Annotated in this window: 201 protein-coding genes, 1 tRNA gene, 3 rRNA genes and 1 pseudogene (1 of these 206 running past the window's edge); 99 read left to right on the forward strand and 107 right to left on the reverse strand. The window is 70.2% G+C overall.

Annotated features, from left to right (window positions below):
- Positions 1 to 793: 793 nt before the first annotated feature.
- The 14 genes from rrf to BJ969_RS18995 all read right to left on the reverse strand — a co-directional run bounded on the left by rrf (position 794) and on the right by BJ969_RS18995 (position 16,333).
- Positions 794 to 911, reverse strand: a 5S ribosomal RNA gene (gene rrf, locus BJ969_RS18930).
- Positions 912 to 1,028: 117 nt separating this feature from the next.
- Positions 1,029 to 4,110: ribosomal RNA gene (locus tag BJ969_RS18935) — 23S ribosomal RNA — on the reverse strand.
- A gap of 221 nt (positions 4,111 to 4,331) precedes the next feature.
- Positions 4,332 to 5,851, reverse strand: a 16S ribosomal RNA gene (locus BJ969_RS18940).
- Together the 16S, 23S and 5S rRNA genes form the textbook arrangement of a ribosomal RNA operon.
- Before the next feature lie 520 nt (positions 5,852 to 6,371).
- Entirely contained in the window at positions 6,372 to 7,661 is a 1,290-nt protein-coding gene (gene tyrS / locus BJ969_RS18945; RefSeq protein ID WP_343071486.1) for a tyrosine--tRNA ligase, read from the reverse strand.
- A gap of 32 nt (positions 7,662 to 7,693) precedes the next feature.
- Complete coding sequence (locus tag BJ969_RS18950; RefSeq protein WP_184480556.1) at positions 7,694 to 8,317, reverse strand: DNA-3-methyladenine glycosylase; 624 nt, start codon at positions 8,315 to 8,317, stop codon at positions 7,694 to 7,696.
- Positions 8,318 to 8,351: 34 nt separating this feature from the next.
- Positions 8,352 to 9,776, reverse strand: coding sequence for an argininosuccinate lyase (gene argH, locus BJ969_RS18955; protein ID WP_343071487.1), 1,425 nt, complete (start codon positions 9,774 to 9,776; stop codon positions 8,352 to 8,354).
- 23 nt (positions 9,777 to 9,799) lie between these two features.
- Complete coding sequence (locus tag BJ969_RS18960; protein WP_184480558.1) at positions 9,800 to 10,357, reverse strand: arginine repressor; 558 nt, start codon at positions 10,355 to 10,357, stop codon at positions 9,800 to 9,802.
- Positions 10,354 to 11,277 (reverse strand): ornithine carbamoyltransferase, encoded by a 924-nt coding sequence (gene argF, locus BJ969_RS18965; RefSeq protein WP_184480560.1) that lies wholly within the window; start codon positions 11,275 to 11,277, stop codon positions 10,354 to 10,356. Before argF ends, BJ969_RS18960 begins: the two co-directional genes overlap by 4 nt.
- Before the next feature lie 43 nt (positions 11,278 to 11,320).
- Complete coding sequence (locus BJ969_RS18970; RefSeq protein WP_184480562.1) at positions 11,321 to 12,493, reverse strand: acetylornithine transaminase; 1,173 nt, start codon at positions 12,491 to 12,493, stop codon at positions 11,321 to 11,323.
- A complete protein-coding gene (gene argB / locus BJ969_RS18975; protein WP_184480564.1) occupies positions 12,490 to 13,401 on the reverse strand; it encodes an acetylglutamate kinase in 912 nt (303 codons plus the stop codon). Before argB ends, BJ969_RS18970 begins: the two co-directional genes overlap by 4 nt.
- The gene (gene argJ / locus BJ969_RS18980; protein WP_184480566.1) at positions 13,398 to 14,555 is read right to left on the reverse strand and encodes a bifunctional glutamate N-acetyltransferase/amino-acid acetyltransferase ArgJ; all 1,158 of its coding nucleotides are present in this window, start codon (positions 14,553 to 14,555) and stop codon (positions 13,398 to 13,400) included. The genes argB and argJ overlap by 4 nt, the downstream gene beginning before the upstream one ends.
- Positions 14,552 to 14,950: an ACT domain-containing protein gene (locus BJ969_RS18985; RefSeq protein ID WP_184480568.1), complete on the reverse strand. Its 399-nt coding sequence runs from the start codon at positions 14,948 to 14,950 to the stop codon at positions 14,552 to 14,554. The genes argJ and BJ969_RS18985 overlap by 4 nt, the downstream gene beginning before the upstream one ends.
- Complete coding sequence (gene argC, locus BJ969_RS18990) at positions 14,947 to 15,975, reverse strand: N-acetyl-gamma-glutamyl-phosphate reductase (protein WP_184480570.1); 1,029 nt, start codon at positions 15,973 to 15,975, stop codon at positions 14,947 to 14,949. Before argC ends, BJ969_RS18985 begins: the two co-directional genes overlap by 4 nt.
- A 73-nt stretch (positions 15,976 to 16,048) precedes the next feature.
- Positions 16,049 to 16,333, reverse strand: coding sequence for a hypothetical protein (locus BJ969_RS18995; protein ID WP_184480572.1), 285 nt, complete (start codon positions 16,331 to 16,333; stop codon positions 16,049 to 16,051).
- 105 nt (positions 16,334 to 16,438) lie between these two features.
- Between BJ969_RS18995 and BJ969_RS19000 the strand changes: the two genes are divergently transcribed.
- The 8 genes and pseudogenes from BJ969_RS19000 (at position 16,439) to BJ969_RS19030 (ending at position 22,512) form a co-directional block, all read left to right on the forward strand.
- The gene (locus BJ969_RS19000; protein ID WP_246456974.1) at positions 16,439 to 17,320 is read left to right on the forward strand and encodes a helix-turn-helix domain-containing protein; all 882 of its coding nucleotides are present in this window, start codon (positions 16,439 to 16,441) and stop codon (positions 17,318 to 17,320) included.
- Between the two features lie 11 nt (positions 17,321 to 17,331).
- A pseudogene (locus BJ969_RS31045) lies at positions 17,332 to 17,397 on the forward strand (hypothetical protein); the annotation flags it as partial.
- A gap of 93 nt (positions 17,398 to 17,490) precedes the next feature.
- Positions 17,491 to 17,607 (forward strand): DUF397 domain-containing protein, encoded by a 117-nt coding sequence (locus BJ969_RS31050; protein ID WP_425503609.1) that lies wholly within the window; start codon positions 17,491 to 17,493, stop codon positions 17,605 to 17,607.
- Between the two features lie 80 nt (positions 17,608 to 17,687).
- Positions 17,688 to 17,990 (forward strand): hypothetical protein, encoded by a 303-nt coding sequence (locus tag BJ969_RS19010; protein ID WP_184480576.1) that lies wholly within the window; start codon positions 17,688 to 17,690, stop codon positions 17,988 to 17,990.
- Positions 17,990 to 19,681, forward strand: a complete 1,692-nt coding sequence (locus BJ969_RS19015) for an alpha/beta hydrolase (protein ID WP_184480578.1) — start codon at positions 17,990 to 17,992, stop codon at positions 19,679 to 19,681. Before BJ969_RS19010 ends, BJ969_RS19015 begins: the two co-directional genes overlap by 1 nt.
- Positions 19,682 to 19,704: 23 nt before the next feature.
- The gene (locus BJ969_RS19020; protein WP_246456980.1) at positions 19,705 to 20,253 is read left to right on the forward strand and encodes an LppA family lipoprotein; all 549 of its coding nucleotides are present in this window, start codon (positions 19,705 to 19,707) and stop codon (positions 20,251 to 20,253) included.
- Positions 20,253 to 21,941 (forward strand): alpha/beta hydrolase, encoded by a 1,689-nt coding sequence (locus BJ969_RS19025; protein WP_184480580.1) that lies wholly within the window; start codon positions 20,253 to 20,255, stop codon positions 21,939 to 21,941. The genes BJ969_RS19020 and BJ969_RS19025 overlap by 1 nt, the downstream gene beginning before the upstream one ends.
- A gap of 31 nt (positions 21,942 to 21,972) precedes the next feature.
- Positions 21,973 to 22,512 carry an LppA family lipoprotein gene (locus BJ969_RS19030; protein ID WP_246456987.1) on the forward strand — a complete coding sequence of 180 codons (540 nt, stop codon included), beginning with the start codon at positions 21,973 to 21,975 and terminating at the stop codon, positions 22,510 to 22,512.
- 86 nt (positions 22,513 to 22,598) lie between these two features.
- Here BJ969_RS19030 and BJ969_RS19035 read toward each other — a convergent pair whose 3' ends face one another.
- The 3 genes from BJ969_RS19035 to BJ969_RS19045 form a co-directional block, all read right to left on the reverse strand.
- Entirely contained in the window at positions 22,599 to 23,126 is a 528-nt protein-coding gene (locus BJ969_RS19035) for a DUF3558 family protein (RefSeq protein ID WP_343071488.1), read from the reverse strand.
- A 248-nt stretch (positions 23,127 to 23,374) separates the two neighbouring features.
- The gene (locus BJ969_RS19040) at positions 23,375 to 24,619 is read right to left on the reverse strand and encodes an NAD(P)/FAD-dependent oxidoreductase (RefSeq protein ID WP_184480584.1); all 1,245 of its coding nucleotides are present in this window, start codon (positions 24,617 to 24,619) and stop codon (positions 23,375 to 23,377) included.
- A 103-nt stretch (positions 24,620 to 24,722) separates the two neighbouring features.
- Positions 24,723 to 26,195: a PucR family transcriptional regulator gene (locus BJ969_RS19045; protein WP_184480586.1), complete on the reverse strand. Its 1,473-nt coding sequence runs from the start codon at positions 26,193 to 26,195 to the stop codon at positions 24,723 to 24,725.
- A gap of 162 nt (positions 26,196 to 26,357) precedes the next feature.
- Between BJ969_RS19045 and BJ969_RS19050 the strand changes: the two genes are divergently transcribed.
- Positions 26,358 to 26,951 carry an AAA family ATPase gene (locus tag BJ969_RS19050; protein ID WP_184480588.1) on the forward strand — a complete coding sequence of 198 codons (594 nt, stop codon included), beginning with the start codon at positions 26,358 to 26,360 and terminating at the stop codon, positions 26,949 to 26,951.
- Positions 26,952 to 26,958: 7 nt separating this feature from the next.
- Here the strand turns inward: BJ969_RS19050 and BJ969_RS19055 are convergent, their stop codons facing one another.
- Positions 26,959 to 27,429, reverse strand: a complete 471-nt coding sequence (locus BJ969_RS19055; RefSeq protein ID WP_184480589.1) for a DUF6924 domain-containing protein — start codon at positions 27,427 to 27,429, stop codon at positions 26,959 to 26,961.
- A gap of 89 nt (positions 27,430 to 27,518) precedes the next feature.
- Between BJ969_RS19055 and BJ969_RS19060 the strand changes: the two genes are divergently transcribed.
- Positions 27,519 to 28,175 (forward strand): maleylpyruvate isomerase N-terminal domain-containing protein, encoded by a 657-nt coding sequence (locus BJ969_RS19060; protein WP_184480591.1) that lies wholly within the window; start codon positions 27,519 to 27,521, stop codon positions 28,173 to 28,175.
- Positions 28,176 to 28,212: 37 nt separating this feature from the next.
- Here the strand turns inward: BJ969_RS19060 and BJ969_RS19065 are convergent, their stop codons facing one another.
- The 9 genes from BJ969_RS19065 to infC form a co-directional block, all read right to left on the reverse strand.
- Positions 28,213 to 29,151, reverse strand: a complete 939-nt coding sequence (locus tag BJ969_RS19065; protein ID WP_184480593.1) for an MBL fold metallo-hydrolase — start codon at positions 29,149 to 29,151, stop codon at positions 28,213 to 28,215.
- A 740-nt stretch (positions 29,152 to 29,891) separates the two neighbouring features.
- Complete coding sequence (locus tag BJ969_RS19070) at positions 29,892 to 30,362, reverse strand: DUF6924 domain-containing protein (RefSeq protein ID WP_184480595.1); 471 nt, start codon at positions 30,360 to 30,362, stop codon at positions 29,892 to 29,894.
- Between the two features lie 65 nt (positions 30,363 to 30,427).
- Positions 30,428 to 31,876 carry a protein kinase domain-containing protein gene (locus tag BJ969_RS29830; protein WP_221315875.1) on the reverse strand — a complete coding sequence of 483 codons (1,449 nt, stop codon included), beginning with the start codon at positions 31,874 to 31,876 and terminating at the stop codon, positions 30,428 to 30,430.
- A gap of 302 nt (positions 31,877 to 32,178) precedes the next feature.
- Entirely contained in the window at positions 32,179 to 34,671 is a 2,493-nt protein-coding gene (gene pheT, locus BJ969_RS19080; protein ID WP_184480597.1) for a phenylalanine--tRNA ligase subunit beta, read from the reverse strand.
- Between the two features lie 36 nt (positions 34,672 to 34,707).
- Positions 34,708 to 35,775, reverse strand: coding sequence for a phenylalanine--tRNA ligase subunit alpha (gene pheS, locus BJ969_RS19085; RefSeq protein ID WP_184480599.1), 1,068 nt, complete (start codon positions 35,773 to 35,775; stop codon positions 34,708 to 34,710).
- A 241-nt stretch (positions 35,776 to 36,016) separates the two neighbouring features.
- On the reverse strand, positions 36,017 to 36,808 hold the full coding sequence (locus BJ969_RS19090) for a TrmH family RNA methyltransferase (RefSeq protein WP_246456989.1): 792 nt from the start codon (positions 36,806 to 36,808) through the stop codon (positions 36,017 to 36,019).
- A gap of 44 nt (positions 36,809 to 36,852) precedes the next feature.
- Positions 36,853 to 37,221 (reverse strand): 50S ribosomal protein L20, encoded by a 369-nt coding sequence (rplT, locus tag BJ969_RS19095; protein ID WP_184480601.1) that lies wholly within the window; start codon positions 37,219 to 37,221, stop codon positions 36,853 to 36,855.
- Positions 37,222 to 37,338: 117 nt separating this feature from the next.
- Complete coding sequence (rpmI, locus tag BJ969_RS19100; RefSeq protein WP_184480603.1) at positions 37,339 to 37,533, reverse strand: 50S ribosomal protein L35; 195 nt, start codon at positions 37,531 to 37,533, stop codon at positions 37,339 to 37,341.
- A 188-nt stretch (positions 37,534 to 37,721) separates the two neighbouring features.
- A complete protein-coding gene (gene infC, locus BJ969_RS19105; protein WP_374108151.1) occupies positions 37,722 to 38,231 on the reverse strand; it encodes a translation initiation factor IF-3 in 510 nt (169 codons plus the stop codon).
- Positions 38,232 to 38,665: 434 nt separating this feature from the next.
- Here infC and BJ969_RS19110 point away from each other — a divergent pair, with 434 nt between their 5' ends.
- Positions 38,666 to 38,974, forward strand: a complete 309-nt coding sequence (locus BJ969_RS19110) for a DUF1844 domain-containing protein (RefSeq protein ID WP_246458322.1) — start codon at positions 38,666 to 38,668, stop codon at positions 38,972 to 38,974.
- Positions 38,975 to 38,998: 24 nt separating this feature from the next.
- Here the strand turns inward: BJ969_RS19110 and BJ969_RS19115 are convergent, their stop codons facing one another.
- On the reverse strand, positions 38,999 to 39,529 hold the full coding sequence (locus BJ969_RS19115) for a formaldehyde-activating enzyme (protein WP_184480605.1): 531 nt from the start codon (positions 39,527 to 39,529) through the stop codon (positions 38,999 to 39,001).
- Between the two features lie 208 nt (positions 39,530 to 39,737).
- Positions 39,738 to 40,127: a RidA family protein gene (locus BJ969_RS19120; RefSeq protein WP_184480607.1), complete on the reverse strand. Its 390-nt coding sequence runs from the start codon at positions 40,125 to 40,127 to the stop codon at positions 39,738 to 39,740.
- Between the two features lie 137 nt (positions 40,128 to 40,264).
- On the opposite strand from BJ969_RS19120, the gene BJ969_RS19125 reads away from it, so the two are divergent.
- From BJ969_RS19125 to BJ969_RS19150, 6 genes are all read left to right on the forward strand, one after another.
- Positions 40,265 to 41,569: an amino acid deaminase gene (locus BJ969_RS19125; protein WP_246456991.1), complete on the forward strand. Its 1,305-nt coding sequence runs from the start codon at positions 40,265 to 40,267 to the stop codon at positions 41,567 to 41,569.
- A 27-nt stretch (positions 41,570 to 41,596) separates the two neighbouring features.
- Positions 41,597 to 43,186, forward strand: a complete 1,590-nt coding sequence (locus tag BJ969_RS19130; RefSeq protein ID WP_184480611.1) for an N-acyl-D-amino-acid deacylase family protein — start codon at positions 41,597 to 41,599, stop codon at positions 43,184 to 43,186.
- A 17-nt stretch (positions 43,187 to 43,203) separates the two neighbouring features.
- Complete coding sequence (locus tag BJ969_RS19135; RefSeq protein WP_184480613.1) at positions 43,204 to 44,595, forward strand: GntT/GntP/DsdX family permease; 1,392 nt, start codon at positions 43,204 to 43,206, stop codon at positions 44,593 to 44,595.
- A 156-nt stretch (positions 44,596 to 44,751) separates the two neighbouring features.
- Positions 44,752 to 45,705 (forward strand): NADP-dependent oxidoreductase, encoded by a 954-nt coding sequence (locus BJ969_RS19140; RefSeq protein ID WP_221316596.1) that lies wholly within the window; start codon positions 44,752 to 44,754, stop codon positions 45,703 to 45,705.
- Positions 45,706 to 45,835: 130 nt separating this feature from the next.
- Positions 45,836 to 46,951, forward strand: a complete 1,116-nt coding sequence (locus BJ969_RS19145; RefSeq protein ID WP_343071489.1) for a lactonase family protein — start codon at positions 45,836 to 45,838, stop codon at positions 46,949 to 46,951.
- Positions 46,952 to 47,103: 152 nt separating this feature from the next.
- Positions 47,104 to 49,722 carry a type 1 periplasmic-binding domain-containing protein gene (locus BJ969_RS19150; protein WP_184480617.1) on the forward strand — a complete coding sequence of 873 codons (2,619 nt, stop codon included), beginning with the start codon at positions 47,104 to 47,106 and terminating at the stop codon, positions 49,720 to 49,722.
- 48 nt (positions 49,723 to 49,770) lie between these two features.
- Here the strand turns inward: BJ969_RS19150 and uvrA are convergent, their stop codons facing one another.
- Entirely contained in the window at positions 49,771 to 52,632 is a 2,862-nt protein-coding gene (gene uvrA, locus BJ969_RS19155) for an excinuclease ABC subunit UvrA (protein WP_184480619.1), read from the reverse strand.
- A 427-nt stretch (positions 52,633 to 53,059) separates the two neighbouring features.
- Between uvrA and BJ969_RS19160 the strand changes: the two genes are divergently transcribed.
- From BJ969_RS19160 to BJ969_RS19180, 5 genes are all read left to right on the forward strand, one after another.
- The gene (locus BJ969_RS19160; protein WP_184480621.1) at positions 53,060 to 53,830 is read left to right on the forward strand and encodes a maleylpyruvate isomerase family mycothiol-dependent enzyme; all 771 of its coding nucleotides are present in this window, start codon (positions 53,060 to 53,062) and stop codon (positions 53,828 to 53,830) included.
- 33 nt (positions 53,831 to 53,863) lie between these two features.
- A complete protein-coding gene (locus tag BJ969_RS19165; protein ID WP_184480623.1) occupies positions 53,864 to 54,541 on the forward strand; it encodes an MBL fold metallo-hydrolase in 678 nt (225 codons plus the stop codon).
- 160 nt (positions 54,542 to 54,701) lie between these two features.
- Positions 54,702 to 55,817: a helix-turn-helix domain-containing protein gene (locus BJ969_RS19170; RefSeq protein ID WP_221315876.1), complete on the forward strand. Its 1,116-nt coding sequence runs from the start codon at positions 54,702 to 54,704 to the stop codon at positions 55,815 to 55,817.
- A 1-nt stretch (position 55,818) separates the two neighbouring features.
- On the forward strand, positions 55,819 to 56,370 hold the full coding sequence (locus BJ969_RS19175; RefSeq protein WP_184480625.1) for a PIN domain-containing protein: 552 nt from the start codon (positions 55,819 to 55,821) through the stop codon (positions 56,368 to 56,370).
- Positions 56,371 to 56,457: 87 nt separating this feature from the next.
- The gene (locus tag BJ969_RS19180) at positions 56,458 to 57,078 is read left to right on the forward strand and encodes an L-threonylcarbamoyladenylate synthase (RefSeq protein ID WP_184480627.1); all 621 of its coding nucleotides are present in this window, start codon (positions 56,458 to 56,460) and stop codon (positions 57,076 to 57,078) included.
- 86 nt (positions 57,079 to 57,164) lie between these two features.
- Here the strand turns inward: BJ969_RS19180 and BJ969_RS19185 are convergent, their stop codons facing one another.
- Entirely contained in the window at positions 57,165 to 57,683 is a 519-nt protein-coding gene (locus tag BJ969_RS19185; RefSeq protein WP_184480629.1) for a hypothetical protein, read from the reverse strand.
- Between the two features lie 130 nt (positions 57,684 to 57,813).
- On the opposite strand from BJ969_RS19185, the gene BJ969_RS19190 reads away from it, so the two are divergent.
- Positions 57,814 to 58,500, forward strand: a complete 687-nt coding sequence (locus BJ969_RS19190) for a response regulator transcription factor (RefSeq protein ID WP_184485510.1) — start codon at positions 57,814 to 57,816, stop codon at positions 58,498 to 58,500.
- Positions 58,493 to 59,962, forward strand: a complete 1,470-nt coding sequence (locus tag BJ969_RS19195) for a sensor histidine kinase (protein WP_184480631.1) — start codon at positions 58,493 to 58,495, stop codon at positions 59,960 to 59,962. Before BJ969_RS19190 ends, BJ969_RS19195 begins: the two co-directional genes overlap by 8 nt.
- A 60-nt stretch (positions 59,963 to 60,022) precedes the next feature.
- Here the strand turns inward: BJ969_RS19195 and BJ969_RS19200 are convergent, their stop codons facing one another.
- The 10 genes from BJ969_RS19200 to BJ969_RS30860 all read right to left on the reverse strand — a co-directional run bounded on the left by BJ969_RS19200 (position 60,023) and on the right by BJ969_RS30860 (position 72,520).
- Positions 60,023 to 61,228, reverse strand: coding sequence for a cobalamin-independent methionine synthase II family protein (locus BJ969_RS19200; protein WP_184480633.1), 1,206 nt, complete (start codon positions 61,226 to 61,228; stop codon positions 60,023 to 60,025).
- A gap of 85 nt (positions 61,229 to 61,313) precedes the next feature.
- Positions 61,314 to 62,012 (reverse strand): hypothetical protein, encoded by a 699-nt coding sequence (locus BJ969_RS19205; RefSeq protein WP_184480635.1) that lies wholly within the window; start codon positions 62,010 to 62,012, stop codon positions 61,314 to 61,316.
- Positions 62,005 to 62,592 (reverse strand): hypothetical protein, encoded by a 588-nt coding sequence (locus BJ969_RS19210; protein ID WP_184480636.1) that lies wholly within the window; start codon positions 62,590 to 62,592, stop codon positions 62,005 to 62,007. Before BJ969_RS19210 ends, BJ969_RS19205 begins: the two co-directional genes overlap by 8 nt.
- A gap of 515 nt (positions 62,593 to 63,107) precedes the next feature.
- Positions 63,108 to 63,812: a hypothetical protein gene (locus BJ969_RS19215; protein ID WP_184480638.1), complete on the reverse strand. Its 705-nt coding sequence runs from the start codon at positions 63,810 to 63,812 to the stop codon at positions 63,108 to 63,110.
- Positions 63,805 to 64,551, reverse strand: coding sequence for a hypothetical protein (locus BJ969_RS19220; RefSeq protein ID WP_184480640.1), 747 nt, complete (start codon positions 64,549 to 64,551; stop codon positions 63,805 to 63,807). Before BJ969_RS19220 ends, BJ969_RS19215 begins: the two co-directional genes overlap by 8 nt.
- A gap of 14 nt (positions 64,552 to 64,565) precedes the next feature.
- Complete coding sequence (locus BJ969_RS19225; RefSeq protein ID WP_184480642.1) at positions 64,566 to 66,254, reverse strand: type VII secretion target; 1,689 nt, start codon at positions 66,252 to 66,254, stop codon at positions 64,566 to 64,568.
- A 157-nt stretch (positions 66,255 to 66,411) separates the two neighbouring features.
- Positions 66,412 to 67,218 (reverse strand): endonuclease I family protein, encoded by an 807-nt coding sequence (locus BJ969_RS19230; protein WP_425503610.1) that lies wholly within the window; start codon positions 67,216 to 67,218, stop codon positions 66,412 to 66,414.
- Positions 67,219 to 67,562: 344 nt separating this feature from the next.
- Positions 67,563 to 68,468, reverse strand: coding sequence for a lipid kinase (locus tag BJ969_RS19235; protein ID WP_343071490.1), 906 nt, complete (start codon positions 68,466 to 68,468; stop codon positions 67,563 to 67,565).
- Between the two features lie 289 nt (positions 68,469 to 68,757).
- Positions 68,758 to 69,852: a GH25 family lysozyme gene (locus tag BJ969_RS19240; protein WP_221315877.1), complete on the reverse strand. Its 1,095-nt coding sequence runs from the start codon at positions 69,850 to 69,852 to the stop codon at positions 68,758 to 68,760.
- Between the two features lie 343 nt (positions 69,853 to 70,195).
- Entirely contained in the window at positions 70,196 to 72,520 is a 2,325-nt protein-coding gene (locus BJ969_RS30860; RefSeq protein ID WP_184480648.1) for an AAA family ATPase, read from the reverse strand.
- Between the two features lie 178 nt (positions 72,521 to 72,698).
- On the opposite strand from BJ969_RS30860, the gene BJ969_RS19250 reads away from it, so the two are divergent.
- Positions 72,699 to 75,080: a Tex-like N-terminal domain-containing protein gene (locus BJ969_RS19250; protein WP_184480650.1), complete on the forward strand. Its 2,382-nt coding sequence runs from the start codon at positions 72,699 to 72,701 to the stop codon at positions 75,078 to 75,080.
- A gap of 265 nt (positions 75,081 to 75,345) precedes the next feature.
- On the opposite strand, the gene BJ969_RS19255 is transcribed toward BJ969_RS19250, so the two are convergent.
- The 4 genes from BJ969_RS19255 to BJ969_RS19270 form a co-directional block, all read right to left on the reverse strand.
- Complete coding sequence (locus BJ969_RS19255; RefSeq protein ID WP_184480652.1) at positions 75,346 to 76,089, reverse strand: MerR family transcriptional regulator; 744 nt, start codon at positions 76,087 to 76,089, stop codon at positions 75,346 to 75,348.
- A gap of 110 nt (positions 76,090 to 76,199) precedes the next feature.
- Positions 76,200 to 77,708 carry a tripartite tricarboxylate transporter permease gene (locus BJ969_RS19260; RefSeq protein WP_184485514.1) on the reverse strand — a complete coding sequence of 503 codons (1,509 nt, stop codon included), beginning with the start codon at positions 77,706 to 77,708 and terminating at the stop codon, positions 76,200 to 76,202.
- A 25-nt stretch (positions 77,709 to 77,733) separates the two neighbouring features.
- Positions 77,734 to 78,249 (reverse strand): tripartite tricarboxylate transporter TctB family protein, encoded by a 516-nt coding sequence (locus BJ969_RS19265; protein WP_184480654.1) that lies wholly within the window; start codon positions 78,247 to 78,249, stop codon positions 77,734 to 77,736.
- A complete protein-coding gene (locus BJ969_RS19270) occupies positions 78,246 to 79,232 on the reverse strand; it encodes a Bug family tripartite tricarboxylate transporter substrate binding protein (RefSeq protein WP_343071491.1) in 987 nt (328 codons plus the stop codon). The genes BJ969_RS19265 and BJ969_RS19270 overlap by 4 nt, the downstream gene beginning before the upstream one ends.
- A 438-nt stretch (positions 79,233 to 79,670) precedes the next feature.
- On the opposite strand from BJ969_RS19270, the gene BJ969_RS19275 reads away from it, so the two are divergent.
- The 3 genes from BJ969_RS19275 (at position 79,671) to hypE (ending at position 83,156) form a co-directional block, all read left to right on the forward strand.
- Positions 79,671 to 81,242, forward strand: coding sequence for a sensor histidine kinase (locus tag BJ969_RS19275; RefSeq protein ID WP_184480658.1), 1,572 nt, complete (start codon positions 79,671 to 79,673; stop codon positions 81,240 to 81,242).
- Entirely contained in the window at positions 81,239 to 81,931 is a 693-nt protein-coding gene (locus BJ969_RS19280) for a response regulator (protein WP_184480660.1), read from the forward strand. Before BJ969_RS19275 ends, BJ969_RS19280 begins: the two co-directional genes overlap by 4 nt.
- Positions 81,932 to 82,250: 319 nt before the next feature.
- On the forward strand, positions 82,251 to 83,156 hold the full coding sequence (hypE, locus tag BJ969_RS19285; RefSeq protein WP_343071492.1) for a hydrogenase expression/formation protein HypE: 906 nt from the start codon (positions 82,251 to 82,253) through the stop codon (positions 83,154 to 83,156).
- Positions 83,157 to 83,198: 42 nt separating this feature from the next.
- On the opposite strand, the gene BJ969_RS19290 is transcribed toward hypE, so the two are convergent.
- From BJ969_RS19290 to BJ969_RS19300, 3 genes are all read right to left on the reverse strand, one after another.
- Entirely contained in the window at positions 83,199 to 84,065 is an 867-nt protein-coding gene (locus BJ969_RS19290; protein ID WP_184480662.1) for an LLM class F420-dependent oxidoreductase, read from the reverse strand.
- Between the two features lie 63 nt (positions 84,066 to 84,128).
- On the reverse strand, positions 84,129 to 84,551 hold the full coding sequence (locus tag BJ969_RS19295) for a pyridoxamine 5'-phosphate oxidase family protein (RefSeq protein WP_184480664.1): 423 nt from the start codon (positions 84,549 to 84,551) through the stop codon (positions 84,129 to 84,131).
- 60 nt (positions 84,552 to 84,611) lie between these two features.
- Positions 84,612 to 85,478, reverse strand: a complete 867-nt coding sequence (locus BJ969_RS19300) for an NAD(P)H-binding protein (protein WP_184480666.1) — start codon at positions 85,476 to 85,478, stop codon at positions 84,612 to 84,614.
- An 82-nt stretch (positions 85,479 to 85,560) separates the two neighbouring features.
- On the opposite strand from BJ969_RS19300, the gene BJ969_RS19305 reads away from it, so the two are divergent.
- Positions 85,561 to 86,487 carry a cupin domain-containing protein gene (locus tag BJ969_RS19305; protein WP_184480668.1) on the forward strand — a complete coding sequence of 309 codons (927 nt, stop codon included), beginning with the start codon at positions 85,561 to 85,563 and terminating at the stop codon, positions 86,485 to 86,487.
- Between the two features lie 325 nt (positions 86,488 to 86,812).
- Here the strand turns inward: BJ969_RS19305 and BJ969_RS19310 are convergent, their stop codons facing one another.
- The gene (locus tag BJ969_RS19310; protein WP_184480670.1) at positions 86,813 to 87,436 is read right to left on the reverse strand and encodes a superoxide dismutase; all 624 of its coding nucleotides are present in this window, start codon (positions 87,434 to 87,436) and stop codon (positions 86,813 to 86,815) included.
- Positions 87,437 to 87,658: 222 nt separating this feature from the next.
- Between BJ969_RS19310 and BJ969_RS19315 the strand changes: the two genes are divergently transcribed.
- Entirely contained in the window at positions 87,659 to 88,771 is a 1,113-nt protein-coding gene (locus tag BJ969_RS19315) for an acyltransferase family protein (protein WP_343071493.1), read from the forward strand.
- Between the two features lie 361 nt (positions 88,772 to 89,132).
- Here BJ969_RS19315 and BJ969_RS19320 read toward each other — a convergent pair whose 3' ends face one another.
- The 3 genes from BJ969_RS19320 to BJ969_RS19330 form a co-directional block, all read right to left on the reverse strand.
- Positions 89,133 to 90,512 carry a S28 family serine protease gene (locus BJ969_RS19320; RefSeq protein ID WP_184480672.1) on the reverse strand — a complete coding sequence of 460 codons (1,380 nt, stop codon included), beginning with the start codon at positions 90,510 to 90,512 and terminating at the stop codon, positions 89,133 to 89,135.
- 156 nt (positions 90,513 to 90,668) lie between these two features.
- Positions 90,669 to 91,637 (reverse strand): cellulose-binding protein, encoded by a 969-nt coding sequence (locus BJ969_RS19325; RefSeq protein ID WP_184480674.1) that lies wholly within the window; start codon positions 91,635 to 91,637, stop codon positions 90,669 to 90,671.
- A gap of 324 nt (positions 91,638 to 91,961) precedes the next feature.
- Positions 91,962 to 92,531, reverse strand: a complete 570-nt coding sequence (locus BJ969_RS19330) for a TetR/AcrR family transcriptional regulator (RefSeq protein ID WP_184480676.1) — start codon at positions 92,529 to 92,531, stop codon at positions 91,962 to 91,964.
- A 277-nt stretch (positions 92,532 to 92,808) separates the two neighbouring features.
- Here BJ969_RS19330 and BJ969_RS19335 point away from each other — a divergent pair, with 277 nt between their 5' ends.
- From BJ969_RS19335 to BJ969_RS19345, 3 genes are all read left to right on the forward strand, one after another.
- Positions 92,809 to 94,299 (forward strand): aldehyde dehydrogenase family protein, encoded by a 1,491-nt coding sequence (locus tag BJ969_RS19335; RefSeq protein WP_184480678.1) that lies wholly within the window; start codon positions 92,809 to 92,811, stop codon positions 94,297 to 94,299.
- 417 nt (positions 94,300 to 94,716) lie between these two features.
- Positions 94,717 to 96,258: an APC family permease gene (locus BJ969_RS19340; RefSeq protein ID WP_184480680.1), complete on the forward strand. Its 1,542-nt coding sequence runs from the start codon at positions 94,717 to 94,719 to the stop codon at positions 96,256 to 96,258.
- Between the two features lie 20 nt (positions 96,259 to 96,278).
- Positions 96,279 to 97,832, forward strand: coding sequence for a GMC family oxidoreductase (locus BJ969_RS19345; RefSeq protein ID WP_184480682.1), 1,554 nt, complete (start codon positions 96,279 to 96,281; stop codon positions 97,830 to 97,832).
- 252 nt (positions 97,833 to 98,084) lie between these two features.
- Here BJ969_RS19345 and BJ969_RS19350 read toward each other — a convergent pair whose 3' ends face one another.
- The gene (locus BJ969_RS19350) at positions 98,085 to 99,074 is read right to left on the reverse strand and encodes an amidohydrolase family protein (RefSeq protein ID WP_184480684.1); all 990 of its coding nucleotides are present in this window, start codon (positions 99,072 to 99,074) and stop codon (positions 98,085 to 98,087) included.
- Positions 99,075 to 99,146: 72 nt separating this feature from the next.
- On the opposite strand from BJ969_RS19350, the gene BJ969_RS19355 reads away from it, so the two are divergent.
- Positions 99,147 to 99,704, forward strand: coding sequence for a TetR/AcrR family transcriptional regulator (locus BJ969_RS19355; protein WP_184480686.1), 558 nt, complete (start codon positions 99,147 to 99,149; stop codon positions 99,702 to 99,704).
- Positions 99,705 to 99,711: 7 nt separating this feature from the next.
- Here the strand turns inward: BJ969_RS19355 and BJ969_RS19360 are convergent, their stop codons facing one another.
- Positions 99,712 to 100,620, reverse strand: coding sequence for an alpha/beta hydrolase (locus tag BJ969_RS19360; protein WP_184480688.1), 909 nt, complete (start codon positions 100,618 to 100,620; stop codon positions 99,712 to 99,714).
- A 145-nt stretch (positions 100,621 to 100,765) separates the two neighbouring features.
- On the opposite strand from BJ969_RS19360, the gene BJ969_RS19365 reads away from it, so the two are divergent.
- The 4 genes from BJ969_RS19365 to BJ969_RS19380 all read left to right on the forward strand — a co-directional run bounded on the left by BJ969_RS19365 (position 100,766) and on the right by BJ969_RS19380 (position 103,802).
- On the forward strand, positions 100,766 to 101,617 hold the full coding sequence (locus tag BJ969_RS19365; RefSeq protein WP_184480689.1) for an MmyB family transcriptional regulator: 852 nt from the start codon (positions 100,766 to 100,768) through the stop codon (positions 101,615 to 101,617).
- 188 nt (positions 101,618 to 101,805) lie between these two features.
- Positions 101,806 to 102,258 (forward strand): ester cyclase, encoded by a 453-nt coding sequence (locus BJ969_RS19370; RefSeq protein ID WP_184480691.1) that lies wholly within the window; start codon positions 101,806 to 101,808, stop codon positions 102,256 to 102,258.
- Between the two features lie 38 nt (positions 102,259 to 102,296).
- Positions 102,297 to 102,923 (forward strand): TetR/AcrR family transcriptional regulator, encoded by a 627-nt coding sequence (locus BJ969_RS19375; RefSeq protein WP_184480693.1) that lies wholly within the window; start codon positions 102,297 to 102,299, stop codon positions 102,921 to 102,923.
- A 102-nt stretch (positions 102,924 to 103,025) separates the two neighbouring features.
- Positions 103,026 to 103,802 carry an MBL fold metallo-hydrolase gene (locus BJ969_RS19380; RefSeq protein ID WP_184480695.1) on the forward strand — a complete coding sequence of 259 codons (777 nt, stop codon included), beginning with the start codon at positions 103,026 to 103,028 and terminating at the stop codon, positions 103,800 to 103,802.
- A gap of 15 nt (positions 103,803 to 103,817) precedes the next feature.
- On the opposite strand, the gene BJ969_RS30640 is transcribed toward BJ969_RS19380, so the two are convergent.
- Both BJ969_RS30640 and BJ969_RS19390 read right to left on the reverse strand, forming a co-directional pair.
- Positions 103,818 to 104,558 carry an AAA family ATPase gene (locus tag BJ969_RS30640; RefSeq protein ID WP_184480697.1) on the reverse strand — a complete coding sequence of 247 codons (741 nt, stop codon included), beginning with the start codon at positions 104,556 to 104,558 and terminating at the stop codon, positions 103,818 to 103,820.
- Positions 104,559 to 104,611: 53 nt separating this feature from the next.
- A complete protein-coding gene (locus tag BJ969_RS19390) occupies positions 104,612 to 105,448 on the reverse strand; it encodes a helix-turn-helix transcriptional regulator (RefSeq protein ID WP_184480699.1) in 837 nt (278 codons plus the stop codon).
- A gap of 101 nt (positions 105,449 to 105,549) precedes the next feature.
- On the opposite strand from BJ969_RS19390, the gene BJ969_RS19395 reads away from it, so the two are divergent.
- From BJ969_RS19395 to BJ969_RS19405, 3 genes are all read left to right on the forward strand, one after another.
- Positions 105,550 to 106,242, forward strand: coding sequence for an SDR family NAD(P)-dependent oxidoreductase (locus BJ969_RS19395; RefSeq protein ID WP_184480701.1), 693 nt, complete (start codon positions 105,550 to 105,552; stop codon positions 106,240 to 106,242).
- A 471-nt stretch (positions 106,243 to 106,713) separates the two neighbouring features.
- Positions 106,714 to 107,622, forward strand: a complete 909-nt coding sequence (locus BJ969_RS19400) for a PDR/VanB family oxidoreductase (RefSeq protein WP_184480703.1) — start codon at positions 106,714 to 106,716, stop codon at positions 107,620 to 107,622.
- A 17-nt stretch (positions 107,623 to 107,639) separates the two neighbouring features.
- Positions 107,640 to 108,443, forward strand: coding sequence for a siderophore-interacting protein (locus BJ969_RS19405; protein ID WP_184480705.1), 804 nt, complete (start codon positions 107,640 to 107,642; stop codon positions 108,441 to 108,443).
- A 270-nt stretch (positions 108,444 to 108,713) separates the two neighbouring features.
- Here the strand turns inward: BJ969_RS19405 and BJ969_RS19410 are convergent, their stop codons facing one another.
- The gene (locus tag BJ969_RS19410) at positions 108,714 to 109,007 is read right to left on the reverse strand and encodes a hypothetical protein (protein ID WP_221315879.1); all 294 of its coding nucleotides are present in this window, start codon (positions 109,005 to 109,007) and stop codon (positions 108,714 to 108,716) included.
- A gap of 29 nt (positions 109,008 to 109,036) precedes the next feature.
- Complete coding sequence (locus tag BJ969_RS19415) at positions 109,037 to 109,264, reverse strand: hypothetical protein (RefSeq protein WP_184486161.1); 228 nt, start codon at positions 109,262 to 109,264, stop codon at positions 109,037 to 109,039.
- Between the two features lie 340 nt (positions 109,265 to 109,604).
- On the opposite strand from BJ969_RS19415, the gene BJ969_RS19420 reads away from it, so the two are divergent.
- From BJ969_RS19420 to BJ969_RS19475, 12 genes are all read left to right on the forward strand, one after another.
- A complete protein-coding gene (locus tag BJ969_RS19420; protein WP_184480709.1) occupies positions 109,605 to 111,017 on the forward strand; it encodes a helix-turn-helix domain-containing protein in 1,413 nt (470 codons plus the stop codon).
- On the forward strand, positions 111,010 to 111,567 hold the full coding sequence (locus tag BJ969_RS19425) for a GNAT family N-acetyltransferase (RefSeq protein ID WP_184480711.1): 558 nt from the start codon (positions 111,010 to 111,012) through the stop codon (positions 111,565 to 111,567). The genes BJ969_RS19420 and BJ969_RS19425 overlap by 8 nt, the downstream gene beginning before the upstream one ends.
- Before the next feature lie 111 nt (positions 111,568 to 111,678).
- Positions 111,679 to 112,206, forward strand: a complete 528-nt coding sequence (locus BJ969_RS19430) for a DinB family protein (protein ID WP_184480713.1) — start codon at positions 111,679 to 111,681, stop codon at positions 112,204 to 112,206.
- 81 nt (positions 112,207 to 112,287) lie between these two features.
- Positions 112,288 to 112,971 carry an HNH endonuclease family protein gene (locus tag BJ969_RS19435; RefSeq protein WP_221315880.1) on the forward strand — a complete coding sequence of 228 codons (684 nt, stop codon included), beginning with the start codon at positions 112,288 to 112,290 and terminating at the stop codon, positions 112,969 to 112,971.
- 13 nt (positions 112,972 to 112,984) lie between these two features.
- Positions 112,985 to 113,875, forward strand: coding sequence for a TIGR03619 family F420-dependent LLM class oxidoreductase (locus tag BJ969_RS19440; protein ID WP_184480715.1), 891 nt, complete (start codon positions 112,985 to 112,987; stop codon positions 113,873 to 113,875).
- A gap of 326 nt (positions 113,876 to 114,201) precedes the next feature.
- Entirely contained in the window at positions 114,202 to 114,873 is a 672-nt protein-coding gene (locus BJ969_RS19445) for an HAD family hydrolase (RefSeq protein WP_184480717.1), read from the forward strand.
- A complete protein-coding gene (locus BJ969_RS19450; protein ID WP_184480719.1) occupies positions 114,870 to 115,898 on the forward strand; it encodes a phosphotransferase family protein in 1,029 nt (342 codons plus the stop codon). Before BJ969_RS19445 ends, BJ969_RS19450 begins: the two co-directional genes overlap by 4 nt.
- Before the next feature lies 1 nt (position 115,899).
- Positions 115,900 to 117,108: an acyl-CoA dehydrogenase family protein gene (locus BJ969_RS19455; protein WP_184480721.1), complete on the forward strand. Its 1,209-nt coding sequence runs from the start codon at positions 115,900 to 115,902 to the stop codon at positions 117,106 to 117,108.
- Positions 117,109 to 117,376: 268 nt separating this feature from the next.
- Complete coding sequence (fabG, locus tag BJ969_RS19460; RefSeq protein ID WP_184480723.1) at positions 117,377 to 118,129, forward strand: 3-oxoacyl-ACP reductase FabG; 753 nt, start codon at positions 117,377 to 117,379, stop codon at positions 118,127 to 118,129.
- Positions 118,130 to 118,407: 278 nt separating this feature from the next.
- Positions 118,408 to 119,586: an acyl-CoA dehydrogenase family protein gene (locus BJ969_RS19465; protein WP_184480725.1), complete on the forward strand. Its 1,179-nt coding sequence runs from the start codon at positions 118,408 to 118,410 to the stop codon at positions 119,584 to 119,586.
- Positions 119,583 to 120,680, forward strand: coding sequence for an acyl-CoA dehydrogenase family protein (locus BJ969_RS19470; protein WP_184480727.1), 1,098 nt, complete (start codon positions 119,583 to 119,585; stop codon positions 120,678 to 120,680). Before BJ969_RS19465 ends, BJ969_RS19470 begins: the two co-directional genes overlap by 4 nt.
- 34 nt (positions 120,681 to 120,714) lie before the next feature.
- Positions 120,715 to 121,167, forward strand: coding sequence for a MaoC family dehydratase (locus BJ969_RS19475; RefSeq protein ID WP_184480729.1), 453 nt, complete (start codon positions 120,715 to 120,717; stop codon positions 121,165 to 121,167).
- Between the two features lie 288 nt (positions 121,168 to 121,455).
- Here the strand turns inward: BJ969_RS19475 and BJ969_RS19480 are convergent, their stop codons facing one another.
- Positions 121,456 to 122,364, reverse strand: coding sequence for a hydroxymethylglutaryl-CoA lyase (locus BJ969_RS19480; RefSeq protein ID WP_184480731.1), 909 nt, complete (start codon positions 122,362 to 122,364; stop codon positions 121,456 to 121,458).
- Positions 122,365 to 122,667: 303 nt separating this feature from the next.
- Here BJ969_RS19480 and BJ969_RS19485 point away from each other — a divergent pair, with 303 nt between their 5' ends.
- From BJ969_RS19485 to BJ969_RS19500, 4 genes are read left to right on the forward strand one after another with little or no spacing between them, the layout of a single operon-like run.
- The gene (locus tag BJ969_RS19485) at positions 122,668 to 123,363 is read left to right on the forward strand and encodes an FCD domain-containing protein (protein WP_184480733.1); all 696 of its coding nucleotides are present in this window, start codon (positions 122,668 to 122,670) and stop codon (positions 123,361 to 123,363) included.
- Positions 123,360 to 124,562 carry a CoA transferase gene (locus tag BJ969_RS19490; RefSeq protein WP_184480734.1) on the forward strand — a complete coding sequence of 401 codons (1,203 nt, stop codon included), beginning with the start codon at positions 123,360 to 123,362 and terminating at the stop codon, positions 124,560 to 124,562. The genes BJ969_RS19485 and BJ969_RS19490 overlap by 4 nt, the downstream gene beginning before the upstream one ends.
- A 43-nt stretch (positions 124,563 to 124,605) precedes the next feature.
- Positions 124,606 to 124,884, forward strand: a complete 279-nt coding sequence (locus BJ969_RS19495) for a hypothetical protein (protein ID WP_184480736.1) — start codon at positions 124,606 to 124,608, stop codon at positions 124,882 to 124,884.
- Complete coding sequence (locus BJ969_RS19500) at positions 124,881 to 126,398, forward strand: sodium:solute symporter family protein (protein ID WP_184480738.1); 1,518 nt, start codon at positions 124,881 to 124,883, stop codon at positions 126,396 to 126,398. Before BJ969_RS19495 ends, BJ969_RS19500 begins: the two co-directional genes overlap by 4 nt.
- Positions 126,399 to 126,507: 109 nt before the next feature.
- Here BJ969_RS19500 and BJ969_RS19505 read toward each other — a convergent pair whose 3' ends face one another.
- From BJ969_RS19505 to BJ969_RS19525, 5 genes are all read right to left on the reverse strand, one after another.
- The gene (locus BJ969_RS19505) at positions 126,508 to 128,091 is read right to left on the reverse strand and encodes an AbgT family transporter (protein WP_184480740.1); all 1,584 of its coding nucleotides are present in this window, start codon (positions 128,089 to 128,091) and stop codon (positions 126,508 to 126,510) included.
- 172 nt (positions 128,092 to 128,263) lie between these two features.
- Positions 128,264 to 129,253 carry a zinc-binding dehydrogenase gene (locus tag BJ969_RS19510; protein WP_184480742.1) on the reverse strand — a complete coding sequence of 330 codons (990 nt, stop codon included), beginning with the start codon at positions 129,251 to 129,253 and terminating at the stop codon, positions 128,264 to 128,266.
- A gap of 52 nt (positions 129,254 to 129,305) precedes the next feature.
- On the reverse strand, positions 129,306 to 129,905 hold the full coding sequence (locus tag BJ969_RS19515) for a TetR/AcrR family transcriptional regulator (RefSeq protein WP_184480744.1): 600 nt from the start codon (positions 129,903 to 129,905) through the stop codon (positions 129,306 to 129,308).
- A 202-nt stretch (positions 129,906 to 130,107) separates the two neighbouring features.
- On the reverse strand, positions 130,108 to 130,872 hold the full coding sequence (locus BJ969_RS19520) for an SDR family oxidoreductase (RefSeq protein WP_184480746.1): 765 nt from the start codon (positions 130,870 to 130,872) through the stop codon (positions 130,108 to 130,110).
- A complete protein-coding gene (locus BJ969_RS19525) occupies positions 130,872 to 131,624 on the reverse strand; it encodes an SDR family oxidoreductase (RefSeq protein ID WP_184480748.1) in 753 nt (250 codons plus the stop codon). The genes BJ969_RS19520 and BJ969_RS19525 overlap by 1 nt, the downstream gene beginning before the upstream one ends.
- 437 nt (positions 131,625 to 132,061) lie before the next feature.
- On the opposite strand from BJ969_RS19525, the gene BJ969_RS19530 reads away from it, so the two are divergent.
- Positions 132,062 to 132,646, forward strand: coding sequence for a DNA-binding protein (locus BJ969_RS19530; protein WP_184480750.1), 585 nt, complete (start codon positions 132,062 to 132,064; stop codon positions 132,644 to 132,646).
- A 34-nt stretch (positions 132,647 to 132,680) separates the two neighbouring features.
- The gene (locus tag BJ969_RS19535; protein WP_184480752.1) at positions 132,681 to 133,337 is read left to right on the forward strand and encodes an RES family NAD+ phosphorylase; all 657 of its coding nucleotides are present in this window, start codon (positions 132,681 to 132,683) and stop codon (positions 133,335 to 133,337) included.
- A 185-nt stretch (positions 133,338 to 133,522) separates the two neighbouring features.
- On the opposite strand, the gene BJ969_RS19540 is transcribed toward BJ969_RS19535, so the two are convergent.
- A complete protein-coding gene (locus tag BJ969_RS19540) occupies positions 133,523 to 134,494 on the reverse strand; it encodes a TerC family protein (RefSeq protein WP_184485522.1) in 972 nt (323 codons plus the stop codon).
- A gap of 556 nt (positions 134,495 to 135,050) precedes the next feature.
- On the opposite strand from BJ969_RS19540, the gene BJ969_RS19545 reads away from it, so the two are divergent.
- The 7 genes from BJ969_RS19545 (at position 135,051) to BJ969_RS19575 (ending at position 144,927) form a co-directional block, all read left to right on the forward strand.
- Positions 135,051 to 137,855: an alpha/beta fold hydrolase gene (locus tag BJ969_RS19545; protein ID WP_184480754.1), complete on the forward strand. Its 2,805-nt coding sequence runs from the start codon at positions 135,051 to 135,053 to the stop codon at positions 137,853 to 137,855.
- A 473-nt stretch (positions 137,856 to 138,328) separates the two neighbouring features.
- A complete protein-coding gene (locus BJ969_RS19550; protein ID WP_425503611.1) occupies positions 138,329 to 139,258 on the forward strand; it encodes an ABC transporter permease in 930 nt (309 codons plus the stop codon).
- 423 nt (positions 139,259 to 139,681) lie between these two features.
- The gene (locus BJ969_RS19555) at positions 139,682 to 140,575 is read left to right on the forward strand and encodes a LysR family transcriptional regulator (protein WP_184480756.1); all 894 of its coding nucleotides are present in this window, start codon (positions 139,682 to 139,684) and stop codon (positions 140,573 to 140,575) included.
- A gap of 141 nt (positions 140,576 to 140,716) precedes the next feature.
- Complete coding sequence (locus BJ969_RS19560) at positions 140,717 to 141,913, forward strand: CaiB/BaiF CoA transferase family protein (RefSeq protein WP_184480758.1); 1,197 nt, start codon at positions 140,717 to 140,719, stop codon at positions 141,911 to 141,913.
- 56 nt (positions 141,914 to 141,969) lie between these two features.
- The gene (locus tag BJ969_RS19565) at positions 141,970 to 142,707 is read left to right on the forward strand and encodes an acetoacetate decarboxylase (protein WP_184480760.1); all 738 of its coding nucleotides are present in this window, start codon (positions 141,970 to 141,972) and stop codon (positions 142,705 to 142,707) included.
- A 14-nt stretch (positions 142,708 to 142,721) separates the two neighbouring features.
- Positions 142,722 to 143,699, forward strand: a complete 978-nt coding sequence (locus tag BJ969_RS19570) for a 3-hydroxyacyl-CoA dehydrogenase NAD-binding domain-containing protein (protein WP_184480762.1) — start codon at positions 142,722 to 142,724, stop codon at positions 143,697 to 143,699.
- 43 nt (positions 143,700 to 143,742) lie between these two features.
- The gene (locus BJ969_RS19575; protein ID WP_184480764.1) at positions 143,743 to 144,927 is read left to right on the forward strand and encodes an acyl-CoA dehydrogenase family protein; all 1,185 of its coding nucleotides are present in this window, start codon (positions 143,743 to 143,745) and stop codon (positions 144,925 to 144,927) included.
- A 63-nt stretch (positions 144,928 to 144,990) separates the two neighbouring features.
- Here BJ969_RS19575 and BJ969_RS19580 read toward each other — a convergent pair whose 3' ends face one another.
- The 4 genes from BJ969_RS19580 to BJ969_RS19595 all read right to left on the reverse strand — a co-directional run bounded on the left by BJ969_RS19580 (position 144,991) and on the right by BJ969_RS19595 (position 150,202).
- A complete protein-coding gene (locus BJ969_RS19580) occupies positions 144,991 to 145,380 on the reverse strand; it encodes a hypothetical protein (protein ID WP_343071495.1) in 390 nt (129 codons plus the stop codon).
- 415 nt (positions 145,381 to 145,795) lie between these two features.
- Entirely contained in the window at positions 145,796 to 147,292 is a 1,497-nt protein-coding gene (locus BJ969_RS19585; protein WP_184480766.1) for an ABC transporter substrate-binding protein, read from the reverse strand.
- 18 nt (positions 147,293 to 147,310) lie between these two features.
- The gene (locus BJ969_RS19590; RefSeq protein WP_184480768.1) at positions 147,311 to 149,167 is read right to left on the reverse strand and encodes an AAA family ATPase; all 1,857 of its coding nucleotides are present in this window, start codon (positions 149,165 to 149,167) and stop codon (positions 147,311 to 147,313) included.
- A gap of 477 nt (positions 149,168 to 149,644) precedes the next feature.
- A complete protein-coding gene (locus tag BJ969_RS19595) occupies positions 149,645 to 150,202 on the reverse strand; it encodes a dihydrofolate reductase family protein (RefSeq protein WP_184480770.1) in 558 nt (185 codons plus the stop codon).
- Between the two features lie 306 nt (positions 150,203 to 150,508).
- Between BJ969_RS19595 and BJ969_RS19600 the strand changes: the two genes are divergently transcribed.
- Entirely contained in the window at positions 150,509 to 150,982 is a 474-nt protein-coding gene (locus BJ969_RS19600) for a pyridoxamine 5'-phosphate oxidase family protein (RefSeq protein WP_184480772.1), read from the forward strand.
- Here BJ969_RS19600 and uvrB read toward each other — a convergent pair.
- A complete protein-coding gene (gene uvrB / locus BJ969_RS19605; protein ID WP_184480774.1) occupies positions 150,975 to 153,131 on the reverse strand; it encodes an excinuclease ABC subunit UvrB in 2,157 nt (718 codons plus the stop codon). The two genes, BJ969_RS19600 and uvrB, sit on opposite strands and share 8 nt — an antisense overlap.
- 166 nt (positions 153,132 to 153,297) lie before the next feature.
- Between uvrB and BJ969_RS19610 the strand changes: the two genes are divergently transcribed.
- On the forward strand, positions 153,298 to 153,894 hold the full coding sequence (locus tag BJ969_RS19610) for a ribonuclease FAU-1 family protein (protein ID WP_343071496.1): 597 nt from the start codon (positions 153,298 to 153,300) through the stop codon (positions 153,892 to 153,894).
- 187 nt (positions 153,895 to 154,081) lie between these two features.
- Entirely contained in the window at positions 154,082 to 154,507 is a 426-nt protein-coding gene (locus tag BJ969_RS19615; protein ID WP_343071497.1) for a DUF402 domain-containing protein, read from the forward strand.
- Between the two features lie 66 nt (positions 154,508 to 154,573).
- Here the strand turns inward: BJ969_RS19615 and coaE are convergent, their stop codons facing one another.
- Together coaE and rpsA are read right to left on the reverse strand one after the other, a co-directional pair.
- The gene (coaE, locus tag BJ969_RS19620) at positions 154,574 to 155,776 is read right to left on the reverse strand and encodes a dephospho-CoA kinase (RefSeq protein ID WP_184480778.1); all 1,203 of its coding nucleotides are present in this window, start codon (positions 155,774 to 155,776) and stop codon (positions 154,574 to 154,576) included.
- 110 nt (positions 155,777 to 155,886) lie between these two features.
- Positions 155,887 to 157,395 carry a 30S ribosomal protein S1 gene (gene rpsA, locus BJ969_RS19625; RefSeq protein ID WP_184480780.1) on the reverse strand — a complete coding sequence of 503 codons (1,509 nt, stop codon included), beginning with the start codon at positions 157,393 to 157,395 and terminating at the stop codon, positions 155,887 to 155,889.
- 525 nt (positions 157,396 to 157,920) lie between these two features.
- Between rpsA and BJ969_RS19630 the strand changes: the two genes are divergently transcribed.
- The 4 genes from BJ969_RS19630 to BJ969_RS19645 all read left to right on the forward strand — a co-directional run bounded on the left by BJ969_RS19630 (position 157,921) and on the right by BJ969_RS19645 (position 162,604).
- Positions 157,921 to 158,817: a class I SAM-dependent methyltransferase gene (locus BJ969_RS19630; protein ID WP_184480782.1), complete on the forward strand. Its 897-nt coding sequence runs from the start codon at positions 157,921 to 157,923 to the stop codon at positions 158,815 to 158,817.
- Positions 158,818 to 158,922: 105 nt separating this feature from the next.
- Positions 158,923 to 159,873: a GNAT family N-acetyltransferase gene (locus tag BJ969_RS19635; protein ID WP_184480784.1), complete on the forward strand. Its 951-nt coding sequence runs from the start codon at positions 158,923 to 158,925 to the stop codon at positions 159,871 to 159,873.
- A gap of 29 nt (positions 159,874 to 159,902) precedes the next feature.
- Positions 159,903 to 160,541: an ATP-binding cassette domain-containing protein gene (locus tag BJ969_RS19640; protein ID WP_184480786.1), complete on the forward strand. Its 639-nt coding sequence runs from the start codon at positions 159,903 to 159,905 to the stop codon at positions 160,539 to 160,541.
- Positions 160,538 to 162,604 carry a YhgE/Pip domain-containing protein gene (locus tag BJ969_RS19645; RefSeq protein ID WP_184480788.1) on the forward strand — a complete coding sequence of 689 codons (2,067 nt, stop codon included), beginning with the start codon at positions 160,538 to 160,540 and terminating at the stop codon, positions 162,602 to 162,604. Before BJ969_RS19640 ends, BJ969_RS19645 begins: the two co-directional genes overlap by 4 nt.
- 97 nt (positions 162,605 to 162,701) lie before the next feature.
- On the opposite strand, the gene BJ969_RS19650 is transcribed toward BJ969_RS19645, so the two are convergent.
- Both BJ969_RS19650 and polA read right to left on the reverse strand, forming a co-directional pair.
- Positions 162,702 to 163,115 (reverse strand): VOC family protein, encoded by a 414-nt coding sequence (locus BJ969_RS19650; RefSeq protein WP_184480790.1) that lies wholly within the window; start codon positions 163,113 to 163,115, stop codon positions 162,702 to 162,704.
- A 308-nt stretch (positions 163,116 to 163,423) separates the two neighbouring features.
- Entirely contained in the window at positions 163,424 to 166,114 is a 2,691-nt protein-coding gene (polA, locus tag BJ969_RS19655; protein ID WP_184480792.1) for a DNA polymerase I, read from the reverse strand.
- A 150-nt stretch (positions 166,115 to 166,264) separates the two neighbouring features.
- Between polA and BJ969_RS19660 the strand changes: the two genes are divergently transcribed.
- Positions 166,265 to 166,618 (forward strand): PaaI family thioesterase, encoded by a 354-nt coding sequence (locus BJ969_RS19660; protein ID WP_425503612.1) that lies wholly within the window; start codon positions 166,265 to 166,267, stop codon positions 166,616 to 166,618.
- Here BJ969_RS19660 and BJ969_RS19665 read toward each other — a convergent pair whose 3' ends face one another.
- A complete protein-coding gene (locus BJ969_RS19665; RefSeq protein WP_184480794.1) occupies positions 166,619 to 167,230 on the reverse strand; it encodes an ANTAR domain-containing response regulator in 612 nt (203 codons plus the stop codon).
- A gap of 226 nt (positions 167,231 to 167,456) precedes the next feature.
- On the opposite strand from BJ969_RS19665, the gene BJ969_RS19670 reads away from it, so the two are divergent.
- Together BJ969_RS19670 and BJ969_RS30245 are read left to right on the forward strand one after the other, a co-directional pair.
- Positions 167,457 to 167,533 (forward strand) — tRNA-Leu (locus tag BJ969_RS19670).
- A gap of 334 nt (positions 167,534 to 167,867) precedes the next feature.
- Positions 167,868 to 168,203 (forward strand): hypothetical protein, encoded by a 336-nt coding sequence (locus tag BJ969_RS30245; protein ID WP_246456994.1) that lies wholly within the window; start codon positions 167,868 to 167,870, stop codon positions 168,201 to 168,203.
- Positions 168,204 to 168,227: 24 nt separating this feature from the next.
- On the opposite strand, the gene BJ969_RS30865 is transcribed toward BJ969_RS30245, so the two are convergent.
- Entirely contained in the window at positions 168,228 to 169,721 is a 1,494-nt protein-coding gene (locus BJ969_RS30865; RefSeq protein ID WP_343071498.1) for a restriction endonuclease, read from the reverse strand.
- 380 nt (positions 169,722 to 170,101) lie between these two features.
- Here BJ969_RS30865 and BJ969_RS19685 point away from each other — a divergent pair, with 380 nt between their 5' ends.
- The 3 genes from BJ969_RS19685 to BJ969_RS19695 are packed head-to-tail and all read left to right on the forward strand — an operon-like array spanning position 170,102 to position 173,762.
- A complete protein-coding gene (locus BJ969_RS19685) occupies positions 170,102 to 171,340 on the forward strand; it encodes a vWA domain-containing protein (protein ID WP_221315882.1) in 1,239 nt (412 codons plus the stop codon).
- Positions 171,337 to 172,062 (forward strand): protein phosphatase 2C domain-containing protein, encoded by a 726-nt coding sequence (locus BJ969_RS19690; protein ID WP_184480796.1) that lies wholly within the window; start codon positions 171,337 to 171,339, stop codon positions 172,060 to 172,062. The genes BJ969_RS19685 and BJ969_RS19690 overlap by 4 nt, the downstream gene beginning before the upstream one ends.
- On the forward strand, positions 172,059 to 173,762 hold the full coding sequence (locus BJ969_RS19695; RefSeq protein ID WP_184480798.1) for a phosphotransferase family protein: 1,704 nt from the start codon (positions 172,059 to 172,061) through the stop codon (positions 173,760 to 173,762). The genes BJ969_RS19690 and BJ969_RS19695 overlap by 4 nt, the downstream gene beginning before the upstream one ends.
- Positions 173,763 to 173,945: 183 nt before the next feature.
- Here BJ969_RS19695 and BJ969_RS19700 read toward each other — a convergent pair whose 3' ends face one another.
- The 5 genes from BJ969_RS19700 to BJ969_RS19720 all read right to left on the reverse strand — a co-directional run bounded on the left by BJ969_RS19700 (position 173,946) and on the right by BJ969_RS19720 (position 178,095).
- On the reverse strand, positions 173,946 to 174,818 hold the full coding sequence (locus BJ969_RS19700) for an SAM-dependent methyltransferase (protein ID WP_184480800.1): 873 nt from the start codon (positions 174,816 to 174,818) through the stop codon (positions 173,946 to 173,948).
- A 252-nt stretch (positions 174,819 to 175,070) separates the two neighbouring features.
- Positions 175,071 to 175,652, reverse strand: coding sequence for a chorismate mutase (locus BJ969_RS19705; protein WP_184480802.1), 582 nt, complete (start codon positions 175,650 to 175,652; stop codon positions 175,071 to 175,073).
- Between the two features lie 179 nt (positions 175,653 to 175,831).
- Complete coding sequence (locus tag BJ969_RS19710) at positions 175,832 to 176,320, reverse strand: hypothetical protein (protein ID WP_184480804.1); 489 nt, start codon at positions 176,318 to 176,320, stop codon at positions 175,832 to 175,834.
- Between the two features lie 213 nt (positions 176,321 to 176,533).
- A complete protein-coding gene (locus BJ969_RS19715) occupies positions 176,534 to 177,346 on the reverse strand; it encodes a glycoside hydrolase family protein (RefSeq protein ID WP_184480806.1) in 813 nt (270 codons plus the stop codon).
- A complete protein-coding gene (locus BJ969_RS19720; RefSeq protein ID WP_184480808.1) occupies positions 177,346 to 178,095 on the reverse strand; it encodes a thaumatin family protein in 750 nt (249 codons plus the stop codon). The genes BJ969_RS19715 and BJ969_RS19720 overlap by 1 nt, the downstream gene beginning before the upstream one ends.
- A 227-nt stretch (positions 178,096 to 178,322) precedes the next feature.
- Between BJ969_RS19720 and BJ969_RS19725 the strand changes: the two genes are divergently transcribed.
- A complete protein-coding gene (locus BJ969_RS19725; RefSeq protein WP_184480810.1) occupies positions 178,323 to 179,987 on the forward strand; it encodes a hypothetical protein in 1,665 nt (554 codons plus the stop codon).
- A 10-nt stretch (positions 179,988 to 179,997) separates the two neighbouring features.
- Here BJ969_RS19725 and BJ969_RS19730 read toward each other — a convergent pair whose 3' ends face one another.
- Positions 179,998 to 182,064, reverse strand: coding sequence for a tetratricopeptide repeat protein (locus BJ969_RS19730; protein ID WP_184480812.1), 2,067 nt, complete (start codon positions 182,062 to 182,064; stop codon positions 179,998 to 180,000).
- Between the two features lie 349 nt (positions 182,065 to 182,413).
- Between BJ969_RS19730 and BJ969_RS19735 the strand changes: the two genes are divergently transcribed.
- The 6 genes from BJ969_RS19735 (at position 182,414) to BJ969_RS19760 (ending at position 191,656) form a co-directional block, all read left to right on the forward strand.
- On the forward strand, positions 182,414 to 183,634 hold the full coding sequence (locus tag BJ969_RS19735) for an acetyl-CoA C-acetyltransferase (protein ID WP_184480814.1): 1,221 nt from the start codon (positions 182,414 to 182,416) through the stop codon (positions 183,632 to 183,634).
- On the forward strand, positions 183,631 to 184,839 hold the full coding sequence (locus BJ969_RS19740; RefSeq protein WP_184480816.1) for a CoA transferase: 1,209 nt from the start codon (positions 183,631 to 183,633) through the stop codon (positions 184,837 to 184,839). Before BJ969_RS19735 ends, BJ969_RS19740 begins: the two co-directional genes overlap by 4 nt.
- A gap of 119 nt (positions 184,840 to 184,958) precedes the next feature.
- Positions 184,959 to 185,405 (forward strand): Fur family transcriptional regulator, encoded by a 447-nt coding sequence (locus tag BJ969_RS19745; protein ID WP_246458336.1) that lies wholly within the window; start codon positions 184,959 to 184,961, stop codon positions 185,403 to 185,405.
- Positions 185,389 to 187,599: a catalase/peroxidase HPI gene (gene katG / locus BJ969_RS19750; protein WP_184480818.1), complete on the forward strand. Its 2,211-nt coding sequence runs from the start codon at positions 185,389 to 185,391 to the stop codon at positions 187,597 to 187,599. The genes BJ969_RS19745 and katG overlap by 17 nt, the downstream gene beginning before the upstream one ends.
- Positions 187,600 to 188,036: 437 nt before the next feature.
- Complete coding sequence (ilvA, locus tag BJ969_RS19755; RefSeq protein WP_184485537.1) at positions 188,037 to 189,275, forward strand: threonine ammonia-lyase IlvA; 1,239 nt, start codon at positions 188,037 to 188,039, stop codon at positions 189,273 to 189,275.
- A 209-nt stretch (positions 189,276 to 189,484) separates the two neighbouring features.
- Complete coding sequence (locus BJ969_RS19760) at positions 189,485 to 191,656, forward strand: NTPase (protein ID WP_184480820.1); 2,172 nt, start codon at positions 189,485 to 189,487, stop codon at positions 191,654 to 191,656.
- A gap of 48 nt (positions 191,657 to 191,704) precedes the next feature.
- Here BJ969_RS19760 and BJ969_RS19765 read toward each other — a convergent pair whose 3' ends face one another.
- On the reverse strand, positions 191,705 to 192,925 hold the full coding sequence (locus tag BJ969_RS19765; protein WP_184480822.1) for a cytochrome P450: 1,221 nt from the start codon (positions 192,923 to 192,925) through the stop codon (positions 191,705 to 191,707).
- 376 nt (positions 192,926 to 193,301) lie between these two features.
- Entirely contained in the window at positions 193,302 to 194,381 is a 1,080-nt protein-coding gene (locus tag BJ969_RS19770; RefSeq protein WP_246457002.1) for an alpha/beta hydrolase, read from the reverse strand.
- A 214-nt stretch (positions 194,382 to 194,595) separates the two neighbouring features.
- Here BJ969_RS19770 and BJ969_RS19775 point away from each other — a divergent pair, with 214 nt between their 5' ends.
- Positions 194,596 to 196,683, forward strand: a complete 2,088-nt coding sequence (locus BJ969_RS19775) for an NACHT domain-containing protein (RefSeq protein ID WP_184480826.1) — start codon at positions 194,596 to 194,598, stop codon at positions 196,681 to 196,683.
- On the opposite strand, the gene BJ969_RS19780 is transcribed toward BJ969_RS19775, so the two are convergent.
- A complete protein-coding gene (locus BJ969_RS19780; RefSeq protein WP_184480828.1) occupies positions 196,664 to 197,989 on the reverse strand; it encodes an MCE family protein in 1,326 nt (441 codons plus the stop codon). The two genes, BJ969_RS19775 and BJ969_RS19780, sit on opposite strands and share 20 nt — an antisense overlap.
- A gap of 407 nt (positions 197,990 to 198,396) precedes the next feature.
- On the opposite strand from BJ969_RS19780, the gene BJ969_RS19785 reads away from it, so the two are divergent.
- A complete protein-coding gene (locus tag BJ969_RS19785; RefSeq protein ID WP_184480830.1) occupies positions 198,397 to 199,257 on the forward strand; it encodes an enoyl-CoA hydratase-related protein in 861 nt (286 codons plus the stop codon).
- Positions 199,258 to 199,366: 109 nt separating this feature from the next.
- Entirely contained in the window at positions 199,367 to 199,996 is a 630-nt protein-coding gene (locus BJ969_RS19790; RefSeq protein WP_184480832.1) for a TetR/AcrR family transcriptional regulator, read from the forward strand.
- Between the two features lie 139 nt (positions 199,997 to 200,135).
- On the opposite strand, the gene BJ969_RS19795 is transcribed toward BJ969_RS19790, so the two are convergent.
- From BJ969_RS19795 to BJ969_RS19840, 10 genes are all read right to left on the reverse strand, one after another.
- Entirely contained in the window at positions 200,136 to 201,146 is a 1,011-nt protein-coding gene (locus tag BJ969_RS19795; protein WP_184480834.1) for an alpha/beta hydrolase fold domain-containing protein, read from the reverse strand.
- 177 nt (positions 201,147 to 201,323) lie between these two features.
- On the reverse strand, positions 201,324 to 203,135 hold the full coding sequence (fadD11, locus tag BJ969_RS19800) for a fatty acid--CoA ligase FadD11 (RefSeq protein WP_184480836.1): 1,812 nt from the start codon (positions 203,133 to 203,135) through the stop codon (positions 201,324 to 201,326).
- Between the two features lie 52 nt (positions 203,136 to 203,187).
- Positions 203,188 to 204,120 (reverse strand): short-chain dehydrogenase/reductase, encoded by a 933-nt coding sequence (locus BJ969_RS19805; protein WP_343071500.1) that lies wholly within the window; start codon positions 204,118 to 204,120, stop codon positions 203,188 to 203,190.
- A 1-nt stretch (position 204,121) separates the two neighbouring features.
- Entirely contained in the window at positions 204,122 to 205,609 is a 1,488-nt protein-coding gene (locus BJ969_RS19810; protein WP_184480838.1) for an aldehyde dehydrogenase family protein, read from the reverse strand.
- Positions 205,606 to 206,106 (reverse strand): SRPBCC family protein, encoded by a 501-nt coding sequence (locus tag BJ969_RS19815; RefSeq protein WP_184480840.1) that lies wholly within the window; start codon positions 206,104 to 206,106, stop codon positions 205,606 to 205,608. The genes BJ969_RS19810 and BJ969_RS19815 overlap by 4 nt, the downstream gene beginning before the upstream one ends.
- Before the next feature lie 25 nt (positions 206,107 to 206,131).
- On the reverse strand, positions 206,132 to 207,220 hold the full coding sequence (locus BJ969_RS19820; protein ID WP_184480842.1) for a PDR/VanB family oxidoreductase: 1,089 nt from the start codon (positions 207,218 to 207,220) through the stop codon (positions 206,132 to 206,134).
- Between the two features lie 324 nt (positions 207,221 to 207,544).
- A complete protein-coding gene (locus tag BJ969_RS19825) occupies positions 207,545 to 208,456 on the reverse strand; it encodes a metal-dependent hydrolase (RefSeq protein ID WP_184480844.1) in 912 nt (303 codons plus the stop codon).
- Positions 208,456 to 209,988 (reverse strand): flavin-containing monooxygenase, encoded by a 1,533-nt coding sequence (locus tag BJ969_RS19830; protein ID WP_184480846.1) that lies wholly within the window; start codon positions 209,986 to 209,988, stop codon positions 208,456 to 208,458. The genes BJ969_RS19825 and BJ969_RS19830 overlap by 1 nt, the downstream gene beginning before the upstream one ends.
- 322 nt (positions 209,989 to 210,310) lie before the next feature.
- Complete coding sequence (locus tag BJ969_RS19835; protein ID WP_343071501.1) at positions 210,311 to 210,910, reverse strand: TetR/AcrR family transcriptional regulator; 600 nt, start codon at positions 210,908 to 210,910, stop codon at positions 210,311 to 210,313.
- Between the two features lie 194 nt (positions 210,911 to 211,104).
- Positions 211,105 to 211,797, reverse strand: coding sequence for a polyamine aminopropyltransferase (locus tag BJ969_RS19840; RefSeq protein ID WP_184480850.1), 693 nt, complete (start codon positions 211,795 to 211,797; stop codon positions 211,105 to 211,107).
- 199 nt (positions 211,798 to 211,996) lie between these two features.
- Between BJ969_RS19840 and BJ969_RS19845 the strand changes: the two genes are divergently transcribed.
- Positions 211,997 to 212,212: a hypothetical protein gene (locus BJ969_RS19845; protein WP_184480852.1), complete on the forward strand. Its 216-nt coding sequence runs from the start codon at positions 211,997 to 211,999 to the stop codon at positions 212,210 to 212,212.
- A 235-nt stretch (positions 212,213 to 212,447) separates the two neighbouring features.
- A complete protein-coding gene (locus tag BJ969_RS19850; RefSeq protein WP_184480854.1) occupies positions 212,448 to 212,813 on the forward strand; it encodes a hypothetical protein in 366 nt (121 codons plus the stop codon).
- A 1-nt stretch (position 212,814) separates the two neighbouring features.
- Here BJ969_RS19850 and BJ969_RS19855 read toward each other — a convergent pair whose 3' ends face one another.
- Positions 212,815 to 214,257 carry an aromatic amino acid lyase gene (locus BJ969_RS19855; protein WP_184485541.1) on the reverse strand — a complete coding sequence of 481 codons (1,443 nt, stop codon included), beginning with the start codon at positions 214,255 to 214,257 and terminating at the stop codon, positions 212,815 to 212,817.
- Between the two features lie 195 nt (positions 214,258 to 214,452).
- On the opposite strand from BJ969_RS19855, the gene BJ969_RS30870 reads away from it, so the two are divergent.
- Positions 214,453 to 214,755, forward strand: a complete 303-nt coding sequence (locus tag BJ969_RS30870; protein WP_184480856.1) for an antibiotic biosynthesis monooxygenase — start codon at positions 214,453 to 214,455, stop codon at positions 214,753 to 214,755.
- A 208-nt stretch (positions 214,756 to 214,963) separates the two neighbouring features.
- On the opposite strand, the gene BJ969_RS19865 is transcribed toward BJ969_RS30870, so the two are convergent.
- Both BJ969_RS19865 and BJ969_RS19870 read right to left on the reverse strand, forming a co-directional pair.
- Complete coding sequence (locus BJ969_RS19865) at positions 214,964 to 216,178, reverse strand: cytochrome P450 (protein ID WP_184480858.1); 1,215 nt, start codon at positions 216,176 to 216,178, stop codon at positions 214,964 to 214,966.
- A gap of 138 nt (positions 216,179 to 216,316) precedes the next feature.
- Positions 216,317 to 216,967, reverse strand: a complete 651-nt coding sequence (locus BJ969_RS19870) for a TetR/AcrR family transcriptional regulator (RefSeq protein ID WP_184480860.1) — start codon at positions 216,965 to 216,967, stop codon at positions 216,317 to 216,319.
- Positions 216,968 to 217,190: 223 nt separating this feature from the next.
- Between BJ969_RS19870 and BJ969_RS19875 the strand changes: the two genes are divergently transcribed.
- Positions 217,191 to 217,409 carry a hypothetical protein gene (locus BJ969_RS19875; RefSeq protein WP_184480862.1) on the forward strand — a complete coding sequence of 73 codons (219 nt, stop codon included), beginning with the start codon at positions 217,191 to 217,193 and terminating at the stop codon, positions 217,407 to 217,409.
- Here the strand turns inward: BJ969_RS19875 and BJ969_RS19880 are convergent.
- A complete protein-coding gene (locus tag BJ969_RS19880; protein ID WP_184485543.1) occupies positions 217,343 to 218,044 on the reverse strand; it encodes an NUDIX domain-containing protein in 702 nt (233 codons plus the stop codon). The two genes, BJ969_RS19875 and BJ969_RS19880, sit on opposite strands and share 67 nt — an antisense overlap.
- 188 nt (positions 218,045 to 218,232) lie before the next feature.
- On the opposite strand from BJ969_RS19880, the gene BJ969_RS19885 reads away from it, so the two are divergent.
- On the forward strand, positions 218,233 to 218,460 hold the full coding sequence (locus BJ969_RS19885) for a hypothetical protein (protein WP_184480864.1): 228 nt from the start codon (positions 218,233 to 218,235) through the stop codon (positions 218,458 to 218,460).
- 64 nt (positions 218,461 to 218,524) lie between these two features.
- Here the strand turns inward: BJ969_RS19885 and BJ969_RS19890 are convergent, their stop codons facing one another.
- Together BJ969_RS19890 and BJ969_RS19895 are read right to left on the reverse strand one after the other, a co-directional pair.
- The gene (locus BJ969_RS19890; protein WP_184480866.1) at positions 218,525 to 219,367 is read right to left on the reverse strand and encodes a metal-dependent hydrolase; all 843 of its coding nucleotides are present in this window, start codon (positions 219,365 to 219,367) and stop codon (positions 218,525 to 218,527) included.
- Between the two features lie 230 nt (positions 219,368 to 219,597).
- Complete coding sequence (locus BJ969_RS19895; protein WP_184480868.1) at positions 219,598 to 219,993, reverse strand: cupin domain-containing protein; 396 nt, start codon at positions 219,991 to 219,993, stop codon at positions 219,598 to 219,600.
- Between the two features lie 52 nt (positions 219,994 to 220,045).
- Here BJ969_RS19895 and BJ969_RS19900 point away from each other — a divergent pair, with 52 nt between their 5' ends.
- Complete coding sequence (locus BJ969_RS19900) at positions 220,046 to 221,035, forward strand: helix-turn-helix domain-containing protein (protein WP_184480870.1); 990 nt, start codon at positions 220,046 to 220,048, stop codon at positions 221,033 to 221,035.
- A gap of 77 nt (positions 221,036 to 221,112) precedes the next feature.
- Here the strand turns inward: BJ969_RS19900 and BJ969_RS19905 are convergent, their stop codons facing one another.
- The 3 genes from BJ969_RS19905 to BJ969_RS19915 all read right to left on the reverse strand — a co-directional run bounded on the left by BJ969_RS19905 (position 221,113) and on the right by BJ969_RS19915 (position 225,709).
- Positions 221,113 to 223,320 carry an FtsX-like permease family protein gene (locus BJ969_RS19905; protein WP_246457012.1) on the reverse strand — a complete coding sequence of 736 codons (2,208 nt, stop codon included), beginning with the start codon at positions 223,318 to 223,320 and terminating at the stop codon, positions 221,113 to 221,115.
- Positions 223,317 to 224,024: an ABC transporter ATP-binding protein gene (locus tag BJ969_RS19910; RefSeq protein ID WP_184480873.1), complete on the reverse strand. Its 708-nt coding sequence runs from the start codon at positions 224,022 to 224,024 to the stop codon at positions 223,317 to 223,319. Before BJ969_RS19910 ends, BJ969_RS19905 begins: the two co-directional genes overlap by 4 nt.
- A gap of 332 nt (positions 224,025 to 224,356) precedes the next feature.
- Complete coding sequence (locus BJ969_RS19915; protein ID WP_184480875.1) at positions 224,357 to 225,709, reverse strand: sugar porter family MFS transporter; 1,353 nt, start codon at positions 225,707 to 225,709, stop codon at positions 224,357 to 224,359.
- A gap of 170 nt (positions 225,710 to 225,879) precedes the next feature.
- Between BJ969_RS19915 and BJ969_RS19920 the strand changes: the two genes are divergently transcribed.
- Both BJ969_RS19920 and BJ969_RS19925 read left to right on the forward strand, forming a co-directional pair.
- Complete coding sequence (locus tag BJ969_RS19920; protein ID WP_184480877.1) at positions 225,880 to 227,097, forward strand: ROK family transcriptional regulator; 1,218 nt, start codon at positions 225,880 to 225,882, stop codon at positions 227,095 to 227,097.
- Positions 227,098 to 227,135: 38 nt separating this feature from the next.
- The gene (locus BJ969_RS19925) at positions 227,136 to 228,605 is read left to right on the forward strand and encodes a sulfatase family protein (protein WP_343071502.1); all 1,470 of its coding nucleotides are present in this window, start codon (positions 227,136 to 227,138) and stop codon (positions 228,603 to 228,605) included.
- Positions 228,606 to 228,662: 57 nt separating this feature from the next.
- Here BJ969_RS19925 and BJ969_RS19930 read toward each other — a convergent pair whose 3' ends face one another.
- From BJ969_RS19930 to BJ969_RS19940, 3 genes are all read right to left on the reverse strand, one after another.
- Entirely contained in the window at positions 228,663 to 228,857 is a 195-nt protein-coding gene (locus tag BJ969_RS19930) for a DUF397 domain-containing protein (RefSeq protein WP_184480879.1), read from the reverse strand.
- Positions 228,858 to 228,947: 90 nt separating this feature from the next.
- Positions 228,948 to 229,142, reverse strand: a complete 195-nt coding sequence (locus BJ969_RS19935; protein ID WP_184480881.1) for a DUF397 domain-containing protein — start codon at positions 229,140 to 229,142, stop codon at positions 228,948 to 228,950.
- On the reverse strand, positions 229,139 to 230,005 hold the full coding sequence (locus BJ969_RS19940; protein WP_184480883.1) for a helix-turn-helix domain-containing protein: 867 nt from the start codon (positions 230,003 to 230,005) through the stop codon (positions 229,139 to 229,141). Before BJ969_RS19940 ends, BJ969_RS19935 begins: the two co-directional genes overlap by 4 nt.
- A gap of 377 nt (positions 230,006 to 230,382) precedes the next feature.
- Between BJ969_RS19940 and BJ969_RS19945 the strand changes: the two genes are divergently transcribed.
- Positions 230,383 to 230,625 (forward strand): hypothetical protein, encoded by a 243-nt coding sequence (locus BJ969_RS19945; RefSeq protein ID WP_184480885.1) that lies wholly within the window; start codon positions 230,383 to 230,385, stop codon positions 230,623 to 230,625.
- A gap of 10 nt (positions 230,626 to 230,635) precedes the next feature.
- Positions 230,636 to 230,686: the start of a hypothetical protein gene (locus tag BJ969_RS19950; protein ID WP_184480887.1), read on the forward strand. The gene runs 162 nt beyond the window's last position; the window shows 51 of its 213 coding nt (coding positions 1–51); it begins with the start codon at positions 230,636 to 230,638; the stop codon falls past the right edge of the window.

Consider the following 230,686-nt stretch of genomic DNA (forward strand, 5'->3'; position numbering starts at 1 on the left):
CCGCGGAACTCGCCGCGAGTGCGGTCGTCCCGCCCGCGGTCGTCGCGCTGGGGCCGGCTCGGACGGTCATCGCGGTCGAACCGACCGCCGCGGTCATCCTGCCGGTCGAAGCGGCGCGGACCGCCACCGGCACCCCGGCCACCATCGTTGCGCCGGTCGTCGCGGGGACCACTACGCCGCTGGTCGGACGGACGTCCGCCCTTGCGGTCGTCGAACTTCGAGTCCCGGCGGAATCCGCCCTTGTCGCCAGGACGGCCCTTGCCGTCCTTGCGGTACTTCGAATCGTCCTTGCCACCAGGGCTGCCCCAGGTCTGCTCATCGCGACCTTGGCCGAACGCGCGCTGGCGGTGACCACCGTCGGCACGACGATCCTCGATGCGAGGACCGCTGCGACGGTCGTCCCGTCGATCCTTGTTCCCGAACCGGTCGCCGCCACCACGACCCTGGCGTCCGCGATCGTTCGCCGAGCCGCGGGACCCACCGTCGCGGCCGCGGTCGTTCTTAGCGCCGCCGAACCCGCGTCCGGCCGACCCGTTCCTGCCGGCCTGGCCGCTACGGCCGGAATCGGCTCCGCGGCGGTCGCCGCCGCCACGTGTGTCGTCGGACCCGGACACCAGACCTCCTGGAAACGTACAACTCGGTTAACTACCAGCGTAGACCTCAGCGCCACCCGCTCAGTCGGGAGCGCCTGCGTGCGCTGCGGGACGGATCAGAACCAGTCCTCGGCACGAAAAAAAGGGGCCGACCGGTCCGTCCCGTTGGACGGGCCCGGTCGGCCCCTTCTGATGAGTATTGTCGGCGGTGTCCTACTCTCCCACACCCTATCGAGTGCAGTACCATCGGCGCTGGAGGGCTTAGCTTCCGGGTTCGGAATGGGACCGGGCGTTCCCCGCTCCGCTAAAACCACCGACAAACCACATACACCACAAAACAACCAGCACACCGGTCACCGTGGTGAAACCTATTCAGAAATCAACAACCCAAAGTTGTTGTCTCAGACACCGTATAGTGGATGCGTAGCAATCTTTGTGAACAAGTCCTCGGCCTATTAGTACCCGTCCACTCCACACATTACTGTGCTTCCATGCCGAGCCTATCAACCCCATCATCTCTAGGAGGCCTTAACCCACAAAGGGTGGGAGACGTCATCTTGGAACAGGCTTCCCGCTTAGATGCTTTCAGCGGTTATCCCTCCCGAACGTAGCCAACCAGCCCTGCTCCTGGCGGAACAACTGGCACACCAGAGGTCCGTCCGTCCCGGTCCTCTCGTACTAGGGACAGCCTTCCTCACATCTCCTACGCGCGCGGCGGATAGGGACCGAACTGTCTCACGACGTTCTAAACCCAGCTCGCGTGCCGCTTTAATGGGCGAACAGCCCAACCCTTGGGACCAACTCCAGCCCCAGGATGCGACGAGCCGACATCGAGGTGCCAAACCATGCCGTCGATATGGACTCTTGGGCAAGATCAGCCTGTTATCCCCGGGGTACCTTTTATCCGTTGAGCGACACCGCTTCCACCTGCCAGTGCCGGATCACTAGTCCCTGCTTTCGCACCTGCTCGACCTGTCAGTCTCACAGTCAAGCTCCCTTATACACTTACACTCAACACCTGATGACCAACCAGGCTGAGGGAACCTTTGGGCGCCTCCGTTACCCTTTGGGAGGCAACCGCCCCAGTTAAACTACCCACCAGGCACTGTCCCTGAACCCGATCAGGGTCCGAGGTTCAGATGCTCAGAACGACCAGAGTGGTATTTCAACAACGACTCCACACCCACTAGCGTGAACGCTTCACAGTCTCCCACCTATCCTACACAAGCCGCACCGAACACCAATACCAAGCTATAGTAAAGGTCCCGGGGTCTTTCCGTCCTGCCGCGCGAAACGAGCATCTTTACTCGTACTGCAATTTCACCGGGCCTGTGGTCGAGACAGCGGAGAAGTCGTTACGCCATTCGTGCAGGTCGGAACTTACCCGACAAGGAATTTCGCTACCTTAGGATGGTTATAGTTACCACCGCCGTTTACTGGCGCTTAAATTCTCCGCTTCACACCAAAAGATGCTAACGGGTCCTCTTAACGTTCCAGCACCGGGCAGGCGTCAGTCCGTATACATCGTCTTACGACTTCGCACGGACCTGTGTTTTTAGTAAACAGTCGCTTCTCCCTGGCCTCTGCGGCCACCACCAGCTCCCACCGCAAGGATGATCACCAGCCGTGGCCCCCCTTCTCCCGAAGTTACGGGGGCAATTTGCCGAATTCCTTGACCACAGTTCACCCGACCGCCTCGGTATACTCTACCTGACCACCTGTGTCGGTTTCGGGTACGGGCCATGCACACACATCGCTAGAGGCTTTTCTCGGTAGCACGGGATCACTGACTTCACCACAACGGCTACGCATCACCCCTCACCCTTCACGCCGCCCGGATTTACCTAGACGACAGGCTACAGGCTTACACCAGTACTACCACTCACTGGCACAGCTACCCCACTACGTCACCCCATCACTTGACTACCGCGGAATCAGGTCCCATGCACTCACACAACAACTCCGAAGAGCCACCATGCTCGCGGATGGTTAGTCTCAACCGTTTCACCATGGGCGCGTGCACACGGGTACGGGAATATCAACCCGTTCTCCATCGACTACGCCTGTCGGCCTCGCCTTAGGCCCCGACTCACCCTGGGCGGACGAACCTGCCCCAGGAACCCTTAGTCAATCGGCGGCAGAGATTCTCACTCTGCTCTCGCTACTCATGCCTGCATTCTCACTCCCACACACTCCACGCCAGCCTTACGGCGACGCTTCACTGCATGCAGGACGCTCCCCTACCCAACCAAGCAAAACTTGATTGACACGGCTTCGGCGGTGCACTTCAGCCCCGCTACATTGTCGGCGCAGGACCACTTGACCAGTGAGCTATTACGCACTCTTTCAAGGATGGCTGCTTCTAAGCCAACCTCCTGGTTGTCTGGGCAATCCCACATCCTTTCCCACTGAGCGCACACTTAGGGGCCTTAGCCGGTGTTCTGGGCTGTTTCCCTCTCGACGATGAAGCTTCTCCCCCACCGTCTCACTGCCACGCTCAACCCAGGCGTATTCGGAGTTTAGCTGACGTCAGTAACCCATAAGGCCCATCAACCAACCAGTGCTCTACCCCACCCAGGCAACACGCAACGCTGCACCTAAATGCATTTCGGGGAGAACCAGCTATCACGGAGTTTGATTGGCCTTTCACCCCTACCCACAACTCATCCCCCAGGTTTTCAACCCTGGTGGGTTCGGGCCTCCACACGGTCTTACCCGCGCTTCACCCTGGCCATGGGTAGATCACTCCGCTTCGGGTCTGCACCACGCGACTCAACGCCCTCTTCAGACTCGCTTTCGCTCCGGCTACCCCACACAAGGTTAACCTCGCCACGCAGCAGCAACTCGCAGGCTCATTCTTCAAAAGGCACGCCATCACACAACCCCAAAAGGTCACGCTCTGACGGATTGCAGGCACATGGTTTCAGGAACTATTTCACTCCCCTCCCGGGGTACTTTTCACCATTCCCTCACGGTACTATCCACTATCGGTCACCAGGAAGTATTTAGGCTTAGCGAGTGGTCCCGCCAGATTCACAGCACCCTCCACGGAAACGCTGCTACTCGGGAACACCACCACACGCGCCATGTGCATTTTCGCCTACGGGACTCTCACCCACTCCGGCCAGGCATCCCAACCTGTTCAACTAACACACACAACCACGCTGAAGAGCCGGCAGCCTCCTCCAGTAATGCCCCACAACACCGAACACGCAACCCCTGCCAGGTATCCCACGCGCCCGGTTTAGCCTCCTCCGCTTTCGCTCGCCACTACTCACGGAATCACCAGTGTTTTCTCTTCCTACGGGTACTAAGATGTTTCACTTCCCCGCGTTCCCCCCGCAACCCTATACATTCAGGAAGCGGTAACCCGACATCACTCGGGCTGGGTTTCCCCATTCGGACACCCTCGGATCACAGCTCGGTTGACAGCTCCCCGAGGCATTTCGCAGCCTCCCACGTCCTTCATCGGCCCCTGGTACCAAGGCATCCACCATGTGCCCTACATAACTTGGCCACAAAGATGCTCGCATCCACTATACAGTTCTCAAACAACAACCAAGAAAACACACCACGTGTGTTCTCTCAGACACCCAACAGCGTGCACGATGACAATCAAAACCGAGTGGCATTTCCACTAATCCTATGAGCCTTCCAGGCAGAAGAACATGCGTCTCCTACACCCGGAACACCCCACAACCCGGTCACCCGGACTATGGATGTGATATTGCTCCTTAGAAAGGAGGTGATCCAGCCGCACCTTCCGGTACGGCTACCTTGTTACGACTTCGTCCCAATCGCCAGTCCCACCTTCGACCACTCCCCCCACAAGGGTTGGGCCATGGGCTTCGGGTGTTACCGACTTTCATGACGTGACGGGCGGTGTGTACAAGGCCCGGGAACGTATTCACCGCAGCACTGCTGATCTGCGATTACTAGCGACTCCGACTTCACGGGGTCGAGTTGCAGACCCCGATCCGAACTGAGACCGGCTTTAAGGATTCGCTCCACCTCACGGTATCGCAACCCTCTGTACCAGCCATTGTAGCATGTGTGAAGCCCTGGGCATAAGGGGCATGATGACTTGACGTCATCCCCACCTTCCTCCGAGTTGACCCCGGCAGTCTCCTGCGAGTCCCCACCATCACGTGCTGGCAACACAGGACAAGGGTTGCGCTCGTTGCGGGACTTAACCCAACATCTCACGACACGAGCTGACGACAGCCATGCACCACCTGCACACAGGCCACAAGGGAAACCCCCTCTCAGGGGCGATCCTGTGCATGTCAAACCCAGGTAAGGTTCTTCGCGTTGCATCGAATTAATCCACATGCTCCGCCGCTTGTGCGGGCCCCCGTCAATTCCTTTGAGTTTTAGCCTTGCGGCCGTACTCCCCAGGCGGGGCGCTTAATGCGTTAGCTACGGCACAGGAACCGTGGAAACAGTCCCCACACCTAGCGCCCACCGTTTACGGCGTGGACTACCAGGGTATCTAATCCTGTTCGCTCCCCACGCTTTCGCTCCTCAGCGTCAGTATCGGCCCAGAGACCCGCCTTCGCCACCGGTGTTCCTCCTGATATCTGCGCATTTCACCGCTACACCAGGAATTCCAGTCTCCCCTACCGAACTCAAGTCTGCCCGTATCGACCGCACGCCCACCGTTAAGCGGCAGGTTTTCACGGCCGACGCGACAAACCGCCTACGAGCTCTTTACGCCCAATAATTCCGGACAACGCTCGCACCCTACGTATTACCGCGGCTGCTGGCACGTAGTTAGCCGGTGCTTCTTCTACACCTACCGTCACCCGAAGGCTTCGTCGATGTCGAAAGAGGTTTACAACCCGAAGGCCGTCATCCCCCACGCGGCGTTGCTGCGTCAGGCTTTCGCCCATTGCGCAAGATTCCCCACTGCTGCCTCCCGTAGGAGTCTGGGCCGTGTCTCAGTCCCAGTGTGGCCGGTCACCCTCTCAGGCCGGCTACCCGTCGTCGCCTTGGTAGGCCATCACCCCACCAACAAGCTGATAGGCCGCGGGCTCAACCTGCACCGCCGGAACTTTCCACACACAGACCATGCGGCCATGTGTCCTATCCGGTATTAGACCTCGTTTCCAAGGCTTATCCCAGAGTGCAGGGCAGATTACCCACGTGTTACTCACCCGTTCGCCACTCATCCACCCCGAAGGGCTTCAGCGTTCGACTTGCATGTGTTAAGCACGCCGCCAGCGTTCGTCCTGAGCCAGGATCAAACTCTCCAACAATGTTTAGAGAAAAATCCTGCCCCGAAATAAACGAGGCACCCCGATCAAAACCACAAAGGCCGACCAGGGCATAAAATCAATCTAATGAGTTACCACTCATCATCATCGGCACGCTGTTGAGTTCTCAAAGAACACACCCACACCATCACCCACAACCCCCAACCTCAGGGCCGCGAACTCCGGGGAGTCATTTCCGTCTTTCGTTCTTGCGATGTTCCAAACTCTAGCAGGCCCGTTTTTCCGCTGTTTCAGGGGGGTCAACCTCGCGGTCACCCGCACCCCGGAACGTCGAGAAACCCGATCCGCATTTAGAGTTTTGTATTCGAGTCACCCACTCTACCAGGACTAACTGGGAGCTTGGTTCGTGACCCCGTCGCGCCCGGTCCGTTTGTTTCCGGCCCGTTCCGCGCTGACTTGGAATAAGTTACGCGCCGACCGACTCAAAGTCAAGTCAGCGCCCAGCAGGACCGGAAGGAGGTAAACCAGCAGGTCACCCGCCGTTTCCGGCCCTGCGAACAGGCTAGTACAGCACCTTGATCCCTGCAGTGTGACGCTTGCCACGTCGAATGACCGCCCAGCGGCCGTGCAGCAGGTCCTCCTTCGACACGGACCACGTCTCATCTGCGATTTTGGTGTTGTTGACGTAGGCGCCGCCTTCGTTGACGGTGCGCCGGGCGGCCCCGCGGCCCTGTGCGAGACCTGCTTCGACGAGCAGGTCGACGATGGTCGGCTCGTCGGACAGGCGCACTTCGCCGGTGGGGACCTCGGCCATCACGGCGTCCAGCGTGGCCTCGTCCAGCTCGGCGAAGTCGCCGCGGCCGAACAGGGCTTGGCTGGCGGCGATGACCTGGTGGGTCTGCTCCTGCCCGTGGACGAGGGTCGTGAGCTCTTCGGCGAGCCTGCGCTGGCCGGCGCGCTGCTGCGGGCGCTCGGCGGTGGTGCGCTCCAGCTCCTCGATCTCCTCGTGGTCGAGGAACGTGAACAGGCGCAGGTACTTGCCCACGTCGGCGTCCGAGGAGTTCACGAAGTACTGGTACCAGGCGTAGGGCGAGGTCAGCTCGGGGTCGAGCCACACGTTGCCGCCGCCGGTGGACTTGCCGAACTTGCGGCCCTCCGCGTCGGTGACCAGCGGGAGGGTCAGGGCGTGGCCGGTGGCGTTCTCCTGGCGGCGCAGCAGGTCCACGCCTGCGACGATGTTGCCCCACTGGTCGGAGCCGCCGAGCTGCAACCGGGTGCCGTGCCTGCGGTAGAGCTGCACGAAGTCGTTGGCCTGCAACAGCATGTAGCTGAACTCGGTGTACGACAGGCCGTCGCCTTCCAGGCGGCGCTTGACCGTCTCCCTGGACAGCATCGTGTTGATGGAGAAGTGCTTACCGACCTCGCGGAGGAACTCGGTGACCGGGAGCTGCGCGGTCCAGTCCGAGTTGTCGGCGACCAGCGCGCCCGTCGGGGACTCCGGAGCGCCGTCCGGGACGAAGTCGACGAACTTCGCGAGCTGGTGCCCGATCCGCTCCGTCCACTCCCGCACGGTGTCGATGTCGTGCAGGTTGCGCTCACCGGTGTCGCGCGGGTCGCCGATCAGGCCGGTCGCGCCGCCGGAGAGCACCACCGGGCGGTGCCCGGCGAGCTGGAAGCGGCGCAGCGTCAGCAGCGGGATGAGGTGACCGGCGTGCAGGCTCGGCGCGGTCGGGTCGAAGCCCGCATACAGAGTGAGCGGTCCGGAGTCCAGGTCCGAACGCAGCGCGTCGAGGTCGGTGGATTGCGCGATCAGGCCGCGCCAGGACAGCTCGTCAAGGATGTGCTCGCTCACGCGACCAGTCTGGCGCATCCCGGCAATCGGTTTTATGCCTGGTCCCGGCTCCGGCGGCGGCCGCCCCTCCGGTACGGACTGACCGAGGGGGAACCGTCGATCCAGGAGCGCCACGGGAGGTCGACGGCGGTGGCGACGCCGACGCGCGGCCCGGTCCGGACGTCGTCCTCGTCGACGTCGGTGCCGGCGAACAGGCGGACCGGTGAGTCGGGGGCGGTGAGGTCGATGCCGTTGTGCTCGCCGGTGATGCCGAGAACACCGGCCAGGCGCGCCGGTCCGCTGGCGAGCTGGGCGTCCTTGCGCACGGCGGGGCGGCGGCGCCGGGCCAGTTCGGTGCCTTCGAGGACTTCGCCCCCGCGCAGCAGCACCGCGCCCGGGGTGCCGTTCTCGGTGCACACCACGTTGATGCAGAAGTGCATGCCGTAGACGAAGTAGACGTAGAGGTGACCTGCCGGGCCGAACATCACGGCGTTGCGCTGGGTCATGCCGCGGTAGCAGTGCGAGGCGGGGTCGTCGCCGCCCCGGTAGGCCTCGACTTCGACGAGCCGGATCCGCACGTCGCCCTCCGGGTGGCTCGACCGCAGCTCGCAGCCGAGCAGGCGGCGGGCCACCCAGAGGGGGTCGTGTGCGAGGTCTTCGCGCTTGAGCTGGCTCACGGGCGGAACAGTACCGACCGAACGCGAGGGGTCTTCACGCCGTCAGCCAGGCACGATGCTCGCGGATGGCCTCGAACACCCGGTCCCGCTGCTCGTTCACACGATCGGGTGCGGTTCCGCCGTGCGAGTCCCGGGAGGCGATGGAGCCGGGCACGGTCAGCACCTCGCGGACCGCGGGGGTGAGCGCGGGGTGCGCGGCGGCGAGCTCCTCGTCGGTGAGGTCGTTGAGGCCGACGTCGCGGGCCTCGGCGGTGCGCACGCACTCCCCCGACGCCTCGTGCGCCACGCGGAACGGGACGCCTTGGCGCACCAGCCACTCGGCGATGTCGGTGGCCAGGGTGAAGCCGGCGGGGGCGAGTTCGGCGAGCCGCTCGGTGTGGAAGGTGAGCGTGCCGAGCATTCCGGCCATCGCCGGGAGCAGGAGGTCGAGCTGCTCGACGGAGTCGAACACCGGCTCCTTGTCCTCCTGCAGGTCCCGGTTGTAGGCCAGCGGCTGCGCTTTGAGGGTCGCGAGCAGGCCGGTGAGGTTGCCGATCAGCCGGCCGGACTTGCCGCGGGCGAGTTCGGCGACATCCGGGTTCTTCTTCTGCGGCATGATCGAGCTGCCGGTGGCCCAGGCGTCGTCGAGCGTGACGTACCGGAACTCCGCGGTGTTCCAGATGATGACCTCTTCGGCGACGCGGGAGAGGTTCACCGCGAGCATGGCCAGGCAGAACGCGGATTCCGCCGCGAAGTCGCGGGAGGCGGTGCCGTCGATGGAGTTGTCCACCGCGCCGCCGTCGAAGCCGAGTTCCGCGGCCACCGCCTGCGGGTCGAGGCCCAGCGACGATCCGGCGAGCGCGCCCGAGCCGTACGGGGAGAACGCGGTGCGCGCGTCCCAGTCGCGCAACCGGCTGACGTCGCGCAGCAGCGCCTGGCAGTGCGCGAGCAGGTGGTGGCCGAGCAGCACCGGCTGGGCGTGCTGGAGGTGGGTGCGGCCGGGCAGCACCGCGTCCGGGTGCGCCTGGGCCTGGCCGGCGAGCGCGTCGACGACGTCGAGCACGCCGGCGGCGACGCGGCGGGTGGCGTCGCGCAGCCACATCCGGAACAGGGTCGCGACCTGGTCGTTGCGGGAGCGGCCCGCGCGCAGCTTGCCGCCGAGGTCGGTGCCGACCCGCTCCAGCAGGCCGCGTTCGAGCGCGGTGTGCACGTCCTCGTCTTCGACGACGGGCTGGAACGCGCCGGATTCGACGTCGGCGGCGAGCACGTCGAGGCCCCGGTGCATCCGGTCGAGCTCGTCGGCGGTGAGCAGGCCCGCCTGGTGCAGCACGCGGGCATGCGCGCGGGAACCGGCGATGTCGTAGGGCGCCAGCCGCCAGTCGAAGTGGGTGGAGAGGCTGAGCGCGGCCATGGCCTCGGCCGGGCCGGAGGCGAAGCGGCCGCCCCACAGTTTGGTGGGCTCGCTGCCTTGCTGGGTCACGATGTCTTCCTCATCTTGCGTCGTCAGGTGGTGGTGTTCGGGTCCCGCCGGTCCGCGGCGTCACCGTCGTCGGGGTTCTCGATGCCGTCCGGCGGTGGCATCCGCTCGCCGGAGGCCATGTTGGTGAACCGCTCGGCCAGGTCGAGGCCGGTGAGCGGTTCCCTGGCGAGGACCATGACGGTGTCGTCGCCCGCGATGGAGCCGACCGCTTCCAGCAGGGCGGCGCGGTCGATCGCGCTGGCCAGGAACTGCGCCGCACCCGGCGGGGTGCGCAGCACGGTGAGGTTGCCGGAGCCGTCGGCCGAGACGAGCAGTTCGGCCAGCAACCGGCTGAGCCTCGTGGTGCCACCTTGCACCCCGCGCACGGGGCTGCCGTCTTCGGGGATGACGTAGACCGCCGCTCCCCCGTCGGGTCCGCGCAGTTTCACCGCGCCCAGTTCGTCGAGGTCGCGCGACAGCGTGGCCTGGGTGACGTCGATGCCGTCGCCCGCCAGCAGCTTCGCGAGCTCGGTCTGGCTGCGGATGCCCATCGTCGAGACGAGCTCGACGATGCGCGCCTGCCGGGCCGCCCTGGTGGTCATGACCGCTGCACCAGCCAGGCGAGCAGGGCCTTCTGCGCGTGCAGGCGGTTCTCGGCTTCGTCGAACACGGCGCTGGCGGGGCCGTCGAGGACCTCGTCGGTGACTTCCCAGCCGCGGTGCGCGGGCAGGCAGTGCAGCACGCTGGTGTCGACGCCGGTGGCGGCGAGCAGTTCGGTGTTGATCTGGAACGGGCGGAACGGGCTGACGCGGTCCTTGCCGTCGTTCTCCTGGCCCATGGAGGTCCAGGAGTCGGTGACGAGCACGTCGGCTCCGTCGACGGCGGAGCGGGCGTCGTGGTGCACCCGGACGGAGCCGCCGGTCTCGGCCGCCCGCTTGCCCGCGGCTTCGAGCACCCACGGCGCGGGGGCGAAGCCTTCGGGTGCTCCGACGCGGACGTGCATGCCCGCGGTGACGCCGCCGATGAGCAGCGAGTGCGCCATGTTGTTGGCGCCGTCGCCGAGGTAGGTGAGGGTGCGGCCGGGCAGGTCGCCGTGGCGTTCCCGCACGGTCTGCAGGTCGGCGAGGACCTGGCAGGGGTGGAACTCGTCGGTGAGCGCGTTGACGACGGGCACCGCGGACACGCCGGCCATCGCTTCGATGCGGGCTTGGGCGAAGGTGCGCCAGACGACGGCGTCGACGTAGCGGGACAGCACGCGCGAGGTGTCCTCGATGGTCTCCTCGCGGCCGAGCTGCATCATGCGGCCGTCGACCACGATCGGCTGACCGCCGAGCTGGTGGATGCCGACTTCGAAGGACAGCCGGGTGCGGGTGGAGTTCTTCTCGAAGATCACCGCGATGGAGCGGCCTTCGAGGGAGCGGTCCGCGAGCCGGTCGGTCTTGAACCGGGCTGCGAGGTCGAGGATCTCGGTCTGCTCCTGCGGGCTCAGGTCGTCGTCGCGCAGAAAATGCCGGAGTGTCACGGGGTCACCTCCGTGGCTTCGTGGTGGTGGGAGTGGGTTCGGGTCAGCCGAGCAGGCCGGGCAGGTCGGTCAGCAACCGGCGGGCCTGGTCGGCGGTGAGCACCAGCGCCGGGCTGAGCCGGAGCACGTCCGGTTGCACGGCGTTGATGAGGTATCCGGCGTCCTGGGCCGCCGCGGCGGTGGCGGCGGCGACGGGTTCGGTGAGGCGGATCGCCAGCAGCAGCCCTTGGCCGCGCACTTCGGCGATCAGCGGGTGCCGGAGGTCGCGGACGCCGTCGGCGAGCAGTTCACCGAGCGCCTTGACGTGGTCGAGCAGTCCGTCGGCGGCGATGGTGTCGAGCACGGCGAGCGAGGCGGCGCACGCGACGGGGTTACCGCCGAAGGTGGTGCCGTGCTGGCCGGGTTGCAGCAGTTCGCCCGCGTCGCCGACGCCGATGCAGGCGCCGAGGGAGAGGCCGCCGCCGAGGCCCTTGGCGAGGGTGATGACGTCGGGTTCGATGCCGTCGCGCTGGAAGGCGAACCAGTGGCCGGTGCGGCCGATGCCGGTCTGCACCTCGTCGATGACCAGCAGCGCGCCGTGCCTGCTGGTGATCTCGCGCGCGGCCCGCAGGTAGCCCTCGGGCGGGACGATGACGCCGTTCTCGCCCTGCACGGGTTCGAGCACGAGCGCGGCCGTCGTGTCGTCCACGGCGGATTCGAGCGCGGCGACGTCGCCGTAGGGGACGTGCTCGACTCCGGCGGGCATCGGCGCGAACGGTTCCTGCTTCGCGGGCTGGCCGGTGAGCGCCAGCGCGCCCATGGTCCGGCCGTGGAAGCCGCCTTCGGTGGCGACGATCTTGAGCCGCCCGGTCCGCCGGGCGATCTTGAACGCCGCTTCGTTGGCTTCGGCGCCGGAGTTGCAGAACAGGACGCGTCCGCGCCCGGTGAACCCGGAGAGGTCGAGCAGCCGCTCGGCGAGCTTCAGGCCCGGGTCGTGGGCGTAGAAGTTGGAGACGTGCCCGAGGGTGCCGATCTGCTCGGTCACCGCCCGCACCACGGCCGGGTGGGCGTGGCCGAGGGCGTTGACGGCGATGCCGCCGACGAAGTCGAGGTAGGTCTTGCCGTCGGCGTCGGTGACCTCGCAGCCGGAGCCGCTGGTCAGGGTGAGCTTCGGGGTGCCGTAGTTGCCCATCATGGACGCCTGCCAGCGCTGCGCCCCGGTGGTGTTGGTGGTCATGCGTTCTCGTCTTCCTTCCCGGGCAGCACCATGGTTCCGACGCCGGCGCTGGTGAACACTTCGAGCAGCACCGAGTGCGCGAGCCTGCCGTCGATGACGTGCGCTCGCGGCACGCCGCCGCGCACGGCGCGCAGGCACGCCTCCATCTTCGGCACCATCCCGGAGGCCAGTCCGGGAAGCAGTTCTTCGAGCTGGTCGGCGTCGAGCCGGGACACCAGCGAGGAGCGGTCGGGCCAGTCGGTGTAGAGGCCTTCGACGTCGGTGAGCACGACGAGCTTCTCCGCGCCGAGGGCCACGGCGAGCGCTCCGGCGGCGGTGTCGGCGTTGACGTTGTGCACCACGCCGTCGACGTCGGGCGCGACGGTGGACACGACGGGGATGCGTCCGGCGCTGATCAGGTCGAGCACCGCGTCGGGGTTGACGGCGACGACGTCGCCGACGAGGCCGACGTCCACGGGTTCGCCGTCGACGGTGGCGGTGCGGCGCGCGGCGGTGAACAGCTGCGCGTCCTCGCCGGACATGCCCACGGCGTGCGGGCCGTGCTTGTTGATGAGGCCGACGAGTTCGCGCCCGACCTGGCCGACCAGGACCATCCGCACCACGTCGAGCGTTTCGGGCGTGGTGACGCGCAGGCCGCCGCGGAATTCGCCGGCCATGCCGAGGCGGTCGAGCATCGAGGTGATCTGCGGTCCGCCGCCGTGCACGATGACGGGGTGCAGGCCCGCGAGCCGCAGGAACACCATGTCCTGCGCGAACGCGGCTTTGAGCTCGTCGTCGACCATGGCGTTGCCGCCGTACTTGATGACGACGGTGGCGCCGTGGAAGCGCTCCAGCCAGGGCAGTGCTTCGACGAGCACGCTGGCCTTCTCGGCGGCGGTGGCGAGCCTGTCTGCCGGGGTCGGTGTCATGAGGAGTACGCGCTGTTCTCTTCGACGTAGTCGTGCGACAGGTCGGTGGACAGGATGGTGGCCGTCTGGTCGCCGAGGTGCAGGTCCACGACGATCCGGATGTCGCGGCCGGTGAGGTCGGCTTCGCCGCGGTCGCGGTTGGGCAGGCCACCGGCGAACAGCGAGACGTCGTTGGTGATGATCTCGACGCGGTCCACGTCGATCTCGGCCTTCGCCCGCCCGAGCGCCATCGCGATCCGGCCCCAGTTGGGGTCGGAGCCGAACAGCGCGGTCTTGACCAGGTTGTCCTCGGCGATGATCCGTCCGATGTGGACGGCGTCGTCCTCGGTGCGCGCGCCGCGCACGGTGATGTCGACGGCCTTGGTGGCGCCTTCGGCGTCGCCTTGGAGCTGGCGGACGAGGTCGGTGCTCACGGCGGTGAGGACCTCGGTCAGCTCGTCGGCGGTGGGTTCGACGCCGGAGGCTCCGGAGGCCAGCAGCAGCACGGTGTCGTTGGTGGAGGTGCCGCCGTCGACGTCGAGCCGGTCGAAGGTGGTGCGGGTGGCGGCGCGCAGCGCGGCGTCGAGGGTCTCGGGGGCGACGACGGCGTCGGTGGTGAGGACGCTGAGCATGGTCGCCATGTTGGGGGCGAGCATGCCCGCGCCCTTGGCGAAGCCGCCGACGCTCCAGCCGTTCCCGGTGGCGAGCGCCTGCTTGGCCTTGCTGTCGGTGGTCAGCACCGCCGTCGCCGCGTCGGTCCCGGCGGCTTCGGTGTCCGCGAGCGCCGCCGCCGCACTGTCCACTCCGGACACAACGGCGGGCATCGGGAGGCGTTCGCCGATCAGGCCCGTGGAGCACACGGCGACGTCGATGGCGCCGACGCCGAGCACTTCGGCGACCTTCTCAGCGGTGGCGTGGGTGTCCTGGAAGCCTTCGGGTCCGGTGCAGGCGTTGGCGCCGCCGGAGTTGAGCACCACGGCGCGCAGGCTGCGCTCCTGCAGCACCTGCTGGGACCACAGCACCGGGGCCGCTTTGACCTTGTTGGTGGTGAACACGCCGGCCGCGGTGTGGCGCGGGCCGTCGTTGACGATCAGAGCGAGGTCCCGGGCTCCGCTCGCCTTGATCCCGGCGGGCACACCGGCCGCCCGGAATCCGGCGGGGGCTGTGACGCTCATGCGAATTCCTCCGTGGTGACGGTGTGACCTGAGTTGATCAACGCGGTCCGGGCCTGCTCCGCCGATCCGGCGGGGACGAGGATCCAGTCGGTGTCGAAGGTGGACAGTGTGAAGACGCTGATCCCGGCCTGCGCCAACGGGGTCAGCAAAGCGGCGAGGACACCGGTGAGCGCGAAGTCCAGCGGGCCGCGGACCTCCAGCGCCCGGAACGGGCCTTCGACGGCGGCCTGCGCACCGAGTCCGGTCGCCTGGTCGTGGCCGAGGACGATCGCGCGCTCCTCGGCGGTGGCCAGTTCGGCGCGGATCGGCCCGCCTCCGAGGGCGAGGTCCGCGGTCGCCGGAACCTTCGCGACGGCGAGGTGTTCGGGGTGCAGCCGCAGTTCCAGTGCGGTCACGGCGCGATCCCCGCGAGCGGCAGCCCGGTGGTCTCCGGCAGGCCCTTGGCGAGGTTCATGCACTGCACGGCGCCGCCCGCGGTGCCCTTGGTGAGGTTGTCCTCGGCGCCGACGACCACGAGGCGGTTCGCGTCGGGGTCGATGGCGACCTGGAGGTGCACGGTGTTCGCGCCGAGCGTCGCGGAGGTCTGCGGCCAGGAGCCTTCGGGCAGCACGTGCACGAACGGCTCGTCGCCGTAGGCGTCGAGGTAGACCTTGCGGGCGGCGGCGACGTCGAGGTCACCGCGCAGCGGTGCGCTGCAGGTGGCGAGGATGCCGCGCGACATGGGCGCGAGCACGGGCGTGAACGACACCTTCACGGGTTCGCCCGCGACGGCGCTGAGGTTCTGCACCATCTCCGGGGTGTGCCGGTGCGCGCCGCCGACTCCGTAGGCGCTGGCCGAACCCATGACCTCGGCGGAGAGCAGGTGCGGCTTGAGCGCGCGGCCCGCGCCGGAGGTCCCGGTCACGGCGACGACGACGGCCTCCGGCTCGACCAGGCCCGCCGCGAACGCGGGCGCGAGCGCCAGCGAGGAGACGGTCGGGAAGCAGCCCGGCACCGCGATCCGGCTGGCGGAGCGCAGCGCGTCGCGCCCGCCGGGGAGTTCGGGGATGCCGTAGGGCCAGGTGCCGGGGTGGTCGCCGCCGTACCAGCGGGTCCACGCCTCGGGGTCGTTGAGCCGGTGGTCGGCGCCGCAGTCGATGACCGTGGTGTCGTCGCCGAGTTCGGCGGCCAGCGCGGCGGAGTGGCCGTGCGGCAGCGCGAGGAAGACGACGTCGTGCCCGGAGAGCTCGGCAGCGTTGGTCTCGGTGAGTTCGCGGTCGGCCAGCGGCAGCAGGTTCGGGTGGTGCGCGCCCAGCTTCGTGCCCGCGTTGCCGCCGGCGGTCAACGTCCCGATCTCCACTTCGGGGTGCGCCAGCAGCAGACGCAGGAGTTCCCCGCCCGCGTAACCGCTCGCACCCGCCACTGCCACCCGAATCGCCATGCGGATGATTATGCATCCTCGTGCAACATCAATCAAGGAAGTATGCGGGCCGCCACGCCCGACCCCGCCCTGATCAGAGCCAGACGAGGCGGACCTCGCGGATCATCGCGAACATCTCGAAGGTCGCTTCGGCGGACTCCGCGTTGCCCAGCATTCCGTGCGGGCTCATGAACACCGCACCCGCGTCGTCGCTACCGGGAGGGCGCTGCGCGGTGCAGTCCAGTCCCCACACGCAGAGCTCCGCGTCGACGACCTCGCCACCGTCCTCGTCCCGGATCAACTCGTAGACCGCGAAACCGCGCGGACGCACGCCTTCCGCCAGCTCCCGCAACAACTCCGCCTCGCCATCGCCGTGCATCACCGCTCCGTTCGCCGACGTTCTGTACCGGTGAAGCTATTAGGAATGATTCCGCGCGTCATTTACACGACCAGGTGATCCACAAAAGCCGGGTGAGCTGTGACGATGATCCGCATGCTGACCACTCCCGACCCGCGCATGCTCCGGATCCAACTCGGCATAGAACTGCGCCGTCTACGCGAGGAAGCCGACCGCAGCACCTTCGAAGCGGCCGATGTGCTGGGCTGCAAGCAGCCGAAGATGAGCAAGGTCGAAGGCGGCAGCCAAGGCATCAAACCCGAGGAAGTGGTGCAGCTGCTGGATTTCTACGGCGCGCCCGCGAAGCAGCGACGGTATCTCTCCGAGGTCGCCGAGCAGGCGGCGAAGCGCAACCGGCCGAAGAAGTACCACCGCGACGCCGTCCCCGACTGGTTCCAGCGGTTCCTCGCGCTGGAGAGCGCGGCTACGGAGCTACGGTTGTACGAAGTGGAGATCATCACCGGGCTGCTCCAGACTGAGGACTACGCACGCTCCACGATCCAGGCGTGGGAGCCCGCGGCTGATCCCCGTGTCGTCGAGCAGCAGGTGCGGACCCGCATCAGTCGACAAGGCTCATTGTCGCGGTCGCGTTCACCTCTCAAGCTGCACGCCGTGCTCAGCGAAGCCGCCTTGCATCGGATGCAGGGCGACGCGAACACGATGCGATCGCAGCTGGCACATCTGCTCACCATGTCCGAGCTGCCGAACATCACGCTGCAAGTACTCCCCTTCGCGGTCCCGAACCGGATAGCAGTCACCTCCAGCGCAATGTTGCTGAACTTGCCCGAACAACGGTTGGCGAGCGTCTACCTGGAGGACTTCTTCGGCGCGACTTATCTCTACGAGCCTGAGGACTACACGCGCTACAGCGTTCTGTTCGAGCGCTTGAGCGCAGCTGCTCTCCCACACCGTGAAACGCAGGCGCTGATCGCTAAGGTGCTGGATACCTACGCAGTTACCCGCGACTGAGAGAGGCTCAAATGGCGGACACGTCCTTAGCTTGGGGGCCTTGGACCAAGTCCAGCCACAGCAGCTCCAGCGGTGGTCAGTGCATCGAGATCGCCTTTTCGCCCAGCGCCGCCAGCTGGAGGAAGGCTAGTCGCAGCCAGGGAAACGGCGGCGCATGCGTTGAGGTCGCAGTGCAGCCGTCCGTCGTCGGGTTGCGGGACTCGAAGGACTCCGACGGCCCGGTCCTCGCAGTAGGACGCGGCACCTTCGAGTCGTTCCTGCGGGCGGTCAAATCCGGGCGCGTGTGACCCGTCGCGAAGATCGGCCGAAACGAGGACTGCCGGTCACTTCGCGCTGCTAGGGTCCCTCCCCGCGAGGAGGGGGCACAGTGGGATACGAGGTTGTGACCAGGGAGTTGGAGTCGGCGGCGAAAGCCGCGCGCTCGGCTGCCGAACAGGCCAGGTCGGTGCGGCTCCAGGCCGCCACCGACAAGATCACCCAAGCGATGCCCGGCTCCACCTCGGCGCCCGCCGCCGGACGCACCGGGAACAGCTGGCGCGGCACGCTCGACACGTGGAACCGGGACACCGAGCACTACGCGGACTCGCTCGACAAGAGCGCCTCGGACTACGCCGCTCAAGAAGGCGACGCCGCCGACGAGCTCAAGGCCTCCCAGGGCGGTGGCTCCTGATGGTGAACATCGGCGACCTCCGCCGCTGGAACCCCGACCTCCTCGACGACGCCATCGACGACCTGAAGCGGGAACAGGAAAGCCTGGTCCGCTTGGACGACGAGCTCGCGAGCTCCGGGAGGCCGAAGGAGTGGCAGGGCAAAGCGGCCGACTCCGCGAACGCCGAGCACGGCAAGCTCGGCGAACGCATGCGGGAACTCGTCGTCGAGGTGTCCACGGTCCGCAGCGCGGCCATCCCCACCGTCGACGAGATCCGGGCGGTGCAGGACCAGCTCACCGAAGTCGACGGCCTGGCGCGGGCGTACAACTTCCGCATCGGCGATGACGGGAAGGTGCAAGACCTCGGCACTCCCCCGGACACCCCTGCCGACGAGGTCAGCAGCGTCGACGAGAACCGCTACCGCCGGATCCGTCCCGACCTGGTCGAACGCGTCCAAAACGTCCTGAAGCGCGCGGCCGACGCCGATGCCGAACTGGCCAAGGTCCTCGGCGACGCCGACAAGGACCTGATGGACGCGCGCGGTGCCAAGAACCTCGCCGACGCGGCGGCGCTCGGTGACGCGCGTGGTCTCGGCGAAACGATCGAACCGCCGCCGCCGGGCGATCCCGCGAAGAACGCCGACTGGTGGAAATCCCTGCCCGCCGAAACGAAATCCGCGCTCGCCGCCGCTCCCCCGGCCTGGCTCGGCGGCATGGACGGCATCCCCGCGTCCGTCCGCAACACCGCCAACGTCAACCGCATCGACGACGAACGCAGCACGCTGCAAGCGGAGGCGGCGCGGCTGCAGAGCGCGGTCAACAAGCCACGCCCCGGCCCCGGCGGTGACCTGGTCCAAGGCAGGTACCAGCGCGAACTGGACCAGGTCAACTCGAAGCTGACCTCCTTGGACAAGGTGGAGACGGTGTTGGAGCGGGGAGATCGGCAACTCCTGGTGCTCGACACCTCCGGCGAGCGCACCAAGGCGGCCGTGGGCATCGGGGACGTCGACACCGCAGACCACGTCAGCGTGTTCACGCCGGGCATGGACAGCAGCGTCGAAGGCGGAAGCCTGGGCGACTACGACCGGAACATGGACATGCTGGCGCAGGACGCGCAGTCGCAGTCCGACCAGTACGGCGACGGTGGCGAGGTCGCGACGGTGACGTGGCTCGGTTACGAGGCGCCTCAACTGGACGAGACACTCGACCCCAGCGATTCCGTGGCCAGTTCGGCTCCGGCCAAGCGCGGCGCCGAAGATCTGGCGGATTTCTACCGGGGCATCAACGAATCTCGGACGGACGATCCGAACCTGGTCGCGATGGGCCACTCGTACGGATCCACCACCACGGGGTATGCGCTGCAGGAGGAAGGAACCGGAGTGGACGCCGCGCTCACTCTGGGATCTCCCGGCGTAGGAACACCATCGGTCAGCGATATCAACGTTCCCGAAGACCGGTTCTACAACCTCGAATCGGGCGGGGACGTCGTCGCCGACCTCGGGCGTTTCGGCGGTGATCCGTCCTGGAAACCGGGGATCGACGACCTGTCGACCGAGGACGCCGTCGCGCCCGACGGGCAGCGCCTCAAGGAGTCGAGCGGGCACGGCACCGGTGGACCGACCGGCTACCTCACCCGCGGGAACACCAGCCAGTACAACGCCAGCGTCATCGCGGCCGGAGTCCCGGACCGCGCCGTGAACAGCTGGGGATGACCGACCGAGAGCGGGGACCGACCATGAAGCGCTTCGCAGTCCTGGCGGCGCTCACCCTGAGCCTCACCGGATGCGGTGGCGGCGAGTTGGGGCCGAAGTTTGGAGGAAGCATGGAAGAGCAGCGCGCCGAACTCATGAGCAGGCCCAGCATGGAGGAGGCCAGCGCTCGGTACCTCGAGATGCAAGGTCGCCTCCGGGACGAACTCGCCGCGGCCTTCCCCTGGATCCAATGGGAGCAGAGCCGCGAGCTCCACCGCGCCGGATGCTCCGACTTCGACGCCTTCACCGATACCGGCGAGAGCCAAACCCTCGGAGCTTGGCGGTCCGAAGGCAACATCCCCGACCCCGAGTGGCCTCGCGCTGAGCAGATCGTCGCCCAGGTCAGCGCCGAATACGGCTTCACACCGCCGGAAACCGTCGTCAGCCGCCCCTCCGACCACCAGGTCGTCGGCAGCGACCGCTACGGCGCGGGCTACCGCTTCGGCACCGCCAAGCGCACCGTCCTCTCCGGCTCCACCGGCTGTCACCTCCCGCAAGCCGAGAAGGACAAGCTGACACGCGGTGGCTCCTGATGGTGAACATCGGCGACCTCCGCCGCTGGAACCCCGACCTCCTCGACGACGCCATCGACGACCTGAAGCGGGAACAGGATCGGCTCGTCGGCTTGGACGACGAACTGGCGCACTCCGGTCGGCCGAAGGAGTGGCAGGGCAAAGCGGCCGACTCCGCCACGGCGGAGCACAGGAAGCTCGGCGAGCGACTGCGCGAACTCGTCGTCGAGGTCTCCACGGTCCGCAGCGCCACCATCGCCACCGCCGACGAGATCCGCGAGATCGGCCACGAACTCACCGAAGCCGAAGCGCTCGCCCACTCCCACCACTTCGCGATCGGCGAAGACGGGAGCATCGAAGATCTGGGCACACCGCTCGGCCTCCACCCCGATGAGGCGGAAAGCGTCAACGAAGACCGGAACAACCGCGTCCGCCCCGACCTCGCCGACCGGGTCGAGCGCATCCTGGCCCGCGCCACGGACACCGACCGCGAACTCGCCAAGGTCCTCGGCGACGCCGACAAGGACCTCATGGACACCCGCGGCGCGCACAACCTCGCGGAAGCGGCGGCCCTGGGAGACGCGCGCGGACTCGGCGAAACGATCGAGCCACCGCCACCCGGTGACCCGAAGCAGAACGCCGAGTGGTGGAAATCCCTGCCCGCCGAAACGAAATCGGCGCTGGCCACCGCTCCCCCGGCCTGGCTCGGCAACATGGACGGCATCCCCGGAGCAGTCCGCAACACCGCCAACATCAACCGCATCGACGACGAACGCGCGACGCTGCAAGCGGAAGCAACCCGGCTGCGGAACGAGATCAAGGCACTTCCGAACGGCCCCGGTTCGAGGGGCGACCGCGCCGCGCTGCGCAACCCACTGGACAAGGTCGAAGCAAAGCTGAAGTCCTTGGACCAGGTGGAGAAGGTCATGGCCAAGTCCGACCGCCAGCTGCTCGTGCTCGACACGTCGGGCGAACGCACCAAAGCAGCCGTCAGCATCGGGAACGTCGATACGGCCGAACACGTCTCGGTCTTCACACCTGGCCTGAACAGCACAGTCGAGGGAGGTAGCTTGGACGACTACGACCGGACCGCCTCACAGCTTCGCTACGACGCGAAACACCAGTCGACGATGTACGGCGACGGCGGCGATGTCGCTGCGGTAACTTGGCTCGGCTACGAAGCACCCCAGCTCAACGACAGCATCGGCGAGCAGTCCGTGGTCAGTTCCACCTCCGCCGAACGTGGTGGCGACAAGCTCTCCGACTTCTACCGAGGTATCAACGAGTCGCGCGACGACGACCCCCACCTCGTCGCCCTCGGCCACTCGTACGGGTCGACGACCACCGGGTACGCGTTGCAGCATGAGGGAACCGGCGTTGATGCCGCCGTCACGATGGGTTCCCCAGGAGTGGGAACGGACTCTCCCAGCAACTTCAACATTCCGGCCGGGCAGGCTTACAACATCGAATCCAGCTGGGACCCGGTCGCTGACCTGAGATGGTTCGGTGGAGATCCCTCCTCAACACCTGGGTTTCAGCAGCTTTCCGCAGACGAAGCCGTCACTCCGGATGGTCAACGCCTCGAAGCTTCGAGCGGACACAACACCGGCGGGCCGGACGGCTATCTGACCGATGGCAATACGAGCCAGTACAACGCCAGCGTCGTCGCGGCCGGGGTACCCGAACGCGCAGTTCGGGCATCCGATTGACCGAAGTACTCAGGCACAGAGGAACAAACCGTTGAAACGCTTGACGCTTCTCGCAGCCCTGGCACTCAGCCTCACGGCCTGTGGCAGCGACGATCCCGCTGAAGGAAGTATGGAAGACCAACGAGCTGAGTTGCTGCAGCGCCCCAGCATCGAAGAAGTCACCTCCCGCTACCAGGAGATGCACTCCCGCATCCGGGATGAGCTTGCGCAGAGCTTCCCTTCGATTCGTTGGGAAGAAGTCGAGAAGGGAACCAAAGCGGGCTGCATCGGGTTCGACGACTTCTCCAGTGCGTCCGAGAGCAACACCCTCGCCATGTGGGCCACCGATGGCACCATCCCCGACCCCGAGTGGCCTCGCGCTGAGCAGATCGTCGCTCAGGTCAGCGCCGAATACGGCTTCACACCGCCGGAAACCGTCGTCAGCCGCCCCTCCGACCACCAGGTCGTCGGCAGCGACCGCTACGGCGCGGGCTACCGCTTCGGCACCGCCAAGCGCACCGTCCTCTCCGGCTCCACCGGCTGCCACCTGCCGCAAGCCGAGAAGGACAAGCTCGCGCAGCAGCCCCAGTGAGCGGCTACGCCCTTCTCGTCACTTGAGACCGTGCGCGTTCTGGTCGGCGTGACCGGCAGAAGCCCAGTCACGCCGACCAGTTCACATCACTTCGGCAAGCCCGACGCGGTCTGGTTGACGATCTTCTCCAGCTCAGGGCACGCGTCGATCGAATCGGCCATCTTGCCGGAGATCCCGTAGATGGCCACGCCGCCGCCTGCATCGACCAAGATGTCGCAGCCCCCGGTGGTCCCTGATCCTGGGACGTTCGCGATCGCGGCCGATCGCCCGGCGATCGACCGCTTCTCGTACTTCTCCCAGTTGCCACCGGTCTCGTAGGACTCGACGGTCTCATCGACGTTCTTGTGGAGCGTGAGCGACATCTTCTCGCCGGTCCAGCGGCAACCGGGCTCAAAGCTGACCTGCGTGAACGGCTCGCTCTGAGGCGACAGCCCGAATCCGGTCAAGTCATCAGGGGAGAAGAACGCACAGGGATCGAAGGCCTCCAACGAGGCTCCAGCGGCATCCGAGGTCGGCGCCTGGGTCCCATCGCCCTCGCCCAAAGCGCACCCGGACAGCCCGACAAGAACCGCACTGCTGGCCACCACGGCCAGCGACCGGACAAGCTTGCTCACTGAATACCCACCTGCTGGTTGATCGGCTGAGCCTGGCCTCGCGGTCTTCGGTTTTCCCTTGCCGCCGCGAAACCGTCGCGTCCGCGCTCGTTAACCCACCACTCTGCACCCTGCTTATCGGCCCCTGAACGTCGAGCACCTTAGCGCGTCGTTGCGGAAAGGATCACCGTCTCGGATAAGACCGCAGCCCCAGTGAAACGAGCAGGCGCCGCCGCGCTGTTGCGGCGACGCCTGCCCTTCGGGGGTGGTCAGCGGAGGGGGTTGAAGGGGCGGAGCTGGTCGGGCTGCTTGCCGGTGACGATCTGCTCCGACAGCAGCTGCCCGGTGAGCGGTCCGAGGGTGAGGCCCCACATGCCGTGCCCGCCCGCGACGTACGCGCCGGGCATGTCGGTGGCGCCGATCAGCGGCAGGCCGTCGGGGGTGACGGGGCGGCCGCCGACCCAGTCGTCCCGGCGGTCCTCCCAGGACACGCCGCGCAGCAGTGGCTTCGCGGAGCGCTCGATCGCGGCGATGCGCTCCGGGTAGAGCTTCGCGTCCGGGGAGCGGAACTCCATCGTCCCGGCCACGCGCAGGCCGCCCTGGTACGGGGTGCAGGCGACGCGCACGGCGGGCAGGTAGATGGGGCCGGGAACCGGCTCCTCGGTGGGGACGGTGAACGAGTAGCCGCGGCCCGCGCGCACGGCGGTGCGCACGCCCAACGGCTTCGCGAGCGAGCTCAGCCAGGCGCCGGTGGCGAGCACGACCGAATCGGCCGTCAGACGCTCGTCGCCGGAGCGCACGACGGTGCGGCCCTGCTCGCGCGTCACCTCGTCGACGGTGAAACCGCTGCGGATCTCGCCGCCGCGGGCCTCGACGGACCGCGCCAAGGAGCGGACGAACTCGCCGGGGTCGACGTAGCGCTGCCCTTCGATCCGGAGCACCGCCTCGATGTGGGAGGACAGCTGCGGCACGCCCGCCTCGGCGACCGAGGAGTCGACGACCCGCACGTCCTGGCCGGACTCGCGGATCAGGTCGAACTCGCGGCGCAGGTCGGCGACCTGCTCGGCCTTCTCGAAACCGGCGGTGATCGGGGCGGCCTTCGTCGGAGCCTCCACGCCACCGGCGGTGAGCGCGTCGAACGCGTCCAGGCACTCGTTGTTCATCGGCACGAACGGCTGCATCGAGCGGCGCCACGAGCGCATGTTGCAGTGCGCGGCGAACCTCGCCAGGAACGCCCACAGCTGCGGGTCCACGCGGGCGGGCACGTACAGCGGGGCGTTGCGGTCCAGCAGCGAGCGCAGGCCGTAGCGCAGCACACTCGGCTCCGGCAGCGGGATGGAGAACGCGGGGGCCAGGTAGCCCGCGTTGCCCCAGGACGAACCGGCGGCCACGCCGTCGCGGTCGACGACGGTCACCCGCACACCGTGCTCCTGCAGGAACCACGCCGTGGACAACCCGACGGCGCCCGCCCCGGCGATCACCACGTGCCGCGGGGTCTGGTCGTTGCCGGCCATCTTCGCCCTCCTCAGATCGGTTGGATCCGAGTGTGACCGGCAGTGACGGCCCGGCGATTGTCAGTTCGGCACAATCTCGCCGCCGACGATTGGTCGATCCGCACTAGTCGATGAGCAGCGCGATGATGAGGGCGAGGCGTTCGTCCGGATCGTCCAAGTCGAGGCGGGTCACCTCGGCCATCTTGCGCATCCGGTACCGCACGGTGTTCGCGTGCACGCCCAGCCGGTTCGCCGCCGCCCCCGGATCGCCTTGGCAGCGCAGCCATTCCCGCAGCGTGGCGGCGTAGCGGGTGCCGTTGTCGGCGTCGTGGCGACGCAGGTCCCACACCGGGCCGCGGGACGGGACGCGACCGCTGGAGGCCGCGTTGCGGACCCGGCGCAGCAGGATCTCGTGCCACGCCTGCTCGTAGCCGACGATCTCCCGATCGCCGTCCACGGCAAGGCACTCGTCGGCTTCCTGCCTGCTCAGCGGCAACGCCAACGGCTCGGCCACACCGCCCACCCCGGCCCGCAGCCGCACGTCGGCGGGCATGTTCCGCAGCAGACCCCGGAACCACCGCTCCCCCGGTTCCCCATCGGGCAGCACGGTGTAGACGGTGTTCGCGAACAGCGCGCTGCGGCCCGGCCGCGCCCAGCCGAAACCGGCGGTGGCGCGCTCGAAGGCGATCAGCACCGCGGCGTCCTGCGCCTCCTCGGCCTGCATCGCGACCACCCGGAAACCGTTGCCGCGCAACCCGAGCCTGCTCAGCACCGCGGGCGCGTCGGCCTGCCCCTCCAGCAGGCCGATCACCAGGTCCGACTCGATCTGCCGCTCCAAGTCGGCGCTGGCCCGCGCCCGCAGCAGGTGCAGCGACGCCGTGCGGGCGCCCGCGCGCAACGCCGCCGAACGCTCCTCGTCCAGCGGCTCCGTCACCTCCACCCAGATCGACCCGAGCAGTTCCCGACCCGCGCGGACCGCGATGAGCGCGCGGCCGTGGAACTCCTGCTCCGGCATCGGCTCGGCGAACAACGGCTCGGCCGACGACGCCAGGTGCGCGTACACGCCGCGCGCGGTGAGCTCGGCGCGGATGTCCGCGGGCACCCGCCTGCCCAGGATCGTGGCGAGCCGTGCGCGGTCGGCGGACTCCTGCCTGCTCGAATACGCCAGCACACCGGCGTGCTGGTCCTCGATCGTGACTGGGCCGCCGACGGACGCCGCCAACGCGTCGGCCAGCGCGAACAGGTCCGTCGGCCCGCGTCCCGCCTCCGTCTCGCGGCCTTCGAGCACCAGCCCGTACACCACCGCCGCCAGCTGGCCCCAGGACACGTCGGGGTCGATCCGCACCACCGCGACACCGCGCTCGCGGGCCACGGCCAGTTCCTGCTCGTCGACTTCGCGCAGCAGCACGACCGCGGCCGGCGTCTCGGCGAGCACCGCTCCGATGGAGTCGATGCCGACGGCCAGCAGCACCTCCTCCGCACCCGCCGGATCGTGCAGCGCGACACCGCGCAGCTCCACGTCCCGCCCGCGCGGCGCGGTGCACAACCGCGCGCCGTAGCCGCCGAGGACGTTGATCAGCCGATCGAGTTTGACCATCAGCGGGTCCCGGGGGCGGAGCGGAGGTGGCACGGCACCCCGGCAGGTTCTCACGATCGCGCGTTCGCGGTGCCGGCCAGCACCGAAAAGGTCGAACGGGACGAATACCGAAAGCGCTAGGGTGGTCGCACACCGCGCTCGCCCCCTTCGGAAAGGTGCTCCATGGGCTCCGCCTCACCACCTCGCACCGACCCGGCGAGCGCGCCCGCGCCGACGCCGGAAGACTTCGCCGCCGGGGTCGTGCTGATCACCGGCATCCAGGCCGCGGGCAAGTCGACCGTGGCGCAGCTGCTCGCGGAACGACTGCCGAACTCCGTGCACCTGCGCGGCGACCTGTTCCGCCGCATGATCGTCAACGGCAGGCAGGACATGACACCGGAACCGAGCGAGGCAGCGACCGACCAGCTCCGGTTGCGCCACCGGCTCACCGCCCAGACCTGCGAGCAGTACACCGCCGCCGGCTTCACCGTGATCGCCCAGGACGTCGTGATCGGCGAACACCTCACCGAGATCGCGCAGGAGATCCGCAGCCGCCCGCTCTACGTCGTCGTGCTCGCGCCGCAGGCCGCCGCCATCGCCGACCGCGAAGGGGAACGGGACAAGGCGGCCTACGACGAGTGGACCGTGCGCGCGCTCGACGCGGTGCTGCGCGAGGACACCCCGCGCCTCGGGCTCTGGCTCGACACCTCCGAGCAGACCCCGGAGGAGACGGTCGAGGACATCCTCCGCCGCGCTCCCGCCGAGGCCGCGGTGTGACCGGAGCTCAGCAGAAGCCGCGGTGGATTCGCTCCGAGTCGCCCGACGCGGAGCCGGAGAAGTCCGTGAAGTCCATGTTCGCGATCTCCAGGTTCGTGTGCATCTCGCTGACCGCCCCCGGCACGAGGCGGAACTCGCGGCCGTGGGACATCTCCTCCTCGTAGTCGTCCTCGTCCTCGGCGTCCTCGCGCGTCAGCGTCGAGACCGCGAGCAGCGGGTGCGCACCGCGCATCGTCTCGGCGTCGGCCAGGAAGACGACGGCGGGCTTGTGCTCCTCCTCCACCGCCGCCAGCACGTCGTCCGGGCTCGCCCCGGTGAACGCGGGATCGTCGACGAGCTGGTTGCTGGAGTCGAATTCGTCGTCGCCCCAAGGGATTTCGAGCAGCCCCACGACCTCGGTCCACGCGGCGTCGTCGGAGAAGTCCACGCGCACGACCAGCGCGTCGAACTCGTCCTCTTCGGATCGTTTGATCAACATGGGGCGAGTATGCACGGGCGCACCGACAATCCCGCCGGAAGCTCCGAAAACGATTGCCCGGCGTTCCGCCGGAGCACTAGGTTGCTCCGGTGGAGCTGTTCTCACTCACCTGGACGGCGTTGCGCACGGCCGTCGCCGAACTCGCCGACGAGGACTTCGCGCGCCCCTCGGGCTGCACCGGGTGGCTCGTGCGGGACCTGGCGTGCCACCTGATCATCGACGCCCAGGACGTCCTGATCACCCTCGCGACACCCGTGGACGAAGCGGCTACGCGGGACGCGGCGACCTACTGGGAGGTCTCCGATTCGCCGCCGACCGGGGACGATCCGCTGGACGCGCTGACCGTCCGGCTGGCCGCCGCCTACCAGGAACCGTGGCTGCTCCAGTTCCACCTGGACGACGTCGGGTCCGCCGCGGACCGCGCCGCCGCGCTCGCCGACCCCGGGCGCCGCGTCGGCACCCGCGGCGGGGTGCTCACCACGGCCGACTACCTGTCCGCGTACGTCCTCGAATGGACGCTGCACCACCTGGACCTGATCGCGCACCTGCCCGGCGCCGCGGACCCGCCCACTGCGAGCCTCGCCGCGTCCCGCGCGCTGCTGGGACGCATCGCCGGCGCCGCGTTCCCCACGTCGTTCTCGCACCGCGACGCGCTGCTGATCGGCACCGGCCGACGCGAGCCGACCGAGGTCGAACGAACCGCGCTGGGCGCACTGGGCAGACGGGTACCGCTCATCCTCGGGTGAGCGATTTTCCCACCGCTGCGCGGATTCGACGGCTCGCTCATCCGGACACCGGTGTCGGCGCGGAGTCGAGCGCCGCCCAGGAACCGAGGGCGAACGCGTCGCCGTTCCGCCGCACTTCGACGACGCCGGAGCCACCGAAGTGGGCCGGAACCAGCAGCTCCCGCTCCTCGGCCGCGCGGGCGAGGACCCGGCGGCGGGAGGCCGCGGCCCGCCCCGGATCCAGGCAGGCGTTGCTGCTGCAGGACGGATCCAGGATCTGCACCGGGCTGTGCAGCAGATCCCCGGCGAAGACCGCGCGGTCGTTCCCGGAAGCCAGCCGCAGCACCGAATGACCGGGCGTGTGGCCGGGCGCCGCCTCCAAGGTGAGGTGGTCGTCGATCCGGTGCGAGCCGTCCCACAGCACGACCTGCCCCGCCCGGTGGACGGGCGCGACGCTGTCGGCGTAGATCAGCCGGTCGACCTCCTGGAGACCGCGCGGATCGGGGTTGTCCGGCCCGTAGTGGAAGTCGTCAGCGGCCGGGACGAGGTACTGCGCCCGCGGGAACGTCGGCACCCAATCGCCGTCGGCGCCGGTGGTGTTCCAGCCGACGTGGTCGACGTGGAGGTGCGTGTTGACGACGACGTCCACGTCCCGCGGACGCACACCGGCGCGGTCCAGGAGCCCGAGGAAGTCGCCCTCGCACCGGTGGAACGGGGCCATGCCCGGACGTTCGCGCCCGTTGCCCGCACCGGTGTCGATCAGGACGGTCCGCCCGCCGCTGCGCAGCACCCACGTCTGCAACGCGATCACCGCCCGGCCGCTGCGCGGCTCCCAGTGGTCCGGGGCCAGCCAGCGCTCGTTGTCCCGCCACACGCCGGCCGCGACGTCCGGGAACATCTCGGCGGCGGGGACGAACGGCTCGTGCCATTCGACGATCCGGATGACCTCGACGTCGCCCAGCACCATGCGCTGCACGTTCCTGCTCACGTTCGCCATGCCGACGACCCTAAGCAGGCTGGACGATCCGATCGATGCACATCCGGCTCACATGAGTGCTCGTTCGTCGCAGGGAAGAACGCCTCAGCGGGTGCGGCTGTTGAGGACCGCGGTCACGGCGATCTTCCAGCTCTCACCGTCCTGATGCACCGGACGGCTCCGTGCGCGACCTCGTGTGCCACCTGATCATCGACGCCCAGGACGTCCTGATCACCTTCACGACACCGGCCGAGACCGATCCGACCCGGAACGAGATCACCTGCCGGGTCGTCGCTAGACACACCACCCACCGACGACGACCCGCTGGGCGCGCTGGCAGTCCGGCTCGCGACCGCGTACGCGGAACCGCGGTTGCTCGAGTTCCACCTCGACGACGTCGGCGCCGCCGGACCCGCCGCCCCGGGGCTGGCCGTCGGCGCCCACGACGAAATCCTCGCCGCGGGCGACTACCCGTCCGCGCAAGTCCTGGATGCACCACCTCGACCTGATCACGCACCTCCCCGACCCGGCCGAACCACCGGCCCAGGGCATCGCCCGGTCACGCGCGATGCTGGAGCAGATCGCCGGAACGGAGTTCCCCGAGTACCTTCTCCGACCAGGCCGCGCCGCTGATCTGCACCGGCAGACGGGCCCCCGCCGAAGCAGCCGGACGAGCGACGAGACTCCCGCTCGCTCTCGGTTGAGCACGGCGACTTCCCCTGCACGACGGGAAAGCCCATTGAGCCGGTGCGCTTTCCCGGTCAGAGAAAGCCGCGGTGGATCCTCTGATCGTCGTCGGCCGCCGAACCGGAGAACTCCGAGAAGTCCATGTTCGCGATGGTCAAGTTCACGTGCATCTCGCTGACGGCCGTCGGAACGAGGCGGAACTCGCGGCCGTACTCCATCTCCGACTCGTACTCGTCGTCATCCTCGGCTTCTTCCCTGGCCAAGGTCGATACCGCCAGCAGCGGGTACGGCTCGCGCATCGTCGCCGCGTCCGCCAAGAACACGACCGGCGGCTGCGCTTCTCCCGCCGCCGCGGCCAAGACCTCATCAGGAGTCGCGCCGGTGAAGGACGGGTCGTCGACGAGCTGGTTGGACGACTCGAATTCTTCGCTGCCGTAAGGGAGTTCGAGCAGTTCCGCGACGGTTCCCCACGCGAGCTCGTCGGAGAAGTCGACGCGCACGACGAGGGCGTCGAACTCGTCGTCTTCGGTGCGATAGATCAACATGAGGCGAGTGTGCCGGACGGCACCGACAATCCGACCGCCGCGACCGGCCGCGCAGCCCAGGACCCTCAGCGGGTGCGGCTGCTGAGGACCGTGGTCGCGGCGATCTTCCAGCTCTCCCCGTCGCGGACCAGGGTGTAGCGGGTCTTCTCCTCGACCGTGCGGCCGTCGTCGAAGTCGTAGGTGATCGTGGCCAGCGCCGAGTTCGCGCCCTCGGTCGACACGTTCGAAGCCTGCACGCTCTGAACCGGCGCCCAGAACTCGCTGAACGCCTCGTAGCCGCCCGCGTGGTTCGTCTGGTAATCCGGCGTGAGCTGCTCCCAGGCGGCGGGCAGGTTCCCCGGCATCGCCGCGTAGTACTCCGACACCACCGCGTCCGGCGTCTGCGCCTGCGGCGGTGCTTGCGGGGCCGGGGGCTCCACCGGCGCGGGCTGCTGCTCGGGCGGTGACACCGGGCTCGGCTCGGGCCGCGGCTGCGGCGGCTGCGAAGCGGCGGGCCTGGACGCGGTGGGATCACCGGTGAGGTTGCCCGTCAGCAGCGCCGCGATGACGCCCGCACCGACGACGAGCAGCGCGCCCACGACGATCAGCCCGTACCGACCGCGATTGCCCGACGACTCCGGCTCCGGCTGCGGCGGGACCTCCGGGCGCGCGGGCTTCGTGGGAGTCGGCACCGGCACGGCGGTGAACGACTCCGGCAGTTCCTTCCCGTCGCTGACCGCGGCCAGCGCGCGCTGCGCCTCGTGCATCGTCGGGCGCTGCGCCGGTTCGGTCGCCAGCATCCGCAGCAGCACCGGCGTGAGCGCCTCCGCGTGCTCCGGAACGTCGAAGTCACCCGCCGCGACCCGGTGCAGCAGCGCGATCGAGTTGTCCCCCAAGCCGAACGGCGGACGGCCCTCCAGCGCGGCGTAGAGCGTGGAGCCCAGCGAGAAGACGTCGGTGTGGAAATCCGCTTTGCCGCCCTGCGCGACCTCCGGGGCGAGGTAAGCGGGAGTTCCCGCGAGCACCCCGGTCGTGCTCGCGTCACCGAGCGCGCGGGAGATCCCGAAGTCGGTGATCTTGGTGATGTCCTCGGCGACGAGGATGTTGCCCGGCTTCACGTCCCGGTGCACGATCCCCGCGTCGTGCGCGGCGGCCAGCGCGGAGGCCACGTCGGCGCCGAGCTTCGCGACCTCGGCGACCGGCATCGTCCCCCGATCGGCGAGCACCGCCTCCATGCTCCGCGACTCCAAGAACTCCATGATCAGGCAAGGACGGCCGTCCTCCTCGACCACGTCGTACACGGCGATCGCGTGCCGGTGCATCAACCTCGCGGTGATCCGGCCTTCCCGGATCGCCCGCCGCTTCGCGGTCTGCACGTCGGCGTCGTTGAGCGACTGGCGCAAGTGCAGTTCCTTCACCGCGACCGTGCGGTTCAGGCGCTCGTCGGAGGCCTTCCAGACCACGCCCATCGCGCCACTGCCCAGCCTCGACTCCACCCGATACCGCCCGGCGACCAGTCGATCCTGAGCGCTCATGACACGACTCCTCCACACATTCCACTGCGATCACGTCACGATCGACTTTGCCAGGTCCGGAGGGACCCGCGGGCACAGGGGTGGGAAAGGGGAATTCACTCGGACGACTACTCCGCATGGCCCGGACAAGCGATGCGTTCGGCGGAACGCGCACCGATCGGCGACGGAATTCGGAGCGGCACGCACCCATTCGATCCCGCATTCGCACGATCGGCGGCCACCGCCGGAGTCGGAAGTGCGGAATGAAAAAACCGGGGTGTTCTTCCGCTCAGGAAGAACACCCCGGTTCGTTCGACGCGGTGTCAGGCGCGCAGTGCTGCTCCGAAGCGGGATTCGGCGGCGTGCAGCGCGGAATCGCGGGCCTCGGTCGCCTCCTCCTGCTTGAGGGTCCGGTCCGCGGCGCGGAACCGCAGCGCCAGCGCCAGCGACTTCTTGCCGTCCGCGAGCTGCTCGCCGGAGTAGACGTCGAACAGCCGCACGTCCTCCAGCAGCTCGCCGCCGCCGGAACGCACCGCGTCGACGAGCTCCGCCGCGGGCACCGCCTCGTCCACGACCAGCGCCACGTCCAGCAGCACCGGCGGGTACGACGAGATCGACGGCGCCGGGCGAGACTCCTCCAGCGGCAGCGCGTCCAGGTCGATCTCCATCGCGCAGGCGCGCTTCGGCAGGCCCAGCTCCTCGACGACCTTCGGGTGCAGCTCACCCGCGTGGCCGACGACGACGTCGCCCACCTTCAGCTCGGCGCAGCGGCCCGGGTGCCACGGCAGCAGGTCGCCCGCGGCCACCGTCAGCTCCACCCCGGCGGCCCTGGCCACCGTGCGCGCCGCCTCGACGGCGTCGGCCCAGCCCGCGTCGCGGCCCGGACCCCACCAGCCTTGGCGCTCGCGCTTGCCGGCCAGCACCACCGCGGCGTGCGTCGGCTGCGCGGGCAGCGCCGCGTCCAGCGCGGCGATCTCCGCGTCCGTCGGCCGCTGCGCGACGCCGACCTCCGGCATCGCGGGCGGCTGCTGCGCGGGCAGCACGACCTGTCCGATGTGGAACAGCGCCAGGTCGCGCTGACCGCGGGACACGTTGCGCTGCAACGAATCCAGCAGGCCGGGAAGCAGCGTGGTCGCCAGCTGCGAGCGGTCCGACTCCAGCGCGTTGAACAGCGACAGCGCGCGACGACGCGGATCGTCCTCGCCGATGCCGAGCTTGCCCAGCACCTCGTCGCTGGTGAACGGGAACGGCAGCACCTCGACGTGACCGTCAGCGGCCAGTGCCCGCGACACCGCGCGGCGGCGACGCTGCGCGGCCGTGAGGCCCCGGCCGGGAGGCGCGGCGGGCAGCACCGACGGGATCGTGTGGTAGCCCTCCAGCCGCAGCACCTCCTCCACGAGGTCCGCGGCCTGCTTCAAGTCCGGGCGCCACGTCGGCGGGTGCGCGGTGACCAGGCCCACGCCCTCGTCCGAGGTGCCGACCTCGATGCGGCAACCGATCTGCGACAACCGGCGAGCGGTGATCCCGCGCTCGTAGGACACGCCCGCGATCTTGTCCGGCAGCGCCAGCGGCATCGTCACCGGAGCCGGAGCCAGCGGCGAACCGACGTCCGTGCGCCCCTGCGCGATGCGGCCCTCGCCGTAGCGCACCAGCAGCTTCGCCGCGAGCTCGGCGGCCACCGGGGCCACCGCCGGGTCCACCGTGCGCTCGAAGCGCTTGCCCGCCTCGCTGGGCAGCTTGTGCCTGCGGATGGTGCGGGCGATGCTCGCCGGATCCCAGTTCGCCGCCTCCAGCAGCACGTCGTGGGTCTCCGCGCCGATCTCGGTGCTCGCGCCGCCCATCACGCCCGCCAGGCTGACCGGGCCGGACTCGTCGCAGATCACGATGTCGTCCGGGTCCAGCTCGCGCTGCACGTCGTCGAGGGTGGTGAGCTTCTCGCCCTCCGCCGCGCGGCGGACCACCACGTCACCGGTGAGCTTCGAGGCGTCCCACGCGTGCAGCGGCTGCCCCAGCTCCAGCATCACGTAGTTCGTGACGTCCACCGACAGCGAGATCGACCGGATGCCCGCCAGCGCCAGCCTGCGCCGCATCCACCACGGCGTCGGCGCCGTCGGATCCACGCCCGTCACGCGGCGGAACACGAACCGCGAGCACGCCGACTCGTCCTCGATGCGCACCTCGCGCGAAGCCCGCTCGTCCTCCGGCACGTGCATCGAGGCCGGGTCGCCGAACGGCACTTCCAGGGCGTTGGACAGCTCGCGGGCCAGGCCGCGCACGGAGAAGCAGTAACCGCGGTCCGGCGTGATCGCCAGCTCGATGACCGAATCGTCCAGGCCCACCAGCTCGGTGGCGTCGGAACCCGGATCGGCCACGCCCGCGGGCAGCACCAGGATGCCGTCGTGGTCCTCGCCGATGCCCAGCTCCTTGGCCGAGCAGATCATGCCCTCGCTGACGCGACCGTAGGTCTTGCGCGAAGCGATCTCGAACCCGCCGGGCAGCACCGTGCCGGGCAGCGCCACGACGACGAGGTTGCCCTCGGAGAAGTTCGTCGCGCCGCACACGATGCCCTGCGTGGGCCGCTCGCCGTCCTCGGCGTCGCCGACCTCCACCCGGCAGAACCGGATGGGCTTCTTGAACCCCGACAGCTCTTCGATCTCGGCCACACGACCGACCACCAGCGGGCCGCTCACCTGCGACAGGTGGGCGACCTCCTCGACCTCCAGCCCGATCCGGACGAAGGCCTCCGCCAGCGTGTCGGCGGTGGTGTCCGCGGGCAGCTCCAGATGCTCGGCCAGCCAGGAAACCGGAATCCGCACTTGCTCAGGTCCTTCTCTCTCGCAGCGGGACGGGGATCACGAGTCGATGCCGAACGGTTCGGTGAACCGCACATCGCCCTCGGTCATGTCACGCATGTCAGGAATGCCGTTGCGGAACTGCAGGGTGCGCTCCAAGCCCATGCCGAACGCGAACCCGGTGTGCACCGCGGGGTCGATCCCGCAGGCGCGCAGCACGTTCGGGTCGACCATGCCGCAGCCGCCCCACTCGACCCAGCCGGCGCCGCCCTTCTTCTGCGGGAACCACACGTCGAGCTCCGCCGACGGCTCGGTGAACGGGAAGAAGCTCGGGCGCAGCCGAATCGCCGACTCGGGTCCGAACATGGCGCGGGCGAACGCGTCGAGCGTGCCCTTCAGGTGCGCCATCGTCAGGCCCTCGTCGACCGCCAAGCCCTCCACCTGGTGGAAGACCGGGGTGTGCGTGGCGTCGAGCTCGTCGGTGCGGAACGTGCGCCCCGGGCACACCAGGTACACCGGCAGCTCGCGGCTCAGCAGCGAGCGGACCTGCACCGGCGAGGTGTGGGTGCGCAGCACCAGGCCGGAGTCCTCCGGCGCCACGTGGAACGTGTCCTGCATGGTGCGCGCCGGGTGGTCCTTGCCGAAGTTCAACGCGTCGAAGTTGAACCACTCGGCTTCCAGCTCGGGCCCGTCGGCGACCTCCCAGCCCATCCCCACGAACACGTCGCTGATCTGCTCGGTGAGCTGGGTGATCGGGTGCCGGGAGCCCGCGGGGACCCGGCCCGAGGGCAAGGTCACGTCCACGGATTCCTCGCGCAGCACCTTCTCGTCGCGCTCGGCCTGCAACACGGCGCGGCGCTCGTCGAACGCGCCCTGGATCGCCTGCCGCGCCTCGTTGACGCGCTTGCCCGCATCGGACCGCGCCTTCGGCGGCAGCGCCCCGATCTCGCGGCGCGCGGTCAGCAACGGCGAACGTTCCCCGAGGTGCGCGGGCTTCACGGCGGCCAGCTCGTCGAGATCGGCGGCCTCCTCGAACCCCTTGCGGGCTTCGACAACGGCGCGGTCGAGCGTCTCCGGCGCGAGTGCGGCGACCTCTTTGGGGTCGTACGAGTCGTTGGCTCCAGACATCGTTACTGCATGACTCCCGTCATTCGTCAGGCGACACTTGTCAGGCATGACAAGTACGGCGTGACCCGCCCGGCATGACCTTCTCGTCCAGCGCACCCACCGGGGCTCCCGATGGGCCTTCACCTGCTAGGTGACCTGCGGATGCGTGCCGCAGCCACACGAGTCTAAGCGACCCGGTCGAGCGATTTTCGCGCAGCCGCGTTCCTGGGCGTGTTCACCGGTCCGAGGGCGGCTGCGATGACTATCCGTGATGGCGCTGGGCCCGCGCGGAGGCGTACAGGCAGACCGCGGCGGCGGTGGCCAGGTTCAGGCTCTCCGCACCGCCGTAGATCGGCACCCGCAGCGTCGCGTCCAGCTCGGCGAGCACGTCCTCCGGCAGGCCGTGGGCTTCGCTGCCGAACACCCACGCCGTCGGACCTGCCAGTTCGCCGCGCACCGAAGCCGAATCGAGGTCGTCGGAGGCGTAGCCGTCCGCGCCGACCAGCCGCAGACCCGCCTCCCGGCAGGCGGCGAGCACCGCGAGCGCGTCCCGGTCCCGCGCCACCGGCAGGTGGAACAGGCTGCCCGTCGACGCGCGCACCGCCTTGCCGTTGTACGGATCGACGGTGTCCCCGGCGAACAGCACCGCACCCGCGCCCGCCGCGTCCGCGACGCGCACGACGGTGCCCGCGTTGCCCGGATCGGCCACGCCCAGCAGCACCGCCACCAGCGGCGGCCGGGACGCCAGCGCCTCCGCGGGCGTGGTGGCCGGCAGCTCGCACTGCGCCACCAGGCCCTGCGGGGTGACCGTCTCCGACAGCGAGGCCGCCGCCCGATCGGTCACGACGTGCACCGGGACGCCCGCGTCGGTGAGCTTCGCGGCCTGCTCCTCGGTGGCGAACAGCGATCGCACCCGCACCCGGCCCGCCGTGTGCGCGGCCAGCGCCTCGCCGACCGCCTGCGAACCTTCCGCGAGGAACTCGCCCGCGCGGTCCCGCCCGGCGCGGCGAGTGAGCTTGCGCGCAACAACGACCCGAGACGAACGCTCCGTCAACGGAGGCGTCTCGGGTCGCTGAGGCTCATGCGTGCCCTCGGTGATCAGGCCGCACCTTCCGGCAGGTGCTGCTTGGCGACGTCCACCAGAGCGGTGAAGGCCTGCGGGTCGCGCACCGCGAGGTCCGCCAGGATCTTGCGGTCCACCTCGACCTCAGCGGCCTTCAGGCCCTGCACGAAGCGGTTGTAGCTCAGGCCGTTCTGCCGGGTCGCCGCGTTGATGCGGGTGATCCACAGCTTCCGGAAGTCACCCTTGCGGGCACGCCGGTCGCGGTAGGCGTAGACGTTCGAGTGGAGCGTCTGCTCCTTGGCCTTGCGGTACAGCCGGGAGCGCTGGCCGCGGTAACCGCTGGCCTGCTCGAGAATGCTGCGGCGCTTCTTCTGGGCGTTCACTGCCCGCTTGACGCGTGCCACGGGTCCGTCCTGTCGATCTCATCGGGGGCGGCGGGACCGCCCTGGGGGGCTGGGAGCACTGGGGAGCACGTGCACCGGCGATCCGCCCGCGAGGGGGCGTCGCGCAGGTGCGGCGGCTCAGCGGCCCAGGAGCTTCTTGATGCGCTTGACGTCGTTCTTGGCGACGGCTTCGGTGCCCTCCAGGCGACGGGTCACCCGGCTGGACTTCTTCTCCAGGATGTGGCGACGGCCCGCCTGCTCGCGACGCAGCTTGCCACTGCCGGTGACCCGGAAGCGCTTCGCGGTCCCGCTGTGGGTCTTGTTCTTCGGCATCTCTCAATCCTTCTCATACGGGGTCCGCCGCGGCTGGGAACTCCACGGCGGACCTGATCGGCCCGTTGCCCGACCGGGCTCTCCGACCGGTCGGCCTTGCACCCGACCGGCGCCGGCGTCCGACCATCGCATCGTGGCGCCGGCCCCGGCTCAGCGGCCGGGGCGGCTACCGACGCGTTCCGGTGGCCTTACGCGGTCGCCTTCGGCTTGGTCTTGTTCGTCTTGTGCGGCGCCAGGACCATGATCATGTTACGGCCGTCCTGCTTCGGGTTGGCCTCGATGAACCCCAGTTCGGCGACGTCGTCGGCCAGCCGCTGCAACAGACGAAAGCCCAGCTCGGGACGCGACTGCTCACGACCGCGGAACATGATCGTCACCTTGACCTTGTGACCCTGACCGAGGAAGCGGGTGACGTGACCCTTCTTCGTCTCGTAGTCGTGCGGGTCGATCTTCGGCCGGAGCTTCTGCTCCTTGATGACGGTCTGCTGCTGGTTGCGGCGCGATTCGCGAGCCTTCTGCGCACTCTCGTACTTGAACTTGCCGTAGTCCATGAGCTTGCAGACCGGCGGGCGCGCCTGCGGGGCGACCTCGACAAGGTCCAGATCCGCTTCCTGCGCCAGGCGGAGCGCGTCCTCGATGCGGACGATGCCGACCTGTTCGCCGTTCGGTCCGACCAAGCGGACTTCGGGCACGCGGATGCGGTCGTTGATGCGCGTCTCCGTGCTGATGGGGCCTCCTCGGTTCGATGCTTCGGTCTTGCTGCAAGCCTCGGCGCGTGAAGCTCTGCCCCTGGACGTGCAGTAGTCCCACGCACTCCGGATTCCCGGAAGCGCGAGACCCTACTCCTACCGATCGAACCGGTACCGCAATACCGCTCATGCCACCGGCGCGGTGCGCCGATGTGACCGGGACCCGGCGGCCTGAGAGTCGGCTGCACGGGTGGGAGCGGGGCTCCACTTTGCCGCCCCCGGCTAAGCGGGGGCTGGTCGCTCATGTCAGGGTACCAGCCGTGAACGAACCGCAGTCGACCCCGCCCTCCGACGGCATTCCGGACGGATCGCAGGAGTTCAGGTCCCAGGAGTTCGGGGCCGGCTCCGCCACCGAGGCGGACACCGATCTCAACGTCCGCGAGCTGGTGGATGTTCCCAGCGTCGAGGTGATCAGCCGCGCCGCGGTGATGCTGATGTCCTCCGCCGCGGAGAAGCTCGGCCTGGGCGACGAAGACCCCGACACCGCGCCGAGCCGGGACCTCGACGAGGCCCGGCGCCTGATCACCGCGCTCGCGGGACTGGTCACGGCGTCGGTGGAGTACCTGGGGCTGCACGCCGCGCCGATCCGGGACGGACTGCAGAGCCTGCAGCGCGCGTTCCGCGAGGCGAGCGCCGTTCCCGACGCGCCTGGCCAGGGCCCCGGCGAGAAGTACACCGGGCCGGTGCACTGACCCCGTCCCGCTGCCCGCGGGCGTTCAGTCGCCCCCGTAGTACGGGTGGGTGAGCCGGTCGCGTTCCTCGACGAGGCCGCGGATGCGTTCCTTGGTGTGACCGGTGACGGCGTCCCGGATCGCCTCCCCGACCGCTTCCCGCGCGGAGAAGCGCACGGCCGTCTCGTCGTCGGCGTCGTGGTCCAACCACAACGACACGAAGACCATCGTCTCCTGGTCGGCTTCCAGCAGGCCCTCGGCCACCGAGTCCAGCACGCCCTGCGCGACGCCGACCTGGCTCGCGCCGAAGACCAGCGCCGCGGTCCGCCCGGAGGCGGCGACCTCGTGGCCGACCAGCAACGTCGGCGGCTGCACCGCCGTGCAGGAGTCCCGGTCCTCGCCGACCGAGACCAGGATCGGCGCGAGCCGCTCGGTGGGGACCGTGAGCGTGGTCAGCAGCCCGGCCGCGGTGGTGCCGCCGCGGCGGGCGAGCACCACGATCACCCGGCATCCGTTGGGTTTGCGTCCGCCCCAGCCTTGCGCGAGCCGGCCGTCGAGGTCGCCGAACGTGGTCATGTCCGCCCTCCTTGGCTGCCGCTCCGGGCGGGCCGGGCGGACCGGGGTGACTGATCGACACCTTCCGAGCACCGCACCCGGTTGTCAAGGTCGGGTGCGGTGAGCGGTCGACCGGCCGCGACCGGCCCACCGCGCACCGCTTCGGACTTCGGTCCCGCTGGTCCCCGGAACGGAGCAACCTGCGACGACGAGCACCGGCCGCCGGAGGTCAGTCGCCGAGCACCGCGAGGGCGTCGATCTCCACGAGCAGGCCCGCGGGCAGGCCGACGTAGACGGTGGTGCGGGCCGGGTAGGGCTCGCCTACGACGCGGGCGTAGGTCTCGTTCATCTCCGCGAACTGCGAGACGTCGGTGAGGTACACGCGCAGCATCAGCACGTCATCCAGCCCGGCTCCGGCTGCTTCGAGCACGGCGATGACGTTGCGCAGCGCGCGCTCGGTCTGCTCGGGGACGCCGCCCGCGACGAGCTCACCGGTGGCGGGGTCGACCGGGGTCTGCCCGGAGACCTGCACGATGTTGCCCTTGCGCACGCCCGGCGAGAGCGGGATGTGCGGCGGCGGGGTCGGGGCGTCGCTGCTCGTGATGATGGTCCTGGGCATGGTTCCTCCTGCGTTTCGGCGGTTTCCCGGTGCGAATGGGCGGGCCAGGGCGGAGTCCGAAGATTCGTCTGGACCACTGCACCGTCCGAGTGCTTATCATCTCCCGATCAGATCGCGCTGCTCGCACTGGAGGCCCCTTGCCCCGCTCCGCACCCGGCATCGACCAGCACGCGGTGGCGCGGCTGCGCCAGGAAGTCCTCGACTGGCGGTTCAAGGGCCTGCCAGCCGAGTCGTCCGGGCGCACGGTCGAGGAATTCCTCGGCTCCGAGCCGACGCTGTTCGGCTCCGGTTTCACCGGCCCGGTGCTGACGCTGGACGAGGCCGCGCTCACCCACAACCTGTCGACGATGGCGCGGTGGTGCCACGAGCACGGGGTGCTGCTCGCCCCGCACGGGAAGACGACGATGGCGCCGCGGCTGTTCGAGCGGCAGCTGGAGCACGGGGCGTGGGGCATCACCGCGGCGAACCTCCCGCAGTTGCGGGTGTACCGGGCGTTCGGGGTGCGGCGGGTGCTGCTGGCGAACCAGCTGCTCGATCCGGCCGGGCTGCGCTGGCTGGGTGCCGAGCTCGACGCGGATCCGGAGTTCTCGGTGAGCTGCTGGGCGGATTCGGCCGACGGGGTGGCGCTGATGGCAGGGGCCCACTCCGGCCGGCGCCCGCTGGACGTGCTGGTGGAGCTGGGCTGGGACGGCGCCCGGACCGGCGCGCGGTCGGTGCAGCAGGCCCTGGAGGTGGCGCGGGCGGTCGCGGCGAGCCCGAACCTCCGCCTGGCGGGCGTGGGCGGTTACGAGGGCGCTGCCGCGCACGGCACCGCGGACTCAGCTCTGGCCACTGTGGATGAATACATGTCCCGGATGCGTTCGCTGGTGGGCGAGATCGAGCGCGCGGAGCTGTTCGAGACCGACGAGATCATCGTCACCGGCGGCGGCAGCGCCTACTTCGACCAGGTCGCGGAGTCGCTCGCGGCGCCGTGGCCGACGCGCGCGCGGGTGCTGCCGGTGCTGCGCAGCGGCGCCTACATCACCCACGACGACGGGCTGTACCGGCGCAACTCCCCCTTCGGCCGCCCGCACCGGCTGGCGGGCGAGGAATCGCCGTTCCTGCCCGCGATGCGGATCTGGGCGCAGATCACCTCTCGCCCCGAGCCGGGCCTGGCGCTGGTGACGATGGGGCGCCGGGACGTGTCCTTCGACCAGGACCTGCCGGAGCCGCAGGTGTTCCGCGGCGCCGACGGGGTGACGCGGGAGCTCCCGCCCGGTTCGTGCCGGGTGACCTCGCTCGCCGACCAGCACGCGTTCCTCGCCGTCGAAGGTGACGAACCGCGCATCGGCGACTGGGTCGGGTTCGGCCTGTCGCACCCGTGCACCGTCTTCGACAAGTGGCCGCTGATCCCGGTGGTCGACGGGGAGAACGTGGTCGACCTGGTGCGCACCTTCTTCTGACCCGCACGGCGAGAACCGGAGGTCGACATGGACGGGGTGTTCCGCGCGGCGACGATCGTCGACGGTTCCGGGCGGGACCGCTACCGCGGCGACGTCGCGGTCCGCGGTGAGCGGATCAGCGAGATCGGCCCGCCGGGCGCGCTCGACGGCGAGCGGGTGCTCGACGCCGACGGCCTGGTGCTCGCGCCGGGCTTCATCGACATGCACTCGCACTCCGACCTGCAGATCCTCGCCGAGCCGGACCACCTGGCGAAGGTCTCGCAGGGCGTGACGCTGGAAGTGCTGGGCCAGGACGGGCTGTCCTACGCGCCGGTCGACGACGCGACGCTGGCCGCGGTGCGAGCCCAGATCGCGGGCTGGAACGACGACCCGCCCGGTTTCGACTGGAACTGGCGCGGCGTCGGCGAATACCTCGCGCGGCTGGACACCGGGATCGCGGTCAACGCCGCGTACCTGGTGCCGCAGGGCACGTTGCGGATGCTGTGCGTCGGCCACGACGACCGGGACGCCACGCCCGCCGAGCTCGACCGGATGCGCCAGGTGCTCGCGGACTCGCTCGCCGAGGGCGCCGTCGGCATGTCCTCGGGGCTGACCTACACGCCGGGCATGTACGCCTCGGACGCGGAGCTGACCGAGCTGTGCCGGGTCGTGGCCGCGCACGGCGGTTTCTACAGCCCGCACCACCGCAGCTACGGCGCGGGGACGCTCACGGCCTACGCGGAGATGATCGAGGTGAGCCGCGCGTCCGGCTGCCCGTTGCACCTGGCGCACGCGACGATGAACTTCGAGGTGAACCGGGGCCGCGCGCCCGAGCTGCTGTCGCTGGTCGACGACGCGCTCGCCGCGGGCGCGGACATCACGATGGACAGCTACCCGTACCTGCCGGGGGCGACCTCGCTGCACGCGCTGCTGCCGAGCTGGGCCGCCGAAGGCGGTGTCGAGGCGACGCTGGCGCGGCTGCGGAATCCGGCTGACCGGTTGCGGATCCGGCACACCATGGAGGTGGCGGGTTCCGACGGTTGCCACGGGGTGCCGGTCGACTGGGAGACCATCGAGGTCAACGGGGTGCGCGACGCCGAGCGCAACGGGCACCTGGTGGGGCGCAGCATCGCCGAATCCGCCAGGGCCTCCGGCGCGGAACCCGCCGAGGTGTTCTTCGACGTGCTGGTCTCCGAGCGGCTCGGCACCTCCTGCCTGATGCACGTCGGGCACGAGGAGAACGTGCGCGCGATCATGCGCCACCCCGCGCACACCGGTGGCAGCGACGGCCTGCTTGTCGGCGCCCGGCCGCACCCGCGCGCGTGGGGGACCTTCCCCCGCTACCTGGGGCGCTACGTGCGGGAGCTGGGCGTGCTGAGCTTGGAGGAGTGCGTCCGGCACCTCACCTCGCGGGCCGCGGACCGGTTGCGGCTGCCCGATCGCGGTCGCGTGCGGGAGGGCGCGGTCGCGGACCTGGTGCTGTTCGACCCGGACTCCGTCGCCGACACCGCCACCTTCGACGAGCCCCGCAGCACAGCGGCGGGGATGCACCAGGTGCTGGTCAACGGGGTTCCCGTCCTCGACTCCGGGCGGCGCACCGACGCGCTGCCCGGTCGTGCGGTACGCCGCACCTCCTGACCCCCAAGGAGTCCACTGTGGATGGTTTAGTGCACTGGTTGCAGCAGGAGACCTCAGGTCTGCTCACGTTGTGCGCGGTAGGCATCGCCGCATTGCTGCTGATGATCATCCGGTTCCGGGTGGAACCGTTCATCGCACTGATCATCACCGGGTTGCTGCTGGCGCTCGCCGCCGGAGTGCCCGTCACCGACCTCGTCGGTTCCGCGCAGAAGAGCAGCGAATCGCTGCTGGAGAGCGGATTCGGCAGCATCCTCGGCCACATCACCGCGATCGTCGGCCTCGGCGCGATCCTCGGCTCGATCCTGGAGGCCTCCGGCGGCGCGCAACTGCTGACCCGCAGGCTGCTCGCCGCCTTCGGCGAGAACCGGGCGCCGCTGGCGATGGGGTTGTCCGGGCTGCTGTTCGGCATCCCGGTGTTCTTCGACATCGGCATCTTCGTGCTCGCGCCGCTGGTCTACACCGCCGCCCGGCAAGGCGGGCGGTCGATCCTGCTGTACTGCCTGCCGCTGGTCGCGGGCCTGTCGATGACGCACGCGTTCCTGCCCCCGCACCCCGGGCCGGTGGTGGCCGCCGGGCTGCTCGGAGTCGATCTCGGCTGGATCATCCTGATGGGCCTGGCCTGCGGCATTCCCGCGTTCGTCGTGGCGGGCGTGCTGTTCCCGGCGTGGATCGGCAAGCGCATCCACGTGGACGTCCCGGACACCGCACCGCCCGCCGAACTGACCTCCGAGTCCGGCGACGAGCCGAAGCTCGGCGTCGTCGCGCTCGTCATCGGGCTGCCGATGCTGCTGATCCTCGGCGGCACCTTCGGCAGCATCACGCTGCCCGCCGGCGCGGCGCTGGACGTGCTGACGTTCCTGGGCAATCCGGTGGTGGCGCTGACCATCGCGGTGCTGACGGCGTTCTGGCTGCTGGGCACGCGGCGCGGCCTCACCGGGCAGGACCTGGCCACGCTGACGGCGGCGGCGCTGCGCCCGCTGGGCATGATCCTGCTGGTCGTCGGCGCGGGCGGGTTCTTCGGCAAGGTGCTCTCCGAGACCGGTGTCGGCGACGCGCTCGCCGGGTCGCTGCAGGCCTCCGGGCTGCCGCTGATCGTGTCGGCGTACGTGATCAGCTCCGGGCTGCGGATCGCGCAGGGCTCGGCGACGGTGGCGATCGTGACCACCGGCGGCATCGTCGCGCCGCTGCTGGCCGACGCCGACTTCTCGCAGCCGCGGCTGGCGCTGATCGCGGTGGCCATCGCCGCGGGTTCGATCATCGCCTCGCACGTCAACGACGGCGGGTTCTGGATCATCTCGCGGTACTTCGGGATCTCCGTCAAGGACATGATCAAGACTTGGACGGTGCTGGAGACGATCCTGTCGCTGACCGGCTTCGCCATGGCCGCGCTGCTGAGCCTGCTGGTGTAGCGGCCGAGCCGGAATGCCGGACCCGGCGCTGCGCGTTGATCGCCGCAGGGGCGGGTATCCCGGCAGGGCAGCCGCGCACCGCGGTGCCCGACGGGATGCGCGCCCCTCGGCTTCCGGCGCACGAACGACAGGGAACGGATCATGACCAACACGACCATGCGGGCCATCGGCCAGGACGAACTCGGCGGACCGGAGGTGCTGCGCGAGACGACAGTGCCGCGCCCGTCCCCGCTGCCCACCGAGGTGCTGGTGCGCGTCGTGTCCGCCGGGGTCAACCCGGTGGACTGGAAGACCCGCGAAGGCGGGGGCATGGCGGGCGTGCTCGGCGAACCGCCGTTCGTCCTCGGCTGGGACGTCTCCGGCATCGTCGAGGAGACCGGGTTCGGCGTGCACACCCTGACCGCGGGCGACGAGGTCTACGGCATGCCGTGGTTCCCGCGCCAGGCGGGCGCCTACGCGGAGTACGTGACCGCACCGGCCCGGCAGTTCACCCGCAAGCCCGCGACGCTGAACCACGACCAGGCGGCCGGGGTGCCGCTGGCGGCGCTGACCGCGTGGCAGAGCCTGGTCGACCTCGCCGGGATCTCCCGCGGGCAGCGCGTGCTGGTGCACGCGGCCTCCGGCGGGGTGGGGCACTTCGCGGTGCAGATCGCGAAGCACTTCGGCGCGCACGTGATCGGGACCGCCCGCGCGAGCAAGCACGACTGGGTGCGCGAGCTGGGCGCGGACGAGGTGATCGACTACCGGGAGACCCGCTTCGAAGAGGTCACCGGCGACGTCGACGTGGTCCTCGACCTGGTCGGGGACGGCATCGACGACACCAGCACCCGCTCGCTGGACGTGCTCAAGCCGGACGGGCTGCTGATCGCGGTGCCCTCGGGCGTCGCCCCCGAACTGCTGGAGCGGGCCCTGCGGCGCGGCGTGCGCGCCACCGGATACCTGGTCGAGCCGGACGGGACGGCGCTGCGCCGGATCGGTGAGCTCATCGACGACGGCACGATCTCCGTGGAGATCGACGAGGTGTTGCCGCTGGCGCAGGCAGCCGAAGCGCACCGGCGCGGGCAGAGCGGCGAGGTCCGCGGCAAGCAGGTGCTGCGCGTCGCTCCGTGAGCCGACTCGGCCGGGCGGTCTTGCCGCCCGGCCGATCTCGGGCGGACGAGATTGGGCCATTTTGGTCTGGTCCATTGTCGAGCGCGGCGACGAGACTGGCGGCCGACGCACCCGACGAAGGAGAACCACCGTGCCCGGTCCCGCCCAGAACCCGATGCGCCGCCGAAACTTCCTCGGCGTCCTCGCCGGAGCGAGCGCGCTGCCGCTGCTGTCCCCGCTGACCGCGGCGGCCGGGCCGCGCGCGACGACGACGGCGTACGTGGGCAGCCTGACCTCCGCGGAACCCGTCGGCCTCGGGCTGGAAGTGGCCGGCTTCGACGCCGCGACCGGGAAGCTGACCTCCACGGCGGTCGTCGAAGGCGTCCCGGACGCGTCGTTCTTCGCCTTCTCCCCCGACGGCCGGGTCCTCTACACCACCAACGAGCAGGAGCAGGGCGGAGTCACCGCGCTGAGCCTCGCCGACCCCGCCGCGCCCGCGGTGCTCGGCAGCGCGAAGACCGGCGGATCCGGCACGACGCACCTCACCGTGCACCCCGACGGGTACCTGCTGACGGCGAACTACACCGACGGCACCGTCTCCGCGCACCCCATCGAGCCCGACGGCGGCGTCGGCGAGGCGACCGACCTGGTGCGCCACGACGCCGCCGAACCGCACGCCCACCAGGTGCTCATCGCTCCCGCCGGTGATCTGGCGGTGGCCGTGGACCTCGGCGCGGACGCGGTGTTCGTGTACGCGCTGGAGGTCGGCAAGCTCGTGCAGCGCCAAAAGCTCACCGTCCCGACCGGGACCGGGCCGCGCCACCTCGCGTGGCACCCGGACGGCGGGCGCGCCTACCTGCTCGCCGAGTACGCCTCGACGATCACCGTGCTGGACTGGGACGGCGCGGCCTTCACCGCCGGGCAGGTCCTCGACACCCGCGACGAAGGCGCCACCGGCGAGAACTTCCCCGCCGAGATCGCGGTCTCCGGCGACGGCGCGCACGTGTACGCCTCGAACCGGGGCGACGACACGATCGCCGTGTTCGCCGTGCGCGACGACGGCCTGGAACGGCTCGGCAGCACCCCGACCGGCGGGCAGTGGCCGCGGCACTTCGCGTTCGAGCCGGGCGAATCGGCGCTGCACGTGGTGAACCAGCGCTCCGGCACGATCACCCGGCTGGCCCGCGACGCGGGCACCGGACTGCTCGCGCCCGCCGAGGAGTCCGGCGCGTTCGCCGGAGCCGTGGTGCTCGCGTTCGGTGGCTGAGGCGCCCGGATCGGGTCAGCTGCTCGGCTGAAAGGGCGAATTCCCGCGAGGACAACGGGAAGAACCCGCACCGACGCGGCGACTCCCTCCCCCCGGACAGGTGAAATCGCTACTCTGAGCGGTTCGTTTCGGGGGGATCGAGGGGGTTCCGGATGCCGGACAACACCATCCCGGTCAAGGGGCTGCGCGCGGTGATCGGGTCCCGCTGGCGGCGCACCGGCCTGTTTTCAGCGGTCGGTGAGCAGCCGATCTTCCACCTGGTCCGGGAGGACCGCCCGGACGAGCTGACCGCCCAGCTCGGCGGGCACCTCGGCGGCGGGGTGCCGCACGTGCTGCTCAACGCCGGCCAGCCCTTGCCGGACGACGAGCTCAGCACCTCGGTGCTGATGCGGGAACAGCTGCTGGACAAGGTCGCGCTCGGCCTGGGGCGGCACGATTCACGGCGCTGGCAAGGGCGGATCCGCTTCCGCCGCTACGCCTTGGCCAGCTACCTGCTGCAGCACAACGAGGAACCGCCCGAACCCGACGAGGTGCCGAACCGGCAGGCCCGCGAACTGCTCGGGAAATACGTGCGCGGGCGGCTGTTCGGGCTCAAGAACCGCCAAGCCGAAGCCGAAGGAGCCGGGGCGGGCGCGCGCGTCGACGCGACCGTGCACCGGGTCGAGCCGCTCGGGCTGCCCTGGTACCTGCTGCTGCCCGCGATGCTGCTGTCCTGGGCCCTGCCGCCCGCGATCCAGCGCGGCGTGGTGCTGCGCAGGCCCGCGCGCTGGTCCCTGCGCCAGCACTACCTGTCGCCGCGCGAATCCGCGGACTTCGCGAGCTTCGCGCAGCGGCTGCTGAGCACGCCGTCGGTGCACGAGAACGCCAACCAGGTGCGCAAGTTCCTCGTGCACGCCCTGCTGGAAGACCTCGCCGACGCCTACGCGCGCCGGGTGTGGCGGTGGCGCTGGATGCGGCGCGACAACTACCCGGTGCTGCTCCTGCAGGGCGTCACCCCCGGCACCACCGGCGAGCTGCTGATCCGGCTGATCAACGACGTGCGCAACGAGACCGGCGCGCGGGACCCCCTGCTGGTCGTGGCCAGCGGCCCGGAAGAACTGCCGCACGGCACCGCACCCGCCGAGCCGATGACGGTGCAGGGCTGGCAGAAGCAGCTGCTGGAGGCCAGGCGGAAGCGCTCGCCCACGGCCTGGTACCTGCCGCTGCGAGTGGAGAACCCGCCGACCGATGTGGAACCGCTCCCCGCCTTCCCCCGCGGGCAGGCACCGATCCGCACCAAGCGAGCGCGCGCCCTGCGGGTCGTGCCCGCGCTGCTGGCGGTGATCGTCGTGGCCGGGGCGGGCGGCTGGTACGTGAAGGAATGGGCGCAGCACTGCGGACAACTGCGGCCGTGGGCCGGCGGCGACCTGATCTGGGCGGACCCGGACGGATTCGGGGACAACAACGGTGAATGCGTCGGCGTGTCGGACGGATACGTGTTCTCGCAGCCGGACGGAGAGGGAGACGTGACGCGCGAAGCCCTCGAGCGGGCGCAGATCCGGATCCACGACCTCAACGAGCAAGCCGACGAACTGCACCGGAATCAGACGGACCTGCCGTACGTCACGATCGTCTACTTCAGCGTCCTGACGACCACCAACTCCGATTCGACCGCGCTCACCGCGGCCCTGGAGGAGCTGCACGGCGTCGCCGACGCGCAGGAGGAGTCGCGCATGGCCCGGCTGCCGCTGCGGGTGCTCATCGCCAACGGCGGCGAAGGCATGCGGCACGCCCCCGACGTCGCCGAACGGATCAACGCGATCGCGCGGGAAGCCGAGAGCACGAACGCCACCGCACGCGGGGACGCCCGGCGGCCTGGCGCACCGCGCGAAGCGACGTCACCGGTGGTCGGCGTGGTGGGCATGGGCGGCAGCAGGGAGATCACGAAGGAGGCCATCGCCGACCTGGGCGACGGCGGGCTGCCCACCATCGGGATCACCACCTCGGCGGATTCGATGTGGAAGTCCAGCAAGCTGTACTTCCAAGTGGCACCGCCGAACAAGGACCAGGCGGCAGTGGTCGGCCGGTACATCCAGGACCACCTCGACGTCCCCGTGCGGAGAGCGACCATCTACCAGGAGAGCGGCGACGCCTACAGCGAGAACCTCGGCGCCGACGTGCGCCGCGAGCTCATCGGGCGCGGCATCGCCGAGGTCAGCGTGACCGACGACAACGCGACCGTCGCGCGGTCGTGCGGCCGGGACACGGTGCTGTTCTTCGCGGGACGTTCCGAACGGCTCAACGAATTCCTGAGCAACCAGACCTGCGACCCCGACGAACGACCGCAGCTGATCGCAGGTGACGACATCACGAAGTTCGTGCTCGACGACCAGATGCCGGACCACACCGATCTCCGGCTGGACTACGTGTCGTTCAACAAGCTGCAGCACTCCGGCAGCACCAGCCAAGGACGGTCCGCGCTGGCCCGCGACGCGATGAAACTGCTCGGCCAGGCCGTGGACCAGTTCAAGTACAACGGGTTGCCGCTGAACGGGCTCACCGTGTGGAACGAGCTGTCGCACACCAAGAGCATGCTGACCGGCAGCACCGGCGCGATCGTCTACGACCGCAGCGACCAGGACCCGATGAACGATCAGGTCCCGGTGCACAAGGCGATCACCATCGAACGCATCGAAGGCGGTGCGCAGGAAAGCCGCACGTTGTTGGTGTGCGGCGATCACCAGGCCAACACCGCGGCCAGGCCCGAGGGCTGCACCTGGCTCGGCGACTGAGGTCCGGACCCGTGCCACCCGGATCGACGCCGGGTGGCACGGGGCTGCTCAGTCCTCCGCGAGGATCGGGGCCAGGTAGCGGCCCGTGTAGCTCTCCTCGACCTCGGCGACCTGCTCCGGCGTGCCCTGGGCGACGAGCTCGCCGCCGCCGGACCCGCCTTCGGGACCGAGGTCGAGCAGCCAGTCGGAGGTCTTGATGACGTCCAGGTTGTGCTCGATCACGATCACCGTGTTGCCCTTGTCGACGAGGCCGTTGACCACGCCGAGCAGCTTGCGGATGTCCTCGAAGTGCAGGCCCGTCGTCGGCTCGTCGAGGATGTAGACGGTCTGACCGGTGGAGCGCTTCTGCAGCTCGCTGGCCAGCTTCACCCGCTGCGCCTCACCGCCGGACAGCGTCGGCGCGGGCTGGCCGAGCCGCACGTAACCGAGGCCGACGTCCACCAAGGTGCTCAGGTAGCGGTGGATCGCCTTGATCGGCTCGAAGAACTCCGCGGCCTCCTCGATGGGCAGGTCCAGCACCTCGGCGATCGTCTTGCCCTTGTAATGCACTTCGAGCGTTTCGCGGTTGTAGCGAGCGCCCTTGCACACCTCGCACGGCACGTACACGTCCGGCAGGAAGTTCATCTCGATCTTCAACGTGCCGTCGCCCGCGCACGCCTCGCACCGGCCGCCCTTGACGTTGAAGGAGAACCGGCCCGGCAGGTAGCCGCGGACCTTCGCCTCCGTCGTCTCCGCGAACAGCTTGCGGATGCGGTCGAACACCCCGGTGTAGGTCGCAGGGTTCGAACGCGGGGTGCGGCCGATGGGCGACTGGTCCACCTGGACCAGCTTGTCGACCTGGTCCACGCCCTTGATCCGGGTGTGCCTGCCGGGGACCTGGCGCGCGCCGTTGAGCTTGTTCGCCAGCACCGACGCCAAGATGTCGTTGACCAGCGTCGACTTCCCGGAACCGGAGACACCGGTGACCGAGACCATGCAGCCCAGCGGGAACGACACGTCGATCTTGCCGAGGTTGTGCTCCTTGGCGCCCACCACGGTCAGCTGCCGCTTCGGGTCCCGCTTGCGGCGGGTCTGCGGGATCGGGATCCGCTTGCGCCGGGCCAGGTAATCACCGGTCAGCGAATCCTCGTTGTCCAGCAGCTCCTTGTACGGGCCGCTGTGCACGACCTTGCCGCCGTGCTCGCCCGCGCCCGGACCGATGTCGACGACCCAGTCGGCGCTGCGCACCGTGTCCTCGTCGTGCTCGACGACGATGAGCGTGTTGCCCAGGTCCCGCAGCCTGCTCAGCGTCTCCAGCAGCCGGTGGTTGTCCCGCTGGTGCAGGCCGATCGACGGCTCGTCCAGCACGTACAGCACGCCGACCAGGCCCGAGCCGATCTGCGTGGCCAGCCGGATGCGCTGCGCCTCACCGCCGGAGAGGGTGCCCGCCGCGCGGTCCAGCGACAGGTAGTCCAGGCCCACGTCGAGCAGGAATCCCAGCCGCGCCTGCACTTCCTTGAGCACCCGGCCCGCGATCATCTCCTCGCGGTGCCCCAGCACCAGGGCGTTGAGGAACGCCGCGCACTCGCGCACGCTCAGCGAGCTGACCTCGGCGATGGACAGCTCGCCGTGCTCGGCGTTCTCCATCGTGACCGCGAGGATCTCCGGCTTGAGCCGCGTCCCGTCGCACGACGGGCACGGCACGTCGCGCATGTAGCCCTCGTACTTCTCGCGGGCGTAGTCCGATTCGGTCTGGTCGAGGCGCCGTTCCAGGAACGGGATGACGCCCTCGTAGGAGGCGTAGTAGGAGCGCTGCCGCCCGTAGCGGTTCTTGTAGCGCACGTGCACCTGGTCGTTGGTGCCGTGCAGCACCGCCTTCTTCACCTTCGTCGGCAGCTCGTCCCACGGGGTGTCCATCCGGAACCCGACCGACTCCGACAACGAGGTCAGCAGCCGGGTGAAGTACTCGGCGGTGTGCCCGCCCGCCCACGGCGCGATGGCGCCCTCGCCCAGCGAGAGCTCCTCGTCGGGCACGACGAGTTCCGGGTCGACCTCCTTGCGGATGCCCAGGCCCGCGCAGTCCGGGCAGGCGCCGTAGGGCGAGTTGAACGAGAAGGAGCGCGGCTCCAGCTCGTCCACGCCCAGCGGGTGCCCGTTCGGGCAGGCCAGGTGCTCGGAGAACTTCCGCTCGCGTTCCGGGGAGCCCTCGTCGACGTCGACGAACTCCAGCAGCACCAGCCCGTCGGCGAGCCGCAGCGCCGTCTCCACCGAGTCGGTGAGCCGCTGCTTCGCGTTCGCCTTCACCGTGAGCCGGTCCACGACCACGGCGATGTCGTGCTTCTCCTGCTTCTTCAGCGTCGGCGGCGACTCCAGCTGGTGCACCACGCCGTCCACCCGAGCACGCGCGTAGCCCTGCGACTGCAGCTGCTCGAACAGGTCGACGTACTCGCCCTTGCGACCGCGGATCACCGGCGCCAGCACCTGGAACTTGGTGCGCTCCGGCATCGCCAGCACCTGGTCGACGATCTGCTGCGGCGTCTGCTTGCTGATCGCCTCACCGCAGGTCGGGCAGTGCGGCTTGCCGGCGCGGGCGTAGAGCAGCCGCAGGTAGTCGTAGACCTCGGTGATGGTGCCCACCGTGGAGCGCGGGTTGCGGCTGGTCGACTTCTGATCGATGGACACCGCGGGCGACAGGCCCTCGATGAAGTCCACGTCGGGCTTGTCCATCTGGCCGAGGAACTGCCGCGCGTAAGCCGACAGCGACTCCACGTAGCGCCGCTGTCCCTCCGCGAAGATGGTGTCGAAGGCCAAGCTGGACTTGCCGGAGCCGGACAGTCCGGTGAACACGATCAGGCTGTCGCGCGGCAGGTCGATGTCGATCCCGCGCAGGTTGTGCTCGCGGGCGCCGCGGACGACGAGGCGGTCGGCCACTGTGATCCTTTCGGAAGTTCTCGCCGGTTCGCTGGACGCGCCCGCCGGCACCGGGCCGCGGCATCGCCCACCCTCGGACGACCCGGCCGGGCTCCCCGTGACGGCGGCCCTGGCGGGGCACGAGCCCCTGGTCGGTCGACCTGGCGCGGAGCCGAGCAGGTCGGCGTTGCCGCGCTCGGCGGTGTTCGGACGTCGCGCGGCCATGCTATGCCGGACCCCCGACAGTGCCGCGTCGTCCCTCGTCACAGGCCGTATCAGGATGCAACGCGCACAGCGGTGCGTTATTCCGCAGCCATTAGCACGCCCTTGCGCGACCATACGCAAATTTCCCCGGATTGGGCACTGTCGGGGGACACACCTGTGCCCCTACTCTCGGGTACTCCCCTGCCACGTCCGGAGCACTTTCCTGCACACTTCAAGGAATCCGATGGCTGACACCGTCCTCGGCGCCGGCGGCACCCACGTGCCCACCGGAGCCCAGCAGTCCACCGAACAGGTCACCGCCGCCCTGTCCGCGATCGAAGCGGGCACGCACCGGCTGCTCGAGGTCGGCAAGGCGCTCGATGACGCGAGCGTGCGGCGGCCCAGCCTGCTGCCGGAATGGTCGCGGGCGCACGTGCTCACCCACCTGGCGCGCAACGCCGATGGGCTGCTGAACCTGCTGATCTGGGCGCGGACCGGCGCCGAGCACCCGATGTACGCCAGCCCCGCCGACCGGGACGCCGACATCCAGGAGGGCGCGGTGCGCGGTCACCGGCTGCTGCTGGAGGACGTGGTCGCCTCGCACGGCCGCTTCGCGCACGCCGTGCGCACGCTGCCGGAGTCGGCGTGGGACGCCGAGGTCGTCGGCCGCCAGCCGATGCCCGCGCGCGACGTGCTGCGCAAGCGGCTGCTGGAGGTCTGGGTGCACCTCGCGGACCTCGACCACGGCTTCGGCTTCGCCGACATCCCCGAACCGGACGTCGAGCAGCTGCTGGAGGACACCGTCCAGACGTTCGGCGGCAGGCCCGACGTGCCCGCCGTGACGGTCGTCGTGGACTTCGCCGACGGGCACCTGCGCACGTGGGAGCTGCGCGGGACCACCTCCCCGCCCGCCCAGGTGCGCGGGACTCCGGGCGCGATGCTCGGCTGGCTTCTCGGGCGGACCGGGAACGAAGCGCTGGAAGGCGAGGCGCCGGAGCTGCCGGTGTGGCTGTGAGGCAGGCCTCGCCGAAGCGATAGGGTTCCCCGCGTGGAGGCATACGAGCAGTACACCGGCCATGTCGAACCCGGCGGCGCCCCCGCCAAGCGGGTGCTGGACGCGCTGACCATCACGAAGGTGTCGGTCGGCCCGATGGACAACAACGCGTACCTGCTGACCTGCCGCGGCACCGGCGACGCGCTGCTGATCGACGCGGCCAACGATTCGGAACGGCTCGCCGACCTGCTGGGCCACGACGACGACCGGCCCCGGCTGCGCAGCATCGTCACCACGCACCAGCACGGTGACCACTGGCAGGCGCTGGGCGCGGTCGCGGGCCAGACCGGCTGCTACACGCTGGCGCACCCGGCGGACGCGCAGGCGCTGCCGGTGCCGCCGGACCGCCTCGTCGACCACGGCGACACCGTCTCCGTCGGCGACGCCGAGCTGCAGGTGATCCACCTGCGCGGCCACACCCCCGGGTCCATCGCGCTCGTCTACCGCGACCCGGCGGGCCACCCGCACCTGTTCACCGGCGACTCGCTGTTCCCCGGCGGGGTCGGCAAGACGAACTCGCCGGAGGACTTCGCCTCGCTGGTCGACGACGTGGAGAACCGGATCTTCGCCGAGCTCCCCGACGACACCTGGTTCTACCCGGGCCACGGCGACGACTCGACCCTCGGCGAGCAGCGCCCCCACCTCGCGGAGTGGCGCGAACGAGGCTGGTGACCGAAGCACGCCGAAGCGGGCCGCCCGAACGATCGGGCGGCCCGCTTTCACGTGCGGGGATACCAATGCGCTGCGCGGCGATACCGGCGCGCGCACGTCCACTCGAATGAGCACGCCCGCGTTCCCGCAGGCAGAGCCAGCGATGTTCTAGAATCGCACAATGGGGATGGATGCCGAGGCGTTGGGCCGCAGGATCGGCGAAGCGCGCGGCCGGGCCGGAGTGACGCAGGCAGAACTGGCGACAGAGGTCGGGATCGACCGCTCGGCCATCGCGAAGATCGAGTCCGGTCAACGCCGCGTGTCCGCCGTGGAACTGGGCCGGACCGCGGCCGCGCTGCAGATGCGGATCGAATGGTTCCTCGACGACGCTCCACATGCGCTCGTCTCGCGCCGCAACGCTCAGGATCCCGGCTCTCCGAGTCCTCGCATCGACGCGATGGCCGAACGCATCACCCGCGAAGTCGAATTCGTCCTGCGCCACGACGACCGCATCACCCCCGCCGCGGTGCAGGCGCGGACGATGCCGGAAACCGCGGCCGGAGCGGAAGAACTCGCCGCCACAGCGCGAAATCTGCTCCGCGTGCCGCTCGACGGACCGTGCACCGGACTCGCCGAGAAGGTTGCCGCGGTCGGCCTGTTCCCGTTCTCCCTCGACCTGGGAGCGGAATCCGCCGATGCGGCGACCGTGCTGCTCGACACCGGCGGGGTCGCGATCGTCAACGGTGGACTCCGCGTCGGCAGGCGACGTCTCGCCCTGGCCCACGAGCTCGGGCACTTCCTCGTCGCCGACGACTACGCGGTGGACTGGCGGATCGCCGAGACGCTCGGGGCGGAGCACCGCGAAGCGCTGTTCGACCGGTTCGCCCGGGCTCTCCTGCTGCCGGCCCAGAGCCTCCGCGCGGTGTGGGAGCAGCACACGTCCGCCGACGGGGACACCCGCACCGCGGCGGTGCGCATCGCGAGCTCGTACCGCGTCGACATGGCGACCCTCGCCAGAAGGCTCATCGAGCTCGGCCTCGCAGCGCGACCGGACGCCGATCGGATCAGGGCCACCCGGACGAACAGGGCCGACATCGTCGAACTGGACCTCGTCGTCGGCGACGAACTCGCCCCGCCAGCGCTGCCGCGCGAGTACGAGCGCGCGGTCCTCCGGCTGTTCCGGAGCGAGTCGATCACGGCCGCCAGAGCGATGGACCTGCTCCTCGACACGTGGACCGAGGACATGCTGCCCACGTTGCCGCAACGCGGCGAGGACCAGATCTGGCAGTACATCTGAGATGGGCGCAACCCCCGGCGTGCTGGTGTTCGACACCGGACCGCTCAGCCACTTCGCCCAGCAAGGCTGGCTCGGAATCCTGCGCGTGGTCGTCGGCGATCGGACCGCGGTCATCCCCGACACCGTCGTCGACGAGCTTCGGGCGGGCGCCGAGCAGCGAGTGCACCTGAAGCTCGTGCTCGATGCGGTGTGGCTCGAACACCGAGCGCTCACCGGCCCGGACGAGCTGTCCGAGTTCGCGCGTTTCGCTGAGATGCTTGCGGCGAAAGGGCGAAACCTCGGCGAATGCGGCGTGCTCGCCTACGCGAAGGCGAACGGGGCGACGGCGGTCATCGACGACGGCCCTCCGCGCAAGCTCGCACGTGCGCACCAAGTGGCGTGCAAGGGAACGCTCGGGTTCCTCTGCGAAGCGCTGCACGACGGCCTGCTGTCGATCGATCTCATCTCCGCGGTGGCCGATCACCTGCTGGAGAGCGAATACCGGCTGCCCTTCAGCACCGGTGGATTCCGGCGCTGGGCGCACGAGCAAGGTCTGATCCCGCCCTTCCAGTGACGACGCGGGTGCTCGTTGATCGTTCGTCGCTGCGCTGTCCGAGGGGGCGGGCTGTCGGAACGGGGTGGGTGATCCTAGGCTCGGTGGATGGCCAGGTACTACGACGTGCACCCGGACAATCCGCAGCGCCGCACGCTCGGGCAGGCGGTCGACATCATCCGGTCCGACGGGGTGATCGTGTATCCGACGGACTCCTGCTTCGCCCTGGGCACCGGGCTGGACAACAAGAACGGTGTGGAGCGGATTAAGACCATCCGCAAGCTCGACGACCGGCACCACTTCACCCTGGTGTGCGAGAACTTCGCGCAGCTGGGCCAGTTCGTGCACATCGACAACTCGGTGTTCCGCGCGATCAAGGCGAGCACGCCGGGCAGCTACACGTTCATCCTGCCGGCGACCAAGGAAGTGCCGCGCCGGTTGATGCACCCGAAGAAGAAGACCGTGGGCATCCGCATCCCCGAGCACGTCACCGCGCAGGCGCTGCTGGCGGAGCTGGGCGAGCCGCTGCTGTCGAGCACGCTGCTGCTCCCCGACGAGGAGGAGCCGCTGACGCAGGGCTGGGACATCAAGGAACGGCTCGATCACGTGGTGGACGCGGTGCTGGATTCGGGCGACTGCGGGACCGAGCCGACCACGGTCATCGACTTCTCCAGCGGTGAGGCCGAAATCGTGCGCCGCGGCGCGGGGGACACCAGCCGCTTCGAGTGATCTCGGCGCGCGCGTGCCGGGAAGGACCCCACGTCCTTCCCGGCACCGCGTCACCGGGGAGCGTCACCTGGCTCCCCGGATTCTCGTCAGCCGTTCGCGGGCACGCCCGGCGCGGGAGCGGGGATGCCGGGAGCGGGCACGCCCGGCGCCGGGGCGGGCACCGGCACGCCGTGGCCGGGCGCGGGTCCCCAGCAGGGAACGGTCGGCAGCGCCGGGATGGTCTCGCCCGCCTCGGGGGCTTCGGGCAGCGGCGGGACCGGTCCTTCGGGGTCCTCGGACGGGACGCCCGGCAGCGGCGGAACCGAACCCTCCGGGTCGTCCGAAGGCACACCCGGCAGCGGCGGAACGGACCCTTCCGGGTCGCCCGACGGAATTCCGGGCGGCACCGAACCCTCCGGGTCGTCGGACGGGATGCCGCACGGCGGCAGCGGCACCGCCGGAGCCGCCTCCGCCGGGACGCCCGGTGCGAGCGGCGCGCCCTGGACCGGCGCGGCCTCCGCCGGAGCCGGAGCGGCCTCCGCGAGAGCCGAACCGGCGCCACCGAGGCCGAGCACGGCGGCTCCGGCCACGATGATGGCGGCGCGGGAAACGAGCTTGTTCCGCATCGTTGTGAACTCCTCTGCGTCTGGTGGACCGCGGTGTGCACCGCGACGAGGACGACGATGCCGATCTTCGCTGGAGCGGAGCTGAAGCTTCCTGAAGATCGCTTCAGGCAGGGCTGGCATGCTGATCCGCATGCGGGTGCTCGTCGTCGAGGATGAACGTCGCGTCGCGGAAGCGCTGCGCACCGGGCTGGGAGCCGAGGGGTGGGCGGTGGACGTCACCGGCGACGGCCTCGACGCGCTGCGGCTCACCGAGGAGCGCGAGTACGCGGCGATCCTGCTGGACATCATGCTGCCCGGCCTCAACGGCTACCGGGTGTGCGCGCGGCTGCGGGCGGCGGAGAACTGGACGCCGATCATCATGCTCACCGCGAAGGACGGCGAGTACGACGAGGCGGAGGCGCTCGACGCGGGCGCCGACGACTACGTGACGAAACCGTTCTCCTACGTGGTGCTGCTGGCCCGGTTGCGCAACGCGATCCGCCGCAGGCCCGCGGAGCGCCCGGCGGTGCTGCGCGTCGGCGACCTGGTGCTCGACCCGGCCCGGCGCAGCTGCGCCCGCGCGGGCCAGGACATCTCGTTGACCGGCAAGGAGTTCGCGCTGCTCGAAGTCCTCGCCCGCAGCCGCGGCCGCGTGGTGTCCAAGCGCCGGTTGCTGGAGGACGGCTGGGACTTCGCCGACGAGCCCGACGTGAACCTCGTCGAAGTGCACATCAGCGCACTGCGGCGCAAGATCGACAGCCCGTTCGGCGTGCGCAGCATCCGCACCGTCCGCGGCCACGGCTACCGCCTCGACGCGGAGGGGGCCTCCGATGCGTGACCGCCTGCTGCTGCGGCGGCTGTCGATCCGGGCCCGCACCACGATCACCGCCACCACCATCGTCGCGCTCGCCGTCGTCGCCATCGGCGCGGTGCTGGTCGGGCACCTCAACGGCAGGCTCAACGAAGAGCTCGACGCGGCGCTGCAGGAGCAGCTCAGCGCGGCGAGCGCCTCCGTCGTGGCGGGCAGCGGCATCCCGGAGGAACCGTCGGGCACCGTGCGGGTCCGCGCCGTCCCCGCCGATGACCCGGCCGGCAGCGTGCCCGCCCGACCGGACCTCGAACCGGGGTCGGCGCCGATGACGGGCGAGCTTGCGGACACGCTCGAACCGCCTGCCCCGGCGGACCTGCCCGAACCGGTGGCCCCGGCCGAACCGGTCGACCCGGCCGAACAGCTGGGCCCGCGACCGATCCCGGCCGGTGCGGAAAGCATGGCTCCGCTGCGCACCGCCACCGCGACCGTCGTCACGCCCACGGGGAACCAGACGCTCATCGCGAGTGCCTCCACCCGGTCGGTGCAGCGCGCGACGGAGACCGCAGCCACCGGGTTGCTGTTCGGGATGCCGGTGCTGCTGGCCGTCGTCGCCACGCTCACCTGGTTCAGCACCGGACGCGCGCTGCGCCCCGTGGAGGCCATCCGGCACGAGTTCACCCGCCTGTCCGCGCAGGACCTGCGCGGGCGGATGCCGGTGCCCGCCAGCGGGGACGAGATCGCGCGGCTCGCTTTGACGCTCAACGACACCTTGGACCGGCTCGACGATTCGGTGCGGCGGCAGCGGCGGTTCGTCGCCGATGCCTCCCACGAGCTGCGCAGCCCGCTGGCCGCGCTGCGCACCCCGCTGGAGGTGGCGCAGGCGCACCCGGACCGGGCGCACTGGCCGAGCATCGCCGAAGGCACCCTGCACGACCTGGACCGGCTGGAGCGGCTCACCTCGGACCTGTTGGCGCTGGCCAGGATCGACGGCACGACCCCTGCCCCTGGCGACGAGCTCGACCTGAGCTCGCTGACCGCCGACACCGTCGCCCGGCGGGCTCCGGCCGAACCGCAACGCGCCGTCGAGCTCGAACCGGGGATCGTCGTGCGGGGCCACCGCACCCACCTCGCCCGGCTGATCACGAACCTGCTGGACAACGCCGAAGCCCACGCCGAACACCGGGTCGCGCTGCGGCTGCGCGCCGAGGACGGGTGCGCCCGGCTGGACGTCGTCGACGACGGACCCGGCATTCCCGTCGAGTCCCGCGATCAGGTCTTCGAACGGTTCGCCCGCCTGGACACCGCCCGCGCCCGCGAGCAGGGCGGTTCCGGGCTCGGCCTGGCGCTGGTCCGCGAGATCGCGGACCTGCACCACGGTTCGGTCGTCATCAACGACTCCGACCGCGGCGCGCACTTCACGGCCCGGTTCCCGCTGAGCGCACCGTCCGGTTCCGCACAGCGACCGGACGGTGACGCCCCCAGATCCTGACCGGGCGGAAACCGTCGGGTTCCCGCCCGCGACCTCAGGACCAGGTCCACAGCGGACGAATCAGGCCCACAGCCTCGCGGTCGCCAATTCCGCCCCCGCCACCAGGGATTCCAGCTTCGCCCAGGCGATCTGCGGGTGCACCCGCCCGCCGAGGCCGCAGTCCGTGGAGGCGACCACGTTCTCCCGGCCGACGCACTCCGCGAACCGGACGATGCGGTCGGCGACGAGCTCGGGGTGCTCCACGACGTTCGTGGCGTGGCTGACGACACCCGGCAGCAGCAGCTTGCCCTCGGGCAGCGCGACGTCCCGCCACACCTTCCACTCGTGCTCGTGGCGCACGTTGCCCGCTTCGAACGCGTAGGCCTGCGCGTTGATGGACAGCAGCACGTCCACCAGGTCGCGCATCGGCAGGTCCGTGGTGTGCGGGCCGTGCCAACTCCCCCAGCACAGGTGGAACCGGATCCGCTCCGGCGGCAGCCCGCGCAGCGCGTGGTTGAGCGCCTCCACCCGCCGCATCGTGAAGTCCCGATAGGCCTCCACCGTCGGCTCCGGGTTGATCTGATCCCAGTTCTCCGCGATCGCCGGGTCGTCGATCTGCAGGATCAGCCCCGCGTCGATGATCGCCTCGTACTCCTCGCGCATCGCATCCGCGCAGGCGTAGAGGAATTCCTCCTCGTCGGCGTAGTGCTCGTTGCCGATGCGCGAACAGCTGCCCGGCCCGATGGAGGTCATGAACCCCTCCTCCAGCCCGGCCGCCGCCAACGCCCGCTTGAACCCGCGGATGTCCGAGGCGATCGCCTCCTGACCGGTGTAGGTCAACGGCCCGGTGCACGTCGGGAACACCTTCGCGCTGCTGCTCACCGCCGCGCCCGACGTCGGATCGGCGTAGGCGTCGGCGAACCGCGTCCGGTCCCGGCGGTTGCCGAACGTCGTCAGCTCCACCTCGCCCGTCGGCTTCGCGCGCTGCCCCGTCACGTCCGCCAGCGCGGTCCTGCCGAGCTCCAGGCCGCCGAGCCGCTGGAACGAGTACGACCACCAGGCGCCGTAATCCACCTTCTGGCTGGTCGCCTTGCCGAACTCCCCGTCACCGACGAACCCGATGCCGAGGTCGCGCTGCCGGACCACGAGCGCGGCCAGCTCCGCGTCCAGTTCCTCCCGGTAGGCCGCGGCATCCCCACCGTCCGCCGCGTTCCACTCGATGAGCGCCTCGGGCCGCGGCAAGCTGCCCGCTTGAGTGGTCAGAATGCCTTCGCTGCTGGAACGCATGACGCCGTCCTCCGTCGTGAGATGCACACTCGCGACGCCATGCTCGCCGTGCCGGGGCACGCTTGGCAACATCCCCGGTGCGGGGTCAGCGTCGACCGGACGAGTGCTCCTCGGCGTCCGCGTCGCGGATGAACAGGCAGGAACCGTCGGCGAAATCGACGCGCAGGAACGGGGAACGCGGGATGCTGCGACCCAGCGGAGCCCAGCTCGTCGACGAGATCCGCGACACCGGCACTTCGAAGTACGACACGGCGGCCTTCGCGTCCTTGCGCGCGGCGATTCCTTCCGCCGCCTTCTGCACCTGGGCGGCGGCCGAACGCGCTCTGCCCAACCAGCCCTTGCCCTCAGGCTCCGCCGCAGCCCGCTCGGCGATCTTGCCCTGCTCGACCACCACGGCCAGCCTCGACGAACTCGCCGCGAGGAACGCCACCCCCGGCATCGTGGCCAGGTGGTCGGCGAACCGGACCGAGTCCTGCCCGGCGTTCGCTGCGAACGCCCACCACAGCACGGAAGGATCGTCGGCCCACTCGTCGTCCAGGAAAGCACCCGACGAGACCACTTCGCTCGGCAGCGGCCAAGCAGGAGCGTCCACAGTGGAAGGTTCAACCTCGGACAGCGGCTCGTGCGGCAACAGGTTCCGCCCGGCCACCGCGGAACCGGCATAGCCCTGCTGCGGCAGCAGGATCCAGCTCAGCGACTCGCCCTCGGAAAGCCACTCCTCGGACAGCTTCGCTTCCCACTTCTCCCGGAGGAGCTGCCGATCCAACGCCGACAAGTCAGCCACGCGCACCCCACAAATAGCTCTGCAACGCCTCGACCATCACGCTCGCATCGGCGGGCCGCTGACCGTCCAGCGCGAAACCGGAACCGTCCCGCAACACCACCGCGCATTGCGACCGCCGGTGCTCCGGCCCTGCGACCTGGCAGTCCGCGATGTCCTCACGTCCGAGCGCGAACCAGAGCGAGACCGGATCAGACCTCAAGGCGGAACCAGGCTCGTTCTTCCCGAAATCTTCAGGAGAAGCACCGACCAGAGCTTTTCCGACACCGCCCCAGCCGTGCCCCAGCTGTCGCCATCCGCCAGGTCCGGTGTCCACCGGCTCTCCCCGTTGCGCCACCAGCACTCCGAAGCGGTTCGGCGTGAGCACCCACAAGACGTCCCCGGCGGAACACCCTTCAGGCACGTCTGACCTGATCAGGCTGCGGGCACCGCATTCAGGTCCGGGGCCGAAAACGGTGAGTCCCTTCGTGGGTGGCGCAGTGGTGCGCCCGCTGTCCTCGCCACCGCCGAAGATCCCGGTCAACGCGCCTGCGGCGACCGCGATGCCCGCGTTACCGATCGCACTGCCGAACCGCTTGCCCATCCCCGGTTTCGGGATTCCGTACTCATCGCAGCCGTCGACCCGGAAAGCGGTGCCGCGTGTCCACAACGCCCACACGACCGGCTCCCCCGGTTCGCACCACCACCGGCGAGCCGACAGCGACGCACCCGGCGCCCTGGACACCGACATCCGCTACTCCTCCGTCAGACGTTGAAACCGCGATTCGTCGCGGCCTGGCGATCCTCCGCACTCGACGGATCCTGCGCCTTGTCGTAGCCGTACTTCACGCCGGCGCTCCGAGTTGTGCAGCTGTACCGCCCGGCATTCGGGAGAGTTTCCCAGCACGGTGAGGTCACGAGCCTTGCTCGGTCCACTGTGCAGCATCCGACCGTCGTCTCCCCCGCCGAACGCGGCGGTGGCCAGCGTCGTCGCGGCGGTCAGACCCGCATTTCCCGCAGCTCGCCCCACCGACTTGGTGCGACACAGGACATGGGATTCCCATTCCTCAGACGCTGAAGCCGACCCGGACCATCGCCGTGCGCTCAGCGGCTCCCAGGTCAACGACCGTTGAACTTGCCGGCGAAGTTCCCCGCCTCGATCGTTCTGATCAGCAGCGATGAACCGTCCGCGAATCGCACCCGGAGGAAGTTCGAGGTCGGGACGCTCCGGCCCGGGCGACACAGGTCCATGGCCGCGATCCGCGTCAGCGGAACCTCGAAGTACGAGACAGGTGCCTTGGCGTCGGTCCCCGACGTCAAGCCCTCCGCGGCCTTCTGCACCTGCGCCGCCGCGGAGCGAGCACGGCCGAACCACCCCTTGGCCTCATCTCCGGTGTGCTCCCGCGCTGCGAGCATTCCTTGCTCGACAACGACGGCAAGACGCGTCGAACCGAGAACCACGAGTGCGTGTCCCCTGGCCGGAGCCAGATGATCGGCGAACCGTGCGGCGTCGTGCTCCGCGGTGTCGGCCGTGGCCCACCACATGATCGATGGATCGTCGGCCCATTCGTCGTTCAAGTACCGGCCGGAAGTCACCTGAGCGCTCGGCAACGGCCATTTCGGAAACTGACCGGCCCACGGGCGCACCGCGGATGAAGGCTCGTGGGGCACCGAATGCTTACCTGCCACAACCGATCCGACGTACCCCCGCTCCGGCAACAACACCCAGACCAGCGACTCTCCAGAGCCGACCCACTTCTCCTCGAGCCTGGTCTCCCATTCCGCCCGAAGCTTGTCCTCTTCCGCAGTGCTCAGGTCAGGCACGACCACTCCAATGCTGGCCTCGGTTGAACGCCTGAACCGCGCTCATCATGGCTTCGACGTCCCAGGGGAACGGAGATCGCACGGCGAAACCCGAGCCGTCGCGCAGCACGACCCCGCAATGCGTCGGGAAATTCTCCCTACCGATCGAACGGCAGCCCACCACATCGTCCGGGCCGAGCTCGAACCACGGAGCAACGGAGGGCGATCTCATCGGAGCGTCCGGTTCGTTCGCCCCGAATTCGGCTCGGGAACTGACCAGCGACCTACCTGCCTCGCTCAACCCGCGAGCCAACTGCCGCCATCCCCCGGACTCCGGCTCGGCCGGTTCGGTCACTTCCTCGGCCAGCGGCAACAGCACACCGAGACGACGCGGGGTCAACACCCACAGCATCGAACCCGCCGAAGCGGGCGGAGTCCGCTGGATCAGCCGAACGGCGTCGCTGTCCACACCGGTAGCGAACACCTGCAGGCCCGGTTCGGTAGGTCCGCTCCGCGACTCGTAGTTCTCACCACCGCCGAACGCCGCGGTCAGCGCACCGACGGCCACGCCCATACCGGCCTTGCCGACGGCGCCAGCGAGCCGCTTACCCGCTCCTGGATTCGGTTTGCCTTCCGCGTCCAAGCCGTCGACCTGGAACGTCACGCCTTCGACCCACGACGCCCACCACACCGGTTCATCGGGCGCGCACCACTCGGAACGCGCCACCAGGGAGGCCCCTAGCCGCTCGGCCACCGACATCCGAAATCCTTCCGTCACACGTTGAACCCGCGCTCCGTCGCAGCCTGCCGGTCTTCCGAACTCGACGGATCTTGAGCTTGGTCGTACCCGTACTTCACACCCTGCTCCACGCCTTCGTGCACCACGGCCTCGGTGCCCTGGTGGATAACGGCGTCCTGCCAGCGGTGTTCACCGCTCAGCCCCACGGCGCCGAGCCCTGCCTGCGCCAGGTTTCCGGCCAACGCCTGCTCACCGGTGATCGAATCGGTGACCGGTCGCAGGTCACCTCGCCAGTTGGTTCTGACGTCGCCGTGGCGATCGGTCTGCGCGATCACGGTCCCGTCCGAATCCGTCCGGTTCTCGCGCATGAACCGGTTCCCGGTCGTCGTGTCCATGGACGGACTGTCCTGCGCGCGCTGGAGGTCTCGCTGTGCCCGCACGAGCTGGTCCTGCGCACCATCCCTGCCCTCGCTCACAGCCCGCTCCGCGCGCCGAACCGCGTCCGCCGCACGGTCCGTGCTCGTGTCCCCGCGTGTTGCGATCTTGGCGATCGGGTTGGCGTCGATCTGGCGGGCGACCCACTTCTGGGCCATGTTCCCCTCGCGCAACCCGTTCATCTTCTCGACGACCTTGCGCAGGGGGCCGCTGCGGAGTTGTTTGAGGAGCTCTTCCAGCTTCGTGACCAGCGGCTTGAGCTTGTGGAGGAGTTCGGCGACCTTCGTGCCGAGGCGGGTGCCGGTGATGGCGACCTGCGAAGCGGTCAGGCCGGAGGCGGCGCCGACCGAGGCTCCGGCGGTGATCCAGGAGGCGGCCAGGGCTGCGATCCACTCGATGATGAGGCCGATCACGAGTTCCTGGATGATGTCGATCGCCATCTCCACGAACATGTCGAAGAGGTCGGCCGCCATGTTCAGGATCTGGGTGAGGCCGCGGACCTCCGAGGCGAACGCGCTCGCGCCGCCGGAGAACTCGTCGAGCTGCTTGCGGAAGGCGTCGCCCGCCTGGCCCTCCCAGTGCGGCTTGGTGGCTTCGGCGCGCTGCTTCTCCTGCTCGCCGAGCTTGTCCAGCCACTCGGCGACCTGCTCCCAGCCCTTGCCGGTGCTGCGCATCTGCTCCGGGTCGCCGATGGCGGGTTCGAGGACGAACTCCACCAGCGGGCTGATCACCAGCGACACCAGGAATCCGAGCCCGTTGTCCATGAAGGACTGCCCAGGGCTGGTGACCATCTGCAGCTGTTCCATGCGGGCGTTGACGGTGGCGATCGCGACGTCCGGCGGGTTGTCCGCTCGCGCCAGGTCACCGCTGGTCGAGGCGGCGGACGAGCCGTATTCGGTCGTCTGCTCCATGTAGCTCTTGCCCGGACCGCCCGCGCCGTTGACCGCGCCGAGCGAGGCGGGTCCGCCACCGGACACGCGCATCCCGCTGAGGTCGATCTTGCCGAGGTCGTCGGCCTGCGTCTGGTCCATCTCCTGGTAGTCCTTGGCGCAGTCCTGGACCGCCGAGGAGATGTGGCTCATGAAGCCGCCGGCCTGCTTGGCCAGGTCGCGGCACTCCTCCAGGGAGTCGAAGTAGGCGAACGCCAGCAGCTCACCGATCGGGCCGAAGCAGTCGTCGCTGACCCGCGCCTGCTCCAGCACCGAGGACAGCTGGTCCAGGTGCTGCGACACCCCCTCGGAGCCCTGGCTGTGCGCGGTCAAGGCCTCCGGTGCGACATTCAGTGCCACGCTCGTCCCCCCAGGATCGAACCGATTGCGTCACCGCCGATCAGTGCCGCGATAGTACTGCGACGGTCTCAAGCGCTGGTTCGTTCCCGTGAATTTCGCGGCCGGAGACAGCAGCGGAGGCGACCCGACGCGCGGGCCGCCTCCGGTGCGCGCTCGTTCAGTTCCAGATCTCGGCGGCCCACTCGGGGTGGTCGACGAAGGGGTTGCGGTTGTGCTGGAACTGGTCGTAGATGACCTGGTTGCGGTTCTGCTCGAACTCGTCCGGCGGGTCCTGGGCGTTCCACTCCAGCAGCACCGACTGGCGGCCCATCAGCGGGGCGCTGCCGTTGTCGACGTTGTCGTTGAGCTCCAGGTCGGGGGCGCCGTCCTCGCCCTCGTAGCGCACCGCCATGTACATGATCATGCGGGCGACGTCGCCCTTGACCTCGTCGCGGGGCTCGAACGAGTCCTCGTCGGTGAAGTTGCCCTCGGCCTCATCGACGGGGCTGCCGCCCATGTCGAAGTCCTTGTTGCCGCGCTCCGAGTTCACCGACACGTCGGTGGGGCGCAGGTGGTGGACGTCGGTGCCGGGCCCGACCGCGGTGCCGAAGTCGCCGTGCGACTTGGCCCAGGTGTGCTCGCGGTTCCACTGGTCGGCGCCGCCGCCGTTGGTGTCCTTGCCCTGCGAACGGCCGCTGTAGAGCAGGATGACGTTGTCCGGGTTCGCCGGGTCCTGGTCGGTGACCTTCAGCGCCTCCCACACGTCGTCGTAGGTGAGCTGGTCGTTGGTGCTGATGATGTCGTTGAGGGCGACCTTCAGCTCCTCACCGGTCTTGCCGAGCGCCGGCTCGTAGTACGTGTCGTCGTAGGCCGTCACGCGATCGGCCACACCCAGGTCGGCGGGAGCGGCGGAAGCGGGCATCGGCACCGCCAGAGCCAGCGGCAAGGCGCCCACCACGGCCAGTCGTTTCCAACGGGTCTTCAGCACGGGCATGATCCTCTCCCGAAAGGCTGACGCCACCTACGCATTGGCGATTCGCGGTGACGCCGCGTCACAAAGCACGGTCAAGGCAAAAGTCTGGCACGCGAAAAGCCACTGACGAGTGAATCGTTCAGAGCAATCACATGTCCGCGCGATGGACTAACGATGAAGCGAAATCACGCCCGGCACCAGCGAGAACGGGAAAACCGGGGAATTCCAGCGCGATTCACCATCCGAAATGCCGTAACCGTTATCGCGGAGATGACCCGAGGGCCCGGATCGGCAAATGGGAATGGAGCGAATCGCCGGGAGAACCGTTCTCCCGGCGATGGCGGACGAGCCTCGGATCAGCCGCCGTCGGTCCACGTCGGCGGGGCGATGACGTGCAGGGCGTTGCTGGCGACCGAGAACAGCTGCGGCGTGTTCGCCACCAGCTCGCCGTCGATGTTGATCGGCAGCTCGGCGTCGGTGCGGACCTCGACCTTCCCCGTGCGCAGGTGCGTGACCAGCGAACTGTCCGTGGTGCTGCCGGTGCGCAGCTCGCGGGCCATCGACAGCAGCCGCAGCGGGCTCCCGTTGCGCAGCACCGACACGTCGAGCATCGCGTCGTCGATGCCCGCGTCCTGCGCGGCGAGCTGGCCGCCGCCGAAATAACGACCGTTGGCCACCGAGATCTGCAGCAGGTCGGTGAACGTCAACGGCTCGTGATCACCATCCGGGAATTCCAGGGTCGCGGTGAACGGGCGGTGCTTGCGCAACGCCCGCGCCGTCGCCACCGGATAGGCCAGCGGACCGATGCGCCGCTTCAACCTCGGCGACATGTGCTCGGCGACGGCGGCGCCCAAACCGGCCGAGGCGCGGTTCACGTAGTAATTGCGACCGCACAGCCCTAAGTCCACGTCCACGACGTGGCCGCGGGCGATGGTCCGGCAGGCACCGTCGAGGTCCGCCGGGATGTGCATGGTGCGGGCGAAGTCGTTCGCGGTGCCCAGCGGCAGCAGGCCCATCGGCACCTCGCGGTGCGCCAGGACGTCGACGACGGAGCTGACGGTCCCGTCGCCGCCGCCGAGCACGATCAGGTCGTGCCCCGCGTCCACGGCGCCCTCCACGACCTCCAGCAGCCGGGACGGGTCCCGCAGCGGGTGCACGGCGTGCAGCGGCACGTCCAGCGCTCGCAGCAGGTCTTCCGCGTGCGAGCACGCGCGAGCGCCCGATCGGGAATTCGCGTTGACGATCAGGGCTGCCTTGGTCACGTGGCCGTCGTAGCGGATGACGCCTCCTTCAATCACGACGAAGGCTACCCGCAGGCAGCGGTGCGTCGATCGTTCGTGCTGGTGAGCACGCTCACGCGGTCCCGGTACCACTCGCGGGCCGGGCCGGACGTGCTCGGACCCCGCCTGCGGGGGCAGGCGGGGTCCGGCGGAGCACGGGAGTCGGGCGTCCCGTGCGCTGTTCACTTCGTCGGGGCCGGTTCGCAGCCTCGGGGCGGCTGCGTTCCCGGGAAGGGGCGAGAAGCTCGGGGAAGCGACCCGCCCCGCGGGATCAGTCCTGACCCAGCTTCGCCAGGTCGCCGACGCTGCCCTGGAAGTGGTTCTGGTCCACGTCACCGCTGACGCCGGGCACGGAGCCCTCTTCGGTGTACTGCCAGAAGTTCCAGTCCTTGAAGCCCTTGGGCACGGTCGGCTCGTCCACCTCGTAGGCGGCCAGCCACAGCGGGTGGTCCGCGTAGGCGTCACTGCCGCCCATGCACTCGTTCCAGAACGAAGGGTTCGCGTAGATGATCGGGTCGGCCCCGGTCGCGTCCTTGATCTTCTTGTTGAACGTGTCGGTCCACTTGTGCATCTCCGGCACCGACAGGCCGTAGCAGCCTCCGCCGGAGGGGTCGACCTCGAGGTCCAGCACAGGGGCCAGGCTCTTGCCGTCCTTCTTGTAATCGGCGACGGACAGCAGCTTGTCGGCCTGCGCCTCAGCGGACTCGTCCGGGCGGGCGAAGTGGTACGGCGCCGCCATCAGGCCCGCGTCCTTCGCGCCGTGGTACTGCTCGGCGTACTTCGGGCTGGTGAAGTCGGTGCCGTCCGTGGCCAGCACGAACGCGAAGTTCTGACCGGACTCCGCGACCTTCTTCCAGTCGACGGAGCCGTTGTGGTTGGAAACGTCGATGCCCTTGGCGGGCGGGCCCGGCACGGGGCCGGTGTCCTTCGGCGCCTCGTCGGAACCGAACAGGCCGCCCTCGTCCTTGCCGGAGTCCTGCTCCGCGGCGGGGATGTCGTCGACCTGCGCGGCGGCGCGGACGTCGTTGTCGGAACCGGTGCTGACGCTGAGCACGGCGACGCCCAGCACGCCGAGCACGGCGAGTCCGGCGCCGGCCTGCATCGCGCGCAGCCGGGGGTGCTGCGGGCTGCGGTGCCCGCCGCGGTTCGATTCGGTCGCGGCCTGGAACTTGGTGGCGGCGCCGCTCGCCGCCGGGCCGACGCGCTGCTCGATCCACTGACCGGCGGTGGAGTTCCGCACCCGCTGCAGCAGCGGCAGCACGGCGAGCCACAACCGGCGCAGCAGCGGGAGGATCCGCTGCCAGACCTGGTGGGCGTAGGGCCGCACCCGGTCCACTCCGGAACGCACCGCGTGGTCGGCTCCCAAGGCCGTGTCCCGCCAGGCGTTGCTGTTCGCCGAAGCGGTCCGCGAGGTGTCGGGGTTCTGGTTCTCGGGGGTCGGGGTCTGAGGCTCGTTGCCTCGTTCGGGGTTCTGGTTTCGATCGGGGGGTGTCACGAGGCCCCACACTCCGGAACGGAGCGTGTACGTGCATCGCGGTTTCTACGTACGGAGGTACCTGGTTACGTCGACCCAGGCCACCGTCGCCCGGCCGAATCGTCACGGGCTGTGAATGTTCCGGCCGAACCGGAGAGCTGGCTCACGAAACATCGGCGGAACCGCACCGTCTCGAAACAGCCCGGAACGCGGTCAGCCTAACCCACGCCCCCGGCTACGAAAGACGCCGCCGCACCCATCCGACGATCTCCTCCCGAGCGCGGAAGCCGAGCCGCTCCAGCACCTGATCGGCTTCCACCTCCGCCGACTGCGGCGCGATGTGCAGCCGCCGCGCGATCTCCGCGCCGCTCGACCCCGCCGACAGCAGCAGCGCCGCCTCCATCTCGCGCGGGGTGAGCCCACCGTCCCCGGAGGTGATCTCCGGACCGGTCGCCGGGCTCGCGGACCGTTCTTCGAGCGCGTAGGAGACCATCTCGGACAGCTCCCAGCCCGCGCCCTCGTCGTAGGCGGACCGGAACCGGGCCTCCCCGAGCACCTGCTGCGCCCACCTCATCGCCACCGCGTCGTAGTCGTCGAAGTACACCGAATCGCCCATCTCGCCGCCGTTGGCCTTGCGCAGCGCGTTCGACGCCCCCATCAGCCGCGCCGCGCGCTGCGGCTGGTCCGTCGTCGTCGCGCACCACGACAGCACCTCCAGGTAGACGCCGAGCCCCGCCATGTCCCGCGCCAGCCGTTGCAACCGGATCGCCTGCTGGATCAGCAAGGTGGCCTCGCGGTGGTCCCCGCCGCGCCACCGGTGCAGCGACACGACCCACAGCGCGTAGCACTTGGTCCACGTCGCGCCGTAGGTCTCGCACAGCCGCAAGGAGTCCGCCGCCGCCTCGGTCCCGCCGTTGTCCCCCCGGTAGAAGCCCAGGCAAGCGAGCAGGATCGTCGCGCTCACGTAGCCGAACGGATCGCCGGTCGCCTTGTGCCCGGTCGCGGCCCGCTCCAGCACCTCGGCGGCCTCGTCCAACCGGCCGGCGAGCATCGCCTCCATGCCCCGGGTGCCGTCCACCCGGGCGCTCAACGCGGTATCGCCGTAGCGGTCGGCGATCTCCCGCGCCTCGCGCAGCATGGGGTCCGCGGCCTCCACCTCCTCCAGGTGCAGCGCGAGGAACGCCGCCACCCCCAGCCCGTCGGCCCGCTCCGCGACCGGTTCGGGGAGCTGCTCCAGCGAGCTCAGCAGCCACTGGTAGCCCTCCCGCAACGCGTTGCCGGAGAACCAGAACGACCACAGCTTCGACGCGGTCGCCGCCGCCGTCACCGCCCCGCCCGGCACCTCCAGGTCCCGTTCCAGGACGTACCGGAGGTTGGCGTGCAGGTGGATCATGTGGTGGACCCATTCCAGCTGCTTGGGCCCGAACACCTCGCGCCGGTAGCGCTCGGCGAGGGAGTGGAAGTAGGCGGCGTGCCGCTCGCGCACCACGCCTTCCTGGTGGGCGGCGTAGAGCCGGGCCAGGCCGTACTCGCGGATGCTGTCGAACATGCGGAAGTAGTCGGTGCCGCCGCTCGCGTCGAACTCCCGCACCACGATCGACTTGGAGACCAGCACGTCGAGCGACTCGGCGATCTCGTCGACGGCGAGCGCGTCGTCGGCGCACACGGCGCGCACCGCGTCCAGGTCCCATTCGCCGACGAAGCAGGACAGCCGCGTCCACAGCAGCCGCTCCCTGGCGGCGCACAGCCCGAAGCTCCAGCCGATCGACTCCTCCAGCGCCTCGTCGCGGGAGGAGCGGTGCCCCTTGGTGAGCAGCGCGAACCGGTCGTCGAGCCGGTGCAGCACGTCGTCGAGGGAGCTGTCCCGCAGCTGCGCGGCGGCGAGCTCGATGGCCAGCGGCATCCCGTCGAGCCTGCGGCAGATCCGGCCGATCGCCTCCCGGTTGGTCTCGTCGAGGACGAAACCGGGCACCACCGAGGCCGCGCGGTCGGTGAACAGGCTGACGGCGTCGGCGAACACGTCCCCGTAGCCGTGCTCGGCGGTGACGGCCTCCGCGGGCAGCGACAGCGGCGCGACCGGCAGCACCAGTTCGCCCGCGACGCCCAGCACCTGCCTGCTGGTGGCCACGATGCGGACTTCGACGTGCTCGGTGAGCAGCCTGCGGGCCAGCCCGGCGACGGCGTGGAGCACGTGGTCGCAGTCGTCGAGGATGATCAGCATCCGCTCGTCCCGGATCCGGCTGACCAGGTCCTCGGCCGGGTTCCCCGGCCCGGGGCGGCCGCCGAGCGCCGCGTTCACCGTCTGCGGCAGCAGCGCCGCGTCCTGCACGTCGGCGAGGCTGACCAGGACGACTCCGTCGGCGAAGGCGCGCCGGACCTTGCGCGCCAGCCGCAGCGCCAACCGGCTCTTGCCGACCCCGGCCGGCCCGGTCAGCGTGAGCAACCGGCCGGAGTACATCTGCCTGCGCGCATCGGCGAGTTCGCGGCGCCTGCCGATGAAGCTCGTCGTCTCGGGAGGCAGCCGTTCTCGCGTTCCCCGCGTGGTGTTCGCCGTGCTCACCGCCCACCTCCTGCTCCGAGCGTATGGCACCGGTCACAGCAGTACCCGTTCGGCGGTACCCCATACCAGCTCACAGCCGTGCCGACACGCCGACGCGTGTACCGAACCGGCCTGATCCGGGCGTCGGGCAGAATGCACGCACGTTCTGGGCGGAGATCAGGAGAGGTGTCGGAACATCGTGACGACGGCTGTGCATCAGAGGATCGCCGAGGAGCTCGGCGTGCGGGAGCGGCAGGTCGACGCTGCCGTCGGCCTGCTCGACGGCGGTGCCACGGTGCCGTTCGTCGCGCGGTACCGCAAGGAGGTCACCGGGGCGCTCGACGACGCGCAGCTGCGCACCCTGGAGGAGCGCCTGCGCTACCTGCGCGAGCTGGAGGAACGGCGCAGCACGGTGCTGGAGTCGATCCGCTCCCAGGGCAAGCTCGACGACGAGCTGGAGAGCCGGATCAACGCGGCCGACTCCAAGGCCCGCCTGGAGGACATCTACCTCCCCTACAAGCCCAAGCGGCGCACCAAGGGGCAGATCGCGCGCGAAGCCGGGCTCGAACCGCTGGCGGACCTGCTGCTGACCGATCCCGGCCAGGACCCGCAGACCCGCGCGGCCGAGTTCGTCGACGCGGACAAGGGCATCGCCGACGCGTCCGCCGCGCTGGAAGGCGCCCGGTCGATCCTCGTCGAGCGCTTCTCCGAGGACGCCGACCTGGTGGGCGAGCTGCGCGAGCGCATGTGGTCGAACGGCCGCGTGGTCTCCCGCGTCCGCGACGGCAAGCAGGACGAGGGCGCGAAGTTCGCGGACTACTTCGAGTTCGACGAACCGTTCGCCGCGCTGCCCTCGCACCGCATCCTGGCGCTGTTCCGCGGCGAGAAGGAAGAGGTCCTGGACCTCTCGATGGAACCGGACGACGGCGCCGAGCAGGACGGCCCGACCCCCTACGAGCGCGAGATCGCGCGGCGCTTCGAGATCGCCGACCTCGGCAGGCCCGCGGACCGCTGGCTCGGCGAAGTGGTGCGCTGGGCGTGGCGGACGCGCGTGCTGACCCATCTCGGCATCGACCTGCGGCTGCGGCTGCGCCAGGCCGCCGAGGACGAGGCCGCCCGGGTGTTCGCCGCGAACCTGCGGGACCTGCTGCTGGCCGCGCCCGCCGGGATGCGCGCCACGATGGGCCTGGACCCGGGCTTCCGCACCGGCGTCAAGGTCGCCGTGGTGGACGGCACCGGCAAGGTGGTGGCCACCGACACGATCTACCCGCACCAGCCGCAGCAGCGCTGGGACCAGGCGATCGTCTCGCTGGAGAAACTGGTCCGCGAGCACGGCGTGGACCTGGTCGCGATCGGCAACGGCACCGCGTCCCGCGAGACCGACCGGCTCGCCGCCGACCTCATCCAGCGGCACCCGGACCTGGGGCTGACGAAGATCTCGGTGTCGGAGGCGGGCGCGTCGGTGTACTCGGCCTCCGCCTACGCCTCCCGCGAGCTGCCGGACCTGGACGTGTCGCTGCGCGGCGCGGTGTCCATCGCGCGGCGGTTGCAGGACCCGCTGGCGGAACTGGTCAAGATCGACCCGAAGTCGATCGGCGTCGGCCAGTACCAGCACGACATCACCGAGACGAAGCTGTCCCGTTCGCTGGACGCGGTGGTGGAGGACTGCGTGAACGCGGTCGGCGTGGACGTCAACACCGCGTCGGCGCCGCTGCTGACCAGGGTTTCGGGCATCGGGGAGGGCCTCGCGGAGAACATCATCGCGCACCGCGACGGCAACGGTCCGTTCCGCTCCCGCGCCGGGCTCAAGGACGTGGCGCGGCTGGGCCCGAAGGCCTTCGAGCAGTGCGCGGGCTTCCTGCGCATCCCCGGCGGTGACGACCCGCTGGACTCCTCCAGCGTGCACCCGGAGTCCTACCCGGTGGTGCGCCGGATCCTGGAGTCCGCCGGGGCCGAGCTGGGCACGCTGATCGGCAACACCCGCGTGCTGCGCGAGATCAAGCCGGCCGATTTCGTCGACGACTCGGTGGGGCTGCCCACCGTCACCGACATCCTCGCCGAGCTGGAGAAGCCGGGCCGGGACCCGCGGCCGACGTTCAAGACGGCCACCTTCGCCGACGGCGTCGAGAAGATCGGCGACCTCAAGCCGGGGATGCGGCTGGAAGGCGTGGTCACCAACGTGGCGGCGTTCGGCGCGTTCGTCGACGTCGGGGTGCACCAGGACGGTCTGGTGCACGTCTCGGCGATGTCGAAGAACTTCGTCAACGACCCGCACGACGTCGTGAAGTCGGGCGACGTGGTGAAGGTGAAGGTCCTCGACGTGGACGTGCCGCGCAAGCGGATCTCGCTGACCCTGCGGCTGGACGACGAGGCCGGTTCGGAACGCGGTGAGCGCGGCGGCGGTGAGCGCCGCGAGGGCAACCGCGGCCGCAACGGCGGCGGACGGCCCGGCGGTGGCAACGGCAACGGCGGCAAGGGCGGCAGCGGGAAGGGCGGTGGCCAGCGCAAGGGCCGCGACTCCGCTCCCGCGGGCGGCGCGATGGCGGACGCCCTGCGCCGCGCGGGTTTCAACAACCGCTGACGGAACCGGGAATTCCTGCGCGACCGCGCGGCACTCGCACTCGGAGTGCCGCGCGGTCGCTCGTCACTCATTCCACACGCGGATCGCACCCGTGTCCCCGGCCTCGCAATTTCGCGAGAAATTGAACGCACCCGGCGTGTCGGACACCCCCTGTGGACAACTGTATTCGCTGTTCAGCAGGGGTCCGGGAACCTGAATCGCAGGGTTCGCCCCGTTCGAGTGGTTCAATTGCGGAAATCGTCCACACCGTGACGGCGCGGGCGGGTCAGGTGTGGGGCTGGTTCTTCTGGAGCAGGCCGATGAGCTTGTCGCCGAGGATCTCCGGGATGACGCGTTCCGCCGAGCGGGCCGCCGCCGCGTTCAGCGCGGACATCGCGAGGGGCCGCAGCCGCTGCACCGCGTCGGAGTAGCGGGCCACCTCCGATTCGTCCCAGACCGCCGTGGACGGATCGCCGAGGACGTGGGTGCGCACCAACGACACCAGCGTCGCGGACACGTGGTCCACGTCGCTCTGCAACTGCTCGGCGAGGTCGAGCACGTCCTCCAGCGGGACCCCGAGGTGCACGAGCTCGCTCCCGGCGTCGAGCAGCTGCGGGCTGGGGGCGACGAACCGCGCGCCCCACCGCTCCAGCAGGTTCAGCTCCAGTGCGCGGCGGATGTTGCGCTGGTTGAGCTGGCCGCGGAACATCTCGCGCAGCTGGGACAGCGAGAACACCCGCGGCGACTGCTCCGCCCAGGATTCGCCCATGACCTCTTCGAGGCCCAGCACCTCGGCGAGGCTGCGTCCGGCTTCCCAGGCCGAGAGCATCTCCTTGATCTGCGCGAAGGCGTAGCCGCGTTCGAGCATGTTGATGATCATGCGGAGGCGCACCAGGTGGGCGTCGGAGTAGATCGCGAGCCTGCCCTCCCGGCGCGGCGCGGGCAGCAGTTCCCGGTCTTGGTAAACCCGCACGTTGCGCACCGTGGTGCCCGCGGCGCGGGCGAGATCGTCGATCCGGTATTCGGCCACCTGCCGGAGTCTAGTTCGTCCGGTGATCACATGGGGACGGGTGACGGAGGTCCGCATCGCCTGGGGGTACGACGCGGACCTCCGCCGGGAATGGAGGTCGATCGCGCGGATCAGACCTCCGTCCGGTCCTCGTCCCGCTCGCGTTCCTGATCAACGGCCTTGCGCCGGGGCAGGAACCTGGCCAGCAACGGCCACGCCAAGATCAGCAGCACCACGGCGTAGACGGTGAGCGAGAACGGCGTGTTCACCAAACCGATGACCTGACCGTCACTGATCTGCAACGCGCGGCGCATCTGCTGCTCGGCGGTGGGTCCCAGGATCACGGCGATGATCGCGGGCAGCACCGGCAAACCGTAGCGGCGCATGGCGAAACCGATGAGCCCCACGATGAACAGCACCAGCAGGTCCAAAGAGGACCCGCCGACCGCGTAGGCACCGATGCTGGCGAAGAACAGGATGCCCGCGTACAGGTACGGCCGCGGGATCTGCAGCAGCTTCGCCCACACCGGCGCCAGCGGCAGGTTCAGCACCAGCAGCAGCACCGAGCCGATGAACATGCTCGCGATCAGCGCCCACACCAGGTCCGATTCCCGCTGGAACAGCAGCGGCCCCGGCTGGATGCCGTACTGCTGGAACGCGGCGAGCATGACCGCCGCGACCGCCGTGGTCGGCAACCCGAGGGTCAGCATCGAGACCATCGTCCCGGCGGCCGAGGCGCTGGCCGTCGCCTCCGGCCCGGCGACGCCTTCGATGGCGCCCTTGCCGAACTCGTCCTTGTGGCGCGACAACCGCTTCTCGGTGACGTACGACAGGAACGTGGGGATTTCCGCGCCACCGGCGGGGATCGCGCCGAACGGGAACCCGATCACCGGGCCGCGCAGCCACGGCTTCCAGGAGCGGCGCAGGTCTTCCTTGCCGAGCCACGGCCGCCCCACCGGGATGGGCTTGCCGGAGGTGTGGCGCAGGTGCGCGGCCACCCACAGCGACTCGCCGATGGCGAACAGCCCGACGGCGACGATGACGACGTCGATCCCGTCGGCCAGCGGCAGCAGCCCGAAGGTGAGGCGCTGCTGCCCGGTCATCTCGTCCAGTCCGATCAGCCCGATGGTGAGGCCGATCAGCAGCGAGGCGAACCCGCGAATCCGCGAACTGCCCAGCACCGAGGTGACCGCGATGAACGCGAGCACCATCACCGCCAAGTAGTCGGGCGCACCGATGTTCACCGCGACCGAAGCGACCGTCGGCGCCAGCAGCGTCAGCAGCGTGATGCCGATCAGGGCGCCGATGAAGTGCCCGATGGCGGCGGCGGCCAGCGCCTGCGACCCGCGGCCCTTGCGGGCCATCGGATTGCCCTCCATGGCCGCGACCACGGCGGCGCTCTCCCCCGGCGTGTTGAGCAGGATCGACGTGGTCGATCCGCCGAACATCCCGCCGAAGTAGATGCCGGCGAACATGATGAACGCCCCGGTCGGTTCCAGCGCGTAGGTGACGGGCAGCAGCAGCGCCACGGCCATCGCCGGCCCGATGCCGGGCAGCACGCCGATGGCGGTGCCCAGCAGCACGCCTAACGCGGCCCACACCAGGTTCATCGGGGTCAGCGCGGTGGCGAACCCCTGCATCAACAGGTCGAACGAGGATTCCACGTCACAACACCCCCATCAGCGGTCCGCCGGGCAGGGGCACACCGAGCAAGTGGTTGAACACGACATACGTGCCGACGGACAGGACCGCGGAGATCAGCGGATCGCGCACGGGGTTGCGGCTGCCCAGCGCGTAGGCCGAGCCCCAGAACAAGATCATCCCGGACAGCGGGAAGCCGATGACGTTGATCAGCACGGCGTTCGCGAGGAACGCCCCGGTCAGCAGCAGCACGGTGCGCCAGTCGCTGGGCGCGTCCAGGTCGACGTCCTCGCCCGCTTCGGCCTGGCCGCGACCGCCGCGCAGCACGTCGCGGACCAGCAGCGCGGACACGACCAGCAGCAGCGCGCCGACGATCAGCGGCACCGTCTTCGGGCCGACCGGCCCGCGCTGGGTGAAATCGGTGGCGATGGTGGCGGCGTCGACGAGGACGACCACTCCGAGCGCGGCCAGCAGCACGCAGATGCCGAGTTCGGAATGCTCCCGCAACCACTGCCGCCGGGAAACTCCGTTGGTGTTCATGCCAGTCCCAACTCCCCGAGCACCGAGACGACCCGGTCGCTCTCCTGCTGCAGGAATTCACCGAACGCGGGGCCGGGCTGGAACGCCGGGGTCCAGCCGTTGCGCACCATCGCCTCCTGCCACTCCGGGGAGGAGTTCAGCCGGGTGAACAGGTCGACGAGCTTGGCCCGGTCGGCCTCGGACATGCCGGGCGGGGCGACGATGCCGCGCCAGTTGGTGAACCGCACGTCCACACCGGCCTCGGTGAGCGTCGGGGCGTCCACATTGGGCAGCCGTTCCGGCCCGGTGACCGCGAGGACCCGCAGCTCGCCCGCCTCGATCTGGTCGCGGTACTCGCCGATGCCGGAAACGCCGAAGTCGACCTTGCCGCCGAGCACCGACGCCAGCAGTTCACCGCCGCCGTCGAACGGCACGTAGTTGACCTGCTTGGGGCTCAGCCCGATGGCCTTGGCCATGAGCATCGGCGCCAAGTGGTCCGGTCCGCCGGGCGAGGAACCGCCGCCGACCGGGGTCTGACCGGGGTCGCGCTTCCAGTCCGCGACCAGCTGGTCGAAGTTCCGGTACGGGGAGTCCTTCGCGACGACGACCACGTTGGGCTCTTCGACGAGCTTCGCGACGGGCGTGGTGTCCTGCAAGGACACCGGCGAGTGGTTCGTGTAGACGCTGCCGACCACGCCGAGTCCCATGGACATGGCGAGCTTGCCGTTGCCGCGCTCGCTGACGACCCGGCCCAGCCCGACGGTGCCGCCCGCCCCGGGCAGGTTGAACACCTCGACGTTGCCGTTGAGCTTCGCGTCCTCCATCGCCTTCACGGCGGTGCGGGCGGTGATGTCGTAGCCGCCGCCGGGCGAATTCGGCACGAGCATCCGCAATCCGCGGATCTGCTGTTCGGTCTCGCCGCCGGAGCCGGTGCTCACCAAGGGCGGCACCAGCAGCACGAGCAGCAGGGACGCGACCACGGACAGCGCGCTGCGTAGGCGCACGGGGATCCCGCCTCTCCGTTGTGGTGGGAACGTGACCCGGATCATGCTGCACAACGGACTCCGCGTTGTCCTCCTTACGAACGAAACGATGCTTTTGTTCCTTGTGTCAGAAGGACGATGGCGTCCTGCGTAGGTGTCCGGGTAGCGGAACCTCAGTGGCTTCCTCGCTGCGGGATCATTTTTCCAAGTGGCTCCGCCACGAGGAAAAATGCTGTCCTCGCGAGGAAGCCACTGAGAACCCGCCGGTGGTCGGCTTGCTCAAGCTGGTCACTGCTCAGCGGCTTCGCCGCTGACAAGACAACGGTCAAAAGATCATCGTGTGCGGACTTCCCTGCGTACTCGGCTCGCTACGCCATGTGTCCTGTGGGGACTGCTTACGGTTGTGCTGGTCAGGGGGTTAGCGTCTGGGCAGGCGCGACGTGGCGAGGGAGGTGGGGCATGCGGGGGCCGCTCTCGCGGCAGCTGCTGGGCTGGCAGCTGGCGATCATCCTGGTGCTGCTGGCCTCGATCGCCGTGTTCTCGGTGTCGCAGTCCAACGCCGCGTTCCGCGCCACCGAGGGCAGGCGGATGCTGTCGGTCGCCGAGGACCTCGCCGCGACCGACGGGGTCCGATCGAACCTGCAGGACCCGTTCGACCGGGACGCGTTGCCGATCTTCGCCGAGAGCGCCCGCAGCCTCTCCGGGGCCGACGAGGTGATCATCACCGACGCGCGGGGCGTGGTGCTGACCTCGCCCGACCCCGGCCAGCGCGGTCAGCTGCTGCCGCTGGGGACGAGCACCGTGCTCGGTGGCCGCGCCTGGGTGGGCCAGGTGCGCGACGCCGACGGCACCGAATCGCTGGTGGCGCACGTGCCGGTGATCGGGCCGGGCGCGCGGATCGTCGGCGTGGTCGCGGCGGGGCGGGAGACCCCGGACTTCTTCGCCGGTGTGCGGCGCGCTCCCGGCGATCCGCTGATGCTGCTGGCGTTCGCGACGTTCCTCGCCGTGGCCGGGTCGATCCTGCTGGCGCGGCGGGTCAAGCACCAGACGCTGGGGCTGGAACCGCAGGAGATCACGCGCCTGGTGGAGCACCGGGAGGCGATGCTGCACGGCATCCGCGAAGGCGTGCTCGGAGTGGACCAGCAGAACCGCATCACCGTGGTCAACGACCAGGCCAGGGACCTGCTGTCGCTGCCCGCGGACTGCGTCGGCCGGGACATCGACGAGCTCGACCTCAACGACCGCGCGCGCGACGTGCTCACCGGCCGCACCGGCGGCGTCGACCAGATCGTGCTGCGCCGGGGGCGGGTGGTGGTGCTGAACCGGATGCCGATCTCCACGGTCGGCGCGGTCGTCACCATGCGGGACCGCACCGAACTCGTCGACCTGCAGCAGGAACTGGCCGCGCACCGCGCCACCACCGACACGTTGCGGGCGCAGGCGCACGAGTTCAGCAATCGGCTGCACACCATCTCGGGGCTCATCGAACTCGGCGAGTTCGACGAGCTGGCGCGGTTCGTCGACCGCGTCAGCCACACCCGGGGGCAGTGGCAGTCGGAGGTCGCGGCGCGCATCGCCGACCCGGCCACGGCGGCGCTGCTGGTCGCGAAGGCCAGCCTGGCGGCGGAACGCGGTGTGGGACTGCGGCTGACCGACGGCAGCGCGCTCGGCGAAGTCGACGAGCAGTCCTCGGCCGACGTGACGACGGTGCTGGGCAACCTGGTGGACAACGCGCTGGACGCGGTCGAAGGCGCGGCCGCGGACAACCTGATCGAGGTCGACATCCGGCACGCCGGCGACGTGGTGACGCTGGTGGTGCGCGACTCCGGCCCCGGGGTGGCGCCGGAGATCGTGGAGGAGGTCTTCCGGCACGGGTTCAGCACCAAGGCGGCCCGCGACGGGGAACGCGGCCTCGGACTGGCGCTGACCAGGCAGATCTGCCACCGCCGGGGCGGTTCGGTGCAGGTGCGCAACGAACGCGGCGCCGTGTTCACCGCGCGGCTGCCGATGGATGCGGAGGTGCCCGCGTGATCAAGGTCCTGGTGGTGGACGACGACTTCATGGTCGCCAAGATCCACAGCGGTTACGTGGGCCGGGTCGAGGGGTTCGAGGTCGTCGGCGTCGCGCACTCCGGTGCCGACGCGCTGCGGGCGGTCGACGAACTGCGCCCCGAACTGGTGCTGCTGGACATCTACCTGCCCGACATGGACGGGCTCACCGTGCTGCGCTCGATGCGCACCGGCGCCCGGCCGTCCGCGGAACCCGACGTGCTGGTCATCAGCGCCGCGCACGACCTGGACACGGTGCGCGGCGCGGTGCGCGGCGGCGCGGTGCACTACCTGATCAAGCCGTTCAGCTTCGACGCGCTGCGCGAGCAGCTGGAACACTTCCGGGCGTTGCACGATCGGCTCAGCGAACTCCCCGGCGATTCCCCCGCCGCGCAGCAGGACATCGACCGGCTCTTCGGCACCCCGGCGCGCCCGGCCGCGACGCCGAAGGGCGTGGCGAGCGAAACCGCGGTCGTGGTGGAGCGGGTGCTGCGCGAGGCCGCGGCGAGCGGCGAGGACCTGTCGGCCACCGAGTGCGCCGGGCTCGCGGAGCTGTCGCGGGTCTCGGCGCGCAAGTACCTGGAGCACTTCGTCGACACCGGCCGCGCGGAGGTGCGGCTGCGCTACGGCGGCACCGGCCGCCCGGAACGCCGCTACCGCTGGTCGGTGTGAGGCGTTCTGATCCTTCGCTTGCCGCGCAACCGGAAACCCTGATGTCGAAACCGCGCGCGGCGCTCGGCGGTCCCTCTTTCAGGCGGCCGTGGAGGACTCGATTTGTGGGCGCCGGGGTGTGGCCAGAGGCTGGCAGCGCGCACCTTTCGGATCTTCGAGGCGGGGCGTGCACGTCTCCGCGAACGGCGACCCCCGTGAGATCATCTCGATCGCGCGGAGTGGCCACAGTGGACTTCCCGCCTCCGCGGGACGGGCTCGTCCGGCGCTCGGACCCGGATGCGCGCGGGCCGTGGTGGACGAGCGAAGGAGGACGGTCGGCGTGAACACCGAGAATTCGCCGTGCGGCGTGGAAGAACGAGCACCGGGCGGGTGGGAGTTCGTCGAGTCGATCGTCTCGGAGGAATTCCCGGCCGCGCTCACCGGCGGGGTCGACCTGGCTCCGCTGGACGGGCGCGTCGCGATGACCACCGACTCGTTCGCCGCGTCGCCGCTGTTCTTCCCCGGCGGGAACCTCGGCGACCTCGCCGTCAACGGCACCGTGAACGACCTCGCCGCCTCCGGTGCCGTCCCCCGGCACCTGGTGGCGCGGCTCGTCGTCGAAGCCGGTTTCCCCGTCGGCGACCTGCGGCGGGTGGCGCGGTCGATGGGCGCCGCCGCGGCGGGCGCGGGCGTGCGGATCACCAGCGGTGGCGGTGCGGTCGTGGCGCGGGGCGAGGTCGACGGCTGCCGGATCGACACCACCGGCGTCGGCACCTTCACCGGCGCGCGCGGGCTGGGCGCGTCGCGGGCGCGGCCGGGCGACGCGGTGCTCGTGACCGGGCCGGTCGGGGACCACGGGATCGCGGTGCTGCTCCACCAGGACTCGCGGGTGGCCGAGCACGTCTCCGACACCGCCGCGCTGCACGGCCTCCTGCACGAGGTACTGGCGGCGGCGCCGGCCGTCCGCGTGCTGCGGAACGCGACGCGCGGCGGGATCGCCGCCGTGCTCGACGAGATCGCCCGCGCCTCCGGGGTGGCGGTGGCGCTGGAGGAGAGCGCGGTTCCCGTTCGCGCCCGGGTGCGCGCCGCGGCGGAACTGCTCGGCATCGACCCGCTGCACGTGGCCTGCGAAGGCCGCGCGGTCGCGGTGGTCGGTGGCGACGAGGCCGAAACCGCGCTGGCCGCGATGCGCGCCCACCCGCTCGGCGGGCGCGCGGCGATCATCGGGCGGATCACGGCGGCGTGACCCGCGCGCCCACCCCGACGACTCGCCAGCCCCGCTCCCGTCTCAGCCCCGCAGTGCCGGGGCCAGTTCGCGCCAGCCCTCGCGGGGCAGTTCGGTTCCCCTGCTCAGGACCTGCACGCAGACGTGGTCGGCACCGGCTTCGCGGTGCGCTCGCACCCGGTCGGCGATGGCGTCCACGTCGCCCCACGCGACCAGGCCGTCGATGAGCCGGTCGCTGCCGCCGTCGGCGAAGTCCTCGTCGGTGAAGCCGAGGCGCCGCAGGTTGTTCAGGTAGTTCGGCAGGCCCAGGTACGGCGCGGTCCGGAGCCGGGCGATCTCGCGGGCTTCGACCGGGTCGGTCTCCAGCACCACCTTCTGCTCCGGCGCCAGCAGCGGCCCGTCCCCGAGCACGTCCCGCGCGGTCGCGGTGTGCTCGGGCGTCGTGAGGTACGGGTGCGCCCCGGCCGACCGCTCCCCCGCCAGCGCGAGCGCCCGCGGGCCGAGCGCCGCCAGCACCCGCGCCTGCGGCGGCAGCGGGTCGTCGAGGGCGTCGAGTTCGTCCACGTAGGACCGCAGCTTGCTGAACGGCTTCTCGTAGGACCGGCCCGACCTCTCCACCACCGGTGCGTGGCTGGGGCCGATGCCGATCAGCGCTCGTCCCGGGTGCGTCCGGTCGACGCGCTGGTAGGCGGCGGCGAGGTCGGCGGCCTCGTGCTCCCAGATGTTGACGATCCCGGTGGCCACGACCAGCTTCTTCGTCGCGCCCAGCAGGGCCTGCACCGTGCGCAGGTCCCCGGGAGCCACGCCGAGCCACAGCGCCGCGTACCCGAGCTCTTCGAGCTCGACCAGCGCTTCCCGGTGCTCGGCGTCGTCGCCGTCCCAGCTGGACGCCCCGGTCCACAGCCCGAACCGCCCGATCTCGATCGCCATGCCGCTCCTTCACGTCGTGGATCTCCCACCTCGGCCAACCCGCGACGCGACCGCTCTGTTCCCTCAGCCCGCGAAGCGGCGCACGGCATCCGGGTGGATGACGAGCCGGACCCACTCCTCGTCGAGCATTCCGGCGAGTTCCTCGGCACGGGCCGGGTCGTCGAGGTCCCAGTAGCGAGCACCGAGGCGGGCGCACAGGTCGCTCGCCCCATCGGTCTCCACCGCGACGCGACCCGCGACCGACACCCAGTGCTCGCGTTCGCCCGTCGGAGCGGCGACGACGATCGAGGCGCGTGGATCGTCGCGCAGGCGCCGCACTTTGAGCGCGTCCGGCGCGGTGAACAGCTGGATCGTGCCGTCGTCGGTCGCTTCGAACCACACCGGCCGGGGCTGCGGCGGAACCGGCCCGGCGGCCACGGTCAGGAAACCGTGCAGGGGGCGGCGGAGGAATTCGAGGTCCTGGGCGGTCAAGGCGTCAGTGCTCATCGTGGCCTTTCGGTCGTGTGGCGGGAGCGGAGTTCGGTGCGCATGTTCCGAGGAAAGCGGTCACGCCGCAGGGCGGGCGCTCCCGGCGCGGGGGTCCCGCCAGGCCCCGGCCGCCGCGGACCGCGCGACGTAGTCCTCGAAAGCTCGGGGTGCCCGTCCCAGCAGGGCGGCGAGGTCGTCCGTCGTCGTGGCGAGCACCCCTCGGTCCATCAGCACGAACATCTCGGCGACGTGGTGGGCGTCGTCCTCGCCCAGGCCGTCGTCGACCAGCGTCGCGGCGTACTGCTCCGGCGAGATCGTCCGGTAGGTGAGCGGACGCCCGGACGCGCGGGAGATCAGTTCGACGGCCTCGCCGAAGGTGATCGAACGCGGCCCGGTGAGCTCGTAGATCCGGCCGGCGTGCCGACCGGGTTCGGTCAGCACCTGGACGGCGGCGTCGGCGACGTCGTCGACGTCGATGAACGGCTCGGGGACCGCGTCGGCCGGGGTCGCCAGCTCACCGGCGAGCAGCGGGGCGTGGAAGACCTCCTCGTCGAAGTTCTGCGCGAAGTTCGACGCCCGCAGGACGGTCCACTCCAGCGCCGAACCGCGCACCGCGTCCTCGGCCGAGCGCATGTCCAGTCCGAACGGGGAATCGCCCCAGGTGTCGGCGCCGCGCCCGGACAGCAGCACCAGCCGCCGCACCCCGGCGGCCTCGGCGCGAGCCGTGAACTCGTGCACCGGGCCGGGCACGGTCGGCGCCACCAGGTAGACGGCGTCGACGCCCGCCAAGGCCGCGTCCCAGGTGCCGGGGTCGGACCAGTCGAACCGGGTCTCGCTCGACCGGGAGGCGGCCCGCACCGGCGTGCCGCGCAGCCGCAACCGGGCGAGGACCCGGCGGCCGGTCTTGCCGGTCGCGCCGAGGACGAGGGTGGTGTCGTTGCTCATGACTTCGAGTCAACCCCGCCGGTTCGGACAATCCCATAGGTGAGAAGCCGGATCGCCTGCGCGTTCGTCTAACCTCGGCGAGGTGGACGCCTTCAGTGACCTGATCCGCGGCGTGCGAGCCCACGGCTCGCTGTTCGGCAGTTCGACCCTGACCCCGCCGTGGTCGCTGCACTTCGTGGACGGGGCGCCGCTGACGCTGTGCACCGTGCTCACCGGGGCGGGCTGGATCGTGGCCGACGGCCACGATCCGGAGCCGCTGCGCACCGGCGACACGATCGTCGTGCGCGGGCCCGCCACGTTCACCTTCGTGGACGAGGTCGGCACCGCGGCGGAACCGCTCGAGTGCGGCGAGGACTGCGCGACGCCCGAGCAGGGCGGCACCCGGCACCGGCTCGGCTGGAACGATCCCGGCGAGGGCGCCACGACCTTGATCGTCGGTGCTTATCCGGTGCGCGGCGAGCTCAGCCGCCGCCTGCTCGACGCGCTGCCCGTGGTGCTGCGGGTCGATGCCGGCGGCACGGCCGATCCCGTGCTGGAGCACCTCGGCGCCGAGGTCGCCGTGGACGCGCCGGGCCAGCAGGTGGTGCTCGACCGGCTGCTCGACTGGATGCTGGTGTGCACGTTGCGGGAGTGGTTCGACCGCCCCGGCGGCGCTCCCCCGGCGTGGTGGGCGGCGCAGCGCGACCCGGTCGTCGGCAACGCGCTGCGCCTGCTGCACGCCGAACCGGCAGCGCCGTGGACGGTGGGCGCGCTCGCCGACCGCACCGGGGTGTCGCGTTCGACGCTGGCCAAGCGGTTCGCCGACCTGGTCGGCGAGCCACCGCTGACGTACCTGACCCGCTGGCGCATGACGCTCGCCGCGGACCTCCTGGTCGAGCAGGACTCCACGACCATCGCGGACGTCGCCCGCACGGTCGGCTACTCCGACCCCTTCGGCTTCAGCGCCGCCTTCAAACGAATCAGAGGCACCAACCCCAGCACCTACCGCCGAACCACGACCACCACCTAGCCCCCGCCCGCACCCAAAGACCGCGCCTTCGGCGGCGAAGCCGTGCCCCGGGCCGCGAAGCAGGCCTGCCTTGCGGCCGAAGGCCGTGCCTCGCGGCGAAGCCGTGCCTCGGGCTGCGAAGCAAGCCTGCTTGGCGGCGAAGCCGTGCCTGTATGTGCGAAGCACATAGCCCACGTCAAGAAGGTGACAACCCGCGGGTTCTCAGGTGGTCTGTCGCGAGGACGGCTTTTTCCCTCGTGGCGGAGCCACTTGGGAAAAAGATCCCGCAGCGACAGACCACCTGAGGTTCCGCCACCCGACCACACGTCCAAACCGACCCCAGAAATCAGGGCAAGCGCAACCCATTGCGGCCCGCGCGCGCGTCGGTGAAGCGCTTGCCGACCTCGTCCCAGTTCACGACGTTCCACAGCTGCTTGACGTAGTCCGCCTTGACGTTCTTGTACTGCAGGTAGTACGCGTGCTCCCAGATGTCGAACACCAGCAGCGGCGTCGTGGCGATCGACAGGTTCGAGTGGTGGTCGCGCAGCTGCTGCGTGATCAACCGCTGACCCACCGGGTCCCACGCCAGCACGCCCCAGCCGTTGCCCTGGATCGTGGTCGACACCGCCTCCAGCTGAGCGCGGAACTTGTCGAACGAACCGAAGTCCTGATCGATCGCCGCCGCCAGCTCACCGGTCGGCTTGTCGCCACCGTTCGGCGAGAGGATCTTCCACCACACCAGGTGCAGCGAGTGCCCCGCCAGGTTGAACGCCAGGGTCGTCTCCAACCCCACGATCGACCCGAAGTCGCCCTTGTCCCGCGCCTCCGCGATCTTCTCGATCGTGTCGTTGGCGCCCTTCACGTAAGTCGCGTGGTGCTTGCTGTGGTGCAGCTCGTTGATCTCACCCGAGATCGCGGGCTCCAGCGCCGCGTAGTCGTAATCCAACTCGGGCAGCACGTACTGAGCCATTGGTCTCCCGTCCGGCGTGCGCGTGGACACGCCTGGATGCTCTGTTCACCGTCAGCCACCGTTCACCCGCTCAGGGGATGGGTGGATGGCTCCAACAGCCTCGAACTTCGAGCGTGGTCGAGGTCAACACCGTGCCGGACATGGCCTCGATCACTCCAACGGATGGACTATGTCCTGCGGTTGGGTCACAACCGCTAAAACGGCTATTGGTAACGTAACGCCGTGCCTGAAGGAACCGCTGCGCCCGCACGAGCTCGCTCGGGCACGGGGAGCAACCGCAAGATCAGCTGGGATGTCGTGCGTGCGGGGTGCGTGGGGCTGGTGATGCTCTACCACGCGACGTTCTTGAGCGTCTACCTCCACCCCGAGCTGATCCCGCGGAACTTCGCGTTCCCGTACCAGGTGGGCGCGAGTCTGCTGCTGGTGATCTCCGCGTACTTCGCGTGCGTGACGATCGGCAGGGGCACGTTGCTGCGGTACTGGTGGGGCCGCATAGCGCGGTTGTTGCCGCCGTTCCTCGCCGCGGTCGTGGTCATCTTCCTGGGCGTCCGGTTGCTGCCGATCGAGGGCTGGTTCGCGCCCACCGGGGGCGACCTGGTCTCGAACCTGCTGATGCTGTGGAACTGGCGGCCGTCGGAGTACCTCTACATCGACGGTTCGCACTGGACGGTGCCGCTGCAGCTGATGGGCTTCAGCGCGGCGGCGATGCTGTACGCGAGCCGCTACGGGCACGGCCGCCGCATCCTGGTGGTGCTGTGGGCCGCGGTGCTGATCCCCGCGGCGCAGTGGCCGCTGCGCGTCACCCAGCCCCCGGAGTGGTACCGGACGGTGGTCGACGGCATCGGCATGCACCGCTGGCACCTGTTCGTGGTGGGCGTGGCGATCTGGTTGTGGTCCACCAAGCGCATCGGGACGCCGCACTTCGCGCTGATGCTGTCGTTCTGCATGCTCGGCCAGGCGCTGCACAACTACGCGGAGACCCCGGAAGGTCTCGTCGCGGACTGGGGTTCGACGGCCGCCGTGTGCGTCGGGATGATCGTCGTCGCGCTGACCGCGCGCGGCCCGGATTGGAACCGGGTCATCCCGCAGTGGACGCGACGCCCCATCCAGTGGTTCGCGGGCATCTCCTACGGCGTGTTCCTGATGCACCAGACCCTCGGCTACGTGGTCTCGCGCCTGCTCCAGGACCTCGGCGTGGGCCCGACGTTGCAGACCGCGGCGTTCCTGGTGAACGGCGTGCTGCTGGGCTGGGCGCTGACGAAGCTCGTGGAACGCCCAGCACACCGCATGCTGATGAACACCTACGACCGCTTCATCGCACGTCGAGCTGCCTGAAGTCACCACAAGGGCGACCAAAGCAAACCCGCCGAACCGCCCGAAGCTCTGCCGTGAGCGGCGAACCCGTGCAGTGGACGAGCGAAGCGAAGTCCACCACGCGGCCAAAGGCCGTGCCTCGCGGCGTAGCCGTGCAGTGGACGAGCGAAGCGAAGTCTGCTTTGCGGCGTAGCCGTGCCTGTATGTGCGAAGCACATAGCCCACGTCGAAAAGTCCTCACCGGCGGGTTCTCAGTCGGTCTCTCGCGAGGACAGCTTTTTCCCTCGTGGCGGAGCCACTCGGGAAAAAGATCCCGCAGCGAGAGACCGACTGAGGTTCCGCCACCCGACCACCCAAGCAAAACGACCGGGCGGGCAAGAAATCAAGGAAGCCGCGGCGGAGTCCGGGGCAGGTCGTCGCGGTCCAGGGGTGTGGTGAGCCTGGCCGGTGCCTGGTCCACGCCTGCCCAGCGGCGCAGTGTCGCCTCGGCCTCGGTGCGTTCGGCGCCGGGCAGGTCTTCGATCTGGGAGCCGTGGTTGCCGTCCGGCACCAGGTAGTCGTACGAGTCCCGGCTGCCCGGGCCTAGGCGGAACGGCTCGGCGCTCCACGGGTCGGCCGAACCGTTGACGAACATCAGTTCCGAGCCTTGCGAGGCGACCCACGCGGCGACGTCGGCCATCGCGCCGGGCCGGAACTGCATGTCGATCTCGCGCGGGACGAAGTTGCGCGGTTCTCCGATGGCGCGGTGGTGCAGCAGGTCCGCCAGCGGCTCGTCGGACACGTCGGGCCAGCCCAGCTGGGTGCCCGCCTGGTAGTAGTACGGCACGTACGGGTCGAGGCCCTGGTCGGCGTACGAGGAGAACTCCACGGTCTCGTCGAAGAAGGTCCACAGGTCGTCGAGGCTCGCGCCGGGCGCCGGGATCCGCGCGCAGTCCTGCTGTCCCCGGTACTGCCAGAACGCGAACGGCGCGTCGACGACCACGGCCTCCAGCGCCCGGTCCACGTCGCCGATGATGCGGTCGAAGGTGAGCCCCTCCGCCGCCGCGTGGGCGGCGAACCGGTCCCGCAGCTCGGTGCGCCGGGTCAGCGCGTCCCGCTGCACGGCCGTCAGCGCGGCGCGGCAGGACTCGTCGCCGACGTTCGCGAGGAACTCGTCGTAGCGGTCGCGCTCGTTGACGATGTCGTTCGGCGCGACGTAGGCGACGGTCGCGTCGACGTCGCGCGGGTAGAAGCGGCGGTGGTAGACGGCGGTCATGCCGCCCTTGCTGGCGCCGGTGGTGACCCAGCGGTCGGCGTAGACCGCGCGCAGCGCTTCGATGACGCGGTGCTCGTCGGTGGCGGCCTGCCAGATGTTCAGGTCCGTCCAGTCCGGCCGGCCGGGTCGGGACGGGGTGAAGAAGCGGTGCTCCATCGCCACCTGGTTGCCGTCGAGCAGCCGGGTCGGCTCGGTGCGGCTCGCCTTCGCAGGCAGGTTGTAGCCGGTGGTGTAGAGGACCGTGGGCCGTGCGAGGTCGCGGTGCAGCAGGGTGAGGCGCTGCTGGAATCCGCCGGCCGCCGGGTCGCGGTGGTCGGTGGGCTGGGCGTAGGTGAGGTCGAACAGCCGGAAGCCGGGTTCCGTCGGGCGTTCACCGAGCACCGTCAGGCCGGGCACGGCGTCGAGCCGGGAACGCACGTCGTCGGGCGGGCTCGCGCCCGCGACGGGAACGCCCGCGAGCAGCAGGCATCCCGCGGCCAGCACCGACAGCCACCCTCGAATCCGCATCCGCGCCCCTCCCGCTGATCACCGGCAGCGACCAACCTAATGCCGATCGCACGGACGCGGTAGCCCGCGAGCGGAGCCGCATCCGGGGTGAGCCGGGCCGATCGTCGGTCCGGCTCACCCCGGATGGCGTTTCCGAGTCCTGCTCGGTGCCGCCGATCAGCCGGTGACGGCCTCGGCGACCTCCGCCTCGGGTGCCTCGGCGTCGGCCGGCTTGGTGCGCTGGCGCGGGACCTCGACGTCCGGGTCGTTGTCGAGCAGTCCGCCGTGCACGACGCCCGCCGCGTACGAATCGGAGGACTCGGTCATCGCCCCGGCTTCGATGTCGCTGAGGAACGGCTCCGCGTCGCTCATGATCTGCTGCGCGGTGCGGACCCGCTTCGCCAGGTCCTGGCGCATCCGCAGCATCGCGTCGGAGTGCTCGTCGGCACGCCGGATGCGGCGCTCGGCCTCGGCGGTCGCCTCCAGGACGCGGCGGCGCGCCTCGTCCCGGCTGCGCTGCTCGCGCTCGGCCTGCACCCGGTTGGCCTCGTCGCGGCGGGCCGCCATGGAGATCTCGAAGTCGTTCTCCACCTGGGTGCGCCGCGCTTCGGCGTCGTGGTCGAGCTTGCGCCGGTGCGTCTCGGCTTCCCGCGCCATGCGCTGGATGTCGCGCCGGGTCTCGGCGAGCGCCTCGTTGCGCTGCGTCTCGGACTGCCTGCGCCACTGGTCGGCCTCGGCCACGAGGTTCTCGTAGCGGGCGCGCAGCTCGGCGGCGGACTGCTCGGCGCGGGCCCATTCGTGCTCGGCCGCGGCCTGCGCGGAGGAGACGACCTCCTCGGCCTCGTCGTGGGCCAGCCGCACCATCCGGCGCAGCCGGTCGGACAGCCCTGCCTCTTCGACGGGCGTGCGGCACACCTCGTCGAACTGGGCGCGCAGCGCCTCGATCTCCGAGCGCGCCTGGTCCAGCTGCGCGGAGAGGTCGCTGACCTGGCTGAGCGCGGCGTCCCGATCTTCGGTGAGCATCCGCACTTCGGCATCGGTCTGCTGGATGTAAAAACGCACCTGGGAGCGGCGATAGCCGTACCAGACGGTGTCGAAATCGGACTTCAGCGGCACCAGTTCACGATCTTCGTTGTGGTAGCCCACGGTCTCACCCCACTGAGAATGTGTTGATCATCAGTTGTCCTGCTGGGAGCGAGCCACGCCCCGACGCGGCAATGTCCGTTGTACACCGGTGAATCACCCGACGATGTGCTCCGCCAGTAGGAACCTGGCGGCACCCGGACATTGGCGCGACGACACTGCTGAGACGACATTGCCTGCCCGGTCACCCGGCGGGCGACGGTGAAACGGATCGCTGCGGACCATTGTTCACCCGCAGCACTCATAAGATCAACTGATCGGTTTTCCGAAACCGGTGGGAAATCCGGGTGCGACACCTGGGGCCGGACGCCGAAAAACGTTGCTACATCAGCGATTTCCGACCGGCAGCAGCACTCGCCGAAAAGTGGTTTCGATTTCGTCTCGACTCGGCACCGACTCGCGGACGATGCCCTGCAGCAGCAGCCCGCAGAAAACCGCCGAAAGTGCCCTTCCGGTAACGGGATCGGTATAGAAGGTGAACAGCTCGACCAGAGCCGCGTCCCATTCGGTGCTGACGTGCGCGAGAGCCGGGCGGTGCAGCGCGGCGATGTAGAGCTCGTGCTGCACGACCGTCCGGGTGCGCTCCGGGCCGAGGTAGCGCAGCACCAGGTCCCCGAGCGCGGTCGCCAGCTCGGCACCGGCGTCGATCGCGGCGGCCCAGGCCCGCAGTTCGGCGACGTCGTCCTGCGCGGAGTGCCGCAGCGCCTCTGCCAGCAGGTCGTCGAGGGTGCGGAAGTAGTAGGTCGTGGAGCCCAGCGGCACGTCGGCCGCGGCGGCGACGGCGCGGTGCGTGAGCTTCTCGATACCGCGCTCGGCGACGACGGCGATCGCGGCGCGCGCGATGCGCTCCTTGCGCGCCGGATCTTTGCGGCGGGTCGCGGACTCCGTCGTCGACATGCCCGCAAGCCTGCCATGCGCGCCGCCCGCAGCGTTGCGCGCCATGTCACCCTGGCGGCGTCGGTACTGGTCAAACGCCTGAACCGAGGTGCGCCGACCGCCTCGAACACGCTGTTGATGTACAGATGTACACAGCCGGTGCTAGTGTCCGTCGGCAACGCAGCCAGGCCCGCCGCGCCCCGGCCGAGAACGAATCGGCCCGCGCCCGCACCGGCCGCCCGCGCGACCACGCGCCGCACTGAGACCCGAACGGACCAAAGGACCAGCAGGGACACCTATGTCGAATACCGAAGGCCCGAGCACGCTGTTCATCGACGGGACCTGGCAGCCCGCCGCCGCCGGCGGCGTCCGCGAAATCCACAGCCCCGCCGACGGCACCCTCGTCACCACCGTCTCCGAAGGTGACCGCGCCGACACCGAACGCGCCGTGCTCGCCGCCCGCCGCGCCTTCGACGACGGCGCCTGGGCGAACACCTCCGCCTGGGACCGCGGCGACCTGCTGCTGCGAGTCGCCGACATCCTCGTCCGGGACAAGGACGAATTCGCCCGCGCCGAATCCGGCGACACCGGCAAACGCCTGGTGGAGAGCGAATACGACATGGACGACATCGCCGGCTGCTTCCGCTACTTCGGCAAGATCGCGGGCACCGACGGCGGCAGCGTCATCGACACCGGCTCCCCCGACTCGTTCAGCCGCGTGCGCTACGAACCCGTCGGCGTGTGCGGAATGATCACGCCGTGGAACTTCCCGCTGCTGCAGGTGGCGTGGAAGGTCGCTCCCGCCATCGCCGCCGGCGACACCTTCGTGCTCAAGCCCAGCGAACTCACGCCCAGCACCGCGATCCTGCTGATGCGCGCCCTCACCGAGGCCGGACTGCCCTCCGGGGTCGGCAACCTCGTGCTCGGCACCGGCCCCGAAGTCGGCGCCGTCCTGTCCGAACACCCCGACATCGACCTCGTCTCGTTCACCGGCGGCCTGCACACCGGGCGCCGCGTGGCGGCGGCAGCGGCGGCCACCGTGAAGAAGGTCGCGCTGGAGCTCGGCGGGAAGAACCCCAACGTCGTGTTCGCCGACGCCGACTTCGACACCGCCGTCGACTACGCCCTGATGGCGGTGTTCCTGCACTCCGGGCAGGTCTGCTCCGCCGGGGCCCGGCTGATCGTGCAGGACGAGATCCACGACCGCTTCGTCGACGAAGTCGTGCGCCGCGCCGAGAAGATCCGCATCGGCGGCCCCTACGACACCGACGCGGAGACCGGCCCGCTGATCTCCGCCGCGCACCTGGAGAAGGTCGACGCCTACGTCCAGAAGTGCGTCGAAGAAGGCGCCGTGCTGCGCACCGGTGGCCGCCGCCCCGAAGGCGAGCAGTACGCCGACGGCCACTACTACCTGCCGACCGTGCTGGACGAAGTCCAGCAGGGCTCGTACGCGGTCGTCGAAGAATCCTTCGGCCCGGTGCTGACCGTGGAGCGGTTCACCGACGAGGACGACGCCGTGCGCATCGCCAACGACACCCACTACGGCCTGGCCGGCGCCGTGTTCAGCTCCGAGGTGAGCAAGGCGCAGCGCGTCGCGCACCGGCTCCGCCACGGCACCGTGTGGATCAACGACTTCCACCCCTACCTGCCGCAGGCCGAATGGGGCGGATACAAGCAGTCCGGCATCGGACGCGAGCTCGGGCCCACCGGGCTCGGCGAGTACCAGGAGGCCAAACACATCCACCAGAACCTCCGCCCTGTTCCTCCTAGGTGGTTTGACGGGCGGTAAGGACCACGGCTCGTCGTGCTCTGGGGGCGGGTAGCGGAACCTCAGTTGGCCTCTCGCTGCGGGATCTTTTTCCCGAGTGGCTCCGCCACGAGGGAAAAAGCTGTCCTCGCGAGAGGCCAACTGAGAACCCGCCGGTGGTCGGCTTCTCGACGTGGGCTATGTGCTTCGCACATACAAGCACGGCTTCGCCGCAAGGCAGGCGTGCTCCGCCGCCCAAGGCACGGCCTTCGGCCGCAAGGCACGGCTTCGCCCGCCCACTGCACGGCTTTGCCGCTGGTCGGGCTTCGTTGCTCGGGCGGTCGCCCTGCGCGGGCACGGGGTCGCAGGATTTCGGCAGTACCACTTCGTTGCGCAACAACCACCCGTTGTTCGGCCTCGCAGCCCGCGAGGCGGCGAGCGCGGGAAAGGAGTTAGGGCATGAGCGCGCCCTCCGGTGACGCCGAACTCGGCGAGTTCGGCTACACCAACAAACTGAAGAGGACCCTCGGGTCGTTCCACACGTTCGCCGCGGGCATCAGCTACATCTCGGTGCTGACCGGCACCTTCCAGCTGTCGTACTTCGGGTTGTCCTTCGGCGGTCCCGCCTACTGGTGGTCCTGGCCGATGGTCTTCTTCGGCCAGCTGATGGTGGCGTTGAGCTTCGCGGAGCTGGCCTCGCACTACCCGATCGCCGGGTCCATCTACAACTGGTCGAAGCGGCTCGGCGGCAAGCACGTCGCCTGGCTCGCGGGCTGGATGATGCTGCTGGCCTCGATCGTGTCGATCGCGGCGACGGCGCTGGCCTACCAGCACACGCTGCCGCAGATCTGGGGCGCCTTCCAGGTCATCGGTGACGGATCGGGCACGACGGAAGCCGCCAACGGGGTGCTGCTGGCTTCCGGGCTGATCGTGTTCACCACGCTGATCAACGCGTTCGGCGTGAAGCTGATGGCCCGGATCAACAGCGCGGGCGTGGCGATCGAACTGGTCGCGGCGGTGCTGCTGATCCTGGTGCTGGCGGTGTTCGCGACCCGCGGACCCGAAGTCGTGCTCGACACGCAGGGCACCGGTTCGGCCTACGGCGGCAGCGGTTACCTGGGTGCGTTCCTCGTCGCCGCGATCGCCTCCTCCTACGTGATGTACGGCTTCGACACGGCGTCCTCGCTGGGCGAGGAGTCGATCGACCCGCACCGCAACGCGCCGAAGGCGATCCTGCGGTCGCTGATCGCGTCGTTCGTGCTCGGCGGGCTGATCATCCTGCTGGCGCTGATGGCCGCCCGCGACCTCACCGCGCCGCAGCTGACCGAGGACGGGCTCCAGTTCGTGCTCACCGACGCGCTCGGCCCGCTGGTGGGCAGGTTGTTCCTGCTGGTGGTGTTCGTGGCGATCACGGTGTGCGTGCTGGCCGTGCACACCGCGGCGATCCGCATCGCGTTCGCGATGGCCCGCGACAACGCGCTGCCCGGCGGTTCGAAGCTGGCGCGGGTCAGCCCGCGGTTCCAGACTCCGGTGATCCCGGCGATCGTGATCGGCGTGCTGGCGGTGGCGATGCTGGTGTTCAACATCGGCCAGCCGCAGATCTTCTCCGCCGTGACCAGCCTCGCGATCATCCTGATCTACATCTCCTACCTGCTGGTGACGATCCCGATGCTGGTGGCCCGGCTGCGCGGCAAGTGGTCGTCGGAGAAGCAGGAAGGGCGCTTCTCGCTGGGCCGCTGGGGTCTGCCGGTCAACATCGCGGCCGTGCTGTGGGGCCTCGGCATGACGGTGAACCTGGCCTGGCCGCGCAACGAGGTCTACAACGCCGAACCGCCGTTCCACTGGTACCTGCAGTGGATCTCGGTGCTGTTCGTCGGCATCACGGCCGGTGGCGGCTTCGCCTACTACTGGTTCGTGCAGCGGCACCGCATCGGCGTGCTCGCCGACCACGCCGCGAACGCTTCGGAAGACACCGAGGACCCGAAACCTGCCCTGTCCTGAGCGGAAACGGAGCTGTGACCATGACCGAAGAGTTCGACTACGTGGTCGTCGGCGGCGGTAGCGCGGGTGCCGCGGTCGCCGCACGACTGTCCGAGGACCCGTCCACCACGGTGTGCCTGCTGGAGGCCGGTCCGTCCGACGTGGGCGACAAGGCGATCCTGGAGCTGGACCGCTGGATGGCACTGCTGGAATCCGGCTACGACTGGGACTACCTGGTGGAGCCGCAGGAGCAGGGCAACTCGCACATGCGCCACGCCCGCGCCCGCGTGCTCGGCGGCTGCTCCTCGCACAACTCGTGCATCGCGTTCTGGGCGCCCGCCGAGGACCTCGACGAGTGGGAGCGGATGGGCGCCACCGGCTGGGGCGCGAAGGACATCTTCCCGCTGTACAAGCGGCTGGAGACCAACGACGGCCCCGGCGACCACCACGGCCGCAGCGGCCCGGTGACGCTGCGCAGCGTGCCGCCGAAGGACCCGTCCGGGGTGGCGCTGCTCCAGGCGTGCGAGCAGGCGGGCATCCCGATCACCGAGTTCAACTCGGGCAAGACCGTCACGCACGGCGCGAACTGGTTCCAGATCAACGCCCGCGAGGACGGCACCCGCTCGTCGTCCTCGGTGTCCTACCTGCACCCGATCATCGGCAAGCGCCCGAACCTGGAGGTGCGCACCGACGTGCGCGCCAAGAAGGTCGTGTTCGACGGCAAGCGCGCCACCGGCGTGCACTACCTCGACCCCGACCTCATCCACACCCGCACGGTGCGGGCGCGGCGCGAGGTGGTGCTGTCCACCGGCGCCATCGACACGCCGAAGCTGCTGATGCTCTCCGGCATCGGCCCGGCCGAGCACCTGCGCGAGGTGGGCGTGGACGTGCTCGTCGACTCCCCCGGCGTGGGCTCGAACCTCCAGGACCACCCGGAGGGCGTCATCGGCTGGGACGCGAAGCAGCCGATGCCCACCGAATCGACCCAGTGGTGGGAGATCGGCATCTTCACCACCACCGAGCCGGGACTGGACCGGCCGGACCTGATGTTCCACTACGGTTCGGTGCCGTTCGACATGCACACCGCGCGGCAGGGCTACCCGACGACGGAGAACGGCTTCTGCCTGACGCCGAACGTCACCCGCAGCCGCTCCATCGGCACCGTCCGGTTGCGCACCCGCGACTTCCGGGACAAGCCGCGCGTCGACCCGCGGTACTTCACCGACCCGCACGACATCCGGGTGATGACCCACGGCATCAAGCTGGCCCGGGAGATCGTGTCGCAGCAGGCCATGCAGGGCTGGGCGGGCGCCGAGCTGCACCCCGGCCCGGACGTGCGAACCGACGACGAGATCGCCGACTACATCCGCAAGACGCACAACACCGTGTACCACCCGGCCGCGTCGGTGCCGATGGGCGCCGACGACGACCCGAACGCACCGCTGGACGCGCGGCTGCGCGTGAAGGGCGTCGAAGGTCTGCGGGTGGCGGACGCCTCGGCGATGCCGTTCCTGGTGGCGGTGAACCCGAACATCACCACCATGGCCATCGGCGAGAAGTGCTCCGACCTCCTCAAGGAGGACAACGCGGGGTGAGGCATCCGTCCTGACCTGCTTAGCGGGTCGGGTGGCGGAACCTCAGCGGCTTCGCCACTGACACGACGAAGATCGAAAGATCATTCTGTTCGAGCGCCCCAGTCGTGGCGCGAGAGAGATGGCCTTTCCGGCCCCCGTTCCGGAGGGGCCGTCTCGCGTTCGGGTCCGCGCTGCGGCGGTCGGCTCTCCGGATGCCGGTCACCGTGATCGCTGAGCGGGCGGCCTCGGGGGCCGGGCGCGTTCACGACCGGGTCACGGGTCGGCGAGGCCGAAGAGCGCTTCCGCATTGGCGTGCGTGATCTTCCGCCGGTCCCCGGGGTCGGGGAGCTCGTTCAGCAAGCCGCCGACGGCCGTGGCGTCGACCCGGTGGAAGGGGTAGTCGCCGGAGAACAGGATGCGGTCGGTGCTGGTGTAGTCCAGCGCGTGGCGCAGCAGCCGCGGCGCCAGCATGCCGCTGGTCGCGATGTGGATGTTGGTCCGGAAGTAGTCGGCGACGCGCCGTTCGAGGTGGGTCGCGACGTTCGACAGGCCGTCGACGCGGTCCAGCGCGAACAGCAGCATCTCGCCCCAGTGCCCCAGCACGACCTGCAGGTCGGGGTGGCGGTCGAACGTGCCGCGCACGATGAGGCGCAGCACCGCGAGACCCGCCTCGACGTGCCATCCCCAGCCGAAGGTGGCCAGCGCGAGGCCGGTCATCGGGTCGAATCCGCCGAAGGACGCCTCCCGGACCGCGTCCGGCGGGATCTGGGGATGCAGGAAGATCGGCTTGCCCGCTTTCGCGGCGGTCGCGAGCAGGTCGTCGTTGGCGGGGTCGTCCAGCGGTCGTTCGCCGCTGCGGCCGTAAGACATGATCCCGACGTGCGCGGGGTCGCCCGCGATCCGCTCCAGTTCGGCGACGGCCGCCTCCGGGTCGGACATCGGCAACGTCGTCATCGCCCGCAACCGAGCCGGATGGCGCCTGACGGCCTCGCTGACCTGGTCGTTCGCGTCCCGGCTGAGCTCGATCGCCTCGCGAGCCGGGAGACCGTGCGTCCCGGGCGGGGCGATCGAGAGGATCTGCACGTCGACGCCCGCCGCGTCCATGGCCTCGATCCGCCGGTCGCCGATGTCGAGCAGGCGCTCGGGGATGTCGCCCCGGTCGTTGAGCACCACGCTCTCGTCCCGCGCACCCGCCGGTCGGGAGCGCAGCGCGCGGTCGATCCCCTCGGTGGTCCAGTGCTCCTCGATCGCGATGAGTCTCAACGCACCCCCCTTTCGCTCATGCAGCGTTGAGCGAGCATAGCAGGTTCGCTCAACGGATGTAGAGTGAAGCGCGTGGACGAACCGAAGACGCGCGCGGCCAAACGCGCCGCCACCGCTCAGCAGATCCTCGAAGCCGCCCAGGACGAGTTCGGCGAACACGGGCTGGAAGGATCGACCGTCCGCGGTATCGCACACCGGGCCGGAGTTGACCCGTCCCTGGTCATCCAGCACTACGGCTCGAAGAACGACCTCTTCGCCATCGCGATCCGGCTCCCCCGCGACAGCACCGGGCACGACGTCGCCGAGCACCTCTTCGACGTCCTCGACGTCCGCCTGGGCGAGCTCCCGGCGGAAACCCGCGCGCTCGTGCGGTCCATGCTCACCGCGCCGGAGGCGACGGCGGCCATGCGGGAGTTCCTCGACGAACGGACCGCGAACCTCGCGCGCGGCGGGGACGACGACGCGGAACTGCGAGCCGCGCTGACCGTCAGCAGCATCCTCGGGCTGACGATCGCGCGGCACTTCCTCAAGCTCGACGCGCTCGCCGAGATCTCCGAGGAGCAGGTCGAGAACACCGTCCGCCCGTGGATCACCGCCGCGCTCGGCGACGACGTCGACCTGTCCCGCTGAACGCCGGTCAGGCCGCCAGGTGTTCGGCGAAGAAGCCTGCCAGCTCCGCCACCGCGGGGGTGACGTGCTCGTCGCGGTCGTAGAGGTCCACGTGGGTGGCGCCCTCGATGACGTGCAGCCGCGCGGGTCCGGTCGCCGCCGCGACCGCCTCCCGGCTGTGGTGCGCGGTCTCGGCCTCCGAACCGGCGATCATCAGCAGCGGGCGGGGCGCGAGCAGCCCGATCATCGCGAAGGAGTCGTGCAGCGCGACCCGGTCGAGGTCGCGCACCAACCGGGTGCCGCCGGCGCGCGGGTGGGCGCCGCGCGCGGTGCGGTAGTACTCCCAGGTCTCCCGGTCCTGGCGGGACGCGGAATCCCGCATCTCGTCCGGGACCCACGGCACTCGCAGCGGCTCCTCGCCCCGCGCCTCGGCGGTGCGCAGCGCCCCGGCCCGGGCGAGCAGGTCGTCGAGCACCGCGGGGTCCTGCTTGCCGTCGATTCCCTCACGGAGGACCTTGCCGAAGTCGCCCGCGCTGACGGTGGCCACGGCCTTGATCCGCCGGTCGGTTTGCGCGGCGTATGGGACGTAGCCGCCGGAGGCGCAGATGCCCAGTGCCCCGATCCGCTCCGGGTCGATCTCCGGGCGGGTGCCGAGGTGGCTCACCGCCGAGCGGATGTCCTCGGCGCGCTGGGCAGGGTCCTCCGTGCCGCGCGGTTCGCCTTCGCTCTCACCCTGGTAGGCGGCGTCGAAGATCAGCACGGCGAACCCTTCGCGGACCAGGCGTTCGCCGTAGATCGTCGGGCTCTGCTCCTTCACCCCGCCGCCGGGATGGGAGATGACGAGGCCCGGGAGCCGTTCGGCGGGGCGGTCGTCCGGGGTGAGCAGGACCCCGGCGAGGGCGAGACCGCTGCTGGGGAAGGTGACCGGTGTCTTCATGCGCTTCTTCCGACGGAGGGCTTCGCGGGCGGCGACTGCCGCCGCGTCGAGGTTCGCCCGGATCGGACGCCGCGAGCAGAGCCGGTCGTGTCCTAGGACAGCGCTGTCCCAGGACCCGCCCGCCGCTCGCTGCAAGACTGGTGGCATGACCGACGCGGCGCACCGCAGCGAACTGGGCGACTTCCTCCGGGCCCGGCGCGGGCAGCTGAGTCCCGCCGCGGTGGGGCTGCCCGGCTCCGGCGGCAGGCGGCGGGTGCGGGGCCTGCGCCGGGAAGAAGTGGCCGCGCTGACCTCGATCAGCACCGACCACTACACCCGCCTGGAGCAGGGCCGCAGGCAGGCTTCGGAACCGGTGCTGGACGCCCTCGCGCGCGTCCTGCGGCTCGGGGACGACGAACGCGCCTACCTGTTCGGGCTGTCCGGCAAGGACGCCGCCCCGCCCGGCCACCGGGTCGTGCAGGAGGCCCGGCCGCAGCTGCGGCGGCTGCTGGACGACCTCACCGGCACGCCGGCCGTGGTCCTGGGCCGCCGCACCGACGTGCTCGCGTGGAACCCGATGGCCGCCGCGCTGTTCCTCGACTTCGCCCGGATTCCGCCGCAGCAGCGGAATTTCGTGCGGCTGGTGTTCACCGATCCGGCCTTCCGGGCGCTGTACCCGGATTGGGAGCACACTGCGCAGGCCTGCGCGGCGCAGCTGCGCATGGAGGCCGCGCTGGATCCGGACGATCCGGCGCTAGCCGAGCTGGTCGGCGAGCTCTCGGCGCTGGATCCGGATTTCCGGCGGTGGTGGGGCGCCCACGAGGTCGCCGTGCGCAGCGAGGGCGCCAAGCGGCTGTGCCACCCGATCGCCGGAGATCTCACGCTCGACTGGTCGACGCTCACCTGCGCCACCGATCCCGGCCAGCAGCTCATCGCGCTCACCGCGGAGCCTGGCACTCCCGGCGACGACGGCCTGCGCCTGCTCGCCGCGCGCGTGCGCGACGAGGCCGAACACTAGGCGCCGCAGGGGTTTCCGGACTCCGAGGCGATCCGGTCCGCGCGCCGTCGATCGTCGTTGACGGGACACCCGAACCCAAGTAACTTGTTGATCAACCAGTAAGTTCCGGAGAACTCCGCTGCCGGTCGTCGTCCTCGCGCCGCGACGACCGGCCGCGGACCCCGCCACGAACTCCCCCGAAGGAAGCCATGATCTCCGACGAGCTCCGCACCCGCCGCCTCGCCATCATCGACGAGCACATGAACACCGAGGTCACCCACGAGTTCGACCTCACCCTGGAGACGTTCCACGGGCACCCGCACTACGAGATCATGCCCACCGGCCAGGTCTTCGACGGCGCGGAAGCGGTCATGGGCTACTACCGCACGACCCGCGAGGCGTTCCCCGACCAGCGCCACGACAACGTCCGCACGCACGTCTCCGACGAGACGATCATCGTCGAGTTCGACCTGCTCGGCACCAACCTCGGCGAGTTCTACGGCATGCCGCCCACCGGGAAGTCCTTCCGAGTTCCGGTGATCGCCGTGTTCTTCTTCGAGGAGGACCGGATCGTCAACGAACGCGTCTACTTCGACAGCGCGAGCCTGGTGAACCAGATCGGCCGCGGCGAACTGCTCGCCCTGGTCGGCCAGGAACTGTGATCGCGGCGTCGCCCTGACACCACCGAGGAGGAATCCCGTTGAGCCGCCACGAATCCCGCCGCTCCCAGGAGGAACGGCGCGACGAGGCCGAACGCCGCCTGCTCGACGCCGCGGCGGAACTGATCGGCGAGGTCGGGCCGTCGAAGGTGACGCTGGCGGCCATCGGTCAGCGGGCCGGCTACAGCCGGGGCCTGGCGACGCACCACTTCGGTTCGAAACCGGCGCTGATGCGGCGGCTCGTCGACTCGGTGACCGACCGGTTCCGGGAAGTGCTGCGCCCGGACGAGCTCCCCGCGAGCCCGCTCGACGCGGCACTGAGCCTGGTCGGCACCTACTTCGACGTCGTGGCCGACCTGCCCGCGACGCACCGGGCGCGACTGGTGCTGTGGGCCGACGCGGTGGCCACCGACTCCCCCGACGCGCGTTCCGCGATGACCACGGCCGACCGCGTGTTCCGCGAGGAGATCACGGCGGTGCTGGAACGCGGCAGGAGCACCGGCGAGGTCCCGGACTCGGTGCACCCCGACGGCCTCGCGACGGTGCTCATCGGGATGCTGCGCGGCGTCGCCCTGGAATCGATGATCGACGACACCGTGGACCTCGGCGCGTGCCGCGCGGAGGTCGAACGGCTGCTCACCGCGCGGCTGGCGACCGATGCGCCCTGAGCGGAACGCCCTCCGCAACCCCGCCCGTCGACCTAGGGTTTCGTTGACAGCCACCGGAAAACGACCGCGCCGGAGCGCGGCCGAGCACGGGAAGAGGCCCTCGTGAAGGTGCACCACCTCAACTGCGGCACCATGCGCTCGCTGGTCGCACCGCTGATCTGCCACGTGCTGCTGATCGAGACCGACGGCGGGCTGGCGCTCGTCGACACCGGGTTCGGCTTGCGCGACATCGCCGCGCCGGCGCAGCGCCTCGGGATGATCCGCCACCTGAACCGACCGGTCCTGGACTCCGAGGAAACAGCGGCCCACCAGGTCGAACGGCTCGGATTCCGCCGCGACGACGTCCGTCACATCGTGCTCACGCACTTCGACTCCGACCACATCGGCGGCCTGTCCGACTTCCCGGACGCCCAGGTGCACCTCACCTCCGCCGAGGCGGCGGGGGCGCTGAGCCCGTCGTCCGGGCAGGAACGGTCCCGGTACCGGCCGGTGCAGTGGGCGCACCACCCGAACCTCGTCGAGCACGGCGCCGACGGCGAAACGTGGCGAGGTTTCGCGGCGGCGGAGGAGCTCACCGGCATCGCCCCCGGCATCGTGCTCATCCCGCTGCCCGGCCACACCCGAGGGCACGCGGCCGTCGCGGTGGACGCCGGCGAGCACTGGGTGCTGCACGCCGGTGACGCGTTCTTCCACCGCAACACGCTCGACGGCGGCTCGGTGCCCGCGGCGCTGCGGGTGCAGGAGGCCGCCATCGCCCACGACCGGGCTCGGGTCCGCGACAACCACGCCCGCCTCGCGGAGCTGCACCAGCGGGGCGACCCGGACCTGGCGATCATCTGCGCCCACGACCCGGTGCTGTTCGAGCAGATGCGGGGCTGACCTCCCGCCCGGAGGTCACCGGTCGACGATGTGGCACAGGTAGGCGTCCGGGTTGGCGAGGTAGCGGGCCCAGTGGTCGACCTGGTCCAGGTCCGACCACGTCGTGCGCCGCAGCCCGTGCTCACCCACTTCGAGGACGTCCGCGCCCGGCACTCCGGCGAGGATCGGTGAGTGGGTGGCGCAGATGACCTGCGCGCCGGATTCCCCGATCTCGTGCAGCAGCGCCACCAACCGCAGGCACGCGCTGAACGACAGGCCCGCTTCCGGCTCGTCGAGCACGTAGAAACCCCGCGCCCCCAGCATCTGGTGGAAGACGGCGAGGAACCCTTCGCCGTGGCTCATCCGGACGGTGTCGGCGTCCCAGTAACCGGGGGCGCCCGCGAGGTTGCGGATCATCTCGAACGCGGTCTCCGCGCGCAGGAAGAAGCCCCGCTTCCCGGTTCGCGACCCGGCGCGCATCTTGGCTCCGGCGGAGGTCGTCTCCAGTTCGAGCACTTCGCCGAGCGGCGTCTTGGGCCGGCTGCTCGCGTACTTGCGGCCCGCCTTGCCGCCGTGGGAGTCGAGCCCGAAGCCTTCGGCGATGGCCTCGACCAGCGTCGACTTCCCCGACCCGTTCTCGCCGACCAGCATCGTCACCGGCTTGGTGAACGTGACCCCGTTCTCCGCGACGTCCCGCACGCAGGGAACGGAGAACGGCCACGACCGCCACGACTCGGGGTGGTGGGCCTCCCGGACCCGCGCCCGCCGAACGAACACCGCACCTCCCGAAGGTCGCCGCACACCTGTTCGATCCAGGATGCCACAGCGCGCTAGGACACCGGTTGGGTACCGAGGACCGCCAGCAGTTCGAGCCGGTCGGCGTCCTCCGTGCCGGGCTCAGCCGTGTAGATCATGATGCGCAGGTCGGCTCCCGCGACGCTGAGCACGTCGCAGTCCAGCGTGATCGGCCCGACGCGCGGGTGGTCGACGGTCTTGCGCGAGGCGTCGTGCTCGGCGACGGCACCGGAATCCCAGAGCTCGGCGAACCGGTCGCTGCGCCGGCGCAGCTCCCCGATCAGGGTGCGCAACCGCGGATCCGCCGGGTACCTGCCCGCCGTCGCGTGCAGGTCGGCGACCAGCGCGGCCTCGAACTCGCGGCGACCCCGCGGGGTGTGGCGGACCCGGCCGCCGGGGCCGACCAGGTTGCGCCACACCGCGTTGCGCTCGTGGCCGCGCCACCCCGACGGATCGCCCATCAACGCCGCGTACAGCGGATTCGCCAGCAGCATCGTCCACGCGGCGTCGAACACCGCGACCGGCGTTCCCGCCAGCCTGTCGAGCATCCGCTGCACGTTCGGCGTGATCCGGGCGGGAACCACATCGCGTCCCGGCGGCGCGAGACCGGCGACGCGGAACAGGTGCTCGCGCTCGTGCCCGGACAGCCGCAGCGCCCGCCCCAGCGCCTCCACGACCTGCCCCGACGGGTTCCGCGCCCGCCCCTGTTCGAGGCGGGTCACGTAGTCCACCGAGATCCCGGCCAGCAACGCCAGCTCTTCGCGGCGCAGTCCCGCGGCCCGCCGCGGACCACCGGCGGGCAACCCCGCCGACTCCGGGCTCACCCGATCCCGCCAGCGCCGCACCGTTCGTCCGAAGTCCTCCGTCGCCATGCCCCCACTGTGCGCCGGTCCGCTGCCGACGACCTGGCACTGGTGGTCCCAGGAAGACCGGACTCCTGGCTGGCCCCGGTGGCCGGACCGAACCTGGGGGCATGACGACGACACTCATCACCGGGGCGAACAAGGGCCTCGGTCACGAAACCGCACGCCGGCTCGTCGAAGCGGGCCACACCGTGTACGCGGCCGCGCGCGATCCGGAACGCGGGCGAGCGGCCGCCGAGCGGATCGGAGCACGACCCCTCGTGCTGGACGTCACCGACGACGCGTCCGTCTCGGCCGCCGCGAAGACCGTCGAAGCCGACGGCGGACTCGACGTGCTCATCAACAACGCGGGCATCGAAGACGCCCCCACCCCCACCGCCGAGGTCACGGCCGATCTGATGCGGCGGTTGTTCGAGACGAACGTGTTCGGCATCGTGCGCGTCAGCCACGCGTTCCTGCCGCTGCTGCACCGGTCCGCCGATCCGGTCGTGGTGAACGTGAGCAGCGGACTCGCCTCGAAAACCCTCGTCAGCGCTGCGGGCACGCCCATGCACGGCTATCCCGGACTCGCCTACCCCGCGTCGAAATCCGCGGTCAACATGATCACCGTGCAGTACGCCAAGGCGTTCCCGCACATGCGGGTCAACAGCGTCGAACCGGGCTTCACCGCGACCGACCTGAACGACCACCGCGGGACCCAGAGCGTCCAGGAGGGCGCGGAGATCATCGTGCGGATGGCGCGCATCGGCCAGGACGGCCCCACCGGCGGCTACTTCGACGTGCACGGCTCGCTGCCCTGGTGACGTGAGCCGACGTCCGGGGCCGGCTGGACGTCTCGGGCTCCGATCCGTGCGGTCGCCCCGAACGCGGCCCACCCGGCGCGCACCGGGTGGGCCGCGTTCCACCCCGCTGCCCGACCCGGCCGGTGGCGGACCGCGCTCGGCGCGAACGTGAGCAGCCGCCGCACGGAAGCGCCGCCGGACGAGTTCCGCGCGGACGTGACGCGGCCGTTCGCGCGGCTGGAGCCGACGCTCCTCAGTTGTCGCGACGCGGCGGCCCGGCGGCCCGAAAAGCGAGTAGCGCGCGACGCGAACAATTACTCATAATTGGGCCATGACCTGCTTGTACGAAGGTCATCGGCGCCTCGAAGAGCCTTCCTGGTCGTGTCCCGCTCCGTGTGGTCGATGTGCACCCGCCAGGCGCCGAGACCCGCCATCTCCCCGCTCGACTGCGGCGTCGCATCGGAATCCGCACTCGACCAAGGTGAAGCACCCATGCAGCACACGATCCTCGACCGCGTGGAACGGGTCGCCGACGACGTCGTCTCCCTCGTACTGCGCGGCGCGGACGGCCCGCTCGCCCCGTGGACGCCGGGCGCGCACGTCGACCTGCCGCTGCCGAACCGGCTGACCCGGCAGTACTCGCTGTGCGGCGACCCGGCCGATCGAGAGCGCTACCGCGTCGCGGTGCGGCTCGACCGGCTCAGCCGGGGCGGTTCGGAGTACGTGCACCTGTTCCTGCGCGAAGGCCGGAAGCTCGACGTGTCGTTGCCGCGCAACAACTTCCCACTCGTCGACGCCCCCGAGTACCTGTTCGTCGCGGGCGGGATCGGCATCACTCCGATACGCCCGATGCTGCGCGCCGCAGCCGGAGCGGGAGCGGTGTTCACGGCGGTGTACGCGGGAAGATCCGCCGCGAGCATGCCGTTCGCCGCCGAGCTCCGCTCGGAGCACGGCGACCGGGTCCGGCTGGTCGACACCGGGACGCAGACCAGGCCGGACTTCGCGGCACTCGCCGCCGGGCTGAGCCCGGACGCGCTGGTCTACTGCTGCGGACCGGCACCGATGCTCGACGCCGCGGCGACCGCGTTCCCCGCCGAACGCCTGCACGTCGAACGATTCCGCCCCGCTGCCAAGGAATTCACGCCGAACACGGCGTTCGAGGTGCACTGCGTCCGATCAGGACGAACGGTCCGGGTCCCACCGGAGGAGTCCATGCTGGACGCGCTCACCCACGCCGGGAGCCGGGTTCCCTCCGGCTGCCGCGAAGGGGTCTGCGGCAGCTGCGAGATCACCGTCCTGGCCGGAGAACCCGAGCACCGCGACGACATCGGCGCCCCGGCGGGCCGGGTGTACTCCTGCGTCTCCCGCGCCACCTCCCCCAGCCTCACCGTGGACCTGTGACCCGAGGACGAACGACGATGCTCCCGAAACTGCGCGCGCCCGAGACCCGCCGGATGATCACCCTGGAGGTGCTCGCGAACACCCGCGCGACACCGAACTTCACCACCGTCACCCTCGGCGGCCCCGACATCGCGCACCTGGAGAACGCGGGGCACGACCAGGCGGTCCGCCTGTTCTTCCCTCGCGACGGGCAGGACGGGCTCCGGATGCCGGCGTCCTCCGGCAACGCGTGGATGGCGGAACTGCTCCTGCTGCCGAAATCCCGCCGCCCGTGGGTGCGCAACTACACCGTCCGCCGGATCCGCCCGGAGCTCGGCGAGCTGGACGTCGAATTCGCGCTGCACGGCGACGCGCCGGCCTCCGACTGGGCCCGGCGGGCCCGCCCCGGAGATCCGGCGGGGATCTTCGACATGGGCATCACCTACCTGCCACCGGCCGACGCCGCCTGGCAACTGCTCGTCGGCGACGAGAGCGCGGTGCCCGCGATCCTGGCGATCCTGGAGCACGCCCCGGAATCACTGGTCGCGGACGTGTTCTTGGAAGTCCCGGAAAGCGGGGACGTCCGCCGCGACATCATCGCGCCGGAAGGCGTCCACGTGCGATGGCTCTCCCGCGACGGCAGCGGCGACCGCCCCGGAACGCTCGCGCTCGCGGCGGCGAAGCGGGCCCCGCTGCGACCGGGCCGCTCCTACACCTGGACCGCGGGCGAGGCCAAGCTGCCCACCGGCCTGCGCCGCCACCTCGTGCAGGAGCACGGCGTGCCGAAGTCCGACATCGCGTTCTTCGGCTACTGGCGCCACGGCCGCTCCAGCCCCGGCTGACCCCGACACGTCGCACGCGGCCGGACCGCCTCTTCACCTCAACGCGCGAACCACGGCCCGCACCTGGACGCACGAGCGGGACCGGCCGAGCGGTGCGGGGGAGGGTGGGCACCGCTCGGCCGGAACCGACGTCCGCCGGGGCATCCGGACGCCGGTCTGGGTGCCTCGCCGGGGCGCTCGCGGTCCGGGGTCACGAGCGCCTCCGGCGAGGCGCGGCTCACCGCTGGTCGGGGCACGGCGGTGAGCCGCGGTTCAGGGGACCTCCCGCCGTCACGCAGCGTTCGAGGGGCACCGCTGCTCGCGCGATGCGCGAAACGAACGACGTTCGGCGAGGACGGCCAAGGCGGTGCGGAACACGGCGATGCGCACCGGCTCCGGATCCACCCCGCCGCCCACGACCACGGCGACGCACGAACCGCACACTTCCCGCCCGTCGCTCGGCAACGGCACGTCGAGAATCCGCCGCATCCGCCCACTGATCGGATGTCCGCACGCTCCGACGATCACCGACCCGGCCGCGTCCCGCGCGACCACGTGCCAAGTCCCGCACCATTCGGAGGTCATCCAGGCCCGGCGTTGAACCGAATCCGAACTCATGGACCAGGCTCCACGCGCGGCACCGAACCGACCCCGACCACGGCGGGACCTGCGGAGTTCTCCTCTCCCAGAGCCAAAATCCGCGAGCAGGCCATGCACGGCATGCCCGTTACGCCGTCGAGGACCTCGGCCTCATCGACCCCGAGCACCGCCTCGCACAGCGCGCGGTACTCCCCCAGAACCGGCCCGGTCGCCACGTGCACCACCCGCCGCGTCTCCCCCACGACTCCACCCCGAAACCGAACCCGCACCGGCCCGCTCACGGCTCGGTCACGCTGACCGAGGTGCGGAAGAAACCGACTACGTGGTTCGCTTCGCGGATCGGCTGCCGAACGGTCATCTCCCCTAGCCGACACCTTCATGGACATGGCCTCCTTTTCGTACGAATCGGTTCCTCGCGTCCGCACGGTTCCGACTCGTCATGCCGGACCCTCGACGGCCGAAAAGCTCGCCGTGCCCACAGCATTCAGCGCGCTCGTCCTCCCCGGAACGGCCTGGAGACGTACCCGGCACGCACTTATGGCGTACGCGATCGCCGATGACTGGATTTCACGGGGAGTCATCGTGGACCATCAGACTGTGACCATTACTCGTTGGACCGGGCTCGAAGCGAAGTTGCTCCGCCAGTCCTTGCGGCTCACCGTCACCGACTTCGCCGCCCTGCTCGGGGTGAACCCGAGAACAGTCAACAAATGGGAAGCACGCTGCACCCGGATCACCCCGCTTCCGGAGATGCAATCGGCGCTCGACACCGCTCTGCGCCACGCTGAGGCTGATGTGGCCGACCGGTTCCGCGAACTTCGCGACCGAGAGGGCCCACATCAGGCACCCGAACCTGAGGCCGAACAGGTGCATCCACCGGAGGTCGAGCTTGCTCAACTCGGCGAGTTCATCGGCGAGGACATGGCTTCACGCCGAACATTCCTGAACCTGACGCTCTTGACCGGAGCAGCACTCGTGATCCCGGTTCGCCAATGGGCGGCTTCCACCCCGCTCACTTCCTTGGCACCGGGAAAGGTTGGGGCCGAGGAGATCGATGGGTTGGAACGCGCCGTCGAGCTCTTTCGTCACTGGGACGCGTCCGGCCACGGCGGTCTCCACCGAAAAGCCGTGGTGGGACAACTGCACGGCGTCATCGACGCGATTCAGCACCGGCGTCCGGCTTCCGAGCGTCGACGTCTCTTCACCATCGCCGCCGAGCTCTCCCAGCTCGTCGGCTGGATGACCTACGACGCAAGCCTGCCCGCCAACGCACAGCGCTACTTCCTCTTCGCACTTCGCGCGTGTGAGCAGGCCACCGACGTGGAGCTCGGGGCGAAGATCGTGGGTGACATGGCGCAACTGTCCAAGAGCCTCGGCAACTACGACGACAGCCTCGGCTTGGTGAGAACTGCGTTGGCAACCCTCCCCCGGACCGCCAACCCCCTCGTTCGGGCTGAACTGCTTGGGCACGAGGCGTGCACCTACGCCAGATTCGGTTCTGAGGACGCGACCAGCACTCGACGATCCGTCGATGCTGCGATGGATGCGTTCGACCAAGTGGCACAAGGCGACCACCGATCTTGGAATCGATACATGGATCGAGCCGAACTCGACAGTCTCGCCGCTTCCGCCTACATCCAGCTCGCGCTTGGAGAAGAGCGTTCCACGTCTTCTGCCACCGAGGCCGAGCACCACGCGGTCAACGCCGCCCGCGCTCGTCCAGCGCACCGGGTGCGCAGCCGCCTGTTCGATGATGTGCGCTTAAGCAAAGTGCGCTTGGCCCAACGCGAGGTCGAGGAATCCACCGAGCTCGCCGATCGAGCCCTGACCCGAGCCATGGCGATCAGCTCCCCGCAAGCGATTCACCGCCTGCGAGTTCACAGCCAGACCCTCACTGCCGGTTACGGTGATCTGGCCGTAGTGCGAGCGTTTTCGGCTCGCTTGAGCGAACACCTGCACCAGAGCGAACAGAAGGTGAGCGACGTCCATGCCTGAACCCGCGATCACGATCCAGCACGTGCCGGCCGAGCAGGCGGGAGCTCTCGCCGGAGAGCTCGGCGAGGCTTATCGCGACGCTTTCTCCGAAGCTCCGTACCACTACGGCGACGAGCACGTGGACTTGTTCCTGAAGCGGTTCGCCGTTCAGCACCTGCGCGCGGGCGCTTCGCTCGTCGTGGCCCGCGCCGGAACGGGCGAGATGGCCGGGTTCGGATTCGGCTTCACCATGCCGACCGGCGCTCCGTGGTGGAGCGACCTGACCGGTGAGCTGGACCCGTCGATCACTGATGAACCGGAGGGACGCACCTTCGCTCTGACCGAACTCCTCGTGCGGCGACCGTGGCGGGGTCGGCACACCGCCACCCGGCTCCACGACCAGCTTCTCAACGGTCGACACGAGCAACGCGCGACCCTGACCGTGCGGCCCGCCGCCACCGCGGCTCAGCACGCCTACGCCAGCTGGGGTTGGCGCAAGGTGGCTCAGAAGCACAACCCGCAGCCCGGCTCCCCTCTGGTCGACATCCTCCTCAAAGACCTCCGACCCTGAGCACGCCTTCACACCCTCACGCTTTCGTGAACCAGCGCGGGAAACACCCACGGTGGGCCGACCCGTCCGACGATCGGCGGAGTGTCGGGGGTGCGGATTACGCTGCGGCGCATGGACTTTCGGGGTGAGGTGCTGGATCAGCTCGACTTCTACTGGGGACAGTGGCGGCCGCGGCTGGACGGGCTCAGCGACGCGGAGTACTTCTGGGAACCCGTCGACGGGTGCTGGTCGGTGCGGGAGACCGAACGTGGCTGGGAGTTCGACTTCGCGTTCCCCGCTCCCGACCCGGCGCCGTTCACGACGATCGCCTGGCGGTTGTGCCACATCGCCGACCACGTCTTCGCGATGCGGGCCTCGAACCACTTCGGCGACGGCTCCTACCGGATCGACCACCACCACTACCCGGGCAGCGCCGACGAAGCGCTCGCGCACCTGGACCGGAACCACGAGCTGTGGCGCGACGGCATCGGGAACATGCCCGCGGACCGCTGGTCGCAGCCCGTCGGAGCAGCCGAAGGCCCTTATGCCGACCGGTCGTACCTGACGCTCGTGCTGCACCTGAACCGGGAGCTGTTCCACCACGGCGGTGAGATCGGCCTGCTGCGCGACCTGTACCGGTTCTCCCCGGCCACGGCGTGATCTCCCGCGCACGGCGGTACTGCTCGCCCACGGCTCCGTGATCGAATGGGCTGCGTACAGTAACGCCGAGCCGGAGCGAGCATGTCGACTGGACAGCAGAAGAAGCAACGCACGCCGATGTGGATCACCGTCGTGGCCGCCCTGATCATCGGGGGCGGCTGGTTGGTGTTCGAATCCGGCCTGCTGGACCGGGTGCTCGCCACCGACTCCGCTCCCAGCACCGCGTCGGCGGGCGAGGCGTCCGAGCAGCTCGCGGGCCTCAAGGTCGAACCCGAGGGCTCGATGGACGGCTACTCGCGCGACAGCTTCGAGCACTGGATCCCCGCGCCGGACGCCGGGAAGAACTGCAACACCCGCGAAGCGGTGCTGCGCCGCGACGGGGAGAACGTGCAGGTGAACAACTCCTGCGAGTCGACATCGGGCAGCTGGGTCAGCACCTACAGCGGCGAGACCGTCGCCGACGACTCCGACGTCGACATCGACCACATGGTGCCGCTGGCCAACGCGTGGCGCAGCGGCGCCGACGAGTGGACCGACGAACGCCGCGAGCAGTTCGCCAACGACATGGACATCCCGCAGCTCGTCGCCGCCGACAAGCGCTCCAACCGGTCGAAGGGCGACAAGGACCCGTCGAAGTGGCGGCCCGTCGAGTCCGCGTGGTGCGAGTACTCCACGGACTGGGTCACCGTGAAGCACACCTACGGCCTGTCCATCACCACCGCCGAGAAGTCGGCGTTGCAGGAAATGCTCGCCACCTGCGGCTGAGAGGGGCGCGAGGATGCGCTTGGGGCTGGGACTTCCGCAGTTCGGGACGTTCGCCCACCCGGACCACGTGCGGACCGTCGCCGCGGAGGCCGAAGCCATGGGCTTCGACGGCCTCTGGGCCGGTGAACGGGTGCACGCCCCGTACGAGCTGCTGACGCCCTACCCCGGTGGGGACGGGACGATGCCCGCGCAGATGCGGGCCGGGCTCGACCCGCTGCTGACGTTGAGCATCGCGGCCACCGCCACCACGCTGCCCCGGTTGGGCACCAGCACGCTCAGCGCTCCGCTGCACTCGCCGATCCAGCTGGCGCGCGGCCTCACCGGACTCGACCTGCTCAGCTCCGGGCGGCTCATCGCCGGGCTGGGGCTGAGCTGGTCGCGCGACGAGTACAACGCCGCCGGGGTGCCGTGGACGGAACGCGGCGCGCGGCTCGACGAGACCCTCGACGTGCTCAACGCGGCCTGGGGCCCGGATCCGATCGAGCACCGCGGCCGGTTCTGGACGATCAGCGCGGGCGATTTCCAGCCGAAGCCGCAGGGCAAGATCCCCGTCTACCTCGGCGGCGGCTCGGACGCGGCGCTGCGCCGCATCGCGCGCCGCGCCGACGGCTGGCTCGCGATCGCACTGCCGCTGGACGCCCTCGGCCGCATGCTCCGCGCGCTGCGCGAACACCCCCGCGACCCCGGGCTGCCCCCGGTCAGGACGGTCCTGCGCGTGAACCCCGAACTCGGCCCGCCAGGTTCCCGCCCCGTGCAGGGCCCCGTGGAACAGATCGTCGACTACCTCCACGCCGCAGCCGAACTGGGCGTCGAAGAGGCGTTCATCGACCTCCAGTTCACCTGCACCACGGTCCCCGAACTCCTCGACAACGCAGCCCGCTTCCACAGCACCTTCACGACCTGACCCCGCACCCGCAGCCACCGCACCGCACGCCACGAAGCCCCCTCCCGACGAAGCCATGCTTTGGGCTGCGAAGCAAGCCTGCCTTGCGGCGAAGCCGTGCCTGTATGTGCGAAGCACATAGCCCACGTCGAAAAGGTGACCACCCGCGGGTTCTCAGCTGCTTCCTCGCGAGGACAGCTTTTTCCCTCGTGGCGGAGCCACTTGGGAAAAAGATCCCGCAGCGAGGAAGCAGCTGAGGTTCCGCCACCCGACCCCACGCCCAAAACGACCGGGCGGACAAGAGAGGGGCTAGCGTGACATACCGGCTAGTCGGTACGGTCCGATGCATGGTGTCCAGCGACCCCTCGATCAAAGCGGTGATCTTCGACTACGGCGGGGTGCTCACCACGCAGGGCCGGGTCGCGATCAACGCGTGGACCCGCGCCGAGCGCATCGACCCGGAGACGTTCTCCGCCGCGCTGAAGGAATGGCTGTCCCGCAAGGCCCCGGCGGGCACGCCGATCCACCGCCTGGAGACGGGCGAGATCTCCGGCGCCGAGTTCGACCGGCTGCTCGCGGCACGGCTGCGCACCGTCGACGGCGAACCGGTCGAGCCGGACGGCCTGATGGCGCGGATGTTCGCCCACATGCGGCCGGACGACGCGATGCACCGGCTGGTCGCCGACCTGCGCGACGCGGGGCTGCGCACGGCGCTGCTGTCGAACAGCTGGGGCAACAACTACCCGTGGGAGACCTTGGACGGGCTGTTCGAGCTGTCCGTCATCTCCAGCGAGGTGGGCTTGCGCAAACCGGACCCGCGGATCTACGAGCTCACCCTGGACCGGCTCGGCCTGCGCCCGCAGGAGGCCGTGTTCGTCGACGACGGCGCGCCGAACATCGAGGCCGCCGAGAAGCTGGGCCTGCGCGGTGTGCTGCACACCGACGCCGCCAAGACCCGCGCCGAACTCAGCGGACTGCTGCCACGGCTGGGACCCGACATCGCGGAGGAGACCGAATGAGCGACGACCTGCCCGGACTCGACCTCACCCGGTTGCGCGAGCACCTGGACGCCGAACTGCCCGGACTCATCTCCGGTCCGCTGACGGGGCAGCTCGTGCAGGGCGGGCGGTCGAACCTCACCTACATCGTCGGTGACGGCGCGCGGCAGTGGGTGGTGCGCCGGCCCCCGCTGGGCCACGTGCTGGCCACCGCGCACGACATGGGCCGCGAGCACCGGGTGATGTCGGCGCTGGCGGGCACCTCGGTGCCGGTGCCGCGCACGCACCTGATGTGCCAGGACGACGGTGTGCTGGGCGCCCCGTTCTACGTGATGGAGTACGTGCCGGGCACCGTGTACCGCTCCCCCGAGCTCACCGCGAGCCTCACCGTCGAGCAGCGCCGGGACCTGTCGCTGCGGCTGATCGACGTGCTCGCCGACCTGCACACGCTCGACCCGGAGCAGGTCGGGCTGGGTGACTTCGGCCGCCCGGACGGGTTCCTGGAACGGCAGGTGCGCCGCTGGAGCAAGCAGCTCGCCGCGTCCCGCAGCCGCGAGCTCGCCGACATCGACCGGCTCGCCGAACTGCTCGGTGCCCGAGTGCCGACGACGCGGCGCAGCGGCATCGTGCACGGCGACTACCGGCTGGACAACGTGCTGGTCGGCGAATCGCTGGAGATCAGCGCGGTGCTGGACTGGGAGATGGCCACCCTCGGCGATCCGCTCACCGACGTCGGGTTGCTGGCGGTGTACTGGGAAGGGCTCGACGGCATCGAGAACAACCCCATCGCCAAGGGCATCGGACCGGAGTACGAGTTCCCGCCGGTGCGCGAGCTGTGGCAGCGCTACGCCGAGCGCAGCGGCATCGACCTGTCCGATGTGGAGTGGTACCGGGCGTTCGGCTTCTTCAAGCTCGCGGTCATCAGCGAAGGCATCCACTACCGCTACGCCCACGGCCAGACCGTCGGCGACGGCTTCGAGCACATCGGGGCGCTGGTCCCGCACCTGGTCTCCCAGGGCCTGTCCGCACTCGACGAGGAGGCATGACATGGAGTTCGGCTACGACGCCCGCACCGAGGAGTTCCGCGGCAGGCTCGCGGAATTCATGGACGAGCACATCTACCCGGCGGAACCGGTGCTGCACGAGCAGCTCGACGCCGCCGCGGACCCGTGGGCGCACGCGCCGATCATCGAAGAGCTCAAGGCGAAGGCCAAGGACGCGGGCCTGTGGAACCTGTTCCTGCCCGGTGAGCACGGCGCGGGGCTGACGAACCTCCAGTACGCGCCGCTCGCGGAGATCATGGGACGCAGCCCGCACCTCGCGCCGGAGGTGTTCAACTGCTCCGCGCCGGACACCGGCAACATGGAGGTGCTGACCGAGTTCGGCACCGCGCAGCAGCGGGAGCAGTGGCTGGATCCGCTGCTGGCCGGGGAGATCCGGTCCGCGTTCTGCATGACCGAACCCGAGGTCGCGTCCTCCGACGCCACCAACATCGGCACCCGCATCGAGCGCGACGGCGACTCCTACGTCATCAACGGCCGCAAGTGGTGGTCGTCCGGGGCGATGAGCCCGCGCTGCAAGATCCTCATCGTGATGGGCAAGTCCGACCCGGACGCGCAGCGGCACCGCCAGCAGAGCCAGATCCTGGTTCCCGTCGACACGCCCGGTGTCCGGATCAAGCGCGGCATGCACGTGTTCGGCTACCACGACGGCGACCACGGCGGGCACGCCGAGATCGTGTTCGACAACGTGCGGGTCCCGGCCGAGAACATCATCTCCGGGGAAGGCGAAGGCTTCGCCATCGCGCAGGCCCGGCTCGGCCCGGGGCGCATCCACCACTGCATGCGCGCCATCGGCATGGCCGAACGCGCCTTGGAACTCATGTGCCGCCGCACCCTGCGGCGCACCGCCTTCGGCGGCCCCATCGCCGACCAGGGCGTGGTGCAGCAATGGATCGCCGACGCGCGCATCAGCATCGAGACGAACCGGCTGCTCACGTTGAAGACGGCGTGGCTGATGGACACCGTCGGCAACAAGGGCGCGCACACGGAGATCCAGTCGATCAAGGTGTCGGTGCCGGAGATGGTGACCCGCATCGTGGACCGCGCCATCCAGGCGCACGGCGCGGCCGGCGTCAGCCAGGACACGCCGCTGGCCTCGCTGTACGCGCACGCCCGCACCCTGCACATCGTGGACGGACCCGACGAAGTGCACCGCAGATCACTAGCCCGCCGCGAACTCAAGCAGTACCGCTGAAGGATCTTCACCGTGACCTGCGTAGCGGGTCGTTCAGCGGAACCTCAGTCGTCTTCTCGCTGCGGGATCTTTTTCCCAAGTGGCTCCGCCACGAGGGAAAAAGCCGTCCTCGCGAGAAGACGACTGAGAACCCGCCGGTGGTCTTCTTGCTCTGGCTGGTCACTGCTCAGCGGCTTCGCCGCTGACAGGACGACGGGCACTTTGCAAGACTCGTTAGTTGCGGGCTGCGCCCGCAGAGCTGGAAACTCGACGACGAAGTGAGGGACTCATGCCGCAGAAGACCGCGATCGTCACCGGTGCCGCCCGTGGGATCGGCGCGGCCACCGCGAAACGGCTCGCCCAGGACGGGTTCGCCGTGGCGGTGATCGACCTCGACGAGCAGGCCTGTTCCGAGACGGTGTCGGCGATCGAGTCCGCGGGCGGCAAGGCGCTGGCCGTGGGGGCCGATGTCAGCGACTCCGACCAGGTCACCGCCGCCGTCGAGCGGGTCGCCGCCGAACTCGGCGACCCCGTGGCGCTGGTGAACAACGCGGGCGTGCTGCGGGACAACATGCTGTTCAAGATGTCCGACTCCGACTGGGACACCGTGATGTCGGTGCACCTGCGCGGGGCGTTCCTGATGAGCCGGGCCACCCAGAAGTACATGGTCGAGGCCAAGTGGGGCCGCATCGTGAACCTCTCCAGCACCTCGGCGCTCGGCAACCGCGGCCAGGCCAACTACTCCACGGCGAAAGCCGGGCTGCAGGGCCTGACGAAGACGCTGGCGATCGAGCTCGGCAAGTTCGGCGTCACCGCCAACGCCATCGCGCCCGGCTTCATCGCCACCGACATGACGAAGGCGACCGCCGAGCGCGTCGGCGCCTCCTTCGAGGACTTCTCGAAGGCCGCCGTCTCCACCATCCCGGTGGCCCGCGCCGGCGAACCCGACGACATCGCCAACGCCGCCTCGTTCTTCCTCGACGAGCGCTCCGGCTTCGTCTCCGGCCAGGTCCTCTACGTCGCAGGCGGCCCCCGGGACTGATGGCTCCTGTCGCCGGGTCTGGTCCGCGTAGGGGTCGGGTGGCGGAACCTCAGTCGGCTTCTCGCTGCGGGATCTTTTTCCCGAGTGGCTCCGCCACGAGGGAAAAAGCCGTCCTCGCGAGAAGACACCTGAGAACCCGCGGCGGTGCCGGTGGGCATGGTGGTCGCCGCTCAGCGGCTTCGCCGCTGACAAGACGAGGAGCAGGAACGGCGGACGCTTGGAGTCGTTTCCCTGGCAGGGCATGAGCAAATCCGGCTTGAGCACGAAGGAGTGCTGAGATGACCGATGCAGCCGAATTGCGTTCGGCGGTGCGGGAATTCCTCGCCGCGCACGATCCCGGGGGTGACCGGCTGGAGTTCCTGCGGGCCCGGTTCGACGCCGGGCTCGCCTGGGTGAACTACCCGGTCGGGCTCGGCGGCCGGGACGCGCCGCGCGAGTTGCAGACCGTCGTCGACGCGGAGTTCGCCGCCGCCGGAGCACCGGACAACGCCCCGTCGCGCAACGGGATCGGGCTCGGCATGGCCGCGCCGACGATCCTGCGCTTCGGCACCGACGAACAGCGCGCCCGCTACCTACGCCCGCTGTGGACGGGCGAGGAGATCTGGTGCCAGCTGTTCAGCGAACCCGGCGCGGGTTCCGACCTGGCGGCGCTCGCGACCCGCGCGGTGCGCGACGGCGACGACTGGATCGTCGAAGGCCAGAAGGTGTGGACCTCGTTCGCGCACAAGGCGAAGTGGGCGATCCTGGTGGCCCGCAGCGACCCGGACGCGCCGAAGCACAAGGGCCTGTCGTACTTCGTGTGCGACATGACCGATCCGAACGTGGAAGTGCGCCCGCTGCGCCAGATCACCGGTGAAGCCGAGTTCAACGAGGTGTTCCTCAACGGGGTGCGCATCCCCGATTCCCAGCGGCTCGGCGAGATCGGCCAGGGCTGGCAGGTCGCGATGGGCACCCTGATGAACGAGCGCGTCGCCATCGGCGGCGGCAACACCGGGCGCGAGTCCGGCATGATCGGCGTGGTCGCCCGGAAATGGCGCGACGACCCCGAGGTCCGGACCCCCGGTGCGCACGACCGGCTGCTGCGGCTGTGGGTCGAGGCGGAGGCGACCCGCCTCACCGGCCAGCGGCTGCGCCAGCAGCTCGCCGTCGGCACCCCCGGACCGGAAGGGTCCGCGGTGAAGCTGGCGTTCTCCCGGCTCAACCAGGAGATCTCCGGCTTCGAACTGGAACTGCTCGGCGAGCAGGGCCTCTCCTACGGGGACTGGACGCAGCGCCGGCCCGAGACCGTCGACTTCACCGGCCGCGACCCCGGTTACCGCTACCTGCGGGCGAAGGGCAACTCCATCGAGGGCGGTACCTCCGAGGTGCTGCGCAACGTGATCGCCGAGCGGGTGCTGGGGCTGCCGCCGGAAATCCGCACGGACAAGGACGTGCCGTGGAAGGAGCTGCCGCGATGAGCACCGACCTGCTCTACACCGAAGTCGAGGAGGACTTGCGCGCCGCGGTGCGCCGCGTGCTGCGGGACCGCTGCGAGGTGAGCTCCGTGCTCGCCCGCTGCGAATCCGACGAGCCCTACGACCTGGCGCTGTGGCGGACGCTGGCCGGCGAACTGGGCGTGGCCGCGCTCGCGGTGCCCGAAGAACTCGGAGGCGGCGGGGCCGGAGTCCGCGAACTCGCCGTGGTCGCCGAAGAGCTCGGGCGGTCCGTGGCGCCCGTCCCGTTCCTCGGCACCGTGCTCGCCACCGCCGCGCTGACCGCGGCCGGCGCGGCCGAGCCGATCGCCGAGATCGGCGCCGGAACGCTGGTGACGACCCTCGCCGTCGGGCTCGCCACCCGGCCGTCCGCGCGGATCGAACCCGCCGTGCGGGTCGACGGCGCGACGCTGACCGGTACCGCGACCGCCGTCGTGGACCTGGAGGTCGCCGACCGGGTGCTGGTGCCCGCGACCGGACCGGACGGCACCGGGCTGTACCTGGTGGACACCGCCGTCACCGGGGTCTCCCGGACTCCGGTGACGCCGCTGGACCTCACGCGGCGGTTCGGCACGCTGGAACTGACCGGAGCGCAGGCCCGGCTGGTCGCGGCCGACGCGGAACCGGTGCTGCGGCGGGCGTTGCTCACCGCGGCCGGAGTGCTGGCCGCCGAACAGGTCGGCCTCGCCCAGCACAGCCTCGATTCCACTGTGGAATACGTGCGGACCCGCTACCAGTTCGGCCGCCAGATCGGCTCGTTCCAAGCGGTCAAGCACCGCCTGGCGGACCTGTGGTCCGGGGTGAGCACCGCCCGAGCCACCTCCCGCAACGCCGCCGACTCCCTGAGCGACGCCGACGCGGAGGCGGAGCTCGCCGTCGCCCTCGCCCAGGCCTACTGCTCCGACCTGGCGGTGCTGGCCGTGGAGGAATCCCTCCAGCTGCACGGCGGCATCGGCATGACGTGGGAACACCCCATCCACCTCTACCTGGGCCGGGCCAAGAGCGCCCAGCTCACCTTCGGCACCGCCGAACACCACCGCGCCCGCATCGCCGAGCTCGTCGACCTGCCGTCGGCCTGACCGCTCCGCACCCCTCGTCGCAACAGGAGAACGCATGCGAGTCTTCACCAGCCCGACCGAAGTCCAGGAAGCGCTCGGAGCAGAGCTCGGGACCAGCGACTGGCTGACGATCACCCAGGAGCAGGTCGACGGGTTCGCCGACGCCACGCTGGACCACCAGTGGATCCACGTGGACGCCGAACGCGCCGCGCAGGGCCCGTTCGGCGGGACCATCGCGCACGGCTTCCTCACGCTGAGCCTGCTCTCGGCGCTCAACGCGCAGACCTACCGGTTCGAGAACGTCAAGATGGGCATCAACTACGGGCTGAACAAGGTGCGGTTCCCGAACCCGGTGCGGGTCGGGGCGCGGGTCCGCTCGCACACGCGGCTCGCCGAGATCACCGAGATCGACGGCGGCCTCCAGCTCACCGTCGAGTCCACTGTGGAGATCGAAGGTGCCGACAAACCCGCCTGCGTAGCCCAGGGACTCACCCGCGTGCTCTTCTGATCACTTCGTTGTTGATCCCTCGATCTCGGCTTGCGCAGCGGGTCGCGTGGCGGAACCTCAGTGGCTTCCTCGCTGCGGATCTTTTCCCAAGTGGCTCCGCCACGAGGAAAAAAGCCGTCCTCGCGAGGAACCCACTGAGAACCCGCCGGTGGTCGGCCTGCTCAAGCCGGTCGCTGCTCAGCGGCTCCGCCGCTGACAAGACAACGAGCCGACCTGGGTCGGCGAGGTCGAAGACAGGCTCTGATCAGCCACCCCGGTCGCTTCGCGCGGCGGTCCGGGGCAGGGTGATCAGCCGGGGAACGTGCCCGCCTTGCCGAGCAGGGCGGGCACTTCCTTGCCCAGCTGCTCGCCGATCCACGTGCCCGTCTCGGCCAACGCGGGCCCGTCCAAGCCGGTGCGCACGCCCATTCCGGTGAGCAGGTATTCCAGGTCCTCGGTCGCGATGTTGCCGGTGGCGTTCGGTGCGAACGGGCAGCCGCCGATGCCGCCGACGCTCGCGTCCAGCGTCGCGGCGCCCTCCTGGAACGCGGCGACGGCGTTGGCGTAGCCGGTGTTGCGGGTGTTGTGGAAGTGGCAGCGCAGCGGGACGGCGGGTGCGGCCTCGCGAGTGCGCGCCAGCAGGTCCACCACCTGGGTGGGGACTCCGGCGCCGATGGTGTCGGCGAGCGCGATCTCGGCGGGCCCGGCGTCGGCGATGCGGCGCGCCAGCTCGGCGACGTGCGCGGCGGACACCGTTCCCTCGAAAGGACAGCCGAAGGACGCCGCGATCGTCACCGTCGGCCGGACCCCCTCCCGGTGCGCCCGAGCCGCGAGCTCCGACCACAGCGCGAGGCCCTGCTCGGTGCTCATGCCCTGGTTGCGCTCGCTGAAGGTGTCGGTGGCGACGACGACCACGTTCACCTCGTCCACGCCCGCCGCCAGCGCCCGGTCGAAACCGCGGCCGTTGAGCACCAGGCCGATGTAGCTCACGTCCTCGCGGCGCGGCACGGCCGCCATGACCTGCTCCGCGTCGGCCATCTGCGGCACCCGGCGCGGATGCGCGAAGGACACCGCTTCGACGCGCCGCACCCCGGCGGCGATGGCGCGCTCGATCAGCTCGACCTTCGTCGCGGCGGGCAGCAACGTCGCCTCGTTCTGCAGCCCGTCGCGCGGCCCCACCTCGACGACCTCGATCCGCCCCGGAACACCTGCCTGCATCCCCACGCCTCCCTTTCGCGCCGACATCGATCCGCTCCCGCGATCTCGCGAGAAATCAACCGCCCCAACCCACGAAACCCTTGGTCCCGAGGTTCCGCGCGGTCAATTTCTCGCGACATCGCGCGAGTTGTCCACAGCCGGCGGATTCGTCCGCAGCCTGCGCGTGGCGACGGCCCGTCGTCGCACTTTCGTACACAATCCTGATGCACGCATCGTGCACCTCCCTGCGTTCAGGCGTCCAGACCCTTGATTCACCCAGGCTCGATGGCTACTTTGTGCACAATCCGAGCCAGGAGGTGGACGGTGTCACAGGCCGCGACGCGGGCTTACTCGGATCTGCGCCAGGAGATCCTCACCGGTGCGCGCCCCGCGGGCACCCGGCTGCGGGAAGAGGAGCTCGCCGAGACCTTCGGACTCAGCCGCACGCCCGTGCGGGAAGCGCTGCGCCGCTTGGAGTCCGACGGGCTGGTGCGCCTCGTCCCGCACCGCGGCGCCGAAGTGGTGCGGTTCGAGGACGAGGACGTGGACGAGCTGTTCGACCTGCGCTGCCTGCTCGAATCGCACGCCGCCCGCCGCGCCGCCGAGCGCGGCGACACCGACGTCGCCGCGCTGCGCGAGCTCTGCGAGCGGATGGAGCACCTGCTGCACGACCTCGACGACTCCGGCTACGAGCAGATCACCCGGCTGAACATGGAGTTCCACCGCGCCGTGCACCGCGCGGGCGGGCGCCGCCTGCTGCCGGACCTGCTCTCCCGAGTCATCGACGTACCGCTGGTGCGCCGGACCTTCCACCAGTACACGGCCGCCCAGCTGGACCGCAGCTTCGCCCAGCACCGCGAGCTCGTCGACGCCATCGCGGCGGGCGACGGGGACTGGGCGCACGCGGTGATGCAGTCGCACCTGCGCGCGGCCCGCGCCTCGCTGGGCCGCACCCCGCCCGGCACCTCCGACGCGGACTCCCCCGCACCCCGCACCCCCGGCGAAAGGCAGGGCCAGTGACCACCTCTCCTCCCGGACCGTTGGCCGATCTGCGCGTCGTCGAGACGGGGTCGCTGATCGCCGGGCCGTTCTGCGGCCAGCTGCTCGCCGACTTCGGCGCCGAGGTCATCAAGGTCGAAGACCCCGCCCGCGGCGACCCGATGCGCGAATGGGGCGTGCACGCCGAAGGCACCTCGCTGTCGTGGCCGGTCATCGCGCGCGGCAAGAAGTCCGTGACCTGCGATCTTCGTTCCGCCGAGGGCCAGCGCATCCTGCGCGAGCTGGTGGCGCAGGCCGACGTGCTGGTGGAGAACTTCCGCCCCGGCACGCTGGAGCGCTGGGGACTGTCCCCGGAGGCGCTGCACGAGATCAACCCCGGACTGGTGCTGGTGCGCGTCACCGGATACGGCCAGGACGGGCCGTACGCGGGACGCGCCGGGTTCGGCTCCATCGGCGAGGCCATGGGCGGCCTGCGCCACGTCACCGGTGAGCCGGACCGGCCGCCGAGCCGCACCGGGATCTCGCTCGGCGACTCGCTGGCGGGCACGTTCTCCGCGCTGGGCGCGATGATGGCGCTGCACGCGCGGCAGCGCACCGGGCGCGGGCAGGTCGTGGACACCGCGATCTACGAGGCGGTGCTGGCGTTCATGGAGTCGCTGCTGCCGGAGTGGCAGCTCGCCGGGCACCGCCGCGAACGCACCGGCGCGATCCTGCCGGGCATCGCCCCCAGCAACGCCTACCCGACCGCCGACGGCGCCGAAGTGATCATCGGCGCGAACCGGGACACCGTGTTCACCCGCCTGTGCGCGGCGATGGACCGCCCGGAGCTGGCCGCCGAGGACGAGCTGGGCACTCACGCCGCGCGCGGCGAGCGGCAGCGCGAGCTCGACGAGCTGATCTCCGCGTGGACCCGCACGATGCCGACGGACGAGCTGCTGGACCGGCTGCACGAGGCGGGTGTGCCCGCGGGCCGGGTCTACACGGCCGCCGACATGGCCGCGGACCCGCACTTCGCCGCGCGCAAGGCGATCGTGCGGCTGATGCACCCGGAGCTGGGCGACTTCCCGATGCAGAACGTGGTGCCGCGGCTGTCCGACACGCCCGGCGAGGTGCGCGGCCTGGGCCCGGAACTCGGGGAGCACAACGACGAGGTGTACGGCGCGCTGCTCGGCGCCGACGCCGGGCAGCTCGCGCGCTGGCGCGAGGCGAAGGTGATCTGACCCGGCCGACCGGACCACCCCTCCGCGAACAGGAGAGACCACGATGGATCAACGACGATCCGCCGACCGTCCGCTGCGCGAACCGATCCGCCACCCCTGGTTGTGGGTGGGGCTCGCCCTGAGCGTGCTGGCCGGCATCCCGCTCTACCTGGCTCCCGGCCTGGTTCGGCCGCTCGTGTTCGGCATCCCCGCGTGGCTGGCCGTCTCGGTGCTCGCGACGCTGGCGTTCGCCGCGCTGACCAGCTGGATGTGCCTGCGCTGGTGGAACCTCGCGGAACCCGCGGAGGAAGCCGCCCGCGCCGAGGATCGGAGCGCGGCATGACCGGACTCAGCTTCGCCGGGCTCAGCGGCATCATCGTGCTCACCGCCTACGCGGTGATCATGCTGGTCATCGGCTTCTTCGCGGGCAAGGACGCGCAGGCGGGCAAGAGCGTGCGCGGCTACTACCTCGGTGGCGGCGGGCTCGGCTTCACCGCGCTGTTCTTCACGCTGTACGCGACGCAGTACAGCGGCAACTCCATCGTGGGCTACGCGCCGGAGGCCTACCGGTCCGGATTCCTGTGGTGGCAGTCGGTTCCGTTCATGATCGCGGTCATCGCCGGGTACCTGCTGTTCGCGCCCCGGCTCTACGTCATCGCCAAGCGCGAAGGCTTCGTCACGCCGACCGACTGGGTGCGCCACCGCTTCGGCTCGACGAAGCTCTCGGTGCTGGTGGCGCTGCTGATGCTGTGGGGCTTGGCGAACTACCTGCTGGAGCAGCTGGTCGCGATGGGCCAGGGCATCGCCGGGCTCACCGGGGAGACGGTGCCGTACCAGATCGGCGTGGTCGTGTTCGTGCTCGTCATGCTGATCTACTCGTGGACCGGCGGGATGCGCGCGGTGGCGTTCACCGACGTCATGCAGGGCATCGCGCTGCTGATCGGGATCGCGGTGCTGCTCGGCGGCGCGCTGTACCTGGTCGACGGCGACGTCGCCGGGGTCACCCGGCACCTGGTGGAGACCGCCCCGGAGAAGGCGGGCGTGCCCGCGCGCGAGGACTCGGTGAACTGGCTGTCGATGATCGTCATGATCGGACTGGGCGCCGCGGTGTACCCGCACGCCATCCAGCGGATCTACGCAGCGCGTTCCGAACGCACCCTCAAGCGCTCGCTGGCGATCATGGCGTGGATGCCGCTGGTGACCACCGGAGTCGTGTTCCTCGTCGGCATCATCGGCATCCAGCTGTTCCCCGGCCTGTCCGAGACGGGCTCCGAGCAGCTCGTCGGCATGATCGCCAACGAGGTCGCGGGCATCAACCTGTTCTTCTACATCACGATGATCCTGCTGTTCGGCGGCGTGATCGCGGCGATCGTGTCCACAGCGGACTCGGCGCTGCTGAGCTTCTCCGCGGTGATCTCGCGGGACGTCTACGGGCGATACCTGAACCCGCGCGCCTCCGAGTACAAGCAGGTGCTGGTCGGCAAGGTCGCCGGGATCGTCGCCATCGCGCTGCTGCTGGCGCTGGCCTGGAACCCGCCGAGCACGCTGTACAACATCTTCGTGCTCAAGTTCGAGCTGATCGTGCAGCTCGCGCCGGTGTTCATCCTCGGCCTGTACTGGCGGCGGATGGCGGCGGGGCCCGCGTTCTGGGGCATGCTCGCCGGTTCCGCGGTGGCGGGGCTGCTGACCGTGCTCGACCTGGGGCCGTTCTACGGCGTGCCCGGCGGGCTGCTCGGACTCGGCCTCAACGTGGCGATCTGCGCCGTCGGTTCGCTGCTGCGGCCCGCACCGGTGGAGGACCCCGTCCGGCACGGCCTCGACCTGCGCCCGGTCAGCGGCGGAGCCGCCGCGCAGTGACCGGCGCCCTCCTTTCGAGGACGGCGATGTCGCCGCGCACGGCGAGCAGAACTCGCCGCCCCGGGCCAGGGGCGGCGAGCTTCCGCCGAACGCCGACCTGGAAGAGCCCTCACAGCCTGATGCCCATGCCCGGCCCGAGCGGCCAGTCCGCGAAGTAGAACGCGGTGAGGATCAGGGCCCACAGCAACCAGAACGGCACGACGAACGGCGTCATCCGCGCCACCAGCGTGCCGAGCCCGGCGTTCGGCTCGTAGCGGCGCAGGTAGCCCAAGATGATGATCATGTACGGGTTCAGCGGAGTCATGATCTGCGTCGCCGAGTCGCCCACCCGGAACGCAGCCTGCGCGAAACCCGGCTCGAAGCCGAGCAGCGCGAACATCGGCACGAACACCGAGGCCATCAGCGTCCACAGGCTCGACCCGGAGATGATGAACATGTTCAGCACCGAGGCCAGCACCATGAACCCGAGGAACGCCGGATAACCCGCCAGCCCCAGCGCGGTCAGCAGGTTCGCGCCGCCCACGGCCAGCGCCGCGCCCAGGTTCGTCCAGTTGAACAGCGCGATGAACTGGCCGAGCATGAACGCCAGCACCAGGAATCCCGTCAGGTCCCGCAACGCCCCGGCCATCAGCTTCGGCACGTCCGCCGCACGCGCGACCGCCCCCACCGGCACGCCGAACGCGATGCCGGGCACGAGGAACGCCAGGAATATCAGCGTCGTCACGGAGTCCAGCAGCGGCGACTCCGGCAGGAACCCGCCGGCGTCGTTGCGCAATGGCGAACCGGGCCACAGCACCAGGACCAGCACCGCCGCGAGCAGGACGGCCGCCGCGATCCCGGCCCACCGCAGGCCGCGCCGTTCCGCGGTACTGAGGGCGACGGTGAGCCGCCCGCCCTCCGCACCGTCCTCCCGATCGTCCACATCGGACTCGGGGGCCGCCTCCTCGCGGGGAACACCACCGCGGACCATGCGCGGCTCGATGACCCGGTCGATCAAGAACCCCGCCAGCAGGGCCAGCAGCACCGAGGACACCACGTTGAAGTAGTAGTTCGACACCGGCGTCACCGTCGCCCCCGGATCCGGCAGGATCGAGGCGACCTCGTTGCTGATCCCGGAGAACAGCGCGTCGAGGCTCGTCACCACCGGCGCCGTCGAATACCCGGCGCCCGCCGCGGCGAAGCCGCCGAGCAGGCCCGCGACCGGATGCCTGCCCGCGGCCTTGAACACCATCGCCGCCAACGGCGGCAGGATGATCATCGCGGAGTCGGCCATCACGCTGGAGGAGATGCCGACGAACCCCACCGCGTAGGGCAGCACCCAGCGCGGCGCACCGCCGAACGAAGCCCTGATCAACGCCGTGAGCAGCCCGGTCCGCTCCGCCAGCCCGACCCCGAGCATGATCGTGATGACGGTCTCCAGCGGCGGGAAGCCGATGAAGTTCGCGGGCATCTCGGTGAACAGGAACTCCAGCCCCGCACCGGACAACGCCGCCCGCACCGGGGTGTCCTGCTCCGCGCCGGGAATCCGCACCGACACCCCGAACGCGGCGACCACCGTGGACACCACGGCGACCAGCAGCAGCAACGAGCCGAACAGCAGGAACGGATCGGGCAGCTTGTTCCCCGCGCGCTCGACCAGGTTCAGCACCCGGTCCAACCTGCTCTGCTTCGCGGGTGCGGCGGTGTCGGCCATGCGAACTCCTGCTGCCGGGGCGGCGGTCGTCGCGCCCGGCACCGCCGGGACGCTGGGAGGAACCTAGTCCTCCGACCGGCGGCGGTGAAGGTGCGATCCCGCCTTCCCGCGGGACGGGACGGGCGCGCGGGCGGCGCGAAAGCCTCCCGCACGCCCGATCAGCAGCGCCCGATCACACCGAGCGGTCGTAGACGACGCGCCCGACCGTGCTGCCCTCGCCGACGCGGCGGACGCCGTCGGCGACCGCGTCCAGCGGGAGCCGCTCGCTGATCAGCGGGCGGATCAAGCCTTCGTCGGCGAGCCGGGCGAGCTCCCGATGCGTGTCCACCACCAGCTGCGGGTTGCGCTCGTTGTACAGGCCCCAGTGCAAGCCCACGATCGAGTAGTTCTTGATCAGCGCGTGGTTCAGGCCGGGCGTGGGGATCGTGCCGCCCGCGAAGCCGATGATCAGGATGCGGCCCTCGAAGGCGATGCACTTCGTGGACCGCGCGTAGGTGTCGCCGCCCACCGGGTCGTAGACCACGTCGGCGCCCTTGCCACCGGTGAACTCCTTGACGATCGGCACGAAGTCCTCGCTCTGCCGGTCCACCACCAGGTCGGCGCCGAGTTCCTTGGCCACCTCGGCCTTCTTCGGCCCGCCGACGACGCCGATCACCTTCGCCCCGGCCGCCTTGCCCAGCTGCACCGCAGCGCTGCCGACACCGCCCGCCGCCGCGTGCACCAGCAGCGTTTCGCCTTCGCGCAGGCCCGCGCGCCGGTGGAGTCCGAAGTGGCCGGTCTGGTAACCGATGAACAGGGAAGCCGCCTCCGCGTCCGACAACGACTCCGGTGCGGGGAAGGTGCGCGGCGCGTCCATCAGCGCCAGCTCCGCGAACCCGCCGGTGGGCAGCGCCGCCGAGCCGAGCACCCGATCGCCCGGCGCGAACCCGGTCACGCCCTCGCCGACCTCCACGACCTCGCCGCACAGCTCCACGCCCGGCGTGAACGGCAGCGGCGGCTTGATCTGGTACTGGCCGCGGCACAACAGGACGTCGGGGAAGTTCACCGGGGTCGCCAGCACCCGCACCACCAGCTGCCCCTCGCCCGGTCGCGGATCAGCCACCTCGTCGAGCCGCAGCACGTCCTGCGGTTCACCGTTCTCGCTGAGCTGCCACGCCTTCACACGCCACCTCCGAAAGGGAGCTCCGCCGCTCCTCGTTACCGCCCGCGACCGGTCATGGCCGCAGGGATGTCAGCAGCAGATCCGCGAAGTGCTCGCCGATCTGCTCACCGGTCAGCTCGCCGTCGCGCCGGAACCAGGTGCCCAGGTGGTGCACCGAACCGAAGAAGAAGTCCACGACGAGCTCCGCCGGCTTGTCGGTGCGGAACACGCCCGCCGCCTGGCCTTCCTCGATCAGCGCCCGCACCCGCTCGTGGTAGCGGCGGCGCTGCGCCCGCACCTCGGTGCGCTTGTCCGGGTGCAGCAAGTGCATCGACCGGAAGAAGATCACCGTGTCGTCCAGGTTCGCCGCCGTCGTGGCCACCACGTCCGAGGCGACCGCGTGCAACCGCTCCGCGACCGGAGCACCGCCGTCCGCGTCCCGCTCCATCCGAGCCGTCTGCACGCGCAGCAGCCGCGCGTAGATCTCGTAGAGCAGGTCGTCCTTGGAGCCGAAGTAGTGGTACATCGCGCCCTTGGTGACCCCGGCGGCGTCCACGATCTGCTGCACCGAGGTCGTCTCGAAACCGTGCTCGGCGAACAACCGCGTCGCCGCCGCCAGCAGTCGCTGCGGCACCGTTTCGGCGGTCTCCGGTGCCGTGCGGGCCTCCGCCATGTGCGCCTTCCCTTCGGGCTCTCCGCAATGACCTATCGGAACCTCAGTGGTCTCCTCGCTGCGGGATCATTTTCCCCCGTGGCCCGGCCACGGGGGACGACGCCGTCCTCGCGAGGCCCCGCCGGTGGTCATCGTGCTCTGGCCGGTCACCGCTCAGCGGACGGCGCAGCACCCGGCACCCCGTCCGGCAGGCGCACCGCGATCACGCCAGCCCGCGTTGCAGCTTGCGCATGCCGCCGTGCCACTTGGCGGGATCCGTCGCGCGCAGCGCGTAGTACTGCGCCACCTCGGGGTGCGGGAGGATCAGGAACCGGTCGTCCTGCAACGCCGCCAGCACCTCGTCGGCGACCTGCTCCGGTTCGATCGCGGCGTCGGCCAGAAGCTTCTTGCCCGTCTCACCGGTGCCGTCGAGCAGGTTGGTGCGCACGCCCTGCGGGCACAGCGCCTGCACGGTGATGCCGCGGTCGGCGTAGGTGATCGACATCCACTCCGCGAAGGCCAGCGCCGCGTGCTTGCTCACCGCGTACGGCGCCGAACCCAGCATGGTGAGCAGCCCGGCGGCCGAGACGGTCGCCAGGAACCGCCCTTCGCCGCGTTCCAGCCACTGCGGCAGCACCGCTCGTGCGGCCCGCACGTGGGCCATCACGTTGACCTCCAGCGACCGCGCCCACGCGGACTCCTCCGCTTCCGGGCCACCGGCGTCGGCGACACCGGCGTTGGCGCAGAACAGGTCGATCCGCCCGTAGCGCTCCGTCGCGGCGCCGACCAGGTCGGCCACGCCCTGCTCGCTCGCGGCGTCGCCCGGCACGGCCAGCCCGCCGACCTCGGCGGCCACCGCCCGCGCCGCGTCTGCGTCGAGGTCGTTGACCACGACCGACGCGCCCTGCCCGGCGAACCGGCGGCTCAGCGCGGCGCCGATGCCGTTGCCGCCGCCGGTGACCACCACTACCGACTCCGCCAGCCGCATCACACACCTCCGGTGAGCGTCAGGCCGCCGTCGAGAGTGAGGATCTGCCCGGTCACCCAGGACGCCTCGTCGGAGAGCAGGTACGCCGCGGCGCCGCCGATGTCGTCCGGCACGCCGAGCCGCTTGAGCGGGTAGCTCGCCGAGACGCCGTCCTCGTCCTCGGCGTAGAGGGCGGTGGCGAACTTCGTCTTCACCACGGCCGGCGCCACCGCGTTGACCCGCACGTTCGGGGCCAGCTCCACACCGAGCTGCTGGGTCAGCAGCGACAGCATCGCCTTCGTCCCGCCGTAGTAGCCGATGCCCGGCGAGGGCCGCTGCCCGGCCACGGAGGAGACGTTGAGGATCGACCCGCCGTGCTCCTTCATCCACGCCCGGTACACCTGCTGGGTCCACGACAGCGCGGCGAGCACGTTGACCTCGAAGGTCTTGCGCGCCACCGCGTGGTCCACGTCGATGACCGGGCCGTAGGCGGGGTTGATGCCGGTGTTGTTGACCAGGATGTCGATCCGGCCGTGGTCGGTCAGCGCGCGGTCGACGACCTCGGCCTGGTGCTCGACGTTGTCGGCCTTGCCCGCGACGCCCTGCGCGTTGCCCTCGCCGAGCGTCGCCACCGCCTCCGCCAGGGGTTCCGGATTGCGGGCGGTGATGATCACCTTGGCGCCCTCGGAGACCAGCCGTTCGGCGATGCCGAGGCCGATGCCGCGGCTGGCACCGGTCACGATCGCCACCCGGCCGTCGAAACGCTTGCTCATGCGATGCTCCCACTCGAAAGACCGACCAGTCGGTACGGACCAGTCAACGGGCTGCCCCAGGGTCGCGTCAAGCCTCGGAACCACCTCGCCGGCCCCACGACGGGCTCACCCGGCACGGCCCGTCCGATCGACGAGCCACCCCACCGGACCACCCATCAGGCCCTTGACCTCACGTCGTGCAGCTGTCCCGGCACCGGGCTCCGCGACACCCGAAAATTGCCCCACCACGGGCTCGCCAGCAAAAACGGAGATCGTTTACTCCGCTGGGAGGCGATTTTCAACGCAACCGGACCCATCGCCCGAAAGATTAGGCCGGGTCCTCCGTCAGTCGGACGGACGCGGCACGCTGTGCGATGCGATTGCTACATCCAGTGATTCACCATTGCGGAGCGCACGATCGCGCACACGTTTGGCCCAGAACGCGCTACGCTGGGGACATGACAGTCGCGCTGGAGACCATCCTGGCCCGAGCAGGATTGCGGGTCACCGCCAACGAATTCCTCTCGCTCGTCGAGGACGCGGCGAAGAGGCTCATCACGCCGCAGGTCGACCCGGCAGCGCACTTCACCCACTCCGAACGCGAAGCCCTCGGCGAAGCCGGGCTGGACCTCGCGCCGCTCGCCGCGAACGAGACCGATCCGCGCGCCCGGACCGTAGCCGAGCAGGCGGTGCTGCGCGACACCGCGCTGTCGGTCAACCAGGCCGCGGAACGCATCGGCGTCGACTCCAGCCGCATCCGGCACCGCATCGGCGACGGGCGGCTCATCGGATGGAAGGACCGCGGCGGCTGGCGGCTGCCCGCCTGGCAGTTCAGCGACAACGACGTGCTGCCCGGCTTGGAAACGGTGCTCACCGGCATGCCGCAGGACCAGCCCGCGCTGGTGCTCGCGAAGTTCATGACGACGGCTCAGGACGACCTGGAACTCGGCGACCGGCCGGTCAGCCCGCGGGAATGGCTGCTCGCGGGCGGCAGCGCGCGACGCGTCGCCGACCTCGCCTCCGCGATCGGCACCCCGGCCTGATCCGTCCCGGACCGCGAACCCACCAGGACATCCGTTGGCAAGACTCCCCCAGCCGCCGGCCCCGGCGGTACTGCAAGCCATGCTGCGACGTACCGAGGACGTGATCGCGGTACCCGCGGGGACCCGGCTCGCCCGCGTGTTCACCTCCGGCGGCAACCACCCGCAGCAGTGGGACAGCTTCCGCTACGCCGGGCCGCTGCCGCACGCGCGCTTCGACCCGCACCTGCCCAACACCCAGGGCGGTCCGACGGTCACCCGCGAGCACGGGGTGCTGTACTTCTCGCTGTCCGTGCGCACCTGCGTCGCCGAGGTCTTCCAGGCGACGTCCACCGTGGACCGCCGCACCCGCAAGCCGCACCTGGTGCTGTTCCGCCCTCGCCGGACGCTGCGGCTGCTGGACCTGGCCGGGTTGTGGGCGACCCGCGCGGGCGCCTCGCAGGCGATCAGCAACGGGCCGAAGGAGCGAACCCAGGCCTGGGCGCGCAGCATCCGCGCGGCCTACCCGGAGCTCGACGGGCTCTGGTACCGGTCGGCGATGGACGGGGGCAACCCGTCGCTGTGCCTGTGGGACCCGCCGTCGGCGACGGCCCTGCCGGACGCCCCCGACGTGCTGCTGCCGCTGGACCATCCCGGGCTCGACGTGCCGCTGGGCCGCGTGTGCAAGGAGCTCAACTACACGCTGCTCGACTGACCGCGGCACCCCCGCCGGAAGTCGGCCTCGGCGTTGGCAATTTCGCGAGGAATCGGCGGAGGTTCGCACCAACGCGGCCGGATTCAAGTCCGCCGGGTGACGTCGTCAGTCGCGGCGTTCGACCCGGCCGTGAACAGAAACGCGCGGCACCCCACAACGGGGTGCCGCGCGTTCTGTTCGTCAGGTCAGGACTTCTCGGGCGCCGGCTGAGCCGCCTCGTCCTTGCGCGACTTCGCCAGGCTCGCGATCGTCGTGATCGCCAGCACGCCGATGATCACGCCGAGGGACATCCAGTTGTTGATCTCCAGCCACTCGGGCACCGCGTGGTACTCGTGCAGCGCGTGGATCACCAGCTTGATGCCGATGAACCCGAGGATGATCGACAGCCCCACGTTCAGGTAGACCAGCTTGTCGACCAGCCCGCCGAGCAGGAAGTACAGCTGCCGCAGCCCCATCAGGGCGAAGGCGTTCGCCGCGAAGACCAGGAACGGGTCCTGGGTGATGCCGAAGATCGCCGGGATGGAGTCGACGGCGAACAGCAGGTCCGCGCTGCCGATGGCGACGATCACCACGAACATCGGGGTGAGCCAGCGCTTGCCGTCGATCTTCACGATCGACTTGGTCTCGTGGTACTCCTCGGTCACCGGGAACACCTTGCGGACCCAGCGGACGACGACGTTCTCCTTGTACTCCTCGTCCTCGTCCTTGTTCCGGATCATGCCGATCGCGGTCCAGATCAGGAACGCGCCGAACACGAAGAACACCCACACGAAGCGCTCGATCAGCGCCGCACCCACCGCGATGAACGCACCGCGCATCACCAGGGCCAGCAGGATGCCGATCAGCAGCACGCGGTGCTGGTGGATCGTCGGGACCGCGAAGCTGGACATGATCACCATGAAGATGAACAGGTTGTCCACGCTCAGGGAGTACTCGGTGATGTAACCGGTGAAGTACTCGATCGCGAAGTGCTGATCACCGAAGATCCACACTCCGATGCCGAACGCGATGGCGCACGCGATGTAGAAGATCACCCAGCGAGCGGCCTCGCCGGTGGTCACCTCATGCGGCTTGCGGTCCACGATCACGAGGTCGATCAGCAGCAGCAGGGCGAGTCCGCCCAGCGTCGCCGCCCAGATCCACCACGGAACGTGCAGCGTGTCGACCGCTGCTGCTTGAGCCTGCTGGGCCGCCATCATCCTGGCACCCATCGATCACCTCCGGTTCAGGGCATGCGCCGGGACCGGAGGTCTCTTCCACCGGCGTACCGGTCGACGGCACCGGGTCCCGCCAGCAGCCTAGAGGCAGCCGACGAGGCCGTGATGACGATGCCGCCGCGAAGGAATACTCCCCTCCACAACGTTGCCAAGATTGTCACTTATGCACTGCTTCGAACACCAGCCCGGGTTGATCGACCCGAATGCGCACGGAAGACTACGGCGAGCTACTTGAAGCCACAATGCCCTGGTCAAAGCATCACCCGTTACGGGGTACCGGTGCCGCCGTGTGACCAATCCCATCGATCGCACCACACTCACTCGAACGAATGGGCGATCGCGCCCGTCCAGCGTGCGGTTATGATCGCCGCGCCCGCACTCGGGGATGCGGCCGTGCACCGAACGACTCGACGATCGCGAGGGTGACGCCGCAGGAGGCGACCGGATTTCTGTTCGGTTGCTGCTTCATAGCGTCTTCGCCCTGGCCCGCCTCAGGATGAATCCGTTGCCGCCTCTTTCCCCTACTGTCGGCCCCGTGCCCCAGCTCCTCCGCCACGGCAGGCGTTTCCTGCTGCTCATCGTGATCACCGTGCTCCTGGTCACGGGTGTGGCGGCGCTCTGGTCCGGTGAGCGCGAGCAGCCGGCACCACCGGCGCCGCGCGAAGCCCTCATCGACGTCCAGGACGGCCCCGACGGGCTGGAGCGCATCCAGATCGACGCCACCCTCTACGCGCCCGCCACCACCCCGGCACCGGCGGTGGTGATCGCGCACGGCATGGGCGGCGACAAGACCGACGCGGACGGGCAGGCGCGGGACCTCGCACGGCGCGGCTTCGCGGTGCTGACGTACTCGGCGCGCGGATTCGGCGGGAGCACCGGCCGGATCGCGCTGAACTCCCCGGACTACGAGGTCTCCGACGCCCGCCAGCTCGTGGACTGGCTCGCGCGGCAACCGGAGGTGCAGCGCGACCGCGACGGCGACCCGCGCGTCGGCGTGACCGGCAGCTCCTACGGCGGCGCGCTGAGCCTGCTGCTGGCGGGAAGCGACGCGCGGGTGGACGCGATCGCGCCGGTGATGACCTACAACGACCTCGGGCAAGCGCTGCTGCCGAACGCGGCGGGCACCGCGCCGCCGTCCGCCGACACCCCCGCGCACGGCGCGTTCGGGCCCGACGGCGTGTTCCGGCGCGCCTGGGCCGGGCTGCTGTTCGCCACCGGCGGACCCACCGCGGGCGGCGCCGGAGCCCCGGTGCGAACCGGCGAGCGGACCGCCACGCCGCCACCCGCCACCTGCGGGAACTTCACCGCCGAGGTGTGCGCCGCCTACAGCGAACTCGCCCGCACGGGTCGCGCGTCGGAGAAGACCCGCAAGCTGCTGGCATCGGTCTCCCCCAGTTCGAACAACGGCAACATCCGAATCCCGACGCTGCTGGTGCAGGGCACGCAGGACACGCTGTTCGGCTTGGACCAGGCCGACGCCAACGCCCGCCAGATCGCCGCCGCGGGCGGCGACGTCAGCATGCTGTGGTTCGCCGGCGGCCACGACGGCTCCGCGCCCCAGGCCCGCGTCCAGGCGCGCATCGCCGACTGGTTCTCCTCCCACCTGCGCGGCGCGGGCGCACCGGGCAACCGCTTCGAGTACGACATCGCCGGAGCCGCGCGCCGCGACGGCGACGTGCCGGTGCGCACCATGGCCTCCCCCGACTACCCGGGCGTGCGTTCGGATCGCACGCCGCGGTTCTCGCTGGACCTCACCGGCCCCGCGACCGAGGTGGTCAACCCGCCGGGCGGCTCCCCCGCCGCGCTGAGCTCGCTGCCCGGCTCCCCGGGCCGGAGGGATCGGTCCGAACCGCGGGACCTGCCGGGGCAGGTCGCGAACTTCCGCACCGAACCGGTGTCCTCGCGGCTGCTGATCTCCGGCGTGCCGCAGACGCGGTTGTCGGTGGCCGCGGTCCCCGGCCAGCCCACCACCGGCGACGCGGTGCTGTTCGCCAAGCTCTACGACGTCGACCGCGAGGGCCGCAAGGAACTGGTGGGAGACGGCGTCGCCCCGATGCACGTCACCGGGCTCCGGCCCGGCGGCAGGCCCGTGGAAGTGAACGTGGCGCTGCCGGGCGTGGTGCACTCGCTGGAGACCGGGCACCGCCTGGAGCTCGCGGTGACCACCACCGATCAGGCCTACGCGGTGCCGGTCGAATCGGCCGTGCACCGGGTGGACGTGACCGGGGACCGGGCGTTGTCGGTGCCGTCGGTGAAGGCCACCGGCATCACCGGCGGCACGTTCCCGACCGCGCCCGTCGCGGGCATCGCCGGAATCCTCGCGCTGCTCGGGCTGACCTGGCTGCTCTCGCGGCTGCGCCGCCGCTACGCCCGGCCCGAGGAACCGGAGGCGAACGGCTCCCCGCTGGAGATCACCGACCTCACCAAGACCTACCCGCACAAGGTGACCGCCGTCGACGGCGTGTCGATGCGCGTGGAACGCGGGCAGATCGTCGGACTGCTCGGACCGAACGGCGCCGGCAAGACGACGACGCTGCGCCTGCTGCTGGGACTGCTGCACCCCACCGCGGGGCAGATCCGCGTCTTCGGGCACCAGGTCGAACCGGGCGCGCCGGTGCTCTCCCGGATCGGTTCGCTCGTCGAATCACCCGGATTCCCGCCGCACCTGACCGGGCTGGACAGCCTCAAGCACTACTGGGCGGCCACCGGGCGGCCGATGCTGCAGGCGCGGTTCGACGAGGTCGTGCACATCGCCGGCCTCGGCGAGCACGCCCACCGCCGCACCGCCACGTTCAGCCAAGGCACCCAGCAACGGCTGGCGATCGCGCAGGCCATGCTGGGGCTGCCCGACCTGCTGGTGCTCGACGAACCGACGAACCGGCTGGACCCGCCGCAGATCCACCAGATGCGCGAGATCCTGCGCCGCTACGCGGCGACCGGGCGGTGCGTGCTGCTGTCGAGCCACCTGCTGTCCGAAGTGGAGCAGACCTGCACGCACGTGATCGTGATGCACCGCGGCAAGGTCATCACGACCGGCAGCGTGGAGGAGATCGTGTCCGTCGACGGCCAGGCGACGTTCCGCGTCGACGACCCGGAGCAGGCCGCCACCGCGCTGCGCTCGCTCGAAGGACTGGGCGCGGTGCAGGTCGACGGTGACCTGGTGCACGCGGACCTCGCCGGGCACAGCCGGTCGATCGCGGTGAACGCGCTGGTCGCCTCCGGTGTGGCGGTCAGCCAGGTCGGGCCGCGCCGCAGGCTCGAAGACGCCTTCCTGAACCTGGTCGGAGAGGAGCAGCGCTGATGGCGGAACGGTCGAACGGCGAATCCGCCGAAGCCCCCGTCCCGGACCCGTGGACCGCGGCCCCGGAGCACGGCGAGCAGTCGGGACGCGAGACGCAGCCGTTGTCGACGGAATCCGAACGGCACCGGGCGGCGATCGCCCGCGCGCTGGAATCAGGCGGGTTCCCCGACCTGGACCCGGCGCAGCGGCGACCGCCACCGGTGTGGGGCGCCGACGCGATGCTCGCCGACGACCCGGAACCCGAGGACGAACAGCCGCGCGAGGACGTGCTCGACGCGGATCGGGCCGACCTACCTGAGCCGGAACCGGCCGACTGGACCTCGCCGACGTGGCAATGCGACGGAACGGAGGCGGCGACCTCCCCCACCACGACGCGGCCCGCGGCCACCGACGACGTGATCCCCACGAACCGCTCGACCGGCGTCGCCGCCGAACACCCCCGCTTCACCGACACCTCCACAGGACGATCCGGAATCGTCGAAACCGGCCAGGTCTCGGTCGCCGAACCCGCGGCGGAAACAGCGGCGGCCCTGCCCGTCAGCGCGCAAGACCCCACCCAGGCCGACGGCAGCGTGCAGGGCTACCAAGCGGGCCGGACGCTGCCCGTGCGGGTCGAACTCGCCCGCCAACTGGGGCGCAGGCGCACCCGGCTCGCGCTCGGATTCCTGATGCTGCTGCCGCTGCTGCTGCTCGCCGCGTTCGAGATCGGCGACGACGGATCCACCCCGCGGACCGGAGACCTCGCCGGGATGGCGACCTCCAGCGGGTTGAACTTCGCCGCGTTCGCCGTGTCGTCCTCGGCCGGATTCCTGCTCGTCCTGGTCGTCGCGTTGTTCTTCGGCGACACCGTGGCCAGCGAAGCCTCCTGGTCCAGCCTGCGCTACCTGCTCGCGGCGCCCGTGCCGCGCGGCCGGTTGCTGCGGCAGAAAGCGATCGTGGCCGCGCTGCTGTCGCTGCTCGGGACGGTGCTGCTGCCGACCGTGGCGCTCGCCGTCGGGCTGTTCTGGTACGGGCCCGGCGAACTGGCCACGCCGAACGGCAGCGTGCTCTCGTTCGCCGCGGGCGCCGTGCACCTGGCGCTGGCGGTGGCGTACCTCGCGGTGCAGCTGAGCTGGGTCGCCGGACTCGCCCTCTGGCTGGGCGTCAGCACGGACGCGCCGCTGGGCGCGGTGGGCGGCGCGCTGCTGGTCTCGATCCTCTCGCAGATCCTCGACCAGATCTCCGCGCTCGGATCGCTGCGAGCGTTCCTCCCGACGCACTACGCGAGCGCCTGGTCCGACCTGCTCGCCGAAGAAGTCGACTGGACCGGCATGGCCAACGGGACTTGCTCAGCGCTGATCTACGCGACGGTGTTCATCACGCTCGCCCACTGGCGCTTCCACGGCAAGGACATTACGAGTTGATCGGGGTTCTGGGGTCGTTTTGCTCGGGTGGTCGGGTGGCGGAACCTCAGTGGCTTCCTCGCTGCGGGATCTTTTTCCCAAGTGGCTCCGCCACGAGGGAAAAAGCTGTCCTCGCGAGGAAGCCACTGAGAACCCGCGGGTTGTCACCTTTGTGACGTGGGCTATGCGCTGACGCGCATACAAGCACGGCCTTCGGCCGCAAGGCAGGCTTGCTTCGACCGCCCAAGGCACGGCTTCGCCGCTGGGCGCGGTTTTCGGCTGCGGGCGAGCGTGGTTCGTCTTGTCTTGGCGGGGCTCCGCCGAAGGGTCTGGCCTGCTCGGGATCGGCAGGGAGCTTTGGTGCGCAGGCCGTTGGGGGCCTTCGGTGGAGCTTGGGTGGTGGGTTTGGCCGGTGGGGCTGTTCGGGGTAATAGGCTGCGGCTTATGGAGGTGTTCCATCTGCGGTACTTCGCCGCCGTCGCCGAGAACCTGAGCTTCTCCAAGGCTGCGCGCCAGCTGCACATGGCGGTGTCGCCGCTGAGCAGGCGGGTGCGCGACCTGGAACGCGAGCTCGGAGTGCGGTTGTTCGACCGCGACTCGCACAGCGTGAACCTCACCCCGGCCGGCTCCGCGCTGCTGCCGCTGGCCACCGACGTGCTGAACCGCTTCGACGACCTCCCCGGCAGGCTGCGCCAGCAGGTGGACACCCGGCAGCGCGTGGTCCACGTGGGCGTGCCGCCGGGGTTGCACCCGACGGTGCGGGAACGGCTGCGGGAGTTCGACCGCACCGCGGGCTGCGAGGTGCGGCGCTGGCCCGGCGGCAGCCAGGACCTGCTCGACCAGGTGCGTCGCCGCGAACTGGAACTCGCGCTGGTGCACCTGCCCGCGCACGCCGAAGGCGTGGAATCCAGCGAGGTGCTGCGGGAACCGCTGGGCGCGGTGTTGCCCGCCGCCGAGTTCGCCGACCGGGAATCGGTGTCGCTGTCCGAGCTGACCGGGCACGTCTACGCCCGGCCGGGCTCCGGCCTGTCGCCGACCTACTTCGACCAGCTGGAGGTCCGGCTGGCCGCCGCGGGCGTGCACCGGCGCACGACGCTGAGCACGCGGGACTACTCGGGCATCGGCGAATTCGTCGCCAACGGCGGCGCGTTCGGCATCTCGATGCTGGATCCGCGCAACCAGATGGGCCGCCCGTCGGAGCACGACCGGGTCGTGCTGCTGCCGTTCGCCGACTTCGACCCGGTGCTCGTGACCGGCCTGATCTGGCGCACCGACCGGGCGGAGCCGGGCGCGGACCTCGCCGACTTGATCTCCGAAGCGCGCCACGCGCTGTCCTGACCTGCGATGACGACCGCGTGACCGCTGCGGTCACGCCCATGTTCGCCGATCGGGCGCACCGATCGATTGCCGCCGCCGGAAACCCCCTCGTAACGTCGTTAGCGAAGCAAAAGGATTCGCGCGAGGAGGAACTCCGCAGCCATGACAGCTCCCGCAGGCCCTGCCCCCGGCACCCCCGACGCAGGCCGGACGGGCCCCTTGGCGGGCGTCCGCGTCATCGACATGGCCACCGTCGTGATGGGGCCCTACGCGGCCCAGATCCTCGGTGACCTCGGCGCGGACGTGATCAAGATCGAGTCGCCGAAGGACACCGTCCGCAACGGCACGCTGCACCGCACCCCCGGCATGACGCCGTTGAACCTCAACGTCAACCGCAACAAGCGCAGCGTGGCGCTGAACCTCAAGGACGAAGCCGACCACGCGAAGGCGCTGCAGCTCATCGGCGGCGCCGACATCCTGATCACGAACATGCGCATCGGCGCCCTGCGCCGGCTCGGCATGGACCACCAGAGCCTCGCCGAGACCTTCCCGCACCTGATCTACGCGCACGCGCAGGGCTTCCGGCCGGATTCCGACCGGGCGGACCTCGCCGCCTACGACGAGACGGTGCAGGCCGCCTCGGGACTGCTCGACCTGGCCGATCGCGCCGGGGACATCGGCGCGCCCGTGGTGCTGCCGAGCATCTTCGCGGACAAGGTCGCCGCGCTGACCATCGCCTACACCGCGCTCGCCGCGCTGCACCACCAGCGCGCCACCGGTCAGGGCCAGCTGGTGGAGGTGCCGATGGCCGACACCATGCTCGCGTTCAACCTGGTCGAACACCTCCAAGGCGCCGCGTTCGAGCCGCCGATGGGCCCGACCGGCTTCGCCCCGTCGCTCACGAAGGGACACCGGGCCCGCCCGACCAAGGACGGCCTCGCGATGATCATCCCGTACAGCCCGCAGAACTGCCGCGACCTGTTCCACGCCGCCGGCCGTCCCGAGCTGGCGGAGGACCCGCGGGTCAACGGCGAGATCCTGGACGCCCTCCGCGACGGCGAGGCGATCGCCGAGATGATCGAGTCGGTCACGCCGAACCTGACCACCGCCGAGTGGATCGACGTGTGCACCAAGCACAGCATCCCCGTCGGCCCGGTGCTGAAGCTCGACGAGGCCGCCGACGACGACTACGTCCGCGAAGGCCACCTGCTCGACCTCACCGAGCACCCCACCGAGGGCGCCTACCGGATGGTCGGGGTGCCGGTGAACTTCTCCGCCACCCCCGCCTCGATCCGCGGCCACGCCCCGCTGCCCGGCCAGCACACCGACGAGGTGCTCCGCGAACTCGGCGTCGCCTGAGCGCTTTCCCGCCGCTCACCGCGAAATCCGCATCCAGAACATCGAGGAGACGTGTCGTGAATCGCGAACAGATCCTGCGCAGCCCCACCACCCCGCTCACCGCGCCCGCGTTCGCCGCGGCGGTGCCCCGGTTCACCGACCGCGAGTACCTCAACATCGTGTACCGGACCGACCCGGAGGCGTTGCGGGCGGTCGTGCCGGAGCCGCTGGAGGTCGACGAGCCGCTGGTGCGGTTCGAGATCATGAAGATGGGCGAGGTGACCTCGTTCGGCCCGTACGTGGAGGCGGGCCAGGCGATCCCGGTGCGGCTCGGCGCGGAACGCGGCGAGTACCTGCACGCCATGTACCTGGACAACTTCCCCGCCACCGCGGCCGGCCGGGAGGCGAGCGCCTACCCGAAGGTGCTGGGCTCGCCCGCGCTGTTCGCCGACCACGGTGCGCTGGTCGGCACCCTCGACTACGGCTCGCAGCGGGTGGCGACCGCGACGATGGGCTACAAGCACCACCCGCTGGACCCGGCCGAGGCGCGGGCGGAGATCACCGTTCCCTCGTTCATGCTCAAGATCGTCCCTGGGTATCGCGGGGTCCCCCGGGTGTGCGAGCTGGTGCGGGCGCAGATCACCGACATCGCGGTGAAGGAGGCCCACACCGGCCCGGCGCGGCTCCAGCTGTTCGAGCACGTGCTGGCGCCGCTGGCCGACCTCCCGGTGCGCGAGGTCGTCTCCGCCAGCCACATCGTCACCGACCTCACGCTGGGCGCGGCGACCCCGGTTCACGACTACCTCGCCGAATGAAGGAGACATCCCCGATGACGTACGACGATCCGCGGTGGGCGACGGTGGCGGTGGTCGGCGCGGGCACCATCGGCCTGTCCTGGGCGGCGCTGTTCGCGGCCCACGGCCTGCGGGTGCGGCTGACCGACCCGCGCGACGACCTCGCGCAGGTGCTCACCGAAGCGATTCCAGCTCTGTCGGCCGGAATTCCCGGCACCGCGCCCGCCGACCTGCTGAGCCGGATCGAGGTCGCCCCCTCCCTGCCCGAGGCCGTCCGCGACGTCGACCTCGTGCAGGAGAACGGCCCGGAACGGCTCGGGTTCAAGCAGGAGCTGTTCGCGGAGATCGCCGCGCACGCACCGCGGGAGGCGGTGCTGGCCTCGTCGAGCTCCGGCATCGTGGCCTCCGACATCGCCGAGGACCTGCCCGACGAGGTCGCGGCCCGGATGCTGATCGCGCACCCGTTCAACCCGCCGCACGTGGTGCCGCTGGTCGAGGTCGTTCCCGGCGCGCGCACCGCCGAGCCGGTCGTGACCGGCGCGCTGGAGTTCTACCAGGAGATCGGCAAGACCCCCGTGCGACTGCGCAAGGAAGTGGACGGCTTCGTCGCGAACCGCCTGCAGAGCGCCATCATGCGGGAGGCCATCAGCCTCGTGCTCGACGGCGTGGTCAGCGCGTCCGAACTGGACACCGTGATGAAGGCGTCGCTCGGTGGCCGCTACGCCACCATCGGCCCGTTCGAGAGCTTCCACCTCGGCGGCGGGCCCGGCGGCATCCGGCACATGATGCGCCACCTCGGCGTCGGCATGGCCGAACGCTGGAAGGAACTCGGCGACCCCGCGCTCACCCCCGCCGCGATCGACGAGCTCACGACGCAGACCGAGTCCGCCTACGGCTCCGGCGCGGACGCCTACGTCGAGCGCACGCGGTCCCGCGACCGCAGGCACAACGCCCTCCGCGCGGCCCTGGACTCCGAGGACGACTCGCCCCACGGCCGCCACCACCGGAACTGACCGGCCGGGAATTCCCGGCCACCACGCAGAAAGCGAGGCCACCATGGCCAAGAAGGTCAACACCGACCCGGACTTCTTCGGCTACGCCGGACTGCTCAGCGACTCCGAGCGCGCGGAGCTCGCCGACATCCGCGACTACCTGCAGCGCGAGATCGCCCCGCTGGCGAATCCGGCCTGGGACAAGGCGGAATTCCCGTTCGAGGCGATCGAGAAGTTCGCGAAGCTGCGGCTGGCCGGCTACCAGTACCCCGAGTACGGCGACGGCGTGCAGCGCAGCGAGCTGTTCGCCGGGTTCCTGAGCATCGAGCTCAACCGCATCGACCCGTCGCTGGCGGTGTTCTCCGGTGTCCACACCGGACTCGCGATGGGCAGCATCCTCGGCGGCGGCGATCAGGAGCAGCGGGACCGCTGGCTGCCGGACATGGTCGCCATGAACAAGATCGGCGCGTTCGCGCTCACCGAACCCGAGGGCGGTTCCGACGTGGCGGGCGGCATGCGCACCACCGCGCGCCGCGAAGGCGACGAGTGGGTGCTCAACGGGGCCAAGCGCTGGATCGGCAACGGGACCTTCGCCGACCTGATCGTCGTGTGGGCCCGCGACGAGGCCGACGACCAGGTGAAGGGATTCGTGGTCGGCAAGGACACGCCCGGCGTCACCGCCACCAAGATCGAAGGCAAGATCGCGCTGCGCAGCGTGCAGAACGCCGACATCGTCTTCGACCAGGCGCGGATCCCGGAATCCGACCGGCTGCAGAACATCAACAGCTTCCGCGACACCGCGAAGGTCCTCGCCCGCACCCGCGGCGGCGTGGCCTGGCAGGCGCTGGGCGTGGCGATGCGCGCCTACGAGCTCGCCCGCGAGTACGCGGTGAACCGCGAGCAGTTCGGCAAGCCCATCGGCGGGTTCCAGATGATCCAGGACCTGCTGGTGAAGATGCTCGGCAACATCACCGCCATGTTCGGGATGGTGGTGCGCCTCAACCAGCTCACCGCCGCGGGCGAGGCCGGCGCCGACCAGGCCGCGCTCGCCAAGGCCTTCACCACCACCCGCATGCGCGAGGTCGTCGCGTGGGCGCGGGAGCTGTTCGGCGGCAACGGGATCGTACTCGACTACGACGTGGCGAAGTTCTTCGCCGACGCCGAAGCCGTCTACTCCTTCGAGGGCAGCCGCGAGATGAACACCCTCATCGTCGGCAAGTCGATCACGGGACTGAGCGCCTTCGCGTGAGCTTTCGCCTGAGAGCAACGCGGAAAGCGGGCGCGGGACACCGCGCCCGCTTTCAGCCGATCGTCAGCCCTTGGCCGAAATGCGACCCGAGAACGAGCTGCAACTCAGCGCCGTGCTGCCCTCGTAATTGCAGGCGCGGTAGTTGATCCACCCGGATTCCGGAATCGACAGGTTCCAATCCAGGCACTTGCCGTTCCCGACGTTCGCGTGCTTCGTCTTCAACCCGGACTTGTCGCTGCGGTAGTAGCGCGCGACCGGGTGATGCCCGTCCGCCGCCCGATCGCAGATGTAGAGGTGCTCGCCGGTCGGGTTGAAGCAGACCAGCGCACCGCCCGAAGCCACCGGGTAGTAGCAGGTGGCCTGCGCAGAAGCGCCGTCCTCCGACTGCACCTCCACGGTGGCCGTCGGCGCGTTCAGCGGCATTCCATCCGAATTCGTGCTCGCTTGAGCCACGCCTCCGGTCCCCATTGCCAACGCGAGCGCACCGAGCCACACCATCATTCGCCGTTTCATCCGAAACCCCCATGTTTCGAACCGAGGACCGGACTCGTCGCCGATCCTGGAATCGTCCCTCGATCAGGACGGACCAGACATTACCCAGCGGTTCCGGGGGAAATTCCGAACAATTCCGAAGATACCCGGATCGCCGCAGCAGGATCCCACCTGCGGCGCAATTCCGGGAACACCGCCGCACCTCTGCTCACCCAGTGCCATCGGCGCCGAGCACCGGCGCCGCCGTCAGAGTGATCTCCCGGCGCCGTCCCGATCACCTGCTAACGCCGTCGGCCGCCCGAACGACAACACTCGCGCCCACCGGCGGCTCCTCCGCCGTTCGGTGCGATTTTCCCGCTGCGCACGCGGAACCTCGTCAGGACGTGTACTTGTGCACCGGCCTCGATTCGAGCCCGACCTGGTGAATGATGTGTATCGTCCTGCCGACCGGGTCTCCCGTGTCGGCGTCGAAGTGGAACCGGTCACCCGCGCCGTCGATGTCGTTGCGCTCGCTGGTCAAGCTCACCAACGCCGTCCTGACCTCGGCCGGGCCGATCTCGGTCTCGTTGAGCAGGGCCTTCTGCGCCGCGTCGACAACGGCGGTCATCGCGTCGAACTCCATGATCGCCCAGCCGTTGGCGAGATCGCGCGAGCCGATCCTCTCCAGCTGCCGGAAACCGTCGAAGTTGACCTTGTAATCCTCGGCGTACTCGTTGAACCTCGCGTCGCCCAAGGCCTTCGGGTCGGCCAACGCCGCGTACACCACCTCCACGTGCCCCGGCAGCTCCGTCTCGTTCAGCTTCGCCGCGTCGGACCCCGTCACCACGGTGATCGTCTTCCCGCAGTGTTCGACGCGGAGCTTCTCGACGAACGCGTCCAGCAGCGAGGCACGTCCCGCGTAGAGCACCGTGTCCGGAGTGCCCGGACTGCACAGCTCGGCCACGATCTCGTTGAACTGGTTGGTCGTGCCGTTGATGCCCGGCGTGCCGTCGAAGGACCGCTGCACCCCTGCCGCGAGCTCAGCGGAGAACACCTCGGCGAAGTCGTCCCGCAACCCGGTGGTGTAGAAGTCGTTGAAATTCTGATCCCGCACCAGCATGTACTCGCGCGGCCGCTTGACCAGGAACTCGTGCAGCGCCAAGGCTTCGGTGCGGTTGCTGGGGCTCACCCGGTACAACCCCCTGATCGGCCCGTCCTCGGGCCGCACCGCCCCGGTCATGTTGAGGCCGTCCGCGGTGAGCACCGCGCCGACCATCGGGATCTGGTGGTCCGCCAGCCGATGCGCGGCGCTGATCGTCTCCCCGACGCTGACGCCCATTCCCGTCACGGCGACCAGCGGCCGCTCGTCGTCGGTCATGCCGATCAACTCGTCCACCACCTCCTCCCAGTCCTGCTCGTCGCTGCCCTCGTCGGCCACCACGAGCCGGAACAACGGGTAGGCGCCCTCGACGGAGTTGGCCTGCCGCTGCGCCAGATACGCGCCGATGATCTTCGAACGGGCCTGGTCGAGGGACACGCTGCCCCGATCACCACCCGGCTCGGGAACCGGGGTGAGCACCGCGACCGTGACGACCTTCCTGTCCAGGCCCGCGATCCGGTCGTTCTCCCGCTCGATCTTCTCCTCGACGTCGCGCAGCCCGTGGTGCAGGCTCGCCGAGCCGTCGCTGACACCGACGCACTCGTCGTCGACCCCGCGCCACATGCCCGCGGAGCAACCGCTCAGCCACCACGCGGCCCCGACCCACGCCCCGGTCAGCAGCAGCACGACGACGACCAGCGCACCGGCGTTGCGCAGCACCCGCAGCCGCCTGTCCCGCGCGGCCCGCTTGGCGTACTGCGGCGGGTGGAAATCGAACCTCGTCGGTGTGTTCACTGCCCCTCCTCCGAGCACCTACCGGTACTTGTCCGCTTCCGCGCGCAGCACGGCGAGCCCGTCACCGGCGTACGGTGCGATGTCGTCGAGATCAGCGGCGATCTCACCGTCCAGGTCGCGGTGCCGGGCGTCGCGGAACGGATCGGCGACCGTCCACAGCGCGACGACCAGCCGAGCCAGCGGCGCCACCGGCAGGTCGCGCGGCGGCGCCCAGCGCGTCAGCTCGCGCACCCGCTCGACCGGGGCGAGCGCGTGGCCACCGGCGTCCGGTGCCGCGCAGACCTCCCGCAGCAGCACCAGCCAGGCGCGGGCGGGAACCTCGTCGAGCAGGTCCGCGAGCTTCCTGGTGACGAACTCGACCTCGCCGAGCGCCAGCGCGTGGTGCAGCTCCCCCGCCCGGTCCTGGTCCTGCTCGCACCGGCGCCGCAACCATCCGTGCACCGAGGCCCAATCGGCGCGGTCGTGCTCGGTCCGGGCGGCGAGCCGCCGCAGCAGCAGCCTGCGCAGCACCGGGATCATGGTGCGCGCGCCCGCGTCGTCGACGCGGCTCCACACCGTCCCGTCGAAGACGGCGGAGTTGCGATCGCCCGTGCCCAGCAGCAGCGGGCGGTAGCGGGCCAGCCGCAGCGCCTGGTCGATGTTGCGGGCCGCCGAGCAGGTCACCAGGTCCTCCACCACGTTCGGCGCGACGTCGACCAGGAACGTGGCCACCATGCCGTCCGCCACCCGGAGCACGCCGTCGCCCGGCACGGCCGCGTCGAGCACGGCGTCGAGGCTCACCGGGTCCAGCCGGTGCTCGGCTATCGCGTCCAGCAACATCCGGGTCGCGCCCGGGTGACCGTGGGCGAACCCGTGCACCATCGCGCTGATGCGGCGGTTGTCGCTCAACCGCGGCCCGAGCGCCGAAACGAGGGTGTCGACCGCTTCCGGACTCAGATCGTCGAGCCGCACCAGGTACGGACCGGCGCGGTGGCGGCCGGAACCGCGCTGGGCGTAGTCCTCGTAGCCCGCGTTCTCGATCGCCACGGGGTCCTCGCCTGCGGCCGACAGCCGCCGCACCAGCGCGCTCCTGCTGCTGGTCGCGACCACGGTCAGCGGATCCGGATCGTCGACGGCCAGCTGACCCCGCTGCCGGTGCGCGACCTCCAGCCCGGAGACCAGTTCGAGCCCCGCGTCGACGTCGTCGAGCAGCACCGCGCAGTTGAGGGTGCGCCGATCGGCCTGCCTGCCGCGCCGGAAGCCGTCGCGCAGGTCCGCCAGGAACGCCGCCCACAGCACCTCGCCGACTTCCTGGCTCCCGTCGGGCGACCGCGCCTTGTGGTTGAGCTCCACCAGCACGTCGATCGGGTCGCGGGCGAGCCCCTTGTCCTGGTGCCCGAACCACTTCCGGGCGTCCCCGCGATCCCGCCGACCGCGCAGCACCGCGTTGATCCCGCCGACGACCAAGCCGGGCAGGTGCTGGCCCAAGGTGACGACTCCCGGCACGTTGCTCAAGGCGGGCACCGTGGCGAGCACTCCGGCCGCGAGCGTGGCGAGGAACTGCGGCGGGTCGCTGATCTTCAGGTAGGCGGCCAGCTCGTCCTCGACCTGCCTGCGGGCGAGTGTCCAGCGGGCGACGTTCAGCGTCGCGCCGAGGGCCAGCTGGCCGGTGATGAGCCGCGGGAACTCCAGCGTCCCGTAGCCCGGGCACGGCCTGCTGAGCTGGAAGGCCAGCGCCGCCAACACCTCCTGCGGCGAACTCGGGCCGAGCCGCGCGCAGTCCAGCCGGGCGAACGGCACGTTCTGCTCCAGACCGGCGGCGAGCTCGTCGAGCAGCGCGGTCTTCCCGCTGCCGGGTGGACCGGTGAACGTGAGCATCGGAACCGGCCTGCTCACCGGAACTCCGTCGTGCTCCGGGCGCCGCATGAATTCCCGGACCAGCAGCAGCTCCCGGCTCCGGCCGAAGAGAACCGGCTCCGGATCCGACGATGCCTGAGCATTCCGCACCACTGCCATCCCCCGATCAGCGATGGAGAACTCCGCTCGGCTCGGTGACCCCAACCGTTCCGATGGAGCGAGAATGGGAAGAGCATGACCGACCGATCGCCGCGGTCGACATCGCTTCCCGGGAAAGGAGGTACCGCCGAAACGACGACCTCGATCAGACCGGACGACCGAATCCTACGGGAAAAAGCGCCGCACGAACCCGCAGCAGCGCACGATTCGGATTCCGCGCACGCGTCCGCGCCGCCGATCCGCGAACAAGATCGGAACAATGTCCGGCTCGAAATCCCCGTTCTGGCAACGGCGGTTTCCGATGCGTTCTTTCCCGCCGTTCGGCGCCCGCGATTCAGAACGGCGCGAGAGGACCGTTCAGCTCCGCACGTCGTAGCGCAGGTGCACGGTGCCGTCCTCGAACCGGTGCTGCGCCCGCAGGTCCAGGCCCGCCCCGAATCCGGCCGGGAACGCCCGCAGACCGCCGCCGACCAGCACGGGCTTGACGAACAACTGGCACTCGTCGACCAGCCCGTCCCGGAACGCCGCAGCCGCCAGCCCCGGCCCGCCGATCGCGAGATCCGCCGCGGAAGTCGCCTTCAACCGCCGGACCTCCGCCGGGTCGAACTCGCGCTCCAGCCGAGTCCGGGCATCGGACACCGAATCCAGCGTTCCGGAGAACACCACCTTGTCGGCCGCGCGCCAGATCCCCGCGAAATCACGCATCTCCCGCGGCTGGTCCGCCAACGACAACGTGTCCCACACGATCATCTCCGCGTAGGTCCGGCGCCCCAGCAGGTAGGTCCCGATCTCGCGCTCCAGGTCGTTCAGGAACGCGTGCACCGGCTCGCTCGGCGCGGCCCAGTCGTAACCGCCGTGCTCGTCCGCGACGCAGCCGTCCAGCGACATGAGGGCCGAGTAGATCAACTTACCCATGCGGGCCTCCCCGTTCCTGCCGACCGCACCCGGGATCGGGACGGACGTCCGATACCGGGCCGTCTTCCCGGAGTGACGAGGCTCGTGCTCCGACGAGCACCTGCCCCGCGGATTCCGCGGCCCGCCCGACGAGCCGGGCCGCGTCACCTCGGAGACGGACCCTGCCATTTTCCTGACGGCCCGATGCCCCGCGGCCACCGGGCGCGGAGCACCATCCGCGCGATTCCGCCTCCGGCGGGAATATCGGCTCGGGAAAACGGTTGGACAGTGTCACCTGTCATCCAACCAGAATCCCCTGGAGCGCGGATGCCCGCGGAGACACCGGAGAACGTGCACCGTCCGAAGAAGCTGAGCGAGCAGGAACGCGAGCAGTTCCTCGCACAACCCCACGTCGGCGTGCTGAGCGTCGTCAGCGACGACGACCGCCCGCCCTCGACGCTGCCCACTTGGTACGCCTACCGCCCGGGCGGGAACATCGCCGTCGCCCTCCGCCGGGGCAAGCGGAAATCACGGCTCATCGCACGAGCGGGCGTGCTCTCCTTCTCCGTCCAGCAGCCGGTGCTGCCGTACAAGTACGTCACCGTCGAGGGGACGGTCGTCAAGCAGCAACGGCCGTCCAGGGAGGAACTCGTCCGCATCGGCAGCCGCTACCTCCCGGCGGACGCGATCGATGCCTGGGCGGACTGGGAACTCTCCGGCGGCAATCCCGCGGGCGAACCCGAGTACGTAGAGATCCGGCCGGACCGGTGGCTGACCGCCGACTTCTCCCCCGCTACTTGATCCCCGCGGCGTCCATGCCGCGCAGTTCCTTCTTCAGGTCGTGGATCTCATCGCGCAGCCGCGCCGCGAGTTCGAACTGGAGCTCGCGGGCCGCGTTCATCATCTGGTCGTTGAGCTGCTGCACCAGGTCCGCCAGTTCCGCGCGCGGCATCGAGCTCGTGTCCCGGCCCTCCAGCACTCCGGAGGAAGCGACCGCCTCACCGCTGGGCTTCTTGCCGCGCGAGGAGTTGCGCCCGGAACCGCCCACCGACACCGCTTCCTCGGTGTCCTCGGACTCGGTGTAGACCCGGTCCAGGATGTCGGCGATCTTCTTGCGCAGCGGCTGCGGATCGATGCCGCGCTCGGTGTTGTACGCGATCTGCTTGGCCCGGCGACGGTTCGTCTCGTCGATCGCGTGCTGCATCGAATCGGTGATCCGATCCGCGTACATGTGCACCTGCCCGGACACGTTGCGCGCCGCGCGGCCGATCGTCTGCACCAGGCTCGTGCCCGAACGCAGGAACCCCTCCTTGTCGGCGTCCAGGATCGACACCAGCGAGACCTCCGGCAGGTCCAAGCCCTCCCGCAGCAGGTTGATGCCGACCAGCACGTCGAACTCACCGAGGCGCAGCTGCCGCAGCAGCTCCACCCGGCGCAGCGTGTCCACCTCGGAGTGCAGGTACCGCACCCGCACCCCGAGCTCCAGGAAGTAGTCGGTGAGGTCCTCGGCCATCTTCTTCGTCAGCGTCGTCACCAGCACCCGCTCGTCGCGCTCCGCGCGCTCGCGGATCTCGCCGACCAGGTCGTCGATCTGGCCCTCCGTCGGCTTCACCACGACCTCCGGGTCGACCAGGCCCGTCGGGCGGATGACCTGCTCGACGAACTCACCGCCGGCCTGCCCCATCTCGTACGGGCCGGGCGTCGCCGACAGGTACACGGTCTGCCCGATCCGGTCCGCGAACTCCTCCCAGGTCAGCGGCCGGTTGTCCATCGCGCTCGGCAACCGGAACCCGTGCTCCACCAGGGTGCGCTTGCGGGACGTGTCGCCCTCGTACATGCCGCCGACCTGCGGGACGGTCTGGTGCGACTCGTCGATGACCAGCAGGAAGTCGTCCGGGAAGTAGTCCAGCAGCGTCGCGGGCGCCGAACCCGCCTCGCGGCCGTCGATGTGCCGCGAGTAGTTCTCGATGCCGGAGCAGAACCCGACCTGGCGCATCATCTCCACGTCGTACTGGGTCCGCATCCGAAGCCGCTGCGCCTCCAGCAGCTTGTTCTGCTTCTCCATCTTCGCCAGCTGCTCTTCGAGCTCCGCCTCGATGCCGCGGATGGCCTTCTCCATCCGCTCCGGGCCCGCGACGTAGTGCGTGGCGGGGAAGATCCGCACGCTGTCGACCTCGCGGACGATCTCCCCGGTCAGCGGGTGCAGGTAGTAGAGCCGTTCGATCTCGTCGCCGAACAGCTCGATGCGCACGGCCAGCTCCTCGTAGGCCGGGATCACCTCGACGGTGTCCCCGCGCACCCGGAACGTGCCTCGGGCGAAGGCGATGTCGTTGCGCGTGTACTGGATGTCCACCAGCGCGCGCAGCAGCATGTCCCGGTCGACCTCGCCGCCCACGTCGAGCTGCACCGAGCGGTCCAGGTACGACTGCGGCGTGCCCAGGCCGTAGATGCACGACACCGAGGACACGACCACGCAGTCCCGCCTGCTCAGCAGGTTCGAAGTCGCCGAGTGCCGCAGCCGCTCCACGTCCTCGTTGATCGAGGAGTCCTTCTCGATGTAGGTGTCGGTCTGCGGGACGTAGGCCTCGGGTTGGTAGTAGTCGTAGTAGCTGACGAAGTACTCGACCGCGTTGTCCGGGAAGAACTCGCGCATCTCGTTGGCCATCTGCGCGGCGAGGGTCTTGTTCGGCTCCAGCACCAGCGTGGGGCGCTGCAAGCGCTCGATGAGCCACGCGGTCGTCGCCGACTTGCCGGTGCCCGTCGCGCCCAGCAGCACCACGTTGGCCTCGTTGGCCTTGATCCGGCGCTCCAGGTCGTCGATCGCCGCCGGCTGGTCGCCGGACGGGTCGTAGTCGCTGACCATGCGGAAGCGGCCACCGGTGCGCGGGATGTCGCTGACCGGCCGGAAGGTGGTGTCGGCCGGGGTCGGGTACTCAGTCGCGAAAGCCACGTCCCCGAGGGTACGAGCCTCCACCGACAACGTGCCCCGGCCCGGCGCAGGACGGACTCGACGCGGCCGTCCGGACACGCTGCGTGTCCACGACGGGTCCATTGCGGACCGATCGGGCCCTCATCGGCCCTGCCGTTCACGACCCCCTCCGACCTACAGTGGCGTCGTGACCACGCAACGCGAGATCGCCGAGCGCCTCGGACTGCCCGTGCACCCGCCCAAGGTCGAGATCTTCGACCTGGACGCGAAGACCAACACCGATCCCAAGGGCATCGTGCGACAGGTCGGCGAATACCGGCTGGAACCGTTCGGGCTCTACCTGCGCCGCGCGATGCCGGGGCATCCGAAACTGCGGTCCCTGGAATCGTGGCTGCTGCCCGATCACGATCTGCGCATCACGCGCTGGAAGCTGCACCCCGGCCATTCCGACGACTGGGACTTCTACGTCGACATCGCGCGGATCGACCCCGGCCCCGCCCGGTGGCGGTCGGTCGATCACTACCTGGACGTCCTGGTCACCGACGGCGTGCGCACCGAGCTGCTCGACGTCGACGAGTTCACGCAGGCCGTGCAGGCGGAACTGCTCGACGAGGAGACGGCGGAACGCGCGATGCGGTCGGCCTGCACCGCGCTGGACGGGCTCGCCAGGAACGGCTACCGGCTCGACGGCTGGCTGCGCGAACTGGGCATCGAACTGTCCTGGCCCGGACAATCCGCTCACGATCCCGCAGGACGATCTTCCCTTGTACCGCCGAAGCGGTGATGCCTCGGGCACCGCTCGAATCGATATCCGGACAGCACGGGAAAGTTACGTTAAAAAACGGTACTGACGATCACTTGCCCCCGAAACAGCGCTACGGTCTGGAGTCGTGGGCACCGTTATCACACCTCAGCTGGTGGACACCGTCGACTTGTTCGCTGCGCAGCGTTCGCATTCTTCCGGTGCGGTAGTGCCCTTGGACCGCTGCCAGGTGGAACGCTGGGGCCTGTCCATCGAATGCTCCACGCCGGAGGACCCCACCCACGAAGGCGAGGTCACCTGGCTGATGCCGGACCTCGGGCTGCGGCTCACCCGGCGCAGGTCCCGCCGCAGGCACTCCCGGCGGGAACCCAGCAGCCTCACCGTGGTGCACATCGAACGCGACACCCGATCGTGGACCACCACCGACCTGCTGCTCGGATTGCAGGTGCCCGATCACGGCTCCGCCCGGATCGTGCAGGCCGAGGAGTTCGCCACCGCCATCTCCGCCGGCATCATCCGGCTCAGCGAAGCCGACTACGCGCTGCGGACCGTGCACCGCACCTTCGAAGAGCTCTCCCAGCACCGCGACATCAACCAGTGGCTCGCCTACCGCGGCATCTTCGAACTCTGGTGAACCGCGGCGCCCCGCGGACCGGACGCCTCTAGCACCGGACCGCGGGCGACCTCCTGAATCGCGCGCTCAGGCCTGCTCGGGCGCCCACCCCGTGCGGTCGGCCCACTCCCGCGCCCGCGGCAGCGCCGCGAGGAACCAGGGCTCCTTCGCCTCCGCGTACCGCTCGTGGTCGGGATCGGAGCCGTAGCGCTGCGCCAGCTCCCGCTTCACCGCGGCGTACTCGGCACGGGCGTCCGCATCGGCGCGCAACCAGTCGCGGAACAGCAGCGCCACCCGCCACCCCGGCGAGTCCAGCACCCGCACGTGCAGGTTCACGTAACGACCGGGATCCGCCGCGGTGTGGAAGCGCTTGAGCCACCCCGCCGGGTCGGGATCGATGACGTCGTGCACGTTGTCGTGCTGAATCCCGTGGTACGCCGGGAAACCGGCCTCACCCAAAGCGGCGGCCACCGCGTCCCCGTCGTCCATCGACCGCACCGCGAGCTGCAGGTCGATGACGTCCTTCGCGGGCAGCCCCGGCACCGAGGTCGAACCGACGTGGTCGACTCGAAGCCCCTTCTCCCCCGCCGCCGCCAGCACCCTGGCGCTCAGCCGCCGCGCCGTTCGCGGCCACCCCGGATCCGGTTCGACGATCCGCGGCGCGTGCTTCGGCGCCCGTCGTCCCGCCCGCACGTTCACCTCGAACGGGACCAGCCGCTGCGACCACAACCGGTCCACCTCGGCGATCAGGTCCTCGACCGCGCCGGTGTTGTCCAGCCACACGTCCGCCGCCTCGCGGCGCTGCTCGTCGGTGGCCTGCGACCGGATCCGCGCCCGCGCGTCCTCGGCGTCCAGGCCGCGGCCGGTGAGCCGCCGGACCCGCTCGTCCTCCGGCGCGTCCACGATGAGCACCAGGTGGTAGTTCGGCGCGTAGTCGTTCTCCACCAGCAGCGGGACGTCGTGCACCACGATCGCGTCCGCCGGGGCCTGCGCCATGCGCTGCGCGGTCAACGCGCCGATCTTCGGATGCGTGATCGCGTTCAGGTCGGCCCGCGCCCGGTCGTCGCCGAACACGGTGCGCGCCATCGCCGGGCGGTCCAGCGCGCCCTCGGCGGTGAGGATCTCCGGACCGAACCGCTCTGCGAGCTCGGCCAACCCGGCGCTGCCCGGCTGCACGACCTCGCGGGCCAGGACGTCCGCGTCGATGAGCACCGCGCCCAGCTCCGCCAGGCGCGCGGCCACCGTCGACTTGCCCGATCCGATCCCACCGCTGAGCCCCACGCGCAACATGCGGCCATCTTGCCAGGCCTGGAACGCACGACGGCCCCGCACCTGCGAACAGGTGCGGGGCCGTGCGCGGCTATCCGTGCCGGATCAGACCGGGACGGTCAGCCCTGCGTTCACGCTCCGCCGGAGAGCTTCTCCCGCAGCGCGGCCAGCTGTGCGTCGCTGGCCAGCGAGCCCGCGTCCTCCTGCTGCTCGGACGAACCGGAGGAGGAGTAGTTCCCGCCTCCACCGCCCTGGGACTCGGAGGTGGCACCGGCGGCACCCGCGGCAGCGGCTTCGGCGTCGGCCTCGGCGGCCTTCGCGACCTGCTTCATGTGCTGCTCGTAGCGGGACAGCGCGTCGGCGTACTGGCGCTCCCACTCCTCGCGCTGGGTGTCGTAGCCTTCCTGCCACTCCTGGGTCTCCGGGTCGAAGCCCTCGGGGTAGATGTAGTCGCCGTTGTTGTCGTACTCGGCGGCCATACCGTACTGAGTGGGGTCGAACTCGGAGTCCGGCGTGAAGCCCTCGTTGGCCTGCTTCAGCGACAGCGAGATCCGGCGACGCTCGAGGTCGATGTCGATGACCTTGATCATCACGTCGTCGCCGACCTGAACGACCTGCTCCGGGATCTCCACGTGGCGCTCGGCCAGCTCGGAGATGTGCACCAGGCCCTCGATGCCCTCGTCGACGCGGACGAACGCACCGAACGGCACCAGCTTGGTGACCTTGCCCGGCACGATCTGGCCGATCGCGTGGGTGCGGGCGAACTGACGCCACGGGTCTTCCTGCGTCGCCTTCAGCGACAGCGAGACGCGCTCGCGGTCCATCTCGACGTTGAGGACCTCGACCGTGACCTCCTGGCCGACCTCGACGACCTCGCTCGGGTGGTCGATGTGCTTCCAGGACAGCTCGGAGACGTGCACCAGGCCGTCGACACCACCGAGGTCCACGAACGCACCGAAGTTGACGATCGAGGACACGACACCCTTGCGGACCTGGCCGTTCTGCAGCTGGTTGAGGAACTCGCTGCGGACCTCGGACTGGGTCTGCTCCAGCCAGGCGCGACGGGACAGCACCACGTTGTTGCGGTTCTTGTCCAGCTCGATGATCTTCGCTTCGAGCTCGCGGCCGACGTAAGGCTGCAGGTCGCGGACACGGCGCATCTCGACCAGCGACGCGGGCAGGAAGCCGCGCAGGCCGATGTCGAGGATGAGGCCGCCCTTGACGACCTCGATGACGGTGCCCTTGACGGGCTCGTCCTTGTCCTTGAGCTCCTCGATGGTGCCCCAGGCGCGCTCGTACTGGGCGCGCTTCTTGGACAGGATCAGCCGGCCTTCCTTGTCCTCCTTCTGGAGGACGAGGGCCTCGACGAAGTCGCCGACGGTGACGACCTCAGCCGGGTCGACATCGTGCTTGATGGACAGCTCCCGGGACGGGATGACGCCCTCGGTCTTGTAACCGATGTCAAGCAGCACCTCGTCACGATCGACCTTGACGATGGTGCCCTCAACGATGTCGCCGTCGTTGAAGTACTTGATGGTTAGGTCGACGGCGGCGAGGAAGTCCTCCTCCGTCCCGACGTCGTTGACCGCGACCTGCGGCTTGGTGGCGGTGGTCGGAACGGTGGTGGTGTCGGTGGACATCAGGTGGGTTGCTCCGGTACGGATAGTTTGTCGGTTGCCTACGGTTCTCCCCCGCCTCGGCCGGCGTCGGACGGCCGGACCGAAGGCCCGGCGCGCATCCGCGCACGACCCGCTGGGGGTTGCACCTTGGATCTTAGCCTCCGGGACCGACACCTCTGCGAGCGGAACCCGGCATAACAGGTCCGGACCAGCGACGTACGACTCCCGGTTCCCGGTCCGACGGTCTCCCGTCGGCGATCCCCGGCCGGCGCGGCCGCTCCGCGTCTACCGACCCGGCGAAGCCGCACCACTGTCGAACGCTGGACCCCCCATCGCTAATCCCGATCGGGGCACGGCAACCGGTCGGGCGGCTCGGCTCCGGCGTCGGCGGTCGGCACAGCCGACCGGCGGAGCCGGTCCCGGGCGTCTTTCCCCAGCCAGAATGCACGGACACGTTAAGACCCACGGCGCGGGCGGTATCGTACGCGTTCGCGCGATCGCGGAGCAAACCACTTACCGGCGCAACACCGAACCACAGGACTTCTCATGTCGCACGACCACTCGGCGCCCACCGAAATTTCACCCGATTCGGCGACAGGAGACGAGCTGGACGGCGGTTCCGCGCACGTGTCCGCGGAGCGCGCGCTAGGCACGACGGGTGTGAGCAAGCGCACTGCGGGCGCCGTGGAATCCCGGCAGGCGAGCCGGTTGTGGTGGGACGCCGACGCCGACGACTACCAGGCCGAGCACGGCGACTTCCTGGGCGTCAGCGACTTCGTCTGGTGCCCGGAGCGGGTCCGCGAGGCCGACGTCCGGCTGCTCGGCGACGTGGCGGGCAAGCGGGTGCTGGAGGTCGGGTCCGGTTCGGCATCGTGCTCGCGGTGGCTGGCCGCGCAGGGCGCGGAGCCGGTGGCCCTGGACATCTCCGCCGGGATGCTGCGCCACGCCGCCGAAGGCGCGGCGGCGAGCGGCATCGAGGTGCCGCTGGTTCAGGCCAGCGCGGACACCCTGCCGTTCGCGGCGAACAGCTTCGACCTGGCCTGCTCGGCGTTCGGCGGGGTGCCGTTCGTGGCCGACTCCGGCGCCGTCTTCCAGGAGGTCGCGCGCGTGCTGCGGCCGGGCGGGCGCTGGGTGTTCGCGGTGACTCACCCGATGCGGTGGATCTTCCCGGACGACCCCGGACCGGGCGGGCTCACGGTCGCGCAGTCGTACTTCGACCGGTCGCCGTACGTGGAGATCAACGCGTTCGGCGAGGCGACCTACGTGGAGCACCACCGGACGCTGGGTGACTACGTCCGCCAGCTCACGGCGGCGGGAATGCGGCTGGTGGACCTGATCGAGCCGGAGTGGCCCGAAGGCGCCGACCACACCTGGGGCCAGTGGAGCCGGCTGCGCGGCGGGCTGTTCCCCGGTACGTCGATCTTCTGCTGCACGCTGGACTGATCTCCCCGGCTCCAGCGCCGCCGCCCGGCCGAATCCGACGCGGAGATCACCTCGTTGCTGCCAGAATCCGGGGCGCCGGGTGGCGCGGAGAGGGGTTCAGCGGACATGGGTGACGCGCAGGAACTGATGGACCGGCAGTGCGCGCGGTTCGCCGAACTGGACCCGGACCTGCCGGATCGCTACCTGCTGCCGAAGGGCGATCCGCTGATGGCCCGCCTCCCCGGCGGCGGGGCCGCCGCCGGGCTGGTGGTGCACAACCGCGTTCCGCGCGGCTCCACCCAGAGCCTGTGGCAGGCCACCGACACCTTCGAGCTGTTCCCGCTGCTCGGCGACCGGCCGCAGGAGGGCATGGACGCGCTGCTGGGCGAGTGGCGGCGCCTGCTCGCGGAGCAAGGGGCGTCCGCGACGGATTCGTCGTGCGTGGTGACCTGGCCGAGCCGGGACGCGCGAGCGACGCGGGCGCTGCTGGACCACGGTTTCGTCCCCCTGTCGTGCCTGGCGATCCGCCCGCCCGGGCCGCCTCCCGACGAAGATACGAAACTGTCTGGTACCGTAAAAGTGCGCCGCGCCGAACCGGCCGATCTGGACTCCGTGGTCGAGCTCGCACTCGCCGAGCACGCCTACGCCGCCCTGGTCGGCGCATCGGTGCACCGCCCTGGGGCAGCCGAGCTCAAACGCACCGCCGCACGGCTCCGGCTCGCCGCGGGCAGCGGCACCGGAGGTGATCCGGTGTGGCTGGCCGAGCAGGACGGCACACCGATCGCGCTCGCCGAATGCGGCTGGGTCGACCCGGACCGCCAAGCAGGCGGCCACCGGCTCCGATCCGGGCGGTGGGCTTACGTGAACTGCGTGTCGGTGCACGAGCAGGCCCGCGGCGGCGGCGTCGGACGGCAGCTGATGTCCACCGCGCACGACGAGTTCGCCCGTGCCGGCGTCGTCGGCAGCTTCCTGTACTACAACCCGCCCAACCCGCTGTCGTCGGTGTTCTGGCCCCGCCAGGGCTACCGGCCGCTGTGGACGATGTGGGAGGTGCGCCCGGCAACGGCGCTGCGCTGATCTCCCACGTGAAGGAGTCGAGACGACGCGTGGAGATCGTCGCTGACGCAGTCGAGGTCAACGGAGCGCACAGCACCCTGCTCGCCCCCACCTCGCTGCACGTGAGCAGCGGAGACCTGCTGGTGGTGACCGGAGAACCGAACTCCGGGCACACCGCGCTGGCCCTCGCCCTGTCCGGCCGGCTCAAGCCCGGCGGCGGCCGCGTCCTGATCGACGGGGCCGACGACCCGAAGGCGCTGCGGCGCCGGGTCGCGATCGTCGACGGCCCCGACATCACCGAACCCGAACCGAGCGTGCCGGTGCGCACGATGGTCGCCGAGGCCCTGAGCATCGCCGGACGCCGCTCCGGACGCTCCGCCGTGCGCGCCTGGCTCACCGACCACGACCTCGCCGAGCACGCCGCGACCCGCGTGGAGAACCTCCCCGCTGCGGAGCGGACCCGGCTGCTGGTCGACCTGGCGTGCGCGACGAGGACGACCGAAGCGCTGGTGCTCGACACCCCCGACCGGCACGGCGGCGACCCGCACGTCTGGTACCGGCTGGCCCGCCGGGAATGCCGCAGGGAGCGCGCGGTGATCGTGCTGTGCTCCCCGCATAGCGCCGACCGGCTCGCCGTCCCCCATGCCCGAGTGGGCGCGGGCAGCCGCGCCGAAGAAGGTGCCCGATGACCACGTTCCGCCTGGCCCTGACCGAACTGCGCAGGCTGACCTCCGGCAAGCTCCCCCGGCTCGCCCTGGTGGCGATCACCCTCGTGCCGCTGCTCTACGGCGCGATGTACCTCTACGCCAACTGGGACCCGTACAACCGGCTCGGCTCGGTGCCCGCCGCCGTCGTGGTCGACGACGAAGGAGCGACCCGCGACGACGGCAGCAGGCTCGACGCCGGGGACAAGGTCTACGACGAGCTGGAGGACTCCGGTTCGTTCGACTGGGAGCGCACCGGCGCCCAGGACGCCGAGCAGGGCGTCGCCCAGGGCAAGTACACGTTCGCGCTGGTCGTGCCGAAGGACTTCTCGGCCGCGCTGATGTCGCCGGGCGACTTCGAACCCAGGCAGGCGCAGCTGCGGCTGGTCACCAACGACACGAACAACTACTTGATCTCCACCATCGCCGACAAGGTCGCGGGCGAGGTCCGCAAGGCCGTCGCCGCCGACGCCGGCACCGAAGCCGCCGACCAGTTGCTGATGGGCTTCGGCACGGTGCACGAGAAGACGATCCAGGCCGCCGACGGAGCGGGCGAGCTCGCCGACGGCGCGGGCAGGCTGCGGGACGGCATCAGCACCGCCGAGGACGGCACCGGGCAGCTCTCCTCGGGCGCCCACCAGCTGCTCGACGGGCAGCAGGCGCTGCTGGACGGCTCCGGCAGGCTCGTGGACGGCACGGGGCGGCTCAGCTCCGGCGCCGAGCAGCTCAGCGGCGGCCTGCAGCAGCTGCAGGAACGCACCGCACCGTTGCCGGAGCAGTCGGCGAAGCTCGCGGACGGGGCCGAGCAGGTCGCGCAGGGCAACGAGAAGCTCGCCGACACCGCGGGCAGGCTCGGCGACGTCTCCCAGGGGGTCGTCGACGACCTGGAGCAGACCAAGACCCGCATCGCCGACCGGCTGCGCGCCACCGGGGCCGACGAGGCGACGGTGCAGAAGGTGCTCGACGGGCTGGACGAGCTCAACCAGCCCCTCACCGACGCCAACGACAAGGTGCAGGGCCAGATCGGTCAGGTCGACGCGCTCGCGGACGGAGCCCGCCAGGTCGCCGACGGCAACCGCAAGCTCGCCGACTCGACACCCGCGCTGACCAGCGCCATCGGCCAGCTCAACGACGGCGCCGAGACGCTCGCCAACGGTGCCGGTGAACTGGACTCCGGCGCCCGGCAGCTGCACCAGGGTGAGCAGCAGGCCGTCACCGGCACCACGAAGCTCGTCGACGGCGCCGATCGGCTCGCCGACGGATCGCACCGGCTCGCGGACGGTTCGGGCCAGCTCGTCGACGGGTCGCACACCTTGGCCGACGAGCTCGGCAAGGGCGCCCAGGACATCCCGAACCTCGACGACGCCACCCGGGAGAACACCGCCCGGACCATCGGCGACCCGGTCGCCGTGAACAACGACGCGCAGGTCAAGGCCGCCACCTACGGCGCGGGCCTGGCCCCGTTCTTCATGGGCCTGGCGCTGTGGATCGGCGGGTTCGTGCTGTTCCTGATCATGCGTCCGCTGTCGCAGCGAGCTTTGGCCTCGGGCGTGGCGGCCTGGAAGGTGGCGCTCGGCGGCTGGCTCCCGGCCGCGCTGGTGGGCATCGCGCAGGCGGTGCTGCTGTTCCTCGTGGTCGTGTTCGGCGTGGGCGTGCACCCGGCGCACCCGTGGCTGACGCTCGGGTTCCTGGTGCTCACCTCGTTCGCGTTCACGTCCGTGGTGCACGCGCTGAACGCGGCGTTCGGGCCGAAGGGCAAGTTCATCGCGCTGATCGTGCTGGTGCTGCAGCTGGTCACCGCGGGCGGCACGTTCCCGTGGCAGACCATTCCGGCACCGCTGCACCCGCTGCACCAGGTGCTGCCGCTGAGCTACGTCGTGACCGCGCTGCGGCACCTGCTCTACGGCGGGCCCGGTCTGGAGGCGGCGGGCACCTCCGCGCTGGTGCTGCTCGCCTACCTGGTGGCCGGTCTGATGCTGAGCACCATCGCCGCGTGGCGGCAGCGGGTGTGGACCCCGGGCAGGCTCAAGCCGGAACTGGCGTTGTGACCTGGGGATGAGGCGAATCGGGGCCGTCGAGCGCGCTGCTCGACGGCCCCGTTCTCGTTCCGTCCACGCCGCGGGAGCTTCGGTCCCGCCTGGCGGATCACTCCGCGCTGGTGGTGGCCTCGGCCTCTTCGTCGTATCGAGCGACCTCGATCAGGTTGCCGTCGGGGTCGCGCAGGTACAGCGAGGTGATCGGGCCGAAGGTGCCGGTGCGGCCCACCGGGCCTTCCTCGATGCGGACGTCGTTGGACCGCAGGTGCTCCTGCACCTCGCTGATGGGCTGTTCGGTGACGAAGCACAGGTTGGCCGAGCCCGGCACCGGGTGCGTCGCGGTGGGCTCCACGAGCTCGCTCGCGGCGTGCAGCTTGATGGTCTGCTGCCCGAAGCTCACGGCCCGGCGGTCACCGGGGAAGGTCACCGTGCGCATCCCGAGGATGCGCTCGTAGAACTCAGCCGCCCGATCGACATCGGCCACGGTGAGCACCAAGTGGTCCACTCTGTCGATGTTGATCATTTTCCTCCTCCGGGAGCTCCGTCCCGGGTCCGCCGTGCGCGCCGCGCGCCGGCTCGTCGGCATCCGCTGTTCCGCGAAGTAGGCAGGCTATCCCGGCTATCACCCGAAAGGTCCAACTGGGGCCCGACTCGTTCACGTTCCGGTCATCTCAGTGGTTGAGACAGCCGCGCCGCCGCGAAATGATCTCATCGTGATCAAGCCGCAATCTCCGCAGCTCGGAGACCACGCACTCGGCATATGCCGACACCCGGCGACCGCGCGGTCACCCCGCCGCACGCGATCCTCCGCACACACAGCGTGCGGTCCCTTCAGTGTGCGGCGGAGTCCCAGGAACGGCCCGCGCCCACCGAGACCTCCAGCGGCACGTCCAGCGGGTACGCCGAGCCCATCTGCTCCCGCACGATCCGCTCGACCTCGGCACGCTCCCCGTCGACCAGCTCGATGATCAGTTCGTCGTGCACCTGCAGCAGGATCCGAGACCGCAGCCCCGCCTCCCGCAGCGCCTGGTGCGCGCCGAGCATCGCGACCTTGATGATGTCGGCCGCGCTGCCCTGGATCGGCGCGTTGAGCGCCATCCGCTCCGCCATCTCGCGGCGCTGCCGGTTGTCGCTGAGCAGGTCGGGCAGGTAGCGGCGGCGACCGAGGATCGTCGAGGTGTAGCCGTCCTCGCGCGCCTTCGACACGACCTCGTGCAGGTAGTCCCGCACCCGGCCGAAGCGGGCGAAGTAGGCGTCCATCTGCGCCTTGGCGTCCTCGGCGGAGATCCGCAGCTGCTGGGCCAGGCCGAACGCGGAGAGCCCGTAGGCCAGGCCGTAGGACATGGCCTTCACCCGGCGCCGCAGCTCCTGGTCCACCTGGTCGATCGGCACGCCGAACGCCTGGGACGCCACGAAGTTGTGCAGGTCCTCCCCGGAGCGGAACGCCTCGATCAAGCCCTCGTCGCCGGACAGGTGGGCCATGATCCGCATCTCGATCTGGCTGTAGTCGGCGGTCAGCAGCTCGGAGTAGCCGGAGCCGACGACGAACACCTCCCGGATCCGGCGGCCTTCCTCGGTCCGGATCGGGATGTTCTGCAGGTTCGGGTCGGTCGAGGACAACCGGCCGGTGGCCGCGATGGTCTGGTTCAGCGTGGTGTGGATCCGCCCGTCGTCGGCGACGGACTTCACGAGCCCTTCGACGGTCGTCTTGAGCCGGGTCGCGTCGCGGTGCTCCAGCAGGTGCTGCAGGAAGGGGTGCTCGGTCTTCTCGTACAGCCCCTGCAGCGCGTCCGCGTCGGTGGTGTAGCCGGTCTTGGTGCGCTTCGTCTTCGGCATGCCCAGTTCCTCGAACAGCACCACCTGGAGCTGCTTCGGCGAACCGAGGTTGATCTCCTTGCCGATGACCGCGTAGGCGTCCTGCGCGGCCTGCTTGACGCGGCCCGCGAAGTGCGCGCCGAGCTCGTCGAGCAGGTCGGAGTCCACGGCGATGCCCGCGGCCTCCAGCTCGTCGATCACCGCGAGCAGCGGCAGTTCGAGGTCGGTGAGCAGGCCGCGGCTGTCGATGCGGTCCAGTTCCGCGTCGAGCGCGTCGGCGAGCTCGCCCACCGCTCGGGCCTTGACGAGTTCCGCATTGGCGGCGTCGGCCTTGTCCTGCTCCTCGTCGGCGAGCAGGGACAGCTGCCCGTCACCGCTGTCCTGCTCGGCGCGCAGCTCCCGCTGCAGGTAGCGCACCACCAGGTCGGGCAGGTCGAACGAGCGCTGCCCCGGCCGCACCAGGTAGGCGGCGAGCGCGGTGTCGCTGGTCAGCCCCGCCAGCGCCCAGCCGCGACCGCGCAGGGCGTGCAGCGGGCCCTTGACGTCGTGCGCGGCCTTCGGCAGCGCCGGGTCCGCCAGCCACTCCCCCAGCGCCTTGTCGTCTTCGGGGGTCAGCTCGGTCGCGTCGGCGTAGGTGCCCGCGCCGTCCGCGTTCACCAGGGCGATCCCCTGCAGATCACCCGCACCGGTCGTCCAGGTCCCGCTGAACGCCAACCCGATCCGCCGCCCGTCCCGGGCGTGCCGGTCCAGCCAGCCCGCGAGCTCACCCGGCGCGACCGCGCCACCGGTGACCTCGAAGCCCTCTTCCACTTCGGGTTCCGCCGCGGACAGCGTCGAGAACAGCCGTTCCCGCAGCACCCGGAACTCCAGGTCGTCGAACAGCTTGTGCACCGCGTCCCGGTCCCACTGGGCCATCGCCAGGTCGTCCGGGGTGACCCCCAGCGGCACGTCGTGCTCGAGCTGGGTGAGCTCGCGGTTGAGCTGCACCGAGGCCAGGTTCGCCCGCAGCGCCTCACCGGCCTTGCCCTTGACCTCGTCGGCGCGGTCGATGAGCCCCGCCAGCGAGCCGAACTGCTGGATCCACTTGGTGACGGTCTTCTCCCCGACACCGGGGATCTTCGGCAGGTTGTCCGACGGGTCGCCGCGCAGCGCCGCGAAGTCCGGGTACTGCTCGGGCGAGAGGCCGTACTTGTCCTCGACCGCCTGCGGCGTGAACCGGGTGAGCTCGGAGACGCCCTTCGTCGGGTACAGCACGGTGACCTTGTCGGTGACCAGCTGCAACGCGTCCCGGTCCCCGGTACAGATCGCCACGGAGAAGCCTTCACCGGTGGCCTGCGTGGTGAGCGTCGCGATGACGTCGTCGGCCTCGTAGTTGTCCTTGCTCAGCACCGGCACCGACAGCGCCCCGAGCACGTCCTGGATCAAGCTCACCTGGCCCTTGAACTCGTCCGGGCTGGCGCTGCGGTTGGCCTTGTACTCGGTGAACTTCTCGCTGCGGAACGTCTTGCGGGACACGTCGAACGCGACCGCGAAATGGGTGGGCTGCTCATCGCGCAGCAGGTTGATCAGCATCGAGGTGAAGCCGTAGACCGCGTTGGTGTGCTGGCCCGTGCCGGTTTGGAAGTTCTCCTTCGGCAGGGCGTAGAACGCTCGATAGGCCATGGAATGGCCGTCGATCAACAGCAGACGTCGGTCTTCGGAAGCCATCACGTCGCGGGAGTCTAGGCTGACCCACCGACAGCGCGTGCGGCGAGGCACGAGGAGGGGTGGACCGTGACGGCGACCGAGAACGAGCAGCCCGTGAACGATGCGATGGCCAAGGTCCTGAACCCGGATCCGGACCAGTTGCAGTACCGGATGGGCATCGAATACGTCGAATGGTCACCCGAACGTGTGGTCGCGACGATGCCGGTCGAGGGCAACAAGCAGCCCTACGGACTGCTGCACGGGGGCGCGAACGCGGTGCTGGCCGAATCGGTCGGCTCGATCGCCTCGGCGCTGCACGCGGGAGAGGGCCGGATCGCGGTGGGGCTGGAACTGTCCTGCACGCATCACCGCTCGGCCACGGAAGGCGTCGTCACCGGTGTCGCGCTGCCCCTGCACCGGGGCCGCAGCACCGCGACGTACGAGATCGTCGTCACCGATGAGCAGGGCAGGCGCACCTGCACGGCACGCCTGACCTGCGTCATCCGCGATCAGCCGAAGGGCTGATCACTCCAAGTTCTCGAGCACCGCCTGGGCCACGGCCTTCATCGTGGTCCGGCGGTCCATCGCGGTCCGCTGCAGCCAGCGGAACGACTCGGGCTCGGAGAGGTTGTGCTTGCTCATGAGCAGCCCCTTGGCGCGTTCGATCGTCTTGCGCGCCTCCAGCCGCTCGCTGAGGTCCGCGACTTCCGCCTCCAACGCCTGCACCTCGGTGAACCGGGACACCGCGAGTTCCACGGCCGGCACCAGGTCGCGCTTCGCGAACGGCTTGACCAGGTAGGCCATCGCCCCCGCGTCCCGCGCACGTTCCACCAGGTCGCGCTGGCTGAAAGCGGTGAGGATCACCACGGGCGCGATGCGCTCGCCCGCGATGTTCGAAGCGGCTTCGATGCCGTCCATCTTCGGCATCTTGATGTCCAGGATCACCAGGTCGGGCCGCAGCTCCTCGGCCAGCCGCACGGCTTCTTGCCCGTCCCCGGCCTCACCGACGACCTGGTATCCCTCTTCTTTGAGCATCTCAACCAGATCGAGCCTGATCAACGCCTCGTCCTCGGCCACGAGTACGCGACGTTCGACGGGCTTGGCCTCGCCTGGGTCCTCGGCAGCCGGCGTGGTCACCGGGTCCTCCTGGGGTAGTTCTGACACGGTCCAGTGCGTTCAGCACCGGGAAAATCCAGCTTACCGGCCACCCCCGCGCGCTGAGATGACCAGGGAGGGTGACCATCCTGACACCGATTTCCACCACGTGACACCCGTGCTACCAGCAGGGTTCGCCCCCGCACCCACTACGCCAACCCCCCACCTGCGCACGGTGATCACCACTCCCGTAAGCTGGCCGTGCTCAGCCCCCGTAGCCCAATCGGCAGAGGCGGCGGACTCAAAATCCGTACAGTGTCAGTTCGACTCTGACCGGGGGCACCAGCTTTCACCAGCGGAAACAACCGAAATCTGGATCATTTGTAGTTCGCTGGGTGCAGCCTTGGGCGCGATTATGCTCAAGCTCTATTCCTGCTTTTCGCTCAGAACCCGCGAGCGCGGAGCGCGCCACTGGCTTCCGGGCGGTCGTGTACGCGGGCGTCGATCCGGTCACCGGCAAGCGGGTCTACCTACGCGAGACGATCAAGGGCACCGACGCCGCGCGCAACTTCGACGCTGCCGCGCTCGCTGCGACGGCACGCCCCAGATCGAGAAGCACACCCGCGACGGCGAGCACGATTGCGCCGAGCCCGGCTGCAAGCCGCACGTGTGCACGCCGATGGGCAACTCCACGGTCCGGCAGATCCACGCGATCCTCAGCGGCACGCTGGACGCGGCTCAGCGCTGGGACTGGATCAGCTCCAACCCAGCGCGCATCGCCCGGAAACCAAAGCAGAAGCGCCCCGAACCCGATCCGCCGACTCCCGCCGAGGCAGCGCGACTCTCGGAGCGCGCGTTCGAGATGGACGACGACTGGGGCACGCTCGTGTGGCTCGCCATGGGACGAGGAGTCCACGGCGACGGCGTTGCGCGAGGCGAGCAAGGAAAGCGGCTGGGAGGCGGTCGGGGAGTCCGAGCATCTGGCGAGCTTCGAACTGACGAGAAATGCGGCTGATACCGGCGAAATATGGAGCAGTAGTCACGCAGTTCCTATGTCCGCATTTTCCCAACCTCGAGGCAGTTTTGGCAATCCGATCAACACATCAAGATTCATATGATCTTTCAGTAGAGATCTAAGATTTCTCCCATCGATCAGCTCAATGCGCCCACTTCTTTGTGCAAATTCACGACTGTCTTTTCCGAACCAACTGGTCGCAACGAGGACACCCTTGGTGGCACTTTTGTCGTACATGGCTCCACTCAAGGCATACACCGACTCCGGGTCGACTCTGTCTTTGTATCGTTTTGCCTGGATTATGCACAGCCCACTTAGGATCGGATCAGTGTTATAGGCAAAAACATCGACACCGCCATCTCGGCTCATCTGGACGTTCTCCGCCACCATGCCAATCTTCTCGAAAAGCTGCCGGATCAAGTACTCGAACTCGTTAGGCTTGAGGGAGAGCAAGTCCATTCTGCTATCCAGTCCCGCAACAACATCCATTCCTTCCACTGTCTTATACCGCGAAAGATCAAATTCGACTACCGGCCGAACCGGTTCCAGGTCGTGAGGATGCTGCGAGACAATGGCATTCAAGCGACGCAAGCAAGCTTGCGAATCGAACTCCTCTGAATCAATGACAAGAGAGTCAAAAAAATCACGCTCAATGTGCACGCTGATCAGGCACGGACGTATGACCTGACCAGTGGCAGGGTCCACCGCAGATACATACCCATTCAGAACTACATCTGTTACGAGCGGGACCGGCGAGGCATCGAACGTCTCAGCAATACCCCGTATCGCAGTCCTGGATAACACCCGACCATACGCTTCCTGCACCTCTGCCGTCTTGAGCGGGACAGGTTGAATTTCTCCTTTGCTTTTTACGTGTTTGTATTCCGCTACTTTCGGGACCACCTTCTGAGGCGGGAGCTCGTATTCCACGATTAACTCCCTAGATTCAGGATGATACTCGACCAGGGCTTTAGGTCGCGGAAAATCAAACGCGAATTCGCTGGCCGTCAAAACTTTAGAAACTTCCTTTGACAAGCCATCTGGACCTTCGCGATTGAAAGCTTCAGATATAATAGATGCCGGTCCTCCTGAAAGATTACGGGCACGGTCGGTGAGCACTGACTCTAGCCTGCTCCTGAGTACAGATATGTTTTTCGTCTTGACTTGGGCCTCGGTTTCGAGCTGCTCGATTTTCCTACTCTTATCTTCTCGCGCTCGTTCGGCCTCTTTCCGCTTACGTGCGCGCGCGTCTGCCTCAGCCCTGCGTTGACGCGAAAGTCGTTCCTTCTCCTTCTCGGCGGCAACTCTCTTTCGGGTCCGCTCTTGCTGCTCGACCTGCCTCTGCGCGGCCAAACGCTGTTGCTCTTCTTCCCGTTGGCGCCGCCTCTGTTTTTGCTCCTGTTCCTTTCTAATCTTTCTCTGTTCTTGCTCAGCCAGGCGCTGCTGTCGTTCTTGCTCCTTCTTCCGGCGAACATGCGCTTGCCACAACGTTTCAGCCAGCGATTTTTTCTTCGCCACACGTGCTCCCTGAATCTCGATGCCACTGTCAGCCCAAGTGAATCTACATCGAAACACCGACAGGAACTTTCGATACACCAGCCCAAAGCGGCGATCGACATTAAGTCAAGACCCAAACGGGTGCACACATTGCCACCAACAGGCAAGGAAAGTTGCTGAAGAAATTAAATTCTTAAGGAAACACGTCCTCTGACGATGCGCGTCCTGGGTGCGAACCTCCGCCCAAGTTGCTCGCAGAGCCACGTCTCCGTCACCGGTCCGCGCCCGTTGCCGCGCTACCGGCACGGCCAAGACTTTGCTCCGCGTTAGAGCGTCTACGAGCCCATTGCCGGGGCACCGTGTGGAGGGGGCCTGGGTCAGGTCAAAGAGTCGACCGAAGCATGGGCCTCGTCCACACCGAGACTTCTTCCCTCGACGAGGCGTCGCTGGCGCACGAACTCTTCCGAGGCGACAAGGTCGATGGCCGGGCCGGTGGCCCTGCCGAAGGGATGACGCTCTTCCAGGCCGGGCGATGGCTTCGTCTGCAGGACGAGCAAAGCCGCGCTGAGGATCTGCTCGGCCGTTCTGGCGTGCCGAGCTCCGGGACGAGCATGCCCGGGTTCACCTTCCGTCGTGATTCGCTTGCGTTCGGTAACCACAGTCGAGCGAAGATCGCTACCATCCCGGGCACTGGATGCGTCCAGATCATCCGACGAGGCAGCGCCCGTCGACTCGGGGACGGCTTGCCACACACTTGGGGAGAGGTCTTGTACACAGCGGAGATCAATCGACGGCGTCCGGCCTGCTTGCTCCTGCTCATCGATCAATCCTTTTCCATGTCCGAGCAGTGGGAGCAGAACGGTCCGTCCAAGGCGCACATGCTCGCACTGAGCGTCAACCGCTTGCTCGGGAATGCGGTCATCCAGTGCAGCAAGGGCGACAACCGGATCCTCGACTACTTCGAGGTCGGCGTGATCGGCTACGGCGCCGACGTGCGGTTCGCGCTGCACGGTGCGAGCGGCGAGCGTCCGCTGCTTCCGATCAGCGAGGTCGGCGACAACCCGCAACGCGTCGACGACGTGATGCGCAAGGAACCCGACGGGGCCGGCGGCATCATCCACGTGCCGATGGCCACGCCCGTCTGGGTCGACCCGGTCACGAATGGCGCAACGCCGATGGTGGAAGCTCTCGGTGTTGCCGCGGAGGTCTTGACGGAATGGGCAGCCGAGCACCCGACCAGCTTCCCGCCGATCGTCATCAATTTGACCGACGGGATGAGCACCGACGGTGACCCGCAGTCGGTCGCGAGCCGGATCCGTTCGGTGAAGACGAACGATGGCCCAGCACTCATGTTCAACGTCCACCTCTCGAGCGCGTCGATGGCCGAGGTTCTGCTCCCGAACGTCTCGGATGGGCTCCCGGACGACTTCGCGGCACGGCTGTTCGCGATGTCCAGCGAACTGCCCGTGCAGATGGCCGAGGCTGCGTCCGCACTGGGCTACCGGCTGCAACCGGGCGCCCGCGGATTCCTGTACAACGCGCAGGCGACATCGGTCATCGAGTTCCTCGACATCGGCACCCGGCCGATCACACCCGGAGGTCCGCCGGAACTGCCCGCGGGTCCGATGTCGAACGCATGAGCACATCACCGGATCCCGTGGTTCGCGCACCTCTCGACGTCGTCATCCGCACGGTCCCGAAACGGGGAAATGCGGCTGAGGAGAACGAAGACAGCGCGGCTGGGGACGCTGAAGGTGGTCGTTTCGCCGTCGCCGACGGCGCCTCGACCACCGCTCGTTCCGAGGTCTGGAGCGCGATGCTGGCCGAGTCGTTCGTCAACGGCGAAGATCCGCTCGCGGACGATGTGCTCACCAGGTTGCGCAGAGATTGGTGGGCCCGCGTCAACGAACTAGATCTCGCATGGCACGCCAAGGCGAAGCTGGCAGGAGGGGCGGCAGCGACCTTCCTGGGCGTGGTGGTCGAGGCGGATCGGTACGCCCTGTCTTCCGTCGGCGACTCCTGCATGTTGCACCTCGCCGAGCAGAAGCTGCTGTCCGCGGCACCGCTGACCGAGTGGTCGGCGTTCTCGAGGTTCCCCGAGGCAGTGCACACCAGATCAGACATTGCTGTTTCCCCTGCTGAGATCCGGTCGGTCAGCGGCACGCTCAGCGAGGGCGACGTGTTGCTCCTCGCTACGGACGCCGTAGCCAAGCACCTCCTGCGGCACCACAGCGAGACCGGCGCGTTACCACCGATCCTCGACCACCTAGCGGATGAAGACGAGTTCGCCGACTTCATCGAGCGGGAACGAGAGCGAGGGCTCGACAACGACGATTCGACGGTATGTGTGGTGTGGACGTGAAACTCCCGCAGCTCATCGACTACCAGCAGGCCGTGCAGGCGAAGCTGTTCGCTGACCCGGCCCTGCGCCACGGCACACCGATAACCAATCCGCTCAAGCAGGCCACCGTCGTCAGCGGCGGGTTCGCGTTGACTTTCAGGGTCGAGGTTCCCGCCGCCGGGGGTTCCCGAAAGCAGTTCGCGGTCCGCTGCTTCCACAAGCAGGGCACTCGTTTGGAGGAGCGGTACGCCGCCGTCGCCGACTTCATCGGTCAGCACCGGAAGAACCTCGACTTCCTCACCGACGTCGCGTACGTGCCAGCAGGCATCCAGGTGAACGGGAATCTCTTCCCCATCGTCCGGATGCCCTGGGTCGGAGGTGAGCGGCTCGACGCCTGGGTGGAAGACCACATCGAGGAACCGCACCGGCTCGACCGGGTTCGTCAGCAGGTGAAACGGGCTGCCCATCGACTGCGCGCCGCCGGGGCGGCGCACGGCGATCTGCAGCACGGCAACATCTTGGTCGACCAGCACGACCACATCCACCTGGTCGACTACGACGGGATGTACTTGCCGGTGCTGTCGACCCTCGGCGCGGCCGAACGCGGGCATCCTGACTACCAGCACCCCGACCGCGGGGAGAGCTTCGGCGATCACCTGGACGTGTTCGCGGCGTACGTGATCGACCTGTCGTTGGAAGCGCTCAAGCACGAACCGAGGTTGTGGCAGGACTTCAACACCGGCGAGAACCTCATCTTCGAGTCGGCCGACTTCGCCGATCCGGGGCGCTCCGAGCTGTTCGCGAAGCTGACCTGCATCTCTGCGGTGGAGGAACGAGTGCGCCGGCTTCGCCAGGCGTGCGAGGCGGAATTCACCACGATGCCTGCGATTCTCTCAGGTGAGCGAACGAGTGCCACGCCCAGCCGCTCGACCAGGCCGAAGCGGCCCGCCGGCCCTCGCGCCCTCGACGCGCACGATCACGTCGTTCTCCACGGACGCATCGGCGACCGCGTCACGATCGTCGGTAAGGTCCTCGGCACGCGCATCCACCACCCGTCCCGGACCACGTTCATCAACTTCGGTGACTGGAAGAACGGCAAGACCTTCCGGATCGTGGGCTGGGGTCCCGTCACCTCGCGCTTGGAGCAGCGTTACGGCACTGATGCCACGAGGCTCCGCGGATCGTGGGTGACCCTCTCCGGGATGATCGCGTCGTACAAGGACCGGCCGCAGATGGTGCTGGATCGGGTCCAGACGCTGCGGGTGCTCCGCGAGGCGGACGCGGAACGACTCCTGGCACCACCCGAACCCCGAGCTGAGCCCACGCCTCAGAACGCGCCACGAGCGGCGCCGGAGCCGGCGGCATCGGAACCAGCGGCCCCGAAGACGCGGCAGTCCGCAGCACCCGTCGACGGCTTCCACCGCTGGAAAGCACCACCGAAGCCCCAGAAGAAGGACGACCTGGACCAGCGCCTCGATCAGATGTACTCGTCCAGTTCCTCCCGCACCCCCAGAACAACGTCCCCGCCTCCAGCACAACCTCCCCCGGGCCCTGCGAACCACCGCAGGTACCCGCTGCCGTCACCACCGCCCGCACCGGCAGCATCCCCGCCTGCCGCTCAACCGAGCGCTCCGCAGAAGCCGCCTAGTCGAGGTCTCCGGGACAGGTGGTTCGACATGTGCGACCAGCTGGCGAACCTGCTTGACCGGTGGCGCAAGTGACTCCGCGGCGACACCGTCCCCATCAGCGCGCAACGTCGTTCCGACGAAGCGATGCTGATCTCGCCGCCGCATTGCACGAGCGTGTGCGAGAAGCGGTCTTCGTTCTCGGCGACGGTGCAGATGTTCTGCGGTGGACCGCTTACGTCAGCGGGTGTGGACGATCGCCGGCGGCACGCCCGCCCGTCAGGCGCCGGGTCTGCGGGCGACTCCGGCCCAGATCGAGGATTGTGCCGGTTCTGAGAACTTCAGCTTCCGGGAGTGGTTCGGGCTGTAGTCCTCGGGGTGCCACTCCCAGGTCCAGGCCATTCCGGGGTCCATCAGCTCGAAATCGCCGAACAGGTCGCGGATCTCATCGCGGGTCCGCCAGATCACCGGGCTCGACGACGCGTCGTACATGCGCTTGATCCCGGCGAGGTTCTCCTCCATGCCGGGGGGTAATCCGTCGTCGGTCAGGTGCGAGATCGCCAGGTACGAGCCCGGTGACAGCAATTCGCGGTAGCGCTTCATCACGGTCGGTGAGATGTCGACGCCGTCCGGGCCGGGTTGCTGCACGTGCAGGACCGCGATCAGCAGGACGGCGATGGGCTCGTCCATGTCCAGCACGCCGGTTTCGATGGCGCGCTGCCACAACTTGTTGGGGTTGCGGAAATCGGCGTTGATGGCCGCGTGGCGGTCCGGGTCGCCGTGCTTCTCCAGCAGCATCTGCGAGTGCGCCACGGCGACCGGTTCGTTGTCGACGTAGACGACCCGCGAGTCGAGATCGAGCTCGTCGGCGATGGAGTGCGTGTTGCCCATGGTCGGCACGCCCGAGCCGATGTCGATGAACTGCCGGACTCCGTGGGCGACCAGGCGGCGCACCGCTCGGTGCAGGAACAGCCGGTTGCTGATGGCGATCGGGCGCAGCACCGGGTACTCGTCGAGCACGCTCTGCCCGAAGCCCCGGTCGATGGCCCAGTTGGCCTTGCCGCCGAGGTAGAAGTCGTAGACGCGCGCGACGCTGGGCTTGCTCAGATCGACGCTCTGCGGAGGGAACGGGTCCTCATCCATCTTGCTCATTCGCATGATCCTTCTATCCCGGCCGGGCGATCGGCAACACATCGTAGCTTTGTGATCATCCTCGGTGAACGGCGCACGCGGGTCGCGGGCTCGACCTGGTCAGAGGACCTCCGGGGAGCGGTGGAGGGCACGTCCCGAGGGACGTGCCCTTCTCCTCGCTTGCACGGTCAGGTGTCACCCGTTGATGTGGCTCCCTCCGGCGACGTCCACCGCGGAGGGGTCTCGCGCCGGCGTTCCTCGGTGCGCGCCGGGTCAGCGAGCGCAGATCGAGTGGAGCGCTTCGTCCAGGGCCGCGCGGTGGATCTGGTCGAGGTCGGCCGACTCGGTCGCTACCGCTCGGTCCAGGGTCGGGGCGCAGTCCGGGGCCTCCCGCAGGGGTTCCGCCGCTTCGAGGGCGGTGATGATCTCAGTGCCGATGCGGTCGAGTTCGGGACGGATCGTGGTGAGGTCCGGCTTCCCCGACGGCCGCAGGGCGGGTTGCGCAGCCCACTGGCGCAGCAGGTCGTTCTGCACCTGGGTGCTCGCGGTGATCTGGTCCTGGAAGACCTGCGCCGCCCACTCGGGGTCCACTCCGGCGCGGGCGGCATCGGCACGGGCTCCGTCGATGACGACGGCTTCGCGGGCCGGGTCGGTGACGGCCTTGCCGGTGCCGAACTTCGAGGCGGCGACCTGGTCGGAGAGCACCGCCCGCTCCTCCGCCAGCCGCACGAGGTCGGTGACGCCGTCCGCACCCGCCACCGGCTGCGCGGCCGCGGGTTCCGCCGGTGCCCCGCACCCCGCCAGCAGCAGCGCGGCGACGAACACGGCGGCAGGGGTGATCTCGACTCGCTTCACGTTCTTCCTCCTCGGGGAACCACGACGATCCGCGGTGCACACGAGCGTGCCGTGATCATCGTCCTCCCCGTCCGCTCCCGGCGCCACGATCGATCCCGGTCGGGACAACCCTCGCCGCCGGACGGACCACGGACCGCACCCATCGACTCCTGGCGGATGCGGCCCGCGGCGGCCGGGCGTCACGCGGGCAGCAGCGGCCAGACCGTGATCGTGCTCTTGAGCTCGGCCCGCTCCGGCCATTGCGCGGCGACGTACTGCGGATCGATGCTGTCGGCCGTCGGCAGGGCGAACAGGGCCGCCGTGGGCACCTGCGCGGTGGGTTCGGCGTTCGGGTCCTGGGTGATCCTCGCCCGGCCCGGCGAGTCCGCGGTGATGCGGACCTCGGGCGAGTGCTCGCCGGGATTGTCGATGTCGACGGGCAGCTGGTCGCTGATGAAGTGGAACGACATCGCGTGCGGGTAGCCCTGCAGCACGCAGTCGGTGGCCGGGTCGGCGGCGGTGAAGTCGAGGGCGAACTCCTCGGGCGAGGCCTGGTCGACGGTGACCCGGAGGTCGTCGGGGCCGCACCAGTCGTCCTCGGCGGCGACGGCCGCGCCGGTGCCGACGACCGCGGTGGCGGCGACGGTGGCGGTCACGGCCAGGAAAGCGGCGCTGCGACGGATGTTCATGCGTGTCCTCCTCGGGACGAACCTTCTCGATCACCCGGTGGACGCCGATGCGGACCGCGCGGATGCCGTCGCGTCGGGCTCGTCACGTCGGAGCAACCTGGGAGGCTTAGGAACGTCCGCAATGCGACCTGATCCGGCTGGTGCGCGCCGTGACGAAGGCGGCCCGGCGAAGTCAACCGGGCCCCGGGAAGACGCTGCCGCAGCCGGGAACCCTCACCGTCCCGCGTCGCGGTAGGTGGTGCCGGTGAGGTTGGGGGCGGTGCCGTCGTAGAGGCCGGTGGGGCTGGTTTCGGTGGAGAGCGTGAACCAGGAGTAGCGCTCCACGAACGGGAGTCCTTCGAGCATCTCGGTGGAGTTGCGGACGAAGTCGGCCTGCTCCTGCTCGCTCGGGTAGCGCGGCTGCCCGCCGGAGAAGTCGATGAGCGCGTATTCGGTGAGCCAGACCGGTTTCCCGTAGCGGTCGTGGACGGCTTGGACGTAGCTGCGCAGGTGTTCGGTCGCCTCCGGGGAGAAGTCCGCGCCGTACCAGTGCAGCGGGATGAAGTCGACCTGCAGACCTCGTTCGGCGGCCCCCTGCATGAACCGGTCGAGCCAGCCGCCGTCCAGGTCGGCGCCGGTGGCGACTCCGGGCGCGCTCAGGCGCATCCCGGTCTCCTGCAGCTGCGGCCACAGGTCGAGGGCCTGCTCGACGGTCATGTCGGCCTGTTCGGCCATGTCGGGTTCGTTGAACGCCAGCAGGGTGGAGCCGGAGTCTTTCGCCGCGTCGAGGGACTGCTGGTTCACCTCGTCGGCGCCCCAGATCATCGGGACGAACTCGGTGCCTTCGGGCGCGGGGACGTCCTGGTCGTCGGCGGACCAGTCGTAGAACCAACTCACCCCGACGTCGCCCAGTGCTTCGTCGACGCCGGCGACGTCGTTGACGCTGACGCCCTTCTTGGCGGCGTCCTCGGCCGCGGAGGTCGCGGGAACCAGCAGCAGGGTCACGACCGTCGCCAGCGCGGGCAGCAGCGATTTCCGGGTGAACATCAGATCCCCTCGTGGAAGGTCACGGTGAAGCCGTCGCAGGACGGGCAGTTGCGCATGACGTCGTTGCCGGGTTCCTGGTCGTGCTTGGACCACGCGTACGCCCGGGGGCAGTGCTCCTGCACCGCGTCGCTGTAGGGCGTCCGCTCGTCCCGGCTGGGGTTGGTGCACAGCTGCGGCTGCCCGTCCGCGCCGTCGGTGAGGTTCTCCGGCGGGCAGTGCTCCAGGAGCGGTTCGGAGCAGCCGACCTGTTCGCACTGGCCGGAGTCGGGCGGCGGTTCGGCGCCGGTGGGTTCGATCGTGATCGGCAGGGCCACCGCGTTGACGTAGCTGACGTTGTACCAGGGCGCCCCGGCATCGTTCGGGTCGAAGTTGAACTCGGCCAGGCCGGTCGGCTGCTCGCCCGTGGTGCAAGTGCCGGGTTCGGTCCCGCAGTCCCCCACGGCGCAGTGGAACGATTCGCCGGGCTCGCCGGAGCAGTCCTGGCGCGCGAAGAACTTGCCGCGCCAGTACTGCGGTTCGCCGGACTCCGGGACGGTGATCGTCGCCGATTCGCCGTCGGCCAGCACCGGCAGGTCGGTGAGCTGCTGCGAGCCGTCCGCGTTCACGTTGGCGCCGATCCACAGCGTCTCGCCGGAGCGGTTGGCGAACGTGATCGTGCGGTCGGCGGTCGACGTTCCCTGGGCCGTCGCCGCTCCTGCGCCGAACAGCAGCAGGAGTGCGACCGCGAGCAAGGACGCTGTTTTCCGCATGAGCCCTCTCGGAGTGGTCCGGGGATTTCGACCTCATCGTAGGACGCGCACGACCCGTCGATTCGCCTGAAGTTTTCCCGTATTTCGCGGCGACGACGACGTCGGAATTCATCCTTGCGGCGGTTTCGGCGAATGCGGACGCCGGTTTTCACCTTGGTCGCGGCGGGGTTTCCCGGGACTTCGCGCAACCACGTCCTCGGCGATCATGAGACGTTAGGATCGCGGCCATGTGGTCGTTGCCGTGGGCCGATGTGCTGGTGGGCGGGCAGGGGCGGTCATGGCGGACCGTTCCGCAGGAGCGATCGGTGCTCGTGGTGGTGCACACGGTGACCGCGGCGACCCGGCTGTTCGACGTGCTCGGGCTCTGGTCCGGCGATCACCGCGTGCAGACCGCCTTCACCTGCACTCGGACCAGTGCTTTCACCAGCGGGACGGAAGAATTCCTGCGGGAGCGGGGAATTGAGCCGATCCCGTGGGAGCAGGCGGTGGAACGCGAATTCGACCTCGCCGTCGCCGCCAGCTACGGCGGCCCGCTGCACGCGCTCCGCGCACCGTTGATCATTCTTCCGCACGGAATGGGGTACAACAAGTTCGCGCCCGGCGACCGGCATCGGGAATCCGCTCGCAACCCCGTTTTCGGCCTCTCCGAATCCACCTTGGTGCACGACGGCCGTCTCGTTCCGTCCGTCGCGGTCCTGTCCCACGCCGAGCAGCGGGATCGGCTGCGGGAGTACTGCCCGGAAGCGCTCGACGTCGCGCTGATCGCCGGTGACCCGTGCTTCGACCGGATGCTGGCGAGCCGTCCGCTGCGCGAGACCTACCGGCAGCGGTTCGGCGCCGGCCCGGACCGGCGCGTCGTCGTGGTCTCCTCCACGTGGGGCGGGGAATCGCTGCTCGCCCGCTGCCCGTCGCTCGTCGCCCGGCTCGCCCGGCGCCTGCCGCTCGACGAGTACCGGATCGTCGTGGCGCTGCACCCGAACATCTGGTCCGCGCACACGCCGTGGCAGGTCCGCGGCTGGACCGACGAGTGGACGCGCGCCGGTGCCACCGTCCTGCCACCGCACGAGGGGTGGCGCGCGGCGCTGGTCGCCGCGGACGTCACCATCGGCGACCACGGCTCGGTCACCTTCTACTCGGCGGCGCTCGGCGTGCCGGTGCTGCTGGCCTCCGCTCCGGTGGAGGCCGTCGACGCCGTCTCCCCGATCGCCCGCTTCCTGCGCGCCGCGCCGCGGCTCGATCCGGACGGTGATCTGCCCGCCCAGCTAGAGTCGGCGATCTCCGCGCACGCGCCGGAGCGCTACGACTCCATCGTCGAGCACACCACCTCGGTCCCGGGCGAATCGGCGCGGCTGCTGCGATCCACCGTGTACGAGCGGCTCAAGCTCGACGAGCCGCTCTTCGAGGCCGAGACCACCGCCGTGCCCGTCCCGCCCGCGGCCCCGGCCGGGCCGAGCAGCCAAGTCGTCCATCTCGAAGTCCACCGGCACCGAGCCGTGGCGACGCGGCTGCCCGCCGAATCGCTGCGGGAGGCGCAGCGGCTGCCCGCCGACGCGGTGCTCGTCGCCACCACCTCCGAACCGACCCGCCGCTGGCTGGAGTGGGCCGAGATCCTGCTGCACGACGATCGCTGCGCCGATCCGCGGCAGTGGATCCGCGCCACGCTCGCCCGGCTGCCGACCGCGACGCTCGCGGTGACGCGCGACGAGGCGGGGCGCTGGGTGGTGGGCGGTCGCGACACGCCCCTCGTTCGCTTCACCGGCCCGGACGATCTCGGCCCGGTGTTCGCCGCCTTCGTGCACCACCGGATCGCATCGGCGGAGCAGAGCCTGCCCCCGTCGGTGACCTTCCGGCTCGGCAGGCGGGTCGCCTCCGCGCGGGTGGAGGTGGACTGAGCGCGGCGGCTCAGCCGCGCCGCTGCTCGGCGAGGACCTGTTCGGCCTGGTCGAGGAATCCCCAGGTGCGGTAGATCGACGCGGCGCGCTCGAAGTGCTCGCGCGCCTCGTCCGGGGCATCGGCGGCGACGGCGCGAGCGCCGAGCGCGTGGTGGATCTGGGCGATCTCGAAGTGGCGGTTCTCGCCGGTCATGTGCCGCAGCGCCGCGTGCAGATCGGCCTGCGCCTGCTCCGGGTGGCCCAGCTCCACCGCCCGGATTCCGCGCCACAGCAACGACTTGTGCTCGTTGTGCACGTCCGGTTCGGGCAGCGACCGGAACCCCTCGACGGCTTCGCCGAGCAGTGCCACGGCCGCGTCCGGGTGCTCCACCGAACCGAGGTGCATCTTCGCCAGGGACGTGCGGCGCTGGTCGTCGATCTCCGCGGCCAGTGCGAGGTTGTGCCGCAGGAGTTCCCGCGACGCGTCCCGGTCGCCCTGCTCCCGGCGGGCGATGCCGAGCGATTCGACCGCCGTGGCCGCCAGTTCCGGGAGGTCCTGCTCGCGCGCGATCCGCTCGGCGCGGGCGAACAGTTCCGCGGCCTTGTCCCGTTCGCCGCGGTGCCGGAAGGCGAAACCCCGTTGCACGAGCGCGAGTCCGGCCGCGAACGGGTGCCCGTGGTCGTCGGCGACGGCGACGGCGTGCTCGTTGACGGCGTCCATGTCGTCGAGGTGCTTGGCCCGCTCGTGGAACGGCCACAGCGCCACCGCCAACCGGCACACCTCGGCGTCGCCGTCGTCGTGCAGCAGCCCGGCGACCGCGCGGAGGTTGGCGCGTTCGGCCTCCAGCCACGCCTCCGGTTCGGACACCGACCCGGTCAGATCCAAGTCCGGCCAGAGCCGTTGCAGCCAGCCGCGTTGCGGCATCACCGCGTTGCCCGCCGGAACGGCCGTGTCCACGTAGAACCGCAGGAACCGCGCTCGCACTGCGGGATCGGTGCCGAGCCGGCGCGCGTGGGCGCGCACCAGCCCGTCCACGAAGAACCGGCCCCGCGCGCCTTCCTGCACCAGACGTGCGTCCACCAGCCGGTCCAGGCCGTCGCGGACGTCGTCCTCGCTCGCTCCCAGCGCCGCGACGAACGCGGGCACGCCCACGTCACCGGAACCGGGGTGCCGGCCGAACGCCGCGTAGAGCAGGCGATCGCGATCGTCGAGCCGGTCGACGGCGGTGTTGAGCACGGCGGTCACCGACAGGGACTCGTCGCGGGACAGCACGGCCAGGCGCCGGTCCTCGCGAGCCAGTTCCCGCACGAGCCGGTCGACGGGGCGCTGCGGCCGGTCCGCCAGCAGCGCTCCCGCCACGCACAGCGCCAGCGTGGACCCCTCGCACCGCTCCACGAGCGCGTCGACGTTCTCCGGTTCCGCTTCCGGTCGCGGGTCGTCGGCGGGCAGGATCCGCTGCAGCAGCAGCCGCGCGGATTCCGGGCTCAGCGGATCGAGCTCGACGTACGCCGCTTTCTCCCGCTGCCGCAACGCCCCCAGCGGACCGGCCTCGGTGACCAGGACGACCGAGCGGCCCTCCCCCGGCAGGAACCAGCGGACCTGCGCGGCGGTGACCGCGTCGTCGACGACGACCACGACGTTCTTGCCGGTGCTCCAGGAGCGGAAGAAGTTGGACCGGCCCTGCACCGTCGCGGGGATCTCCGACGCGGTGTAGCCGACGGCGATGAGGAAGTCGCGCAGCGCTTCGCTCTCCGCGCCGGATTCGCCGTCGGTTCCGGACAACCGCGCGTAGAACCGGCCCGCGAACTCGCCACCGTGGTCGGCGACCCAGCGGAACGCCGTCTCGCTCTTGCCGCCGCCGAGCGGGCCGCGGACCACGACGACCCGAGGTGCCGCGTCGCCGGATTCCGCGAAGCGGACGGCTTCGGTGATCGCCCGGAGCTGGCGCTCGTTGTTGGTGTAGGACCGGGTCGGCTGCGGCACCTGCCTGGGCGGGTGCTCGGCGGGCCGGGACGGGGCGTAGAAGTGGATGCCGCCCTCGACGTGCCCGGCCTGCGCGACCGCGTGGGCCGATCCGTCGAAGCTGTTGCCGGTCACCGTCGATCCCCCTGCCGTCCGAAGATCACCGGGGCCACCCTAGCGCGAGGTGACCGTCCGCGACCACGACATCACCGAACCCGCCCCGCCGGTGCCGGCACGTCCGTCGAACCGGTCCGCGTTCGGCGGCGGCGTCGGGCCACCGAGGCTGGACGGCGTCGAGCGCGAAGTGGTTCTCTCGACGCGAGAACCGTCCGGACCGCACGGGGAGGGCTCATGACCCACCGGCCGGAATCGCCGTCGAGCGCCGTACCCGGGCACCTCACGCAGGAGCGGCTGGAGATCCGGCTCCGGATCATCTCGGACGAACTGCCGGGCAAGACCTCATGACCACGACGGAGGTAGCAGGATGACCCGCGACGCGGTGATCGTCGAACCGGTCCGCACGCCGGTGGGGCGCTACGGCGGGGTGTTCTCCCGGATTCCGGCGGCGGAACTCGCCTCGACCGCGATCCGGGCGGTCCTGGACCGCAGCGGGGTGCCCGCCGAGCAGGTCGACGACGTCCTGTTCGGCCAGTGCTATCCGAACGGGGAGGCTCCGGCGATCGGCCGCGTCGCCGCGCTCAACGCGGGACTTCCCGTCGAGGTGCCCGGCATGCAGGTCGATCGCCGCTGCGGATCGGGATTGCAGGCCGTGCTCGACGCGGCGATGCGGGTGCAGACCGGGGTCGCCGACGTCGTGCTCGCGGGCGGCGCGGAGAGCATGAGCCTGGTCGAGTTCTACTCCGACCAGATGCGCTGGGGCGTGCGCGGCGGCGGGATCGAACTGCACGACCGGCTCGTCCGGGCCCGGCTCACCGCCGGAGGCGAGCACCACCCGGTGCCGGGCGGGATGCTCGAAACGGCCGAGAACCTGCGCCGGGAGCACACGATCCCGCGCGCGGAGCAGGACCGGCTGGCCCTGCGGTCGCACCGGCGGGCCGTGGCCGCGATCGACGACGGCCGCTTCGCCGAGGAGATCGTGCCGGTCACCGTCCCCGGCAAGCGCGGACAGGGCGACGCCCTCGTCGACCGCGACGAGCATCCCCGCGCCGACGCGTCGGAAGAATCCCTGGCAGCGCTGCGGCCGGTGCTGCGCGCGCAGGACCCCGAGGCCACCGTCACCGCGGGCAACGCCAGCGGGCAGAACGACGGCGCCGCCGCGTGCCTGGTGATGAGCCGCGCGAAGGCCGACGAGCTCGGGCTCACGCCGATGGCGCGGCTGGTGTCGTGGGGCGTGGCCGGGGTCGCGCCGCGCACGATGGGCATCGGGCCGGTGCCCGCCACCGCGAAGGCGCTGGCGCGGGCGGGGCTGGCGCTCGCCGACCTGGACCTGATCGAGCTCAACGAGGCGTTCGCGGCGCAAGTGCTCGCCTGCACCCGCGAATGGGAGTTCGGCGACGGCGACTTCGACCGCCTCAACGTCAACGGTTCCGGTATCTCCCTCGGCCACCCGGTGGGCGCGACCGGGGTGCGGCTCCTGACGACGCTGCTGCACGAGATGCGCCGCCGCGAGAGCCGCTACGGCTTGGAGACCATGTGCATCGGCGGCGGCCAGGGCCTGGCCGCGATCTTCGAGCGGATCTCATGAGCCCGCTGGAGGGCGTGCGGATCGTCGAGTGCGCGAGCTTCGTCGCCGGGCCCTCGGCCTGCCTCGCGCTCGGCCAGCTCGGCGCGGACGTGATCAAGGTCGATCCGCTCGGCGGAGCCGCCGACCAGCACCGCTGGCCGCTGGCCCCGAGCGGGCGCAGCCTCTACTGGACCGCGCTGAACAAGGGCAAGCGGTCGCTGGCGGTGGACCTGCGCTCGGACGAGGGCAAGGAGCTCGTGACCGCGCTGATCACCGCGCCCGGCCCGGAATCCGGCGTGCTCGTGAACAACAGCGTCGGTCGCCGGTGGCTCGCGCACGAGGTGCTGACCGCCCGGCGCCCCGACCTGATCCACCTGCGGGTGCAAGGACATCCCGACGGCAGACCCGCCGTGGACTACACGGTCAACGCCGAAGTGGGCGTGCCCGGCATCACCGGCGACGAGCAGGGTGCGGCGCCGGTCAACCACGTGCTGCCCGCCTGGGACCTGATCACCGGCATGACGGCGGCGACCGGGGTGCTGGCCGCGCTGCGCGAGCGCGCGGCGACCGGCCGCGGCTCCTGCGTCGAACTGGCGCTGGCGGACGTCGCCACGGCCGGGGTCGCCAACCTCGGCTGGCTCGCCGAAGCGGAGCTGCGCGGCGGCGACCGGCCCCGCCACGGCAACCACGTCTACGGCAGCTTCGGCGTGGACTTCGAGACCGCCGACCACCAGCGCGTCATGGTCGTCGCGCTCACCGGGGGCCAGTGGACGGCGCTGCAGGAGGCGACCGGCACGACCGACGTGTTCGCGGCCCTGGCGGAACCGCTCGGCGCGGACCTCGGCCAGGAGGCCGACCGCTACCGGCTGCGCGAGACCATCGCCGCGATCCTGCGGCCCTGGTTCGCCGCGAGGACCTTGGCGCAGGTCCGGGAGCGCTTCGACGCGGGGCGAGTGCTGTGGAGCCGCTACCGGGGCATGGCCGACGTCGTCGCCGAACACCGCGCGTCCGCAACGGAAACGGTGCTGACCTCCGTCGACCAACCCGAGATCGGGCCGTCGGTCGCCGCCCGCTCCCCGCTGCGCTGGGACGGCGAGTACGACGACGCCTCCCCCGCGCCGCGCTTGGGCGAGCACACCGACGACGTGCTCACCGAAGTGCTCGGCTTGAGCCCGGCGGAACTGGGCGGGCTGCACGACCGCGGCGTCATCGCGGGAACCGGCTGACCGACGTCGCGGTCCTACATCGTGAACGGTGTGAAAAAAGAACGCGCAAAATCTTGATCGGTTCCAGACTGCCGATCAGAATGCTGCACGTGCCCAGGACGACCGCGGACTTCGAGCGGATGCTGCGCGAGGCGGATCTGCGCGTGACCCGCCCGCGCACCGCCGTGCTGACCGCGGTGCACGAACACCCCCACGCCGGCACCGATTCCATCCTCGAAGCGGTGCGCGAACGGCTCCCGAAGGTCTCCCACCAGGCCGTCTACGACGTGCTGCGCGCGTTGACGGGAGCCGGGCTGCTGCGCCGGATCCAACCGATGGGTTCGGTGGCCCGCTACGAGGCGAGGGTCGGCGACAACCACCACCACGTGGTGTGCCGGTCGTGCGGCGTGATCGCCGACGTCGACTGCGCGACGGGCGCGGCTCCCTGCTTGAGCGCCTCCGATGGTCACGGCTTCGCCATCGACGAAGCGGAGGTCATCTACTGGGGAACGTGCCCCGACTGCTCCACCTCTGATCCCGAACAACGCACTGATCCCGAAAGGACTCCCGGTGACCGACAGCCCTGACACCGAGACCGGTGGTTGCCCCGTCGCGCACGGCGGCCGCATCCCCCACCCCACCCAGGGGAACGGCAACGACACTTGGTGGCCGAACCGGCTGAACCTGAAGCTGCTGGCGAAGAATCCCGCGGTCGCCGACCCGCTGGGCGAGGACTTCGACTACGCCGCCGAGTTCAAGACCCTGGACCTGCCCGCGGTGAAGCGCGACGTCCTCGACGTCCTCACCACCTCGCAGGACTGGTGGCCCGCCGACTTCGGGCACTACGGCCCGCTGATGATCCGGATGGCGTGGCACAGCGCCGGCACCTACCGGGTCAGCGACGGCCGCGGCGGCGCCGGATCCGGGCAGCAGCGGTTCGCGCCGCTCAACAGCTGGCCGGACAACGTCAGCCTGGACAAGGCCCGCCGCCTGCTGTGGCCGGTCAAGCAGAAGTACGGCCGCAAGCTGTCCTGGGCAGACCTGCTGGTGCTCGCGGGCAACGTGGCGCTGGAGTCGATGGGCTTCGAGACCTTCGGCTTCGCCGGTGGCCGCGTCGACGGCTGGGAACCCGAGGACGACGTGTACTGGGGCTCCGAGACGACCTGGCTCGGCAGCGACCAGCGCATCTCCGACGGTGAGCAGCGCAATCTGGAGCAGCCGCTGGGCGCGACCCACATGGGCCTGATCTACGTCAACCCGGAAGGCCCGGAGGGCAAGCCGGACCCGGTGGCCGCCGCGCGCGACATCCGCGAGACGTTCGGCCGGATGGCGATGAACGACGAGGAGACCGTCGCCCTCATCGCCGGCGGGCACACCTTCGGCAAGACCCACGGTGCCGCCCCGGACTCCAACCTCGGCCCGAACCCGGAGGCCGCGCCGCTGGAAGCGCAGGGCCTCGGCTGGTCCAACGCCCACGGCACCGGCAAGGGCGCCGACACCATCACCAGCGGCCTGGAGGTCACCTGGACCTCCACGCCGACGCAGTGGGGCAACGGCTTCTTCGAGAACCTCTTCGGCTACGAGTGGGAGCTCTACCAGGGCCCCGGCGGCGGCTGGCAGTGGAAGCCGAAGGACGGTGCCGGTGACGGCACGGTGCCCGACGCCCACGACTCGGCGAACAAGATCGCGCCGAACATGCTCACCACCGACCTGTCGCTCAAGCTCGACCCGATCTACGAGCCGATCTCGCGGCGGTTCTGGGAGAACCCGGCGGAGTTCGCGGACGCGTTCGCCCGCGCCTGGTTCAAGCTGACCCACCGCGACATGGGCCCCGTCGACCGCTACGTCGGCCCCGAGGTCCCGTCCGAAGAGCTGATCTGGCAGGACCCGATCCCCAAGCCGGACCACGAGCTCATCGGCGACGCCGAGATCGCGGCGCTGAAGGCGGACATCGCCGCCTCCGGGCTCACCGTGCGCCAGCTCGTCTCCACGGCGTGGGCCTCGGCGTCCACGTTCCGCGGCAGCGACAAGCGCGGCGGCGCCAACGGTGGCCGCATCCGCCTCGAACCGCAGCGCAGCTGGGAGGTCAACGAGCCGGAGGCGCTCGCGACCGTCATCACCGCGCTGGAGGGCATTCAGGAGTCGTTCAACGCCGGGTCCGGCGCCAAGAAGGTCTCTTTCGCCGACCTGGTCGTGCTGGCAGGCGGCGTCGGTGTCGAGCGGGCCGCGAAGGCCGCCGGATTCGACATCGCGGTCCCGTTCACGCCGGGCCGCGGCGACGCCACCGCCGAGCAGACCGACGCCGAGTCGTTCTCGCACCTCGAACCGGCCACCGACGGGTTCCGCAACTACGCGGGCAAGGGCTCGACGCTGCCCGCCGAGTACCAGCTCATCGACCGGGCGAACCTGCTCACCCTGAGCACGCCGGAGCTGACCGTCCTCGTCGGCGGCCTGCGGGTGCTCGACGTGAACCACGAGCAGTCGCAGCAGGGCGTGCTCACCGACCGGCCGGGCACGCTCACGAACGACTTCTTCGTCAACCTGCTCGACCTGGGCACGACGTGGAAGCCCGCCGACGAGTCCTCGACGACGTTCGAAGGCACCGACGGCTCCGGCAAGGCCATCACCGGCAGCCGCGTCGACCTGGTGTTCGGCTCGAACTCCGAGCTGCGGGCCGTCGCCGAGGTCTACGCCGCCGCCGACGCCCAGGAGAAGTTCGTCGGCGACTTCGTCAAGGCCTGGACCAAGGTCATGAACCTGGACCGGTTCGATGTTGCCTGATTTTCGGGCTCTTTCTGCTTTGGTGTCCGGGTAACGGAACCTCAGTCGGTCTCTCGCTGCGGGATCTTTTTCCCAAGTGGCTCCGCCACGAGGGAAAAAGCTGTCCTCGCGAGAGACCGACTGAGAACCCGCCGGTGGTCGGCTTTTCGACGTGGGCTATGTGCTTCGCACATACAGGCACGGCCTCCGGCCGCAAGGCAGACGGGGCTTCGCCCGCCCCAAGGCACGGCTTCGCCGCAAGGCACGGCCTTCGGGCGGGCGGTGGGATCGGTTTCTTGTTGTGAACGGGCCTTCACTGCGGGTGGGTGGGGGCCCGTTTCGCGTTGTGGGAACGTGACCCCCCGGCGCGGGGGTGGGCGGGCGGTGGCGCATGCTCGTGCTGCGTTCCCATTTCCCAGAACCAAGGCCAGGAGGTCAACGCCGTGTCGTCTAGCCCCGTGGGCGCCGCCGACGTGGACGCCGCCGCAGAGCGGTTCGCCGCAGCGATCCCCACGACCCCGCTGCACCGCAACGAGCGGCTGTCCGCTCGCCACGGGCTCGACGTGTGGATCAAGCGCGAGGACCTCACCCCGGTCCGGTCCTACAAGGTCCGCGGCGCCTACAACTTCATCGCCCAGCTCTCGCCCGAGCAGCGCGAACGCGGTGTCGTGTGCGCCAGCGCGGGCAACCACGCCCAGGGCGTCGCGTTCGCCTGCGAGGCGCTGGGCGTCACCGCCCGCGTGTACCTGCCGCGCACCACACCGCGGCAGAAGCGGCAGCGGGTGGCCCGCTTCGGCGGGCGCCACGTCGAGGTCATCGTGCACGGCGACACCTACGACGACGCCGACGCCACGGCCCGCGCCCACGCGGCGGAGACCGGCATGACGCTGATCCCCGCGTTCGACGACCCGCGCACCATCGCCGGGCAGGGCACCGTGATCCGCGAGGTCGTCGAGCAGCTCGGCTCCGCGCCGGACGCGGTGATCGTGCCCGTCGGCGGCGGTGGGCTGCTCGCGGGCACGCTGTCGTGGCTGCGCGAGACGCACCCGGAGGTCCGCGTCATCGGTGCCGAGCCGCAGGGCGCGGCGAGCATGGCGCTCGCCCTGGACCGCGGCGAACCGTCGCCCGTTGAGGACCTCGATCCGTTCGTGGACGGCGCGGCGGTGCGCGTCGTCGGCCGCCACCCGCACGCCATCGCGGCGGCGGAACCGCCCGAACTGGTGGCCGTGCCGGAAGGCCAGATCTGCGTCGAGATCCTCGACCTGTACCAGAACGACGGCATCATCAGCGAACCCGCGGGCGCGCTGTCGCCCTCCGCGCTCGCCCAGGACCTCGGCCTGGCACCCGGCTCGACGGTGGTGTGCCTGCTCTCCGGCGGCAACAACGACGTCAGCCGCTACGCCGAGATCGTGGAGCGGGCGCTCGTGTTCGAGGGCCGCAAGCACTACTTCCTCGTCGAGTTCCCGCAGGAACCGGGCGCGCTGCGGCGCTTCCTGGACGACGTACTCGGCCCGGACGACGACATCGCGCTGTTCGAGTACGTCAAGCGCAACAACCGCGAGACCGGCCCCGCGCTGGTCGGGATCGAACTCGGCGCCCCCGAGAACCTCGACCCCATGCTCAAGCGGATGGACGCGATCCCGCACCGCATCCAGCAGGTCCCCCCGGACAGCCCGCTGTTCCACTTCCTGGTGTGAGTTCGCTGGGTGCGGCCTCCTCCGGCGGAGGGGGCCGCGCCTGGCCCGCCCAGCCGTGCACGGGCTCGTGCACTATGCCGTTTCGGTGAAATCCGGTGGTACGAACCTGTTTTCACCGAGCAAGTGCGGCCGGATGATGTTCAGCTGCGCCCCGTTGTGGGATCTTGTGCCTTCGCGCGCCGTGCGCGTCGCTGCCCGAGGAGGCGTGGATGCCGGATCCAGCGCCCCGCCACGATCCCGGTGCACGAGCGCCGCAGCCGGAGAGCACCGTCATCAGCGTCGCCAGCACGACGGGCGACGTCGTGCAGGTCGGGCAAGCCCGCGACATCAGGATCATCCACGAGCACGTCCATCCCGCCCACGGACCGCTCGTCGAACCGCTCCGCGCTTTCACCGCCGCGGTCCGCGACCGGTGGGACGGCGAGTCGGAGCGGATTCCGATTCAGGTGCGCTGGCAAGAAGCACCGGAAGAGCTGACGGATCACCGCGCGAACATGCGTGATCGCGACGGTGCCGACCCGCCCGACCCGGCCGGCACGCTGGACCGGATCGCGGAGGTCTTCCGGAGAACGCCGGACGGGCGGCTCGTGGTCCTGGGCGGACCCGGCGCGGGCAAGACCTTCCTCGCCACCCGGTTCGTGCTCGACGTGCTGGACCTGGTGAAGGATCGCCACGACGACCTGGCCGTTCCGATCATCTTCGACCTCGGTTCATGGGACCCCACCGCACGCTCGCTCAGGGAGTGGATGCTCGATCGGCTGGGGCTCGACTTCCCGCGATCGGACACGGACACGCTGTTCCGGGCCGGTCACGTGCTGCCCGTGCTCGACGGCTTCGACGAGATCGCGGAGGGACTGCGGGACGTCGCGCTGAAAGCGATCAACGAATACCGGGGCCCGCTGCTGCTGACGAGCCGCCCGGCGGAGTACGCGGCGGCGGTCGAGACCACAAAAGCGCTGGAAAAGGCGACGGTGGTGCAGCTGTGCGAGCTCACCCGGGACGAGGCGACCGACCACCTGTGGCGCACCGCGAAGAAGCGGATGAACCACGACGGGAGCACCCGGACCGGCTGGGATCCGGTGTTGCGAGCGCTGCGCGAGCACCCGGACACTCCCGCATGCCGGGCGCTCACCGCGGCGTTGAGCTCGCCGCTGATGGTCTGGCTCGCCCGGACCATCTACGCCTACGGCAACGATCCGGAGGAACTGCTGGACACGACGCGGTTCGGCGACCGGGAGGCGCTGGAGGACCACCTCCTGAGCAGCCTCGTACCCACGGTCTTCGACCCGATCCCCGGCGGGCACTCCGAGAAGGCCTCCCGCAGGTGGGACCCCGCGTACGCCGAGCGCCGGCTGCGCCACCTCGCACGGCACCTGCAACGGCTGCACGACGCGCAGGACCTCGCCTGGTGGCAGGTTTCGCGGAGCATGCACCGCGCCTCCCGCGCCCTCGTGATCGCCCTCGTGATCGGGCTGACCGTCTTCCTGGCCGTATTCCCCATGCACGTGGCGATCGGCCTGTGGGCCGGGCTGGACCTCGGCGAAGCGCTGCGGACGAGCAGGACTTCCGGTCTCCTCAACGCGGGCGCCGCCGGTATCGCGTTCGGCATCGCCTACGCAGCGGTGATCACCCTCGGCCGCGCGGGCACGGAACCCTCTCGGATGCGGTTGCCGCTGCACGGCGGCGGGAGTGTGCAGCGGAGCTCCGGCAAGCGGATCGCGACCCGGATCGCCGTGGCCGCGCTGCTCGGGATCGGGTTCGGCTTCGTGGGCGGAGCCGGCTCGCGCCTGGTGCTGGCCTGGCTGGAGAACCCGCTGCACCTGACGGCCTTCTGGGTGGACGGCGTGCTGTACGCGATCATGTACGGGACCGGTTCCGCGGTGGTCTTCGGGACGGCCGCTCTGCTGGAGGCGCCCATCAGGACCGAGTCGGCCGCCGACCCCATCAGCCTGCTGCGCAGCAACCGCGTCACGACGCTGCAGATGCTGCTCGTCTTCGGGCCGGCGTTCGGCGTCGTCGTCGGGCTCAGCGGGAGCGCGCTGGTCGCGCTGTTCGGCGGGAACCTCTGGGGCGTCCCGCTGTACTGGAACGCCATCGCGATGATCCAGTACGCGGCGGTGGGCGCGGTCGGCGGCGGGCTCGCGGCCGCCCTCAGCTTCACCGCGTGGGGCGAGTGGCTCGTGTTCGGCAGGCTTTGGCTGCCGCTGGCGGGACGATTGCCATGGCGGACGGTCACTTTCCTGCACGACGCCCACCGGCTCGGCGTGCTGCGCACGCACGGTTCGGTGTACCAGTTCCGGCACGGGCGCCTGCGCGACCACCTCGCGGCGACCGAGCACGCCATGAGCCGCGAGGGGAACGGCTCCAGGTCAGCGCCGTGAGGCGGGCGGCGTCCGGACGCGGATCGCGCCGCGCCCGGACGCCGTTGATCACCGGTTCGCCGCGCCCCAGCTGATCGGCATCTTCGAAGGGCCGCGGGTGGACAGGCCGTCCTTCCACTCGACGCCCTCCTCCCCCGCGGCCAAGCGCAGGTCCGGCAGGCGGCGCAGCAAGGTGTCCAGCGCGACCTGCAGCTCCATCCGGGCCAGCGGCGCGCCGAGGCAGTGGTGCGCGCCGTGCCCGAAGCCCACGTGCGAGGCCTCCTCGCGCAGCAGGTCCAGCACGTCCGGCTCGGAGTAGACGGCCGCGTCGCGGTTGGCCGAAGCCGTGCTCGGCAGCACCGCCTCCCCTGCCTTGACCGTCACCCCGCCCAGCTCGACGTCCTCCAGCGCGTAGCGCGGGATGCCCGCGCCGTTGCCGAGCGGGACGTAGCGCAGCAGTTCCTCCACGGCGCGCGGGATCAGCGCGGGGTCGTCGCGCAGCCGGGCCAGCTGGTCGGGGTGCTGAAGCAGCACGTAGACGAAGTTCGGGATCTGCGAGGCGGTCGTCTCGTGCCCGGCGACCAGGATCGCCTCGGCCAGCGAGAGCATCTCGTCCTCGGTGAGGCGGTCGTCGTCATCGCGGGCGGCGACCAGCGCGCTGAGCAGGTCGTCGCGCCCGTCGTCGTGGCGGCTCTCGCGGCGCTCGGCGATCAGCCTGGCCATGTACTCCCGCAGCAGGCCGACGCATTCGACGACCTCGTCCAGGGTGAACTTGGTCGTGGACAGGAAGGCGTCCGACCACACCCGGAAGTCCTTGCGGTCCTCGTAGGGCACGCCCAGCAGCTCGCAGATCACGGTGATCGGCAGCGGCAGCGCGAAGTCCTCGACCAGGTCGGCGGGCGTGCCGCGTTCGACCATCCCGTCGACGAGGCCGTCGGCGATCTCCTGCGCGCGCGAGCGCAGGCCTTCGACGCGGCGCTGGGTGAACGCCTTCATGACCAGTCGGCGCAACCGGCTGTGCTCCGGCGGGTCCATGCTCATGATGTTGCCGCTGGAGCCCTGGATCGGTCGCATCCGCGCCTCGTCGCGCCCGGCCCCCGCGGCGCGGCTGAACCGCTTGTCGCCGAGCACGAGCTTGACGTCCTCGTAGCGGCTGGCCAGCCAGCCCGGTTCCCCGTACGGCAACCGCACCCGGATCAGCGGCTGCTCGCGCAGCTCCTCGAACAGGGGCTCCGGGTCCAGCCGTTCCGGTTCGCTGAACGGGAAGGACTTCGGCTCCGCGGTGGTCATCCACGACTCCTGTGGTCGAACGTTCGGGACTCCGACCACGCTAACAGATAAGTCAGACGACTGTCTTACTGATGTCTTTGCTTGGCTTGAGTAGTGGGGCGGGTGGCGGAACCTCAGCGTTCTTCTCGCTGCGGGATCTTTTTCCCAAGTGGCTCCGCCACGAGGGAAAAAGCTGTCCTCGCGAGAAGAACGCTGAGAACCCGCGGGTGGTCGTTCTGCTTTGGTGGTCGCTGCTCAGCGGCTTCGCCGCTGACAAGAGAACGACCAACAACGCACTCACCTGGGACGACAAGATCAACGGGTCGAACGGTCGCGGAAGCGGCTCGCCGCCGCACCCGAGCGGGGGCGGCGGCGAGCCGGTCGGCGGCGCTGGAGATCAGGGGTGTTGGAGGCGCTGCATGAGCAGGCCGACGTAGTCGTCCAAGTCGGCCTGGATGCAGGGGTCCTGGCCGTGCTTGCCGTTGCAGCCCTCACCCCAGCCGCTGCCGTCGCCGTAGTCGACGAAGCGGTGCGGAATCCCGGCCGCCGTCAACTGCCCGGACATGACCATGGCGGTGTCCCGGACCCACGCCTCGCCCAGCGCCAGGACCGGGTCCTCGGCCAGGTTCCCGCCGTTGCCCGCGTAGAACGCCACGCCCATCCCGCGCAGCGGTTCGACGTGGTGCGCCGGGCTCTGCGCGTTCCACACCCCGTCCAACGGCCACACCGGCGAACCGAAGATAGCGTCCGGCGGATCCAGCGGAGCACCCATCTCGGTCAGCTGCGTGGACCCGACGATGGCGCCCCGCATCCGCGGGTCGAGCAGGTCGAGGTCTCCGGAGAAGCTGCCGACGTGGCCGAACAGCTCCGGCCGGTGCTCGGCGTAGTGGAACGCACCGAAACCGCCCATCGAATGCCCCGAGATCGACCGGCCCTCCCGCGAGGCGATGGTGCTGAGGTTGGCGTCGACCAGCGGGATCAGCTGGTCCAGGTGGAAGGACTCCCAGTTCTGCTTGCCCGAGGCGCCGGGGGCGACCCAGTTCGAGTACCAGCCGCGCCCGCCCCCGTTCGGCGTCACGGTGATCAGCGGGGCGTCTTCGGTCGCCCGCTCGGTCAGCGTCTGGTAGCGCGCCGAGATCGGCTGCTCCGGGGCGCCGTGCAGCAGGTAGTTCACCGGGTAGCGCACGCCCGGGTCGTACTCCTCTGGCAGCACGACCAGCACCACGTGCTCCCCGGAGACCTGGTCGCCGATCGGCGGGTGCTCCGGGACCTGGTCGGTGGCGACGGTCATCGTGAACGTGCGGTGGTTCTCGTCGACCCACTCCGGCTGTTCGAGCACGGTGATGCCGAAGCCGTCGTCGAAGCGCGGCGGCGCGTCGGCCGCGGTCGCGGCGGGTGCGGCGAGCGCCGACGCCGCGGTGAGGCAGCACAGCGCGGCGGCGCAGCGGCGCGCGGTGGTGCGCATGGGCGTTCTCATCCGGGTTCCCCCATCCGGTGATGTCCCGCCTCCCCTGACGGGATCAGCGACAGCAGACCAGCACCGCACCGCCCTGCACAGCTGCCAGTCGGGTGAGGGCGGCGCCAGTCCCTGGTTTCGGGGAGAACTCGGCCCGAATCGATGTTGCTCCGCCCCGGATTGTGGGATCTTGTGATCTCCGGAGTGCGGGGAGACGCTTGTCGAGGGGGCGCCCATGCCGCAGCGGGACGAGCAGGACGCCATCCACAACGAGACCAGCGGCCACGTCGGCGGCGACGTCCACCACTTCGGCGCGGTCCACGGATCGGTCCACTTCACCCGGCAGCCACCGGAGGACGCTCCGCTGCTGCGGACGCTGGCCCGCGAGGTACGCGTGCGGTGGGAGCTGGAGGAGCGCAGGCGACTCGTCCTGCAGGAGCTCCCGATGCGCTGGTATTCCGCTCCCGCGCAGGCATCGGAAGGCGGAGCCGGTCGCGACGATCCTCGCGAGGTGGGCGAGATCGCGCGGTTCTTCCGGGACATCGCCCCGCGCCGATTGGTGGTCCTCGGCGACGCGGGCGTCGGGAAATCCGTGCTGTGCATGCGTTTCGTGCTCACCACTCTGGAGCGGCGAAGCCCGGACGACGCGGTGCCGGTGCTGTACTCGCTGGGTTCGTGGAACCCGAGCGCGATGTCCCTGCAGGATTGGCTGATCGAGCGGCTGTCGAAGGACTACCCGCTGCCCGGCGGCGTGGCGGACGCGCGGAACCTGGTGCTGGACGAGAAGGTGCTGCCCGTCCTGGACGGCTTCGACGAGATCCCCGACGAGCTGCACGCCGCCGCGCTGCGGCACCTCGGCGAGTACCGCAAGCGGTTCGTGCTGACCAGCCGCACCTGCGCCTACCGGGAAGCGCTGCGGGAAGCGGGGGCGTTGCCCGACGCGGAGGTCGTGGTGCTCACCGAACTCGACCGCGACGACCTCGCGGCGACGCTCCCGAGCACCACCGCCTTCCCCGGCGCGGACCCGTGGGAGCCGGTGCTGCGGCGGCTGCGCGAGGCACCGGACGAACCCGCCTGCGCCGAACTCGCCTCCGTGCTGCGCAATCCGCTGATGATGTCGCTGGCGCGCACCGTCTACCGCAGGCACCGGGAGCCGGACGAGCTGCTGGACACCGCGCGCTTCCCCACCAGCGCCGCGCTGCAGGCGCACCTGCTGGAGGAGTTCTTGCCCACGGCGTACCGCAACGAACCGGAGCTCTGGCCGAAGGGGCAGCACCGGCCGTGGCCCGAGCAGCGCCCGCAGCACTGGCTCGCGCACCTCGCCCGGCACGTGCGGGACTCGCGAGGTCAGGAGCTGGCCTGGTGGCGGGTCGGCGAGATGCTGGGCGCCGGTACCCGTTCGCTGGTGATCGCCCTGCTCAGCGCACTGGTGATCGCCGTGCTCGTCACGGTGGTGCACGGCGCGATCTACCTCGTCCCCGGTGGCAGGCCCCCGCTGTGGTCGCTGGCCGAGGCGCTGCGCGACGCCGGGTTCAACGGGCCGCTGGCCGGGTTCGCCGTGGGCGGCGCCCACTGGATCGCGCACCTCGCGGGCAGGGGCATCCCGGAACCGTCCAGGATGCGGCTGCTGTTCCGGGCCTCCCCCGGCGAGCAGCGGCTCCCGCGCAACGGGCACTGGCTGGCCGCTCGGGCGCTGCTGGCGGTCGTGGCGGCAGCGCTGTTCGGCTTCGCGGCCAGGTTCACCGAAGCGGTGGTCCGAGCGCTGCGGCACGAGCCGGACGCGCTGCTGGGCGGCTGGGTGGAGGGCGCGCTGTTCGCGGCCATGTTCGGCGCGGGCACCCTGATCGCCGTCGGCGCGGTCTCGCTGCTGGAGGCTCCCGTCGACGTGCGCACGACCGCCGAGCCGATCGAACTGCTGCGGTCGAACCGGCGCATCACGCTCGGCACCGTCGCCGTGTTCGCCGTCGTCTTCGGGATCGTCGTCGCCCTCACCGGGTTCGCCGCGCACGCGCTGTCCGGCGGGTCGCTGTGGGGATTCCGGCTGGAATGGGACGTGTGGGAGGCGGTTCGGCTGGGGTTGCTGAGCTCGTTCGGCGGAGGGATCTCGATCGCGCTCGGTTTCACCGCCTGGGGCCAGTGGATCGCGTTCGGCCGGATCTGGCTGCCGCTGGTGGGCCGGTTGCCGTGGCGGACCGCGGCGTTCCTGGAGGACGCCAGGGACCGCCAGGTGCTGCGCACGCACGGGGCGCACTACCAGTTCCGGCACGAGCGCCTGCTCAGCCACCTCGCCCCGCCCGATCGGGTCAGCGCGGTCGCACGGTGACCTGGGTGTCGCGCAGGACCGGGCCGAGCAGCAGGCTCGACCACGGCGGCGCCGGGGCCGCGTCCGGGGAGGGCGCGAGGATGCCGGCGATCAGGTCGCGCTCCGCCGGGGAGTTCGCCACCCCGAGGTCCGGCGCGGACGCGCCGCCCGAGGCCGAGGACGGCGTGGTCGCACCGGGCAGCAGCCCCTCGGTCCCGGTCCTGGCTGCGGGCGGCGGGTTCGAGCCGTCGACGACCGGGCCGTCCGGCGGGTACTGGGGCGCGTGCTCGAACTCGTAGCAGCGCGGCCCGCGCTCGTCGCCGAGCTCCGGTTCCTCGCCCGGCACGTACGCGCCCCGGTTCGGCGTGATCTCCAGCGTGACGTGGGCTCCCGGCTCGTCGGTGCCCACGCCGAACAGCTCGTCGACCCGGGGGATGATCCCGGCGGCCTGCGCGAACATGCAGGGGTACTGCGGCGAGTACTTCGCGAGCACGTCCAGCGTCGGCCGCGACGTGGCGTTGAGCCGGATCAGGTCCTGGGAGTGGGCCGCCAGGAAACCGGTCAGGTCGTTCGAGGTCGTGGTCAGCTGCGCGGTCATCGCGCTGAGGGCTTCGCGCTGCTCGGCCAGCGTCCTGGCCGTGGTGCTCACGTCGCCGAGCGCTCGCAGGACGTCCGGCGCGGCCTGCTCGTAGGTCTCGGCGACGCCCACCACCTGCCGCAGGTTCTCCTGCAGCTGCGGCAACGACGGGTTCAGCTCGGCGACGTAGCGGTTCAGGTCGGTGATCGTCTCGCCGACCTGCTCGCCACGCCCGTCGAGCGCGCGGCTCAGGCCGTTGAGCGTCGTGGCCAGGTCCTGCGGGTGCACCGCTTGCAGCAGCGGCATCGTGTCGGCGAGCACCTGCTCCAGTTCGACCGAGGCCTGCGCGCCGTCCTGGGTGATGACGTCGCCCGCGGCGAGGTGCCGCGCCGAGCGCTGTGCGGGCAGTTCGAGGGAGACGTAGCGCTCGCCGAACAACGTCCTGGGCAGCAGCCGCGCGGTCACGTTCGCGGGGATCTGCTCGACCTCGTCGGGGTCCAGCTCCAGCCGCATCCGGGCGCCGCCGTCGGCCGCGGTGACATCGCCGACCTGGCCGATGATCAGGCCGCGGACCTTGACGTCGGCTTCGGGCAGGATCTGGTTGCCGGTCGCTCCGGTGCGCAGCACGACGTCCACGCTGCGGGTGAAGGCGCCGCGGTACGCGCCGATGCACACCGCCGCGGCCAGCACCATGACCAGGAGGAAGGCCACGCCCAGCGCTCGTCGCCGCAGAGCCACCAGTGAACTCATCGCAGGCCCCTTTGCCTTCGACTTCGCTTCATCCGGGCGGGCGGCGAACCCCGGGAGCCTCGCCTCGACGCGTCGCCCGGACTCCGCTGCGAGCGGAACGGATGCGGCGGATGACGAGCGCCCAGCCTCACGAGGTATTGCCTGTTTGTCAACAGCGCCCGGATACCGCTCGCGCCGGGGAAAACCGCGAGTGATCGGCGGAGCACGCTCAGAACTACCATACCCGGCACCCGCGCACGATGGATTCGCGTCCAACTCGCCAGCGCGTCGTGCTTTCGAGTCCACCGGACCCACGAAGCACCCGCGCACGCTTTTTGCGGCCATCACGCAGTTCCCCAATATTGACACCTTGTCAATAAACCTGCCGCGTCCTACGCTGTGCCCCTCGGACGAGACAGGGAGCGCGAGTGGACTACGAAGAGATCCGCTACGAGATCGACGGGCCGGTCGCGACGATTTCGCTGAACCGCCCGCAGGCTCGCAACGGCTACACCGTGCGCATGGCCGACGAGCTGGCCGCGGCGTTCGACCGCGCGGACCGGGACGAGGACGTGCGCGTCGTCGTGTTCACCGGCGAGGGCAAGGACTTCTGCGTCGGCGCCGACCTCTCTGCGGGCGGGTTCGACGTCAGCGAACCGGGCGCCGAAGGCCAGGACGACTGGAAGGAACCCGCGGGCCGCTGCGCGCTGCGGATCTTCGCGATGAACAAGCCCGTCATCGCGGCGATCCGGGGCGCCGCCGTCGGCGCCGGGGCCAGCATCACGCTCGCCTGCGACTACCGGCTGGCCGCGAAAGACTCGCGGTTCGGCTTCGTGTTCTCCCGCCGCGGCATCTACCCCGAGGGCGCCTCCACCTGGTTCCTGCCCCGGCTGGTCGGCCTCGGCACCGCCCTGGACTGGATGATCAGCGGCCGGCTCTTCGACGCCGCCGAAGCCCGCGACGCCGGGCTGGTGCACGCCGCGCACGAACCGGACCAGGTGCTCGACGAGGCGTACTCGCTCGCCCGCGACCTCGCGGCCAACACCGCTCCGGTCTCGATCGCCGTGATCCGCCAGATGCTCTACCGGCTCAGCGCGCTGGAATCCCCCTACGACGTGCAGCGCGTCGACTCCCGGCTGATCGCGGGGTTGCCGACGAACGAGGACGCGGCGGAAGGGGTCATGTCCTTCCTGGAACGGCGGCCTCCGCGATTCCCGGGGACGGTCGCGAAGGACCTGCCGGGATTCCTGCCGTGGCTCGACGACGGCACGGCGCCTCGATCGGCGTGAGCGTTGTTCGTCATCGGTCAACAGCCGGAACCCGCTGTGCCACAACCCGCTCCACCACTTGCGCTGCACGACTCGGCTCGGTCGTTGACCTGCGGATAAGGTGGCGGGCATGAGTGTGCAGTCCTCGACGCCACGCCGGCGGCTCGACCCCGACGAGCGGAAAGCGGAGATCCTCCTCGCCGCGCGGCGGCTGTTCGGCACCGGCACCTACGCCTCGGTGTCCACGACCGACCTCGCCAACGAAGCGGGAGTCGCCCGAGGACTGATCAACCACTACTTCGGCGGCAAGCGCGGCCTGTACCTCGAAGTGGTCCGGCAGATGATGGTGATCCCGGCGCCGGTGACCGAGCACCTGCCCAAGACGACCGTCGAGCAGCGCTTGGCCATCAGCATCGACCGCTGGCTCGACGTCGTGGAGCGCAACAAGGAGATGTGGCTGACCGCGATCGGCCCCGAAGCCATCGGGCGCGACCCGGAGGTCGAGGAGATCCTCGCGGAGGGCGACGAGATCGCGGCCGACCGCGTGCTGGAAGCGGCGATGATGGCCGACGTCACCGAGGGCCGCGAGGTGCTGCGCGCGATCATCCGCTCCTACGGGAGCATGATCCGCGCGGCGTCCAGGGAATGGCTGGTCCGCGGCACCCTGTCCCGCAGCGACCTGCACGTCATGCTCACTGACGTCATCCTGCACGTCCTCACGACGACGTTCCCCAACGTCCTCGCCGCCCGATCGGAATGACCGGCGCCGCCCGTCACGGTGTGGACGACCTCCGCGATGTCGTTCCCGCCCGGCCTGGCCCGGCGGAGAACCCGTTGCAGCGCAGGGCAAGCCGAGCTGATCGGACGCACGCGACCGCGCCGGCGGGACCTGCCCGTAGCTAGCCGTGACCGGTGGGGCGCGCGGCGAAGTACGCGAGTTCGCGCACGGCGGCACGGGCTTCGGGCAGGAGCGCGGCGAGCAGGGTGAAGGCGTGCATCTGGCCGTGCCAGACGCTCAGGTCGCACGGGACTCCCGCCTGCCGCAGGCGCCGGGCCATCAGTTCGCCATCGCTGCGGAGCAGGTCGAGGGAGCCGACCTGGATCAGCACCGGCGGCAGCTCGCGGAGGTCCGCGTAGCAGGGGGACAGCTCCGGAGCGTTCGGTTCCACGTCCACCGCGCACATCCGCGCCACGTCGGCGGCGGCCCGCGCGGGCAGGAACGGGTCCAGGAGCCGGTTCGCGGTGTAGGACGGGCCGGTCGCGGCGAGGTCCAGCCAGGGTGACGTCGCGGCGATCCCGGCCGGGCGCGGCAGCCCGCGCTCCCGCGCCCGCAGGGCGACCGCGAACGCCAGGTTCGCGCCCGCCGAATCCCCGGCCAGCACGACGTCCTCGCCGGTGCGGCCCTGGTCCAGCAGCCACCGGTAGGCGTCGACGCAGTCCTGCACGCCGTCGTCGACCCGGTGCTCCGGGACCATCCGGTAGTTCACCGCCAGCACGGGAGACCCGGTCAGCGCCGACAGCCGGGCCACCTGCGCGCGCCAGAGCCGGGCCGAGCCCAGCACGAATCCGCCGCCGTGCGCGTAGAGGACCGCCCGCCGCGTCCCGGTGTCGCGGCCGGTGCGGACCAGGTCGGCGTGGCAGCCGGGCAGCGGGATCCGCCGCACCGTCGTGCCGAACGGGACGGGCCCGAGCAGCGGGGCGAGCCCGCCGGTGATGCCGCGTGCGCGGCGCAAGGTCTCGGGAGTGACCGGAGTCCGTTCGAGCAGCGGGCGGAGCGTCCGGCGCAACGCGGCGGCGAGCACCCGCGAACGCACCGACCCGCGGAGCGCACCGGGCACGCCGGGGCGGCCGGGCTCCTCGGACTCCTCGACCCGACCGGACTCAACCGGCCGACCTGGCGCACCGGGCACGCCGGGGCGATCAGGATCACCGGACGTATCGAGCCGCCCAGCCCCACCTGGCCCACCAGGTTCCCCGGACGGTTCTCCGATTCGATCGTCCACATCGGACTGGACCCGGCGGGATCTCGCGCCCCGAGCCGTCTCGTCGTCGGTCATGACGGACTCCGCTCTCGCCCGCCGCCCCCGTCAGCTCCGCGCCGCCGCGACCGCTTCGGTCGCGGGTTCGTGCACGTCGTCCGGCCGCGGATCGGCGTAGAGCCCGTCGATCTCGGCGGCGTACTTCGTCGCGATCGGCTTGCGGCGCAACTTCATCGTGGGGGTGAGCTCGGCACCGCCCGGTTCCCAGAACTCCGGCACGATCCGGAACCGCTTGACCTGCTCGACGCGGGCCAGGTTCGCGTTGCCCGCGGCGACCGCCGCCGACACCAGCGCGACGACGTCGGGGCGCCGGGACAGCTCGGCGGCGTCCCGCTCGTGCGCGGCCACCGCTTCGGGGTCGAGCACGATCAGCGCGGTGTTGTACGGCCGGGCGTCGCCGATCGCCGCCACGGCACCGATGAGCGGGGAGCACGCCACGACGGCGTTCTCGATGTTCGTCGGGGACATGTTCTTGCCGGTGGCGCTGATGATCAGCTCCTTCTTCCGGTCGATGACGGTGATGTAGCCGTCGTCGTCGACCGCGACCACGTCGCCGGTGGACAGCCAGCCTTCCGGGCTGATCGCCTCGGCGGTCTTCGCGGGCTCGCCGCGGTAGCGCTTCATCACCAGCGGCCCGCGCAGCAGCAGTTCGCCGTCGGCGGCGACCGACATCTCCATGCCGGGCAGGACCTTGCCCACGGTTCCGAGCTTGACCGGGTCGGCGGGCGCCATGCTGGCGATGCAGGTCACCTCGGACATGCCCCACGCCTCGGAGATCTTCAGCCCGAGCGCGCCGAAGAACGCCAGCGTCTCCGGGGAGATCGGGGCGGCGCCGGACATGGCCCACTTCAGCTCGGTGAAGCCGAGGCGGGCGCGCAGCAGCGCGAGCACCTCGTCGGCGCGCGCGTGCTCGGCCGCCAGTTCTGGTGGCACCGGTTCGCCTGCGCGCAGCAGCGCGAACCGGCGGTGCCCGACGTCGAGCGCCCACCGCAGGTGCGCTTGGCGCTCCTCGTCGGGCTCGCCGTCGACGGCCGCTTCGACGGCGGCCTTCAACTTCTCCCACACCCGGGGAACCGCGCCCCAGATGGTGGGCAGGCAGTCCGGGATCGCGGCGGCGATCCGGCGTCCGTCGGCGACCGCGGTGATCTGGGTGCCGAACACCAGGTGCAGGTACAGCGCGGTCAACCGGTCCGCGATGTGCGCGGAGGGCAGGAAGGACGTGATCCGGTCGCCGAACTCGATGGGCTGGACCTGCCCGATCGCGCGCGCCTCGAACAGCAGCGCCTCGTGGGTGGCCTCGACGCCCTTGGGGTCGCCGGTGGTGCCCGAGGTGTAGATCAGCGTGGCGACGTCGTCGGCCCGCACGGCCCGCCAGGCCGCGTCGAAGTCGAAGTCCGGCGCGGCGCGCTCCGTCAGCTGCGCCAGCGTGATCGTGCCCGCAGGCTGCTCCCCCGGCTCCGCGTCGACCACGACGATCGCCGTCAGCGACGCCCCGGATTCCTGGATGCGCTCGACGTGCTGCGCCTCGCAGACCACGACGTCGGCTCCGGCGTTGCCGAGCACGTAGGAGATCGTGCTCGGGGTGAGCGTGTTGTAGAGGGAGAACGAGGTGGCGCCCACGTGCAGCGCGCCGACGTCCACCGGGTAGAACTCGACGCGGTTGGCCATCATCAGCGCCACCGTGTCGCCGCGTCCCACGCCGAGCGCGGCGAAGCCGCCCGCGACCTCGCGCACCTGGTCGGCGTAGTCGCGCCAGGTCAGCTCCTGGGTGCCGCCGACGGTCCGCAGCGCGACGGCGTCGGGGTTCACGGCGGCGGTCCGCTGGAACGCCGCGCACAACGTGGCCGGTTCCCCGGTCATGGCAACCTCCTCGAGGAGTTCTTCCGGAACGGCCCGCAGCGGGCCGGGGGGCTCAACGACCTTCGGGTGCGCCCGCTCGCCGCCGGTCCGTCCTGGCTTCGAGGTCGCGGACGAACCGGTGGCTGCGCGCGTCCGAGACGAGCACCGCGTCGATGAGCACGTTGAGCAACCCGCGCAGCAGCCCCCACGGCTGCCAGGCGCGCGGAACGGTGGTGCTGCCCGCGCGCCGGGAGATCGCATCGGCGACCGAGCGCGCCGCGCGCTGCGCGGAGATGCGGCGGCGCAGCGGCCGGGGCAGCCGCGAGTTCAGCTCCGCCCCGAGGTCGTCCTCGTCCAGCGTGGCCTGCGCGAGGCGGGTGTCGACGATGCCGAAGTACGCGACTCCGGCGGTGGCGCCGTGCCCGGCGAGCTCCAGCCGCAGGATGCGGCCCAGCTGCTCGGACGCGGCCTTGCTGACCACGTACGCGGCTCCGCCGAGCGCGGGTGAGAAGGCTGCCGCCGAGGACACCACGACGATGTGGCCGCGCCGCGCGATCACCTCGTCGATCGCCGGGCGCACGGTGTTGAACACGCCCATCAGGTTGATGTCGATGACCCGGTCGAAGTCCGCCGGATCGATCTGGCGCAGCGTCGCGGGCGGCGGTGTCACTCCGGCGTTGGCCACGACCACGTCGATGCCGCCCGCCGCCGCGGCGATCTCGCGCACGGCGGTGTCCATGGCGGCGCGGTCCCGGACGTCGGCGGCGGTCGTCACGACCCGCTCCCCGCCCAGCGCCGCCTCGGCGGCGCGCAGCGCCACGGCGTTGACGTCGATCAGCGCGACCACGGCGCCCTTGCCGTGCAGGATGCGGGCGAGGGCGAAGCCGATCCCGTCCGCGCCGCCGGTGATCACGACGACCTTGCCCGCGACGTCGTAGTGCATTCCGCCGGGCAGCGGTATCCCGAGGTCCCGCAGGGCCGCGGCGACGCGGTTCGCAGTGGACACGTCAGCGCCTCCCGTGCAGCAGTCGGACGAGCACCCGGATCAGCCGATCCACGCGCGGGCCGCGCCGGAACGTCGTGACCGGCAGCGGAGCGCGGAAGCGCCGCCGCGTCATCGAGCGCGCGTAGGTGAACTCCTTGAGCCCTTCCGGTCCGTGCACCCGGCCGAACCCGGAGTCGCCGACCCCGCCGAGCGGCAGGTTCGGGATCGCGGCGAAGCCGACGTAGGAGTTCACCGCGACCGCGCCGGAGCGGATCCGCGCGGCGATCCGGGTGCCGTTGCGTCGGGAGAACACAGTCAGCCCCAGCGCGTACCGGCTCGCGTTCGCGCGCTGCACCGCTTCGTCGGCGTCGCGCACCTTCGCGATCGTCATGGTCGGCCCGAAGGTCTCCTCCGTCACCGCGAGGCAGTCCTCGGGCGCGTCGAGCAGGATCGTCGGCTGCACCACGCGGCCGTCGATCGCGTCCAGGCCGCCGAGCGCGACGCGCGCTCCCCTGTCGAGTGCGTCGGCGATGTGGGCGCGGACGACGTCGACCTGGCCGGGTGTGGTCATCGGGCCGAACCGGGCTTCCGGGCCGGTGCCCGCGCGGATCGTGCGGGCCAGCGCGACGACCTCGGCGACGAACTCGTCGTGCACGGCCCGGTGCACGTAGACCCGTTCGACGCCGAGGCAGGTCTGGCCGGCGTTCGACGTCGCTCCCCACACCGCCGCGTCGGCCGCCGCCGCGACGTCGGCGTCGGCGTCCACGATCAGCGCGTCCTTGCCGCCGCACTCCATGAGCACCGGCGTGAGCGTCGCCGCGCACGCGGCCAGCACCTGCTTGCCGGTGGCGGTGGACCCGGTGAACCCGATCTTGTCGACGCCGGAGCGGCACAGCGCAGCGCCGGTGCCGCCGTCGCCGGTGAGCAGTTGCAGCACGGGCTGTTCGGGGACGACCGCCGCGAAGGCGTCGACCAGCCACGCGCCGACGCCGGGCGTGTGCTCGCTCGGCTTGTAGACCACGGCGTTGCCCGCGGCGAGCGCGAACGACAACGAGCCCAGCGGGGTGAACACCGGGTAGTTCCACGGTCCGATGACGCCGACCGCGCCCAGCGGCCGATGCGCCACGCTCGCCGCCTCGTTGAGCATCAGCAGGCTGGAGCGGACGGTGTGCGGGCCGAGCACCTTCTTCGCGTTCCGCGCCGCCCAGGCGAGGTGTTCCAGCGCCATCACGACTTCGAGCATCGCGTCGGCCCGCGGTTTGCCGGTCTCCGCGCGCACCAGCTCGGCGAGCTCATCGCTGCGGCGGGCGATGATGCCGCGCCACCGGTCGAGCCTGCGGGCGCGTTCGGCGAAGCCCAGCCAGTCCCACCAGGTTCCCGCCAGGCGGGCCCGGCTCACCGAGGCCGCGACGTCGGCGGGGCCGTGCACCGGGTAGGTGCCGATCACCTCGCCGGTGAGCGGACTGCGGACGTCGAACACGTCCGGCGCGGTGGTCGTGCCCGCCGTCATCGCGCGCCTCCCGTCGCGCGGCGGGCGGCACCGTCGGCCCAGCTCCGCGTCACCTTCCGCAGCAGCGGACGGGAGAGCGCCAGCACGGGGGCGAGCCACCCGGCCGGTTCCACCGCGAAGGTCCAGGTGAACCGCGTCCCGCTCGCGATCGGTTCCAGCGCGACGTCCTCGGCGAAGCGGCGGAGACCCGGCCGGTTCGCGGCTTCGACGCCGAACGTCATCCGGCTGCCCTCGTCCCAGCGGTAGAACCGCTCCCGAAGCGAGGCCGCGCCGCGCCCGACGGTGACGGTCCGGGTGGTGCCGACGCCGAAGGGCCGCGGCGAGGTCCACTCCGCGCCGGTGATCGCGCGGGAGAACGACACCAGCGCGTCGTCGGCGGTGAACGCCTCCCACACCTGGCCGGGCGGGACCGGCACCTCGACGGTGTGTGCGAAGCGGAACCTGGCCGAGCGCAGGAAGTCGTCGTCCGACTCGGCGAGCGGATACCAGCGGGTCATGGGGCAGCCTTCCACGGTGGACTGATCACAGGTCGAGGGTGAGCCGTTCGCCGGCCGAGCGGGACACGCAGATCAGCATCGAATCCGCGCGTTCGCCGTCGAGCAGCAGCTTGTCGCGGTGCTCGACCTCCCCGTCGAGCACGCGGACCTTGCACGTACCGCAGAACCCCTGCTGGCACGAGTACGCGATGCCCGGCAGCTCCCGGCGGATCGCGGCGAGGGCGGACTCGTCGGACGGGACGGCGACGGTGGTCCCGGTCCGTTCGAGGTGCACGTCGAACGGCCTGCCGTCGCGCACCGGCAGCGCCGAGAAGCGCTCGGTGTGCAGCGATCCGGTGGGATTGATCTCCCGCATCAGGCCGCGCGCGGTGGTCATCAGCGGCGTCGGGCCGCACAGGTAGACCGCCGCGCCGGGCGCGGCTTCCGGGAGGATCGCCGTGATGTCCGGCAATCCGTGCTCGTCGTCCGGGCGGACGTCGACGACGCCGCTGTCGTAGCGGGAAAGTTCGTCCAGGAACGGCAGCCCGTCCCGCGTTCGTCCTAAGTAGACCAACCGCCATGGTGCACCGCGCCGGTGGCATTCCCGCACCATCGGCAGGATCGGCGTGATCCCGATGCCCCCGGCGACGAACAGGTAGGACTCCGCTTCGATCAGCCGGAACGCGTTGCGCGGCCCGCGGATCGTGATCCGGTCGCCCGCGGCGAGCTCGTCGTGCACCTCGCGCGAACCGCCGAGCCCGTCGGCGAGCCTGCGCACCGCGATCCGGTAGCGGTACCGGTCCGCCGGGTCGCCGCACAACGAGTACTGCCGCTGCTTGCCGGAGGGCAGGAAGACGTCGACGTGCGCGCCCGGAACCCAGCTCGGCAGCCGCGCGCCCGCCGGTTCGGAGAGCGTCACGCTGACGACGTCGGCCGCCTCCGCCCGCACCTCGTTGACGACGAGTCCGAGGTCGAATCCGCCGCGGCGCACCGGATTCGGCCGCGACAGCAACGGCGCCACACCGCTCTCCGCGAACACCCTGCGGTAAGCGGCGCTGAACCCGCCGATGGCCCGCAACACCGGCCCCGGTGCGAACCCGGAACCGGAACACCCCGCCTGCTCGATCATGGTCATCGTCTTCCCTCAGAACCCGTCATCGATCTCGTCGTCCCAGATGAACCGCGCGCGACACCCAACGCCTCGCCAACGGCGAACCAAGAGCGAACCCAACCCGCGCCTCACGGCCGAAGTCCGTGCCTTGGGCGGCGAAGCCGTGCCTGTATGTGCGAAGCACATAGCCCACGTCACAAAGCCCTCACCCGCGGGTTCTCAGGTGTCTTCTCGCGAGGACGGCTTTTTCCCTCGTGGCGGAGCCACTCGGGAAAAAGATCCCGCAGCGAGAAGACACCTGAGGTTCCGCCACCCGACCACCAAAGAAGAACGAGCCGGAAAACCCGATCATCCGTTGGCCGCCGGGGATTGGGCCAGGTAGCGCACGGCGGCGTCCATGCTTCCCAGCTGCGACGGGTGGAATCGCGGGTTGAGGTACTTCGGGATCTCGGTCACGAACAGCGCGATGTTCGGCACGACCCCGCGCCGCATGGCGCTGAGCAGCTGCAGGAACCAGAACCGGCCCTTGTCCTTCGACGGGTCGGCCTTGAACAGGTAGTGCAGCGACGACAGCAGCAGCACCAGCAGCGTGAAGCTCGCCAGCAGCGCCGTGCGCACGCGCCGGGCGTAGCTGCCGTCGACGTACATGAACGCGTCGAAGGCGACGTTGCGGTGCTCGACCTCTTCGGCGCCGTGCCAGCGGACGAGGTCCAGCATCGTCGGGTGCATCCCCTTGCGCTCCAGCACGTTCGCGTTCAGCAGCCACTCACCGATCACCGCGGTGTAGTGCTCCAGCGCCGCGAACATGCCGAGCCGCTCGCACAGCCACGCGTGCTTGGCGCGGCCCTTGAGGCCGCGGTCGCCGAGGACGTGGTCGACCATCCACTCCAGCTTCCGCGTCATCGGCTCGGTGTTCAGGCCGATCGAGGACAGGTGCTCGCGCGCACCCTCGTGCGAGGAGGCGTGCGTGGCCTCCTGGCCGACGAAACCCACGACTTCCTCGTGCAGCCGCGGATCCTTGATCAGCGGCAGTGCTTCGGCGAGCGCGTTCGACATCGCCCGTTCGCCTTCCGGCAGCACCAGGTGCATGAAGTTGATGGTGTGCGTGGCGAGCGGCTCACCGGGGATGTAGTGCATCGGCACCCCGTCCCACGAGAACTCCACGTCGCGCGGCGCGATCACGTGCGCCTCTTCGGTGTAGCGGCGGGCGCCGCGCGGGTCGACGACCGGTTTCCTGCCGATGCGGGGAAGTCGGAACATCATGACGTCCTTTGACTCGAGGAGATCGCGCTGCGCTCGGCGGCGCTGCTGGTGTGGTAGTCGGCCAGCTCGGCCTCGCGCGTTCGGGAGCGGAACGCCCGGTTGAATCCGGGGTAGAAGACGAAGTTGCGCCCGGCGTCGTTGAGGTAGTAGCTGCTGCATCCCCCGACGTTCCACACCGAGTTGCGCAGGCCGTGCTCGACCTCGTCGGCGAAGGACTGCTGCACCTCGGGTTTGACGTCGATGCTCGCCAGCTCTCGCCGTTCGATCTGGCGCAGGCAGCTCATGATGTAGGCGACCTGCGCTTCGATCGTCACGACCTGCGAGGTGTAGACGACGGAGTTCGGCCCGAGCAGGAAGAAGAAGTTGGGGAATCCGCTGATGGTGGTGCCCAGGTAGGCCTGCGCGTCGCCCTGCCACACCTCGTTGATGCTGCGGCCGTTCTTCCCCCGCACGCGGTCGAAAACGGGGTTGTCGGTCATCCGGAAGCCGGTGCCCATGATGATGGTGTCGAGCTCGTGCAGCGTTCCGTCGCCGGTGACGATCCCGTTCTCCCGCACTTCTGCGATGCCGGAGGTGACCACGTCGACGTTGGGCGCCGCCAGCGCCGGGTAGTACTTGTTGGAGAACGTGGGCCGCTTGCAGCCGAAGGAGTAGTGCGGCGTGAGCTTGGCCCGCAGCTCGCGGTCGCGGACTTGGCGGCGCAGGTGCGCGCGACCGAGCCATTCCATGCCCTTGAGCAGGCCGGGCCGGTGCACGAATCCGGGAACGAGCGCTTCCTGCACGAGGTCGAAGCACTCCCGCGCGAACCGCTGCACGGCGGGGAACCGCCGGAACACGCGCTGCTCGAAGCGGGTCATGCGGCGGTCGGGGTGCGGCATGATCCAGGTCGGCGTGCGCTGGAAGACGGTCAGCTCCCCGGCCACCGGCTGCACTCGGGGGATGATCTGGACCCCGGAGGCACCGGTTCCGATGATCGCGACCCGTTCGCCGGCGAGGTCGTGCTCGTGGTCCCACTGGGCCGTGTGGAAGACCTTCCCCTGGAAGCGCTCCAGGCCGGGCAGGTCCGGGACGGAGGGTTCGCTGAACGGTCCGGTGGCGCCGACGAGCACCTGCGCCTGCCAGGCCCCCTTGTCCGTCACCACGTTCCAGTGCTGCTCGTCCTCGTCCCAGGCGGCGTCGAGCACTTCGTGCTCCATCCGCAGGTGCGGGACGAGGTCGAAGTCCTCGGCGCAGCGCCGCAGGTAGTCCTTGATCTCCGGCTGCAGCGGGTAGAGCCTGCTCCACTCGGGGTTCGGCGCGAAGGAGAACGAGTACAGGATCGACGGGATGTCGCACTGCGCGCCGGGGTAGGTGTTGACCTCCCAGGTGCCGCCGACTTCCGCGGCTCGTTCCAGCAGCACGAAGTCGTCGATCCCGGCGCGCTTGAGCATGATCGCCGTGCCGAGTCCGCCGAAGCCGGCGCCGACGATCGCCACCCGCACCCGCCGTTGACGATCGGCGGTGTCGCCCGTTTCCCCAGAGCTGCCCATCGCCTGCCTCCTCGTTGATGCGCGACGTCGGTCCTCGGACGATATTTTTGACATCAAACAATGTCAACATCACTTGATGTCAACTTTTGAACCTGATCGACAGGACCCTGACGTGCGAATACACCGGACGAGCAAGCACTCCCGAGCGAGCCGCCGCCCGTGATCCGGCTCACCGGAAATGAAGCATCCTCGGCTATTAGCACGATGTCAATAACTGGAGCGGTTCACCGCCGCGACGAAGCCGGAGCCGGGAATTCGCGGGCGCGCACCCGCGTCGACGCCCCACCGGGAGCGGGTCAGCAGGACCGTCCGATGTGGACGATCAACGCGAGGTCGCGCGCCCCGCGCTCTCGATCACCTGGGAGACGTGCTCGACGAACCGTTCGCGCGGCACGTCGATCCGCTCCTCCAGCCAGGCCTGGTAGAGCTGCGCCAGCGAGCCGAAGATCGCCAGCGCGTTGAGCCGCACGTCCTGCTCGTCGGCCTGCTCGCCGCCGAGCTCGGCGCCGCGCATCAGGGCCGCGATCGTCACGGTGAACTCCGCGACGAGCTCCCGCCCCCGCTCCGCGAGCTCCGGCGCGGCCAGCGACTCGATGAACAGCACGCGGCCCCGGCGCGGGTCGGAGGTGACGAACTCGGTGAACGCGCCCACCAGGTACCGGACCGCGTCGAGCTGCTGCGCCGGCGCCCGCTCGGCCGCGGCCAGCAGCACCTCCCGCGCCTGCTCGACCGTCGCGTCCAGCACCGCGATCAGCAGCGCCTCGCGGTTGGCGAAGCTCTCGTAGAAGTACCGCTCCGTGAGGCCCGCTTCCCGCGAGACCCCGCGCATCGTGACGGACTTCGCGCCGTCGCCGCCCATCAGCGCGAACCCGGCCGCGACGAGCTGGTCGCGGCGCCGGGCCTGCCGCTCCGACGCGTCCACGCCCCGCCACACTCGGTGGGGGGCGGCGGAATCCGGGCGGCCGACCATCCGCCCATCCTGGCACGTCACGGTCGCGAACCCCGCCGGTACCGCCGACACGGGTGAGGTCGTGCACACCCGCTCCAGGCATCAGCCCGACCGCGCACCGCGATTCCCCGCGGCGACCGGTCTCAGGCCCCCGGCGGAGTCCGGGGTCAGTCGTGCGCGACGTACACCGTGTTCGAACCCCGCGGCCCGCCGTAGGGGTTGTCGAAGTCGACCACGTGCGCCCGGACGGTCCCGAAGACCTCCGACAGGGCCGCGATGAACTCCTCCGCGGGCGGATCATCCGACCACAGCGCGAAAACCCCGCCCCGCTCCAGATGTTCGGCCAGCAGGCGCAGGCCGGACGGCCGGTAGAAGTCGGCGTGCCCGGCGTCGAGCACGTTGGTCGGCGAGTGGTCGATGTCGAGCAGGATCGCGTGGTAGCGCCGCTGCGGAGGTTCGGCGGCCCAGGCGAAGAAGTCGCGGTGCTCGAAGCGGACCCGCGGGTCGGCGTTGAGCTCGTGCCCCAGCGGCAGCAGCTCCCGCCGGTGCCAGTCGATCACCGCCCCCAGCGCCTCCACCACCTCCAGCGAGCGCACCCGCTCGTCGGCGAGCGCGGCCTGCGCGGTGCAGCCGAGCCCGAGCCCGCCCACCAGCACGTCGAGCTCCGATCCGGTGACGGCGGCCAGCCCCAGCCGGGCCAGTTCCTCCTCGGCCACGGTGAACGCGCTCGACATCAGGAACTCGTCGCCGAGCTTGACCTCGTACACGTCCGCACCGAGCGCCGGATCGAGCCTGCGACGCAGGCTGACCTCGCCGATCGGCGTGTCCTGCCAGTCGAGCTCTTCGAAACGTCGTCCCACGCGCCGGCCTCCCTCTCCCCTGTTCGCCCCCACCCTGAACCATCCGGCGCCCGCCGGTCCGGGCGGGCTCTCCGGGCTCGGGCACCAGTCGGGTGGGCTGTCGTTCAGGGGACCCCCGGGCGGGTGAGCGCGCTGGCAACGGGTCCGGCTCCGTGGAACCTTGCCCGCGGAATTGATCCCGGGAGCAAGGAGCGGACCGATGCGTCTCGCAGCAGCGAACCGAGCAGCGATCGTCGCCGGAACCACGGCAGTGCTGATGTGCTCCGCGCTGGGCCTCGCCCAGGCCGAGCCGGAGCAGAACAACACCACCACACCGCTCGACCTGATCGCGGGCGGGATCCAGGCCGGAGCGGGCGTCGCCAACGATTTCGCCGACGCCCTCAGCGGCGACTCCGGCTCGACCACCTCCGAGTAGCGCACCGGGTGCGCCGCGCGCCACCGGCGCGGCGCACCCCCGCCGCACCGGGTTGCAGCGTCGGCGACCGGCGGACCGATCCGGACCGGAAAATCCGCACCACCGCCGTGAACAGCCGTTTTCCACCCTCCACGTTGTACAGACCACCCGGTGCGGCGCCGCGGCCCGACAGACTGGGCACCAGCGTCGCGCGAGCGACGCCGCGAAGGTCGTCGCCGACCGCACCGGAGGGCCCATGGGTTCGCTCGTCCAAGCGTGGTTCGTGGCCGTCGCGCTGCTCCTGCTGGGCGGCTCCGCGCTCGTCCAGTCCGGGCCGATCGGCGCCGACCCGCTGGTGGTCCGCTGCGGCGACCAGGTCATGCGCCCCGACCAGTCCTGCCACATCGTCGCCGGGGACGGCACCGGCCGGTCGGTCGGCTACGCGGAGCAGCGCGCGATCCAGCAGGTCGCGCACGGCTGGAACCTGGTCCGCTCGGTCCTCGGCGGGGCCGTGTTCCTGTTCGGCGCCGGACTCGCGGCGACCCTCATCGTCGTGAAGCGCCCCCTCGACGGCGCCGTCCTCACCCGGCTGCACGGGCGCACGCTGCGCCCGCACCGTTGACTCAGAACCGGACCAGGTCGTCCAGCACGGTTCCCGCGCGGCCGATGTCCTCGGTGAGCGGACGGTCCTCCACGCTTGGGTCCAGCGTCTCCGCAGCGAGCTCGTAGGCCGCGCGCACCGGCAGGTCCACCAGGTCCGCTTCCCGCATCCGCAGCGCGCGGACCGCCGCGACCAGTTCGCAGGCGAGCAGCCGCCGGTACGCGACGGCCGCCGCCGTCGTCGCCCGCGCGGCCTGCGTGGAGAAGCTCGCGTGGTCCTCCAGGCCCCGTGAGACCACGGCCGTGCCGAGCGTCGCGGGCAGCGCCGCGTGGCGCAGCTCCGCGAGCGCGTCGTGCGCGACGTATTCGAGGATCATCACTCCCGAACTGCCCGCCGGACCGGCCGCGAGGAACGGGCGCAACCCGGTGAACTCCGGCTCGACGAGGTCCCCGAGGCGTGCGGCCGACAACTCCGCGACCTGGTGCACGGTGGCCCGGACCCAGTCCAGCGCGGAGGCCACGTACGCGGTGTGGAAGTGCGCGTGGTGGTAGGCGTCGCGGTGCACCACCGAGATCATCGGGTTCTCGGTGCCCGCGTTGATCTCGATGGCCAGCACGTCCCGCAGGTAGTGCACCGCGTCCACGGCCGCGCCCTGCACCTGCGGGTACGCGCGCAGCCCGAACGGGTCCTGGATGCGCCTGCCCGGTTTCGGCGTGCTGTCCAGGCCGAGCAGCCGCCGCATCTCCGCCGCGCACCCGACCTGGCCGGCGTGCGGCCGGGCCTCGTGCACCGGCGTCGCGTAGGCCTCCGGGTTGCCGTCCAGCGCGACGTAGGTCAGCGCCGCGACCACGTGGCTGGCGCGGGTGAGCCGTTCCAGGTCGAGCGTCGCCAGGGTCGCTTCGGACAGGGTGGCCGCGTTGCTGCTCATGAACGCCAGCGCGTCGCCCTTGAGGATCTCCACCGGGGCGACGTGCCCGGTCAGCCACGGCCGCTCGCCGACGAGCGCGAGCGCCGTCTCCGCCAGCGGTGCCAGGTCACCGGTGCCGATGGCGCCGAGCCGGTGCACCAGCGGAGTCGCGCCCACCCGCACCGCCTCGGCCAGCGCCGTGATCAGCGCGGGACTGATCCCGGCGCGACCCGCGACGAGCTGGTTGAGGCGGATCAGCAGCATTCCCCGGGTCTGCGCCACCGACATGGGTTCCCCGCTGCCGCCCGCGTGGCTGCGCAGCAACCGCAACGCGTGCTCCGCGGACTCCCCGTCGCCCACGAGGTCGTCCTTGTTGGCGCCCACGCCCGTCGTCCTGCCGTACACGACGCGCTCGGTGCTGAGCTCGTCGGCGAGCCGCCACGAGTGCTCCGCCACCCGCAGGGCCGCCGTGGACAGGTCGATCTGCAACGGCCCCGTCGCCCACGCCGCGTCGGCCACATCAGCGCACCGCAACGTGCGGCCGTCAACCCGGATCACCATCGTCTCCTCTGCCACTGGTCCGTCGGAACGGCCCCAGTATGGACAGCTCGCGCGGCGCTCCGGCTCGCGCGGAGTTCCGGATCACCGGCCGGTTCGCCGCACCGGCCCGCGGGCAGCGGTAGGTTCGGCGGTGCCCGCCGATCAGGAGGCCGCCCCGCCCCGGGGAAGCCACAACGCAAGCAGGAGATCCGAGTGCTCGTCCTCGTCGCATCCCTCCAGGTCAAGCCCGGTCGCCGAGACGACTTCCTGACCGCGATCAAAGCCGACGCGCAGGCCTCCGTCGCCGGCGAACCGGGCTGCGTGAGCTTCGACGTCGTCGTCGACACCGAGGACGACCACCACTTCGTCCTCTACGAGGTCTACCTCGACCAGGCCGCGCTCGAAGCGCACCGCGCCTCGCCGCACTTCGCGGCCTGGACCGAAGCCGCCGCCGAGGTCCTCGTGCCGGACGGCCGGAAGGTCACCATCACCGAACGACTCCTGCACGAGTCCTGAATCCTCTCAGCGTGGCCTTCGTAGTTGGTCGCTCAGCGGAACCTCAGGTGCTTCCTCGCTGCGGGATCTTTTTCCCAAGTGGCTCCGCCACGAGGGAAAAAGCTGTCCTCGCGAGGAAGCAGCTGAGAACCCGCCGGTGGTCGTTTTGCTCGGGCTGGTCACTGCTCAGCGGCTTCGCCGCTGACAAGACGAAGACCGTTCCGCCTGACTACCAGGTCACCGGGAGTTCGTGGACTCCGTAGACGGCGCCGTCGTGCTTGAACGGGATCTGCTCGATGTCCGTCGCGAGCCGCAGGCCGGGGATGCGGCGGTAGAGGGTGCCGTAGACGACCTGCAGTTCCATCCGGGCGAGGCCCTGGCCCAGGCACTGGTGCACGCCGAAGCCGAAGGCCACGTGGCTGCGGGCGTCGCGGTCGATGTCGAGGCGGTCGGGGTCGTCGAACACGGCGGGGTCGCGGTTGCCGATGTCGTTGGGCACGACCAGCCCGTCACCGGCGCGGATGACCTCACCGCCGATCTCGATGTCCTCCAGCGCGACCCGGCGGCGGCCGTTGTGCGTGATGTTCAGGTAGCGCAGCAGTTCGTCGACGGCCGAGGCGACCTGCTTCGGGTCGTCGGTGTCGCGCAGCACGGCGAGCTGCTCGGGGTGGCGCAGCAGCGCCAGCGTGCCGAGCGCGATCATGTTCGCGGTGGTCTCGTGCCCCGCCAGCAGCAGGAGCACGCCCATCTGCGCGGCCTCGGCGCGGGTGATCTCGCCCGCTTCGACCCGTTCGGCGAGCCGGGAGAGCAGGTCGTCACCGGGCTCGGCGAGCTTCGCGCCCACCAAGTCGTCCAGGTAGGCCTCCAGCCGCCCGTGCGCGGCCATCCGCTCGTCCGGCGGCACGGCCAGGCTGATGAGCATCTTGCTGTTGTCCTGGAAGAAGTCGTGGTCCGAGTAGGGCACGCCCAGCAGCTCGCAGATCACCAGCGACGGCACCGGCAACGCGAAGTCCCGCACCAGGTCGGCCGGTTTCGGACCGGCCAGCATCGCGTCGATCCGGTCGTCGACGATCCGCTGCACGGCGGGCCGCAGCGCTTCGGTGCGCTTGATGGTGAACGGGCTGGCCACCATCCGCCGCAGCCGCGCGTGCTCGGGATCGTCCATCAGGATGAAGCCGATGCGCGGCCCGCCGGGACGGACCGGTGCGGAGCTCGGATAGCCGGGCCGGGTGATGTCGGCGCTCACCCGCGAATCCCCCAGCAGCGCCCGCTGTTCCGCGTAGCGCGTCACCAGCCACGGCGTGCTGCCGTCCCACAACCGCACCTTCGCCAGCGGCGCCTCTTCCTGCAACGGCCGCAGCGCGGGCGGCGGGTCGAACGGGCATCCGGCGGCCCGCTCCATCGGGTATTCCGGGACGTCCGACCGGTTCACCGTGCTCGTCATCGTGCTCCTCTTTCCGTCCTGCAACGTCGGCCCCGCGCGCCCGGTCGAAAAACCTTTCCACGCGGGAGGATTCATCCGGTCATGGACACTGTCGATCCACAGTGGCCGGACGGTTCGCGAGCTCCGGCGACGCTCGGGTCACGAGCTCGTCGTGATCGGGGCCAGCCACAGCCCGCAGAGCGCGTCGATCAGCCCGGCCGCGGCGTCGCTCCAGCTGGCCCGCGGCGTCCCGACGCCCTCGGCCAGCGCGCGCTCCCGCTCCGCGGACATGTGCACCATGAGCTGCCGCGCCATGTCGCCCCGCTCCGCGCGCACCTCGTCGGCCATCGCGGGCAGGCACCGGTGCAGCCCGTCGATGATCTGGCGCAGCGACGGAGCGCTCAGCGCTTCCTCCACCATGATCGGGCGCAACGCCGGATCGGTCATCACCTGCGCCCCGAACCTCGCGAACCAGGTCGGATTCCCCAGTTCCGCGAGGTGTTCCAGGCTCGGCCGCACCAAGCACGCCACCCAGTCCCGCACCCCCGCGTCACCACCGAGCTCGGCGACCATGCCGACCCGGATCGCTTCGACGGGCGCCGAGCGCTTGCGCACGATCGCCCGCACCAGGTCCGCCTTGGTGCCGAAGTGGTAGCCGACGGCCGCGTTGTTGCCCTGCCCCGCGGCCTCGCTGACCTGGCGGTTCGACACGGTGATCACGCCGTGCTCGGCGAACATCCGCTCCGCCGCGACCAGGATCGACTCCCTGGTCTCCCCGACCCGCTCACCCCGCACCGTGCGGTCCGCCATCCCCACAACCCTCCTCGAACCGCGCTCTCCCACTCCACCCCAGTCAACCGCCCACCCATTATTAAGTCAAGCGACTGATCAAAAACGCGGGAGCTCGCACCGATAACCCGTCGACACGAGCGGACGACGGGAAGCCAGTTCATGTCACGTTGACAACAAACCTGAGCCCGGCTTAGCCTCGACTTCGAGAGCTATTTGTCAGTGCGACAAAAAGGGGTCATCGATGCAGATCCACTGCTCGTTGCGGCTCGCGACTCGAACGGTCGTCGCGGCTTTCCTCGCCGGAGCCGTGCTCGGCGGCACGTTCACCGGGTACTCGCTCGGCGCCGCGCAGCCGCCACCGCCCGCTGCGCGGGACTCGTCCGCGGAGCCCGATCAGGACCTGGCGTTGCGCGACCACATCATCGGCGGGACCAACGACTCCGCGGGACCGGCCCGGTAGAGCGCGGCCGGGCGGCCGTTCGCCGAGGACCGCCTGCCGCCGGTGGGGATCACGAAGCCGTCCGCGTCGGTGACCTTCCGGTGGAAGTTGGGCTTGTCGAGCTCGACCTCCCACACGGCCTCGTACACCGCGCGGAGGTCGCCGATGGTGAACTCCGCACCGCAGAAGGCCGTGGCGATGGTGGTGAACTGCAGCTTCCGCCCGGCCGCCCGCACCGCGTCGCGCAGGATGGCGTCGTGGTCGAACGCGAGCCCGGTCTCCCGCGCCTCGGCGACCGGGGTCCAGCTCGCCGCACGCGCGTCCGAGCCCGCCGCGGGCAGCGGCAGGTCGGGCGCGATGGCGAGGAACGCGCAGGTGATCACCCGCGGATCGCGGGGATCACGATCGGGAGCGGAGTACGTCCCGACCTGCTCCAGGTGCAGTTCGTCGGCCGCGATCCCCGTTTCCTCCCGGAGTTCGCGGGCCGCCGTCTCCTCCAGGCTCTCCCCGCCGCGCAGGAAACCCCCCGGCAGCGCGAGCCGGCCCGCGAACGGCGGCACGCCCCGCTCCACCAGCAGAACGCACAACTCGCCGGAGCGGATGGTCAGGATCACGAGGTCCGCGGTGACCGCGACCTGCTGCCGAGCACGAGACACACGAGGCACACCCGGAACCCTACGCTTTTGTCACTTCGACAGAAACCGGAAGCGGCGGCGCGCGGCGATCGAGCGAAGATCCCGCGGAAGATCGGGTGAGTGTGACTTCTGACGTAGAACACCGCGTGCGAGCGGTCTTGAATGAGGTGAGCAACAGCCGGATTCGTTCTACCGCAAGGAGGTTCTCCATGATGGCAACGACTTCCCCGCACCGAACCGAAGACCGGCACCACCGTCGGCACACCGGGCTGGGCCCGTTCCTGTGGTCCGCGCTGATCGTCGCCGCGGCGATCACCGAGACCTGGCAGTCCCCTGCCGAGCGGGGATTCGCGCTGCTCGCCCTGGTGCTGGTGGGCGTCGGCACGCTCGCCGTCGTCGTCCTGAAGCTCCGCGCCGGGGACGAGGACGAGCGGTGATCCCGGGTTCCGCGCGAGATCCCGAGATCGCGCGCAACGCGTGCGGTCTCGGGATCGGCTCACCTCAGCCCAGCGTGCGGGCGAGTTCCGCTGCGTCGGGGATGAGCAGGACCGCTACGAGGATCAGGCAGATCAGCTCGATGGTGCGCTCGATGCGCTTGCCGCCGCGGGAACCGACGCTCCAGCGCATCGACTTCGGCAGCACGTGGCCGCGTCGCCAGCGCGCGCCGGAGCAGCGGGCGCCGGACTTGCGGCTGCACTTCGCGCAGCGGCGGCGGATCGGGAACGTCCAGCAGATGCCGCTGCGCGTGGCCGAGTCCCCCACCGAGTGCACCACCATGCCCATCGTGATCGACAATCCGGCGAACCAGCCGAGTTCGGCCATCGCTCCGGCCACCGCGAGCGACCAGGTGATCGCACCCGCCGCGAGCAGCGCCACCGGGTCCTGATCGGTGCACAGCCTGCGGCGGACCCAGCGCGGCCCGGAGCGGGACAGGGCGCTGATCCCGGGCGCCAGCACCATGATCATCGCGATGCCCGTCACCCACGGGGTCAGCAGCGCGCCGAGTCCGACGAGCAGTCCCAGCGATGCCGCGAATATCGGCGTGTGCACCAGGCCGCGGTGTTCGCCGTCGCCCCTCGGGTCGTGCGGCAACCGGGTCTTGCCGTAGGTGGTGCGGGCCAGGAACTGGAAGCACTCCCCGACGAGCGCGGTGACTCGGCCGCCGCTGCGGTAGGCCGTCGCGCCGTCGGCGTCGAGGTCGGGCAGCAACGCGGCGCCCGCGCCCAGCAGTGCGCCCACCGCCGTCCCCGCCACCCCGAGGTCCGCGCCGGTGAGCGCACCGACCGTGCTGCTCGACACCGCTCCCGCCAACGCTCCGGTGCACGCGTGGCCGCCCGCTTCCATGGTCCTGTTCGCTCCCTCCGCCACGGCGCAGCGGCCGTGCGGGCGAACGCGACGCTCGGCCGAACGGCGTAGCGCCGGAAACCAGGGCCGACGGTTTTCCGTTGCGGCCCAAGGAACATTGAACATGATCTTGAAGCGGAGCGGCGCGGCAGCGGTCGAATTCACCCGCAACGACGCACGGCGGCGGAGGGATTTCCCTTGCACAGCGGCGAACGGGGGACGACGCGGACCTACTCGCGCACCGGATGGCCGGTGGTGACGTCGACGTGCCCGGGAACCTCGTCGTGGTCGTCGCCGACCGAGAGCGTTCCCGTCGGCTCCACCAGCAGCACCGCCGCACCGCCGGCCGACGAGGGCTTGTGGAACGTGCCGCGCGGCACCACGAACACCGATCCGCGCGGCAGCGTCACGGTCCGCTCACCCTCCCGCTCGCGCAGCGCGATGTCGATTTCGCCGTCCAGCACCAGGAAGAACTCGTCGGTCTCCAGGTGCACGTGCCACACGTGCTCGCCGTGGAACCGGGCCAGCCGGATGTCGTAGTCGTTGAGGTAGGCGATGATCCGCGGGCTCCACACGGCGTCGAATCCGTCCAGCGCGGTCTTGAGGTCGATCGGGTTCGTGGTCACGACCGCCATCCTCGGCTGGTCCGCGAGCCACCACGAGTGCTAGGAATCGCACATGCCGCAAGAATCCTCGCACCGGGTCGTGGTGCTGGTCGACGAAGGCTCGAACCCGTTCGAAATGGGCGTGGCCACCGAGCTGTTCGGCCTGCGCCGCCCCGAACTGGACCGCCCCTGGTACGAGTTCGCGATCTGCGCGGCGCGGCCCCGGGTGCGGATGCACCTGGGCATGTTCACGCTCTCCGACGTCGCCGGTCCGGAGGCCGCGGACGCGGCGGACACGCTGATCGTGCCCAACCGGCCCGATCCGGAAACGCCCGCCTCGCCCGCGGCGCTGGCCGCGGTCGAACGCGCCGCGCGGCGCGGAGCCCGCCTGGTGAGCTTCTGCACCGGAGCCTTCACCCTCGCCGAAGCGGGCGTGCTCGACGGGCGGCGGGCCACGACGCACTGGCGTTGGGCCGCGGAGTTCGCGCGGCGATTCCCCTCGGTGCGCCTGGAACCGGACGTGCTCTACGTCGACGACGGCGACGTGCTCACCGCGGCGGGCAGCGCGGCGGCGCTGGACCTCGGACTGCACCTGATCAACCGCGACCACGGTGCCGAGATCGCCAACGCCGTGAGCAGGCGGCTCGTGTTCACCGGCCACCGCGACGGCGGCCAGCGCCAGTTCGTGGAACGGCCGGTGCCGGACGTGCCGGACACGTCGCTGGCGCCCGCCCTGGACTGGGCCCGAGCGCACCTGGACCGGCCGCTGACCGTGGCGGACCTGGCGGCGCGGCTCGCGACGAGCCAGGCGACGCTGCACCGGCGGTTCCGCGCGGAGCTGGGCACGACACCGCTCGCCTGGCTCACCACCGAGCGGATCGCGCTGGCCTGCCGCCTCATCGAACGCGGCGAGCTCGGCTTGGACCGCGTCGCCGCGTCCAGCGGCTTCGGCACCTCCGCCAACCTCCGCGCCCGCTTCCGCGAGCACACCGGCCTCACCCCGTCGTCCTACCGCCGCCGGTTCGGGACGACTCCCGCGGAGCCGGTGCCGGAGCGAGGATGACGCGAAGTGCGTTCAGCGCCAAGGGAATGCAGCGGCAAGCGGCGGCGGACGCGCCGGGCGCCCGCCGCCGCGCACCGCTACTCGTCGGCGAGCGGCTCCGCGCTGATCTTGCGCAGCATCAGCCCGCTGGCCGACGCCGCCAGCGCCGCGACCAGCAGGCCGAGCACGATCGGCGCCAGGATCGCCGGTGTCAGCGTGGTGCTCTGGTCCAGGACGCTCAGCAGTCCGAGGCAGACGCCGGTGCCTCCCGCGGTCGCGATGCCCGCCGCGACCAGCGCCGGGAGCGCCGCCTCGACGTGCAGGGCGCGGACCAGCACCCGGCTCTGCGTGCCGGCGGCGATCAGCGCCCCCAGCGTGCGGCGCCGATCGATGACCGACCCCGCGGCCGTGATCGCCGCGCTGCCCGCCGCGAGCACCGACGCGATCGACAAGCCGATCACCGTGATCCGGTGCAGGTCCCCGGTCTGGACGTCCCCGGCGACGTTGCGCGACTCGATCGACTCGATGTCCGCACCGGGGATCGTGCGCGCCATGGCGGTGCGCACCGTGATCCGGTCCGCTCCGGTGGGCGGGAGCACGGACAACGTGGCCTGCTCCGAGCCTTCCATCGCGGGCATCGCGCCCGGGTCGATGAGCACGGTGTCCAGGTTCGGCTCGGCGATGACCGGGGTTCCGGGCGGCAGCGGCGTGGCGGGCGGCCGATCGGAGCCGCTCGTGCTCGGGGTGACGGTGAGTTCCGACGTCGGCTGCCCGCTCGGCATGTGGACGCCGGGCGGCCCCTCGCACGAAGGCCGGAAGGGAGTCACCTCACGAGCGGCGCGGCAGTCGATGACCAGGCCGAAGGTGGACGAGTCGCCGGCCCCGCCGATCAGGACCTGCTCGTAGTCGGCGACGGTGGCCCGCACGCCCTGCGCCGCCAGTTCCTCGGTGAGGCGTTGGCGCAGTTCGGGTGCTCGGCTGCTGGGCACGTCCGCGAGGATCACGCCCTCCTCATCCCAGCTGCCCATCGAATTCGGCCCGGCGGTCATCGCGGGCAACGCCGTCAGCGCCATCGATCCGATGAACACCGCGAGCACCATGCCGGACGACGACCGGTAGGCGCTCTTCGGGTCGCTGACCAGCCGCCTGCCCGCCAGCAGCACCGACGGACCGCGCCACACCCGCGCGAACAGCCGACCGATGGTGGCGGTGATCCAGGGCCCGATCAGCGAGAACGACCACGCCACCGCGGCGATCGGCAGCACGAGGACCAGGAATCCCGCGCCGTCGTCGTACTTCACCATGCCGAGCACGAACAGCGCGGCGACCACCGCGATGATCAGCAGCCGCCACGCCTTGGGCCTGCCGCGCTGCTGCCCGGTGGCCGCGCTCAGCGGCGCGCGCACGACCCGGCCGGCGCCCAGCACGGACGAGGCCACCACGAGCGCCGGAACGCCGATCGCCACGCCCAGGACCGCCCAGATCGACGGGGTGATGTCGCTGACGAACCAGGTGCCGTTGCCCCAGGGGATCATCGCGATGAGGTACCGCAGCGGCCAGGTCAGCAGCACTCCCGCCGCGGTGCCGACCACCGCGGCCAGTCCGGTCTCCGCGGCGACCGTCGAGACCACTTGGGACGGAGTCGCACCCGCCATCCGCAACGACGCCATCCTGCGTTCCCGGCGCGCCGCGGTCAGCCGCGACGCCGAGGCGACCAGCACGAGGCTGGGTGCGGCGAGCACGAACAGGCCGAACAACGCCATCGGTTGCAGCAGCAGGTCCTCGGACGCCGCCTGGATCGTCACCGAGGAGTACGGGTTGGCGACGGCGGCGGCCTCGTCCAGCGCGCCTTGCGGGTGCCCGACGATCGCGACGAGCTGTTCCGGGTAGCGCAGCAGCCCCGGGTCGATCGTGCCCGCGATGCGCTGCGGGAAGCGGTCGGCCAGTTCGCCGTCCGGCAGCGCGGCGGCCTTCTCCGCGAGCGCCGGGGACAGCAGCGCCTCGCCGGGAGCCGGGAATTCCGGGGCCTTCCCACCGCCGGTGGCGCCGGAGACGTCCAGCCGGGTGATCATCTCGCCGCGCACGTAGTCCTGGGAGGCGAGTTCCACCCCGCCCGTGTCGGACACGCCCTGGTGCCCGTCCTGCCAGGAGGAGCGGTCGGTGCGCGCCTGCGCTGCGTTCGGCAGCGCGGTGAGGATCAGCACCAGCGCGGTCGCCACCATCACACCGGCGGCGGTCAGGATCGCCGAGGTTCGGGTGCGGGAGTCGTGCCGCAGCACCCGCACGGCCAGCTGCAAGGGGTTCATCCCGCCACCGCCGGTGCACCGGTCGCGATGAGGCCGTCGCGGATCTCCACGACACGGCTGCACCGGGCGGCCAGCTCGCGGTCGTGGGTGACCACGACGACCGCGGCACCCGTTCGGCTCGCGCTGTCGGCCAGCGCGCGCATCGTCGCTTCGCCGGTGCGGGTGTCCAGCGCGCCGGTCGGCTCGTCGGCGAAGATCACCTTCGGGTCGTGCGCCATCGCCCGCGCGATCGCCACCCGCTGGGCCTGGCCGCCGGAGAGCTGTCCGGGAAGCCGTTGCTCCATGCCGCCCAGGCCCAGCGCCGCCAGCCACTCGCGGGCGGTGCCGGTGGCGGTGCGCCGGTCGGTGCCGCCGAGCAGCAGGGGCAGCGCCACGTTCTCCTCCGCGGTCAGCTCGCCGACGAGCATGCCCTGCTGGAACACGAAGCCGAATTCGTGGCGCCGCAGCTCGCTGCGCTTGGTCTCGGAGAGCTGGTCGACGCGGCGCGCGCCGAAGACGACCTCCCCGCGGTCCGGGCGCAGGATTCCGGCGAGCACGTGCAGCATCGTGGTCTTGCCGGAGCCGGACGGGCCCACGATCGCCAGCACCTCACCGGCTCGAACCTCGATGTCCGCGCCGCCCAGCGCCCAGTGCTCGCCGTACTGCTTCGCCAAGCCGTGGCCCGCCAGCACCGTCCGGCTCGCCGGTATGTGCCCCTGCTGCATGTCGTGTTCCCCTCGGTCCCGATGCGCGCCGTGCGGCGCAGGAAGTCGATCGGGGGAAACGTTCGCAGCGGAGGAGGAGCGCGCACCTCATCCGACAGGCCGCGCGGGGTCGGCTGATCGGCCGGAGCTCCTGGTCCATCAGGCCAGGTGGAGCGTTCAACCATGCCGCTGCGACGGGGTTTCCGGCCGGCTGCCGGTGCGAACCCGAGCCGGGCCGGCGTCGCGCGGGCAGGCTCCGCGCGACCTCGCGGAACCCGTTTTCGGGGAAGTGCTCGGCCCCGGCCGGAACCCGTTGCGCCGCAACGATTCGAAGCGCACCGCCGGTGCCGGTGCTACCCCGCCAGTTCGAGGTCTTCGAGGCTGCGGCGGGAGGTCTCCCGCACGCAGAAGTACGTGAACACCAGTGCCAGCACGGCGAAACCGGCGAAGATGCCGAACACCGCGCCCGCGCCGAACACCAGCAGCACCGGGAAGAACTGGGACACCAGCAGGTTCGCCGTCCAGTTCACGAACGAACCGACGCCGACGCCCATCGTGCGCACCCGCAGCGGGAACTGCTCGGGCAGCAGCACCCACATCAGCGGTCCCCAGCTCAGCGAGAACGCGACCTTGAACACCGCCAGGCAGATCACCGCCCCCGCCGCACCGGCCACGCCCCCGAGCAGCTCACCGCCGAACAGCACCGCGAGCACCGTCATGCTCAGCAGCATCGCGGTGCCACCGATCAGCAGCAGCCTCCGCCGCCCCACCGAATCCACGACGCGCGCGGTGACGAGGGTGGTGACGATGGACAGCGCACCGAGCCCCACGCTGTTGAGCAGGGCGGCGCTGTCACCGAAACCGGCCGCCTGCAAGATCGTCGGCGCGTAGTAGACGATCGTGTTGATGCCGATGAACTGCTGAAGCAGGGCGAGCCCCACAGCGATCAGCAGCGGGCGCCGCAGCGCGGGCGTCAGCAGTTCGCGCCACCGCGCGCGGTCACCGGCCGGTTCGGCTTCCTTCGTGCGCTGGATGTCGGCGAGCACCCCGTCGGCTTCCTCCTCGCCGACCTGCGTGCCGAGCACTCGCCGCGCCTCGTCGGGCCTGCCGTGGGCGACGAGCCAGCGCGGTGTCTCCGGCGAGCGGGACACCCCGATGAGCAGCAGCAACGACGGGATCAGCGCGATGCCGAGCATCCAGCGCCACGCGCCCCACGGCGACAGCAGCAGGCTCGTCAGGTAGGCGGCGAAGATGCCGATGGCGATCATGAGCTGGTTCAGCGTGGCGATGCCGCCGCGGTTGCGGGTGGGCGCCAGTTCCGAGAGGTAGGTCGGCACCACCACCGAGGCGATGCCGACGGCGAGACCACCGAGCACCCGCGCGGCGACCAGCGTCGCGACTCCCGGCGCGACCGCCATCCCGATCGCGGAGAGCCCGAACACCGCCGCGGCCAGCTGCAGGATCGGCCGCCGCCCCCACCGCTCCGCCAGCGCGCCCGCCACCAGGCTGCCGAGGATGGCGCCGAACATCAGCGAGCTCACCACCAGGCCCTTCGTCCACGGCGTCAGCTGCAGCGCAGGGCCGATGAACAGCAGCGACCCCGCGGCGATGCCCTGGTCGTACCCGGCGAGGATGCCGCCGAAGGAGCCGAAGAAGAACACGGACCGCGCCGCGGCGGACGGACTCGACGATCGGGACTCGGACATGTGGAGCTCTCCACTTCCGGTGGTGGCACGGCGCCGCGTGCGCAGCGGCCGTGATCAGTGCGATGGAGAGTGGCACCGGCGATGATTTGCGTCAACACTCCGTCAGAATGTGGACCGCTTTTTGACGAAGCACGTTCGTAAACGGACGATCGGCGGGTTACGCTGCGGCCATGACCGACCCCGCCCCGACCGCGCTGCACCGGTTGCGCCAGAGCAACGCCGAGCGCGTGCTCGGTTGCCTGCGCAGGCACGGCGAGTTGAGCCGCGCCGAGGTCGCCGAACACAGCGGGCTGTCCCGCACGACGCTCTCGACGATCCTCGGCGACCTGATCCGGCGCGGAGTGGTCGTGGAGACCGAGCTCCCGCCGTCGAACCGCCGCGGTCGCCCCACCGGCGGCCTGGCGCTCAACCCCGGCGCGGGCCAGTACCTCGGCCTTGAGCTGGGGCGCAACCGGATCAGGCTGGTGCTGGCCGACGCCGCGCACCGCGTGCAGGCCCGCGACGACCTGTCCTACGGCTCGGCGCGCGGCGCGGCCGACCGGTTGGCGCTGGCCGAGCGCGCCGTGCGGGAGGCCGCCGACCGCCACGGCATCACGCTGGGCACGCTCGCCGGGATCGGCGTGGGCTCCACCGGCCCCGGTGAGCTGGTGCTCGCGCCCGCCGCCGGGCTGGCGGAACCCGACGGGCTGCGCGGGCGGGAGCTGATCGCCGACCGGCTGGCCCGCGCGTTCGAGGTGCCGGTGGGCGTGGACAACAACACGCGGCTCACCGCCCTCGCCGAAGCCACCTGGGGCGCCGCCGCGGGGGCGTCCGACCTGCTCTACGCGCACTTCTCGCACGGCACCGGCGGTGGCCTGATCATCGGCGGGCAGCTGATCCGCGGCACCGGCGGGGTCGCCGCCGAACTCGGGCACCTGTGCGTCGACGACACCGGCCCGGAGTGCTGGTGCGGCGGGCGCGGCTGCCTGGAGCGCTACGCCTCGGTGCCCGCGGTGCTGCGCGCGACCGGGCACCGGCGCTGGGCGGTGCTGCGGGACGCGCTGGCCGGCGACGGCGCCGAATCCGAGGTGGTCCGCACGGCCGGGGAGCACGCCGGGGCGGCGCTGGCGGCGATGTGCACGGCGGTGAACGCGGGCCGGGTGGTGCTCGGCGGCGAGCTCGCCGAGCTGGGCGAACCGTTCCTGCGCCCGCTGCGCGAGTCGTTCGCGCGGCGCGCGATGCGGTCGCTGCGCGGCGGCGTCGAGTTCGGCACCGCGGGCACCGCACCGTGGGGCGGCGCGCTGGGCGGGCTGGCCCTCGCGCTGCACGAATCTCCCCTGCTGGCCCGCTATCCGCTGCCGCAGCACCCCGAGCAGGCCGCCGCGCCGGACGCCGAATCCGGCCGTTGACCCGACCCCGCCCGACGCTTCCCGCCGAGGAGATCTCCGTGCCGCGCAACATGCTCTTCCTGATGACCGACCAGCACCGGATCGACACGATCGGCTGCTACGGCGACCCGACCGCCGTGCGCACCCCGAACCTGGACGCGCTCGCCGCGGGCGGCACCCGCTTCGACAACTGCTTCACCCCCACCGCGATCTGCACGCCCGCCCGCGCGAGCCTGCTCACCGGCTACGCGCCGTTCCGGCACAAGCTGCTGGCGAACTACGAGCGCAACGTGGGTTACCTGGAAGATCTGGCGCCCGATCAGTTCACCTTCGCGGAATGCCTCGCCGAGCGCGGCTACAACCTGGGCCTGCTCGGCAAGTGGCACGGCGGGGTGCGGCGCAACGCGGCCGACTACGGATTCCAGGGGCCGGACCTGCCGGGCTGGCACAACCCCGTCGACCACCCGGATTACCTGGCGTACCTGGAGGAGCACGACCTCCCGCCGTACTCGATCCGGGACGAGGTGCGCGGCACCGCGCCGAACGGCAACCCCGGGAACCTGCTCGCCGCGCGGCTCGACCAGCCGGTGGAAGCGACGTTCGAGCACTACCTGACCACGCGCACCATCGAGATGCTGCACCGCTTCGCCGCCGACGAGTCCACTTCGGACACACCGTTCTTCTTGGCGACGCACTACTTCGGCCCGCACCTGCCGTACCTGCTGCCGGATTCCTACTACGACATGTACGACCCGGCGCAGATCGAACTGCCGCGCTCGATCCAGGAGACCTTCGAGGGCAAACCGCCGGTGCAGCGCAACTACAGCGCGCACTGGGCGTTCGACACCATGTCGCCGGAGGACAGCCGCAAGCTCATCGCCGTCTACCGGGGTTACGTGACGCTCATCGACGAGCAGATCGGCCGGTTGCGCGACGCCATCGACGAGCTCGGGCTCAGCGACAGCACCTCGATCATGTTCACCGCCGACCACGGCGAGTTCACCGGCGCACACCGGCTGCACGACAAGGGACCGGCGATGTACGACGACATCTACCGCATCCCCGGAATCGTGTCCGTGCCCGGCCAGTCCCCGCAGGTGCGGGACGAGTTCGTCAGCCTCACCGACTTCACCGCGACCATCCTGGAACTGGCCGGGGAGGACGCCGCCCCCGCCGTGGACAGCCGGAGCCTGCTGCCGCTGGTGCGCGGCGAGCACCCCGAGTGGGCGCCGGACCTGGTCGCCGAGTACCACGGCCACCACTTCCCGTACCCGCAGCGGATGCTGCGCGACGCCCGCTACAAGCTGGTGATCAACCCCGAGTCGCACAACGAGCTCTACGACCTGGAACTCGACCCCGACGAGCTGCACAACCGCTACGAGCAGCCCGAGGTCCGCGAGGTCCGCAACGCGATGCTGCGCCGCCTCTACACGCTGCTGCGTGAACGCGGCGACAACTTCTACCACTGGATGACCAGCATGTACCCCGTCGGCGAAACGGACTACGACCCGACGCTGAGCTCGTTCTGAGCGACGGCGGAGCAGCCCCGGCGGAATCGCTTCGCCGGGGCTTCCTCGCGGAGTTGGTCAGCCGTCGAAGCGACCGGCCTTCAGCGCACCGACGAACGCCGACCACTGCCCCGCCGACGCCGTGAAGTGACCCGCCGTCCGGTCCTTGGTGTCGCGGACGGCGGCACCATCGGCGACCCGTCCGACCTCAACGCACGCGGTGTTGTTGCTCGACCGCTTCGCCTTCCGCCATCCTGCCGGTTGCTGTGTCACAGTCAGCTCTCCTCCAGGCCTGTCTCCACACTGCGTGCGGCGATGAACGTCAGCGTGTCGTCCGCGCTCAATGCCGCGTCTCGGAACGGGTCAGCCGTCGAACCGGCTGGCCTTCACCGCACCGACGAACGCCGCCCACTGGCCGGCCGTGGTGGTGAAGTACCCCGCCGCTCGATCTTTGGTGTCGCGAACAGCAGCGCCATCGACCGTCCGGCCGACCTCGACGCAACTGGTCTGTTGAGCTGACCTGCTGGACTTGCGCCAGCCGCGAGGCTCGGTGCTCATGGTGCTCCTTCCAATTCGGTGATTCGCCGGGCGATGACCTTGGAGGACTGCTCGACGGTCATCGCCACCCGCGAGACGCTATCGACAGCCAGCCGGTACGCGGATATGTCTTCTGCCTCAGCGAGGAAAGCGGACGAACTGACGTGTTCGACGTGAACGATCGGCCCGGCCTTCGGGAACTCGAAGTAGATGAACGATCCGCTGAGCGCCGCGTTCCACGACGTCAGGTCCGCAGGGACCACCTGAACCGTCACGTTGGGCTGCTCGGACATCGTCATCACGTGGCGGAGCTGCTCGGCCATCACGTCATCGCCGCCCAGCTTCTTCCACAAAGCCGATTCCTCGATGAACGCGTGGAACTCGGGAGATCGGTTTCGCCTCATCAAGACATCGCGTCGTCCGATCCTCATCGCGACACGGGCGTCCACCTCGTGCGAAGGCATTCCGCCCATGATGGCGCGGGCGTAGTCGGACGTCTGAAGAAGTCCTGGGATCAGGATCGGTGAGACGTCGGTGATCGACGTCGCGGTGCGTTCGAACTCCATCAGGTCGGTCAGCTCGTGGTTGATGCCGAGGGAGCCCGCCGAACCCGACTTCAGCCAGTTGCCGCCGCCGTCGTGCTCCCGCGCCATCTCGACGAGACGGTCCCGCTCGGCTTCGGAGGTACCGAGCGCGGTCATGATCGACGCCACCTCTTCGGGTGATGGTGATCTGGCCGCCTGTTCGTTGCGCGTGTATTTCGAGTGGTGGCCGCCGATCCGGTGCGCCAGTTCTCGCACCGTCACCCCTGCGCGCTCACGGATTTCGCGCAGCTCGGCGCCCAGCGCGCGGTTGCGCGGTGATCCGGTCCTGTTGCGGCTCATGCACCAAGCCTAGATCGTCGCAGCTCCACTGGTGGGACATCACCCGAAGGAGTCATCGCCGACTGGCGCAGTTGGCGCTAATGTTGCCGCACCAAAGAAGTTCGATCATCGATTTCACAGTCCGGCGAACCTGATTCCAGACAAGCTTTTCCTGTTCGGCACCTGCATTTCCACGTGTTCGGTACAAGCACAGGACTGGGTGGGATCTCTATTCATGGCGCGGTTGGCGCACCTGGCGCGGCGGCGATTCGGAGAGTGGTGCGAATGACCATCGGCATCCTGCTCGGCCTGGTGGCGTGGGTGCTCGTGTTCGGGCCGGTGTTCCTGGTGTGGTGGTTGCCCGGAGCTCGTGCGGACGCGCGGCGGGAGCGGTGGCCGTGATCCGCGTGCGGTTCGTGCTCCCGGACGGATCGCACTCGATCCACGCCACGACCGCAGCACCCGAGGAGTGGGGCGACGCGCGCATCGCCGAAGCCTTGTGCGGTGCGGTGATCACCGTGCCGCGAGGAGCTCGCCGCGTTCGACCACCACGGGACTCCTACTGCGAGAGCTGCACCGAGATCTACGCGGCCCGCCATCCGCTCACCCCGTTCCGCCTCCCGTCCGAAGGCCCGATTTGAAGGGGGCTCGATGCCCGCCCAGCACACGATCACCGTCCCGTGCCGGGACATCGCGTTCCGG

The organism is Saccharopolyspora gloriosae (genome assembly GCF_014203325.1).
Lineage (GTDB): Bacteria > Actinomycetota > Actinomycetes > Mycobacteriales > Pseudonocardiaceae > Saccharopolyspora_C > Saccharopolyspora_C gloriosae.

Excerpts from the sequence above, each read along its gene's own strand:
- BJ969_RS18960 (WP_184480558.1), bottom strand. The coding sequence starts at position 10,357 with ATGACCACCAGGGCGGCCCGGCAGGCGCGCATCGTCGAGCTCGTCTCG.
- BJ969_RS18970 (WP_184480562.1), bottom strand. The coding sequence starts at position 12,493 with ATGACCACCAACACCACCGGGGCGCAGCGCTGGCAGGCGTCCATGATG.
- argB (WP_184480564.1), bottom strand. The coding sequence starts at position 13,401 with ATGACACCGACCCCGGCAGACAGGCTCGCCACCGCCGCCGAGAAGGCC.
- argJ (WP_184480566.1), bottom strand. The coding sequence starts at position 14,555 with ATGAGCGTCACAGCCCCCGCCGGATTCCGGGCGGCCGGTGTGCCCGCC.
- argC (WP_184480570.1), bottom strand. The coding sequence starts at position 15,975 with ATGGCGATTCGGGTGGCAGTGGCGGGTGCGAGCGGTTACGCGGGCGGG.
- BJ969_RS18995 (WP_184480572.1), bottom strand. The coding sequence starts at position 16,333 with ATGCACGGCGATGGCGAGGCGGAGTTGTTGCGGGAGCTGGCGGAAGGC.
- BJ969_RS19000 (WP_246456974.1), top strand. The coding sequence starts at position 16,439 with ATGATCCGCATGCTGACCACTCCCGACCCGCGCATGCTCCGGATCCAA.
- BJ969_RS19015 (WP_184480578.1), top strand. The coding sequence starts at position 17,990 with ATGGTGAACATCGGCGACCTCCGCCGCTGGAACCCCGACCTCCTCGAC.
- BJ969_RS19020 (WP_246456980.1), top strand. The coding sequence starts at position 19,705 with ATGAAGCGCTTCGCAGTCCTGGCGGCGCTCACCCTGAGCCTCACCGGA.
- BJ969_RS19025 (WP_184480580.1), top strand. The coding sequence starts at position 20,253 with ATGGTGAACATCGGCGACCTCCGCCGCTGGAACCCCGACCTCCTCGAC.
- BJ969_RS19040 (WP_184480584.1), bottom strand. The coding sequence starts at position 24,619 with ATGGCCGGCAACGACCAGACCCCGCGGCACGTGGTGATCGCCGGGGCG.
- BJ969_RS19045 (WP_184480586.1), bottom strand. The coding sequence starts at position 26,195 with ATGGTCAAACTCGATCGGCTGATCAACGTCCTCGGCGGCTACGGCGCG.
- BJ969_RS19050 (WP_184480588.1), top strand. The coding sequence starts at position 26,358 with ATGGGCTCCGCCTCACCACCTCGCACCGACCCGGCGAGCGCGCCCGCG.
- BJ969_RS19055 (WP_184480589.1), bottom strand. The coding sequence starts at position 27,429 with ATGTTGATCAAACGATCCGAAGAGGACGAGTTCGACGCGCTGGTCGTG.
- BJ969_RS19065 (WP_184480593.1), bottom strand. The coding sequence starts at position 29,151 with ATGGCGAACGTGAGCAGGAACGTGCAGCGCATGGTGCTGGGCGACGTC.
- BJ969_RS19070 (WP_184480595.1), bottom strand. The coding sequence starts at position 30,362 with ATGTTGATCTATCGCACCGAAGACGACGAGTTCGACGCCCTCGTCGTG.
- BJ969_RS29830 (WP_221315875.1), bottom strand. The coding sequence starts at position 31,876 with ATGAGCGCTCAGGATCGACTGGTCGCCGGGCGGTATCGGGTGGAGTCG.
- pheS (WP_184480599.1), bottom strand. The coding sequence starts at position 35,775 with ATGTCTGGAGCCAACGACTCGTACGACCCCAAAGAGGTCGCCGCACTC.
- rpmI (WP_184480603.1), bottom strand. The coding sequence starts at position 37,533 with ATGCCGAAGAACAAGACCCACAGCGGGACCGCGAAGCGCTTCCGGGTC.
- BJ969_RS19115 (WP_184480605.1), bottom strand. The coding sequence starts at position 39,529 with ATGACCACGTTCGGCGACCTCGACGGCCGGCTCGCGCAAGGCTGGGGC.
- BJ969_RS19120 (WP_184480607.1), bottom strand. The coding sequence starts at position 40,127 with ATGCCCAGGACCATCATCACGAGCAGCGACGCCCCGACCCCGCCGCCG.
- BJ969_RS19130 (WP_184480611.1), top strand. The coding sequence starts at position 41,597 with ATGGACGGGGTGTTCCGCGCGGCGACGATCGTCGACGGTTCCGGGCGG.
- BJ969_RS19140 (WP_221316596.1), top strand. The coding sequence starts at position 44,752 with ATGCGGGCCATCGGCCAGGACGAACTCGGCGGACCGGAGGTGCTGCGC.
- BJ969_RS19150 (WP_184480617.1), top strand. The coding sequence starts at position 47,104 with ATGCCGGACAACACCATCCCGGTCAAGGGGCTGCGCGCGGTGATCGGG.
- BJ969_RS19160 (WP_184480621.1), top strand. The coding sequence starts at position 53,060 with ATGGCTGACACCGTCCTCGGCGCCGGCGGCACCCACGTGCCCACCGGA.
- BJ969_RS19170 (WP_221315876.1), top strand. The coding sequence starts at position 54,702 with ATGGGGATGGATGCCGAGGCGTTGGGCCGCAGGATCGGCGAAGCGCGC.
- BJ969_RS19175 (WP_184480625.1), top strand. The coding sequence starts at position 55,819 with ATGGGCGCAACCCCCGGCGTGCTGGTGTTCGACACCGGACCGCTCAGC.
- BJ969_RS19180 (WP_184480627.1), top strand. The coding sequence starts at position 56,458 with ATGGCCAGGTACTACGACGTGCACCCGGACAATCCGCAGCGCCGCACG.
- BJ969_RS19185 (WP_184480629.1), bottom strand. The coding sequence starts at position 57,683 with ATGCGGAACAAGCTCGTTTCCCGCGCCGCCATCATCGTGGCCGGAGCC.
- BJ969_RS19190 (WP_184485510.1), top strand. The coding sequence starts at position 57,814 with ATGCGGGTGCTCGTCGTCGAGGATGAACGTCGCGTCGCGGAAGCGCTG.
- BJ969_RS19195 (WP_184480631.1), top strand. The coding sequence starts at position 58,493 with ATGCGTGACCGCCTGCTGCTGCGGCGGCTGTCGATCCGGGCCCGCACC.
- BJ969_RS19200 (WP_184480633.1), bottom strand. The coding sequence starts at position 61,228 with ATGCGTTCCAGCAGCGAAGGCATTCTGACCACTCAAGCGGGCAGCTTG.
- BJ969_RS19210 (WP_184480636.1), bottom strand. The coding sequence starts at position 62,592 with ATGGGCAAGCGGTTCGGCAGTGCGATCGGTAACGCGGGCATCGCGGTC.
- BJ969_RS19220 (WP_184480640.1), bottom strand. The coding sequence starts at position 64,551 with ATGTCGGTGGCCGAGCGGCTAGGGGCCTCCCTGGTGGCGCGTTCCGAG.
- BJ969_RS19260 (WP_184485514.1), bottom strand. The coding sequence starts at position 77,708 with ATGCAGGGGTTCGCCACCGCGCTGACCCCGATGAACCTGGTGTGGGCC.
- BJ969_RS19265 (WP_184480654.1), bottom strand. The coding sequence starts at position 78,249 with ATGAACACCAACGGAGTTTCCCGGCGGCAGTGGTTGCGGGAGCATTCC.
- BJ969_RS19275 (WP_184480658.1), top strand. The coding sequence starts at position 79,671 with ATGCGGGGGCCGCTCTCGCGGCAGCTGCTGGGCTGGCAGCTGGCGATC.
- BJ969_RS19290 (WP_184480662.1), bottom strand. The coding sequence starts at position 84,065 with ATGGCGATCGAGATCGGGCGGTTCGGGCTGTGGACCGGGGCGTCCAGC.
- BJ969_RS19295 (WP_184480664.1), bottom strand. The coding sequence starts at position 84,551 with ATGAGCACTGACGCCTTGACCGCCCAGGACCTCGAATTCCTCCGCCGC.
- BJ969_RS19300 (WP_184480666.1), bottom strand. The coding sequence starts at position 85,478 with ATGAGCAACGACACCACCCTCGTCCTCGGCGCGACCGGCAAGACCGGC.
- BJ969_RS19310 (WP_184480670.1), bottom strand. The coding sequence starts at position 87,436 with ATGGCTCAGTACGTGCTGCCCGAGTTGGATTACGACTACGCGGCGCTG.
- BJ969_RS19320 (WP_184480672.1), bottom strand. The coding sequence starts at position 90,512 with ATGCGGATTCGAGGGTGGCTGTCGGTGCTGGCCGCGGGATGCCTGCTG.
- BJ969_RS19330 (WP_184480676.1), bottom strand. The coding sequence starts at position 92,531 with ATGTCGACGACGGAGTCCGCGACCCGCCGCAAAGATCCGGCGCGCAAG.
- BJ969_RS19335 (WP_184480678.1), top strand. The coding sequence starts at position 92,809 with ATGTCGAATACCGAAGGCCCGAGCACGCTGTTCATCGACGGGACCTGG.
- BJ969_RS19340 (WP_184480680.1), top strand. The coding sequence starts at position 94,717 with ATGAGCGCGCCCTCCGGTGACGCCGAACTCGGCGAGTTCGGCTACACC.
- BJ969_RS19345 (WP_184480682.1), top strand. The coding sequence starts at position 96,279 with ATGACCGAAGAGTTCGACTACGTGGTCGTCGGCGGCGGTAGCGCGGGT.
- BJ969_RS19360 (WP_184480688.1), bottom strand. The coding sequence starts at position 100,620 with ATGAAGACACCGGTCACCTTCCCCAGCAGCGGTCTCGCCCTCGCCGGG.
- BJ969_RS19365 (WP_184480689.1), top strand. The coding sequence starts at position 100,766 with ATGACCGACGCGGCGCACCGCAGCGAACTGGGCGACTTCCTCCGGGCC.
- BJ969_RS19370 (WP_184480691.1), top strand. The coding sequence starts at position 101,806 with ATGATCTCCGACGAGCTCCGCACCCGCCGCCTCGCCATCATCGACGAG.
- BJ969_RS19390 (WP_184480699.1), bottom strand. The coding sequence starts at position 105,448 with ATGGCGACGGAGGACTTCGGACGAACGGTGCGGCGCTGGCGGGATCGG.
- BJ969_RS19395 (WP_184480701.1), top strand. The coding sequence starts at position 105,550 with ATGACGACGACACTCATCACCGGGGCGAACAAGGGCCTCGGTCACGAA.
- BJ969_RS19400 (WP_184480703.1), top strand. The coding sequence starts at position 106,714 with ATGCAGCACACGATCCTCGACCGCGTGGAACGGGTCGCCGACGACGTC.
- BJ969_RS19405 (WP_184480705.1), top strand. The coding sequence starts at position 107,640 with ATGCTCCCGAAACTGCGCGCGCCCGAGACCCGCCGGATGATCACCCTG.
- BJ969_RS19410 (WP_221315879.1), bottom strand. The coding sequence starts at position 109,007 with ATGACCTCCGAATGGTGCGGGACTTGGCACGTGGTCGCGCGGGACGCG.
- BJ969_RS19425 (WP_184480711.1), top strand. The coding sequence starts at position 111,010 with ATGCCTGAACCCGCGATCACGATCCAGCACGTGCCGGCCGAGCAGGCG.
- BJ969_RS19430 (WP_184480713.1), top strand. The coding sequence starts at position 111,679 with ATGGACTTTCGGGGTGAGGTGCTGGATCAGCTCGACTTCTACTGGGGA.
- BJ969_RS19435 (WP_221315880.1), top strand. The coding sequence starts at position 112,288 with ATGTCGACTGGACAGCAGAAGAAGCAACGCACGCCGATGTGGATCACC.
- BJ969_RS19440 (WP_184480715.1), top strand. The coding sequence starts at position 112,985 with ATGCGCTTGGGGCTGGGACTTCCGCAGTTCGGGACGTTCGCCCACCCG.
- BJ969_RS19445 (WP_184480717.1), top strand. The coding sequence starts at position 114,202 with ATGGTGTCCAGCGACCCCTCGATCAAAGCGGTGATCTTCGACTACGGC.
- BJ969_RS19450 (WP_184480719.1), top strand. The coding sequence starts at position 114,870 with ATGAGCGACGACCTGCCCGGACTCGACCTCACCCGGTTGCGCGAGCAC.
- BJ969_RS19455 (WP_184480721.1), top strand. The coding sequence starts at position 115,900 with ATGGAGTTCGGCTACGACGCCCGCACCGAGGAGTTCCGCGGCAGGCTC.
- fabG (WP_184480723.1), top strand. The coding sequence starts at position 117,377 with ATGCCGCAGAAGACCGCGATCGTCACCGGTGCCGCCCGTGGGATCGGC.
- BJ969_RS19465 (WP_184480725.1), top strand. The coding sequence starts at position 118,408 with ATGACCGATGCAGCCGAATTGCGTTCGGCGGTGCGGGAATTCCTCGCC.
- BJ969_RS19470 (WP_184480727.1), top strand. The coding sequence starts at position 119,583 with ATGAGCACCGACCTGCTCTACACCGAAGTCGAGGAGGACTTGCGCGCC.
- BJ969_RS19475 (WP_184480729.1), top strand. The coding sequence starts at position 120,715 with ATGCGAGTCTTCACCAGCCCGACCGAAGTCCAGGAAGCGCTCGGAGCA.
- BJ969_RS19480 (WP_184480731.1), bottom strand. The coding sequence starts at position 122,364 with ATGCAGGCAGGTGTTCCGGGGCGGATCGAGGTCGTCGAGGTGGGGCCG.
- BJ969_RS19495 (WP_184480736.1), top strand. The coding sequence starts at position 124,606 with ATGGATCAACGACGATCCGCCGACCGTCCGCTGCGCGAACCGATCCGC.
- BJ969_RS19500 (WP_184480738.1), top strand. The coding sequence starts at position 124,881 with ATGACCGGACTCAGCTTCGCCGGGCTCAGCGGCATCATCGTGCTCACC.
- BJ969_RS19505 (WP_184480740.1), bottom strand. The coding sequence starts at position 128,091 with ATGGCCGACACCGCCGCACCCGCGAAGCAGAGCAGGTTGGACCGGGTG.
- BJ969_RS19515 (WP_184480744.1), bottom strand. The coding sequence starts at position 129,905 with ATGGCGGAGGCCCGCACGGCACCGGAGACCGCCGAAACGGTGCCGCAG.
- BJ969_RS19520 (WP_184480746.1), bottom strand. The coding sequence starts at position 130,872 with ATGCGGCTGGCGGAGTCGGTAGTGGTGGTCACCGGCGGCGGCAACGGC.
- BJ969_RS19525 (WP_184480748.1), bottom strand. The coding sequence starts at position 131,624 with ATGAGCAAGCGTTTCGACGGCCGGGTGGCGATCGTGACCGGTGCCAGC.
- BJ969_RS19530 (WP_184480750.1), top strand. The coding sequence starts at position 132,062 with ATGACAGTCGCGCTGGAGACCATCCTGGCCCGAGCAGGATTGCGGGTC.
- BJ969_RS19545 (WP_184480754.1), top strand. The coding sequence starts at position 135,051 with ATGAATCCGTTGCCGCCTCTTTCCCCTACTGTCGGCCCCGTGCCCCAG.
- BJ969_RS19555 (WP_184480756.1), top strand. The coding sequence starts at position 139,682 with ATGGAGGTGTTCCATCTGCGGTACTTCGCCGCCGTCGCCGAGAACCTG.
- BJ969_RS19560 (WP_184480758.1), top strand. The coding sequence starts at position 140,717 with ATGACAGCTCCCGCAGGCCCTGCCCCCGGCACCCCCGACGCAGGCCGG.
- BJ969_RS19570 (WP_184480762.1), top strand. The coding sequence starts at position 142,722 with ATGACGTACGACGATCCGCGGTGGGCGACGGTGGCGGTGGTCGGCGCG.
- BJ969_RS19575 (WP_184480764.1), top strand. The coding sequence starts at position 143,743 with ATGGCCAAGAAGGTCAACACCGACCCGGACTTCTTCGGCTACGCCGGA.
- BJ969_RS19595 (WP_184480770.1), bottom strand. The coding sequence starts at position 150,202 with ATGGGTAAGTTGATCTACTCGGCCCTCATGTCGCTGGACGGCTGCGTC.
- BJ969_RS19600 (WP_184480772.1), top strand. The coding sequence starts at position 150,509 with ATGCCCGCGGAGACACCGGAGAACGTGCACCGTCCGAAGAAGCTGAGC.
- coaE (WP_184480778.1), bottom strand. The coding sequence starts at position 155,776 with ATGTTGCGCGTGGGGCTCAGCGGTGGGATCGGATCGGGCAAGTCGACG.
- rpsA (WP_184480780.1), bottom strand. The coding sequence starts at position 157,395 with ATGTCCACCGACACCACCACCGTTCCGACCACCGCCACCAAGCCGCAG.
- BJ969_RS19630 (WP_184480782.1), top strand. The coding sequence starts at position 157,921 with ATGTCGCACGACCACTCGGCGCCCACCGAAATTTCACCCGATTCGGCG.
- BJ969_RS19635 (WP_184480784.1), top strand. The coding sequence starts at position 158,923 with ATGGGTGACGCGCAGGAACTGATGGACCGGCAGTGCGCGCGGTTCGCC.
- BJ969_RS19645 (WP_184480788.1), top strand. The coding sequence starts at position 160,538 with ATGACCACGTTCCGCCTGGCCCTGACCGAACTGCGCAGGCTGACCTCC.
- BJ969_RS19650 (WP_184480790.1), bottom strand. The coding sequence starts at position 163,115 with ATGATCAACATCGACAGAGTGGACCACTTGGTGCTCACCGTGGCCGAT.
- polA (WP_184480792.1), bottom strand. The coding sequence starts at position 166,114 with ATGGCTTCCGAAGACCGACGTCTGCTGTTGATCGACGGCCATTCCATG.
- BJ969_RS19660 (WP_425503612.1), top strand. The coding sequence starts at position 166,265 with ATGGGCATCGAATACGTCGAATGGTCACCCGAACGTGTGGTCGCGACG.
- BJ969_RS30245 (WP_246456994.1), top strand. The coding sequence starts at position 167,868 with ATGGGCAACTCCACGGTCCGGCAGATCCACGCGATCCTCAGCGGCACG.
- BJ969_RS19685 (WP_221315882.1), top strand. The coding sequence starts at position 170,102 with ATGGGCCTCGTCCACACCGAGACTTCTTCCCTCGACGAGGCGTCGCTG.
- BJ969_RS19690 (WP_184480796.1), top strand. The coding sequence starts at position 171,337 with ATGAGCACATCACCGGATCCCGTGGTTCGCGCACCTCTCGACGTCGTC.
- BJ969_RS19700 (WP_184480800.1), bottom strand. The coding sequence starts at position 174,818 with ATGAGCAAGATGGATGAGGACCCGTTCCCTCCGCAGAGCGTCGATCTG.
- BJ969_RS19710 (WP_184480804.1), bottom strand. The coding sequence starts at position 176,320 with ATGAACATCCGTCGCAGCGCCGCTTTCCTGGCCGTGACCGCCACCGTC.
- BJ969_RS19715 (WP_184480806.1), bottom strand. The coding sequence starts at position 177,346 with ATGTTCACCCGGAAATCGCTGCTGCCCGCGCTGGCGACGGTCGTGACC.
- BJ969_RS19720 (WP_184480808.1), bottom strand. The coding sequence starts at position 178,095 with ATGCGGAAAACAGCGTCCTTGCTCGCGGTCGCACTCCTGCTGCTGTTC.
- BJ969_RS19725 (WP_184480810.1), top strand. The coding sequence starts at position 178,323 with ATGTGGTCGTTGCCGTGGGCCGATGTGCTGGTGGGCGGGCAGGGGCGG.
- BJ969_RS19735 (WP_184480814.1), top strand. The coding sequence starts at position 182,414 with ATGACCCGCGACGCGGTGATCGTCGAACCGGTCCGCACGCCGGTGGGG.
- BJ969_RS19740 (WP_184480816.1), top strand. The coding sequence starts at position 183,631 with ATGAGCCCGCTGGAGGGCGTGCGGATCGTCGAGTGCGCGAGCTTCGTC.
- BJ969_RS19745 (WP_246458336.1), top strand. The coding sequence starts at position 184,959 with ATGCTGCGCGAGGCGGATCTGCGCGTGACCCGCCCGCGCACCGCCGTG.
- BJ969_RS19760 (WP_184480820.1), top strand. The coding sequence starts at position 189,485 with ATGCCGGATCCAGCGCCCCGCCACGATCCCGGTGCACGAGCGCCGCAG.
- BJ969_RS19765 (WP_184480822.1), bottom strand. The coding sequence starts at position 192,925 with ATGACCACCGCGGAGCCGAAGTCCTTCCCGTTCAGCGAACCGGAACGG.
- BJ969_RS19770 (WP_246457002.1), bottom strand. The coding sequence starts at position 194,381 with ATGAGAACGCCCATGCGCACCACCGCGCGCCGCTGCGCCGCCGCGCTG.
- BJ969_RS19775 (WP_184480826.1), top strand. The coding sequence starts at position 194,596 with ATGCCGCAGCGGGACGAGCAGGACGCCATCCACAACGAGACCAGCGGC.
- BJ969_RS19780 (WP_184480828.1), bottom strand. The coding sequence starts at position 197,989 with ATGAGTTCACTGGTGGCTCTGCGGCGACGAGCGCTGGGCGTGGCCTTC.
- BJ969_RS19790 (WP_184480832.1), top strand. The coding sequence starts at position 199,367 with ATGAGTGTGCAGTCCTCGACGCCACGCCGGCGGCTCGACCCCGACGAG.
- fadD11 (WP_184480836.1), bottom strand. The coding sequence starts at position 203,135 with ATGACCGGGGAACCGGCCACGTTGTGCGCGGCGTTCCAGCGGACCGCC.
- BJ969_RS19810 (WP_184480838.1), bottom strand. The coding sequence starts at position 205,609 with ATGACGGCGGGCACGACCACCGCGCCGGACGTGTTCGACGTCCGCAGT.
- BJ969_RS19815 (WP_184480840.1), bottom strand. The coding sequence starts at position 206,106 with ATGACCCGCTGGTATCCGCTCGCCGAGTCGGACGACGACTTCCTGCGC.
- BJ969_RS19820 (WP_184480842.1), bottom strand. The coding sequence starts at position 207,220 with ATGACCATGATCGAGCAGGCGGGGTGTTCCGGTTCCGGGTTCGCACCG.
- BJ969_RS19825 (WP_184480844.1), bottom strand. The coding sequence starts at position 208,456 with ATGTTCCGACTTCCCCGCATCGGCAGGAAACCGGTCGTCGACCCGCGC.
- BJ969_RS19830 (WP_184480846.1), bottom strand. The coding sequence starts at position 209,988 with ATGGGCAGCTCTGGGGAAACGGGCGACACCGCCGATCGTCAACGGCGG.
- BJ969_RS19845 (WP_184480852.1), top strand. The coding sequence starts at position 211,997 with ATGCGTCTCGCAGCAGCGAACCGAGCAGCGATCGTCGCCGGAACCACG.
- BJ969_RS19850 (WP_184480854.1), top strand. The coding sequence starts at position 212,448 with ATGGGTTCGCTCGTCCAAGCGTGGTTCGTGGCCGTCGCGCTGCTCCTG.
- BJ969_RS19865 (WP_184480858.1), bottom strand. The coding sequence starts at position 216,178 with ATGACGAGCACGGTGAACCGGTCGGACGTCCCGGAATACCCGATGGAG.
- BJ969_RS19870 (WP_184480860.1), bottom strand. The coding sequence starts at position 216,967 with ATGGCGGACCGCACGGTGCGGGGTGAGCGGGTCGGGGAGACCAGGGAG.
- BJ969_RS19875 (WP_184480862.1), top strand. The coding sequence starts at position 217,191 with ATGCAGATCCACTGCTCGTTGCGGCTCGCGACTCGAACGGTCGTCGCG.
- BJ969_RS19885 (WP_184480864.1), top strand. The coding sequence starts at position 218,233 with ATGATGGCAACGACTTCCCCGCACCGAACCGAAGACCGGCACCACCGT.
- BJ969_RS19890 (WP_184480866.1), bottom strand. The coding sequence starts at position 219,367 with ATGGAAGCGGGCGGCCACGCGTGCACCGGAGCGTTGGCGGGAGCGGTG.
- BJ969_RS19900 (WP_184480870.1), top strand. The coding sequence starts at position 220,046 with ATGCCGCAAGAATCCTCGCACCGGGTCGTGGTGCTGGTCGACGAAGGC.
- BJ969_RS19905 (WP_246457012.1), bottom strand. The coding sequence starts at position 223,320 with ATGAACCCCTTGCAGCTGGCCGTGCGGGTGCTGCGGCACGACTCCCGC.
- BJ969_RS19910 (WP_184480873.1), bottom strand. The coding sequence starts at position 224,024 with ATGCAGCAGGGGCACATACCGGCGAGCCGGACGGTGCTGGCGGGCCAC.
- BJ969_RS19915 (WP_184480875.1), bottom strand. The coding sequence starts at position 225,709 with ATGTCCGAGTCCCGATCGTCGAGTCCGTCCGCCGCGGCGCGGTCCGTG.
- BJ969_RS19920 (WP_184480877.1), top strand. The coding sequence starts at position 225,880 with ATGACCGACCCCGCCCCGACCGCGCTGCACCGGTTGCGCCAGAGCAAC.
- BJ969_RS19935 (WP_184480881.1), bottom strand. The coding sequence starts at position 229,142 with ATGAGCACCGAGCCTCGCGGCTGGCGCAAGTCCAGCAGGTCAGCTCAA.
- BJ969_RS19940 (WP_184480883.1), bottom strand. The coding sequence starts at position 230,005 with ATGAGCCGCAACAGGACCGGATCACCGCGCAACCGCGCGCTGGGCGCC.